Source organism: Psychrobacter glacincola, from assembly GCF_904846075.1.
Classification (GTDB): domain Bacteria; phylum Pseudomonadota; class Gammaproteobacteria; order Pseudomonadales; family Moraxellaceae; genus Psychrobacter; species Psychrobacter glacincola_C.
Genome location: NZ_CAJGZH010000001.1, coordinates 230,687 through 461,372, shown reverse-complemented (window position 1 = coordinate 461,372; position 230,686 = coordinate 230,687). Strand labels below are relative to the sequence as shown.

The 230,686-nt window shown below is 42.5% G+C and carries 200 protein-coding genes, 6 tRNA genes, 2 pseudogenes and 1 riboswitch (2 of these 209 cut by a window edge); of the genes and pseudogenes, 79 read left to right on the top strand and 129 right to left on the bottom strand.

Going from position 1 to position 230,686, the window contains the following annotated elements:
• The 12 genes from JMW85_RS02025 to JMW85_RS01970 form a co-directional block, all read left to right on the top strand.
• Positions 1 to 816: the 3' portion of an acetate/propionate family kinase gene (locus tag JMW85_RS02025; RefSeq protein WP_055123535.1), read on the top strand. The gene continues 417 nt to the left of window position 1, outside the view; 816 of the gene's 1,233 nt are visible here — the last part of the coding sequence; the start codon falls outside the window, past its left edge; its stop codon occupies positions 814 to 816.
• A 217-nt stretch (positions 817 to 1,033) separates the two neighbouring features.
• Positions 1,034 to 3,190, top strand: a complete 2,157-nt coding sequence (pta, locus tag JMW85_RS02020; RefSeq protein ID WP_201580801.1) for a phosphate acetyltransferase — start codon at positions 1,034 to 1,036, stop codon at positions 3,188 to 3,190.
• A gap of 281 nt (positions 3,191 to 3,471) precedes the next feature.
• On the top strand, positions 3,472 to 4,386 hold the full coding sequence (locus JMW85_RS02015) for a nicotinate-nicotinamide nucleotide adenylyltransferase (protein WP_201580800.1): 915 nt from the start codon (positions 3,472 to 3,474) through the stop codon (positions 4,384 to 4,386).
• A gap of 141 nt (positions 4,387 to 4,527) precedes the next feature.
• Positions 4,528 to 4,941 carry a ribosome silencing factor gene (gene rsfS, locus JMW85_RS02010; RefSeq protein WP_045443355.1) on the top strand — a complete coding sequence of 138 codons (414 nt, stop codon included), beginning with the start codon at positions 4,528 to 4,530 and terminating at the stop codon, positions 4,939 to 4,941.
• Between the two features lie 225 nt (positions 4,942 to 5,166).
• Complete coding sequence (locus JMW85_RS02005; protein WP_227681638.1) at positions 5,167 to 5,961, top strand: MOSC domain-containing protein; 795 nt, start codon at positions 5,167 to 5,169, stop codon at positions 5,959 to 5,961.
• Positions 5,962 to 6,163: 202 nt separating this feature from the next.
• Complete coding sequence (locus JMW85_RS02000) at positions 6,164 to 7,039, top strand: N-acetylmuramoyl-L-alanine amidase (RefSeq protein ID WP_201580799.1); 876 nt, start codon at positions 6,164 to 6,166, stop codon at positions 7,037 to 7,039.
• A 44-nt stretch (positions 7,040 to 7,083) separates the two neighbouring features.
• Positions 7,084 to 7,824 carry a pyridoxine 5'-phosphate synthase gene (locus JMW85_RS01995; RefSeq protein ID WP_193009262.1) on the top strand — a complete coding sequence of 247 codons (741 nt, stop codon included), beginning with the start codon at positions 7,084 to 7,086 and terminating at the stop codon, positions 7,822 to 7,824.
• Positions 7,825 to 7,944: 120 nt separating this feature from the next.
• Entirely contained in the window at positions 7,945 to 9,135 is a 1,191-nt protein-coding gene (gene kbl, locus JMW85_RS01990) for a glycine C-acetyltransferase (protein ID WP_193009261.1), read from the top strand.
• A gap of 77 nt (positions 9,136 to 9,212) precedes the next feature.
• The gene (tdh, locus tag JMW85_RS01985) at positions 9,213 to 10,238 is read left to right on the top strand and encodes an L-threonine 3-dehydrogenase (RefSeq protein WP_201580798.1); all 1,026 of its coding nucleotides are present in this window, start codon (positions 9,213 to 9,215) and stop codon (positions 10,236 to 10,238) included.
• Positions 10,239 to 10,597: 359 nt separating this feature from the next.
• Entirely contained in the window at positions 10,598 to 12,013 is a 1,416-nt protein-coding gene (locus JMW85_RS01980) for a hypothetical protein (RefSeq protein ID WP_201580797.1), read from the top strand.
• A 249-nt stretch (positions 12,014 to 12,262) separates the two neighbouring features.
• Positions 12,263 to 12,667 carry a hypothetical protein gene (locus JMW85_RS01975; protein ID WP_201580796.1) on the top strand — a complete coding sequence of 135 codons (405 nt, stop codon included), beginning with the start codon at positions 12,263 to 12,265 and terminating at the stop codon, positions 12,665 to 12,667.
• Between the two features lie 184 nt (positions 12,668 to 12,851).
• The gene (locus tag JMW85_RS01970) at positions 12,852 to 13,253 is read left to right on the top strand and encodes a hypothetical protein (protein WP_201580795.1); all 402 of its coding nucleotides are present in this window, start codon (positions 12,852 to 12,854) and stop codon (positions 13,251 to 13,253) included.
• 134 nt (positions 13,254 to 13,387) lie between these two features.
• On the opposite strand, the gene JMW85_RS01965 is transcribed toward JMW85_RS01970, so the two are convergent.
• Both JMW85_RS01965 and purL read right to left on the bottom strand, forming a co-directional pair.
• Positions 13,388 to 13,537: a hypothetical protein gene (locus JMW85_RS01965; protein WP_201580794.1), complete on the bottom strand. Its 150-nt coding sequence runs from the start codon at positions 13,535 to 13,537 to the stop codon at positions 13,388 to 13,390.
• 146 nt (positions 13,538 to 13,683) lie between these two features.
• Positions 13,684 to 17,682, bottom strand: a complete 3,999-nt coding sequence (purL, locus tag JMW85_RS01960; RefSeq protein ID WP_201580793.1) for a phosphoribosylformylglycinamidine synthase — start codon at positions 17,680 to 17,682, stop codon at positions 13,684 to 13,686.
• A 465-nt stretch (positions 17,683 to 18,147) separates the two neighbouring features.
• On the opposite strand from purL, the gene JMW85_RS01955 reads away from it, so the two are divergent.
• On the top strand, positions 18,148 to 18,642 hold the full coding sequence (locus JMW85_RS01955; RefSeq protein ID WP_193009253.1) for a pyridoxamine 5'-phosphate oxidase family protein: 495 nt from the start codon (positions 18,148 to 18,150) through the stop codon (positions 18,640 to 18,642).
• Positions 18,643 to 18,739: 97 nt separating this feature from the next.
• Here the strand turns inward: JMW85_RS01955 and JMW85_RS01950 are convergent, their stop codons facing one another.
• From JMW85_RS01950 to acs, 7 genes are all read right to left on the bottom strand, one after another.
• Positions 18,740 to 19,513: a hypothetical protein gene (locus JMW85_RS01950; protein ID WP_201580792.1), complete on the bottom strand. Its 774-nt coding sequence runs from the start codon at positions 19,511 to 19,513 to the stop codon at positions 18,740 to 18,742.
• Positions 19,514 to 19,998: 485 nt separating this feature from the next.
• Positions 19,999 to 20,670: a CDP-diacylglycerol--glycerol-3-phosphate 3-phosphatidyltransferase gene (gene pgsA / locus JMW85_RS01945; RefSeq protein ID WP_201580791.1), complete on the bottom strand. Its 672-nt coding sequence runs from the start codon at positions 20,668 to 20,670 to the stop codon at positions 19,999 to 20,001.
• A 788-nt stretch (positions 20,671 to 21,458) separates the two neighbouring features.
• Positions 21,459 to 21,695, bottom strand: coding sequence for a hypothetical protein (locus tag JMW85_RS01940; RefSeq protein WP_227675952.1), 237 nt, complete (start codon positions 21,693 to 21,695; stop codon positions 21,459 to 21,461).
• A gap of 132 nt (positions 21,696 to 21,827) precedes the next feature.
• A complete protein-coding gene (locus JMW85_RS01935) occupies positions 21,828 to 22,079 on the bottom strand; it encodes a hypothetical protein (RefSeq protein ID WP_201580790.1) in 252 nt (83 codons plus the stop codon).
• A 133-nt stretch (positions 22,080 to 22,212) separates the two neighbouring features.
• Positions 22,213 to 22,641 carry an MgtC/SapB family protein gene (locus tag JMW85_RS01930; RefSeq protein WP_055123559.1) on the bottom strand — a complete coding sequence of 143 codons (429 nt, stop codon included), beginning with the start codon at positions 22,639 to 22,641 and terminating at the stop codon, positions 22,213 to 22,215.
• Between the two features lie 79 nt (positions 22,642 to 22,720).
• Positions 22,721 to 23,899, bottom strand: coding sequence for an NAD(P)/FAD-dependent oxidoreductase (locus JMW85_RS01925; RefSeq protein WP_201580789.1), 1,179 nt, complete (start codon positions 23,897 to 23,899; stop codon positions 22,721 to 22,723).
• Between the two features lie 243 nt (positions 23,900 to 24,142).
• Positions 24,143 to 26,104, bottom strand: coding sequence for an acetate--CoA ligase (acs, locus tag JMW85_RS01920; RefSeq protein ID WP_201580788.1), 1,962 nt, complete (start codon positions 26,102 to 26,104; stop codon positions 24,143 to 24,145).
• 511 nt (positions 26,105 to 26,615) lie between these two features.
• On the opposite strand from acs, the gene JMW85_RS01915 reads away from it, so the two are divergent.
• The gene (locus JMW85_RS01915; protein WP_201580787.1) at positions 26,616 to 27,932 is read left to right on the top strand and encodes a BaiN/RdsA family NAD(P)/FAD-dependent oxidoreductase; all 1,317 of its coding nucleotides are present in this window, start codon (positions 26,616 to 26,618) and stop codon (positions 27,930 to 27,932) included.
• A 271-nt stretch (positions 27,933 to 28,203) separates the two neighbouring features.
• A complete protein-coding gene (locus JMW85_RS01910) occupies positions 28,204 to 29,175 on the top strand; it encodes a pirin family protein (RefSeq protein WP_201580786.1) in 972 nt (323 codons plus the stop codon).
• Between the two features lie 138 nt (positions 29,176 to 29,313).
• Here the strand turns inward: JMW85_RS01910 and JMW85_RS01905 are convergent, their stop codons facing one another.
• The 4 genes from JMW85_RS01905 to trpB form a co-directional block, all read right to left on the bottom strand.
• Positions 29,314 to 30,417, bottom strand: coding sequence for an alkene reductase (locus tag JMW85_RS01905; protein ID WP_201580785.1), 1,104 nt, complete (start codon positions 30,415 to 30,417; stop codon positions 29,314 to 29,316).
• Positions 30,418 to 30,758: 341 nt separating this feature from the next.
• On the bottom strand, positions 30,759 to 31,463 hold the full coding sequence (locus JMW85_RS14370; RefSeq protein WP_265090725.1) for a DMT family transporter: 705 nt from the start codon (positions 31,461 to 31,463) through the stop codon (positions 30,759 to 30,761).
• Positions 31,457 to 31,660 carry an EamA family transporter gene (locus JMW85_RS14365; RefSeq protein ID WP_265090724.1) on the bottom strand — a complete coding sequence of 68 codons (204 nt, stop codon included), beginning with the start codon at positions 31,658 to 31,660 and terminating at the stop codon, positions 31,457 to 31,459. Before JMW85_RS14365 ends, JMW85_RS14370 begins: the two co-directional genes overlap by 7 nt.
• A gap of 218 nt (positions 31,661 to 31,878) precedes the next feature.
• The gene (gene trpB, locus JMW85_RS01895; RefSeq protein WP_201580784.1) at positions 31,879 to 33,105 is read right to left on the bottom strand and encodes a tryptophan synthase subunit beta; all 1,227 of its coding nucleotides are present in this window, start codon (positions 33,103 to 33,105) and stop codon (positions 31,879 to 31,881) included.
• A 393-nt stretch (positions 33,106 to 33,498) separates the two neighbouring features.
• Here trpB and JMW85_RS01890 point away from each other — a divergent pair, with 393 nt between their 5' ends.
• The 8 genes from JMW85_RS01890 (at position 33,499) to JMW85_RS01855 (ending at position 41,653) form a co-directional block, all read left to right on the top strand.
• The gene (locus JMW85_RS01890) at positions 33,499 to 35,097 is read left to right on the top strand and encodes a GMC oxidoreductase (protein WP_201580783.1); all 1,599 of its coding nucleotides are present in this window, start codon (positions 33,499 to 33,501) and stop codon (positions 35,095 to 35,097) included.
• A 737-nt stretch (positions 35,098 to 35,834) separates the two neighbouring features.
• Positions 35,835 to 36,152 carry a helix-turn-helix domain-containing protein gene (locus JMW85_RS01885; RefSeq protein WP_201580782.1) on the top strand — a complete coding sequence of 106 codons (318 nt, stop codon included), beginning with the start codon at positions 35,835 to 35,837 and terminating at the stop codon, positions 36,150 to 36,152.
• 81 nt (positions 36,153 to 36,233) lie between these two features.
• On the top strand, positions 36,234 to 37,079 hold the full coding sequence (locus tag JMW85_RS01880) for a reverse transcriptase family protein (RefSeq protein WP_201580781.1): 846 nt from the start codon (positions 36,234 to 36,236) through the stop codon (positions 37,077 to 37,079).
• A 472-nt stretch (positions 37,080 to 37,551) separates the two neighbouring features.
• Positions 37,552 to 38,556, top strand: a complete 1,005-nt coding sequence (locus tag JMW85_RS01875; RefSeq protein WP_201580780.1) for a lipoate--protein ligase — start codon at positions 37,552 to 37,554, stop codon at positions 38,554 to 38,556.
• 230 nt (positions 38,557 to 38,786) lie between these two features.
• On the top strand, positions 38,787 to 39,302 hold the full coding sequence (locus JMW85_RS01870; RefSeq protein WP_201580779.1) for a PAAR domain-containing protein: 516 nt from the start codon (positions 38,787 to 38,789) through the stop codon (positions 39,300 to 39,302).
• 21 nt (positions 39,303 to 39,323) lie between these two features.
• Entirely contained in the window at positions 39,324 to 40,076 is a 753-nt protein-coding gene (locus JMW85_RS01865; RefSeq protein ID WP_060490284.1) for a hypothetical protein, read from the top strand.
• Positions 40,076 to 40,753, top strand: coding sequence for a hypothetical protein (locus JMW85_RS01860; RefSeq protein WP_193009240.1), 678 nt, complete (start codon positions 40,076 to 40,078; stop codon positions 40,751 to 40,753). The genes JMW85_RS01865 and JMW85_RS01860 overlap by 1 nt, the downstream gene beginning before the upstream one ends.
• A 105-nt stretch (positions 40,754 to 40,858) precedes the next feature.
• Positions 40,859 to 41,653: a tetratricopeptide repeat protein gene (locus tag JMW85_RS01855; RefSeq protein ID WP_193009239.1), complete on the top strand. Its 795-nt coding sequence runs from the start codon at positions 40,859 to 40,861 to the stop codon at positions 41,651 to 41,653.
• Positions 41,654 to 41,684: 31 nt separating this feature from the next.
• On the opposite strand, the gene JMW85_RS01850 is transcribed toward JMW85_RS01855, so the two are convergent.
• Both JMW85_RS01850 and JMW85_RS01845 read right to left on the bottom strand, forming a co-directional pair.
• Positions 41,685 to 42,641: a hypothetical protein gene (locus tag JMW85_RS01850; protein ID WP_201580778.1), complete on the bottom strand. Its 957-nt coding sequence runs from the start codon at positions 42,639 to 42,641 to the stop codon at positions 41,685 to 41,687.
• A 144-nt stretch (positions 42,642 to 42,785) separates the two neighbouring features.
• On the bottom strand, positions 42,786 to 44,921 hold the full coding sequence (locus tag JMW85_RS01845; RefSeq protein WP_201580777.1) for an NADPH-dependent 2,4-dienoyl-CoA reductase: 2,136 nt from the start codon (positions 44,919 to 44,921) through the stop codon (positions 42,786 to 42,788).
• Positions 44,922 to 45,353: 432 nt separating this feature from the next.
• On the opposite strand from JMW85_RS01845, the gene JMW85_RS01840 reads away from it, so the two are divergent.
• Entirely contained in the window at positions 45,354 to 47,018 is a 1,665-nt protein-coding gene (locus JMW85_RS01840) for an AMP-binding protein (RefSeq protein WP_201580776.1), read from the top strand.
• Positions 47,019 to 47,147: 129 nt separating this feature from the next.
• On the opposite strand, the gene JMW85_RS01835 is transcribed toward JMW85_RS01840, so the two are convergent.
• From JMW85_RS01835 to hemA, 4 genes are all read right to left on the bottom strand, one after another.
• Entirely contained in the window at positions 47,148 to 47,567 is a 420-nt protein-coding gene (locus JMW85_RS01835; RefSeq protein ID WP_201580775.1) for a DUF6691 family protein, read from the bottom strand.
• A gap of 99 nt (positions 47,568 to 47,666) precedes the next feature.
• Positions 47,667 to 48,104: a YeeE/YedE family protein gene (locus JMW85_RS01830; RefSeq protein ID WP_201580774.1), complete on the bottom strand. Its 438-nt coding sequence runs from the start codon at positions 48,102 to 48,104 to the stop codon at positions 47,667 to 47,669.
• Between the two features lie 161 nt (positions 48,105 to 48,265).
• Positions 48,266 to 49,399: an aminotransferase class V-fold PLP-dependent enzyme gene (locus tag JMW85_RS01825; protein ID WP_060490277.1), complete on the bottom strand. Its 1,134-nt coding sequence runs from the start codon at positions 49,397 to 49,399 to the stop codon at positions 48,266 to 48,268.
• Positions 49,400 to 50,064: 665 nt separating this feature from the next.
• Positions 50,065 to 51,420, bottom strand: coding sequence for a glutamyl-tRNA reductase (gene hemA, locus JMW85_RS01820; protein WP_201580773.1), 1,356 nt, complete (start codon positions 51,418 to 51,420; stop codon positions 50,065 to 50,067).
• A 551-nt stretch (positions 51,421 to 51,971) separates the two neighbouring features.
• On the opposite strand from hemA, the gene JMW85_RS01815 reads away from it, so the two are divergent.
• From JMW85_RS01815 to JMW85_RS01770, 10 genes are all read left to right on the top strand, one after another.
• Entirely contained in the window at positions 51,972 to 53,921 is a 1,950-nt protein-coding gene (locus tag JMW85_RS01815; protein ID WP_201580772.1) for a tetratricopeptide repeat protein, read from the top strand.
• A gap of 156 nt (positions 53,922 to 54,077) precedes the next feature.
• The gene (gene lolB / locus JMW85_RS01810; RefSeq protein WP_087814722.1) at positions 54,078 to 54,710 is read left to right on the top strand and encodes a lipoprotein insertase outer membrane protein LolB; all 633 of its coding nucleotides are present in this window, start codon (positions 54,078 to 54,080) and stop codon (positions 54,708 to 54,710) included.
• A gap of 232 nt (positions 54,711 to 54,942) precedes the next feature.
• On the top strand, positions 54,943 to 55,905 hold the full coding sequence (gene ispE / locus JMW85_RS01805) for a 4-(cytidine 5'-diphospho)-2-C-methyl-D-erythritol kinase (protein WP_201580771.1): 963 nt from the start codon (positions 54,943 to 54,945) through the stop codon (positions 55,903 to 55,905).
• 167 nt (positions 55,906 to 56,072) lie between these two features.
• Positions 56,073 to 56,148 (top strand) — tRNA-Gln (locus tag JMW85_RS01800).
• Between the two features lie 244 nt (positions 56,149 to 56,392).
• Positions 56,393 to 56,468: transfer RNA gene (locus JMW85_RS01795), tRNA-Gln, on the top strand.
• Positions 56,469 to 56,578: 110 nt separating this feature from the next.
• Positions 56,579 to 57,526: a ribose-phosphate pyrophosphokinase gene (locus tag JMW85_RS01790; RefSeq protein WP_045452669.1), complete on the top strand. Its 948-nt coding sequence runs from the start codon at positions 56,579 to 56,581 to the stop codon at positions 57,524 to 57,526.
• 422 nt (positions 57,527 to 57,948) lie between these two features.
• Complete coding sequence (locus JMW85_RS01785) at positions 57,949 to 58,623, top strand: 50S ribosomal protein L25/general stress protein Ctc (protein ID WP_045443278.1); 675 nt, start codon at positions 57,949 to 57,951, stop codon at positions 58,621 to 58,623.
• A 196-nt stretch (positions 58,624 to 58,819) separates the two neighbouring features.
• Entirely contained in the window at positions 58,820 to 59,401 is a 582-nt protein-coding gene (pth, locus tag JMW85_RS01780; RefSeq protein WP_045443276.1) for an aminoacyl-tRNA hydrolase, read from the top strand.
• Between the two features lie 100 nt (positions 59,402 to 59,501).
• A complete protein-coding gene (panD, locus tag JMW85_RS01775; RefSeq protein WP_045443274.1) occupies positions 59,502 to 59,882 on the top strand; it encodes an aspartate 1-decarboxylase in 381 nt (126 codons plus the stop codon).
• Between the two features lie 295 nt (positions 59,883 to 60,177).
• Entirely contained in the window at positions 60,178 to 61,158 is a 981-nt protein-coding gene (locus JMW85_RS01770) for a calcium/sodium antiporter (RefSeq protein ID WP_201580770.1), read from the top strand.
• Between the two features lie 62 nt (positions 61,159 to 61,220).
• On the opposite strand, the gene JMW85_RS14115 is transcribed toward JMW85_RS01770, so the two are convergent.
• The 4 genes from JMW85_RS14115 to JMW85_RS01755 all read right to left on the bottom strand — a co-directional run bounded on the left by JMW85_RS14115 (position 61,221) and on the right by JMW85_RS01755 (position 62,486).
• Positions 61,221 to 61,445, bottom strand: coding sequence for a hypothetical protein (locus JMW85_RS14115; protein WP_227681637.1), 225 nt, complete (start codon positions 61,443 to 61,445; stop codon positions 61,221 to 61,223).
• A gap of 95 nt (positions 61,446 to 61,540) precedes the next feature.
• Positions 61,541 to 61,891, bottom strand: coding sequence for an RDD family protein (locus tag JMW85_RS14110; RefSeq protein ID WP_227681636.1), 351 nt, complete (start codon positions 61,889 to 61,891; stop codon positions 61,541 to 61,543).
• 241 nt (positions 61,892 to 62,132) lie between these two features.
• Positions 62,133 to 62,209 (bottom strand) — tRNA-Arg (locus JMW85_RS01760).
• Positions 62,210 to 62,396: 187 nt separating this feature from the next.
• Positions 62,397 to 62,486 (bottom strand) — tRNA-Ser (locus JMW85_RS01755).
• Positions 62,487 to 62,858: 372 nt separating this feature from the next.
• Here JMW85_RS01755 and JMW85_RS01750 point away from each other — a divergent pair.
• On the top strand, positions 62,859 to 63,665 hold the full coding sequence (locus JMW85_RS01750) for a hydroxymethylpyrimidine/phosphomethylpyrimidine kinase (protein ID WP_201580769.1): 807 nt from the start codon (positions 62,859 to 62,861) through the stop codon (positions 63,663 to 63,665).
• A gap of 106 nt (positions 63,666 to 63,771) precedes the next feature.
• Here JMW85_RS01750 and JMW85_RS01745 read toward each other — a convergent pair whose 3' ends face one another.
• Together JMW85_RS01745 and proC are read right to left on the bottom strand one after the other, a co-directional pair.
• Positions 63,772 to 64,341 (bottom strand): YggT family protein, encoded by a 570-nt coding sequence (locus JMW85_RS01745; protein ID WP_060490268.1) that lies wholly within the window; start codon positions 64,339 to 64,341, stop codon positions 63,772 to 63,774.
• Positions 64,342 to 64,486: 145 nt separating this feature from the next.
• The gene (proC, locus tag JMW85_RS01740; protein WP_201580768.1) at positions 64,487 to 65,320 is read right to left on the bottom strand and encodes a pyrroline-5-carboxylate reductase; all 834 of its coding nucleotides are present in this window, start codon (positions 65,318 to 65,320) and stop codon (positions 64,487 to 64,489) included.
• 218 nt (positions 65,321 to 65,538) lie between these two features.
• Here proC and JMW85_RS01735 point away from each other — a divergent pair, with 218 nt between their 5' ends.
• On the top strand, positions 65,539 to 66,051 hold the full coding sequence (locus JMW85_RS01735; RefSeq protein ID WP_201580767.1) for a GNAT family N-acetyltransferase: 513 nt from the start codon (positions 65,539 to 65,541) through the stop codon (positions 66,049 to 66,051).
• Positions 66,052 to 66,101: 50 nt separating this feature from the next.
• Here the strand turns inward: JMW85_RS01735 and tilS are convergent, their stop codons facing one another.
• From tilS to ppx, 3 genes are all read right to left on the bottom strand, one after another.
• Positions 66,102 to 67,688, bottom strand: coding sequence for a tRNA lysidine(34) synthetase TilS (gene tilS, locus JMW85_RS01730; protein ID WP_201580766.1), 1,587 nt, complete (start codon positions 67,686 to 67,688; stop codon positions 66,102 to 66,104).
• 230 nt (positions 67,689 to 67,918) lie between these two features.
• On the bottom strand, positions 67,919 to 68,722 hold the full coding sequence (locus JMW85_RS01725; protein WP_201539471.1) for an acetyl-CoA carboxylase carboxyltransferase subunit alpha: 804 nt from the start codon (positions 68,720 to 68,722) through the stop codon (positions 67,919 to 67,921).
• A 227-nt stretch (positions 68,723 to 68,949) separates the two neighbouring features.
• Positions 68,950 to 70,476, bottom strand: coding sequence for an exopolyphosphatase (ppx, locus tag JMW85_RS01720; protein ID WP_201580765.1), 1,527 nt, complete (start codon positions 70,474 to 70,476; stop codon positions 68,950 to 68,952).
• Between the two features lie 472 nt (positions 70,477 to 70,948).
• Here ppx and JMW85_RS01715 point away from each other — a divergent pair, with 472 nt between their 5' ends.
• Positions 70,949 to 71,287: a DUF962 domain-containing protein gene (locus tag JMW85_RS01715; RefSeq protein WP_227676045.1), complete on the top strand. Its 339-nt coding sequence runs from the start codon at positions 70,949 to 70,951 to the stop codon at positions 71,285 to 71,287.
• Positions 71,288 to 71,306: 19 nt separating this feature from the next.
• Here JMW85_RS01715 and JMW85_RS01710 read toward each other — a convergent pair whose 3' ends face one another.
• The 3 genes from JMW85_RS01710 to JMW85_RS01700 all read right to left on the bottom strand — a co-directional run bounded on the left by JMW85_RS01710 (position 71,307) and on the right by JMW85_RS01700 (position 75,103).
• Entirely contained in the window at positions 71,307 to 73,055 is a 1,749-nt protein-coding gene (locus tag JMW85_RS01710; RefSeq protein WP_201580763.1) for an AMP-binding protein, read from the bottom strand.
• Between the two features lie 281 nt (positions 73,056 to 73,336).
• Positions 73,337 to 74,638 carry a glutamate-1-semialdehyde 2,1-aminomutase gene (hemL, locus tag JMW85_RS01705; protein WP_201581221.1) on the bottom strand — a complete coding sequence of 434 codons (1,302 nt, stop codon included), beginning with the start codon at positions 74,636 to 74,638 and terminating at the stop codon, positions 73,337 to 73,339.
• A 111-nt stretch (positions 74,639 to 74,749) separates the two neighbouring features.
• Positions 74,750 to 75,103, bottom strand: a complete 354-nt coding sequence (locus JMW85_RS01700) for a zinc ribbon domain-containing protein YjdM (RefSeq protein WP_055123598.1) — start codon at positions 75,101 to 75,103, stop codon at positions 74,750 to 74,752.
• A 325-nt stretch (positions 75,104 to 75,428) separates the two neighbouring features.
• Between JMW85_RS01700 and ygfZ the strand changes: the two genes are divergently transcribed.
• Together ygfZ and JMW85_RS01690 are read left to right on the top strand one after the other, a co-directional pair.
• Positions 75,429 to 76,202 carry a CAF17-like 4Fe-4S cluster assembly/insertion protein YgfZ gene (gene ygfZ, locus JMW85_RS01695; protein ID WP_201580762.1) on the top strand — a complete coding sequence of 258 codons (774 nt, stop codon included), beginning with the start codon at positions 75,429 to 75,431 and terminating at the stop codon, positions 76,200 to 76,202.
• 74 nt (positions 76,203 to 76,276) lie between these two features.
• Positions 76,277 to 77,602: a D-amino acid dehydrogenase gene (locus JMW85_RS01690; protein ID WP_201580761.1), complete on the top strand. Its 1,326-nt coding sequence runs from the start codon at positions 76,277 to 76,279 to the stop codon at positions 77,600 to 77,602.
• A 98-nt stretch (positions 77,603 to 77,700) separates the two neighbouring features.
• Here the strand turns inward: JMW85_RS01690 and JMW85_RS01685 are convergent, their stop codons facing one another.
• Both JMW85_RS01685 and JMW85_RS01680 read right to left on the bottom strand, forming a co-directional pair.
• Positions 77,701 to 79,914 (bottom strand): molybdopterin oxidoreductase family protein, encoded by a 2,214-nt coding sequence (locus JMW85_RS01685; RefSeq protein ID WP_201580760.1) that lies wholly within the window; start codon positions 79,912 to 79,914, stop codon positions 77,701 to 77,703.
• Positions 79,915 to 80,165: 251 nt separating this feature from the next.
• Entirely contained in the window at positions 80,166 to 80,855 is a 690-nt protein-coding gene (locus JMW85_RS01680; RefSeq protein WP_201580759.1) for a TetR/AcrR family transcriptional regulator, read from the bottom strand.
• Between the two features lie 505 nt (positions 80,856 to 81,360).
• Between JMW85_RS01680 and JMW85_RS01675 the strand changes: the two genes are divergently transcribed.
• The 3 genes from JMW85_RS01675 (at position 81,361) to JMW85_RS01665 (ending at position 83,653) form a co-directional block, all read left to right on the top strand.
• Positions 81,361 to 81,564 carry a CsbD family protein gene (locus JMW85_RS01675; protein WP_045443240.1) on the top strand — a complete coding sequence of 68 codons (204 nt, stop codon included), beginning with the start codon at positions 81,361 to 81,363 and terminating at the stop codon, positions 81,562 to 81,564.
• Positions 81,565 to 82,322: 758 nt separating this feature from the next.
• Positions 82,323 to 82,985: a PepSY domain-containing protein gene (locus JMW85_RS01670; RefSeq protein ID WP_201580758.1), complete on the top strand. Its 663-nt coding sequence runs from the start codon at positions 82,323 to 82,325 to the stop codon at positions 82,983 to 82,985.
• Between the two features lie 296 nt (positions 82,986 to 83,281).
• Entirely contained in the window at positions 83,282 to 83,653 is a 372-nt protein-coding gene (locus tag JMW85_RS01665) for a hypothetical protein (RefSeq protein ID WP_201580757.1), read from the top strand.
• Positions 83,654 to 83,662: 9 nt separating this feature from the next.
• Here JMW85_RS01665 and JMW85_RS01660 read toward each other — a convergent pair whose 3' ends face one another.
• Both JMW85_RS01660 and JMW85_RS01655 read right to left on the bottom strand, forming a co-directional pair.
• Positions 83,663 to 83,974, bottom strand: coding sequence for a P-II family nitrogen regulator (locus JMW85_RS01660; protein ID WP_201580756.1), 312 nt, complete (start codon positions 83,972 to 83,974; stop codon positions 83,663 to 83,665).
• 53 nt (positions 83,975 to 84,027) lie between these two features.
• Complete coding sequence (locus tag JMW85_RS01655) at positions 84,028 to 84,675, bottom strand: DNA-3-methyladenine glycosylase (protein WP_201580755.1); 648 nt, start codon at positions 84,673 to 84,675, stop codon at positions 84,028 to 84,030.
• Between the two features lie 229 nt (positions 84,676 to 84,904).
• Between JMW85_RS01655 and JMW85_RS01650 the strand changes: the two genes are divergently transcribed.
• Positions 84,905 to 86,224 carry a short-chain fatty acid transporter gene (locus JMW85_RS01650; protein ID WP_201580754.1) on the top strand — a complete coding sequence of 440 codons (1,320 nt, stop codon included), beginning with the start codon at positions 84,905 to 84,907 and terminating at the stop codon, positions 86,222 to 86,224.
• A gap of 259 nt (positions 86,225 to 86,483) precedes the next feature.
• Here the strand turns inward: JMW85_RS01650 and purC are convergent, their stop codons facing one another.
• The 3 genes from purC to dapA form a co-directional block, all read right to left on the bottom strand.
• Positions 86,484 to 87,197: a phosphoribosylaminoimidazolesuccinocarboxamide synthase gene (purC, locus tag JMW85_RS01645; protein WP_198330896.1), complete on the bottom strand. Its 714-nt coding sequence runs from the start codon at positions 87,195 to 87,197 to the stop codon at positions 86,484 to 86,486.
• Between the two features lie 129 nt (positions 87,198 to 87,326).
• Positions 87,327 to 87,641 carry a hypothetical protein gene (locus tag JMW85_RS01640; RefSeq protein WP_227681635.1) on the bottom strand — a complete coding sequence of 105 codons (315 nt, stop codon included), beginning with the start codon at positions 87,639 to 87,641 and terminating at the stop codon, positions 87,327 to 87,329.
• A 35-nt stretch (positions 87,642 to 87,676) separates the two neighbouring features.
• On the bottom strand, positions 87,677 to 88,582 hold the full coding sequence (gene dapA, locus JMW85_RS01635; RefSeq protein ID WP_201580752.1) for a 4-hydroxy-tetrahydrodipicolinate synthase: 906 nt from the start codon (positions 88,580 to 88,582) through the stop codon (positions 87,677 to 87,679).
• 45 nt (positions 88,583 to 88,627) lie between these two features.
• Here dapA and JMW85_RS01630 point away from each other — a divergent pair, with 45 nt between their 5' ends.
• Positions 88,628 to 88,930 (top strand): hypothetical protein, encoded by a 303-nt coding sequence (locus tag JMW85_RS01630; RefSeq protein WP_201560753.1) that lies wholly within the window; start codon positions 88,628 to 88,630, stop codon positions 88,928 to 88,930.
• A gap of 90 nt (positions 88,931 to 89,020) precedes the next feature.
• Here the strand turns inward: JMW85_RS01630 and JMW85_RS01625 are convergent, their stop codons facing one another.
• Complete coding sequence (locus JMW85_RS01625; RefSeq protein ID WP_201580751.1) at positions 89,021 to 90,229, bottom strand: hypothetical protein; 1,209 nt, start codon at positions 90,227 to 90,229, stop codon at positions 89,021 to 89,023.
• A 252-nt stretch (positions 90,230 to 90,481) separates the two neighbouring features.
• Positions 90,482 to 91,846: a Do family serine endopeptidase gene (locus JMW85_RS01620; protein ID WP_374220445.1), complete on the bottom strand. Its 1,365-nt coding sequence runs from the start codon at positions 91,844 to 91,846 to the stop codon at positions 90,482 to 90,484.
• 972 nt (positions 91,847 to 92,818) lie between these two features.
• On the opposite strand from JMW85_RS01620, the gene JMW85_RS01615 reads away from it, so the two are divergent.
• Positions 92,819 to 95,191, top strand: coding sequence for a cation:proton antiporter domain-containing protein (locus JMW85_RS01615; protein WP_227681634.1), 2,373 nt, complete (start codon positions 92,819 to 92,821; stop codon positions 95,189 to 95,191).
• 150 nt (positions 95,192 to 95,341) lie between these two features.
• On the opposite strand, the gene tmk is transcribed toward JMW85_RS01615, so the two are convergent.
• Positions 95,342 to 96,082, bottom strand: a complete 741-nt coding sequence (gene tmk, locus JMW85_RS01610; protein WP_201580750.1) for a dTMP kinase — start codon at positions 96,080 to 96,082, stop codon at positions 95,342 to 95,344.
• Between the two features lie 98 nt (positions 96,083 to 96,180).
• Positions 96,181 to 97,473: an endolytic transglycosylase MltG gene (mltG, locus tag JMW85_RS01605; protein ID WP_087813848.1), complete on the bottom strand. Its 1,293-nt coding sequence runs from the start codon at positions 97,471 to 97,473 to the stop codon at positions 96,181 to 96,183.
• 152 nt (positions 97,474 to 97,625) lie between these two features.
• Here mltG and JMW85_RS01600 point away from each other — a divergent pair, with 152 nt between their 5' ends.
• Positions 97,626 to 98,525, top strand: coding sequence for a DNA adenine methylase (locus JMW85_RS01600; RefSeq protein WP_201580749.1), 900 nt, complete (start codon positions 97,626 to 97,628; stop codon positions 98,523 to 98,525).
• On the opposite strand, the gene JMW85_RS01595 is transcribed toward JMW85_RS01600, so the two are convergent.
• Positions 98,522 to 99,202: a hypothetical protein gene (locus JMW85_RS01595; RefSeq protein ID WP_201560758.1), complete on the bottom strand. Its 681-nt coding sequence runs from the start codon at positions 99,200 to 99,202 to the stop codon at positions 98,522 to 98,524. The genes JMW85_RS01600 and JMW85_RS01595 overlap by 4 nt on opposite strands.
• Before the next feature lie 11 nt (positions 99,203 to 99,213).
• The gene (locus JMW85_RS01590; protein ID WP_201560759.1) at positions 99,214 to 99,426 is read right to left on the bottom strand and encodes a helix-turn-helix domain-containing protein; all 213 of its coding nucleotides are present in this window, start codon (positions 99,424 to 99,426) and stop codon (positions 99,214 to 99,216) included.
• 92 nt (positions 99,427 to 99,518) lie between these two features.
• Here JMW85_RS01590 and JMW85_RS01585 point away from each other — a divergent pair, with 92 nt between their 5' ends.
• Entirely contained in the window at positions 99,519 to 99,767 is a 249-nt protein-coding gene (locus JMW85_RS01585) for a hypothetical protein (protein ID WP_201580748.1), read from the top strand.
• 2 nt (positions 99,768 to 99,769) lie between these two features.
• A complete protein-coding gene (locus JMW85_RS01580) occupies positions 99,770 to 100,600 on the top strand; it encodes a DNA-methyltransferase (RefSeq protein ID WP_201580747.1) in 831 nt (276 codons plus the stop codon).
• 5 nt (positions 100,601 to 100,605) lie between these two features.
• On the opposite strand, the gene JMW85_RS01575 is transcribed toward JMW85_RS01580, so the two are convergent.
• Together JMW85_RS01575 and JMW85_RS01570 are read right to left on the bottom strand one after the other, a co-directional pair.
• The gene (locus JMW85_RS01575; protein ID WP_201580746.1) at positions 100,606 to 101,553 is read right to left on the bottom strand and encodes an aminotransferase class IV; all 948 of its coding nucleotides are present in this window, start codon (positions 101,551 to 101,553) and stop codon (positions 100,606 to 100,608) included.
• Between the two features lie 15 nt (positions 101,554 to 101,568).
• Entirely contained in the window at positions 101,569 to 102,237 is a 669-nt protein-coding gene (locus tag JMW85_RS01570) for a hypothetical protein (protein WP_193008477.1), read from the bottom strand.
• 444 nt (positions 102,238 to 102,681) lie between these two features.
• On the opposite strand from JMW85_RS01570, the gene aroE reads away from it, so the two are divergent.
• Complete coding sequence (gene aroE / locus JMW85_RS01565; protein ID WP_201580745.1) at positions 102,682 to 103,542, top strand: shikimate dehydrogenase; 861 nt, start codon at positions 102,682 to 102,684, stop codon at positions 103,540 to 103,542.
• 94 nt (positions 103,543 to 103,636) lie between these two features.
• On the opposite strand, the gene JMW85_RS01560 is transcribed toward aroE, so the two are convergent.
• Complete coding sequence (locus tag JMW85_RS01560) at positions 103,637 to 104,764, bottom strand: FUSC family protein (RefSeq protein ID WP_201580744.1); 1,128 nt, start codon at positions 104,762 to 104,764, stop codon at positions 103,637 to 103,639.
• A gap of 398 nt (positions 104,765 to 105,162) precedes the next feature.
• Here JMW85_RS01560 and JMW85_RS01555 point away from each other — a divergent pair, with 398 nt between their 5' ends.
• Both JMW85_RS01555 and JMW85_RS01550 read left to right on the top strand, forming a co-directional pair.
• A complete protein-coding gene (locus tag JMW85_RS01555; RefSeq protein WP_201580743.1) occupies positions 105,163 to 106,983 on the top strand; it encodes an acyl-CoA dehydrogenase C-terminal domain-containing protein in 1,821 nt (606 codons plus the stop codon).
• Positions 106,984 to 107,174: 191 nt separating this feature from the next.
• A complete protein-coding gene (locus JMW85_RS01550) occupies positions 107,175 to 107,657 on the top strand; it encodes a hypothetical protein (RefSeq protein WP_201580742.1) in 483 nt (160 codons plus the stop codon).
• 37 nt (positions 107,658 to 107,694) lie between these two features.
• Here JMW85_RS01550 and JMW85_RS01545 read toward each other — a convergent pair whose 3' ends face one another.
• Together JMW85_RS01545 and ybaK are read right to left on the bottom strand one after the other, a co-directional pair.
• Entirely contained in the window at positions 107,695 to 108,069 is a 375-nt protein-coding gene (locus JMW85_RS01545) for a 5-carboxymethyl-2-hydroxymuconate Delta-isomerase (RefSeq protein ID WP_201580741.1), read from the bottom strand.
• A 107-nt stretch (positions 108,070 to 108,176) separates the two neighbouring features.
• Positions 108,177 to 108,665, bottom strand: coding sequence for a Cys-tRNA(Pro) deacylase (ybaK, locus tag JMW85_RS01540; protein WP_201580740.1), 489 nt, complete (start codon positions 108,663 to 108,665; stop codon positions 108,177 to 108,179).
• Between the two features lie 258 nt (positions 108,666 to 108,923).
• On the opposite strand from ybaK, the gene plsB reads away from it, so the two are divergent.
• Positions 108,924 to 111,722, top strand: coding sequence for a glycerol-3-phosphate 1-O-acyltransferase PlsB (gene plsB / locus JMW85_RS01535; protein WP_201580739.1), 2,799 nt, complete (start codon positions 108,924 to 108,926; stop codon positions 111,720 to 111,722).
• Positions 111,723 to 111,883: 161 nt separating this feature from the next.
• Here the strand turns inward: plsB and ettA are convergent, their stop codons facing one another.
• Positions 111,884 to 113,545 carry an energy-dependent translational throttle protein EttA gene (gene ettA, locus JMW85_RS01530; RefSeq protein WP_045443195.1) on the bottom strand — a complete coding sequence of 554 codons (1,662 nt, stop codon included), beginning with the start codon at positions 113,543 to 113,545 and terminating at the stop codon, positions 111,884 to 111,886.
• A 437-nt stretch (positions 113,546 to 113,982) separates the two neighbouring features.
• Between ettA and JMW85_RS01525 the strand changes: the two genes are divergently transcribed.
• From JMW85_RS01525 to JMW85_RS01510, 4 genes are all read left to right on the top strand, one after another.
• Positions 113,983 to 115,206, top strand: coding sequence for a flavin reductase family protein (locus JMW85_RS01525; protein WP_201580738.1), 1,224 nt, complete (start codon positions 113,983 to 113,985; stop codon positions 115,204 to 115,206).
• A 150-nt stretch (positions 115,207 to 115,356) separates the two neighbouring features.
• Positions 115,357 to 116,706 carry a fatty acid desaturase family protein gene (locus tag JMW85_RS01520; protein WP_201580737.1) on the top strand — a complete coding sequence of 450 codons (1,350 nt, stop codon included), beginning with the start codon at positions 115,357 to 115,359 and terminating at the stop codon, positions 116,704 to 116,706.
• A 261-nt stretch (positions 116,707 to 116,967) separates the two neighbouring features.
• Positions 116,968 to 117,222, top strand: coding sequence for a GNAT family N-acetyltransferase (locus tag JMW85_RS01515; RefSeq protein ID WP_201580736.1), 255 nt, complete (start codon positions 116,968 to 116,970; stop codon positions 117,220 to 117,222).
• A 375-nt stretch (positions 117,223 to 117,597) separates the two neighbouring features.
• Positions 117,598 to 117,891: a 4a-hydroxytetrahydrobiopterin dehydratase gene (locus JMW85_RS01510; RefSeq protein WP_055123632.1), complete on the top strand. Its 294-nt coding sequence runs from the start codon at positions 117,598 to 117,600 to the stop codon at positions 117,889 to 117,891.
• Positions 117,892 to 118,008: 117 nt separating this feature from the next.
• On the opposite strand, the gene JMW85_RS01505 is transcribed toward JMW85_RS01510, so the two are convergent.
• On the bottom strand, positions 118,009 to 118,164 hold the full coding sequence (locus JMW85_RS01505) for a DUF1328 domain-containing protein (RefSeq protein WP_021814049.1): 156 nt from the start codon (positions 118,162 to 118,164) through the stop codon (positions 118,009 to 118,011).
• Between the two features lie 572 nt (positions 118,165 to 118,736).
• Between JMW85_RS01505 and JMW85_RS01500 the strand changes: the two genes are divergently transcribed.
• The 3 genes from JMW85_RS01500 to JMW85_RS01490 all read left to right on the top strand — a co-directional run bounded on the left by JMW85_RS01500 (position 118,737) and on the right by JMW85_RS01490 (position 122,209).
• Positions 118,737 to 120,035, top strand: coding sequence for a saccharopine dehydrogenase family protein (locus JMW85_RS01500; RefSeq protein ID WP_201580735.1), 1,299 nt, complete (start codon positions 118,737 to 118,739; stop codon positions 120,033 to 120,035).
• 474 nt (positions 120,036 to 120,509) lie between these two features.
• On the top strand, positions 120,510 to 121,349 hold the full coding sequence (locus JMW85_RS01495) for a hypothetical protein (protein ID WP_201580734.1): 840 nt from the start codon (positions 120,510 to 120,512) through the stop codon (positions 121,347 to 121,349).
• Between the two features lie 464 nt (positions 121,350 to 121,813).
• A complete protein-coding gene (locus tag JMW85_RS01490) occupies positions 121,814 to 122,209 on the top strand; it encodes a hypothetical protein (RefSeq protein WP_201580733.1) in 396 nt (131 codons plus the stop codon).
• A 175-nt stretch (positions 122,210 to 122,384) separates the two neighbouring features.
• On the opposite strand, the gene JMW85_RS01485 is transcribed toward JMW85_RS01490, so the two are convergent.
• On the bottom strand, positions 122,385 to 124,934 hold the full coding sequence (locus tag JMW85_RS01485) for a Tex family protein (RefSeq protein WP_201580732.1): 2,550 nt from the start codon (positions 124,932 to 124,934) through the stop codon (positions 122,385 to 122,387).
• 510 nt (positions 124,935 to 125,444) lie between these two features.
• Here JMW85_RS01485 and ompR point away from each other — a divergent pair.
• Positions 125,445 to 126,203, top strand: coding sequence for an osmolarity response regulator transcription factor OmpR (gene ompR, locus JMW85_RS01480; protein ID WP_055123637.1), 759 nt, complete (start codon positions 125,445 to 125,447; stop codon positions 126,201 to 126,203).
• Between the two features lie 122 nt (positions 126,204 to 126,325).
• Complete coding sequence (locus JMW85_RS01475; RefSeq protein ID WP_201502071.1) at positions 126,326 to 127,579, top strand: CobW family GTP-binding protein; 1,254 nt, start codon at positions 126,326 to 126,328, stop codon at positions 127,577 to 127,579.
• Between the two features lie 62 nt (positions 127,580 to 127,641).
• On the opposite strand, the gene JMW85_RS01470 is transcribed toward JMW85_RS01475, so the two are convergent.
• From JMW85_RS01470 to ubiG, 4 genes and pseudogenes are all read right to left on the bottom strand, one after another.
• Positions 127,642 to 127,908: a DksA/TraR family C4-type zinc finger protein gene (locus tag JMW85_RS01470; protein WP_045443167.1), complete on the bottom strand. Its 267-nt coding sequence runs from the start codon at positions 127,906 to 127,908 to the stop codon at positions 127,642 to 127,644.
• 161 nt (positions 127,909 to 128,069) lie between these two features.
• Positions 128,070 to 128,906 (bottom strand): YciK family oxidoreductase, encoded by an 837-nt coding sequence (locus JMW85_RS01465; protein WP_201580731.1) that lies wholly within the window; start codon positions 128,904 to 128,906, stop codon positions 128,070 to 128,072.
• Between the two features lie 99 nt (positions 128,907 to 129,005).
• A pseudogene (locus JMW85_RS01460) lies at positions 129,006 to 129,715 on the bottom strand (HAD family hydrolase).
• A gap of 75 nt (positions 129,716 to 129,790) precedes the next feature.
• Complete coding sequence (ubiG, locus tag JMW85_RS01455) at positions 129,791 to 130,630, bottom strand: bifunctional 2-polyprenyl-6-hydroxyphenol methylase/3-demethylubiquinol 3-O-methyltransferase UbiG (RefSeq protein ID WP_201580730.1); 840 nt, start codon at positions 130,628 to 130,630, stop codon at positions 129,791 to 129,793.
• 449 nt (positions 130,631 to 131,079) lie between these two features.
• On the opposite strand from ubiG, the gene JMW85_RS01450 reads away from it, so the two are divergent.
• Entirely contained in the window at positions 131,080 to 131,700 is a 621-nt protein-coding gene (locus JMW85_RS01450; RefSeq protein WP_045443155.1) for a thiol:disulfide interchange protein DsbA/DsbL, read from the top strand.
• A 201-nt stretch (positions 131,701 to 131,901) separates the two neighbouring features.
• Here JMW85_RS01450 and yjgA read toward each other — a convergent pair whose 3' ends face one another.
• The 8 genes from yjgA to mazG form a co-directional block, all read right to left on the bottom strand.
• Positions 131,902 to 132,420 (bottom strand): ribosome biogenesis factor YjgA, encoded by a 519-nt coding sequence (gene yjgA / locus JMW85_RS01445; protein ID WP_045443152.1) that lies wholly within the window; start codon positions 132,418 to 132,420, stop codon positions 131,902 to 131,904.
• 100 nt (positions 132,421 to 132,520) lie between these two features.
• The gene (gene rapZ, locus JMW85_RS01440) at positions 132,521 to 133,486 is read right to left on the bottom strand and encodes an RNase adapter RapZ (RefSeq protein WP_201580729.1); all 966 of its coding nucleotides are present in this window, start codon (positions 133,484 to 133,486) and stop codon (positions 132,521 to 132,523) included.
• Between the two features lie 42 nt (positions 133,487 to 133,528).
• Positions 133,529 to 134,437 carry a pantoate--beta-alanine ligase gene (gene panC / locus JMW85_RS01435; RefSeq protein ID WP_201580728.1) on the bottom strand — a complete coding sequence of 303 codons (909 nt, stop codon included), beginning with the start codon at positions 134,435 to 134,437 and terminating at the stop codon, positions 133,529 to 133,531.
• A 41-nt stretch (positions 134,438 to 134,478) separates the two neighbouring features.
• The gene (gene panB, locus JMW85_RS01430; protein ID WP_201580727.1) at positions 134,479 to 135,279 is read right to left on the bottom strand and encodes a 3-methyl-2-oxobutanoate hydroxymethyltransferase; all 801 of its coding nucleotides are present in this window, start codon (positions 135,277 to 135,279) and stop codon (positions 134,479 to 134,481) included.
• 83 nt (positions 135,280 to 135,362) lie between these two features.
• A complete protein-coding gene (folK, locus tag JMW85_RS01425) occupies positions 135,363 to 135,896 on the bottom strand; it encodes a 2-amino-4-hydroxy-6-hydroxymethyldihydropteridine diphosphokinase (RefSeq protein WP_201580726.1) in 534 nt (177 codons plus the stop codon).
• Complete coding sequence (gene pcnB, locus JMW85_RS01420; RefSeq protein ID WP_201580725.1) at positions 135,889 to 138,165, bottom strand: polynucleotide adenylyltransferase PcnB; 2,277 nt, start codon at positions 138,163 to 138,165, stop codon at positions 135,889 to 135,891. Before pcnB ends, folK begins: the two co-directional genes overlap by 8 nt.
• 166 nt (positions 138,166 to 138,331) lie before the next feature.
• Positions 138,332 to 138,631, bottom strand: a complete 300-nt coding sequence (locus JMW85_RS01415; protein ID WP_227676043.1) for a ComEA family DNA-binding protein — start codon at positions 138,629 to 138,631, stop codon at positions 138,332 to 138,334.
• Between the two features lie 71 nt (positions 138,632 to 138,702).
• Positions 138,703 to 139,584, bottom strand: a complete 882-nt coding sequence (mazG, locus tag JMW85_RS01410; protein WP_201580724.1) for a nucleoside triphosphate pyrophosphohydrolase — start codon at positions 139,582 to 139,584, stop codon at positions 138,703 to 138,705.
• Between the two features lie 131 nt (positions 139,585 to 139,715).
• Between mazG and JMW85_RS01405 the strand changes: the two genes are divergently transcribed.
• The gene (locus JMW85_RS01405) at positions 139,716 to 141,215 is read left to right on the top strand and encodes a phosphomannomutase CpsG (protein ID WP_227681632.1); all 1,500 of its coding nucleotides are present in this window, start codon (positions 139,716 to 139,718) and stop codon (positions 141,213 to 141,215) included.
• A 101-nt stretch (positions 141,216 to 141,316) separates the two neighbouring features.
• Here JMW85_RS01405 and JMW85_RS01400 read toward each other — a convergent pair whose 3' ends face one another.
• From JMW85_RS01400 to galE, 4 genes are read right to left on the bottom strand one after another with little or no spacing between them, the layout of a single operon-like run.
• On the bottom strand, positions 141,317 to 142,738 hold the full coding sequence (locus tag JMW85_RS01400; protein ID WP_201580723.1) for a UDP-glucose/GDP-mannose dehydrogenase family protein: 1,422 nt from the start codon (positions 142,736 to 142,738) through the stop codon (positions 141,317 to 141,319).
• Positions 142,739 to 142,778: 40 nt separating this feature from the next.
• Complete coding sequence (gene pgi, locus JMW85_RS01395) at positions 142,779 to 144,446, bottom strand: glucose-6-phosphate isomerase (RefSeq protein WP_201580722.1); 1,668 nt, start codon at positions 144,444 to 144,446, stop codon at positions 142,779 to 142,781.
• Between the two features lie 3 nt (positions 144,447 to 144,449).
• Positions 144,450 to 145,334: a UTP--glucose-1-phosphate uridylyltransferase gene (locus JMW85_RS01390; protein WP_201580721.1), complete on the bottom strand. Its 885-nt coding sequence runs from the start codon at positions 145,332 to 145,334 to the stop codon at positions 144,450 to 144,452.
• Positions 145,335 to 145,387: 53 nt separating this feature from the next.
• Positions 145,388 to 146,419: a UDP-glucose 4-epimerase GalE gene (gene galE / locus JMW85_RS01385; protein WP_201580720.1), complete on the bottom strand. Its 1,032-nt coding sequence runs from the start codon at positions 146,417 to 146,419 to the stop codon at positions 145,388 to 145,390.
• Positions 146,420 to 146,580: 161 nt separating this feature from the next.
• Between galE and JMW85_RS01380 the strand changes: the two genes are divergently transcribed.
• Together JMW85_RS01380 and JMW85_RS01375 are read left to right on the top strand one after the other, a co-directional pair.
• Positions 146,581 to 147,564, top strand: a complete 984-nt coding sequence (locus JMW85_RS01380) for a capsular polysaccharide export protein, LipB/KpsS family (protein ID WP_201580719.1) — start codon at positions 146,581 to 146,583, stop codon at positions 147,562 to 147,564.
• A 48-nt stretch (positions 147,565 to 147,612) separates the two neighbouring features.
• Positions 147,613 to 148,872: a nucleotide sugar dehydrogenase gene (locus tag JMW85_RS01375; protein WP_201580718.1), complete on the top strand. Its 1,260-nt coding sequence runs from the start codon at positions 147,613 to 147,615 to the stop codon at positions 148,870 to 148,872.
• A 138-nt stretch (positions 148,873 to 149,010) separates the two neighbouring features.
• Here the strand turns inward: JMW85_RS01375 and JMW85_RS01370 are convergent, their stop codons facing one another.
• From JMW85_RS01370 to sdhC, 26 genes and pseudogenes are all read right to left on the bottom strand, one after another.
• Entirely contained in the window at positions 149,011 to 150,237 is a 1,227-nt protein-coding gene (locus tag JMW85_RS01370) for a hypothetical protein (RefSeq protein WP_201580717.1), read from the bottom strand.
• Positions 150,238 to 150,359: 122 nt separating this feature from the next.
• The gene (locus JMW85_RS01365; protein ID WP_201580716.1) at positions 150,360 to 151,151 is read right to left on the bottom strand and encodes a DegT/DnrJ/EryC1/StrS family aminotransferase; all 792 of its coding nucleotides are present in this window, start codon (positions 151,149 to 151,151) and stop codon (positions 150,360 to 150,362) included.
• Positions 151,121 to 151,480 (bottom strand): DegT/DnrJ/EryC1/StrS family aminotransferase, encoded by a 360-nt coding sequence (locus JMW85_RS14360; protein WP_201580715.1) that lies wholly within the window; start codon positions 151,478 to 151,480, stop codon positions 151,121 to 151,123. Before JMW85_RS14360 ends, JMW85_RS01365 begins: the two co-directional genes overlap by 31 nt.
• Entirely contained in the window at positions 151,470 to 151,847 is a 378-nt protein-coding gene (locus tag JMW85_RS01355) for a hypothetical protein (RefSeq protein ID WP_227681631.1), read from the bottom strand. Before JMW85_RS01355 ends, JMW85_RS14360 begins: the two co-directional genes overlap by 11 nt.
• Positions 151,834 to 152,031, bottom strand: coding sequence for a DapH/DapD/GlmU-related protein (locus tag JMW85_RS01350; protein WP_201580714.1), 198 nt, complete (start codon positions 152,029 to 152,031; stop codon positions 151,834 to 151,836). Before JMW85_RS01350 ends, JMW85_RS01355 begins: the two co-directional genes overlap by 14 nt.
• Before the next feature lie 138 nt (positions 152,032 to 152,169).
• Entirely contained in the window at positions 152,170 to 153,051 is an 882-nt protein-coding gene (locus JMW85_RS01345; RefSeq protein ID WP_201580713.1) for an IS982 family transposase, read from the bottom strand.
• A gap of 38 nt (positions 153,052 to 153,089) precedes the next feature.
• A complete protein-coding gene (locus JMW85_RS01340; RefSeq protein ID WP_201580712.1) occupies positions 153,090 to 153,953 on the bottom strand; it encodes a Gfo/Idh/MocA family oxidoreductase in 864 nt (287 codons plus the stop codon).
• Between the two features lie 411 nt (positions 153,954 to 154,364).
• Positions 154,365 to 155,264 carry a glycosyltransferase gene (locus tag JMW85_RS01335; protein WP_201580711.1) on the bottom strand — a complete coding sequence of 300 codons (900 nt, stop codon included), beginning with the start codon at positions 155,262 to 155,264 and terminating at the stop codon, positions 154,365 to 154,367.
• A gap of 14 nt (positions 155,265 to 155,278) precedes the next feature.
• Positions 155,279 to 155,728: a hypothetical protein gene (locus JMW85_RS01330; protein ID WP_201580710.1), complete on the bottom strand. Its 450-nt coding sequence runs from the start codon at positions 155,726 to 155,728 to the stop codon at positions 155,279 to 155,281.
• Positions 155,729 to 156,073: 345 nt separating this feature from the next.
• Positions 156,074 to 156,604 carry a glycosyltransferase gene (locus JMW85_RS01325; RefSeq protein WP_201580709.1) on the bottom strand — a complete coding sequence of 177 codons (531 nt, stop codon included), beginning with the start codon at positions 156,602 to 156,604 and terminating at the stop codon, positions 156,074 to 156,076.
• 124 nt (positions 156,605 to 156,728) lie between these two features.
• On the bottom strand, positions 156,729 to 157,604 hold the full coding sequence (locus JMW85_RS01320; protein WP_201580708.1) for a hypothetical protein: 876 nt from the start codon (positions 157,602 to 157,604) through the stop codon (positions 156,729 to 156,731).
• Positions 157,605 to 157,647: 43 nt separating this feature from the next.
• Positions 157,648 to 158,514, bottom strand: coding sequence for a UDP-N-acetyl glucosamine 2-epimerase (locus JMW85_RS01315; RefSeq protein WP_265090729.1), 867 nt, complete (start codon positions 158,512 to 158,514; stop codon positions 157,648 to 157,650).
• A 2-nt stretch (positions 158,515 to 158,516) separates the two neighbouring features.
• Positions 158,517 to 158,708, bottom strand: a complete 192-nt coding sequence (locus JMW85_RS01310; protein ID WP_201580707.1) for a hypothetical protein — start codon at positions 158,706 to 158,708, stop codon at positions 158,517 to 158,519.
• Between the two features lie 55 nt (positions 158,709 to 158,763).
• A complete protein-coding gene (locus JMW85_RS01305; protein WP_201580706.1) occupies positions 158,764 to 159,459 on the bottom strand; it encodes a hypothetical protein in 696 nt (231 codons plus the stop codon).
• Position 159,460: 1 nt separating this feature from the next.
• The gene (locus JMW85_RS01300) at positions 159,461 to 159,820 is read right to left on the bottom strand and encodes a hypothetical protein (RefSeq protein WP_201580705.1); all 360 of its coding nucleotides are present in this window, start codon (positions 159,818 to 159,820) and stop codon (positions 159,461 to 159,463) included.
• Positions 159,821 to 159,869: 49 nt separating this feature from the next.
• Positions 159,870 to 160,750 (bottom strand): annotated as a pseudogene (locus tag JMW85_RS01295) (IS982 family transposase).
• A 38-nt stretch (positions 160,751 to 160,788) separates the two neighbouring features.
• The gene (locus tag JMW85_RS01290) at positions 160,789 to 161,469 is read right to left on the bottom strand and encodes a glycosyltransferase family A protein (protein ID WP_201580704.1); all 681 of its coding nucleotides are present in this window, start codon (positions 161,467 to 161,469) and stop codon (positions 160,789 to 160,791) included.
• A gap of 779 nt (positions 161,470 to 162,248) precedes the next feature.
• Positions 162,249 to 163,124: a succinate--CoA ligase subunit alpha gene (sucD, locus tag JMW85_RS01285; RefSeq protein WP_045455414.1), complete on the bottom strand. Its 876-nt coding sequence runs from the start codon at positions 163,122 to 163,124 to the stop codon at positions 162,249 to 162,251.
• A 152-nt stretch (positions 163,125 to 163,276) separates the two neighbouring features.
• Entirely contained in the window at positions 163,277 to 164,443 is a 1,167-nt protein-coding gene (gene sucC / locus JMW85_RS01280; RefSeq protein WP_201580703.1) for an ADP-forming succinate--CoA ligase subunit beta, read from the bottom strand.
• Between the two features lie 156 nt (positions 164,444 to 164,599).
• Positions 164,600 to 166,054: a dihydrolipoyl dehydrogenase gene (gene lpdA, locus JMW85_RS01275; protein WP_201580702.1), complete on the bottom strand. Its 1,455-nt coding sequence runs from the start codon at positions 166,052 to 166,054 to the stop codon at positions 164,600 to 164,602.
• 221 nt (positions 166,055 to 166,275) lie between these two features.
• The gene (gene odhB, locus JMW85_RS01270) at positions 166,276 to 167,517 is read right to left on the bottom strand and encodes a 2-oxoglutarate dehydrogenase complex dihydrolipoyllysine-residue succinyltransferase (RefSeq protein ID WP_045443097.1); all 1,242 of its coding nucleotides are present in this window, start codon (positions 167,515 to 167,517) and stop codon (positions 166,276 to 166,278) included.
• Between the two features lie 153 nt (positions 167,518 to 167,670).
• Positions 167,671 to 170,553, bottom strand: a complete 2,883-nt coding sequence (locus tag JMW85_RS01265; RefSeq protein WP_201580701.1) for a 2-oxoglutarate dehydrogenase E1 component — start codon at positions 170,551 to 170,553, stop codon at positions 167,671 to 167,673.
• Positions 170,554 to 171,476: 923 nt separating this feature from the next.
• A complete protein-coding gene (locus JMW85_RS01260) occupies positions 171,477 to 172,187 on the bottom strand; it encodes a succinate dehydrogenase iron-sulfur subunit (RefSeq protein WP_201580700.1) in 711 nt (236 codons plus the stop codon).
• Positions 172,188 to 172,398: 211 nt separating this feature from the next.
• Positions 172,399 to 174,249, bottom strand: coding sequence for a succinate dehydrogenase flavoprotein subunit (sdhA, locus tag JMW85_RS01255; protein WP_055123666.1), 1,851 nt, complete (start codon positions 174,247 to 174,249; stop codon positions 172,399 to 172,401).
• A gap of 341 nt (positions 174,250 to 174,590) precedes the next feature.
• Complete coding sequence (gene sdhD, locus JMW85_RS01250) at positions 174,591 to 174,995, bottom strand: succinate dehydrogenase, hydrophobic membrane anchor protein (RefSeq protein ID WP_227678233.1); 405 nt, start codon at positions 174,993 to 174,995, stop codon at positions 174,591 to 174,593.
• 2 nt (positions 174,996 to 174,997) lie between these two features.
• Complete coding sequence (sdhC, locus tag JMW85_RS01245; protein ID WP_083475612.1) at positions 174,998 to 175,384, bottom strand: succinate dehydrogenase, cytochrome b556 subunit; 387 nt, start codon at positions 175,382 to 175,384, stop codon at positions 174,998 to 175,000.
• Positions 175,385 to 176,413: 1,029 nt separating this feature from the next.
• Between sdhC and gltA the strand changes: the two genes are divergently transcribed.
• Positions 176,414 to 177,694 (top strand): citrate synthase, encoded by a 1,281-nt coding sequence (gltA, locus tag JMW85_RS01240; protein ID WP_055123667.1) that lies wholly within the window; start codon positions 176,414 to 176,416, stop codon positions 177,692 to 177,694.
• Between the two features lie 172 nt (positions 177,695 to 177,866).
• On the opposite strand, the gene JMW85_RS01235 is transcribed toward gltA, so the two are convergent.
• Both JMW85_RS01235 and JMW85_RS01230 read right to left on the bottom strand, forming a co-directional pair.
• The gene (locus tag JMW85_RS01235) at positions 177,867 to 178,817 is read right to left on the bottom strand and encodes a hypothetical protein (RefSeq protein WP_201580698.1); all 951 of its coding nucleotides are present in this window, start codon (positions 178,815 to 178,817) and stop codon (positions 177,867 to 177,869) included.
• Between the two features lie 72 nt (positions 178,818 to 178,889).
• Entirely contained in the window at positions 178,890 to 179,372 is a 483-nt protein-coding gene (locus tag JMW85_RS01230) for a type IV secretion protein Rhs (protein WP_201581217.1), read from the bottom strand.
• 502 nt (positions 179,373 to 179,874) lie between these two features.
• Here JMW85_RS01230 and JMW85_RS01225 point away from each other — a divergent pair.
• Both JMW85_RS01225 and ribBA read left to right on the top strand, forming a co-directional pair.
• Positions 179,875 to 181,164 (top strand): replication-associated recombination protein A, encoded by a 1,290-nt coding sequence (locus JMW85_RS01225; RefSeq protein ID WP_201580697.1) that lies wholly within the window; start codon positions 179,875 to 179,877, stop codon positions 181,162 to 181,164.
• Between the two features lie 325 nt (positions 181,165 to 181,489).
• The gene (ribBA, locus tag JMW85_RS01220) at positions 181,490 to 182,602 is read left to right on the top strand and encodes a bifunctional 3,4-dihydroxy-2-butanone-4-phosphate synthase/GTP cyclohydrolase II (protein WP_055123670.1); all 1,113 of its coding nucleotides are present in this window, start codon (positions 181,490 to 181,492) and stop codon (positions 182,600 to 182,602) included.
• 122 nt (positions 182,603 to 182,724) lie between these two features.
• On the opposite strand, the gene JMW85_RS01215 is transcribed toward ribBA, so the two are convergent.
• The 6 genes from JMW85_RS01215 to JMW85_RS01190 all read right to left on the bottom strand — a co-directional run bounded on the left by JMW85_RS01215 (position 182,725) and on the right by JMW85_RS01190 (position 188,878).
• On the bottom strand, positions 182,725 to 183,213 hold the full coding sequence (locus tag JMW85_RS01215) for an acyl-CoA thioesterase (protein ID WP_201580696.1): 489 nt from the start codon (positions 183,211 to 183,213) through the stop codon (positions 182,725 to 182,727).
• A gap of 52 nt (positions 183,214 to 183,265) precedes the next feature.
• The gene (locus JMW85_RS01210) at positions 183,266 to 184,243 is read right to left on the bottom strand and encodes a hypothetical protein (RefSeq protein WP_201580695.1); all 978 of its coding nucleotides are present in this window, start codon (positions 184,241 to 184,243) and stop codon (positions 183,266 to 183,268) included.
• 93 nt (positions 184,244 to 184,336) lie between these two features.
• Positions 184,337 to 185,335, bottom strand: a complete 999-nt coding sequence (locus JMW85_RS01205; RefSeq protein ID WP_201580694.1) for a uroporphyrinogen-III synthase — start codon at positions 185,333 to 185,335, stop codon at positions 184,337 to 184,339.
• A 98-nt stretch (positions 185,336 to 185,433) separates the two neighbouring features.
• A complete protein-coding gene (gene hemC / locus JMW85_RS01200; RefSeq protein ID WP_055123673.1) occupies positions 185,434 to 186,468 on the bottom strand; it encodes a hydroxymethylbilane synthase in 1,035 nt (344 codons plus the stop codon).
• 217 nt (positions 186,469 to 186,685) lie between these two features.
• The gene (locus JMW85_RS01195; RefSeq protein WP_045443089.1) at positions 186,686 to 187,423 is read right to left on the bottom strand and encodes a LytR/AlgR family response regulator transcription factor; all 738 of its coding nucleotides are present in this window, start codon (positions 187,421 to 187,423) and stop codon (positions 186,686 to 186,688) included.
• Positions 187,424 to 187,726: 303 nt separating this feature from the next.
• On the bottom strand, positions 187,727 to 188,878 hold the full coding sequence (locus JMW85_RS01190) for a sensor histidine kinase (RefSeq protein ID WP_201580693.1): 1,152 nt from the start codon (positions 188,876 to 188,878) through the stop codon (positions 187,727 to 187,729).
• 125 nt (positions 188,879 to 189,003) lie between these two features.
• On the opposite strand from JMW85_RS01190, the gene argH reads away from it, so the two are divergent.
• Positions 189,004 to 190,377 (top strand): argininosuccinate lyase, encoded by a 1,374-nt coding sequence (gene argH / locus JMW85_RS01185; RefSeq protein ID WP_201581216.1) that lies wholly within the window; start codon positions 189,004 to 189,006, stop codon positions 190,375 to 190,377.
• A 304-nt stretch (positions 190,378 to 190,681) separates the two neighbouring features.
• Positions 190,682 to 190,972 (top strand): oxidative damage protection protein, encoded by a 291-nt coding sequence (locus JMW85_RS01180; protein ID WP_045443086.1) that lies wholly within the window; start codon positions 190,682 to 190,684, stop codon positions 190,970 to 190,972.
• Between the two features lie 89 nt (positions 190,973 to 191,061).
• On the opposite strand, the gene phoU is transcribed toward JMW85_RS01180, so the two are convergent.
• From phoU to pstS, 5 genes are all read right to left on the bottom strand, one after another.
• Positions 191,062 to 191,868: a phosphate signaling complex protein PhoU gene (gene phoU / locus JMW85_RS01175; RefSeq protein WP_055123676.1), complete on the bottom strand. Its 807-nt coding sequence runs from the start codon at positions 191,866 to 191,868 to the stop codon at positions 191,062 to 191,064.
• Positions 191,869 to 191,987: 119 nt separating this feature from the next.
• The gene (gene pstB / locus JMW85_RS01170) at positions 191,988 to 192,914 is read right to left on the bottom strand and encodes a phosphate ABC transporter ATP-binding protein PstB (protein ID WP_201502068.1); all 927 of its coding nucleotides are present in this window, start codon (positions 192,912 to 192,914) and stop codon (positions 191,988 to 191,990) included.
• Positions 192,915 to 193,011: 97 nt separating this feature from the next.
• Positions 193,012 to 193,917, bottom strand: a complete 906-nt coding sequence (gene pstA, locus JMW85_RS01165) for a phosphate ABC transporter permease PstA (protein WP_045454893.1) — start codon at positions 193,915 to 193,917, stop codon at positions 193,012 to 193,014.
• Between the two features lie 91 nt (positions 193,918 to 194,008).
• Positions 194,009 to 194,962, bottom strand: coding sequence for a phosphate ABC transporter permease subunit PstC (gene pstC / locus JMW85_RS01160; protein ID WP_087814869.1), 954 nt, complete (start codon positions 194,960 to 194,962; stop codon positions 194,009 to 194,011).
• A gap of 196 nt (positions 194,963 to 195,158) precedes the next feature.
• A complete protein-coding gene (gene pstS / locus JMW85_RS01155; protein WP_201580692.1) occupies positions 195,159 to 196,322 on the bottom strand; it encodes a phosphate ABC transporter substrate-binding protein PstS in 1,164 nt (387 codons plus the stop codon).
• 292 nt (positions 196,323 to 196,614) lie between these two features.
• A riboswitch (TPP riboswitch) is annotated at positions 196,615 to 196,759 on the top strand.
• A gap of 245 nt (positions 196,760 to 197,004) precedes the next feature.
• Here pstS and thiC point away from each other — a divergent pair.
• On the top strand, positions 197,005 to 198,945 hold the full coding sequence (thiC, locus tag JMW85_RS01150; protein ID WP_201580691.1) for a phosphomethylpyrimidine synthase ThiC: 1,941 nt from the start codon (positions 197,005 to 197,007) through the stop codon (positions 198,943 to 198,945).
• A gap of 72 nt (positions 198,946 to 199,017) precedes the next feature.
• Here thiC and JMW85_RS01145 read toward each other — a convergent pair whose 3' ends face one another.
• The 4 genes from JMW85_RS01145 to JMW85_RS01130 all read right to left on the bottom strand — a co-directional run bounded on the left by JMW85_RS01145 (position 199,018) and on the right by JMW85_RS01130 (position 203,289).
• Complete coding sequence (locus JMW85_RS01145; RefSeq protein WP_201580690.1) at positions 199,018 to 200,145, bottom strand: hypothetical protein; 1,128 nt, start codon at positions 200,143 to 200,145, stop codon at positions 199,018 to 199,020.
• Between the two features lie 6 nt (positions 200,146 to 200,151).
• Positions 200,152 to 201,219 (bottom strand): hypothetical protein, encoded by a 1,068-nt coding sequence (locus JMW85_RS01140; protein WP_201580689.1) that lies wholly within the window; start codon positions 201,217 to 201,219, stop codon positions 200,152 to 200,154.
• Between the two features lie 126 nt (positions 201,220 to 201,345).
• Positions 201,346 to 202,248 (bottom strand): fructose bisphosphate aldolase, encoded by a 903-nt coding sequence (locus tag JMW85_RS01135; protein WP_201580688.1) that lies wholly within the window; start codon positions 202,246 to 202,248, stop codon positions 201,346 to 201,348.
• Positions 202,249 to 202,440: 192 nt separating this feature from the next.
• A complete protein-coding gene (locus JMW85_RS01130; protein WP_201580687.1) occupies positions 202,441 to 203,289 on the bottom strand; it encodes an EamA/RhaT family transporter in 849 nt (282 codons plus the stop codon).
• A 318-nt stretch (positions 203,290 to 203,607) separates the two neighbouring features.
• On the opposite strand from JMW85_RS01130, the gene JMW85_RS01125 reads away from it, so the two are divergent.
• The 3 genes from JMW85_RS01125 to JMW85_RS01115 are packed head-to-tail and all read left to right on the top strand — an operon-like array spanning position 203,608 to position 207,107.
• A complete protein-coding gene (locus tag JMW85_RS01125) occupies positions 203,608 to 205,515 on the top strand; it encodes an ABC transporter ATP-binding protein (RefSeq protein WP_201580686.1) in 1,908 nt (635 codons plus the stop codon).
• Between the two features lie 51 nt (positions 205,516 to 205,566).
• On the top strand, positions 205,567 to 206,457 hold the full coding sequence (locus JMW85_RS01120; protein WP_201580685.1) for an alpha/beta fold hydrolase: 891 nt from the start codon (positions 205,567 to 205,569) through the stop codon (positions 206,455 to 206,457).
• A gap of 17 nt (positions 206,458 to 206,474) precedes the next feature.
• Positions 206,475 to 207,107: an alpha-ketoglutarate-dependent dioxygenase AlkB family protein gene (locus JMW85_RS01115; protein WP_201581215.1), complete on the top strand. Its 633-nt coding sequence runs from the start codon at positions 206,475 to 206,477 to the stop codon at positions 207,105 to 207,107.
• Positions 207,108 to 207,299: 192 nt separating this feature from the next.
• On the opposite strand, the gene JMW85_RS01110 is transcribed toward JMW85_RS01115, so the two are convergent.
• From JMW85_RS01110 to JMW85_RS01095, 4 genes are all read right to left on the bottom strand, one after another.
• The gene (locus JMW85_RS01110; protein WP_201580684.1) at positions 207,300 to 208,304 is read right to left on the bottom strand and encodes an NADP-dependent oxidoreductase; all 1,005 of its coding nucleotides are present in this window, start codon (positions 208,302 to 208,304) and stop codon (positions 207,300 to 207,302) included.
• A gap of 87 nt (positions 208,305 to 208,391) precedes the next feature.
• Positions 208,392 to 209,150 carry an endonuclease/exonuclease/phosphatase family protein gene (locus tag JMW85_RS01105; protein ID WP_045443058.1) on the bottom strand — a complete coding sequence of 253 codons (759 nt, stop codon included), beginning with the start codon at positions 209,148 to 209,150 and terminating at the stop codon, positions 208,392 to 208,394.
• Positions 209,151 to 209,154: 4 nt separating this feature from the next.
• Positions 209,155 to 209,829, bottom strand: coding sequence for a M949_RS01915 family surface polysaccharide biosynthesis protein (locus tag JMW85_RS01100; protein ID WP_201580683.1), 675 nt, complete (start codon positions 209,827 to 209,829; stop codon positions 209,155 to 209,157).
• 242 nt (positions 209,830 to 210,071) lie between these two features.
• Positions 210,072 to 211,184: an AOC03_06830 family ribosome hibernation factor gene (locus tag JMW85_RS01095; RefSeq protein ID WP_201580682.1), complete on the bottom strand. Its 1,113-nt coding sequence runs from the start codon at positions 211,182 to 211,184 to the stop codon at positions 210,072 to 210,074.
• Between the two features lie 453 nt (positions 211,185 to 211,637).
• On the opposite strand from JMW85_RS01095, the gene JMW85_RS01090 reads away from it, so the two are divergent.
• From JMW85_RS01090 to JMW85_RS01075, 4 genes are all read left to right on the top strand, one after another.
• Positions 211,638 to 213,821: a M3 family metallopeptidase gene (locus JMW85_RS01090; protein ID WP_201580681.1), complete on the top strand. Its 2,184-nt coding sequence runs from the start codon at positions 211,638 to 211,640 to the stop codon at positions 213,819 to 213,821.
• On the top strand, positions 213,822 to 214,079 hold the full coding sequence (locus tag JMW85_RS01085) for a YheV family putative zinc ribbon protein (protein WP_201580680.1): 258 nt from the start codon (positions 213,822 to 213,824) through the stop codon (positions 214,077 to 214,079).
• Positions 214,080 to 214,192: 113 nt separating this feature from the next.
• Positions 214,193 to 214,717 (top strand): hypothetical protein, encoded by a 525-nt coding sequence (locus JMW85_RS01080; RefSeq protein WP_201580679.1) that lies wholly within the window; start codon positions 214,193 to 214,195, stop codon positions 214,715 to 214,717.
• Between the two features lie 33 nt (positions 214,718 to 214,750).
• Positions 214,751 to 215,341: a hypothetical protein gene (locus tag JMW85_RS01075; protein ID WP_201580678.1), complete on the top strand. Its 591-nt coding sequence runs from the start codon at positions 214,751 to 214,753 to the stop codon at positions 215,339 to 215,341.
• 128 nt (positions 215,342 to 215,469) lie between these two features.
• On the opposite strand, the gene pnp is transcribed toward JMW85_RS01075, so the two are convergent.
• The 14 genes from pnp to tpiA all read right to left on the bottom strand — a co-directional run bounded on the left by pnp (position 215,470) and on the right by tpiA (position 229,391).
• A complete protein-coding gene (pnp, locus tag JMW85_RS01070; RefSeq protein WP_060490177.1) occupies positions 215,470 to 217,572 on the bottom strand; it encodes a polyribonucleotide nucleotidyltransferase in 2,103 nt (700 codons plus the stop codon).
• A 747-nt stretch (positions 217,573 to 218,319) separates the two neighbouring features.
• A complete protein-coding gene (gene rpsO, locus JMW85_RS01065) occupies positions 218,320 to 218,586 on the bottom strand; it encodes a 30S ribosomal protein S15 (RefSeq protein WP_045443035.1) in 267 nt (88 codons plus the stop codon).
• 367 nt (positions 218,587 to 218,953) lie between these two features.
• Complete coding sequence (locus tag JMW85_RS01060) at positions 218,954 to 219,130, bottom strand: hypothetical protein (protein ID WP_201580677.1); 177 nt, start codon at positions 219,128 to 219,130, stop codon at positions 218,954 to 218,956.
• Positions 219,131 to 219,273: 143 nt separating this feature from the next.
• Positions 219,274 to 219,435 (bottom strand): hypothetical protein, encoded by a 162-nt coding sequence (locus JMW85_RS01055; RefSeq protein ID WP_201580676.1) that lies wholly within the window; start codon positions 219,433 to 219,435, stop codon positions 219,274 to 219,276.
• 75 nt (positions 219,436 to 219,510) lie between these two features.
• Entirely contained in the window at positions 219,511 to 220,035 is a 525-nt protein-coding gene (locus tag JMW85_RS01050) for a type 1 glutamine amidotransferase domain-containing protein (RefSeq protein ID WP_201580675.1), read from the bottom strand.
• Positions 220,036 to 220,411: 376 nt separating this feature from the next.
• Positions 220,412 to 221,491 carry a tRNA pseudouridine(55) synthase TruB gene (gene truB / locus JMW85_RS01045; RefSeq protein ID WP_201580674.1) on the bottom strand — a complete coding sequence of 360 codons (1,080 nt, stop codon included), beginning with the start codon at positions 221,489 to 221,491 and terminating at the stop codon, positions 220,412 to 220,414.
• A gap of 16 nt (positions 221,492 to 221,507) precedes the next feature.
• Positions 221,508 to 221,912 carry a ribosome-binding factor A gene (locus JMW85_RS01040; protein ID WP_045443024.1) on the bottom strand — a complete coding sequence of 135 codons (405 nt, stop codon included), beginning with the start codon at positions 221,910 to 221,912 and terminating at the stop codon, positions 221,508 to 221,510.
• Positions 221,913 to 222,115: 203 nt separating this feature from the next.
• Positions 222,116 to 224,842: a translation initiation factor IF-2 gene (infB, locus tag JMW85_RS01035; RefSeq protein WP_198330484.1), complete on the bottom strand. Its 2,727-nt coding sequence runs from the start codon at positions 224,840 to 224,842 to the stop codon at positions 222,116 to 222,118.
• A 151-nt stretch (positions 224,843 to 224,993) separates the two neighbouring features.
• Entirely contained in the window at positions 224,994 to 226,478 is a 1,485-nt protein-coding gene (nusA, locus tag JMW85_RS01030) for a transcription termination factor NusA (protein ID WP_201580673.1), read from the bottom strand.
• Positions 226,479 to 226,636: 158 nt separating this feature from the next.
• Entirely contained in the window at positions 226,637 to 227,137 is a 501-nt protein-coding gene (gene rimP, locus JMW85_RS01025; protein WP_045454872.1) for a ribosome maturation factor RimP, read from the bottom strand.
• A 446-nt stretch (positions 227,138 to 227,583) separates the two neighbouring features.
• A tRNA-Met gene (locus JMW85_RS01020) sits at positions 227,584 to 227,660 on the bottom strand.
• Between the two features lie 125 nt (positions 227,661 to 227,785).
• A tRNA-Leu gene (locus JMW85_RS01015) sits at positions 227,786 to 227,869 on the bottom strand.
• A 186-nt stretch (positions 227,870 to 228,055) separates the two neighbouring features.
• The gene (secG, locus tag JMW85_RS01010) at positions 228,056 to 228,364 is read right to left on the bottom strand and encodes a preprotein translocase subunit SecG (protein WP_025652589.1); all 309 of its coding nucleotides are present in this window, start codon (positions 228,362 to 228,364) and stop codon (positions 228,056 to 228,058) included.
• Between the two features lie 214 nt (positions 228,365 to 228,578).
• Positions 228,579 to 229,391, bottom strand: a complete 813-nt coding sequence (gene tpiA / locus JMW85_RS01005) for a triose-phosphate isomerase (protein WP_087814885.1) — start codon at positions 229,389 to 229,391, stop codon at positions 228,579 to 228,581.
• 638 nt (positions 229,392 to 230,029) lie between these two features.
• Here tpiA and pilB point away from each other — a divergent pair.
• A protein-coding gene (pilB, locus tag JMW85_RS01000; RefSeq protein WP_201580672.1) for a type IV-A pilus assembly ATPase PilB crosses the window boundary here: on the top strand, positions 230,030 to 230,686 show its 5' end (the start). The gene runs 1,053 nt beyond the window's last position; only the first 657 of its 1,710 coding nucleotides appear in the window; it begins with the start codon at positions 230,030 to 230,032; its stop codon lies beyond the right edge, outside the window.

The window sequence follows — 230,686 nt, the reverse complement described above, 5'->3', positions numbered from 1 at the left end:
GGTATCGAAGCGGTACAGGCGATTTATCCTGATATTCCTCAAGTCGTCGTCTTTGATACAGCCTTTCACCAAACCATGCCTCCCGTTGCCTTTCGCTACCCACTACCAAAAGCCCTATACGAAGAACACAAAATCCGCCGTTATGGCTTTCATGGTACCTCTCATGCCTATGTCTCAGAGCGTGCCAGTGAGATTACAGAGTCTAAAGGCCCACATGGCTGGCTTACAGCGCATCTAGGTAATGGCTGCTCGGCAACTGCCGTTTATGACGGAAAAAGTTTCGATACCAGTATGGGTCTGACCCCGCTTGAGGGGCTCATGATGGGTACGCGTAGTGGTGATGTTGACCCAAGTCTACACATACACCTAAAGCGCCAGCTCGGTATGAGCTTGGAAGAGATTGATGCCATGCTCAATAATGAAAGTGGTCTATTGGGTGTCTCAGGATTGTCTAATGATTTACGTACCGTCGAACAAGCGGCGAACGAAGGTCACGCAGATGCTAAGCTCGCTATCGAGATGTTCTGTTACCGCGTCGGTAAATATCTTGCCAGCTTAAGCTGCGCGCTACCAGAATTCACAGGCATTGTCTTTACGGGTGGTATCGGCGAAAACTCAGTCACCACCCGAACCAGTATCCTAGAAGTGATGCGTCATTTCGGCATAAAAGTAGACGCTGACAAAAATGCGAGCTTGTTTGGTGGTAGCGAAGGCAGCTTCCACGCAGACGATAGCAGCATCGAGCTATGGGTTGTGCCAACTGATGAAGAGTGCCGTATTGCTCAAGAAACACGTGAAGCATTGGGCTTACTCTAAGCTCGACACTTTTTATAAGTTGCTTATATTATAAATTGCTTATAATTTTCTCATAATCTTCTAATCGTCTTATAAGCTTTTTTATTCATTAGACGTGTTAAGTTATTTTTTTGCCCAGCGCTTCTTATACATAGCCTATGATGAGAAGCGCGACGTTTTACTCATTCCAGCAAGGATGAAGTGAGCTTTAAAAATATAATAAACCGTAGGATACTTTATGCAAACCATTTTACTAGTTCCCATCAGCCGTGGTATCGGCGTAACGTCAGCAGCGCTTGGATTGATTCGTGCTCTTGATTACAACGGTATCAAAGCGGGCTTTATGAAGCCATTTTTGCAAGATGATACACTTGATAAGCAAAACAGTTTAGACAGCTCAAGCGCGTTAGCAATGCATGCTTTTGGTCTGACGCCACCTAAATCTATCAGTCGGCAGCGTGTTGAGCGTATGATTGGTGATGGTAATCTTGATGACTTGATGGAAGAAGTGGTCGTCAATTATCATACTCTGGGCGATGATTACGATGTGGTGATCTGTGAGGGCTTAGTACCGACCACAGAGACCTCTTATGCCTCACAAATCAACCGTGCGATTGCCCATGCATTAGATGCTAGAATCATCTTTGTTAGCACTGCTGATACCAGTAAACCGGCCTATCTGGCTGATAAGCTTGACGTTCACGCTCGTGAGTTTGGCGGCATCGCCCATGAGCGCACGCTCGGCGCGATTTTGATGCGTGTACATGACTTGCCAAATGCGCAAAGCACCGTAGAAAATCAAATCGTTGCCCCTGGTGAAGCGGTTGTGAGTTTAGATGAAAGCTTTATGCAAGAAGTCCAGCGCCTATCACCGCATTTTAATACTGATGCGTTCCGTTTAATCGGGGTGGTGCCATTCAGTGATTCACTGTCCGTGCCTCGTACGTGGGATATCGCCACTGAGCTTGATGCCAAATGGCTCAATGTCGGTGAAGCTAAGTCACGCCGTATTAACCGCATTAGCCTAACCGCACGCTCGGTCGCACGCGTCGATGAGGTGTTTAAACGTGGCACCCTTATCGTCGTACCGGGCGATCGAGATGATTTACTATTAGCAGCAGGTTTGGCTTGTATCAATGGTATCCCGCTGGCAGGATTGGTATTAACCGGCGGCGTCGAGCCGAGTGCAACCGTCGCTGAGCTATGGCAATCTGCCCTCAAAACAGGCATCCCTGTCATGAGTGTCGAAAGCGACAGCTATGAGACCGTACAAAGCCTCATGCACATGAGCGCAGAGATTCCAAGTGATGATACCGAACGTGCTGAAGAAGTGGCCCGTTATGTCGCCGCCCATTTAGATCTTAGCTGGATTAAAGACTATTTTAGTCAAAATCATGAGCCGCGCCTCTCACCATCTGCATTCCGTCATCAAGTGGTTAAAAAAGCACAAGACGCCAAAAAACGCATCGTGCTACCAGAGGGTTCTGAGCCGCGTACGGTTGAAGCCGCTTGTATCTGTCAAAGCCGCGGCATCGCCAACTGTGTACTACTCGCTAAGCGTAGCGATGTCGAGCAAGTGGCTAAAAATCTCGACTTAGTTTTACCTGAAGGTCTTGAAATAATTGATCCTGACACGCTTGATATGGATAAGTATATCGCTGCAGTGGTCGAGCGGCGTAAAGGTAAAACCAGCGCAGAAGTCGCGGCTGAATACTTAAAAGACACCGTATATCTAGGCACAACCATGCTACAGATGGACGAAGTCGACGGCCTCGTTTCTGGCGCGATTCATACCACCGCCAATACCGTCCGTCCAGCGTTTCAGTTGATTAAGACCGCACCGCAATACTCGCTCGTATCATCAGTATTTTTTATGCTGCTACCTGAGCAAGTGGTTGTATACGGTGACTGTGCCATTAATCCTGATCCAAATGCCGAAGAATTGGCTGAGATTGCCATTCAATCAGCACAGTCTGCTGCCGCCTTCGGTATTGATCCAAAAGTTGCGATGATTAGCTATTCTACAGGCTCATCAGGAACTGGCGCAGATGTCGAAAAAGTCACCCGTGCAACCCAAATCGTCCGCGAGCGTGCGCCACATCTAAAAGTCGATGGACCTCTACAGTATGACGCCGCTTCTGTCATGAGCGTCGGCAAGCAAAAAGCGCCTGATTCACCGGTTGCTGGGCAAGCCAATGTCTTTATTTTCCCAGACCTCAATACGGGCAATACCACTTATAAAGCCGTACAACGTAGCGCCAATGTGGTGAGTGTTGGCCCAATGCTGCAAGGTTTGAATAAGCCAGTAAATGACTTGTCTCGCGGAGCCTTGGTCGATGATATTATCTACACCATTGCCCTTACTGCTATTCAAGCTCATAGCGACGCGATTTAATTGCATTAAAATGTAGGACTAATTGCGCTATAAGTAACCGACTATCAAAATGATGGTCGGTTTTTTATTGGCTATATTCATAACTGACTTTTTTAAAAATTTTCATCACGGATAGCTAAGCGCTCATTTTACCTAGTATTTCAGCGCTTTTAATGACAGATGCCCGCTTGCCCTCTACAATAGCGCTACCATCGAAGCATTTAACCTAAAAAGGTCAGCCGATAAAAGGATAAAATGCATCAACGACAACGTGCCTCTTATCTATTTTTACGCATTTATTTATGCCAAATACCAGCAAAAATCCTCAAAAAAGTACACCTGCGCCAGCCATTCGTGCTTATCTTGGCGGCTCATTTGATCCCGTACATGAGGGTCATCTGCAAATGGCGATGACTGTTTATCAGCGTTTGCTACCGATAGCCAAGCAGCAACAGCGAGCGCTGCACGTGTCACTATTGCCCAATGCGCGCTCTCCCTTTAAAGAAAAAAGTACAGATCCTAAACACCGTCTGGCGATGTTAAAGCTTGCAACACTCAACACACCGCTACAAATTAATGAGCTTGAGCTGTGGCAAACACCGCCTGTCTATACCATCGATAGTGTACGCACGTTGCGCCAGCGTTATCCGCATGACAGTCTAATATTCATCATCGGTATGGATAGTGCGCTGAGTTTGAGCAAATGGAAAAACGGTTTAGAGCTTACGGATTATGTCAATCTTTGGGTGTTTAATCGTGATGACTTGTCTGATATTAATCATAAAAATAATCACCTGTTGGCAACCACGTCTCATTGCGCCAACAAAACGTTAGTCGCGCAGGATGCGATGAACTTGCACACCCAATTACCTGCGCAGCTGCAATCTTTACGCATCGATGCGCCTATTGATTTATTACAGCCCACCTCTCAAGCATCGACCGATAGCCGCCTCTTGAAAAATACCCATCAAGGCCACATTTATATAGACTCGCGTCCTATCGCCACGATATCCAGTACACAGATACGCCAACAGTGGCAGCCGACAGAAAATCGATCGAATATAATATCGGCAGCGGCAAGGCAAATGACATCTATCGCACCAATAAATGATATCATAGACAATACTGCACCCAATCCATTAGCTAAATGGCTAAATCCTGCTGTTTATCAATATATTATCGCCCATCAGCTATATTCTGCTGCTCAATTCCGTTAAAATCGCCTTATCTTTGTCATTTTGCCCATCCAGTCTCTACAGCTGACTGGCGACATCTAGTCCATTCGACAATGCCAACGCATGCAAATTGACGATTTACCTTTTTATTTTTAATATTGACGATTCAAGAGATCAAAATTTATGACCAACACCATGACTGAAGAACGCTTAAAAGAATGCTTAGCCGTTGTTGAGACCGCTCTAGATGATATGAAAGCGAAGAACATCACCGTAATGAATGTAGAAGATTTGACTGACGTAACCGAACGCATCGTTATCGCTGACGGTACTTCTAAGCGCCATGTACGCGCGATGGCTGACAATGTCGGCGCTGAAGCGAAGCAAGCGGGCTTTATGCCACTTGGTCGCGAAGGCGGTATCGACTCTGACTGGACATTGATTGATCTGGGCGCTGTCGTCGTGCATGTAATGACGCCGCAAGCCCGTGAGTTCTATGATTTAGAAGGTCTATGGTCATCACCTGAGCAATTGGCTGAGCTGGTCGCTGTACCGCGTGAAAAGAAAACCGCTGGTCGCCGCAATAAAAATAAATAATTTTATTTATTTTTATAACGCTGTGAAAACCAAAAAGACCAGATATTTATTCTGGTCTTTTTTTGTCTAAAATTTACCGTTCTAATACCCTTTCACCTACTGCTAAATTTTAAGCGGCTGAATGCTTAGCATTAGATGAATGATTAAGCTAAGATAATACGCATTATTAATACCAGTATCAAAGTAGCCTCTCCCCTAATAAATCCCTATAGATTAGGAAAACCTATGAGCTTAGAACCTATAAATATAGCAACGCTAACATCTTCTACCCAAAAAAATGTAGCCGACTTTAATCAAACCCTGCCGTTACATATTGCCAATCTAACCTGCGTCCGCGCTGGCAAAGCCATGCCATTCACCCGTGAAGAAATGAGTGCTATTGATAAAGCACCGATTAACGCACCTGTCGCGGTCAACTTTATGGGATTAACCACTGACGAACAAGCCGATCGCAAGCATCATGGCGGCCCACTCAAAGCAGTACATCAACTGGCACCTGCAACTTATGAGAAACTTAACGCAGAATTTGGTCTAAAAGTCCGCGTCGGTACGTTGGGTGAAAACCTCACGACCGAAGCCGTCAATGGCCTACCTGAAATGACTGAGTCTACGGTTTGCATTGGTGATGTTTATCAGTATGGAGGAGAGTATGGTGATACGGCTACTAGTACGGATGATGTTGATAATTTACAACTGCGTATCGTCCAACCACGACGCCCTTGCTACAAAATCAACGACCAAATCGGACAGTTTACCAAAGTGCCAAATATCGCGGCATGGGTCAGCAAACAAGGTATCGCTGGTTGGTATTTCAAAGTGGTACGTGATGGCATGATTAGCGCTGATTTGCCCGTCTATTTAATCGAACGTCCCTATCCGTTTGCGACGCTTGAAAAACTGTGGCAATTGTCTAATTCAAAAGAGAAATACGATGCCGATGTGATTGAGCCATGGCTCGCGATTGAATGTTTGGAGGAGAGTTGGAAAAAGGTGTTAGCGAAGAAGATTCGCAAGGATTAAAAAAGCTTTCAAAGATATCTCGACCTCATCTACCTACTATCAATAAAAAAATAAAGGCAAGTATAGTCAATCCTATATAAATCAGATACGGTGTCAGGCTCGCTTAGTCTACTATTTGTAGTACTTTCGCTCGCCTTCCTTGTATCCAAATTATATTGAAACGACTATATCAAAGCTTACCTTTATTCACACAGAGCATTTCATGGTAAAAAACATCTTTTTAGCGTTTGGCTTAACACTGCCCCTGATTGGCTGCGTGACCATAACCTCTCCAGTCGCGACCACCGAAAGCTACATCGTGGACAGTAAAACCCACCAAGCCACTGGCAAAAGCGAGCGCATCAAAACCATTGTGCTGCACTATACGGTGTCAGACAATGACCGATCGATAAAAACACTGACCACAGGCAAGGTCAGCGCGCACTATTTAGTGTTAGATAATGACGATGATAAAATTTATAATCTAGTACCAGAAAACGAGCGCGCTTGGCATGCGGGTGATGGCGGCTTTGCAGGTAGAACTATCCTGAACGATACCTCTATCGGCATCGAAATCGTCAATGCAGGGATTGCGCCTGAGTATCAAAGTGCCCTAAAAGACGGCAAGTTGGCGTATCATCCTTATGAGCATTATGTGGCGTTTGATGAATTGCAGATTAAAAAGGTCGCGGAGTTGGTGCAAGATATCACCGCCAGATATGATATCTCACAAAAAAATATCATCGGTCATTCTGATATGGCACCCTCGCGCAAGATTGACCCCGGTGCAAAGTTCCCTTGGGAGCAACTGTATAAGCAATATGGCATCGGCGCTTGGTATGATGACGCTGATAAATTTGCGTTTATGGACATAGACACATTTGCAGCGGCAACGATACCTGAGATGAAGCAGCAGTTTCGTGACTATGGCTATCAGATTAACAGTAGCGACGAGTGGGACAAAGTCAGTCGCGATGTCGTCTATGCGTTTCAGCTGCACTTTCGACCCCGTAACCCAACAGGAACGGTAGACTTAGAGACTTATGCTATTTTAAAGGCATTGAATAAGAAGTATGCTGATACCAACGATTTTTATTAACCCTTTCATATCATCAATAATAAACGAGCTGTACAAGGAATTTTATGAGCACATTGTTTAGCGTAAATTTGAATAAATTGGCTTTAATCCGTAACTCGCGCGGTACTGATTACCCTAACCTGTTGACCTTTGTGAAGAAGCTGATTGATCTAGGGGTTAAAGGCTTTACCGTACATCCACGCCCTGATGAGCGTCATATCAGATACCAAGATGTCTATGATATCAGTGCATTTTTAAAGGACTATCCAGAGATTGAGTTCAATATCGAAGGGAATCCAAACGAGCAGTTCTTGAAGATTATCCGTGAAGTAAAGCCGCATCAATGCACGCTCGTGCCAGACAGTGACGATCAGCTGACCTCGGATCATGGCTTTGATATCATCAAACATCATGAATTCTTATCAACGTTAAGCAAAGAGCTAGAAGCGTTTGGTACGCGCTGTGCGGTGTTCATCGACCCTGATATTGAGCAAGTCAAAGCAGTCATCGAGAGCGATGTACAGACGATCGAGATGTATACCGAAGAATGGGCGCGTGCCTACAGTAATGGTAAGAGCGGCGACCAATTCGATGAGGTCAAGCAACGCTTTAGCGACTGTATTAATCTAGCCAATCAAAACGGTATCCGCGTCAATGCTGGTCATGATTTGAATTTGGATAATTTGGCTGACTTGCTCGCGCTTAGTGATATCGCTGAAGTGTCGATTGGTCATGCATTTACGATTGAATCACTGGAGCAAGGCATGGATAATGTCGTGCGTCAGTATTTAGCAATTTGTGGTTAACCCGTATTAATACGCAAATAGTTTGGTTCTATCAGCAGTCCTAATATCTGCATTGTTAGGGTCTGTTGAACATTCAACAGACCTTCAGAAAATACCAATAATATTAAAAAAGGAATCTTTATGTATCAAGACTTTCAGAAATACCTACAACAAGAAATCAGCGACATACGGGCGGCAGGACTGTATAAAACCGAGCGCGTGATCACCTCTCCACAAGATGCACTCATCAAGATCACTGATGGCCGTGAGGTGCTTAACTTCTGTGCCAATAATTACCTTGGACTGTCTGATCATCCTGAGATTAAAAAGGCGGCTATCGAAGCCATCGAAAACTCAGGTTATGGCATGTCATCGGTGCGTTTTATTTGTGGTACGCAAGATTTGCATAAGCAATTAGAAGCAGCGATTTCTAAGTTTTTTAATACCGAAGATACGATTCTTTATGCGGCCTGTTTCGATGCCAATGGCGGTGCTTTTGAGCCCCTGCTGACCAGCGAAGATGCCATTATTTCTGATTCGTTAAATCATGCCTCGATCATCGATGGTGTGCGCCTATGTAAAGCGGCACGTTATCGCTATGCCAATGCGGATATGCAAGATTTAGAGACGCAATTGCAAGCGGCGCAAGCACAGCGTTTTCGCTTAATTGTCACCGATGGTGTGTTTTCGATGGATGGTAATGTCGCGCCAATGGATGAGATTTATGCGCTGGCACAAAAGTATGATGCCATGGTAATGATTGACGAGTCGCATTCAGCAGGCGTGGTCGGTCACACTGGTGGCGGCGTGACTGAATTGTTCAATCTACGTGGTGATATTGAGCTGATCACTGGTACTTTAGGCAAGGCCTTTGGCGGTGCTATTGGCGGCTTTACCACGGGTAAAAAAGAAATCGTTGAGATGTTGCGTCAACGCTCACGCCCGTATCTGTTTTCAAACTCCATTCCTCCTATGGTGGCAGCGGCTGGGGTAAAAGCGTTTGAGATGCTGTCACAAGACAATACCCTACAAGATAAATTGCATGAAAATACTGCCTATTTTGTGAAGAAAATGCAAGATGCGGGCTTCGATATCAAGCCCACTGCATCGGCAATTTGTGCGGTCATGCTTTATGACGCCAATGTCTCGCAGCAAATGGCAGATGCGCTGCTTGAAGAAGGCATTTACGTGATTGGCTTCTTCTACCCTGTCGTACCCAAAGACGAGGCTCGCATTCGTGTGCAGCTCTCTGCCGCCCATACTCGCGAGCAGCTAGACCAGTGTATCGCCGCCTTTATCAAAGTTGCTAAGCAAATGAAAGTGATTGATTAAGCGTCGTTCGGTATTTGTTCGATATTCACTCGCTAGATTCAACCATTAAGCACAACACCGTTAAATAAGAGAAAAGTATGAAAGCACTGGTTAAAGCCCATGCCAAAAAAGGCATCTGGATGCAAGACATGCCAGAACCTACAGTCGGCATCAATGACGTTAAAATAAAAATTAAAAAGACCGCCATTTGTGGGACAGATTTGCACATTTACAAGTGGGATGAGTGGTCACAAAACACCATCAAGACGCCGATGATTATCGGGCATGAATACGTCGGTATCATTAGTGAAATAGGCGAGGGTGTGAAGCATCTTGAAGTGGGCGACCGAGTCACTGGCGAAGGACATATCGCTTGCGGGCATTGCCGTAACTGCCGTCGTGGCAAGCTGCATGTGTGCGAAAACACCATCGGCGTGGGCGTCGACCGCGATGGCGCGTTTGCCGAATATTTAGTGATACCTGCCGATAATGTCATCAAGCTCGATGAGCGTATCAGCGATGAAATGGCCGCCATTATGGACCCCTTTGGCAATGCCACTCACACCGCTTTATCATTTCCTGTCCTTGGTGAAGATGTACTGGTTACGGGTGCGGGGCTGATTGGTTCAATGGCAACGGCGATTTGCCGCTTCGCAGGGGCGCGTAATATTGTGGTCAGTGATATCAGCGATTATCGCTTAGAACTTGCCAAAAAAATGGGCGCGACGATGACCATCAACCCAGCCAAGGGTGAAACCATCGAAGGTGCTATTGCTGAGTTAAAAATGCACGGCTTTGATATTGGGCTTGAGATGTCAGGCTCGCCTCAGGCCTTTGATTCGATGATTAGCAATATGTATAACGGCTCTAAAATTGCGCTCTTGGGTATTTTGCCTAACACCACCACGGTGGATTGGAGCAAGATTATCTTTAAAGCGTTAACCCTAAAAGGTATTTATGGCCGCGAGATGTGGGAGACGTGGTATCAGATGGAGCAAATGCTGATTAGCGGTATTGATCTGTCGCCCATCGTTACCCATCGCATGCACATTGATGACTTTCAAGAAGGCTTTGATATCATGGAAAGTGGGCAATGCGGTAAAGTGATTTTAAGCTGGGATTAATTTTGGCGATTTAGCATCTGAGAAGTCGTGGTTAGTTTTTATATCATAACGACTTATAAAACGGCACTGATTTCAGTGCCTTTTTTTGTGGACGTTGGAAAGTAATAAGAGAGATAAACGATAAATAATTTTGAGCAAGACGATCTATAGAGGTATCTAGAAAAGAAAGATAAACTACTGCCTGCATTTGATGCTTGTATGCTAAAGTAAAGTGAAAAAGCGTGTGAGTTGATGGCTATGGCTCGGATACAGGCTAACGAATAATTTATCACTTTTATATATTGATAAAGTTACTTTGATTTACTCTCATTTTTTTAAATAACAAAATTCGTTGTACTTAAAATATAGGAGCTTTTTATATGGACGAACTAAATATCAAGAACACCAATACTACTGAAAAAACTGTAGAGGATAAAGAAGTAACATCTAAGGAAGAAATATATGGGATTGGAGAAGTAATTGATATTTTCTTACATAGAATTATGGATATTCAGGAATGTGCATCAGAATATATCCCTGAAGCTGCTCAAAAATATAATGAAAAAGCAGATGAACTACTTCATGAATATGAAAATATAATAAGTACTTTAGAGACAGTAGATAGTAAAGAAAACAAGGTAGTATCTGAGAAAGCTCTAAGAAAAGCTTTTAGAAAAATTAAAAGGCATATGGGATCATCTCCAGTTGAAACGCTAGAAAAAAGCTTGTTTGTTAGCCTTTTTTCATCATTTGATAAATTTATCGGTGATTTAATTGAAGTTTTATTTAATAAACAACCAAATTTATATAAAAAATTAAACAAGGAAACAAAGATAACTGACGCTCTTGAATATGATTCTATTGAAGATCTCCGAAAATCTTTTTTATATAAAGAAATTGAGTCAATAAGAAGAAAGAGTTATCAAGACCAATTCAAAAGTCTTGAAAATCAATTTAAAATTACGCTTACAGAGTTTGAACAGTGGCCTTCTTTTATCGAAAAATCTCAAAGAAGAAACTTATTCACACATTGTGATGGTGTTGTAAGTAAGCAGTATATAGATATATGTAAAGGAGTTGGTTACAAGTTTGAAGTAGAAAGAAATACAGGTGAACAACTTGAGGTAGGCCCTGATTATTTATTTCACTCTTGTATGACTGTTGCTCAAGTAGGCATTATGCTTGGACAGACTCTCTGGCGAAAAGTAGTTAACGAAGAGATAGAGGAAGCAGACAGACATCTTAACGAGAAAATTTTCGATTTTCTACATGAAGAAGAGTGGACGAACGCAATTATAATTGCTACCTTTGCACAGAACCTACGTAATAATTCAACAGAATCAACGGAAAGAATTTTCTTAATTAACCATGCTATTGCTCTCAATGCGATTGATAAGAAAAAAGAGGCTAAAGATCTACTCAATACAAAAGACTGGTCTGCGACACTTCTTGACTTTAAACTTGCTTACGCTGTAATAAATTATGATTATGATGAAGCGCAAAAAATTATGATTAAAATAGGAAAACAAGGAGAATTAGTTAGCGAGCTTCCATATCATGATTGGCCTTTATTTCGTGAGTTTAGAGAAACAGATCAGTTTCTTAGTGGATATGAAGAAGTATATGAATATCCCTATCTATCTAAAGTACAGAAAATAGCAGAGGCAAATAAAAACAAGGTTGAGTTTCTTCATGAAGAAATTTTAATAGAAGATTATATAGTTGAGTCAGACTTTTCTACTATGCAATGGATTCCAAATACTAGCAAAAAATTAACGCCTTCGATTATAATTTAAATTCTTTCATCCTTATATTTCATATTAGCTAAGATCTTCGAAAAGTAGACTGAACTTCACTATTTCAAGACCCCAAAACACAAAAAAGGTGAGTTTTTCGCTCACCTTTTTTATTTGTAGAACACTATTTTAAGCTAACTTAGTTGATCTTAACGAAGCAACTTAAGACGTCAAAAAACTTTATATATCACTCAGCTCATTTTGTCTAAAGTGTATTTTTTAGATATCAAACCAGTACAAGGAAAAAACATGCAGATCGAATGTCCTGCCTGTAAAGAGATTAATCAAATAGAGTATGAAAATAACATAGCATGTGCGAGTTGTAACAAAACACTAGAGGGATATTTTTATAAACATTTTAAAAAGCCAATTATATTAACCTCGTTCGTTATCTCTTTATCTGCATTTGGAGGGTATGAAGTTGGAAAATTTATATCAGATGATCGATACCCAGTGGCAACAGAATATGAGTTAATCAATGCCTGCTCTTCTGGTCGACTCCATGCATTGTCTCGCAATTCTGTTAAAGAAAAGACTGCTCTGTGCATATGTGCATTAGAAAAAACAATGGATGATATCAGTCAAAGTGACATTGGAGGAAACGAGAAACAATTTGTTTCTCGTTTTAGGGAAAATATTGCTGCTTGCTACTAACTATTTGCCACGCGGTGAATTGTTACCACGACCACCACCAGAAGGTTTACCTGTAGTGCTTGGGCCGTTTGGTGGCGTGTTGCTTGCTGCTTGTACATTAGTAAATTTCAACATAATTATTACTCCTTTAAATTAAGTAGATGTCCTTGAGGACAAAACCATATTAACTAATGGAAAAAGACAAATGAGGACAACAAGCGAAAATAGGACAGAAAAAAGGGAAGAGAGCAAGCAATTAATCTCAGAGATTAAGAGAGTTTGCGAACGACTTAGTTGGTCTCAAAAAGAACTTGCTGAAAAAATTTATTTAGAATTAAATGATGATGATAATGAAAAGAATATCGAAGCTTTTTACTTTGCTTTCGTGAAGCAGTTACAACGTGCTACAACACACCCAGAGCGACTCAAAGAATACCTTTCAATCATGTCAAATCTGCCTGAATTTAAAAAAAGCAACTTAGTCCTAAATAAATACACTCCTCTTGATCATTTGAGTGATTTTATCCAATACGAAATGCTCAGAATTTCAAAAGACTTAGATAAAAAATTTCATGCTATAGAAATAGCAAAAGATTCGGAAAAATAACCCGTATTAGTCTGGTGGTAATACAATAAAACCTTCTATAACATTACAGTACGTAAGGTTCGCCTAGCGCACCGATAAGACTAACGTTAAGGTTAAAACTAATTTATCACAAAGCGGTTATTCGGAGGCGCTGTTTAGCCCCGACTGTAGCGGTATCCTGCTGGTTTGGGCGAGTTGCGATGGCTAGGTGTTGGGGTGGCGACGCAAAGCAAGCGACGACCCAAACCGTAGCCAGCGCCGCGCCCAGACTGGCAGATACAAGTGGAAGGCGGGAAATAGCTCACTTAAAAACGTTGGGTGTCGCAAGCTCCACACCAACCTACTCCGCATCACTTGATATCAAAGTTAAGTCAATATTTAAAACACCCAAACACAAAAAAGGTGAGCCTAAGCCCACCTTTTTTATTATCTAAGATTAATTCAAATTTTCCTAGCGCAACCAAGCACGAGCGTTACGGAACATACGCATCCACGCGCCGTCTTCGTCCCACTCTTCTGGTTTCCAGCTGTGGTTATAGGCTTTTAGGTTACGCTCAGGATGCGGCATCATGATAGTGACGCGACCATCAGTGCTACACAGACCCGTGACACCGCCGACAGAACCGTTTGGATTGAGCGGATACGTCTCAGTTGGATGACCTTGGCTATCGACATAACGCATCGCAAGCTGACCGTGTTTTGCCATACCGTCGATTTCGTTGTTGTCTAGCGTGGCATAGCCTTCACCATGCGCCACAGCGATTGGCAAGATACTGTCTTGCATGCCTTTAAACAGGATAGACTTGGTACGCTCGACTTTTACGTTGACCGTACGCGCTTCAAAACGAGCCGATTGGTTGGCGATAAAGCGTGGGAAGTTATCTGCACCTGGGATGAGGTCTTTTAACTGAGCCATCATCTGACAACCGTTACAGACACCTAGTGAGAAGGTATCAGGACGGGCAAAGAAGCGGACAAACTGCATACGTAACTCGTCATGGAACAAGATAGAGTTTGCCCAACCAGAGCCTGCGCCCAGTACATCACCATAACTAAAGCCACCACAAGCGACCAGACCGTCGAAGTCACGTAGATTGATACGACCATTCAGTAGATCGCTCATGTGTACATCGACCGCTTCAAAGCCAGCTTGCGTGAAGCCTGCTGCCATCTCTGTCTGCCCGTTGACGCCTTGCTCGCGCAAGATAGCGACTCTTGGTTTGCTTTCACGACTGGCTAAATATGGTTCTTCAACTTTCTGATTTAGATCAAAATTCGGCGCAGCGATTAGACCTTGATGGCTCGCATCAGCGATTAAGTCATACTCTTGCTGTACGCACGCAGGATTGTCACGGCGACGAGCGATTTGATAGCTAACCTGAGTCCACGCTTGCTGCAATTCAATACGGCTAAAGCGTAGGGTTTCATCACCCATGAGCGTTGGCGTTTGGATAAGCAGGCTGTCTTCTTCTGAGCTTTGACCCACGAGGCTCAGCATATCAGCAACGTTAAACTCTTCTGCCAATTGCATGAGAGCCGCGACGTTTTCTGGCAATACTTGGATGACTGCACCCAGCTCTTCACTGAACAGCTGACCGAGTAAGTTATCATCGGTCAATGACAGCTTGATACCTTGACGGCTGGTGAACTGCATCTCAGCGATGGTCGCTAGTAGACCACCATCACCGATATCGTGATAAGCGCTGATGACGCCTTGAGCATTGCCCGCTTGGACAAAGTTAAAGAAGTCGACCAAATCGCTTGGCTGTGTCAAATCTGGGCAATCGTTACCCAATTGGCTCAGCGTTTGCGCAAGGATTGAACCGCCTAGACGTAGCTTGCCTTTAGACAAATCAATACGGTAGAACGCGCTGTCGCCATTGATTAGCTCAGGCGTTAGCGTCTTTGCCACGTCAACCACAGGAGCAAAGGCAGTAATCACCAAGCTCATTGGTGATACGACTGATTTATCCGTCTCACCTGCTTCACTGCTGTCAGTCCAATTGGCACGCATCGATAGCGAGTCTTTACCAACTGGAATCGCGATACCCAATGCTGGGCATAGCTCTTCGCCGACTGTATATACAGCGTCAAACAATGCTGCATCTTCTGCATCATCACCACAGGCAGCCATCCAGTTCGCTGACATCGTAATATCAGACAAATGAGCAATGCGCGCACCCGCGATGTTAGTAATCGCCTCGCCAATTGCAAGGCGTGCTGACGCTTGTGGGCTGATGAGAGCAACTGGTGTACGCTCACCGATACTCATCGCTTCGCCGCTCATCACCTGACCATCGAGCGCAATTAAGCCTGACGCTGTCACAGCACAATCCGATACTGGCACTTGATAGCGACCCACATACTGATCACGCACGACCATACCGGTGATAGAACGGTCACCAATGCTGATCAAGAATGATTTGCTAGCGACCGTTGGGTGACGCAAGACGTCTTTGATAGACTCGGCTAAATTAACATCGCCAAGCTCTAATGCTGGCAAGCTAGTCTCTTGACGCTCAAAGCTACGCTTCATCTTCGGCGTGCCACCGAGCAATACTTGCATCGGCATATCAACTGGCTGCTCATCCAATAACGTATCGTCAACGACCAGCTGACGGACATCCGTGGCTGTTCCCAAGATAGCATACGGGCAACGCTCACGCGCGCAGATGGCATCGAATTGGGCTTCGCTTTCTGGGTGAATCGCAAGGACATAACGCTCTTGCGCTTCGTTTGACCAAATGGCCATTGGTGACATGCCAGCTTCTAATGATGGAACTTTACGCAGATTTAGTACCGCGCCCATCTCGTGGTCATTGACCAACTCTGGCATCGCATTAGAGATACCACCAGCGCCCACATCATGCAATGACACGATAGGGTTGCCGTCTTTACCATTATTACTCGCATCGACATCATTACCTGCTAGTGCCCAGCAGCGATCCATCACTTCTTGGCAACGACGCTCCATTTCAGCATTGTCACGCTGAACTGAGGCAAAATCCAAGCCTTCATCAAGGTCACCACTATCAACCGAAGAGGCTGCACCGCCACCAAGACCGATTTGCATCGCAGGACCACCAAGGACGATAAGCAGGTCACCTTGTTGAATGGCGTTTTTTTCAATCAAGTTGCGTTTGATATTGCCGTAACCACCTGCCAGCATGATTGGCTTATGATAGCCGCGCATCTCGCTGCCGTCTTTTGCCGCTGACGTATCAAGCTGAAAACTACGGAAATAACCGCATAGATTAGGACGACCAAATTCGTTTGAGAAGTTGGCTGAACCGAGTGGTGCTTCAGTCATAATCTCAAGGCTGGTTGCCATACGATCTGGCGTACCATAATCCTGCGTACTCAACTGACCTGACTGCTCCCACTTCTCAGCAAGCTCTGGAATATGCAAATGTGATACATGAAAACCAGTTAGCCCTGCTTTTGGCTTACCGCCGCGACCAGTTGCGCCTTCATCACGAATCTCACCACCAGCACCAGTCGCTGCACCAGAATAAGGGGCAATCGCTGTTGGATGGTTATGGGTTTCGACTTTCATTAAAATGTCGATTTCTTCTTGATGAAAGCCATAAGGATGAATTGAATTGGCATCCATCGCGTCAGTCGGAATAGGATAAAAACGCATACCCTCAGACCCTGCCATCACTGCGGCATTGTCTTTATACGCTGACAAGATACCTTGTGGATTGGCTTTATAAGTGTTCTTAATCATTTGGAACAATGACTTTGGCTGTACTTCGCCATCAACCGTCCACTCAGCGTTAAAAATCTTATGACGGCAATGCTCTGAGTTTGCTTGGGCAAACATCATTAGCTCAACGTCCGTTGGATTACGCTTTAGCTCATTGACATACGCATTCATCAAATAATCAATATCTTCGACAGATAGCGCAAAGCCGAACTGGGTGTTGGCTAATTCTAGTGCCGTACGACCTTGTCCGATGACATCGATATGATTCAGTGATGCTGGCGCTTGATCGTCGAACAATTTACTGACATCGCTCAAGTCATAGACCAGGCTCTGCGTCATACGGTCAAACAACACCTGCTCAGCGGCAGTAGACAGCTTTTCACTGATCTTGCTATCGATGGTCAGCGTATAGACAACGACACGCTCGACGCGATTGATCGCAATTTCACAGTTATTAAAAATATCAGTCGCTTTACTTGCCCATGGCGAAATCGTGCCAAAACGTGGACCTACGATGACTTGTAATTGATTGCTTTTTGGGGCTTCAAGGACAGTGCTACTATCGACAGCAAGTAAGTCTAGCGCTTTTTTATGCTCATCACCTTCTAGTTCTCGTGATAACACATACACTTGCTGGGTATGGATTTGGCTGACATTTAGCTCGGTTTTTTGCTGGAACTGACTGATGAGTTGCTGCGTCTGAAAATCGGTAAGAAACGGTTGTCCGGCGATGGTCATCATAAAGGCATAATCCGTAAGATCAAGGCATCTCTGCCATGCAAAGTAAATGGTCTGGGTATTATAACAAGAAGCCCTGTAATAAGCAGGTCAAAACCAAGATAAATTGCTGATGCTTGCTATTCAATAATAGTGGAATCTTCGCCATCGTTGAAACCCTTGTTACTTTTAAAACAGGCTACTTTCACAACAGAAACTTAACAGCGATGTCGTCGCAATTTTTACCTAAAGCTTATAGTCCTTACAAACCCTCACATCGCCTTACGGGCAACCTATATAAACACAAGGTCACAACTAGGTATTCTAGTTTCAGTTGTTAAGGCGACGATCGTTTTTCTCAATTCATCTGGTTTTCGATACTTGGAAAACGCTTAATTTGAAAAACGCTTAGCCTGAATAAAAACTACTATAACCAATCAACTATTTAATCACTACGACTTAATCAAAATAAAGAAAGGGAAATTTACTATGAGTAGACAAGACCACATCAATAAAGTGCAAGAATTGGTAAAAGACATTAAGTTTGCCATGATGACAACTCGTACCCACGAAGGCCATCTGCATGCCTGCCCAATGACAACGAGCGAGACGAGCATCGGTGCAAAAGAGATTTGGTTCATCGGTGACAAGAGTACCGAAACCGTGAGTGACATTGAGAAAGACCCGCAAGTAAACTTGGCTTATGTCAGTCAAGATGCCAAAAATTATGTCTCAATCAATGGTAAAGCGGAACTGGTCGAAGACCAAGAGAAATTAGACGAGCTATGGTCGCCGATCTACAATGCTTTTTATGAGCAAGGTAAAGAAGATCCAAATGTACAGCTGATTAAAGTCGTACCACACGGTGCTGAATATTGGCTCAGTGGTAGCTCGGTCGTCAATATGTTTAAGATGACTACTGCTGCTGTGATGGATGGTAAGAAAGCAACTAACCTAGGTGAAAACAACTCAGTGACGTTATAAGTTATCTAAACTAAACCAGAAATAGCAAAATTAAAAACGCCAGTGGCTAATGCGACTGGCGTTTCTTTATGCGTTATCTATTATCTATTGATAGGCATTACTGTGGTGGTTTCGCATAACCATTGTCCGCAGGGTAAGCTTGCGGCTGTTGAGGCTTCGGCTTAGATGGATCATATAGGCCATAAACTGCTGTACCTATTACACCTGTATTATTGATAGAGCCTGAGCTGGTATTAGCGGCATAAGCACTCTCTGGCTTGCTAAATATAAACGAAGCTACTGAGCTTTGGCTCTTACGGAAACCTTCAATCACCAAATTATCATGTGGATTTAGCACATATCCACTGTCATAGCGACTGGCAGCGCTACCATTGAGGACATTGATTCCATCGACACTAGCGACGATTTCATAAGTGTTGTCGCTGTTATTATGATACACCAAACGATAGGCCTGACCCGCTTGACCTTGGACGTAATAATTGCCCGAGTCTCGATAAAGTGATAGCGCGCCCGTATCTGTTTCCATCGAAAAATCAACCTTGCCCGCCAGTAGCGACATGCTATTTACCGCACGTCCATCATAGGCTTTGTCTGCATAACGAACCTGTATCTGCTCGATCGGATCACTACTCGTACGGCGCAGATCAACAGTCGTCACTTCAGAGTTGACATCATCGCCCCACTTTGTGCCCAAACGCTCCGATTCTGCCGCGTCCTGAGTGGAGCGTTCTGCAGTAGCGTCTGTTTGGATAGATTTTTCTCGCTGAATGGTTGAGGTGGACTCTTCTTGCATGTTTGAGCCAGAAGAACACCCCGTTAATAGTGCCAACAATAATACGGCAGCGCCCGACTGTGTCTGATGTAATGTCATGCTTGTTTCCTTATTTAAATGCCGTTTCATGATAGCTGGATCAATTTTCTTGTATTTTGTTCAGGGTCTGTTGAACATTCAAATGTGGTGCTGGCAGTCATTATTTTTTAGACAATATGCAGTGAAATTTTTGATGCCTAGTCATTCTAGGTTAAACAATTTCGCCATATATTGGCAAAAAAGAGTATTGCCCTGAAAGGCTGATGCTAAAATTACCCCAAACGTTGTTGCAAGCCTAGCTAAGGTCTCGACATTATCGTCGGTTTGCGCCTAGTTTGGTGCAATTTTAGCAATCAGCAGCCCTAATATTTGAATGTTCAACAGACCCTAATAATTTCGAGTATATATCAACCATACAAACAATGTCTAAGACAAATAGGCAACATCAGCCGTATTTCAAACAGACCATAAAAAACGCCAGCGGCTAATGCGACTGGCGTTTTTTGTTGTCTATGTTGTTTGTTGATCATATCTGCGTTATATATTTACCCGCTTCGCTTTAGGTAAGGCCAAGCCGCTTTAAGATAAATCATCATCGACCATAGTGTCAAAATAACAGCAGCAACCATCAGCACATAACCGATCGTTTCGAGCGACTCCCAGTTTAATAAAAGTACCGTAATAGCCACCATTTGAAACGTCGTTTTTAGCTTGCCGACATACGACACCGCCACACTGGTACTTTTGCCCAACTCTGCCATCCATTCACGTAGCGCTGACACCGCAATTTCACGCGAGATAATCACAATCGCGGCGATTGCCATAATAATATTGGGATGCCATTGCACCAAGATAATAAGCGCCGCCGCCACCATTAACTTATCAGCGACAGGGTCTAAAAAACGACCGAAGGCTGACATAACATTAAGCTTACGGGCAAAATATCCATCAAGCCAATCAGTAATCGCTGCAATAATAAAAACGCTAGTCAAAAGTAAATGGCGTAACAAGCTATCACTAAATTCGCTCATACCGACCCGCGCAATCACATTGTCTGATATGGCAGGCATGCCAATTCCCATAGCAGGTGGCCAATAAGCAATCGCGACAAATAGCGGAATCATTAAAATCCGCGCGATAGTAAGGTTATTAGGCAAGTTAAAAATACTCTTGGTATTTTGCGGCTCCTGCGTATGCAAATGCGTATTCTCAGTCATGGCAAACCCAGTTTTATATAGACATATTAATGGTAGATAGCTTAGCATTTTTCACGCAAGTCGTCATGCCATCTCTTTAGCTATTCAGTTATCGATATAGTCAGTTGAATTTAAAAATAGTCGGTTGAATTTAAAAGTAGTACAAGGCAATCGAGTGTAGATGTATCTTTAATACTTCAAGCGAGGTTAACGCAGTAATATTTTTATAGTGGAATGACTATTAAAATTAATCAATCTTTCATATATAACTACAAAACTTTGATACGTATTTATCAATATTAGATATGACACGACTAAAAGACTCATCTACTGGAGATGCAATACGACGTTAATTTTCTCTCTCATAAGCTCTAAACGTAATGTCATGTAACCAAAATAGCCAAACCGCTGTCAATTGCGCTATGATAGCGATTCTGATAAAAACACTTGTACACTTAAATATGTAAGTAAATATATGCAGTTATTGAATTAAGCACCACCACCCTAATATTAGTTAATATAGAAAAACTCATAATAACAATAAGTCACAACCACTGCCTCTGTAGTTCCTTTACACGATCAGTTTTCCTCGGCCCACAGTTCCTCCTCTGTGGGCTCTTTTTTGCCTGTAATTCATGCTTAGTTAAAGGTTCTTGTCATATACAAGTATGACTATCTGCAAAATCTGTATTGTTTGAGCAATAATCTAAAAAGCGGCATATTGCTTACAAGGAAAAACCCACCTTATGGTGGGTTTTTATAATACAAATAATGAATCGGCGATGGCTTAATAAGACAAAGAAAGGTATTTAGAGCTTTACATCACTCAGTGTCATCGCCGTTATTTTAATCGGCACAGCGAATAGCCACGCAGTACCAGCAGTACAATAGAATCTGTTGTTATGATAAGACACGATTTGGGCAGTAAAATCGTTCGAATCTTGATCACACATAGCTTCTTCATCACTATTATCATCTACCGCACACCATATCTCATGGCAGCCATGCTCAAGCATTACACGAGTCAGCTCACTTCCTCTAAGCACTATATTCACCTCTAACTTCGTACTATTTTGTATATTATGTTATACGAATATAACTGTTTATTAGCAATTTGGACAGCTTTATTTTCAATTAAAGTATTACAAATTAATATACAAACTTTCAGTTATAAGCGGCTATAGATTTATATCATCATAAAAAAGTTCTACTTTTTTTACTGGTATGGCGCATTGCCATTCAACGCCTTCTTTACAGGAGAATTTATCATTTTCAAAAGAAATAATGTGCCTTAGCGAATCATATTCAGCGCTATCGATACTAGCCATCGCCTGCTCGTCGCTCTCATTACTGACCGCGCATAAAACCTGCTTATCCCCTCGTGCGAGCATGGCACAAGTCAGCACACTACCTCTTAATCTGGTACTCATAAACTATCCTTTATTTTCAACAATTTATAGATTTCTTGCTATATCATATAGATATAGAGATACTATATAGTATTGATTTATAGTCTCTTTAGTATTTAAGTGTATATGCACGTTAACTCATCGCACCCATCGCTTAGTGTTTTTTAACTTTAAAGGGCTCTGAGAATTGCAAAATCAAAAAGCCAACGACCGATAATATAATGGCAATCTCATAACGACCGTAAGCCACCGAAATACCGATGGCGCCCGTATTCCATAAGCTCGCTGCCGTGGCAGTGCCCTTTGAGCCTTTTTCATTTTTAAAAATCGCCCCACCACCGATAAACCCCATACCTGTGATGATGGCATACATGATTCTCGCTTCACCAGTAGCATCATAAATATCCATACCAACCAACATAAACGCGCATGAAGCAATGGTTACCAGTGGAAACGTCCTTAACCCCGCGCCGTTGTCTTTCATCTCACGATTAAGGGCAATCGGTAATGACAATATAAAGGCGATGCCCAACTGGAAAAAATGATAGCCCATCAGCTCTAAATCTATATCGAATCCAAACATCGTTATCACCTTTTCACATTAAGAAAAAACCCTTAAAGTCCAGTTTCGGATAGCGCAGTCGCTAAGTAAACTTTCGCCATCATTTTGCTTTGTTGATTGCCTCAACCGTCTGTTGCGCCATTTGATAGCAACTTTCGATATTGCCTTGTCCGCACCAATCACCACTGACAATCCATTGATGAGACTCGTCTATTAAGATGCCTAATGCTTTTTTATCACTATCAGTGACAGTGGCGGCATAGCGCCAACGATGGCAATCTATTTGGCTAGGAGCATGGTCATCGTTCCAATTCAATGCCTGCTTGGCAGCTGTTAATAACTGCGTTTTGATCGTCTCCATATCGTCATCGACATGCTGCTCTGACCAGTCGTTGCGCGCATGAATAGTGACACTGGGTAGCAGGTCATCGCGAGCAGGTTTTTGATGCTCGATAAATATTTTATCGAGTATAAAGTGATTGAGATAAGCCACATCCCAGCGTGGCGCTGCTTGAGCGCTTAACATTTTTGGTAATGTATCAAAATTATCCCAGCCCAGCATCAGCGTATAACACGCCAGCATTGTTGGCTTAGAAATCTTGGCTTGCTCAGCAAAGCCGCTCTCTGCCATTAACTCTATGGTCTGACCGTTTGGCGCGGTACATATCACCCAGTCAAAGTGCCCTAGACTCACACCAGTCTCGTCAAATAGCTCAGTTTTTTTATCAACCTTTTCCGCTAGAGAATTATCATATTGAGCCAATGGCGCAACGCGGGTTTTAAATTTTATAGTGCTGTACTGCAACTCATCAGCCAGTGTACGCCCCCAACTGGTCATTTTTGGTGTACTGATATAGCGGGCTTGCGTGGTGTTCCATTGCTCTTTGATGTGAATATCAGGCGATTGAGTATCATTATTCGCTGGCGTGAGCTCAACCACGTTGGCGCACCATGGCTGTAGCAATCCCGTCTCTAACCAAGACGTAATAAATTGCTTAAAACTTGCCGTCTTGGCCGTAAAAAACTGCGCCCCAAATGCCCATTGCCAGTTTTTACCAGTGGGGCTATCAGTACGATATCGAGTGGCTAAACGCCCTACGCTACGTGACTTTTCAAAGACAGTAATTTGCGGTAAGGGTGTTTGCGCACTATCTTGTGCTATGTTTTGAGCAAAGGCGCGCTCTAATAATGTAGCGGTAAACAGCCCTGTCAAACCACCACCAATGATAGCGATTTTTGGTGATTGGGTAGCGACAGCTTGCAAAGATTGATTGGTCATAATGACAGCAGGCCTCATATAATGTTGGATAAAAAAGGGAGTGATAATAGTAGGAATGTTTTCGACAGTATGGTTATCGTTAGATAAGATGGTTATAGAAAGTATTGAACCTTTAAAGTTTGTTGATATCAATATCGTCTGCGTAAAAAAGCCATGCTAGTTTTCATAACATGACTTTTCTGAACGCTAATCGTCTATTTACTGAACGTGCTTTTAGCAATATCTAATTATCGATACTTTAGCCTACTCTCCTCGCGCAGCTTTAACTACCTCAACCAGCTGATTAATCACCGAGCTATCCGCAAGAGTAGACAAATCACCCAAACCTACATATTGCCCTGCCGCAAGGTTACGTAAAATACGGCGCATAATTTTGCCCGAGCGGGTTTTGGGTAACGCTTCAACGATATGAATAGCATCCAAATTGGCAATCGGACCAATCTCAGCGCGAACATGTCGATTCAGCTCAGCCTTTAGCGCTTCTGTCTCTTTTTCACCCGATTTCAAAATGATAAAGGCACAAACGCCCATGCCGCGAATCTCGTGCGGCATCCCGACAATGGCGGCCTCCGCTGTCGCAGGATGCGCGACCACGGCGCTCTCAATTTCTGCTGTTCCCAGGCGATGCCCTGCGACGTTAAGCACATCATCGACGCGACCCGTGATCCAGTAATGTCCATCTTCGTCACGCTGCGCCCCATCACCAGTGAAATAATAACCGGGATACTCACTAAAGTACGTCTGTAAAAAACGCTCATGGTCATTATAAATGGTACGCATTTGCCCCGGCCAACTGCTGTTAATTGCTAGGTTTCCTTCAGCAGAGCCTTCTAGCATAGTACCGTCACTATCAACAATCTCTGGTTTGATACCGTACAAAGGATTCATCGCTGCGCCCGGCTTGAGGGCGACCGTGCCTGGTATCGGTGCCATAAGGATGCCGCCTGTCTCAGTTTGCCACCAAGTATCTACAATCGGACACTTGCCACCGCCGACGATATGATAATACCAGTCCCATGCTTCGGGATTGATCGGCTCGCCGACTGTTCCGAGTAATCGCAAACTTGAACGATCAGACTCCCGCACAAAGACATCGCCCTCCTTCATCATCGCTCGAATCGCCGTCGGTGCAGTGTACAGAATGGTCACATCGTGCTTATCGATAATATGACCGATGCGTGCCCATGTGGGGTATTCTGGTACGCCCTCGAACATCACCGTCGTCGTACCATTGGCAAGCGGTGCATAGGTTGCATAGGTATGACCTGTGATCCAGCCTACGTCCGCAGTACACCAGTAGACGTCATCGTCTTTAATATCGAACACATCTCGAAAAGTAGAGAGAGCATAGGTGATATAGCCGCCCGTGGTATGCAGCACACCTTTAGGTTTGCCAGTAGAGCCAGAGGTATACAACAAAAATAGCGGGTCTTCAGCATTCATGACTTCTGGCTCGCAATGTTCTGACTCGCCATCGACCAAGTTATGATACCAAACATCGCGGCGACCACTCATCGGTACAGAATTACCCGTACGATGAACGACAATGACGTTGGTGACGCTGTCAGTGCCATCCATATCTAGTGCCCGATCGACATTGGCTTTAAGCGGCGTATGCTTATTACCACGTAAGCCTTCATCAGCCGTAATGATGATTTTTGAGCGACTGTCTATCAGGCGATTGCCCAAGCTCTCAGCAGAAAAGCCACCAAAGACCACGGAATGCACAGCGCCAATACGGGTACATGCCAGCATCGCTATCATTGCTTCAGGTATCATCGGCATATACAAGGTCACGCGATCGCCTTTTTTGACCCCAAGCTTACGCATGGAATTACCCAAGCGACAGACCGCTTGATGCAGCTCTTTAAAGGAGATGATTTTGTGCAGTGAAGGGTGATCGCCCTCCCAAATAATGGCAGGCTTGTAAGGATTTTTTTTGACATGTCGGTCTAGACAGTTAACAGAGATATTCAACTCGCCGTCCTCAAACCATTTTATGCGAAAATCATCCAAATCATAGTTAACGTCGCTGATTTTGGTCGGTTTTTTTATCCAATCGATCAGCTCGGCACGCTTCGCCCAAAAAGCATCATTAGCCTGAGGTGATTCGATAGATTTTTCGTAGTCTTCGCGGTATTGTTCAGCGGTAGTATTGGCAGCAGCGATAAATTCGGCCGCAATGGGGAATGATTTTTGAGTCATCGTATTTGTCCTTTTTAATTATTATGACCTGCACGCATAACGGTCGAAAACGACTGCCTGTACAGGTGATAAGGGTCATCTTCCATAATGTGTGACACTCACGGTTAGTTTGACAAATAAGCAGAACGGTTGCAAGGTATCAACAGCCATTCATAACAATATGCCTATACAGCGGCGGTATACTTGATCACCCATGATAAAATTTATTGACGAGGTGTGGTTTTGCATCTACTCGCTTTTACTATTGCTATTGATTAATTTAAAACATGTTTTGATTTTGGTATAAATAAAGACATCACCGTCCAGATATCAGATAACGATATGACATTTAATCCTTGTAACCTTGTATGAAATATGGACAATAGCTACACGCGAGATACGACGCCAAAATACACCCTTCACCAAACCCTCTTATTGACCTGCTGCTATGAAAATAAGCAATCGACTCTGTTGTTGATTCGATGACGGATTTGGTGGCTGGTTTTTAAACCTATTATTTTATGAGACGACCATGAGCAATCACCGCAATGCATCACAATACACCCACTATGATGTCATCATCATCGGCGCTGGCGCGTCAGGGCTATACTGTGCGCTCACAGCGGGTCACCGTGGTCGCCGCGTACTGGTATTAGACCATGCCAATAAAGCGGGCAAAAAAATCCTCATGTCAGGTGGCGGACGTTGCAACTTTACCAATTATTATGTGGAGCCTGAGCACTTTATCGGTGCCAATCAGCATTTCTGTAAATCCGCGCTTAGTCGTTACCCCAGCTGGGAGTTTATCGGTATGGTGGCAGCACATAACATCCCTTACCATGAGCGCGAACACGGTCAGCTATTTTGTGATGATTCAGCGCAAGATATTTTGACCATGCTCCTCGCGGAATGTACGGCAGCTGGCGTACAAGTAAAGCTAAATGCGCAGATTGACAGTGTACAAGCTATCGAAAATGACAAGAACGCCAAATTTGAATTACTGTCCAGCAAGCAGCTTAGCAAAAAAGAAAAGCAAGAGAGAAAAGAATCCGCCAATCAAACCAAACTGCCGCAAATAGGCTACCGCTGTGAGTCACTCGTGGTCGCTACTGGCGGACTGTCTATTCCAACGATGGGAGCCAGTGGTTTAGGATATGAATTGGCGCAGCAATTTGGGCACACGCTGATTGCAACCGATGCCAGCTTAGTGCCTTTTACCTTTACGGATAAAACGGGTGAGCTTATTCGATCTTTGGCTGGTATTAGTTTGCCAGTCATCGCTAGCAATGAGCGCATCTCTTTTAAATTGCCTATGTTGTTTACCCATCGCGGGCTCTCAGGCCCTGCTATGCTACAACTATCAAGCTATTGGCACACTGGCGAGACCATTAGTATCAACCTGCTGCCAAATATCGACATGACAGCGCTGCTCCTTGCGCACAAAAAATCGCACCCAAAGCAACTGATTCGGACGGTCGTCGCGGATTATACCGATAGTGGCGATGACAGTAATAAGCTACCAAAAAAGCTGCTTGCCGCGCTACAAACGCACCTTTGGGACGATATCAAAGACACCGAACTTGCCAATATTAAAGATGAGCGGCTGACGGAGCTTGGCGCGACTTTGAATGGCTGGCAGCTCAAACCCTCTGGTACAGAAGGCTATCGTACCGCTGAGGTGACCCGCGGCGGTGTAAAAACTGATGAAGTCTCCTCAAAGACCATGCAAAGTAACATGCAGGAGGGCTTATACTTTATCGGTGAAGTGCTGGATGTTACTGGTTGGCTTGGCGGCTATAACTTCCAATGGGCATGGGCCAGTGGCTTTGTCTGCGGTGAAGTGGTTTAACCTCATTTAATCATAAACAGTGCTTATCGGCAGTGCTTACAGATAGAACTTATAAACAGCACTTATAAACAGCATTTATAAACAGCGCCATGGCTAAATGCCCACCACGCTCTAATGAGATATCCCTATTTTTATTCTACTTAAGTTGCCTTTTATCTACATTAGTCCTTGATAAATTATTAAAATAAACACAATATAGGTGGCTATAAATGTAGCGTAACTTAACAGAACTTTTTTATTAAAAAATACGTTTTGTCTGACGAGGTAATAAATGCGTCCTATTAAAAATATTCATGGTGATAAAGCGCCGCACTGGGTAGGTGACGGCTTTTATGTAAAGACCTTAATCAACCATCTTGACGATAATCCTCATTTTAATTATAGCCATACCGACCCTTTTTTGTTATTTGATTATGGCAAACCAACAACCTTTGATCCGAACCCCAATTATAAAACACAGCCGCATGGAGTCGGACAGCATCCACACAAAGGCTTTGAAACCGTCACTATCGCCTACGAAGGTGAAATCAGTCATGCCGATTCAGTAGGCGGGCAAGGGATTATTCAAAAAGGCGATGTGCAATGGATGACCGCAGGTCGTGGCATCATGCACGAAGAGTTTCATTCGGAGGCTTTCGGTCAACGTGGTGGCGTCTTTAGTATGGTGCAATTGTGGGTTAATTTGCCAAGTGCGCACAAACTGACCGACCCAAACTATCAAAGCATCAAACGGGCAGATCTGCCTATCGTTGAGTTAATCGACAGCAGCAACCCTAACCACCAAACGACGATTATTGGTAAGGCGGCTATCATTGCTGGTGCGTGGCAAGAAATCAGAGGCGCGGCAAATACCTTTACTCCGATTAACTTATGGGATATTGAACTGCATACTGCGGGCGCGACGACGCTAAAAGTGCCCAACACCCACAATACGCTACTGCTGGTACAAGAAGGTGAGCTACTGGTCAATGGTACGTCAGTCAGTGCCGGTAATTTGATTCAATTTGATGCGCCAACTCAGCACCGCACTGATGGGCAAGCTCAGCAAAAACCTTCTACTGATAGCATTGAGCTGCATTATCCTGCTACCGAAAATGGCAAGCAAGCACCAGTCAAGCTTTTACTATTGAGCGGCGAACCTATCGGCGAACCAGTCGCAGGTTATGGACCCTTTGTAATGAACACCCAAGAAGAGCTCCGCCAAACGTTTCGGGATTACCAAACGGGCAACTTTGTTAAATAGTTAAAATACAGGCATCAAAAAGCCACCTGACGGTCTGCGTCAGGTGGCTTTTTATTATGTGCTTATGTATCGGCTAACGGTGAGGGTGTTTTTAACACACCTTAAGGTTAGCTAATCATAAGGGCAGCTGATTATCCATTATGCTTGGTTAAGGAATGGATAATCGGTATAGCCTTCATTACCACCACCATAAAAACTCTCTGGATGCTGCTCATTGAGCGCTGCCCCTTCTCGGATACGCTCAACCAAATCAGGATTGGCGATATAATCACGGCCAAAAGCAACCGCATCGATATAGCCGTCTTTGATGTTTTTCTCCGCTTTTTCAGCCGTATAGCCACCAGCAGCGATGATCATATTATCAAAAGCATCACGGACACGCTGACGGAATGCATCACTATAAGGCGTACCACCTGCCCAATCAGGCTCAGAGATATGCAAATACATCAGACCACGCTTGTTGATCTGTTCAACTAGCCAGATGTTTTCGTCTTCGTTGTAGCCTGCTTCTACATTGTTAAACGTGCCAAGTGGCGAGATACGAATACCCACATGATCAGCATCCCACGCATCAACACAAGCATCAATGACATCAAGAGTCAGACGCGCACGATTCTCACGGCTACCGCCATACTCATCATCACGCTGATTGGTTTGCTCAACCCAAAACTGATGCAATAGATAACCATGCGCACCATGAATCTCTACTCCATCAAAGCCTGCTTCTTTAGCATTTTTGGTCGCTTGGGCAAAATCAGCGATGACTTGCTTAATCTCATCAAGTGTCGCTGGACGTGGCGTGGTCGCTTCAACACGGATGGCGTGATTATTGCTATCACGCAATGACGTACGCACACCGACATGCACATCAGACGCTGAAATCGGCGCTTTGCCATCAGGCTGCACGCTTTCATGCGCGACCAATCCTGTGTGCCATAGCTGTACGACAATTTTGCCACCTTTGGCATGGACATTATCAACGATGGTTTTCCACGCAGTGATTTGATCTTGGGTATGGATACCCGGCGCACCAGCATAGCCTTTTGCCTGAAAAGATACCTGCGTCGCTTCAGTAATAACAAGCCCAGCACTCGCACGCTGTGAATAATACTCTCCAGCAAGTGCCGTCGGTACATCACCAGGTTCGATTGAACGTAGACGTGTCAACGGTGCCATGATGATGCGGTTTTTTAGGGTTTGCGTACCCATTTCTACGGGTTCAAATAAATTATCGTGTGCCATAAAAAGCCTTATTTGTTGTTATAAAACCATAATGATTGGTTTGTTATTAATGAATAAATAGCGCGCTCGTTTTTTAATACGCTATTTATAATCCGTAGTCTTTATAGGGGGCAAACGTGATAATTCCAAGGAAAAATGACCAATAAAAATATCAATATGGCATGATATCGGTATTGATAATACTCATTATTCAACGCCTCTTATTAGCCTATTAAGCGAATGGCTTTAATCATTGAAAAACATAAATAGCAAAATAACATTATTTATCAATAACGTGTACTCACAACCTCTCAGTCAAAAGTCTACTTAGGGCGTGTTGAACGATGACCCAATCGAGATTTTTACAATTTGAGCATCTTTTTAATGGACAACTCTAAAGACAAGTAAGTGCCAAACAATATCACCATCGAGCCGATGATCGCAGGTGTGTCCAATGCTTCACCAAGCAATAAGTAACCCAATATAATCGCAAAAATCGGAATCACCAAGGTAATACTGGTTGCGCGCATAGGACCAATACTTTTTATCAATTGATTCATAAAAATCAAGGCAATGGCGGTTGAAAATACGCCAATACAAATGACAGAAACCCAAGCAGTAAGGCTAATGCTTTTACCATATGGGAATTCGTAGACTGCTATCGGCAACATGATCACACTGGCAATGATGAGCGAACCTGCGGTAATTGCCACTGGCGAGACACTGTATAAGTAGTTTCTGGTAATATTGGCACCGACGGCATAACCGACACAGGCCAATAACGCATAGCCCATTGGTAGCAACCCTGAACTTGACTCAGCGCCCTGCCCGCTACCGCCAAATAAGTTTTCACTCATCAAAATAATCACACCGATAACACCGATGACTAAACCGAGAAGTTGTGTTCTTGACAGTCTGTCTTTAAAAAAGGTACTGGCGATGAAACCGCTCATCATCGGCACAGACGCATTGAGCACCGCCAACACCCCTGCGTTTACCGATCGCGCTGAAAAGGCAAACAGGATAAAGGGAATAGCCGCAGAAAATAATCCAACCAGCGTCAACACTTTCCAGTTATCCCGTATACCCTCTCTGTTTTTGGGCTGATTAAAACAAAAACCAGCATGGTCAGCCCAGCCAAGACCACACGAAGGCTCGCAAAAGCTAACGAGCCAAACTCAGGCACGCCGATACGATAAAAAATAAAAGACAGCGACCACATAAAGGATAAGGTGATAAAAATAATGAGGTCGCGGTTAGACATGTGGTGATCCTATCAAGCGTTAGACGATTGCTCCTTACTTATAAAATGGCTATTTATGAACTTCTCGTTATGAAATGATTGTTATTAATAAATTCATCATAAAAACGCAGTTATAAAAGGCTTAGTCGTAAAAAGTATCGTGTGATAAAAAAACCTCGATGATAACTTTTTAATTGCTCGATTGATGTTGTATTTTCTGTATTTATCACTGATTTCTTCTACAAATTTACTTTATCCAAAATAAAGTCAATATCCTTATCGCCGCGCCCTGACAAATTGACCAAAATTGTCTCATCCGCTGACATATCTTTGGCAATTTTCATCGCATAAGCGATGGCATGTGCCGACTCTAAGGCAGGAATGATACCCTCAAGGCGCGACAATGCCATAAACGCTTCTAGACATTCAGCATCAGTCGCCGACTCATAAGTAGCCAGTTTTAAATCTCGCAGATGCGAGTGCTGTGGTCCAACCCCAGGATAATCAAGACCAGAAGCAATCGAATGTACGGGAGCTGGCTCGCCTTTTTCATCGAGCAGCACGTAACATTTAAAACCATGAATCTCACCTTTCACGCCGAGCGACATTGTCGCCGCATGATTAGGGGTATCCAGACCTTCACCTGCGGGTTCCACGCCTATTTTTTCTACATCTTTATCATCAAAAAAGCCGCTAAACATACCAATTGCATTGGAGCCGCCGCCAATACAGGCCACAACCTTATTAGGTAGCCTACCGGTCGTCGCTAGGAACTGCGCCCGCGCTTCATGTCCGACCACTGACTGAAAATAGCTGACCATTTCAGGATAGGGCGCAGGTCCCAGTGCCGAGCCAATCGCAAACATACTAGTATCGAGCTCATTAAGATAGGTTTCAAAGGCGCTATCGACTGCTTCTTTTAGTGTACCAGCGCCACGCGAGACTGGCACGATATTGGCACCCAAAATCTTCATCCGGCTGACGTTTGGATGCTCCTTTTTAATATCCACCACACCCATGTGAATCTCACACTCCAAACCCATCAATGCTGCTGCCGTCGCTAATGCTACGCCATGTTGCCCCGCACCCGTTTCCGCAATCACCTTTTTTTTGCCTAATTTTTTGGCTAATAACACTTCACCCAAACAGTGATTAATCTTGTGCGCGCCCGTATGATTTAAATCTTCACGCTTAAAATAAATCTGCGCGCCGCCGCAATGCTCCGTCAAACGCTGCGCATGATAAATAGGACTTGGACGACCAACATAGGTCTCACGCAAGCGCTTCATCTCAGCGATAAAATCATCGTCTTTAATGATTTCACGAAAGCCTAATTCGATTTCTGCCATGGCTTTGGCAAGCTCAGGATGACCAATTTTGCCACCGAACTCGCCATATAAACCATCGTTATTCGGTAGTATTGATTGATGTAAACCGTAGCCAGCTTCTGTATTTTGCGTTGTCATAATTAACCCTTATTATTTTAAATGGAGTATTAGTATTGGCATTTTTGCCGAATTATTTAGCTTTTTTAAGGATAAGAATAATTGAATATATTTATGTTCTAGTACATTGAAACAAGATAATAAGCGAAATTCTCTATTCGGTCAAGTTTACACGTCACTCTAAAAATAATTGACTAAGAGACTTGCTAAGGTCATTCAATAAAAACTGGCAAAAATAATTAGTGAATGAAAGCCCTATTTGACTATAAGTATTACAGCAATCGCGTGACTGAAATAATAACGCAACCTATGTTTGCTAATATGATGCTCGCTTGGCTTAGCGCACCTTTGCAGTCTAAAGCTAATATTATTTCATACGGGCTTTTTAGCTTAAATATCAAATTAGGATACACCATGCAACGACGCCAACTGATTAAAGCCATGGGTTTAAGCTTAGGCGCTATCAGCACCTCCACGGCAGTGAGTGGTTGCCAAACGCTTGCCAAGCAGCCAAAGCTACCAAGCAAAATTACTCAAGCTGGGTATTTTCCTAATATCATCGTTGGTAGTGGCTATGGTGGCGCGGTATCGGCACTACGACTCAGCGAAAAAGGTCACAAGGTTTTAATCCTTGAGATGGGGATGCGCTGGGATAGAAGTCCCAAGCATGATACCTTTTGCAAAATGATTAACGCTGATAAACGCTCAAGCTGGTTTAGCAATATGCCAAACGCTCCTATTCCGATTCCAATCCCTATCAGAAAATATCCTGGGGTTTTAGATTTAATCGAATATGAGGATATGAAAGTCTTTGCAGGGCGTGCTTATGGTGGCGGCTCTATCGTCAATGGCGCGATTGCCATTCAGCCCAGACGCTCGCACTTTGAAGAAACGTTCCCTTGGATTGATGCTGATGAGATGTATGACACTTACTTTCCCCGCGCGATGAAAAACCTGAAAGTCAGCCAAATTCCTGAGTCGTTTTTTAATCAATCCGAGCACTACGAATTTACTCGTTCAGCTGAACGCCAAGCTTCAAGGGCGGGACTAAAAACAGAGTTTTTCGGTAATAGCTACGATTTTGACTATATGCAAAAGGAAGCGCGCGGCGAAGTGTATAAATCCGCGCTCGGCGGTGAAGTTATCTATGGCAATAACGCTGGCAAGTTTTCATTGGATTTAACCTACTTAAAAGACGCCGAATCTACTGGCAATGTCACGGTCAAAACCTTGCGCAAAGTTAATACTATTCAAGCGCTCGATAACGACCAACTGCGTTTAGAAGTCCATGTCATCAATACCACAGGCGGCATCGATAAAGTTGAGTATTACACTTGCGATAAGCTCTTCCTTAATGCAGGCAGTACGGGAACCTCAGAGCTGCTACTCAAAAGCCAAGCTGAAGGCAAGCTTAATAACTTAAACGAGCATATTGGTCAACATTGGGGACCCAACGGTAACATCATGACGGGACGCAATTTCGTCCACGCTGCTGGCACCACCCAATCCACCATTCCGGTCAAAGGCATCAATATGTGGGACGGCGATAGAGACGGCTCAAAGTATAAAATCTTTGCTGAACTCGCGCCACTACCGTTAGGACTTGAAACTTGGACGACGCTCTATCTCGCCATCACCGACAACCCAGAACGTGGCAATTATTATTATGATAAAGCCACCAAAACCGTCAAGCTTAACTGGAAACGTAAGCAAAATGAGTATTCGGTAAATGCAGCTAAAGAGCTGTTAGATAAGCTAGCCAAAGCTAATGGCGGCTCTACCTCAAGCTTGCTATTTACCAAAGGCTTCGGTGATAACTTCTGCTATCACCCGCTCGGCGGCTGTGTACTTGGCAAAGCTACCGATGAATTTGGTCGCGTCAAAGGTCATAAAAATATCTATGTGCAAGATGGCGCGTTAATCCCCGGTAGCGCTGGCGTCAATCCGTATGTTTTTATCACCGGTCTTGCTGAGCGTAATATGGCTAGTATTTTGAAAGGAGATTTTGGGTAAGGGGTTAGAAGTTGGTTAGATGGAAACGCTCTTTAGGAGCGTTTTTTTTGGGTTTTGGATTTGTGGAATTTATTTCCTGCCATCTGCTTGTATCTACTCATCTGGGCGAAGCGCTGGCACGGTTTGAGTAGTTGTGGTTGCCTTAACATAACTAGGGTAAATTAATCATATAAGTCACATCTACTCTGACACGAGATAAAATCAAAAACACTTTCAAAAACAATGTCTTGTTAATAAAAAATCAAAATATTTATTGATATTTTGTACGCTGACAGCGAATTAAGTTTGCATTTAACGAATATATGTATTACTATTATTTCGTTAATAGGTTTCAAGACTAGAAATCTCATCATTGTTATTTAGGTATCAATTCGTACCTGTGGAGAATATTTTATTCTCTAATCCTTTCCCGGGTATTGTGAACTCTACGGACACAGAGAGCATAATGACCGAGGGCTCACACTCTTGCGATGAGCGCAAGAGTGTGGCATTGGGACTTGTCGTTGGGACACGTCTTTCCTCTAATTACGATGAGAGGTCAGCATTTCGCTGGCTTTATTAGAGGAGTTATTTATGAAAGAACCTATTAAATCCCAACGAGCACTCAAGAATCGTAAGAAAAAATTCATCTGGAAACTCTTCAAAGGATTGTTAGTATTGTTAAAGTTCTTTGACTTGCTTGACAGCTATTTTGATAAGGATTCTTGAGTGTCATCCTAAACGCATGTGAGGTTCATATGATTAATCAAGCTCTTAAAAAGATTCGTGAATTTCATAACATGAAACAAAACGAATTAGCTAACAATATAGGTATTTCTAACTCATATTTATCTGAGATTGAGAGTGGTAAAAAGTCACCAAGTTTAGATTTGCTTCAAAAGTACTCAGAATTATTTGATATACCAGTATCATCCTTAATATACTTTTCCGAAGAACTAGATAGTGGCTCTGGTTCATCTATTAACAAGCTTAAAGTAAAATCAAGGAAGTTTTTACTAAAATTACTAGAATGGAGTGATTCTGTTGATGAAAAAAAAGAGAAAACTCAAAGTTAGACACTTCAATAAACAGTACCCAATTCATCAGTCTCCTTTATATAGACTATCTAGTTTAAAAAGCTTTCAGTACTACTTGCTATGCCTTTAAAGGATATTAAGAAGCTAAATGGTAACAATGATAGTCGTTACAATGTTTTTACGAACAAAGATGATCGAGAGATTCAAGAGCCTTTCAATGAAATATATGTAATACATAATAAGCTTGCTAGTCTTCTGTCTCGTATAGCTACGCCTACCTATTTACATTCTTTTAAAAAGCAATATTCCCATATCACAAATTCAAAAGCTCATTTAGGCTCAGAACAAGTCATAACTTTTGATATCAAAGCATTTTATCAAAACATTACTCAAGATAAGATTAGGGTGTTTTTTAAAAACGACTTAAAGTGCTCTCCCGATATTGCTTTTTTGCTTTCTAAAATATGTAGTTATGACAATCATCTTCCTACAGGAAGTCAAGTAAGCATCTATTTAAACTTTTTAGTTAATAGAACAATGTTTGATGAAATGCATAGTTTGGCAGAAACACTAAAAATCTGTATTACAGTATATGCTGACGATGTTACTATCTCAGGTGAAAAAGTTGATATGGGTATGCTTAATACTATGTCTAAAATAGTTGAAAGACACGGTCATACCATAAATAAGCAGAAAACTCGTAAATATTCAAACAGTCAAGTTCCTGTCATTACAGGTATTGCCTTATGCAATGGTAAAACACAACCAACTAATGAAAAATTTAAAGAGTTACGTCAAAAAAGTAACTTTCTATTGAGAGTTTCTAATGACTTAGATTTAGAATTTTTGAAAAAAGAAAGTATGTCTTTAGATGGCACATTAAATTATTTTTCACAACTTAGCTCTGGAGTACCTAAAAGTACGTTAGAAGCTAGAGACAGGCTCGCAAAGTTACTTGGTATATAGGCTAGGAATCTTGTCTAGCTTTTACTTTCCGTAATTCTATAGTCTAAAACGTCAATCTATGAATTATTGCGAATGACCATAATTTCAATCACGATAGATGTATAGAAGGTAGCAGATCTCACCGCTAGCCCTGATAGTAGCGGTATCCTAACGCCGACGATGGCGTTGCGGACTATGGCTGGGGGTGGTCGCTCGAATGTTGGAACGCCACCAGACAAACCAGTCCGCACGCCATTGACAAGTTAGATACAAGCGAATAGCAGGATTAGCTCCATAAACTAATCATTCCTCAAAATCTATACATCCTCTTCTCAAACTTCAACTAATACGCCCCGCTCTACCCCAATATTCAAATCCTAAAACCATCCTACCTACCACACAGCCATTGAATTCCAACCTCGCATCGGCAACAATGACAGTATTTATTTATAATATTCACTCTAGAAAAACCATCCGAGAAAAAGGATAAATAATGAAACTGCGTATCTTAAAATCTGCCGTGACCAACCCTTGGTTTAACCTCGCCACAGAGGATTGGATATTTAATACGCTCAACCCAGACTCGCACACGCTCTTCTTATGGCGCAATAGCGAGACCGTGGTCATTGGGCGCTCGCAAAACCCATGGGTAGAATGCAAAATCGATAAGATGGAAGCCGACGATGTGTTTTTGGCGCGCCGACAAAGTGGTGGCGGCGCGGTGTTTCATGATTTGGGCAATACCAACTTTACCTTTTTATCACCCAAAGCCGACTACGACCAAGAGGCAAACTTCACCATCATCATTAATGCGCTAAAGAAGTTAGGCATAGACGCAGATTTATCTGGTCGTAATGATATGCAAGTCGGTGATAAAAAAATATCAGGCAGCGCGTTTAAACATGCCGCCGATCGCAGCTTTCATCATGGTACGTTACTCGTAAATGCCAACATGCAAAAGCTGGGCGATTATCTCAATCCGCATCCGCTTAAACTGAAAGCAAAAGGTATCAAATCCGTGCGCGCTCGCGTGGCAAACTTAGTAGAATTTAACGATGCTATTAATCACGAAACCTTATCTGCTGCGATTATCGAGGCGTTTTGTGAATATTATAGTGACACCGCGCCAGTAGAAGAATTAGATGAAGCCAGCCTCGCCAAACAACCTACATTGAACAAATACTATCAACAGATGGCAGATTGGGATTGGCGCTTTGGTAAGACGCCTGAATTTACCCATCACATTGAAACGCGCTTTGATTGGGGCATTATTGATTGTCACCTTGATGTGAAGCAAGCAGTGATACGCGAAGTAGTCATCTTCTCTGACGCATTAAATGTTGAGTTGATTGAGCTATTAAAAGACACGCTGACTGATATTAAATATGATAAAGAAGCTATTAAAAACAAGCTCGATGACTTAGCTAAAGCGCATCCTGAGTTAGCAGCACACATTGACGATGTTTCTAAGTGGCTGACTAGCGAGATGGAAGGTTAGATTTTTGCTTGTTATTAATACCTTAGATTAATAAATAAAGAGTCTCAATTTCTTACTACCGTCAATTATTCAAATATTTTTATGCTTTGAGCAGGCTAATCTTGCGATACAAACTCCACTTTTAAACAAACTTAAGTTTGATATTTAACGCTGTAGCCCTCTATAATGTCATGCAAATAACAGAATCGCTATAACAATCCAAACTTTAAACGTTTAAGCAAGGTAGCACTATGGCAGCCTATATCACCGTCGGCGCAAAGACCTCTCACGGTGGGACGGTCATCTCCGGCTCACCGCACACCACTCATAACGGCATCCCTGTCGCGCGTAAAGGCGATAAAGTGATCTGTAAAAAATGCAAAAAGGTCACCACTATTGTTAGTGGTGATGCCTCCTTTATTGTCGATGGTGCGCCTATTGCACGTGGCGGTGATGTCACTAGCTGCGGCGCTAAGCTGATTGCTAGTCAGCAGTCGTTTGCGGAGTCTGACTTTGATGTGGGTAGTATTGCGCAGGAAGCGCCTTTGGTGTTTCCGAAGTCGGATATGAGTAATTCCTCCGAAGAACAATATGACGAACAATTTCAAGTTTTAGACGAAAATGATCAACCTATATCTAACGTGGACTATCAAGTTCTTGACACTGAAACGCAAGAAGTTTTGGCTACTGGTACAACCGATTCAGAAGGCTTGACTAAACGCGTAAGTACTGACATCGGAAAAAGTATAAATATTATTTTTATTTAATATTTTAAGTAGGGATTAATTATGGATGGGCTTTTAAAAACTTTAGGTATTAGAGCAAAGACTAATACTAATACTGGTTCTAGACAGCAGGTAAGTCCAGTAAGATTTATTAAATCCACTAAGGAAAGTGACGGGACTGATAGTGGCTGGCTTCGTGTTAGATTGGATAATTCAAAATCTGCATCTCTTTGTGAAAGAACAAAAATTCAGATTACTAACAGTAAAGAAGGAAGAACTTACTTTAGAATAATGGATGGGAGTTTTAAGGGTAAGTTAGCTTCACTTACTGATGGAAATGCGAAGCTATACCTTTCAGGAGAAAAACCTACCATATCCTCTTCTGGTGCTGTGATAGAAGTTATATATTCGGGCAAAGAACGTACCATATATTCTGTAATTCGTAAAGATATCAGGCAAATTCCTGCACGTTTAAGTTTTACGGGAAATACAGCAACCGTTTCGTTGACTACTATAGGAGCTGATTCACTGAATCCTTTGCCCGAGGGAACATACAATATATTAGTCCCTGATGTTCCTCATGATAAAGAGTATACAGAACAATATAAACCTGCGTACCCTGCTTTAAAGTGTCATCAAGTATGGTTCCCTATAGAATATCAGACTAATAACCGTTACGTACATGTAGGTGCTATCTCTGAAGGTTGCGTTACTGTACTAGATCTTAAGTTATGGAATCAAATATACGATTATTTAATAAGTCATCGTCGAACTGATCTAAGATACGTAGGCAAGCTGATAATTAGGAAAATATAATGATAAAAGTCGCCTTCACTTTATGCGTACTAATAACGCTTGCCTCATGTACCTCTAACGATGATATTGATCATGAGCAGACACGTATTGTTTCTCAAGACCATGACAAGTCCATAATAGACAGCGAGCTCTCATCATCAGAAAATTCGACAGTTTACGAATATGAAGATTCTGAAGCCATTTTACGTCATGTCGTTGATGGATGGAAAGCTCCTAAAAGCCTCGCTAAAAAAGAAGAAAGCTATCAATTTTTGCTTAATCTTGAAAAAAAGGGAGACATTGAGTTTGCTCAGCAGAACTATGGTACAGCATGGAATAGATATAGTACGGCTTCTATTTACTATCCTTCGCCTAAAGTACTAGTAAAAGCTGGTGACGCACAGGTACTTCATATTCTAAATAGGTATGAAACTATATGTGATTGTGATAGTAATGATTTACCAGAAGACATAAGAAGAAAAAATTTTCAGTTAGATTACTTGCAGTATATTATTAGAAGAGAATATGGTTTAGCACTTGATTTCAACCGCTACCCTAAGAAAGACTACAACGATGAACAGAGTCTAAGTAAAGAACAAGAACAACAGTTGATTAGCAAAATTGAATGTTTAAATCAGAAACTTGATTTTGAAGGTGACTCAGCTGATGTTTCAATTATAAAGCCATGTCTTGATTGATCAATCGCAAAAAAAGGTCGATTGCATACCCGTACCACAGGGTAAAACTTATGAGCAAGTGAGTCCGAATCAGCCAATTAAATAAAGTTTCCTAATGAGGTTTTGATGTATCAAAGAAAAATCACCCCTTTAATTCAGTCTTTATTACTGGTCACGTTATTCTCTAGTGGCTTGATGGCTGCTGCTTGCTCAGCAGAGTCATCAAATACAGAGATACTGTCAAATCAAAGCACTCCTGCTGAAATATATAAACTCGGACTAGCCTACTATGAAGGTGACTCAGTCCCTGAAGATGATGACAAAGCTTTTGAACTATTTGAAAAAGCTGCCAATCAAGGCTATGCCCCTGCTAAACATTATCTAGGTATTATGTATTATGAAGGTTTAGGCGTAGATCAAAATTATCAAAAAGCATTTGAATGGGTTAAGCAAGCTGCTAACCAAGGAGATTCTGATGCTCAATTCAATCTCGGAATTATGTATCATGAGAGTATTGGTATTGAGCAAGATTATCAAAAAGCAATGCAGTGGTATCTACTAGCAGCTAACAATGGATCTTTTGACGCTCAAAATAATATTGGTAATTTTTACGAATACGGTTATGGTGTGACGCAAGACTATGACAAAGCTTTTGAGTGGTATGCCAAAGCGGCTGACCAAGGGTTAGATGTGGCACAACTTAATATTGGTGGTCTCTACGAGAATGGCTATGGCGTGCCGCAAGACTATGACGAAGCTTTTGAATGGTACAAAAAGGCCGCCGACCAAGGCAATCAAGAAGCCAGCAATCGCATCGGTAGATTGGTCATGAATGGTAAAATTGACGATGAAGGTATCGTTATTTATAGCACCCAAGAAACTGGTCTCACATTAGGTGATATTGAAAACATGAGCCAATGATAATGATGAGCCAGATATTAACTTAGGTAACCTAACAGTTATATGTTTCGTAATACGCTATCTTAGACTTAATTATTTTTTCAATATGCTCAGCAAATACTTTTGTCTCAGGTCTACTATCTTCGTCAATAATTAGCAGACCTCCTATCGAAACATAGCAGACACCAAAAGACTTAGTGGGTAATAGATTAGTCCACTTAGATGAAATATTATTCTCTAGTTTTACAGTTTGCCAATAGTTCGATAAATAATAATCTCCTGTCATAGATTGCCACGTGCAAACTTCAGATTCAGTTATGTTTGAGCTAACAAGTAATGGGGTTTGAAAAAGCATGTCTTTGTGCAGCCCATCGAATGCTCGGATGACGAAAGCAGCAGGATGGTTCGGAAACTCTTCTCTTTCCCTTGACCGTCGCATACTCTGTGCTTGCTGTGTCTGAAAAAGTTGGATAGTGCTGATATCAACCTCGTCAGCCATTTTATACTCTACATCACGTATAGGCTTTGAATACAATGAATCTAAAAGCTCTACATCACTTAATGATATAGATAAACAGCCAATAATTCTTTCGTCGTCTTCCTCTCGTACGCCGCCATACATGCTAACGCCAATGACACAATTATCAAATATCCATTCACAGTGTTCTACTACGTTACCACTACAGTAATGGCTATCGGAGGAGTAGTTTGACTCTGATCCTAAATATGCTATTAGCTTTTTAATCATTGGTTGTCTATTAAATAGTTGTGCTGGGATGTTGATCCATATTGAATCTATCAATCGGTCATCATCTGCTGCACTAAAATGACAGTAAGCAACTTTAAGAGACCACATTTCAGACAGTTTTATAGTGACTGTTTCAGGCATATAGCTTTCTTCATAAGAATGCGTTACCGTATCTTTTTCAGGAAGCTGAGCTTTTATATCAGATAACTTATCACCCCATTTAAAATTTACGTCACCAAATTGAAAGTGTTCCTTTCTCATACCTCTTAGCCTTTATCCAAATAGTAATTTAAAGATACTTATAGCTTTTTACGATCATCTATACACTGAGCAAGTCTATATTATCTAACAAAAAAAGCGGCAAGATAATCTATCTTGCCGCTCTCATTACTTCTGAACTAAACCCTAAATCGCTGCCGCAACCTCAGCACCATCTCTTATAGCACGTTTAGCATCTAGCTCAGCAGCAAGCTTAGCGCCACCGATTAGATGATATTGCGCGTCAGGTGCATCACCGACGTTTGGCATCAGCTCAACCACTGACTCTTGACCAGCACAGACCACGACGCTATCAACACGTAGCAACTGGCTTTGACCTTGGTTATTGGTGATCCAAATGCCTTCATTAGTGATCTTATCGTACTGAGCACCTGATACTTGGATGACACCGTGTGATTTGACATGGGCACGATGTACCCAGCCCGACGTTTTATTCAGCCCACTGCCCAAGCGACCTTTGGTACGCTGCATCAAGTACACTTGGCGGATAGGTTTGATAGCTTCAGGCTTAATCAGTCCACCCTCAGTTTGATAGTTAGTATCATTAGTCACGCCCCACTCTTCACGCCACTCTTCGATAGACTGCGCTTTTGGACGATAGCTTGGGTCTTTTAGCAGCTCAGGGCCCAGCTCATCAAGCGGCTGACCATGTTTGGCGGTCAGATATTCACTGACATCAAAACCGATACCGCCAGCACCGATGACGGCAACCGTATCACCGACGGATTTTTCACCAGAGAGCAGTTCAGCATAGCTCATCACTTGTGGCAAATCCGCGCCTTCCAGTTTGCCAGCAAGGCTTCTAGGAACAACACCAGTTGCAACGATGACATGGTGGAATTTGGCTTTCTCAAGCATGGCTTTATCGACTTTGGTATTAAGTTTAATCTCAACGCCTAAATGCTCAAGCTCGTTGATATAGTAGCGAATGGTTTCAAAGAACTCTTCTTTACCAGGGATAACTTTGGCGTAGTTAAACTGCCCGACCAAGATATCTTTTGCTTCAAACAAGGTTACCTCATGACCACGCAAGGCAGCAACGTGCGCCGCTGACATACCAGCAACACCGCCACCGATGACGGCGACTTTTTTAGGTTTCTTGGTTTTCTTATAAACCAATTCTGTCTCATAACACGCTTGTGGATTGACCAGACAAGTCGAGCGTTTGTTTTCAAAGGTATGGTCGAGGCAGGCTTGGTTACAGGCGATACAGGTATTAATACGATCGGCTTGACCATCTTTGGCTTTATTGACCCAATGGGCATCGGCTAAAAATGGACGCGCCATTTGAATCATATCCGCCTGACCACTAGCCACGATTTCTTCTGCCGTTTCTGGCATATTGATACGGTTGGCCGCCATCATGGGGATGCTGATATGCTTTTTAATCTCAGCGGTGAAATCAACAAACGCGGCACGCGGTACGCTGGTGACAATCGTCGGTACACGCGCTTCATGCCAGCCGATACCAGTATTCATGATGGTCACGCCCGCTTCTTCTAGCGCTTTGGCAACGGTGATAACTTCGTCCATCACGTTGCCGTCTTTGACCAGATCAATCACTGACAAGCGGAATAAGATAATGAAATCTTCACCAGCAGCTTCGCGTACGGCTTTGACGACATCGACCGCCAGCTTCATACGACCTTGAATATCACCGCCGTATTCGTCGGTACGTTGATTCACATGACGCGATAAAAACTGATTGAGCAAATAGCCTTCTGAGCCCATGATTTCCACACCGTCATAACCAGCTTGCTTGGCAAGTTTGGCCGAACGGGCATAATCTTTTACCGTCTGTTCGATGTTTTTAATACTCATCTTACGTGGTTTAAAGGGTGAAATTGGTGATTTTATTGGACTAGAGGAGACGACAAATGGATGATAACCATAGCGACCACTGTGCAAGATTTGCATGATGATTTTGCTGTCATACTTATGCGCAGCACGGGTCACACGCTGATGGTTAATCACGTCCGCTTTGCTATTCATGGTACCGCCAGCAGGCAGTAACCAACCTTCACGATTGGGCGAGATACCGCCAGTAATCATCATCGCCACGCCGCCTTTGGCACGTTCTGCAAAATACGCCGCCAGTTTACCGTAGTTATAAAAACGGTCTTCAAGCCCTGTGTGCATTGAGCCCATGACCATACGGTTTTTAAGCGTGGTAAAGCCTAAATCTAGCGGCTCAAATAAATGTGGGTAGTGTTCATTGGTGCTAGCAGTTTCGATGGTATTGGCAGTGCGGCTGGCGGACATATCATTTTCCTTATGAATGGTTTGTGGAAATGCTTGTTAAAGCTGGCTGGGCTTTTTAAAAGTTAAGATTTTTAAAAATGAGGCTTTTAGAAATAGTTAAGCGATAGGATTTAACATCACTGGTATCGTAACACACCGCTATTATCATCAGCTATGCAGACAAGCGACTGATGAGTGAACACTATGTGAATTAGGCTAACTGATCATGCCATCCAATATAAGCAAGCGCTAAAAACATACTCGCTTTTCACAGAGCATTGTCTATAATGGACGAACAAATATTTACCGTGAGTCACCTATCGGCGAGTTGCTACAAGGAAGGTCAGCAAAATATTAATAGCTTAGCAAGCAGTGATAAATAACGAAGCCAACTTTATAGCAGGTTTGTAGCGTATTCACCGAATTATAACAGCAAGATAAAGGACTATCCCCATGACAGACTTCCACACAGGTCTCGGCAAAAATGCTGCCAACCATCAACCGCTTACCCCTATTGACTTCATTATCCGCAGCGCTCAGGTCTATCCTAACAGAACCGCTATTATCTATGACGATCTTGAACATAATAATCTGACCCAAACATGGCAACAGACTTACGATCGTTGCAGACAACTGGCTGATGGTCTACGTAAATTAGGCATCGATAAAAATGACACGGTGGCGGTCATGATGCCGAACACGCCAGCGATGGTCGAATGCGCTTTTGGGGTGCCCATGTCAGGCGGTGTGCTTTGTACACTGAACACCCGTCTCGATATCAATGCCCTGACCTTCTGTCTGCAACACTCAGAAGCCAAAGTGTTGATTTTAGACAGCGAGTTTGCTGAGCATGCTGAGATTATCGATGAAGCGTTTCCTAATCTTATCGTTATTCATGCGACCGATGCAGCGCTCGATATTGAGCGCTTTGGGCAAATGAGCTACGAAGCATTAATCGCCAGCGCAGACAGTTTGGATAATTGGGAAAAACCATTAGATGAATGGGATGCTATCGCCCTCAACTATACCTCTGGCACCACTGGCAAGCCTAAAGGCGTGGTCTATCATCACCGCGGCGCGACACTCAATGCCGTCTCCAATATTTTAGATTGGGATATGCCCAAGCACCCGATGTATCTATGGACGCTGCCATTATTTCACTGTAATGGTTGGTGCTTTCCGTGGACGATTGCCGAACGTGCGGGCGTCAACGTCTGCTTGCGCAAGATTGATGCTGATTTGATTTTGCAACTGATTGCCAAGCATAAAGTCAGCCATTATTGCTCAGCGCCTGTGGTGCATAATATGATTGCTGGCGGCAAAGCTGAATATAAAGACGCCATCAATCATGAAGTCAAAGGCTGGGTCGCTGGTGCGCCGCCGTCTGAAACCATGCTCGCCGCCATGGAAGCTATGGGCTTTCATATCTCGCACGTTTACGGTCTTACCGAAGTCTATGGTCCAGTCACCGTCTGCGCGGAACAAGCAGAATGGGATGAACTGGATGTCGCTACTCGTGCACAAAAGAAATCACGTCAGGGCGTCACGTCACATTTGATGACTGGCTTTGAGCTATTTAAACAAGGCACCACGGAGCCAGTTGCCGCGGATGGCGAAGAAATGGGCGAGCTAGCATTGCGCGGCAATATGGTTATGAAAGGTTATCTAAAAAGCCGTAAAGCCACCGAAGAAGCCTTTGCTGATGGTTGGTTCCGTACTGGTGATTTGGGCATTAAATATCCTGATGGTTATATAAAAATCATGGACAGGCTCAAAGACATCATCATTTCAGGTGGCGAAAATATCTCTAGTATCGAAGTCGAAAACGTCTTATATAAAATGCCAGAAATCCAAAGCTGTGCGGTCGTCGCCGCGCCGCATGATAAATGGGGCGAAGTACCTGTCGCCTTCATCGAGATTCATGAAGACAGCACCTTGCAGCGCGACCATGTGATGGAACATTGCAAGCAGCATTTGGCGGGTTTTAAAGTGCCCAAATATATTATCTTTGCTGAAATTCCAAAAACCAGCACCGGTAAAGTGCAGAAGTTTGAGCTGCGTCAAGCGGCTAAATCATTGGCACATGAGACGCCAAAAGTAACGGCTAGCGCTAAGTAAGACTTTATCATTAAGCCTTAATAATACGGAAGTATCGTTAATATTAATGAAGCATCATTGATAAAAAAAGGGTCAGCCTAATTGAATTAGACTGACCTTTTTGCTTGGCTATTCTTACGCAAGCCCATACTAATTAAGTTTTGGTTCTAGCCATTGATAGACCAGCATACCGATTATCATCGCAGGAATAAAGACATAGGCCTGCCACTGCCCTGTACCAAGCAGCACAATACCGGGACCTGGGCAAATACCAACCAAACCCCAGCCGATACCGAATAGCATCGCGCCGATTAACAATCTTTTATTAATAGTGGTTTTGGTTGGCATCTCAATTGATGACCCAATCCAGCTGGTCTTTTGACGCTTAGCCAATTGTACACCGACTATCGCTACCATTAGACCGCCGCCCATCACCAGTGCCAGAGAAATATCCCATGCACCAAAGACGTCCAAAAAGCCCTGTACTTTAACAGGATCGGTCATGCCTGATATCAGCAGTCCAAAGCCAAATAATAACCCTGCCAGTAATCCAATTATATTTTTTAGCATGTTTTTTTCTCGCACCTAATGTGTTAATCCAAGCGGTTATAACTATCCGATATAAACAATAGTCATCGCTATCTTCGCAACGTACTGTCTATGTGATTTTTAAATCACACCCAAGACATGACGACCAATATAAACCGTCACAATACCAAACAACATAAAGGTCACCGTCGCCGCCATCGAACGTGGCGACAGTCGCGCATTACCGCAGATACCATGTCCACTGGTACAACCTGAACCCAAACGCGTGCCAAAACCAACCAGTAATCCTGCCCCAATGAGCAGTGGCAAAGAGCTACTAATCTCTATGTCGGGCAACGGTTTTACCAGACCATAAAGTAATGGAGAGATAACAAGACCAAGTATGAATAACACCTGCCACATCTCGACGCGCTTGGGTTTTAAGAGACTTGAGAAAATACCACTAATACCCGCAATACGACCAATGCCCAATAGCAAGATGACCGTTGCAACGCCTAGCATCAGACCGCCTACCAAGGAAATTGGCGTAAAGGCCTGCCAATCTATTTGTATACTCATAATATTTACCTAAGCCAATTTTTATCAAAACAGTTTTGAATTTCGTTTTATATAAATACATTATATTATAAAATATAATAAATAGGTAAAAAAATACTGAACCCTCGTTACGAGGGTTCAGTATTCTTTTTACTTAAAAAACATCTTACGAGATAAAGATATTATTTCGCCAATACTTCATCAAGTGCAGTTTCAAAACGCTGTACCGCTCCGTCTACATCAGTCAATTTATCTAGACCAAATAAACCTAAGCGGAACGTTTTAAAGTTATCCGGCTCACCAACTTTTAGCGGCACACCAGCAGCGATTTGCATGCCTGTTTCGGCAAACGCACTGCCTTTATGCATATCATCGCGATCGGTATAAGCAACCACAACGCCTGGCGCTTCAAAACCTTTTGCCGCAACGCTTTCAATGCCTTTAGCGGCTAATACTTCACGAATACGGTTGCCCAATTGCCACTGCGCATCACGCAATTTATCAAAGCCAATCTCTTTTGACTCTAAAATAGTATCGCGGAATTGACGTAAGCTATCGGTTGGCATGGTGGCATGATAAGCGTGACCGCCATTTTCATAGGCACGCATGACATTTAACCACTGCTTTAAGTCTAAGCTAAAGCTATCTGATTCTGTATTGTCTACTTTTTCGATTGCCGCAGCGCTTAGCATGACTAAGCCTGCACACGGAGTGCTGCTCCACCCTTTTTGCGGGGCGCTGATGAGAACATCAATACCCAAGTCTTTCATGTCCAACCACACACAACCTGAAGCGATACAATCAATGACCAATAAACCGCCAACGCTATGTACAGCCGCGCTTAGCGCTTTGATATAGTCTGATGATAAAATAATACCCGATGAGGTTTCGACGTGCGGCGCAAAGACCACTGCTGGTTTCTCTGCTTTAATTTTAGCAACGGCTTCATCGATATCAACGGGGGCAAATGGTTTTGGTGACTCACCCTCTTCACGATGTGCCGTCAATACCGTAGACGACTTGGCGATTTTGCCTTTTTCTAAAATTTGCGTCCAGCGATAGCTAAACCAACCGTTACGAATAATGAGGCAATCTTCATCATTGGCCAATTGGCGCGCAACGGCTTCCATTCCATAAGTACCAGCACCGGGTACAATGACCACTGCTTCGGCGTTATATACAGATTTTAGGTCGCTAGATAAGTCATTCATCACTTGTTGAAAGACTTTTGACATGTGGTTTAAGGCGCGGTCAGTATAGACCACTGAGTATTCTAATAAGCCGTTTGGATCAATATCTTGACGTAATGCAGTCATAGGAAGCTCCTAGTTTATAGTTAGATAGTTTAATTTTCTCAAGCATTGGCTATAGCAAAATCCAGATACTCTCTTAAACCAACCTGCCTTAATAACGCTAACCAATCTAGACACCTACTGTTCGCCAACTTAGCCAAATAATACTTCTATTAGATAACATTGTTGTCAAATAACGTTTTTGTTAAATAATATGGCTGTCAAATAGCATTGCTGACCAATAGCATAGTCGTTAGATTGCATAGCAGCTAGATACTACTATGGGTAGTATTAACTGAATATTAATGTGGGGTAATAGTCGAGAGCATGACGCAGGGTTGACGATATAGCACTTTATCCTAGCGCTATTGCCGTTGGTGATTGTGTTTTGCACGCCGTGTTTTTATTGATTTTAGACAAAGTCGTACAGAACAGGTGCGCCACTATAGGGGCTACGCGGTGGTAGGCTAATAATGGTCACTAACAACTGATGAGATGAATAGGCATCAAGCGAGAACATATACACTAAGGTTTTTAGAAAATAACCGCTCGCGTATAACAAAAGATTATCATCGCTTAATATACTCATAACAGCTTGATATTAGCACTGATAATGCAGGTTGACAACGATATGTTTGCGCAATAATAAGGTTTGCGCCACTTACGTTTTTTTGATCAGTCAATAATGACTATCGACGTCCGCGATGAGCCTCTTGCAGCCCAGACACCACAAAGTCTAGCAGTTCACTATCCCCTTCACGGGCAGCCTTGCGCATGAGCTTCGATGGTGCGTGGGTTAGCGTCTGTGTCAGGCGGCGTGACAGCTCAATGATAATATCTTCAGGACTGGCATTATCCTGTTGTAGCTTGGCAATGGATTCATGCAGGAGTTTATCTACTTGGTCCTGCGTATGCGTGCGATACTGCTGAATGTCTTTACCAACTTGGCGCACTTGAAAGCTGCGATCCATCTCAACGACTAATTGGCTAACGAGCAGTTCAGCATCGACTGCCGCTTGCCTACGCTGTTCGATATTGCCAGCGATCACGTGTTGTAAATCATCGACAGAGTAGAGATAAACATCATCAATACGACTAATGGTCGAGTCAATATCGCGCGGCACGGCTAAGTCAATCATCAACATGGGCTGATAACGACGATGTTTCAGCGCCCGCAAAGTCATGGTTTTATCAATCAACACGTCCATACTACCGCTACAGCTACTAACGATATCGGCTTCTGCTAAAACTTGTGGTAACTCTTGCAAAGGTCTGACTTCTACCAAGTGACCTGCGCGGCGCAGCTCCACTGCCAGCGCTTCAGCGCGCTCAGGGTTGCGGTTGCAAATAATCACGCGACCTACACCAAGCCCAGCAATGTGGGTGGCAACCAAACGGTTCATCTCACCTGCCGCGACCACCAGCAATGTGCGACTGGGCAAATCATCAAATATTTGCGTCACCAATTTGGCAGCCGCATAGCTAAGCGATACTGCTTGAGCACCTACTTGGGTCTCGTTACGGACGCGTTTGGCAGCAGCAAATACTTGATCGATAATCCAGCCAAGCTGATTACTCAGCGCTTTTTGTTCTTGCGCGAGCTGTACTGAGCGCTTGATTTGACCGAGTATCTGCGGCTCACCCAATATCATAGAGTCAAGCCCTGCGGCAACTCTAAGCCAATGGGTCAGCGCGTGAGTGTCACGGTGCACATAAAGATAAGGATCAATCTCAGACAGTGACAACTGCTTAAAGTCAGCAAGCCACGCTTTAATTTTTAAGATATGAGCACTAATAGCCGCCGAAGATGTCTGAGCACCGACCGCGCCATTAGCAGACATAGAGGGAACATCTTGCGGCTCTGCTAGCTGCGGCACAAGCGCATAGATTTCCGTACGATTGCAAGTAGAAACAATCACACTGCCATCAGTAAAGGCCTCTAATTGTTTGAGAGCGATATTCACATCGTCACCCACAAGCGCCAAGCGCTCTCTCAGAGCGACTGGTGCAGTTTTGTGATTGACCCCAATGACCACTAATCTCATTATTGATAGACCATAAACATGACGCTCACCTGCCAGCCCACGCTATCTCATTATTTTTAAAAGACAGTTGTAGGCGACAGCGCTGAAAGGAAGACTCTAAAAGCCGCCTATTATATCATTATTGCCAGCTTTAATTAACACTCAGCTATCGATGATAGCTATTTGCTTGTATCTGGGCACATGAGTAACAAATCAACTACCGATACGATTGTTAAAACCAATATCTATGTTTTAGCGAGCGCTTATAGAAATGGATAGAAATCATTCGCTTACTTGACGTTAACTTGTTATATTTTCACAATATTTAAGCTAAGATTTACAACCAATGAAAGACCCCGTTGATACAGGTTATCAGCCAATCCTACTTTGTTAGCAAAGATTTGGTAGAGCGGCTGCTATTAATAACGGAGTAACACGGGCACTATTGTTTATCCCATCAGTCTGCTTTTATAATGTCAGGCATGGGTACTCGTTACCAATAGTTAGTTTGAAATGATTAAAATAAAATTGTCTTATCGATATAGATGAACAATGGGCGAATACGGTTATCTATGATTTTTTTTGGGTCATTATTTCGATCACAACTTGCGCATGACGACCAATCTAATCTGCGTGCTCTATTGCATGCGGTTATCGAACGTCTGTGCCAGCGTTATAAGCTAACCTTGTCGTTGGCCTTTTGCCTATGCTTAGGATCATCTTCCGTTCATGCCAGTCATCCTGATATCTCGCTCGAAGCCCATGTACCCAAACTATCCATTGCTGATAAGAACGACAAGGCAGTCAGTAGCGACGGCATTGATAATAGCCGCTCAACGCTACCAGCAACTACTCCTACCAACGCAGAACCAATAGAAAATGTCGCCAATATTAATGGGTTAGCGCCAACTACCTTATGGCAACCTGAGCTCAAAGAGCCTAGCCTGTATGCGCTGCTTGATGCAGAATTCGCAGCAGATCGGGGTGATAGACAACGAGCGATTACTATCTATAAGCAGCAAGCGTTTAAAGAAGATGCAACTGCCGTGTTTGAAAGAGCACTCAGCCTTTCTTTACGCACTGAAAGGGTGGAGAAATCGTTACAATTTGCCAAGTCATGGCAAGACCAAAATCCGGATCACGTGCCTGCTTGGTTTTATGTGGCGCATTTGGCTCTGCGAGCTCACGATTATCTGTTAGCTGGCGAAACCTTAAATCGTATTCTGCTTTATGACCCTCGAGCGGACTTAAGCGAAATCCTTATCGGTATCTATCCAAACAATGATGAAGACAAACGTGAATTACTTGCCGCTTTGCAACCACTAGATAGCGAGCAGAATGCCTCATTGTCGGTATTGAAAGCAGGGTTGCTTTACCAATTTAACGAGCCTGAGATTGCCATTGTCCATATCAATCGGGCGCTAGAACGTCAGCCTGACTATGTACCTTTTATTACACTAAAGGCAGACATACTGCGCAAAATCGTCACGTCTGAAACCGTCGTCAATTATGTGAGCCAAGCACGCCTGCGTAATCCCGATAGTAAAAGTCTCTATCTGTACGAGATTCGCTACTTGCTTGACTTAAAGCAAAGCCAAGAAGCGTGGCAATTATTGCTGGATGCCCATGGTCGCTTTGCTGATGATGCCGAGATTACTTTGTTGGCTGCGTTGGTGAGCTTAGACATCGAAGAATATAACAGTGCCGATGAGCTACTCAATATGCTCGCAAAAAACCCCGCTTACCTTGATCAAGCTTATTATTACCTTGGCATCAGTGCCGAGCGTCAGCAGCACTTTGACCAAGCCAAATACTATCTCAATGGTGTCATGCTAGAAGACTTGGTATTAGAGGCTCGTAGAAAAGTAGTGGCTTTTGAATTGCTTAACGGCGATGTAGATGCGGCGATTGCTACTTTAGAAAAGCTGCGTAAAGACTTTAACGTCTTTGCGCCAGATACCTTTGTGCTACAAGCCGATATTTTATGGCAGCAAAATGAGTCCGAAGAAGCCCTGCGCCTACTAACCAAAGCTGCTCGCAAGTATCCTGATAATGAGATGCTCTTGTTTGCACGCGCCCAGCTCCTTGACGACAAAGACGACTATATCGTTAAGCGCACCTTGCTCAATCATCTGCAAGCACTTGACCCAACCAACCTCTCCTACCAGCTCAGTTATGCGCAGCTATTACTAGCTAATGAACGCAGCTCTGAACAAGGATTGGCATTGGCCACCGCCATCATTCAGATTCGCTATGATGATCCACGTTATGACAATGAGCTGCACCTGCAAGCGCTGAATGTGCTGGCTGGCAATGCATTGGCCAATGAGAACTACCAACAAGTCATCGACTACCTGCAAACCCCTTACGATGTGTTTCCTACCTTGCGCTCTGGCAGCTTACTACTACGCGCTTATCAAGGTTTAGGCAACAATGACAAAGTTGAGGCATTACTCGCAGACTTGCAGCAGCGCTTCTCATTTGGGCAACACAATATCAATGACCGTATACAACTTTACTGACCCGCCGTTTTATAGTGGATAAATCGTTGCGTGCTATGATTACAAGGCACTCATAAGATGCTAACAGCCACGCATAACTGAGTAACATATAACCATTAAGCTAATCTATTTTCGAAACACTGATTTCGTAAATTTGTCTATTTTTGAGGAAACATCATGTCAGTATTGGTCCATGCTAATAAGCCTAATAAATTGGCGCTATTCGCTGCCGTGACAACCGCGCTCGTCATCACGTCTGGTTGTCAATCACTAAAAACAGCCAACGCTACTAACCAACCCAGCACGACTTTACAAGGTCAAAACGCTGAGCCACCGCAAAAGCTTGAGAACTTTAATATCACTGGCAAAATTGGTGTGACGATGCCCGCCAATGACACCACAGGCACTCAAGGTGGTAGTGCGTTCTATGCATGGGGGCAGCAGAATGATCGCTTTGCCATTGAGCTGATCGGCGCGCTCGGCATTGGTAAAACCAACATCGAGTATAATGGTCAAACCGCCACTTTAGTCAGCGAAAAAACAGGTACCTTAACTGCTGATGATCCTGAGACTTTGCTCAAAAAGGCCACAGGGTGGCAAGCGCCTATTTCACAAATGCCCTATTGGATATCTGGTCGCCCAGCGCCTTCCGATAGCGCACCACAGCTCGATGATCAAAATCGTTTAATCAGCTCAGTCAATGGTGAATGGACCGCAAGCTTCACCTATAAAGGGTCCGACAAGTTACCAAATAAAATCAGTGCTGTGCTGCCACAAGGCAATAAGGTAGTAATGACGATCAATCATTAAGACGTCATTGAATGATGAATAAATATAGTTGAATTCAAATGATTCCGATACAAGGAAGCCTAGTGCAAGCTATACATAGGTATGGTTAGCGAAGCTGACGATGTAGCGGATTTGTATGAACTTGACTATAACTATCAGATCGTCAATATTTATTAAAATAGCTGTCTATGGCTGATCATTATGGCGAAAAGTTATAATTAAAAACTATCACTGAGAACAATCATTAAGAACTATGATTAAAAACCTAGCCGCTACGCCTACTTCCACCATCACCCGCTTATCACCGGCAAAGATTAATCTGTTTTTGCATATCACAGGTAAGCGTGCTGATGGTTATCATAATTTGCAAACCGTGTTTCGCCTGCTCGACTGGGGAGATTATTTGCATTTTTCAGTCATAGATGAAGCCGTAATTTTTACAGTAGATAGTGAACTAGATGCTAATGAGCTCTGTCACCAACTTATAATATTGGCTGGTGCAGAGACTATAACTGCCGATATAGAAGACAACTTAATTTTTAAAGCAGCGCGTGTATTGCTAGCGGCTGTCATACAGTCAAATACTCTACCTGAGCAGTTAGCACAGGTGCATATCGCTTTAGATAAGCATTTGCCGATGGGTGCAGGCTTGGGTGGCGGCTCATCCAATGCCGCAACGACATTGATGACACTTAATGAAATTTGGCAGCTTAATTTTGATCAAGATACGCTTATAAAAATTGCTGCCACTATTGGCGCAGATGTGCCGATTTTTATCTTTGGGCAAGATGCGATTGCGATGGGTATTGGAGAGCAATTAACCGCAATCAAGTTGCCCGACCAGCAGTATTTAGTATTGACGCCCAATGCTCACGTTAATACTGCCCAGCTGTTCGCGCATCCTAAATTACAACGTGATATCGCTGTGCTATCGGTTGAGACAATTAAAAATAAACAAGCCGACTATGTACAACATTTAAACACGCCCTATCAAAATGTCTTTACGCCAGTGGTGACCAGTCTTGCTCCTGCCGTCAGCGAAGCATTACGTTACTTACAAGGGTTAGAGGCGCAAGCACTCGGCACAGCACGAATGACAGGCTCTGGTAGCGCAGTGTTTTTACCTTTGGATGCAAGCGTGGCTACTGACAAAGCACTTTTAGCAAAGTGGATTGAAGAGGCGCCTTGTTCTGCCTATTTAGTTCGTCATCTATGAATTAGATTTGAGCTGTAGTGCGAAGATAAAATGATTATAAATACAGCTTGAAGCGTTTTATTGACCCAATATTCGTTTTGTTTTTAACCTATTTTTCAATAAAAGCCATAAAAAGGCGCAAATGACTTGCAAAATCTGAAAATTTAATTATAATAGGTCGCCTCAATAGGGGTATAGCCAAGTTGGTAAGGCATCAGGTTTTGATCCTGACATCCGTTGGTTCGAGTCCAGCTACCCCTGCCATTTTTTAGTACGAAGCGTTTGATATGCAGTGATCATAGGTGGTTTATAAATAGCCGCTTATCTTATTGACATTGACAACGTTATCCCAGTTTCGGTATAGTTCGCAATGGACACCGCTAGGGAACAGTTATGTTTTAAATGGTTTATCCGTTTATAATATAGCGAACAGGTCGTGACGCTATTCTAACAATGACTTTTATTAAAAGTTGCTTTTAGATATCGACGTACACAGCCTAGACATTACAGGGGTATAGCCAAGTTGGTAAGGCATCAGGTTTTGATCCTGACATCCGTTGGTTCGAGTCCAGCTACCCCTGCCATTTTTTACTGTAATAGTAGTCATCAAAACTTTTCACCACTCTTTTCTGAATTTGAGCAGTTTGACACTGCTTAGCGGTCGCTGCTTGAGTCAATCAATAGGACTTCTGTCATGCCTTATTTGGCGATTTTTACGGGTAATGCCCACCCTGAATTAGCAAAAACCGTAGCCGATCATCTCCATATACCTCTTGGTAAAGCTGACATCACGCGTTTTTCTGATGGCGAAATCGCCGTAGAAATCAAAGAACACGTGCGCGGTAAAGACGTGTTTATCATGCAGCCAACTTGTGCACCAACCAATGACAATTTGATGGAAATCATGATGATGGCCGATGCGCTGCGTCGCTCTAGTGCGGGTCGCATTACAGCAGTCATGCCCTACTTCGGTTATGCCCGTCAAGACCGTCGTCCACGTTCTGCTCGTGTGCCTATCTCTGCTAAAGTCGTCGCTGACATGCTAAACATCGTGAGTATCGATCGCGTGATGACGGTTGATTTGCACTCAGATCAGATTCAAGGCTTCTTTGACATTCCTGTAGACAATATCTACGGCACGCCTGTATTGCTTAACGACCTACAAAAACAAGATTACGATAACATCATGGTTGTCTCTCCTGACGTCGGCGGCGTGGTGCGTGCGCGTGCTATGGCTAAACAGTTGGGCGATACTGACATGGCGATTATCGATAAACGCCGTGCCCGTGCCAATGAGTCGCAAGTCATGCACATCATCGGCGATGTTCGTGACCGTGATTGCGTCATCGTTGATGACATGGTTGATACCGCAGGTACGCTATGTAAAGCAGCTGAAGCATTGAAAGCAAACGGTGCACGTCGCGTATTGGCTTATATTACGCACCCTGTCCTATCAGGCAACGCACTACAAAATATCAGTGAATCTGCGCTAGACGAAGTCGTTGTTACCGATACGATTCCATTGTCTGAAGCGGCAAAAGCCTGTAGCAAAATCCGCCAAGTGAGTATCGCACCAATGCTTGCTGAAAGCTTACGCCGTATCAATAACGAAGAATCTATCAGCGCCATGTTTGACGCTTAGATTTTTAATGAGCACTTGCTCTACTTTCTGTTGGCAATGCTCGTTATAAAACACTGCTTAAGTTTAAAAAAAAGCGTCAAGTATCTTTACTTGACGCTTTTTTTGGCTATTGGTGCTGCACAGTCATTTTGCGTAGGTCTTTATTATTACTACAAAATCACGTATAATGCGCGCCTGTGCCAACCATTTGTTCGATTTAATTAGGTTGGCATTCTCAAAAGTGCTGATCATGCCCAAAAGTAACGATTGTCATGATAATGACTATCCAAAAAATCGTTATGATGAGCAAATGGCTACATTTAGCAATTGTGAATTTTATTAGCAATCATAAATGTTAGCTATCATCACGTATTAGTGGATTGGTCGCAAATCCACTTTTTTATGACCAGACACTTCATCATTCTTTTTATAGGATTATATCCATGAGCATTAATCATTTTGAACTAAACGCTGTTGATCGTTCTGCTGAGCAACAAGGTAAAGGTGCGAGCCGCCGCCTACGTAAGCAGAATCTAGTTCCTGCTATCATCTATGGTGGTAACGAAGAGCCAACGTCTATCTCTATCAAGATCAACGAGCTAGTAAAGTCACTTGAATTCGAAGCGTTCTTCTCACACATTTTGACAATCAATGTTGATGGCGTAGAGCATCAAGCGGTTATCAAAGACTTGCAACGCCATCCAGCTAAAGGCTTCCCAATGCATGCTGATTTCCAGCGCGTTGTGAAAGGTCAGAAAATCAACATGAACGTTCCTGTGCATTTTGCTGGTCGTGAAGAAGCACCTGGTACTAAAGCTGGTGGTGTTCTATCAACGCTAGTATCTGATATCGAAATCGTTTGCCTACCATCACAATTACCTGAATACCTAGAAATTGACGTGTCAGGCATGGAAATCGGTGATCTATTCCGTCTATCAGACATCAAACTACCTGAAGGCGTTATCATCTTTGATCTTGACATGGAAGATGCTCACGACCGTACTATCGTTAACATGCAGCCACCAACGGTTGAAGAAGTTGACGCAGACGCTGAAGAAGTTGATGCTGCTGACGTACCTGCTACTGAGCAAGGTACTGAAGACAAAGACGGCGAATAATAAACCACGGTTACATAGAGCACGCAATCTAGCGTCTGCTATGTAATACAAGGTTTGTTTAGTCAAAAAACAGCAGGTGATAAATATCTCCTGCTGTTTTTGTAAGTAAGGTTTGAAAAATAACAGATATGCTATGAATAAATAGCATAATCGCAAACCTTATGCCCCATTTATTCAATTTAAGCAGGGTGTTTTTATGGCCATAAAGCTTATTGTCGGTCTTGGTAATCCTGGTCAGCAGTATATGTTTACACGTCATAATGCAGGGTTTTGGTTTGTCCATCACTTGGCTCAGCAGTTCAACATTACCCTCTCTCATGATAAAAAGTTTCATGGAATCACAGGACGTGGGCAGATTCATGGGCATGACGTACGTCTATTGATGCCGCTCACCTTTATGAATAAGTCTGGTCAGTCAGTGGTGCCGATGGTGAAATTTTATGGCATTGAAAATGATGAGTTACTGATTGCTCATGATGAGCTCGATATTCCAGCTGGCAGTATCAAACTTAAGACGAATGGCGGTCATGGCGGTCATAATGGTCTGCGTGATATCACCCCTCATATCGGCAACGACTTCCATCGTTTGCGTATTGGTATTGGTCATCCTGGTCATAAGTCTAAAGTTAGTGGTCATGTGCTCTCAAAAGCTGCGCCCGATGAACAGATTGCCATTGATAGCGCACTGACAGCAGCATTTGAAGCGCTGCCATTACTACTAAATGGCGATATTGAAAAAGCACGTTCACAAATTAATGGCTTCAAACTGCCAGAATAAAATCATGCTTTAACTATAACAGCCTTTTATTTTAGCAAGTTATCCCCCATTAACCTTTTGATTTTAATCATTAATCTCAGTTACGCTAAGGAAGCAACCTATGCTACTTAATATGCTTAAATGCAAATTACACCGTGCTCGCGTCACCCATGCCGAACTTCATTACGAAGGCTCATGCGGTATCGATGGTGATTTATTGGATCTTGCTGGTCTGCGCGAAAATGAGTCTATCGATATCTACAATGTGACCAATGGCAAGCGCTTTCGCACCTACGCTATCCGCGCTGAAGCGGGTTCTGGTATCATCTCGCTAAATGGTGCGGCGGCTCACATGGCAGATTTAGGCGATATCGTTATCATCTGTGCCTATGCTCATTTTGATGAAGTAGAAGCGGCAACCTACCAGCCAAAACTGGTGTATTGCAACGAAGACAATACCGTAAAAGACACGGCAAACATCATTCCAGTACAAGTGGCTTAAAGCACCAGAACACCGAAGATTTTTGGATAAAGCAAGGATAAACAATCGACTAAGCTGTTGAAGTTATTCTTATTATCCAACCAAAACCGCTATGCTAATATGAGAGCTGAATCTCCATTCTGATTCAGCTTTTTTTTATGCCATTTTTATATGGCAAATTCACATTTTATACCACTCTTAAAAGATGAAGTCGTCAGAAAAATAAATGTAAGCGCTATGTTTTTAGGCTAAATGAGTTTGACACGGCTAAGCGTATTTTTAGGTTTGGTATTAACACTAATAAGGAAACAAACTGATGTGGTTGGCAGTTATTGCAGTATTGATCGGACTAGCTATTCTTGTTTGGAGTGCAGACCTTTTTGTTGATGGCGCCACTGCCTTAGCAAAAAAATTCAACGTCCCCAGTTTCTTAATCGGTGTGTTGATTTTGGGTGTGGGTACATCCGCCCCTGAGATGGTCGTGTCAGTATTGGCGGCACTAGAAGGCAGCCCTGATTTGGCATTAGGCAACGCTTATGGCTCAAACATCATCAATATTGCGCTGGTATTGGGTGCAACCGTATTGATTAGCCCTATTATCATTCGTAAGGGCATCATCAAGCGTGATTTACCTCTATTGGTATTGATTACTATGGTCGCCGCATGGCAGCTGCGTGATGGGCAATTAGACCAAGCAGATGCGATTGTGTTGATAGCACTGCTGGTCGTGACTTTAGGCATTCAGATTGTACTAAGCTTACGTGAAGGCAACCATGAGCATGAAGGAGAACCCATAGCAGAAAGCATTGATGCTGAACACATCGAGCAAACCCTAACACGGGGACTCATCAGCTTAGTTATCGGCATGCTTTTACTGGTCATTAGCTCGCGGGCTATAGTTTGGGGTGCAGTAGAATTGGCAACGCTGTGGGGCGTGAGCGAACTGGTGATTGGATTGACGATTGTTGCTGTGGGGACCTCGTTACCTGAGCTGGTATCGAGCCTATCTGCCGCCCGTAAAGGCGAACACGACATGGCACTGGGTAATATTATTGGCTCTAATATATTTAACACCTTAGGCGTCGTTGGTCTCGCAGCGCTTATAGCGCCAATCACAGTCAGTCCAATTATCTTATCACGCGATATAGTGGCGATGGGATTGGTCACCTTATTACTCTTGGTATTGTGCGGGTTTGCCTTTATGAGTAAGCGTCTATTCGGTCGCACTTCTGGGTCAACCTTGGTCTTATTCTTTGTCGGCTATACTTTATGGTTGATACAAACCGTCAACCTGTAACGCTTAGAGTGTATTAACAGACCTTAAAATCTATTAACAGACTATGGCGAAGATAATGTGGTTTATTTTCCTTGCTTGCGATTTCTAATCACCCGCCATAGTCCTTCATTCTCTGTTTTTGGCATTTTTAAGGTAATGGTATTCGATAGCATATCTTGCACTGCGAGACCACGTGGGTTAAAGAGGCAAAAAGCATAGTTAAAGACAAAGCCCAAAAAGGCACTGGTCAACAGAACAGCACGCGAGCCATCGATGACACTACCAATGATACCAAATATAAGTGGCATGATACTGGCCGCTACAATCCTCTGAAAGTGAAGAGCTAGCGATTGCTAAACCTGGCACCCGTATGGCAGCCATTCTCTATGATGGCATGTTGATTTTAGCGTTGCATACCTAATGTCTGCCCACCGCGACGCCAAAATATCCCATAGAATCCCACTAGCGTTAGTATAAAAGACGGCGTCATAATCACGTTTTGATACCACGTTGGCAGCGACTGCGCTTGAGAAGAGTCTGTACCGGTATTCATGGTCAGCAATGTACCAATCACGGTTAGCAGGGTACCGACCAAAAACAACAACGCTAAAATCAACATGCCATCATAGAGAATGGCTGCCATACGGGTGCCAGGTTTAGCAATCGCTAGCTCTTCACTTTCAGAGGCATGGCGTGCTGATGCTTTAGTTTTAGCAGCAGATTTGGTAGGTCGTTTAGGTAAACTCTTTGACATGGTACAAGCTCATAGCAAGCAGTGAATAGTGGCTCTATTGTACCGTAATTCACTGTCCTATCGTACATTATCCTAAGATGCCGTAAGTCATATAACAATGTGGTATAACCATGTCGTATGACTCATCAGCTCATAAAACTATCACACAGAAATTGCAGACATAAAAAAATCGCCAAATTGTCATAAGACAGGCGATTATTTTAAGGTTTCTTTAACTGGGTTAAAGAAGTGATGATGCAAATGGTGCGCTTGGAGAGATTCGAACTCCCGACCCCTTAGTTCGTAGCCAAGTGCTCTATCCAACTGAGCTACAAGCGCGTACTTTGCACATCATTTACTGCGTTGTTAAGAAACAATTGCAGCAAATTAGGTTGGTTATTATATAGATAATTTCGCTTGTGTCAACATCTTTTTTTATTAAAATCAAATTATTTTTTGCTTTAATAAAACCGAAGATTATTAACGTTTTTATATCGCGTCACTACTCTACTAAAAACCGAATAAATGGAGGTGAAGGAGGGATTCGAACCCTCGATACGCGCAAACGTATGGTTCCTTAGCAGGGAACTGGTTTCAGCCACTCACCCACTTCACCAAACGACGTAAGACTTTTTAAGTTCTAAAAAATAGTATTATTGCTGATAATACGTCTTATCCCGTGGGCGAGTATTATAGCAAAGCCAAAACGAATTGCAAGCACTGTCTACAAATTTAATGCAGTTTTTATCATATTTATTTGTTTGTATGGTTTCATAGCCTCTTGAGCAACCCAAATATCAATAAAAACTAGTAAAAACGATGTTTAAGTTAGTCAGCACGCTCTGGGTTGTTGTTAATTAATTAATTAATTAATTGATTAATTGATGGATGAATTGTCTATATACCATCTCTCACCTACTATGGCTTTTTTAGCAGTGGGTGTCTATAGTATTTGTTACTCATTTTAGATTATGTCAAAGGAATTTTTATGCGACCAGTGGTACTGTGTTTTTCAGGATTAGATCCCTCAGGCGGCGCTGGATTACAAGCGGATATAGAGGCCATCGGTCAAGCAGGTGCGCATGCTGCCATTGCTTGTACAGCTATTACTATACAAAACTCGCAGCAAGTCTTTGGGTTTGAAGCTTGTGCAGCAAATTTGGTAAAGGATCAGGCCACCGCAGTACTCGATGATTTGCCTGTTGCAGCTATTAAGTCAGGTATGTTGGGTACGACTGATAATATCGCTATGCTGACTCAATTGTTTGCCGAGCGCCTTATCACCACTGATACGCCATTTGTATTAGATCCCGTATTGGTTGCCAATAGTGGTGGCAGTTTGGGCGATGAAAAGACGCTCGTTAGCGCATTTAGGGAGCTGTTACCATACGCGACCCTCATCACACCGAATACTCATGAGCTACGCGCATTAAGCGGTGAGCAAGACTTACACATTGGCGCGCAAGAATTATGCGCCCAAGGCACCTATGCTGTATTGGTAAAGACCTCACACGACTTTGATAGCGGCGATATAGAGCAGTATTTGTACATAAAGGGTGAAATGGTACATAAAAGCACCTTGCCGCGCTTAACGGGCGAATTTCATGGCTCTGGCTGTTCACTTGCCAGCTTTATCGCTGGGCGCTTAGCAATGGGTGATGCGCTTATCGATGCAGTAAAGGCAGCAGACAGCTGGATTACCCAGACGCTGCGTGCCGCTGATGTGCCGCACCCTAATAATGAGCAAGCCCAATTAATACCCAATCGTTTTATAGACTTTCAGCATAACCTCTAAATAATCAATAAAAAAAGGGCGCTCTATATCTCGTAGAGCGCCCTTTTTTAGATAGCTATTGATAATTTTAGATAACAGGTTTCAAGTGACTATTAATTAATCCAGCTCAACCCAACATTGGCATAAAGCTCGCGGCAAAGCCACCAATAAACATCTCAAGCAAAATAAAAGCAATGAAGGCGACCATTGGTGATAAATCAATCATACCCAAGTTTGGCGTGATTCGACGAAATGGTGCCAAGATTGGCTCCGCTAAATTAACAATGATACCAATAATCGGATGCTGAGATTGGGTAAATACCACAATCCAGCTGACAATGATGGAACCAATGACGAGATAGCGACACATACGTAAAAAGTCTAATACCAAGCTGATAGTACCAGTGAAAAATAACGGTACAGGAGCGATACCTTTATGTGTCAGTGCTGCTTTTCCAGAGATATCGATCAAACGAATCAAAAACATCAAGACGATAGCCGCAATACTGATACGCCCTTGCCCGACGGTTGGGAAAATACGCCCAAACACATCGACAATGTGCGTTGCTTTATAGGCAGGTGCAATCATGGGGTTGCTGGCATCCATCCCTGCAAATTGCAGCATAAAGCGAATAAACACCAACATCATGGCGAAGGTGGTGACCAAATCAAAGATTTGAAATAACATGTTGTTCATGAAGTGCTACTCAATGTGACATTATTAACAAGTTTTGGGATGACGAATGTCATTGCTTGGTATTGGTGCTTAATATTGCTGCTTAGTATTACATCTCAGGCGCGTCATTCGCTTGTAGCAAATAATGCGCCTGATATAGGGATGATTATTTACTCATCTCTTCACTCAAGGCTTGGCTACGGTCATAGCAGGCCTGCATAGCCTCAACGATTTGACCACCGATATCATTAGCTTGCATTGACTCAACGGCGGCTTGGGTTGTCCCATTTGGCGAGGTGACCTTGCGACGCAATTCAGCAGGTGCGTCTTCACTATTCATCGCCATTTTTGCCGCGCCTAGCATGGTTTGCATAGCGAGCGCTGAAGCCTGCTCTTTATCCAAACCTAAAGCCACTGCCCCATCGACCATCGATTCAATAAAGTAAAACATATATGCTGGTGCTGACCCTGATACGGCGGTTACCGCATGCATGTGTTCTTCATTATCGACCCACATAACCAATCCTGATGCTTCCATCACCGCCGTTGCTAACTGCTTTTGTTCAGCAGAAATATTATCAGTACCGTACAGACCCGTTGCGCCCATTTGAATCATTGCAGGGGTATTTGGCATCGCGCGGACGATATTGTCATAGCCACCCAACATGTCAGATAAAAGCTCAGTCGACAAACCTGCTGCCACTGAAATCACCAGCTGCTTGTCTAAGACATCCGCAAAGCTACTGACCACTGCTTTCATCACTTGCGGTTTGACCGCCAGTACCACAATGTCAGCATCGATAACGGCAGCTTTTGCATCAGCAGTTGGATCAACCGTGTTCAATCCTTTAGCAGCCAATTGCTCACGCGCTTCACTGCTAGGATCAGCAACGGTAATTAAACTCGGTTTGACACCGCAGCTGACAAGCCCGCTAATCAAAGCCTGCGCCATATTACCGCCGCCGATAAAGCTGATTTTCTTATTATCTAATACTGACATACATGTCTCCTATTCAAAAATCCAAAGGTATTCAAACTAACATAATGATAGGTAAAATGACACTCAGTTTACCATACTGCTACTGGCATCGTTTGATAAATTGACGGTATCTAACTCCGTTGTAAGCTCCGTTGAATCACTTAATTGCCATGGACTATTGCACAACCAAACGGTTAACTTAACAAGGGCATTATATAAAATCAGTGACGGAGAGTACTATGTTTTTCATTCGTAAAGCTAACCCAGAGGATTATGCAGACATTGCTAACATTCACTTCAAAAGTTGGCATGTAGCCTATTTAGATTTGCTACCAGTGTCCTATATAAACGATAAAAACAACTTATGTAATAAGACAAAAATGTGGCAAAAGTTAATGGCGCATCCTGATGTTATTGTCTGGATAGCATATGATGTTCATAATAATAATTTGGGGTTTATTGGCTACTTCATTAATAATAAAAATTATGAAATTACCACGTTGTATGTTTTGCCCGACTATCAAGGATTGGGTATAGGCACTCAATTAATGACAGCATCATTACAAGCCCTCTTAGAATCTCATATCCATGCCCATTTTTATTTATGGGTATTAGAAAATAATGTGGCTGCTATTGATTTCTATCAAAAATTTGGCTTTGTAGGTAATGGCGAAAAGAGTGAAGAATGCTACAAAAGCATGCAAATAATAGATATCAAAATGGTTAGAAAACTTGATGCTCTGATGACTTGATGACCTAGCCCTAGATAACCTGACCTCCTAGAAGGTTTAGGTTACAAATATTAAAAAGCGTTATTGATGCTTAGACTGTTTCTAATAGCACTATTTCTCATAACATTGTTTCTAATAACACTATCTAAAACACCAGTATTGTCTATCGTGTCTATTAGCGATCTACTCGTCCCTAGTATCCAGCTCTCAAAAGGTGAAACCAGCAATAATGGCCACTCTTTATCCTGCTGTACGGATACGGCACTGACCACCACCAAACTCTCGCGCAACCATACAGGTACACCAAGCGTTTGATATAGTTTCTTGCCCGCTTGTGGACGTGATGCCAATGCAGTTTGCACACGCTGCTGACGACCTAATGGTGCAAAGGTAATCTCAAACTTCTCATCATCTTGGTCGCTGTCTAATAGCTCTGCCAAGGCATTTGGCATCATTTGCGCTTGCCAAATAAATTTATTATCCCTGCGTAAAGTAACTAATACAGGCTTGGCAGCCGCTGAATCAGTATCAGCCACAACAAAATTAGATAAGGGTTGAATCTGTTTGGTAAGCGGCAATGCTAACCACTTGCTCCACTCACTGCTTAAGCGATAAAGCTGCTGACGGTAGCGGCAAATCGTATAGGACTGCTTGCGAGCTTGCCAAAAAAGCACCGTTTGGTGATCAGGATCTTCACGTTGGCTTAGCATAAATACATCATCGACCAGCTGCTTAGCAGGCGGTAACGGTTCATCTTGACCGAGCCAATGATGCAATAGTTGGCGCTGACGATAAATGGGTAATGCTTGTAGCTTGTCTATATTTAGCACACGCTGGGCAGACGATAGCTGTAATGATGCTACCTCTATCTGCTGTAAATCTTCTGCCGCTTGTGCATTGATTATTAATTGGGCATCACGCAATAGCTGTGCGCTACGGGCGATATTGTCAATGACATTGGAATTATAGGTCGCCAATACTGGCATGATGTCGAGGCGTAGCCCACTACGTACATTATCGCCAGCATCATTGGTTGGATCATCGATATAAGGGAGCTTTAGCCGCTGAGCATAATTGCTGATATTGCCGCGTTTGACCGTCAGCCAAGGTCGCCATAATGCCATACGCTGTGTGCCTTGCGTTTGGATACGCCACGGCTGCATACCCGACAGACCATTCACCCCAGCGCCTTGTATCAGTCGCATCAGCACTGTCTCTGCTTGGTCATCGGCATGATGCGCTAAGAGCAATACATCATCTTGATTGAGTTGCGCTCGCATGACATCATAACGAGCCTGCCTTGCGGCTTGCTCATCATGACCATTCACTTGCGCACGTAAAATCCGACACGGTATCTGCTGCACTGCTGCCCAATGAGCGACATGCATCGCCCAAGTCTCACTATCTGCTTGCAAACCATGATTCACATGCAGCAATTGTGGCAAAAATGGCAACTTACCTTGGCGATAGAGCTGCACACACAGCGCAGCCAATGCTAATGAATCACGACCACCACTACACGCCAGCCAAATCCGTCGACCGTGCAGCTGTTCACCATATTCAGCCATACTACTCAATAATGCTTTTGCCAGATCGGCATCGACAGGCAAGTCTGCGATTGGCTTCATAGGATGCGAGAGGATTGCACTGCTGGTCATAATCAGCCTTATTTATTTAGCATGCATACATGAATTGACATATAAATTAATCTGCTCATACGTCAGCTACGACATCAGTTACAGCGTCAGTTAGCACCTATATTAACAGCCACAAAAAAACGCGCCATAAAATGACACGTTTTTATTTTAGCATTAAGACTCAGTCTCTAATATGAAAAGCTTTGTGTCCATGAATAGAGGCTTTGTAACAGAGGTGTCATAGCGACCAATTAAGCAGGCAACATCACTTCTGAGTTAAAGGTTTTCAGCTTCTCATAACGCAGCTCACAACGCGCGTGTGCGTCTAAATCTTTAATCTCATTTAACTGCTCAGCAATCAGTGCTTTCAAGGCGATCATGACTGGCTGCGGCTTGATATGTGCGCCTTCACCTTCTTCAATGACGGCATCAATCAGCCCCATCTGATATAAATTAATCGCATTTAATTTCAAGGCTTCACTAGCATCTTGTGCTTTTTCAGCTGTTTTCCACAGGATAGAGGCACAGCCTTCCGGAGAGATAACCGAATAAATACTATTTTGTAGCATATTGACTTTGTCACCAACGCCAATAGCCAACGCCCCACCTGAGCCGCCTTCACCGATGATAGTCACGATAATAGGCACTTTTAGGCTAGAAAAAACAGCGATACTTTCGGCAATGGCTTGCGCTTGTCCGCGCTCTTCAGCGCCGATACCCGGATAAGCGCCTTGGGTATCCACAAAGGTCATCACAGGGATATTAAAACGCTCAGCCATTTTGACCAAACGAATCACTTTGCGGTAGCCTTCAGGATTGGCCATGCCAAAGTTATGAGCAATACGCTCACGGGTGCTGCGACCGCGATGTTGACCAATTACCATCACAGGCTGACCATCAAAACGCGCCAGACCACCAAGAATGGCTTTGTCATCAGCAAAAGCACGGTCACCGTGCAGCTCATCGAATTCGGTAAACAGCTGATTAACATAGTCCATAAATAATGGACGCTTGGCGTGCCGTGCAAGCTGCACACTATCCCAGACAGTGCTCATAGACGCTTCCCTTTAATAATTATACTTAATGTATTTATGTTTAAGAATAATATCGTTATCGATTTTTAGATAATGAAAGTACAGTTGTAAACTCAATAGAAGCTATAGTAGCACATCTTAAATGGCATGACATTACTGACAAAGCCGCTTTTGTTACGTTAATCTATAGCATACTCATTACAATAGTAACAGCACCGTGTTGATCGCTCAGTACAAACCAGCGCTATCTAGCCCTCAACCACGCTCAGCGTCACGCCCCATTTAGCAAACTGCTCAATCTCAGTATGCAGATCCGGCAATAAGAAAGCATAGTGCTCGCTGCTATCGGCAACGGTGATTTGCCAGCAATGATCATCCATGGCTTGTAACTGTAATTCTGGTAATTCATGATCGCTGCGGCTGTGATGCGCCAGTACAGCCAAACGTAGCAGCAGACAAAGATAAACAAGCTGATTACCACCGATAGTACAGGTCTGCTCTAACATATCGGCTTTGAGCTTACGACGATGATTGAGCATCAGTTGTGCCATGCGCTTTTGATCGACTTGCGAGAATCCTGGAATATCAGAATACTCAAGCAAATACGCGCTGTGCTTATGATAACTACTATGACTGATGGCCAATCCTATCTCATGCAAGAAAGCCGCCCGTCTGAGTAAATCACAATCATCATTGGTAAGGGCGAGCTTCTCCTTCACTTGCTCAAATAAATGGCGACTGGTTTTTACCACTTGTTTGGCTTGTTTTTTATCCCCTGAATAACGCTTGATCAGCGCCAGCACACTGCGGTCACGAACATCTTCGCTAGCAAAGCGTCCAAGCATGTCGTACATCACACCTTCACGTAGTGCACCATCTGAGTAAGTAATGGTATCTACACCCAGCACTTTCATGACTGCACGCAGTACCGCAACGCCTGCTGGGAAGACGGCTTTGCGATGTTCCTTAACGCCTTCTAAATCGATGTCATCGACGTTGCCAATTTTAAGCAACAGCTTCTCTAACTTTTTGACACCTTTATAAGTGATGCGCTCTTGCTCATCAGCCCAGCCCTTAGAGACCAGCACATTACGTACCGCTTTAATCGTCCCACTCGAGCCAACCACACTACTCCAGCCCAATTTTTGATAACGACCCTGAATCGCTAACACTTCTTTGCGAGCGGCTGATATCGCATTATTAAAGGCTTCTTTCGTGATTTGACCATCGGCAAAGTACTTCTGGGTAAAGGCGACACAGCCCATCTGCAAACTCTCGGTCAATAGCGGATCGAACTCTTGACCAATGATAAACTCTGTCGAACCGCCACCAATATCGATGACCAAACGCTTGTCACTACTGGCATTGGTGTGTGAGACGCCCAAATAAATCAAGCGCGCCTCTTCTCGTCCCGCGATAATCTCAATGGGTTTCGGCAATATTTTATTGGCACGGGCAATAAAGTCATTGGCGTTTTTGGCTTGGCGTAAAGCATTGGTCGCAACCACGCGAATGCGTTCGGGTGGCACCGAATCCAAACGCGCCACAAATCGGCTCAAACAGTCGAGACCTCGCTGTGCAGCTGCCGCACTTAAGATATTATTCTCATCCAAGCCTGCGGCGAGCTGGACTTTTTCAGACATAGAAACGACTTTTCGCACCTCACCATGGTCAAGACGCGCAATGGCCAGATGAAAACTATTGGAACCGATATCAATGGCTGCCATCATTTCATCATCAGCAAGCGGCGGATTTGTAAGGTAGTCAATAGGCATAAGAGGAATCGTTACCGTGTTGGATAAAAGGGAGAGGATATGGGTTAAAAATCAGACGATTAAGTCATATAAACATCGTAGCTGCACCAAATAGTGCCATTTACGCAAAGCGCCTCACGTATTTGACGCAATTTTCGCCATTAAAGCATTTATGCCAAACACTGGCAAGTGACCCAAATGCTAATTAAGCAGCAAGCGCATCATCATCAAAATAACAAATGCGCCATAAACATCCATTGCTTGTGTTAAGGATAGCGTTTTGCTACATTAAAAACGACCAATATTATAATAAATAACAGTTACTTAATGACCGCCTAGCCGTTTCAGTAAAACAGAAGGCCCTCTAATTACTCGCCCTAATATCTATACTCAAGAAACGATTAGCAAGGAAGCTAAACAAATGAATCAAACGACCACACAAAACACTACCAAAAACGCCGATACTCAAGCGGTCAGCAATGCTAAAAAAAACATGATGACAACCGTCAGCCCAACAAAGCAGAAATTTTATGACTTCTATTTAGCTGAACATCAAAACATGGCTTGCCGCCGCTTACATTTCGCCGGTAGTAGCTTTGGCTTATTGGGACTCGCAAAGTCGGTCAAAACCGCTTCACCAAAACCATTACTTAAAGGCATCGCTGCTGGATATGCTTGCGCTTGGGTCGGTCATTTTTTCTTTGAAAAAAACAAACCTGCCTCGTTTAAATTTCCTTTAAAAAGCTTTGCTAGCGACTTTCGTATGTACAGTGATGTCCTACGCGGTAGACTCAGCTTAAAAGACCGTAAATTTGATAAAATCGGACGATGATAACTCGCCCCTAGCCCAACTAACGTAAAGACTTACGTAATATTTTTCCTACCGCCGTTTTGGGCAATTCATCGATAAACTCGTATGACTGCGGGCGTTTATAACCTGTTAAACGCTCGCTTGCGAAGCTTTGTAACTCTTCTACCGTTAGGCTCAACTCCTTTTTAACCACAAACGCTTTGGGTACCTCGCCGCTGTGCTCATCTGCAATACCAACCACCGCGACTTCAAGTACTTTCGGATGCTCTGTCAATGCCGCTTCCACTTCGTTTGGATAGACGTTAAATCCTGAAACCAGTATCATGTCTTTTTTGCGATCCACCAGCGTCAAAAATCCATGTTCATCTAGCACACCAATATCACCTGATTTAAAGTAGCCATCCTTTGTAAAAGTATCTGCATTGTCTCGTTGCCAATAACCACGCATGACCTGCGGGCCTTTAATACAAACCTCGCCCCGTGTACCTATTGCACAAGTTGCACCTTGTTCATCAATGATTTTAATATCCATCATCGCAAGTGGCAGACCAACGCTACCGTTGAAACGATCTATATCAGGTGGATTAAAAGAGATAACTGGTGCAGTTTCAGACATGCCGTAACCTTCATTGATAATCATACCAGTGACTTGTTGCCACTGATCAGATACGGCTTTGATGATTGCGGTGCCGCCACCAATAGACAGTGCCAAGCGACTAAAATCAAGGTTGGTAAACTTTGGACGATGCAGCATACCAATAAATAAGGTATTAACCGAAGGAATGACATGCGGACGATGCTGCTCGATGGTATTGACTAGTCCATCGATATCACGCGGATTGGTGACCAGTATGTCTTCCCAGCCGCCATAAATGCCTAGTAAGCCGCAAACGGTAAATGAGAAGATATGATAAAGCGGCAACGGATTGAGTATTTTGATCTGCTCGCTACGACCCGCTTCAATCGCATGACCAAACATCGCATAACACTGACAGACATTGGCCATGACATTGTAATGCGTGAGCATCGCGCCTTTTGGCTTGCCGGTCGTGCCACCCGTATATTGCAATAAAGCTAAATCTTCACGCTCAATAGTAACAGGCTGATATTGCTCAGCGTGGTATGCACTCATAATATGGGCAAAGCTTATATTCTGCTCTGAGATATAGTTTACAGCATTATCGGCTGTGGTTTGGTTGGTTTGATTGAATTGACGAGTAGTATCGGCTGACGGTTCAAGTTGGGTAAGCAAAGCAATATCGTTATCAGCAGGTGCAGCATTCGGATTGACGGAACAATGTACAACCAATGACAGTTGCGCTTTGACTGCATCATCTAACTGATCGTAAGCAGAGGTCATACCATCGAGGACAATCAGCACACTAGCTTGAGCATCCGTCAGCTGATGCGCCAATTCATAATGGGTATACATCGGATTGACATTCACCAATACCGCGCCTGCTCGCAGACAACCAAGTAACACCACGGCATACTGCAATATATTGGGTAACTGCACAGCGACACGGTCGCCTTTATTGATTCCTTGTGCTTGCAAAAAAGCAGCAAAGCGGCGGCTGGCAATATCCAATTGTGCAAAGGTAAGGGTGGCAGGCCCCATACTAAAAGCTACAGAATCACTATGCTGATCTATCTTAGGTTGCAACAAATCTAGCAGGTTGTGCTTGTTCTCTAATACATCTAAATTATTTCTTATTCCATATTTCTCATATGAGGCTTGCCATAACGGTGGCGTATTACTGCTAGGTATATCATTAGTGCTTGTAGTCATCAGTTGGCGTCCTTGCTCAATTGTCTTGATTCATCTCAGAATAGCATAATTTATTGTTTATTTTGCAATCACCCAAAGAAGGAATTGTCTTCGTCCTAGTTTTTTAATTTATGCAATCATCGTCAGAAAATCTTTATCTTTTATAGTAAAAATCACAAAAGGATAAATATTGGGCACAAAAAAACCAGCATGATCTCTCATACTGGTTCTTGTAAGTACATACATTTTAAACAGGTCTTAAATAAACAAGGTTCTGAATAAATAAGGTTCTGAATAAACAGTTACGCTTTTGCCATTTCTGCAAAAATCTCGTCAGCAGCTTTAATCGACGCATCAATATCTTCATCGCTATGCTTGATAGACATAAAGCCTGCTTCATAAGCAGAGGGTGCCAAATAAATTCCGCGATCTAGCATGCCGTGAAAGAACGTATTAAACACTGTCATATCGCACTCTGTCACGTCATCGAAGTTCTTTGGCGTGTCAGTCTCATTGTCTTTCACAAAGAACATGCCAAACATGCCGCCCAATTTATTGGTACGCATGTTGATGCCGTGTTTGTCAGCCGCCGCTTGAAAACCGTCTACTAGACGATCAACTTTCGCTGCTAACTCAGCATAAAAACCATCTACGGTTAAGTCTTCAAACATCGCGATACCCGCACGCATTGCCAGTGGATTACCTGACAATGTGCCAGCTTGATAGACGCCGCCGAGTGGCGCAATGCAAGACATGACTTCTTTTTTACCGCCGAAAGCACCAACGGGCAGGCCTGCACCGATGATTTTACCAAAGCACGTCAAATCAGGATCAATGCCGAAATGTGCTTGTGCACCACCAAGGCCGACGCGAAAGCCCGTCATGACTTCGTCAAAGATTAATACTGCGCCATTGGCAGTACACTCGGCACGCAACGTATCATGGAATTCTTGGGTCGGAATGACCATATTCATGTTGCCAGCGATCGGCTCTAAGATCACGCAAGCGACTTCTTCGCCCCATTTCTCAAAGCAATCTTTAATCGCTTGTGGGTCATTATAAGGAATGGTAATGGTATGCTTAGCAAAATCCGCTGGCACGCCTTTTGAGGTTGGCTCGCCAATATCAAGCATGCCCGAACCTGCTTTTACTAACAGGCTATCTGAATGCCCATGATAGCAGCCTTCAAACTTAACGATTTTGTCACGTTGGGTATAGCCACGAGCCAAACGAATTGCACTCATGGTCGCTTCTGTACCTGAGCTAGTCATACGAATCATCTCAACGCTTGGGACAATTTCGCAAATTTTATCGGCAACAGTCGTTTCAAACGGCGTTGGTGTACCAAAACTTAAACCATCATCAGCTGCTTTTTTGACCGCATCAATCACTTTAGGGTGTGCGTGTCCCAAAATCATTGGACCCCAAGAGCCGACATAATCGATATAAGCATTGTCTTCGGTATCATAAATTTTGCTACCGTTAGCACGGTGCATAAAAATAGGCGTGCCACCAACACCAGCAAAGGCACGGACGGGCGAGTTTACGCCGCCAGGAATATGTTTGCGGGCTTGCGCAAATAGCTGTTCGTTTTTAGTGCTCATCATTATTCTCTACTTATTATTTCTTTAATATTGATTCTGTCTTATGTTATTAAAAATAACTTTGCTGCTTGTTGTTAATGCTTAGCAGATTTTTAAAGCACATTTAATAATTTATGCTTTTTTGACCACAGAAGATTTAAGCTTCATCGGGCCAAAACCATCAAGTTTACAATCAATATCATGACCGTCAGACGCATCGGGCAGCAGGCGAATACCTTTTGCTTTAGTACCGACTTTAATAACAATCGATGAACCTTTGACTTTTAAGTCTTTAATCACGGTGACGGTATCGCCATCTTGCAGCTCATTTCCGACCGCATCACGAATGACCGCGTCTTGCTCTTCAGCTTGTGCCGCATCGGTTTCAGCCGCAGTCCATTCATGAGCACACATAGGACATACCAGTAACGCACCATCTTCGTACGTATATTCAGCATCGCATTTTGGGCAATTGGGTAAGCTCATAATTTCCTCGTCAGCCGTGATAAATTGGGTGTATTCTAGAGCTAACATTGTACCGTAACTTGCCAGCTTTAACCAATCGCTTCGCTTGTAAATGCGGTGCTGTGACTAATTGATAGATTCGCTCATGTCTTACAGCGGACATTTTTTATCACACAGTGTTTTGTGGTACTCTGCTTTAACTAAATCTGGTTTGATGACCATGTACTTTTAGATGGTAAAACCTCAATATTTACTTTAGCAATGACTTTAACAACTCAGTATTCACCACCATATCTGAGGCTATGGCTACTGATAACGATAGCGACTTATGAATAGGATAATAATAATGACTCAATCAAACGTATCGACCCTCTCATCAACATTGCCACAATTTGTTCAACTAACGATTCAAGGTGAAGATGCAGAAAAATTCTTGCAGGGTCAGCTAACCTCTGATGTCACCAAGCTCGGACTCAGCTATCAAGCAACGGCGCTTAGCAATTTAAAAGGTCGCATTGATTTTGGTCTTTGGATAAAAAAACAAGCCGAAAAGCATTATGATGTGGTTATCAGTGCAGATTGCGCTGAGGCTTTTCAAGCCCATTTAAAAAAGTTCGGTGCCTTTTCAAAGTTTGATACCAGTGCGCCCGCGCCCATTTATCCTTGCGTGCTTGATGAGGTGCCAACTTTTAGTCATCAGGAAGACCACAATACGCCAGCCGATACCCAAGCGTGGATGCAAGCGAGTCTTGCCATTGGCAACTATTGGATAGTTGCTGCAACCCAAGGTCTGTTTCAGCCACAAGAGCTGCGTCTGCATCAGCGCGGCGGTATGGACTATGACAAAGGCTGCTATCTTGGTCAAGAAGTGATTGCCCGTATTTATTTTAAGGCAGCGCCAAAAGCGTTTTTACATTATGTCAGCGGCGCAGGTGACGTGCCAGCAGCCGGTGACAAGCTAGAAAAAATTCAGGTGGTCAATGCGATTGCCGATGACACTATTAATGGTAATGGTTTTAAAGCATTGGTCATTGCCCGTCCAGAGCATTTAGCCGATAGTGAGTTTACGATATTAGACTTACCGCCAGCGCTGCAAGCCGATGTTGCGCGTCAAAAATAGTACGACATGATGAGTGACGCGTAATAAGCAGTACTCTTCAAAACATTTTTACTAAAAAAGCAGCAGAGTAATCTATGACCCATATTGCGGTACTCGGAGCGGGCGTGGTGGGCGTGACCACCGCATGGTATCTTCGCCAAGCAGGCTACGATGTGACCGTCATTGAGCGTGAGCCAGCCGCCGGTATGCAGACCTCATTTGCCAATGGTGGGCAAATATCTGTCTCGCACGCAACCCCTTGGGCCAATCCAGCGGCTCCAATGAAAGCGCTTAAATGGCTGTTTCGCGAGGATGCACCGCTGTTGTATCGCTTGCGTGCTGATAAGGCGCAGCTTAAGTGGGCGATGCAGTTTTTGCAAGAATGCCGTGCAGATAAAGCCGATGCCAATCTGGTACAAATGGTACGTTTAGGCTTGTATTCACGAGATACACTACAACAGCTGCGTGCTGATATTGGTATTGATTACGAGCAGCAAACGCGCGGTATTATGCATTTTTATACCAATCAAGCGGAATTTGATGCCGCCATTGCGCCAACGGAGCGCATGCAAGCGTTAGGCTGTGAGCGTCATGTCATCGATATCAATAATGCCGTAAACCTAGAGCCTGCGCTTTACCCTATTGCTCATAAGCTAAAAGGTGCGACTTATACCAGCCGTGATGAATCGGGTAATGCCCATTTATTTACCCAGCGCTTAGCCGAGCGCTGCATCGAGGCTGGCGTTAAGTTTTTATACGATACCGAGATTCTGGCGTTAAACACTGACGCCCATTCTGCTCGCCCGCATATCCATAGTATTACCATTAAACCCAAGGGCGAAAACGCGCAAACCTTTAGTGCAGACAGCCATGTACTGGCATTGGGCAGCTATAGCGTATCGCTCATGAAACCGCTGCATATTCATCTACCTATTTTCCCTGCTAAAGGCTACTCGGCCACTTATCAAATCAACCCCCGCGCCCCGCATCTAGCACCCTTTATCAGTCTCATTGATGATGAGTTTAAGCTGGTGACATCACGCCTTGGTGACAAGTTACGCGTCGCTGGAACGGCAGAATTTAACGGCTACAATTTGGATTTAAATAGCACGCGCTGTGCAGCCATTACCCGCCGTGTGCAGCAGTTGTTTCCCAAAGGTATCATTGCCAATTCTGTGCAATATTGGACAGGGCTACGTCCGATGACACCTTCTAATGTGCCGTTAATTGGGCGCGCGCACAGGGGTCAAGTCCGTCATGGTAGTCATAATATGAATGCTGGTTTTGATAATTTATGGCTCAATACGGGTCATGGTACGCTTGGTTGGACCCATGCTTGTGGTTCGGCAAAGGCTATCAGCTTATTGATACAAGGTGAGACGCCGCCAGTAGATTTTGATTTTGTTGGCTTAAGATCGTAAAAATAAGAAACGTAAGAATAGGAAATGTAAAAAAGGCGCTACCAATATAAGTCAACGCCCTTTTTCTTTATATGGAAGACTTTTATTCTAGAACTATTTTATGCAGCGCTCCCTGATTCCATATCAAAATTAACATCAGAATCAGCCGTCTCCAAATCAACCACTTCTGGCTCAATCGCTTCCAATTGTACTGGTACACCATTGACTGCCGCATTGCCACTTAGCTGATCGATTAAGGTATCGTCTGTCAAATCATTGACACTGACACCCGCATGCGCTTGAGCGATTTTCTGTTTTACCCCTTTACGGCCATGACCCCACCCATGAGGGATACTCACGACATTTGGCATCAGCTCATCCGTCACTTCTGCTACGATCGTCACACTACCCACACGCGACGTTACTTTTACGTTTTGACCATCCTCAATACCGTACTCTTTCGCCGTTTCAGGATGCAGCATCAAAGTACAGCGCGGCTTACCTTTTACCAAGCGATAGCTGTTGTGCAGCCACGAGTTATTACTGCGTACATGACGACGACCGATTAATAAAATCTGCTTGTTGTCATAGTCCTGCATCATCGCCTGTACGCGCTCTAAATCTGCTCGATAAAAATCAACATTAAGATGAATCTGCTTGTCTTTGTGTTTTAACGCTTGTGGCAGCATGGTTTTGAGCGATCCCAAATCAATACCATGCGAATTTTTCTTCAATTGCTTTAGATTGAGACCCTTATAAGGCCCACGTTTTAGACCTTGATTAAGCACAAACTTCGGACCCAAAACTTTTATTATTAGGCGTTCGACTTTGGTTGCAAGTACGGCTTTTTTATCCAAGCGTTTTGCCAGCTCTAAGTAGATTTGCCAGTCATGTTTGGCGCTTCTTTGCTTAGCAAACAATGCCTTTGAATATTTGGCGACGTTATGGACAGCAAAATTGTTAAAGGTGACGTCATAATGATCGCGCTCTAGTGGCGATACCGGCGGCAAAATAATATGCGCATGACGGCTGGTTTCTGTGACAAAGTAGTCAATAGCGACCATAAAGTCTAAGTTGGCAAAAGCCGTATCTAACTTTTCACCATTGGGCGTGCTGAGTACAGGATTGCCCGCGACAGTCATAAATCCTTTTAACTGTCCTGCCCCTTCTACCAGCATCTCATCCGCCATTGCCACCACTGGATAATCACCGTTAAAATCAGGCAAGTTACTCACGCGGCTATGACGCTTACCTAAATAACCTGGGCCAGAGTTATTGACCACATCAACCGCAGGATTAGGGAACATTAGACCACCCACTTCATCCAAGCGACCTGTGACAATATTAATCAGCATAATTAGATATTGGCTTAATAAGCCAAACTCTTGCACCGATACACCCATGCGACCGTAGCAGACCGAGCTTTCTGCTTCGCAAAACTCTTTGACGAGTCGTTTAATCTCGCTTGCCGCAATGCCAGTAATCTCAGCAACGGACTCGGCGCTATAGTCTTTGGCAAAGTCTGCAATGCGCTCAATCTCTGGCGCGAGCGCTGCCGCTCTATTATTGTTAGCACGTGCCTTGCCTGCATAACCTTGTAAATAGATTTCATTGAGCATGGCAAGCAAGAGTAAGACATCTGTCGCTGGGCGGATAAAATGATGCTCGCTAGCAATATCTGCCGTTTCGGTGCGTCTTGGATCAATGACTACCACTTTACCATCACGCGCTTTGATATCTTTTAGTTTTTGACGCATATTTGGTGCGGTCATAATACTGCCATTAGACGCCAGCGGATTGCCACCAATGATGAGCATATATTGGGTACGATTGACGTCAGGCACAGGGATGCGCAGCATATGCCCGAACAGATGCATGCAGACGATATGGTGCGGCAACTGGTCGATGGAAGTCGCAGAAAAGCGACTGCGCGTCTTAATACTGGTTAATAGATGCTTAATGGTTAACATGCCGCCCAAATTATGGACATTAGGATTGCCTAAATAAATCCCGAAAGCGTTTTGACCATGTTTTTTCTGTACCGACTGAATACCAGCTGCCACCTTATCTAACGCCTCAGCCCAACTAATCTCTTTCCAACCGTTAGCGGTTCTCTCAACGGGATGACGCAGGCGATCACTGTCTTCATGCAAGTCTTGCAAAGCAGTCGCTTTTGGACAAATATACCCTTTAGAAAATGGATCGTCTTTATCGCCTTTAATCGATAATACTTTTTTTCCATCGTGCTTGATGACAATTCCGCACATTGCTTCACACAAATTGCAGGTTCTAAAATGTGTTTGTTCATCCGTGTGACTCTTTTCAATAGCCATGGTCGCGCTCCCTGTTATTTTTTACTATAGTCATTCCACTATAAAAGTATTACTGCGTTACCCTCGTTTGAAGTATTAAATAGACAGCTACACTCGGTTGCCTTGTACTACTCTTAAATTGAATCGACTATATCGCTTTCACTATATAAATTCCGTTTTATAAGTTTAATATGGTTACTAAATTTGCTCATCTTAAAACTATTGAGCATTAGTTAAAGCTAAGCATTACTAAAAATTAATAAGCTAAATAACTAGCCATATACTCTGTGTCTATCTTTGGTGAAAAAATGGCTAAAAACGCCATCAAAGTTTTTGCACAATATCTCAATGGCTTGCTGCCGTGAATAACGCTGTTGATGACAGCCCAATATCAATTCATGTACTTGGGCGGCAGCGATATCGACACAGAGATGAACGTCAGATTCGTCAAAAGAGCACTCGGCTGACTGCAATCCCTCTATAAATATCTTAGTCCACTCGTCTCTTATCTCTATGATTAGACTTCCCAACCCGTTACGTTCTATGTTTGAATCAAAGCGCAGACTGTCTTCGAGCAAACGTTGAAATAAAGTGATGTTTTGAAAGGCGGCATCAAAAATCAATGTTAGGCATTCCTGACAACGCTCATTGAAATCCTCTTTAGACAGCGTTGGATAGTCTTTAAGCATATCTACCCACGCCATGCGCATCGGAGATAAATAATTGCCTTTAAGTTGCTCGCTTAACACCTGCTGCAACGCATCTAAACTATCAAAATGATTATAAAAACTTGGCTGAGCAATACCTGCGCCTTTCGCGATTTTATTCATGCTCATACCAAGAGCGCCCTCTACGCTATACAGCTGCAAGGCACTTTTGAGTAACGTATGACGCGTTTTCGCCTTTGCCAGCTCGCGTTTTGTTTCCGGTTTTTTAGCACTTACGCTGTTAAGTACATTCACTATCAATCTGCCCCAACTTAATCTACAAAACAATTGTTATTTCAACTATAAGGCTATAGTCATTTAAACAAGAAGTCTATCACTAAATGTTTAACCTTACTTATTCTTAATAATTCGTTTTAACCCGTCCTAAAGTAATCATAAAAAAAACAGCCGCCACATTTATGATGACAGCTACTTTTTTTATTCCTATATTTACAGCGTGTTACGACGTCATTTTTTATAAATCATCGCCAGACTTGTTGATTCTCTTTACGTATGTCACTGATAAAACACTTCATTCATTACACAAATGGACGATGCATAACATAGCTGTGCAGATTTCCATAATGGAGCAACACTCTCAACATTGCATATACAGACATGGCGATGGTGAGCACTTATATTAGATATCACCAGTTAGCTGATTAATAAGTACTGATAGCAGCTGAGTAAAATGTCGATTAAAGACAGATGGAATAATTGTCTCAATAACCAATTTTATAATAAAAGAAGGAACATAAAAATGAACGAACATACTCTAAAAGGTGAATGGAACCAAATAAAAGGCTCAGTAAAACAAAAATGGGCTGATCTTACTGATGATGATTTATTACACGTTGAAGGTAGCCGTGATAAATTGGTCGGAAAAGTTCAAGAACGTTATGGTCACAGCAAAGATGATGCTGAACGTGAAGTAGATGCATGGCGTACTGAACATAAATACTAGTAGATAATCATGCTTGTAAGAAGTATTAAGATAGAAATTTTATAAGCAGATTATTTAAACGAAAACCGCATTAGTTTCTAATGCGGTTTTTTTATGCTGGACTTATCACCAACTTGATTTATATCACATAATTTTAAGAGATAAAACTCAAAGTCCAGACACGATAAAACCGCATAGCAATTAACTGTTATGCGGTTTTATTGTTAACCATCCATGTTACCTATCACTACTGTTTCCCATGCATCCTTGCATAATATTCAGTATATTGTGATACTGGGCATCCTGCCCTTTTTACTACAACTACCAGCATTAACTACTGATAGCAGCAAAGGGTATGTGTCCTTACTCCACTTATCATTATCATCCTGATGCTAATAAGTGAATCATTATCCTTAATGCGGTTAACTCAATCCTTGAGTCACATTCCCTAATGCCGTGTGACTATAATGCCTAATTCCTAACCTGATGTTAAGTCGCGTAAGCGTCATTACGTGTAAGCATATGCTTACATGATTTATATTCGTTGCTTTGATTACAACTTATTAACGCAAAAGACACTAATCATCAAGCTTTGTCCATTATGATAGATAATGTAAGAAAATATTTCAAAGCGCATAATGGTAATGACGATGGTAATAATTAATTTGCCAGTAAGTTATGAATACGATTATATGAACAATTTACAGAGTGCGTACGTGCTCGGCTATCACCAGCAATGATGCGACGGGTAATTTAAAAATATTATAGGATATTGGATCATGAAAACTCTAAAGCCTTTCTCAATTAAGACCGTTATATCTACTAGTCTTGCGATTGCATTATTGGGCACTACAGTTGGGTGTACCGTCGTCGGTCCAGGATATGATAATTATCCAGTATATGGTGGTAATGATGATTATGGTAACACTGACTATAACCGTATTAGTCAAAAGCTACGCGCTGATCTGCGCCGTAAAGGCTATCAGGTTATGGATATCAAATCCGATAACTACCGTGGCAATCGCATAATGACCGCTTATGCCAAAAAGAACAACCAAGCATACGAGCTAAAATACACGTATCCTGATCTAAAACTTATTAGCTCGAATAAAAAAGTTTGGTCTAATGTTTGGCAAGACGATAGATATGACAAAGACCATTACAAGAAAGACAAATATAAAAATAATGGCAAGCATAAGAATAATAAGCACTATAAGAATGACGATATCGAAGATAGCATTAAAAGAGACTCGCGTTATCCAGCAATTAAACAACGTGCAATCAATAAAATACAAGGCATGGGCTATCGGGTCAAAGACATTGAGCTGGAAGAAAAGAACGGACGCGGCGTGTTCGAGATTGAAGCCAAGCGCGGCTCGCAAGAGTATGAAATACGACTTGGTTACCCAAATTTAAATGTGATTAAGATTGAAAAAGACTAGGGCATGTCTTCCATTCAATTGATAGTTATAGTCAATCCTATATAAATCAGATACGGTATCAGGCTCGCTTAGTCTACTACTTATAGTACTTTCGCTTGCCTTCTTTGTATCTAAACTAGATTGAACCGACTATATTTAAGTACATTAAAAATGAGATAAGTAAAACAAAGCTATTAAATAAAGTTTTTGGCATCATTGACTACTTGATGCCTTTGGTCAAATAAGCCAGCCCTTGGTTTATTTGACCCTTTTTTATAAGAGACGCAAAAACATCTTTGACATCATAAGAGGATTTGATGAACCACCATACTTTATTAAAAACCACTACTACAGCTAGTATGATTGCAGTGTTGCTGACGATAACGACTGGCTGTGTCACCGCATCTGGTTATAATGCTTACGGCGACCTTTACGAAAATGTTTATAAAGACAGTAAGGTCTACAAAAAGCACAAGAAGACCATCAACTCCATTGATAAAGAGCTTTATCAGCCTGCTATCGAGCAAAGGGCTGCCAATAAAGTCAGCAATATGGATTATCGAGTCAAAGACGTCAAATACAAAAAAGGTGACAGTAAAATAAAAGTAAAAGCCAAACGCGGCAGTGAAGATTACAAAATCGAGCTTGGCTATCCGAGTTATAACGTGATTAAGATCAAAGAGGACTGATAGCTAACCCTAAAAGTCTAATACCTCAATCACATCATAGGCAGGCGTTTCATAAGGATGCGCCTGCTTTAACGCCTCGACGACCTCTTTAATATCAGCATCAGCCACTACCATTTCTACCCGCCACTCCTCAACGGTTTCCAGTCGATCATGTGCTCCAATATTTGGATTACTGCCTGCCAGTGGCATAAATTGACCTGTCCCCTGCACTTGCCAACAGCACTGTTCATAATTGCCAATCATCCCAGCGCCCGCCGAAAACAAAGCGGACTTTACCTGCTCTAATGCTGTATCTGGAATAAAAACCGTTATTTTATACATGTATTACTTCCTTCCAGTCTATTTAGAAAAACAGCCATCAACTATCAATCTTACTATTTTTTGGATAACGAAGGATGGTCCGTCCAAATGTAGCGTAATAACCACTCTTTTGCCTCGCCCGCATAATCAATACCAATCCGTGGACGCAGCGATACTGGCGGCTTGCAACCGTCTTCTTCTACCCAAACAGCTGATGCTGGATGAATGGATTTGCCATACAAGTCACGGTCGATTTGTAAACGCTTGGTCAGCTTACCGGGACCAGCGAACTGCTTGGAATGAATCAGTTGTTGATCTAAGCTCAATAATTGCTCATCTCGCAGGCGATCACTATCTTCTGCTAAAAACCCAGCGCGTATCAGCACTGACTCAGGGGAGTCGATAGCACCACTGATTAAATTGAGCATATGATGGACGCCATAAGTCAAATACACATAAAAAACGCCACCTTGCTCATACATGATTTCAGTGCGCGGCGTTCGGCTGCCTGCATGTGAATGACAAGCGGGATCGCCCGCACCGATGTAAGCTTCGGTTTCTGAGATACGCATACGTAGTATTTTAGGCGTGCCATCCGTATCTAACAGCTTTCTACACAGCACTTTACCTATTAAGTCAGCAGCGACCACACAGGTTGGTCGAGTAAACCATGATGGCTCTAAAATAGTAGGCTGCGCCGTGGAAGTTTGAGGCGTTGACATTAGTAATGACCTTTTATGCTTTTATATCATTGAGTAATTAATAAGTTAGCATAAAAATACAGCAAGGTATGGCACACAGTGTTTAAGGAATGTTTAAACAAACCTTGCAAGGTCGATATAGCATTCAAAAAGATGATTTTTGCTGAATGAATAAGCATAAAAAAGGAAGAATGAGGTAACATTGGAATGAGGAATAAAACGTAAACTTAGACAAAAAGGAAGTCAAAAAATGAAAGGGATTACACGCTTCTCGAATAGCTTGATGGAAAAATATTTACCAGATCCATTTCTGTTCGTCATTATTTTAACCTTGGTTATTTTTGTAATGGGCTTAGGTTTAACCGACTCTTCGCCGGTACAGATGGTGGCGTTTTGGGGTGAAGGCTTCTGGGCTTTGCTGGCATTCTCAATGCAAATGGTGTTGGTGCTAGTAACTGGTTTTGTATTAGCAAGCAGCCCCATATTTAAAAAAGGGCTGGGTAAACTTGCCAGTTTCGCAAGCTCGCCAGGTAGTGCGATTATACTGGTCACCTTAGTATCGCTTGCAGCAAGCTGGATTAATTGGGGATTTGGCTTGGTCATTGGGGCATTATTTGCCAAAGAGCTGGCGAAGCGTGTCGAAAATGTCGATTACCGTTTATTGATTGCCAGCGCCTATTCTGGATTTATCATTTGGCATGCCGGATTCTCTGGGTCGATTCCATTATCCATTGCAACAGCAGGCCATCCCTTCGTTGATAAAATCGGTGTTATTCCAACAAGTGCGACCATCTTTGCTAGCTATAACCTAATTATCGTTGCAGCATTGGTGATTATCATCCCTTTCTTAAACCGTCTGATGATGCCAAAAAAAGAAGATACGATTACGGTAGATCCAAAACTTCTAGTAGATCCTATCCCTGAGGATCTGCCAGCCAAATCGGATATGACACCAGCAGAACGTTTAGAAAACAGCTGGATTTTATCAATGGTCATTGGCGTATTGGGCATCGCCTTTATCGTGTATTATTTCGCACAGAACGGTTTTGCTCTAACGCTCGACTTGGTTAACTTTATGTTCTTGTTCCTTGGTATTATATTTCATGGTACACCTCGCAAGTATTTGATTGCGGTTCAAGAAGCGGTTAAAGGTGCAGGCGCTATCATCGTCCAATTTCCTTTTTATGCAGGCATTATGGGAATGATGACAGCTTCGGGGTTGGCAGGTGTGATGTCAGAAGCATTTGTCAACGTTTCAACAGCGGAGACGCTACCACTTTTTGCTTTCCTCAGTGCAGGACTCGTCAACTTTTTTGTTCCTTCAGGTGGTGGACAATGGGCAGTACAAGCACCAATCATGTTAGAAGCGGCGGAAATGTTGGGTAGTGATCCATCACGAGTTGCTATGGCTGTAGCATGGGGTGATGCTTGGACAAATATGATTCAGCCATTTTGGGCATTACCAGCACTGGCGATCGCAGGTCTAAAAGCCAAAGATATCATGGGCTTTTGTGTCATCGTGCTGATTGTCAGTGGTGTTGTGATTGGTTTAGGATTATTGTTTTTATAATAAATCCTATAACTCCAACCTTAACTATTTTAATAAAGAGGTTGTTCTTATCTTTAGATAATAATGAAGTAAATCAAATAGCAGTGGAGCTATTCAGAATAGCCATATTTGATAATAACGACTACCTTTAGGTCAAAGCCTTTATATTATTAGTCGTAAGATAAACACGAAGATTAATTTAAAAACACAAAAAAACTGAGCACATGGCTCAGTTTTTTTACGCTAGAGATTGACCTGCAATGCAGTGCCAATCAAACATCTAGCTTAATGGCACACCAATACGTCTAGCCACTTCTTCATAAGCTTCAATGACATCGCCTAATGATTGACGAAAGCGGTCTTTGTCCAGCTTCTTCTTAGTCGTCTTGTCCCAAATACGGCAGCCATCTGGTGAGAATTCATCCCCTAAGACGATACGGTCATGGAACACACCAAATTCTAGTTTGAAATCAACTAGTATCAAATCACCTGCTTCGAATAACGCCTTTAACACCTCATTTACTTGATGAGTCAGCTCTTCCATTCTTGCCAGTTGTGCTTCGGTTGCCCAGCCAAGAGACACAGCAAGTGACTCATTGACCATTGGATCACCCAGCGCATCATCTTTATAAAACAATTCATAAGTAGGCGGCGTCAATGCTTGCCCTTCTTCTAAGCCCAAACGACGAACCAAGCTGCCCGCAGCAAAGTTACGAACCACGCACTCAACTGGAATCATCTCTAAACGCTTGACCAATACTTCATCTTCAGACAATTGCTTTTCAAAATGCGTTTCGATACCAGCATCAGCCAGTTTTTGCATGATGAAAGCGTTAAAACGATTATTAACGACACCTTTGCGTGCTAATTGCTCAATACGCTTGCCATCAAGCGCTGAAGTATCATCACGGAAATGTAAAATCAAAAGATCATTATCTTCAGTTTCATAGACAGATTTGGCTTTGCCTTTATACAGCAGTTGTTGCTTTTGCATTATGGGAGTTCCTGTTCGTTCAAGCTTATGTGGTAAAAACGCGCAGCGACCGCTGATTTTTGTATGACAGAATGAATAATATTTACATTAATCACTGTAAAATGTCAGCGGTATAAATAGGGAATAGCTTTAATTCGAAGGACTACTGACAGCGCGCTCAGGCTTCGGTAGCTGGTACTGATTACCTGATTCGTTCTGTAATTTCAGCGTATTTACACCAGCATTAGGAGTTGCATACAAAGGTACAAAAGGCGCTGGTTCTTTGTTAGCAGGCAGCTCTATTGGCACAAGCTTTTTGCTTTGCTGATATTCTAAACTACCATTGTCACGCTTACCAAGTAAGTTTTTAGCACTTTGGCAACCGCTCAATACTAAGGTACTTCCCAATATTAAGGTCAGCAGCGCAGGGAATATTTTTGCAGTCGGTGATGATGTTTTCATCATATTATCTCTCTGAGTTAGCATTTACACGCATCATTTTATAATAAGTTCGCACGCACCAAGGCTTCATCAATAGTGGCATGATGTTGTTCAGCCAACCATACCAAAGGCAGACGAATACCAGTATCTATCATACCCATTTTATGAAGCGCATATTTGGCTGGGATAGGACTTGACTCAATGAACAAGTCACGGTGTAAATGCTTGACCACATCATGTACTTTATGAGCCGCATCAAAATCACCACGAAGCGCCGCTGTAAAAGTCTCGCTCATCGCTTTCGGGGCGACGTTGGCAGTGACTGAGATATTACCTTTACCACCAAATGTCATCAAATCAAGCGCCGTACTGTCATCGCCAGATAGCACGACGATTCTATCGCCAACTGCTTTGATCAATTGCTCACCGCGAGCAATAGAGCCTGTGGCATCTTTAATTGCGACGATATTATCGATATCAGCCAGACGTTCTACGGTCTCTTGTGCAATATCAACGACCGTACGTCCTGGCACATTGTAAAGCATCTGCGGGATATTTACCGCGCGCGCGATAGCCTTATAATGTTGGTATAAGCCTTCTTGTGGCGGCTTGTTATAATAAGGCGCAACCAATAATGCACAATCTGCACCAGCGTCGGCAGCATCTTGGGTCAGCTTAATGGCTTCCATCGTATTATTGGCACCTGTTCCAGCAATCACTGGTACACGACCTTTGACATGCTGAACAAAGTAGCGAATGACATCGCTGTGCTCTTGCATAGATAATGTCGCTGACTCGCCAGTAGTACCAACGGCAACGAGACAATGTGTGCCTTGCTCAATCTGCCAATCTATGAGATCCGCCAGACGTTTATAATCAACCGTGCCGTCAGGATGCATGGGCGTTACCAAGGCTACCATTGAGCCTTGTAGTCGGGTTTTGATCTCGTCGTATGCTGTGCTCATAACCGTGCCTTACTGTATTATCCTAGCTTTTTTCAAAGCTGTCACATGATAGGTCGTTGGCAAGTGTCAATGATTACGTCTACACCTGTACTCATATTGTGTACATTCATAGGCGCCATTGGCAATATCTTGCTTGATATTAATGCTAAGTATTTTTTATTATCAATCTTTTTCTATGATAAAAGCGTTAACAATATAGATGCTAAAAATCGTCTTGGCCTTATTTTTGCCAATGACCGACAACGCTTATTTAATACTAAAAATAGAATAATAAAAACGCCTGCTAGTGTAGCATATTTTGATTTGACCGCTATCAATCAATTAACGTTCAATCAATTGAATTGCTGACATGCCATTACAACCTACAAACCAACAGCCTTATTATTCAACTCTCAGTTTAGCGCAATGAATCAGCGCTGATAAGTCTTTTGAGTCATGTTAACGAATCGTCAACACATCGATAGTGGGGCGATACAAGCGAAAAGGCAGCCCTCGTGTACCGATACCGCTACTGACAAATATCTGCGCACTGCCGTGTTGGTATAAACCTCGCTGCTTGCCCATGCGGCTATTATTTAACAGGGTTGACTGCTCGCTACTACGTGCGATATTTTTTTGTTTTTGTGCCAACCATATATTTTTTTGAATCGCCTTTGCTGCACCAGTAATCAATAGTGGTCGTGGTTGTAAGGATTTTGGCAAATCGCTAATACTATCAAATCGTGAAGCCAAGATGATGACGGGCTTCGTGGTATTAGCAATTTCAGCACCAAGTGCGGCTTTATCAGACGCATTTGCACCTTCAATATCAGCAAACTGTTTAGGAATATCTTGCCAGCCGCAAAGCACGGCGACGGTTGGGCTATTTTCCAAATTTTGCTGTCTAAAACCCTCTTTATTATTTTTAGAATAGCTCGCATCGGGCATTACTGAAAGCGCATTAGTAGCCCCAGTACATTTGAGTGGCAGCGAGGTACACTGCTGACCGATATAGCTGATATCAAGCACATCAAAGGCACTAGACAACGTATCTTCTAATAGCGGCTGTCCTTGTTTAGTTGTATTAATCGATTGATAACGCAAGTCTGAGGTACTCATCACTGTATAAATAGGCTTATTAACCCCTTTAAACAACATGAGCTGACCCACTAAATCAGCACTTGGGTAATACAACCAGTCGCCCGTAATCAGCACCGCATCTGCTGGTAACGCATTGATGGTAGCAACCAATTTACGAATATGACGCGGCTTGCCGCTATACAAGCCTATGCGTAAATCAGCCAATACGGCAACCGTCAGCGGTGTGGATAAATCTAAGTCGATTGCATGATGATCTAAACGTAAACGATTGGGTTGTATCACTACAGTATAAAAATAGAACCCCATTGCAAATACAGCCACTAGCACGAGTGGTAGTGATAGCTGCGCCAGTATCGGCAGCATGTCTTGCGACCAACCTATCACCAACAGCAAAGCCCAAACGGGCATAGTATAGGCAGCATAATAGAGTGCCAACTTCAACCAAATACGCATAAAACGTTTGGTAGGATTGGCATTGAACGTTTGTAATCCTGACCACAGTACAATATACGCAAGCAATACTGCTGTCGTAGAGATACTTAGGATATAAAGAGCATGGTCAGTCATAATTACCTGATGGTTACGGAAGGGTATGAGCCGAGCAACTGGCTTACCCTATATTAGAACGTATAGAGCGATAAATAAATCGCTCAATGAATAAGTTAGTGACAATGTTAGATTATTTTAAGTCATGGGTAAAAAAATCAGCCATTATAGGGGTCGAGCTCTATCATAGACAAGTAGAATTATTGACGCGCCTGTTATGCCATGCTCAATTGCTGCCCCGACTACCCATTACTCCTACTAAGCTATCAAGGCTTACTCAATACGTAAACCAATGATCGCGGGAATACCTTGGCGGATAATTTCAATGGTCACTACGCCTTTTTTGGGCAATGATGAGATCGCGCTTGAAAAATCCGTGACCTTTTTAATTGGCTTTTGGTGAAAATTGGTAATCACATCACCTGCCAACAGACCTGAGCGCGCCGCCAATCCCGTTGGGTCAACCGTGGTAACCAAAATACCTGTCTTATTATCCACTGCTATTTCTGCTTGCTCATCAGCGGTCAAGTTACGTAAACGCAAGCCTAACTGCACCTCATCATTCTGCTGATCGCCGCCTTGTGCTCTCACATCATTGGGCGCATAAGTGAGTTTGCCGCTGATGGTCATTTGCTTACCATTACGCTGAATCTGTGCGCGGAAGCTATCGCTCGGTTTGGCACGATTGAGCAAGTTTAATAAATCTGAGGCGCGCATAATTTGCACTTCATTATATTGCAAAATGATATCGCCAGGTTTTAGACCAGCTTTTTGTGCAGGTGAGTCTGGTGATACTCTTGTCAGTAGTGCACCTTGAGGACGATCTAGATTATAAGCTTCTGCTAAATTGCGATCGATGTCTTGCGGATAAATACCTAAATAAGCACGTACCACTTCGCCATCAGTTTTTAGCTGCTCGTAAATATCCATCGCCGCATCAATCGGAATGGAAAACGACAGACCCATGTAACCACCTGTACCACTAAAGATACGCGAATTAATACCAATCACTTCACCGCGCTGATTAAATAGTGGACCGCCTGAGTTACCAGGGTTCAATGCCACGTCTGTTTGGATAAATGGCACGCTGGTATCGCGTGAAAAACTGCGTGATTTAGCACTGACAATGCCCGCCGATGCTGAGTAATCAAAACCAAATGGAGAACCAATGGCCAGTACTGGCTCCCCTACTTTCAGAGCATTTGAGTCGCCGATAGGCAAAGCAGGAAATTGGTTGCCCGAGACTTTTAGTACAGCCACATCAGAGCGCTCATCACTACCAACCAAGGTTGCATCAAGCTCTGTTCTATCGTTAAGAGTGACAGTGATTTTATCAGCGCCCTCCACCACATGATGGTTGGTCAGCATATAACCATCAGCTGTGACAAAAAAGGCCGTGCCATAAGCATGCTCAATCGCTGGCGTGGCAGCCTGATCAGGAATACGTAAACGATCACCAAAGAACTGCCGTAACAATTCGGCTGTTTGGGCTTTGGCAAGCTCAGCCTCGCTGACGGTCTTGGTGACATTTACGCGGGCAACGGCTGGGGTAACTTGCTGTACTAAGTCAGAAAAATCCGCCGTGGTGACGACAGCTTGAGCGCTCGCCATGGCGGTGGCAGTGACGCCAGTAACCATCGAGGTACTGACAGCAAGCACCAGCGCACTACGTTTTAACCAATGCGGCACATAAAACTTAGATTGCGCTGTAAGCATATTGATAGGCATGTTGTCCTCCATATAAGTAATCGTTGTTATTTTTAATGGTTATGTTTTGGCTACTATCGCTAGTGACGTGTATACGATGTTTTAATTTTAACCAAGTCCGTATATGACAAACGTTGCATCGGCACTGAATGTTATGGCGGCCAACCTTTTTAGTCGCTATCTAGTCGTTTATTAGGTTACTGTTTTTTATACCCTTATGCCAACGACCATTCGCCTTTCCTTATATAAACACCCCAAAACAATGATAATCCTCGCTAGGTGCATGATAAAAACAGCTACTGTATGATAAGTCATCGTGCTATTTTGTCATTATTCCGATCATGTAGGATAACCCAAGGCGCAATTATTTGACCCAGTTATTGTATATTTTTACCGCTGCCTACTGATATCGTGCTAGATACGGCCTTGCTCAGCATGAAATAAAAGCATGTTATGATAGCAAGCCAAATAAATTTTTAAGCAAACTAAAGTCTATAAATAATCGTTATTGACTATTGTTTTATAAAGCTGGCTATTACCACCCTTATTTTTCATCTTTTGCATCACTAGAATAATACGATGGTCGATTCAAGATAAATGGATAAAAAAAGTCGCGTGACAGTACTATCAATAATAGTCTGAGCGAGCTTGATGCCATATGCGATTTATATAAGATTGACGATTTTTTCTAGCAATGCTTTTGTCTTTACTACTCTATAGTAGTTATATCATATCTGGCTCATGTTGTGATTCATGATGGATACCATTGTCGTCGCTTACGTTTCATAGAGATGTGTCTCTATAGCGAGTAGCGTCAACTTATTACTATACTACTGGCAGCCGCTACTCTAAAAAAGCGGTTGATAGCTATAAAATACGACAAGATTATAAAAGGATCAATTTATGGATACCGCCCTATTATTATCTGGCGTGGTTGGGATCGGCATTGCTGCCCAATGGTTGGCTTGGTATTTAAAGCAACCGTCCATTTTATTTTTATTACTGATTGGCATTATCGTGGGCCCAGTGCTGGGAGTCTTCGATCCTGACTTGGTGCTGGGAGAGCTGATGTTCCCCTTCATCTCTTTGGGCGTGGCGATTATCCTATTTGAAGGCTCGCTGACGTTAGAGTTTGACGAGATTAAACAGCATGGCACCGTGGTGCAAATGCTGGTGTCGGTCGGTGTACTTATCACTATTGCTATCGTGGCGTTATCGACTTATCTCTTATTCGATGTCGATCCACTGATTGCTTTGCTGTTCGGTGCGCTCGTGTGCGTCACGGGTCCAACGGTGATTATGCCGCTATTACGTAGTGTGCGTCCCAATAAGACCATCTCTAACATCCTTAAATGGGAAGGTATCATCATTGACCCAATCGGCGCTATTGCCGTGGTTTTGGTCTATGAATACATCATCTCAGGCGGCGAAGCCAGCAGTATCTTATTGTTTGCCAAAATCGTGGTATTAGCGACAGCGATGGGTATGGCAGGCGCTTGGCTGCTTGCCTTCTTGATGCGTCGGCATATGATTCCTGAGTTTTTACGCAATGTCTTTACGCTTGCCTTTGTCTTGGTGTTATTTTCAGTATCGAACCATTTAGAGCATGAGTCTGGGCTATTGACAGTCACTGTATTGGGCGTGGCGTTGGCGAATTGGCCAAAATTCCCACGCGATACGATTTTAGAGTTCAATGAATCTTTAACCATCCTTCTTATCTCTGTGCTGTTTATTATCCTTGCAGCACGTGTAGAGCTGGAAAGCTTACTTAGCGTTGGTTTCGCAGGTCTGGTGTTACTTGCTATCGTCATGTTTGTGGCGCGACCCTTATCCGTTTGGGCATCGTCTATTGGCTCAAACTTAAAGACCAATGAAAAGCTGATGATTAGTTGGATTGGGCCACGTGGTATCGTCGCTGCAGCTATCTCATCACTGTTTGCTATTCGTCTGCAAGAGTACGATATCCAGGGTGTTGAACTGCTCGTACCCTTAGTATTTATGGTCATTATTGGCACGGTTATGATTCAGGGCTTGGGGGCGAAAATAGTCGGCAACTTGCTGGGTGTCCGTGAGCCTGAGACCAATGGCATTCTTATCGTCGGCTCAAATCCCATTGCCCTTTTGGTAGCAACTTCTCTAAAAGATCAGGGCTTTGATGTCATCGTCGCACACAACAACTATACCAATATTGCCCGCGCACGCATGAGTGGTCTACGTACTTATTTTGGCAATCCTATCTCTGATCATGCCGATCATCATCTTGACCTGATCGGTATCGGTCGTCTGTTTGCCATGAGTATGGACAAAGAGATGAATACCTTGTCTGAGATTCATTATCGTCATGAATTTGGTGAGCGCAAATTGTACCGTCTCAAGTTCAGCGACGAAAAGGTCAAAAGCGAGCGCGATGATAAGCAAGGCAACTTCCACTCGCAGTGGCTGTTTGGCAAAGACGTCACCTATACCAAACTTGCCAGCATGCTGTCGAAAAAAGCCCGTATCAAGATTACCAACATCACCGACAGCTACAGCTTTGAGCAATACAAAGCCGACAATAAGCAATTCGTGCCGCTGTATACAATCGACAAAGAAGGCAAGCTACACGTCATTACCGATAAGTTTGATGGCATCGTGCCACGCGATCGCAAACTCATCTCACTGGTAGTGGAAGATGAAGTACAGCCAAAACCTGTCGACGTGACACCTAGACAAGAGCAGGCGCGACTGGCAGCTGATGCTAACTTTGAGTCCAGCTCAAAAGCACCTGAAAAGCGTAAAGAAAAAGAGCTGAGCGATGATAGTGTTGATGCAACAGAACAATCCACTGCCACTGATAGCGACAGCGCTAAAGAAATAATTGCTGAGCAGAAAATCACTGAGCAGAGAGTCGCTGAGCAAAATGCAGATACTGAGGTATCAAACCATTCGAGCAGCAGTGCTAAAATTAAAACCACGCCAGACACCTTGAATGATAAAGTAGTAGCGTCAAAAGATGAGTCTATTGACGTCGTTAATAAAGGCGTCATGTCAGTCAACTCGACAGCGACTTCGAAGGCAATTCCTAAAAATAAGGTGTCTAACAATAGTAGTACGAATGGTAATGGCAACGCACCTAAAACTAAGAAGGGCGCGCTTGATCCAAATCGTCTACCCGACTCTGGTCAAGATAATACAACCAATGCAAGCTCTGATGGCGATATTACTAAAGACAACATTAACAAAGACAATGTTCAAGAAATTTCAGATAATAAAGCTGTGAATAAACAGGATAAATAATCGTTGCCACAGCTTTGTTTTAACACAGTTTTGACAATATCTTGATGACTGTTTTGATACTTTATAGAATATAACAGTTTATAAAACACAAAAGCCCCAACGCAATGTTGGGGCTTTTTATTTGGCTAGGTGATGGCTGTATAAAATCCGTTACGAAACATCAAATCTGCCTTGTACCGCCTGCCATACTCGCGCGCTCACCTCATCGGCTGTGCCTGATGCGTCAATGCGCTGTATCCGTTCGGGATGCTGAGTCGCCAGCGTGTTAAAGCCTTTATGTACCCAAGTAAAAAATTCGGTCGCTTGCTGCTCAAATCTATCAGCGGTGCTACGTTTATTAGCGCGTGCCATGCCTTCTAATACGGGCAAATCCAGCCACAATGTCAGCTCAGGTAGTTGCGGCACAAACTGCTCGATAAGCGATTCAATTTTGGCTCGTACCACCGCATCGCCATGTGCCCGCCCAAAGCCTTGATAAGCAATAGTAGAATCGGTAAAACGATCGCATATTACCCACGTCCCACGTTGTAGCGCTGGCAGAATCACTTGCTGCATATGATCGCAGCGCGCCGCAAATAGTAGCAATAGCTCTGTATCATCATTGATGTCGGTCGCAGGGTCCAATAATATAGCGCGCAAACGTTCTGCAAACGGGCTACCACCCGGCTCACGGGTACGCAGATACGCAATATTGTTATCGTCTAAGCGTGTGCACAGCTGCTCAATGGCAGTCGTTTTGCCTACGCCCTCAGTACCTTCAAAACTGATAAAGCGCCCTTGATTGAGTGCGATATCATTGATGTCATTGCTTGCTTTGGGCTGACTTGTTTTGGGCTGCTTTGCTTGCGACTGGACTGTTTGAGATACATGGTTTTGTATAGATGCTGACATGATATGACCTTATGTCATTGATAAGCGTTATGTCTTTATGTCGACAGTTGCATAACGCTCATTTCACGATAGGTTTGAAGAAAAGATAGAGGATTAAATTACTGCGGCGGGGTTTGTGATTTTTTCTCACGCATGACGCCGAGATATTCTTTTACCGCTTGATTGTGCGCCGCCAAGCTATTAGTAAATTTGTGCCCGCCGTTACCCGTCGCTACAAAGTACAATGCATCACTATCTGCTGGGTGCAGGGTCGCTTCGATAGAGGCGGACGATGGTAGCGCGATAGGTGTTGGCGGTAGGCCATCAATTTGATAGGTGTTATAAGACGTTTTTTCATCAATGTCTTTACGGCGAATGTTGCCTTCATAGCGACTGCCCATACCATAGATGATGGTCGGATCGGTCTGCATTCGCATGCCTTTATCTAAACGATTTCTAAACACCGCAGAGACCAAAGGACGCTCTTCTGCCACACTGGTTTCTTTTTCGATAATAGAGGCCATCACTAACGCCTCATAAGGCGTCTTATAAGGTAAATTGGGCGCACGATTTTCCCACGCTTCAGTCAATACTTGCTGCTGACGCTTATATAAATCGGTCAATACCTGCTTATCAGTGCTGCCTTCACCATAATAATAAGTATCGGGGGCAAACCAACCTTCAAGATTGTGATTGACGATAGGGTCGTTACTATTGATCACTTCATTTGGCAATATACCGACCAAATCCAACGCTTGAGCAATACCAGCATTGTCTCTATCATTGCCACTATCGTCGGTCAGCACCTCTTTTTTGATGCCTTTATTATCCCTTAATGTTTGATACAAGTCTTTAGAGGTTTTGCCTTCGATGATTTGTACCTTTACCATCGATGCTTTTACCCCTTGCCCAAGTATATGTAGCGTTTCAGCAAAGGTAGGGTTTTCTGGTAATTGATAAATACCAGCATGTAAGGGACCATCGACTTGTGTTTTCATATAGAGCTTGGCAATCGTGGCAGAAAACAGCGGGATTTGCTGTTGCCACTGCGGCAGTAAGCCATAATAGCTCTGACCCTGCTCAATGGTGACCATTTGCTTTGGCTGCTCAATCCGCCCAAACAATGTCTGATAGACCATCACTAAGAAAAACGCAGCGATAAGCCCCAGCACTAGCAACACTTGATAACCACGCTGCATAAAGAAAGATTGATTATCCGCTTTATATTCGCGTGGCTTAGCCGCTCCACTGATGAGTGACACATCTGTCGCTGGCGTTTCCTCTACTCCATCAACTGCTGGTTGCGTGTCTGGTAGTGTGGTATCGACACGCTCCTCAACACTGCTATCTGGTTTATTCGATGGCGTTTCATTAGGACGTTCAGGAGGCGTTTCAGATGTAGGCTTGCTCATGGCAACTCGCGAGGCAGAAGTTTGCTAGAATTTAGCACTGAACCGTGCGATTTTCAATGGTATTTGCTTAGCTTATGAATTGATTGGTTAAAAATGCTATAATTTTGCGCTCAAATTCTGCAATACAATCTATGAGAAGAAGGCAGTTAGTAATGGCAAAACCATTCGTAAAATGGGTAGGCGGTAAAAGCCAATTAATATCAGAAATCACTCAACGATTACCTGAATACGTAAAAAATGGTATGCCATATATTTATGTTGAGCCTTTCACTGGAAGCGCAGCATTGGCGTTGCATCTTTTAGATAGTGAGCATCCACCTTCTGCAATTATCTTAAACGATATAAACACTGACTTAGTTAACCTATATAAAGTTGTAAAGTCTTATCCTCATGAATTGTTAGAATATCTAAAAGCACTTCAATCAGAATATGATGAACTTGAAGATAAGGAAGCTAAACAACCTTATTATTATGCTAAACGCGACGAGTTTAACACACGAGAAGCTGACGATATCAAGCACGCTGGTCTATTTATCTTTTTAAATCGTGCAGGGTTCAATGGTTTATATAGAGTAAATAGTAAGAACAAGTTTAACGTCCCTATTGGGAGCTACAAGAAGCCAAACTTTGTTTTTGAAGATACAATCTTACAGGCTTCAAAAGCATTAACGAATGTGGAAATATATAATCAAAGTTACGAAGATACGCTTAGCCATTTAGAGCAATCGAATAAAAATAATTTACCCGTCTTCTTCTATTTTGATCCACCTTATAAACCTTTGAGTGAGTCTTCTAGTTTTACATCTTACTCTAAAGATAGCTTCGACGATCAAGATCAAGAAAAGCTAAAATCTTTCTGTGATTTACTAGACAAAAAAGGTTATCAGTGGCTGCTTAGTAATTCTGATACAACCAATCTCGATGCTGAAAATATGTTCTTTGACACTCTGTACTCAGACTACAAAATAGAGAGAGTCAAAGCTAGTCGAAATATTAACTCAAAAGGTTCAAAACGCGGTCCAATTAATGAGTTACTTATTAGGAACTACTAAATAATTCGTTTGCTCGGTATGACGCCATTTTGTATATCTTTCATAAATGATTTCTGAAAGTAGAAGGCATGGTTTTTATTTGATACGTTGCGACCTAGAACATCTGAATAAATAGGATTGTAAGTCCCATCTTTTCTCTTAGAGTCTTTACTCCTAATTTGAATATACTTGCCGTTTGAAGTATGAATATAACCATCTTTAGAGTTATCTAGATGTTCTAGTATCTGTTGTTTGATGTCAAGGAAATCTAATCGGTAAAGCTCTTTCAGCTCTTGGTTCTGGTTAGAGTCTATGTGGTAAGCGGGTAAAAAATACCAATCTTCTGGTTTTTTATTGTCTGGCTTTACAACTGGTAAGTAAAGAAGGTTACTAATCTTATCCAACAAACGATTCGTTTCTGACTCTTCAAAAAACAAGCTATCAAAATCTTTTGAAATCTGTGTGATAAACATTGTTTGATCAGGCATACCGCTCGGTAGTGATTGATTAGTTTTCAACTCACCATCGGAAAAGTCTGTCAACTTACTATCATTAGGCATATTAAGTAATTCTTGTAAAAACTGCCCAGCATTACCTTTATTTACTGCAAAACCTGAAATATCTTCTTTTAACTTCAATTCGCCGAACCTTTTGTTATAAAGTTCTGGTAATCGAGAAAACACGTCTTCTAACTTCATATCTTATCACCTTAAAATGTAAACAATTCTGACAAGCTCATCTCAAACGTATTAGCAAACACTTCAATATTTTCTAGCGATGGGTTGCGCTCGCCTCTCTCTACCATGCCCACGTAATTCTTATGAAAGCCTGTTAACTCACCTAACTGCTTTTGACTTAAATCACTCCCTTTACGCAACTCACGAATTCTTTTGCCAAATTTGACTAAAATTGTTGTTTCCATTTGCTTTATTCTCAATAATTGGTTAATATTAAAAAACACACAATAAGTGTCTTTTTTAATATTCTTAGATTTTGAAGACAAGGAGGCTTACTATGATAAATATTGAAAACCTCACTATTAATATCGGTACTAAATCATCAATATCTAATGAATATTTAGACTCACAAGACTCTTTAATAGTGAGAGATGAATTAGTAAGTATGCTTCGCACCATCAGCAAAGATGAAAGATTTTCCAAACAAACGGTTGTTATTCCTGATGATTGTGGGCAGTATGGTTTTGCAGAGGGAGAGTTTAATTTACCCGAGCTTCTTTACTTCTTAGCCGACATGCTGGAATAGACATGGAAAGTCATTCATTTTTTCAAAGTAACAATTTGGATTTTAATTTATTCAAAGGTGACTGTTTAAAGGTTATGCCTCTTTTAGATAATAATGTAGACATGGTCTTTGCTGACCCACCTTATTTCTTGTCCAACGATGGATTGACAGTAAAAAATGGTAAAATCCAGTCCGTCAATAAAGGTCAGTGGGACAAATTAATTAGCGACGATGACGCTTATAATTTCACCTATCAATGGTTATCTACTGTCCGTGACAAAATGGCAGATAATGCAACTTTATGGGTCAGTGGCACACACCATAATATTTTCACTTTAGGTCGTATACTACCTGAGTTAGGTTTCAAAATACTCAATGTTATTACATGGGAGAAGACTAATCCACCGCCCAACTTTTCTTGTCGGTTTTTTACTCATTCGACAGAGTTTATCATTTGGGCAAGGAAATACCCTAAAGTACCGCACTATTTCGATTACGATTTGATGAAACGATTAAATAACGACAAGCAAATGAAGGATGTTTGGCGCTTGCCAGCTATTGCCAAGTGGGAGAAATCTTGTGGTAAACACCCAACACAAAAGCCATTGGCGTTATTAGCACAGATTATATTAGCATCTACTAAAAAAGACGCCTTAATTCTTGATCCTTTTGCAGGTTCTTCCACAACAGGTGTTGCAGGCAATGTACTAGGAAGGCGTTTTATAGGTATTGAACAAGAAACTGAATACTTAAAACTTAGCCAAGCTCGCTATGAAGATCTTCAAAGCGACGGCAGGAAAGAGCTTTTTAGACAACATTTTTATCGTTTACTGAATAAAGAAGATAGTAATTAAACCACTCAAAAACACACCACCTCACCCGATAATAACGTCAGGCTACTCATTGGCATGACACCACGCAGCGCATTGCAAAAGAATAGCTGGCTTAACTGTGGCAAATCCTCATCTTTTAATGATCTGATAATGACGGGATGTTTGCTAGTCGATAACGCATCGATAAGCACTTGCCGCATCACGCCAGCGACGCCAGATTTCGCCATGGATGGTGTATACCATTGACCTTGGTCTAAATAATTCGGATCATTTTTATTGATGTCCAAATGGCTTGCGGATTTCGAAGATTGCTGCTCTGATAATTGATAAAAGACATTGCTCATCGTACCTTCAACCCAACGACCACTCATATCTCGTAGCAGCCCCTCACTGATGCTTGGTTTAATATTGTCTTCCGATACTTGGGCTTTGATGCCTTGTAACTCACCACTTGCCAGCACATTGTCGAGGCGATTGAGGCTTTTGAGTCCTGCTAATGGTGGCGGTAAGCAAGCAAGCTGCGAAGATAGGCAAATGGCAGAACTGATAGGCTGCATCGGGATTGAGCACCCATCAGGTAAGCGTAATTGCTCGGTCGTAGTGACGGTCATCGCAGAGGATTTTAGCCAAATCTCACAAGCACTACCAGATATGGTTGGCACATAGCCATAACCACGGACATTTTGCACGGCGCGAGTCACCATCAGTTTCAGCATGCCTTGTTGTAGTTGCTCGGCATGCGTCTGCAATAAAGCCATGACAGAATGACTGTCTAATTCAAGTTGTAAAGCTTCAGCATGGGAAACAAGGCGCTGCTGATGATGAGCCAACCACAGTATTTGCCCATCGATGACCCCCATCGTGGTAAAAAACCCATCGCCATATGCCAACCCACGATTGTCTAGCGATACTGTGTCTGAGATATCCGTCGTAGCACTTGATGGATGTATGCATAGCCAATTATTGAGCGGCATGATAGCGAGCACAGCTTACTTCTTATCTGTTTGGGCAGCAGATTTATTGATGACCAGCATACAACTATAAAACTCACATTTTGCCAATTCTATTTTTTGTCCACCGATGACTTTATTTTTGATAATTTGACCATTAAGCATATCAGAAATCAGTTGTCCGCCCTCATCACCCATCAGTTGGCGGGCAAGCTTATGCGCTTTTTCGGCATGGTTTTGACTTATCTCTTTTTCTTTATCAGAGTCAGTAGGATTGGCAAAGTACCAGCCCAGTTCGAGATACTTTTCAGAATCAATCAGATCCAAATACGGCGCATCGGTATCCATAAAGCGATATTTTGCGGCTGGATTACTGGCATAGTCGAGGCTGTTCTCATCAGTGCTCATGACCTTGCCAAAAGTCGCTTTGATCTCATCTAAATTATCGACATTCAGTGACGCTACATTTTTAGTGCCCCATCCTGCAACGTCATATTTCACTTGTGTACCTTGCTGAGCAGTAGCGCCGTCTAAATCGGCGTTCGGCGTAGCATTGTCCTGTACTAGCGCATCGTCAGCGACGGTTTGCTCGCTCATATCGGCATCTTGGTTTTGGGCGTCGTCTTTACTGCTATCACAACCACTGAGCGACACGCCGACTGCCATTATCGTACCGACCAAGAGGGTCTGTAGGCTATTATTCCACATGGGCAATTTACTCACACTTTTAGATGATTCTCAAAATAGTATTAACGAGCAGGCAGATAGGCCGCTGATAATGGACATTATGTTTTATAAACAAGGGTTCTTATACTTGGTATTTTATGACTCAGTTTGTCATGTCAGTTTCTTATGGCTTGATTTTTGACAGTTCAGTTACTGATAGTTATGCAACTGCCAAAATATCAATATAAAATTTTCATGCTCTCTAGTTTACCCAACTGCTTAACACTTGACCACCCTTTACGTTACGGATAACGCTCCCAGACAGTACAGATTTGTTAAAGACCTACCCTGTCAAAAAACCTACCTATTCAAGTGTTTACTCGTTAGACCACCGATTTGTCAAATATCGCGTTATCCCTTATGATGATTGTATATCAATACCCTTCTACTGATTAATTTTTGCCTCTTATCGCAAGCAGACCTATTATGACCCAGAATTTTATCGTTATCGGCAATCCCATTGCCCACAGCAAATCCCCTGAAATTCATACGTTATTTGCAGCGCAGACGGGTATTGAGATTAGCTATCAACGCCAATATTGCCCCGATGATGCAGCCAGTTTTACCGCGGTGCTTGAGGCGTTTTTTCAGGGCGGCGGCGTTGGAGCCAACGTGACTGTACCTTTTAAACAAATCGCTTATGACTGCTGCGCGGCGCGCGGTGGTTTATCGGAACATGCCAAAGTTGCAGGCGCAGTCAATACAATACTACTAAATAAAGCGCTGGTAAAAAGTGGCGTGCCGATCACCGAGGCATTGTATGGCGATAATACCGATGGACAAGGACTGGTCAATCACATCGTAAGTTTGGGTTGGCCACTAAAAGAGGCTCGCGTGGCACTCATTGGTGCAGGCGGCGCAGCACGTGGGGTGATATTACCATTGATTGAAGCTGGTATCGCACATCTTACGATTGCCAATCGTACGCTGAGCAAGGCAACAGCGTTAGTCACTGAGCTTAGCGCGGCAAGCACGGCTATTCATGAGCAGCAGATTGAAACTTGTCGCACGGCGGATTTAAATGGACAGTTTGATATTATCATCAATGCGACTTCTATTGGTTTATCAGCAGATACGCTACCACTAAGCGACACGCTAAACGGTGACTATGCTTATGACATGATGTACGGACGCACGCTGCCGTTTTTGCAGCATTTTTCTGCGCGTGGCGCACAGATTTCTGATGGTTATGGCATGCTCATCGGACAAGCAGCGCTAAGCTTTGAGCGTTGGACAGGTCATACGATCGATGTTGCGCAAGCGACCGAAACGCTACACAGTCGTTAATCGAAAATTGACATAAAAAAAGTCGCATGAACTCAGCTCATGCGACTTTTTTAATACTTTATTTCAAACGTACTGGTGGTTTGACACTCATCAATTAGCCAAAGCGCGCCAGTAGCCAGTTTTCGATACGCCGTAGCGGTATGCGTAAGTTGGTCGAATGCATTACTACTCCGCCGCTCAGACCCACCAAGCAGCCAATCACAGTATCAAAAAGGCGCGTGCGAATCACTTCTTGATAGGCGGACTCAGAAAGCGGTAGACCACTGCCGTATTCTGCAATAAATATCGTCAGCGGCGTGATAAATATGACTGCCAAGCCATAATGTCGATCCACTAACGTCTCGATACAAAGCATCATCGTCAGTATCGCCAGTGCGACACCCCATATTGATAATCCCCAAGACAACATCCAACTCGCCAAAACCACACCCAATACTGTACCGAGTAAACGATGTATTTGCTTAATCCACATGGTACGCAAATGAATACCTTGGATAATTAAAAAGCAGCTAACTGCTGCCCAATAGGGATTAGACAGCTGTAAAGTGACGGCGATGAGCAAGGCTAAACTGACAAAACTGGCGACAATCACACTTTCAGTAATGGTATCTGGCTCGTAGCTATAAATAGGCGTCGGCGTCGCTGGGCGCGTCGCCAGTAAAAATAACGAATACAGCAATGCCATCACTAAAGCAAAGCTACTGCCAAGCATCACCAGTCCAGTTGCACGTAAGATGTCTTCCAAAGGCAGCGGTATAAATAGCGCAATAGCGCCTGCCATCATCACAAACAGTCCCGCTGGCGGTGGCTGACGATAATAACGTCCAAAAATCACAATACCAAACGCCATGAGCGTAAATATCGGCAGTTTTAATAGCGGGATTTGCTGAGCAATTAGACCGAGCGCAAAGCACAGCGACATGGCAAAACCCCAAGCCATCACCGTCACCAATCGATACGGCAGCTTGCCCACTAACGGTATATTCAAAATAACCATCGCCCCCAAAGACGCTTTGATACCTGACGATAAAGCATCAAAATAAGCGCCCACAAACACAGGGAAACTGATCGCAATCGCCGCGATAATCGGCATATGCCACGGTCTCTTACTACGGTTCACTGTCAGCAAATGCGCCAGCTCCCCATCAATTAAAGCCTTTATGCGAGCAAATAACGCTGTCAGCCAAGATGCTCGCGTTGCCTCACGCTTGGATGCGCTCATAATTGGCTTTCCTTATATCGTAAATGCAGTTAAAAAATGTTTTTCTGATACGGTTACATCTATCATAAATAGGTACTTAACCACAGACACTAATAAAAACCGAACCCATCAACCCATAAATTAATGTTTTGATTTAAAATATTAATTATGAATATTAGTTATTAGTTATATATTTGTCGCTATAGAAGATTTATACTGACAGTAACGCCGCGACAGCTGTTTTTTATCAAGGATGCCTTAACGGCAATCAAAATGGATGAGCTGTTTTTGATAAATCTGAATGACGAGCCGTGATATCGTCTATTCTTACCCCAAATAATTAAACACCCTTTTACATGAAACGTGGCTCAAATACCGAGCTAGCCATTTATGATAGCGAATAACTAAAGAGAGCGACTATGTTAACTTACAAAGCACCTTTACGTGATATCAAGTTTTTAATAAATGATGTTTTCGACTTTCAAACTCATTATAAAGATTTGGACAATGGCGAAAATGCCGATCCTGAAACCGTTGATATGATTCTTCAAGGGATGGCAGATTTTGCTGAAAATGTCTTAGCTCCTTTATACCAGCCAGCAGATGCTGAAGGTTGTCATTTTGAGAATGGGGTTGTCACAACCCCTAAAGGCTTTAAAGAAGCTTATGATCAATTTGTAGAAGGCGGCTGGCAAGGTATTTCTTACCCTGAAGAGTACGGCGGTATGAACTTACCGACCTCATTGAACTTAATTAAAGCTGAAATGATCGGTACGGCGAACTGGCCATGGGCAATGTATCCTGGTCTATCAACCGGCTGTATCAATACAATTATGCAATATGGTACCGATAAGCAAAAAGAAACCTACTTGCATAAATTGGTCGAAGGCTCTTGGGCTGGTACCATGTGCTTGACTGAGCCACAATGTGGTACGGATTTGGGTCAAGTTAAGTCTAAAGCCATTCCACAAGATGACGGCTCTTATAAGCTTAGCGGTACTAAGATTTTCATCTCAAGTGGTGAGCATGATTTAACGGAAAACATCGTTCATATTGTTTTAGCACGTTTGCCAAATGCACCAGAAGGCACACGCGGTATCTCATTATTTATCGTACCGAAATTCTTGCCAACTACTGAAGGTGAAATTGGCGAGCGTAATGGCGTGACTTGTGGATCGATCGAACACAAAATGGGCATTAGCTCATCGGCTACTTGTGTCCTAAACTTTGATGATGCCGTTGGTTACTTAATTGGTGAGCCGAACAAAGGTCTAAAAGCTATGTTCACCTTTATGAATACTGCCCGTATTGGTACTGGTATCCAAGGTTTGGCGCATACTGAATTGTCATTCCAAAACGCGCTGCCGTATGCAAAAGATCGCCGTTCTATGCGCACCTTATCAGGCACGAAAGAGCCTGAAAAAGTTGCTGATGCCATCATCAACCATGCTGACGTACGTCGTATGCTATTGACCCAAAAAGCCTTTGCCGAAGGCGGTCGTTCGATGATTTATCATTCTGCGCGCTATGCCGATAAAATGGCACAGGGTATCATCAATGGCGATGATGAAGAGTTTGAAAAATGGGATGACAAATTGGGTTTCTACACACCAATCCTAAAAGGCTTCTTAACTGAGCTAGGCATTGAAGCGGCCAAACACGGTCAGCAAGTCTATGGCGGTCATGGCTATATCAAAGAATGGGGCATGGAGCTAATCGCTCGTGATGCTCGTATCGCCACCATGTACGAAGGTACAACTGGTATTCAAGCATTGGATTTACTCGGTCGTAAAGTGATCTTGCAGTCTAAAGGCAAAATCATCCGCGATTACACCTCAAGCATCATGAAATGGTGTGGCGAGTATGCGCTTGATAAAGACATGCGTAAATTTGTTTGGGCGCTCACCAAGCTATGTGCTGAGTGGAATACATTGACTGTCCGCTTGATGCTAATGGCACGTAAAGATCGTGAAATCATCTCAGCTGCATCAGATGACTTCTTGATGTACTCAGGTTATGTCATGATGGGTTATCATTGGGCGCGTATGGCAGCAGTCGCTTATGACAAGCTAGAAAACGGCGGCACTGAATCCCCAGAATTCTACAAAGCTAAGATCCAAACGGCTGAATTCTACTTTGATAAGCTGCTGCCACGTACCTCGGGGCATGCCGAAGCCATGGTTGCACCAAGTGACAGCATGACAGCAATGAAGATTGAGAACTTTGCTTTTCTAGACTAAGTTTTTTAGACTAAGATAGCATCACAATTAAGCAGTAATTAATAAGAAAAGCGCCTAGCATGTAGGCGCTTTTTTATGCTTAACTAAAAGTACAGACGTTCTCATTAAAGCCTATCGATAATAAATATAAATCATAGATGAGAGACAACGAGTAACTCATTATAGATAAATGGCCATTTTAGGAGCCAATCATGTTATCCACTGATCATCAAAAAACTTCCTTAGCTTCATCATTTATACGAGTGCTACTGCTCAGTACGGCACTGATCAGTTTTAGCGCAACTAGTGCTACGGAGCTGGCTAAAAATCCTGACATTCCTATTAAATTTGCCAAAGGCGCGATCAGTAGTACGGTCACTGGCAAATTAAGCCCCAATGAAGATGAGCGCTGGTATCGCTTTGATGCCACCAGCTGGCAATATGCCATTATTAATATTTCGCCACTTACTGGTACGCCTGAGACAGCCAATGTCGGCGTATTACATATGCCAAACGGTACGCAAGATGGCAGCAAAGGCGGTATCGTGTATCAAGGCTGCCTACCTGCAACCGGAGAATATCGCTTACGTATTGCCCGCAATTTGATGGCGACTGAAGGCAAAACGGCTGGTTATAAGGTTGAGGTAATGATATTACCCACGTATGCCAGTAAATCGCTATGTGAGTACTTATAACCATTGATGAATCGTCGTTTCGGACGATATCAGCATTTTAGCTACCCAGCATTTTTTTATGATACACCGCGCTAATTTCTTCAACTTCCACACATATCTGTAAGGCTGCTCGCCCTGATTGCTCTGCGACTATCTCCTGCTCTATCGCCGTCACCAGCAGCCCTGCTAGCTGATTACGAATAACCATGTCACGACCAGTCATTAGTTTTAGATGCGCATAAATAAAGCCATACGCCTGCTCATCATCTTCAACGCCTACCAAAAATGTCTCAATAGGTACGATCCGTGCTTTAATATCAGTCGGCGTGCCAAAGTGCCCACTGTCCCATAATGCTTTATTTAACGCTTTAAGCAATGATTCTTCATGAGCAATACTGACATTGGGCGTCATTTGAATGGTTAGATGTGGCATGAATATGTCCTTATAAAATATGAGTGAGGGAGTAAAATATTAGCCATCGTTTCAGGCTTGATTGAACAGCCCATCAGCGGCAACGATTTTTAGTCATCAGTAACTTTTTAGTCATCAATAATAGTACTAAAGCAAGCAGCAAGGGTCTCAGCTAATTGTGCTGGTGGCAGCTCAATTTCTAAACCACGGCGACCACCGCTGACATACATCGTTGTCTGCTCTGCAGCCGAGCTGTCTATGATAGTCGGCAAGCGCTTTTTTTGTCCCAATGGGCTGACACCGCCTAGCACATAGCCCGTACTACGCTCTACCTGCTTAGGATCCGCCATTTGCACTTTTTTGCAGGTCAGCAATTTATTCGAAGATAGCGCCTTAGCCATTTTTTTAAAGTTTAACGTTTTATCCACGGGTAAGATAGCAACGGCAAGCGTACCAGTCTCTGTCGATACCACCAAGGTTTTAAACACTTGTGACACATCCACGCCTAGCTTTTCTGCCGCCTCTAAGCCAAAAGAGGCGGCATTACTGTCATGGACATAGTCGTGTAATTGATAGTTCAGAGCGCGTTGTTTGGCAAGATTAATCGCTGGTGTCATAATATTTCAGCTTATATCAATGATATTAATGGGTAGATTTAAACATAATTACTCTATAGTGACTCTTGGTTGTCGCCGAACTATTATTGCGCTAAATACATTAACTTTCAATTATTTGAGCTTATTAAGAGCGGCTTAACTCACTATATAGTAACCAGACCGTATTAATATTAGCAGTATATACAGACACTATATATCGCTTTGATGGCTTTTATGGCATCATAAGCGCAACATATTTGACTATTTTTGATACTGATTATGATACCGAAGTTCTTAAAAAAACGGATTTTTAAAGCGCCAGTCACAACCGACAGCGCCTCTAATACTGACGTCAATCCAATCGCCCCCAAGCCTTATTCCAATGCGCCGATTAATCAAATTTATCGCAAGCTATCGGGGCAGCTACTCGATGTCGCTGTTAAACCTAAGCTATTGGGTGAATTACCTGAGTTCGATACAGACGATCAAACGCTAAGATTTTATGTGTTGCAAGATTATTCGCGCTCCAACAGTATTTTGATTGACCTGCAGACGCAAGAGCACAATTTACCACCAGCATTGGTTGGGGTACATGATGCCGCCCATAATACCAAAGAAAACGCAGCCATCATATTTTTGAACCATCCAAGCGCCAAAGACAGTCAGCTATCGCCGCGCCTGTCACGTTTGGTGTCTGCTGTTTTGCAACATCCAGAGCTAAAAGTACGTTTGGTGCCCGTCTCTATTTTATGGGGACGCGCTCCAGAAAAAGAGGATTCACTGTTTAAGCTGCTGACCGCTGACAACTGGCAAGACCCTAGCATCACCAAGCAGCTCTTTAATATCGGAGTAATGGGACGTGACACCTTTGTACAGTTCCATCCACCTCAAGATCTACGTACCCTTATCAATGATAGCCTTAAAGGTGATGAAGAAGGGTTTTCTATTTTTGATTCGCTAGCTACTGATTCAAAAGAGAACTTTATAAAAGAAGGCAATGTAAAAGAAAGCTCTGCAAAAGACAGCCATTTAGACATCACCAGTAGCGTGGGCGATGCCGACGAAGCACCAAATTATGCTTTGGTAGCGACCGCTGACAGCAATCGTGAACTGGTCCGTATGCTACAGCAGCGGCTTACGGTTTATTTAGACAAGCAGCGTGCCAGTATGCTCGGTCCTGATTTATCAGACAGGCGTAATTTGGTAGATAAGCTAGTGTATTCACCAGCTATCAAACATGCGATAGAGGCAGAAGCAGTAGAATCTGGTATCAGTGTACGTGAAGCCCGTGTCTTGGCTAAAGGTTACGCCAATGAGATGGTCAATGACTATTCACATTCCATCGTGCGCGGTTTTTATAAGTTTTTAACGTGGTTATGGACGCAACTCTATGATGGCGTAGAAGTCCATCATTTCGAGCGCGTACGTGAGCTTGCAACTGACTATGAGCTGGTTTATGTGCCTTGTCATCGTAGCCATGTCGATTATCTATTGCTATCTTATGTCATCTACAAGCGTGGTCTAAGCATTCCTTATGTCGCTGCTGGTGACAACCTAGATGTACCCGTATTAGGGCCGTTATTACGCGGCGCGGTTGCCTTTTATATACGTCGTAGCTTTCGTGGCAATGCACTTTATACTGCCGTCCTCCGCGAATATATGCACACCCTTATTACGCGTAACACACCGATTGAATACTTTATCGAGGGTGGTCGCTCGCGTTCAGGACGTTTATTACCACCGAAGATGGGCATGCTAGCAATGACAGTGCACAGTCAATTACGTCATTCTGAGAAGCCAGTGGTTTTCATTCCGACTTATATCGGTTATGAGCGTATTATGGAAGGTGGCACCTATGTTGGTGAGCTAAAAGGCAAGCCAAAAGAATCTGAATCTTTACTAGGCTTACTCAAAGTTGGTCGTAAAATTGAGCGTATCTTTGGTAATGTACATCTAAGCTTTGGCACACCACTGCATCTTAGCGACTTTATGACAAAATTCGATGTGCCAGCCAATAGCTTGCCGACGGATCGCACCGATACCCCGCTCGATGATAAAGCCAGCGCGATGGTCGATAACATCGGCGTCAAAATCATGCAGCACATCAATAAGGCGGCGGTTGTGACGCCCGTTTCGTTATTATCATTGGTATTATTATCAGCGCCTAAAGCGGCTTTAGATGAAGAAATCTGTCGTGAGCAAATTGCCCTTTATCAAGGTCTTGCTCAGCAGTTGTCCTACTCAGATGATACCGTCATTACAGATATGAGTCCGCAGCAAATCATTGATTATGGTATCAAACTAAAGCTCATTGAACGTACGCCGCATATCTTAGGCGACATCATTCAAATTGCCGGCAAGCAAGCGGCATTACTCAGTTATTTCCGTAATAATATCCTTCATGTCTTTATTCTACTGTCTTTTTTAGCCGCCTTAGTGGCGCGTAACGGCCGTATCGAACGCAGTCGTTTGGACAATATTGCTAAGCAACTCTATCCATTTTTACAAAGCGAGCTGTTCTTATATTACCCAGCACATGGCTTGGCTGATACCTTGAACAAAAAAATCGACAGCCTACTCTCGCATGGTCTAATTGTCGAATTGAGCGATGGCGTACTCAGCGTCCCTGAGTCAAACAGCAAATGCTATCAGCAGCTGCAAGTGCTAGCGACGCCTGTCGGACAGAGCCTTGAGCGTTACTTTATGACGCTTGCCCTACTCGCCCAGCAAGGCTCAGGTAATCTGACCGAAAGCGAAGTCGTTGATCTGTGTCATCTGCTGGGTCAGCGCTTATCTGTACTATATGCAGATGATATTCCTGATTTCTTTGACCGCGCCTTATTCACCAGCTTCATCAGTGCCTTGACTCGTCTTGATTACTTGCAAAAAGATGATGAAACTGGCGTATTGACCTTTGATCATCGTATCAATGATATTGCTAGTCATGCTAAGTACGTGCTAACGCCTGACATGATGCAGATTTTGCAGCAAGTCGCCAGCTTAGATGAAGAAGAAATTACCCATGCGATTACTGAGATTAGTAATAAAAAGCAGCGTAAATTTGGGCGTAAGCGTTAATCTGCAACCAGCTATAATATTTAATGAGCTAAACTGAATATATCGAGCAAAAAAAGACCTCTAATTGATTAGAGGTCTTTTTTTATCTTCAAATTTGAAATTTCTAAGTAGCTGTTTTTTTAACAACTATCTTTTAAGTAACTACCTTTTAAACAACAGTCCTAAGTCGAAATCTTTTTATATTTCATACGCTTAGGAGTGGCAGCATCACCCATCGTCTTTTTGCGATACGTTTCAAACTCAGAATAGTTACCATCGAACCAAACTGGGCCTTCATCTTCGAACGCTAAGATATGAGTCGCGATACGGTCAAGGAACCAGCGATCATGCGAGACGACCATGACCGTACCTGGGAAGACCTGAATCGCATCTTCTAGCGCACGTAAGGTTTCAATGTCCAAATCGTTTGAAGGTTCATCGAGTAGCAGTACGTTTGCGCCCTGCTTCAATGTCTTCGCTAGCTGTAAGCGGTTACGCTCACCGCCAGACAATTGACCGACGTGCTTTTGCTGATCTGAGCCTTTAAAGTTAAAGCGACCGATATAAGCACGACTTGGCGTGGTGTAATCGCCAACCGTAATAATATCAAGACCGTCAGACACTTCTTCCCAAACGGTTTTGCTGTCATCTAAGTTGTCACGTACCTGACCAACATAAGCGACTTTGACACTTTCTCCCAAATCGACTGAACCCGTATCTGGCGTATCACGTTCGGTAATCATATTAAATAGCGTGGTTTTACCCGCACCGTTTGGTCCGATGATACCAACGATCGCACCAGCTGGCACGTTAAAGCTTAGGTTTTCATAAAGCAGACGATCACCAAATGATTTGGAGATGTTATTCACTTCAATGACTTTATTACCTAGACGTGGACCGGGCGGAATATAAATTTCAGCTGTCTCATTGCGCTGCTGGAACTCTGTTGAGTTCAACTCTTCAAAGCGCTGTACACGAGATTTAGACTTGGCTTGTTGGCCTTTCTGGTTTTTACGAATCCAATCCAGCTCTTTTTTCAATGCTTTAGCAAATGACTCTTCTTGCTTGTTCTGCTGCTCTAAACGCGTGTTCTTTTGCTCGAGCCACTCAGTATAGTTGCCTTCATACGGATAACCATGGCCACGATCTAGCTCCAAAATCCACTGAGCGACGTTGTCTAGGAAATATCTATCATGGGTAATGGCAACGATTGTACCGCTGTAGTTCTGCAAGAACTGCTCTAACCATGCTACGGACTCAGCGTCCAAATGGTTGGTTGGTTCGTCAAGTAACAGCATGTCAGGGCGTGACAATAGCAAACGACATAGTGCCACACGGCGTTTTTCACCACCAGACAGCTTACTAACATCCGCATCCCAAGGTGGCAGACGTAGGGCATCAGCCGCTTTTTCGAGCTGGGTATTTAAGTTATGGGCATCCCACGCTTGAATGATGTCTTCCATCTTGCCTTGTTCTTCAGCAAGCTTATCAAAGTCAGCATCAGGCTCTGCATATTCTGCGTAAATGGCATCTAAACGTGCGAGCGCATCTAAGGCTTCACGCATACCGTCTTCGACGTTACCACGCACGTCTTTGCTGTCATCAAGCTGTGGTTCCTGCGGCAGATAACCGATCTTGGTACCTGTCTGCGCGCGCGCTTCACCACTAAATTCAGTATCCACGCCCGCCATAATGCGTAGCAAGGTTGATTTACCTGAACCGTTAATACCTAGGACACCGATTTTGGCACCTGGGAAGAACGATAGGTTTATGTTCTTTAAGATTTCACGCTTAGGCGGAACAAGTTTTGACACGTTGTTCATCGTGTAAATATATTGAGCCATTAACACTCCGATAGACTGCATAAAAGAGGCGAGCAAATCATACTTAGCAATGATGCCAAGCGTGCTGCACCTCAAAATCAGGGTTACAAATTATAAGCCATTATCGCATTGTGGCGCATACCCTGCAAGCCAACAGATTGTTTTAACGATTGTTTTACGGCTTTTGTCACAGAGTGCTCAGCTTTCTAGCTAAAAGCGGTAACGAAACCTACTATCTAACCGTTTCGCTTAACATTCTGACTTATAACTGTTTTATAAAGACCACAAAAAATAGCATCAAAACTTTCGCAAATTTAATCAATAGCCGTTAGCATGTTAGGATATCTTAACAAATTCAATCAACCTGACCTAAGTGATATCCGCTAAATTGGCGCACAGGTGAACACACTATTTATGCTGTCAATCATTTTAATAGTATTAATAAAGGTACTGACAATATGACCAACGGCTATCGCCCTGAAATGATTCAACATGCATTTATCGATTTTATTGGATCACACTTACAGCCGTTTTGGTCTTTCACTGTCCCAAAGCTGCGCCTTGTTGCGCGGTATACCCTTAGCGATGACTTAATAGCGCTCAGATTTGAGATCAATCATGCTTTTCGACGGCAATTAGTGGGTTCGCAACGTGGTTGGCAGGGTGGGCAACACCTTAACTTAAGCGTTCTTATTGAAGGTGTGTATCATCAGCGCAGCTATTCATTATTAGGTTTGGCGCATCAACCGCTCTGGTGGCACGACGTTACTACTGGCAACAGTATTAATAGTGGCGATAGCAAAAAGCAACCACCTTATCTTGCGATTACCATTGCTATTAAGCCACAAGGCTTAGTTTCGAATTATTTAACCAAACATATGGCACTTGGTAGTGTCATCAACAGTAGTGTCCCCAGTGGCTCTTTCACTTTGGCACAATCATCTATAAAGGTACAGACAACATCAGCTGCCGAAAAACCTGATTCTTTACTATTTATCGCGGGTGGCAGCGGTATTACGCCCATGTTAGGACTCATCACGCAAGCACTGGACAACGGACATCAGGTGACGTTGCTATATTACAGTCGCACTGAAATGCTCGCGTTCAAAAACCAATGGCAACAACTGAGCACAGCGTATCTAGCTTTCGCCTATCATCTGGTCAATACCGAGAAATCTGATACTTATTTGGCTGGCAAGCGACACTTGAGCGTAGACAGTTTGTTGGTATTAAACCTACCGCTGGCAGATACGCAAATATTTGCATGCGGGTCACAGGCTCTGTTGACTGGCTTATATAAAGCAGCGGCGAAGGTAACCTTACCGCACAATAAAAACCTGCGCGATAATATCATTGTAGAAAACTTTGGTCATGCGTTGCCTGATTTCGATTTTGATAACAAACAAGCGCTCGATAGAAAAAAACACGCGGTACAACACACTGTTTATTTACGGGCGAGGCAACGGCAGTTTGACAGTAGCACGACATTATTGAATGCCGCAGAGGACGCAGGAATTCGCTTAGCACATGGTTGTAGACAAGGTATCTGCCAGTTGTGTCGCTGCAATAAAGTCAGCGGTATGGTCAAAAATATTCACACAGGAAAAATGAGCAGTGATGGTTATGAATCTATTCAAACTTGCATCAACATTGCCATGACTGATGTGGTGCTGGATATTTAGCAACACGGTGATAAAAATAAATGCTCATAACGGCTTATAAGATAGAAACACAGCCTGCTGTTACCTTATAGCCTACGGTAAAAAACTTAAACAACTTATTGAACCGAACCCAGTACCGACTCTCCGTACCATTTCGGTTAAGGATTATCTATGCGCTTGCTACCACCCGTCACTACGGCACAATCTGCTGTACCAGTTTTGACCACACTAACTGATGCAAAACAGCAGAAAGCAAAGCAGTTGACTCGCTACCCAACGTTGACAGGAGCGCCCTTACCGAAGGCGCAATCTGATGCCCTCGCTCATGAATTAAATGTGCTTTACCGAAGCGTGATGGATTCGTTAGGTAATGATGACGCACGATACATTAAACGAGTGTATGCCGCAGTAGTCTATAGTGAAATGACAGCGCGTGGCTTACTAGCAGCGGCTGGATGCATGCAGTCAAAACGTAAAATAGTCGCGACTTGGTTATTGGGCACCTCACTACTGAGTCTCAGCAAAATTCTAAATAATATGGAGCTTGGGCACAATGTTATGCATGGTCAGTATGACTGGATGCAGCACCCGTATCTCAATAGCCAAAAGTTTGATTGGGACATTGTCTGTCCTGCCCCATTGTGGCAACACTCTCATAATTACTTGCATCATACTTTTACCAATATCGTTGGTCGTGACCATGATGTTGGCTATCACTTAATTCGCGTGACTGATGAGCAACCTTGGACGCCAAGCGATCGCCATAATATGTCTAAAACAGCGATATTGGCTTTAGGTTTTGAGTGGGCGGTCGCCTTTCATGATATTCAAATCAGTGTCGACGAATACGCGGACTCCCCTGATCGACACCAAACCATGCAACAGAAATCTCGCGCATTATTTGCCAAAATCGCCCGGCAAGTGGGCAAAGATCATATTGTACTACCCACGTTAGCAGGGCTGACATTAGGTCGAAGTAGTGCTATGACCACACTGAGCGGTAATGTTACTGCCAATATCACTCGTAATCTATGGACATGGGCGGTGATATTCTGTGGACACTTTACCGAACAAGCCCATATCTATACCCATCTCGATGCCGATGAGACTAAAGGCGACTGGTATGTGCGTCAAATTCTTGGCTCCAGCAACATTCAAGGAAATAAGCTGTTTCATATTTTGACGGGTAATTTATCGCATCAAATCGAGCACCATATTTTCCCTGATATGCCAGCCTGTCACTATGCTCGTATCGCACCACAATTACAGGTGATATGTCGCAAGTACAATCTACCCTATAATACTGGGCGCTTTGGTACACAATTCCGGCAAATGCTGGGACGTATCCGCCACTTTAGCAAGCCAAGTGCTGAAGAATGGCAGTCTTATTTACACTCACAAACTACGTCAATCCTTGAAACAAATCATGCCGTAGCAGAAAGACAAAAAGAGCTGCCCGCTATACGTGGATTGGGTAAATATCTTCCCCCTGTCATGCGCCAAGCCTTATTTTATGCTTAATATGCAGCTCATATGGAGATCACTGGTAGACCCCTTTAGTCTTAACATTTACTCTATCGACTCTTACGCTAAAGAACTATAAATGTGAATCGAAAGGACTCATACTTTAGTGAATAATCTATTTGGTCATTCAAACTCTCTCAATTTAAAAATACGCTTGATCCATACTAAAAAAAACCATAATATTTAATGATAATAATCAATAATAACGGAGAATATCCATGAAAAATCAAAACCCTGAACGAAACCTAACCATCACCCATGATGAACAGGGTAAAAAGCTTTGAGACCTCTATTGATGGTCATACTGGCTATATTAGCTATCAAGAGCGTGACGATAAATTAGTTTATGATCACACTATCGTACCTCAGGAGTTAGGCGGGCGCGGCATTGGCTCAGCATTGGTTAAGCATGCCCTCAACTATGCTCGTGAACAAAATAAAAAAGTGGTACCACAGTGCTCATTTGTCTCGTCATATATCAGCAAACATCCTGATTACCAAGACTTGCTATAGTCCACTCTTCAGCGATGAGCCATAGAAAATGTAGTATGCTAATAAGCGTCATAATTTTTTTAGAAATGTTTTAAGCATTTACTATGGTTCAGCTTGGCCAATAAAAATGGAACGTTAATACGCTACTACCCTCCTATTTATTTGCTATCTGCCCTCGTATGTTTATCTTCGAATATATGGCAAGATAGCAAATATAGGCGGGTTTTCTGACCTATAGTGCCGATAGAACAAAAGGTCTTTACAGTGATGTAATAGCCTCAATGATACAACTGAAAAAGAGGATTGATATTTCATAAAATAGCTTTGACAGATACAATGTAGTGCCTGATATAGTTTTTAATAAACCAAACCAACATAATAATAAAGGTGATTAATATGAGTAGTTTATCTGATAAGCAAGTAAATTTGCAGCTGGAAGAATTGCCCGGTTGGCAGCGCGAGGGCAATGCTATCGTAAAAACATATCACTTTAGCGATTTCATCGAAGCCATAAGCTTTATGAATCAAGCAGCGTTCCATGCCGAAGCGCTCGAGCATCATCCCGAATGGCGCAACACGTATAACGTGGTAGAGGTGCGCTTGACTACTGGCGATACCGGCGGTATTACCAGCCATGATATTCGTCTGGCGAAACGGATGGAACACATAGTCCAGCCGAAACGTTTATAGTGCTGTGTTTGTTTTTATAATGTTTATAAAAATCCTTTATTAGTAAATACATTCTTAAATACCAAAAAAAAGTCCTCAATTGAGGACTTTTTTTATTTAACAATCTACAGTTATTAATTACATCTTGCGGCTTACAAATGCCACAATAAATAAAATGACAGCGACTGCTAAGAAAATATATGCCAAATTAGCAGACAATCCTGCAACACCGCCAAAACCCAATAAACTTGCTAACAATGCGATCACGGCAAAAATAATAGCCCAGCGAAACATAACCTTCTCCTTAAAAATTATTATTAGAAAACCAGATATTTAGATTGATGCAATGGACAATTATTAATAAGAAATAATTACTATTATTAATGACTGCCTTGCTCTCTCTAAAACTCCTTTTTCTTTACTTTTTGTTTTTTTGATATTTATTAATTTTTTAACCATTAATACTGCTTACGACCATAGATTAGCAATATTTATCTTTAGAAAACGTTCATTTTGGTAATGATATCGGTAGGTTATGTAACCTTTGTAAAAATCTTAACATCGAACCTTTTTTTTTTATCCCTTTATGGGAGTTATGTGTACAGATGGTTAGTTATCACTTAGCCATCAACATTTTCATCATATAATCTGCTATAAACAGTAACTTACAAGTCATTTTTACTGGTCAAAAATACTTTAATATATCTTTTTCAGGCAGATATAAGTCTGACCCATGACTCATGACTTTTATATATATAGTTAACCTGATTGCTATCAAAAAATCAGACCTCAAACTCTGACTGTTAAATGGCAACAAATTTTAAACGTCACACGACTCATCAAAATAGCTATTAAGGATAATAAATATGGATACCAATACCAATACCAATACGGATACCTCAAACAATACACAACAGCGCAGCGATGGAAAGCGTCCTTACGCGGTCATCTTATATGGTGCGACTAGCTTTGTTGGTCAAATTACAGCACACTATTTAACAGAGTTTTTATCTAATACTAAAGACAAAGATGGCGCCGATGTCACGTGGGCGATTGCTGGGCGTGATGAAGCAAAACTGAACGAATTGCAATCTAAACTTGGCAGCACTGTCGATATTATTCTTGCTAATAGTGACGATGCGGACAGCCTTGATGAGATGACCAAACAAACCCAAGTCATCATTTCAACCGTCGGTCCTTATCTCAAATACGGTGAGCCGCTGATCAAATCTTGTACCACTCATGGGACAGATTATGTCGACCTCACTGGTGAAGCTATCTTTATCAAAGATATGATGGACAAGTATCAGGACGCGGCAAAGCAAAGCGGCGCTCGTATTGTCAACTCGTGTGGCTTTGATTCGATTCCATCGGATTTGGGCGTCTACTTTACTCAAACCCAAGCAGAAGAGAAATTTGGTCGCGCTTGTGATGTGATTCATATGCGTGTCAAAGCGGCGAAAGGCGGTCTATCAGGTGGCACCATTGCCTCGATGGCGACTATTTTTGAAGAAGTTGGAAAGGACAAGTCACGTCGTAAGCAGGTAGCAAATCCTTATCTGCTCAATGATGACAAAGATGCGCCAAACGTGCGCCAAGCTAATGTCAGTAAGCCAGAATACGATAGTGAGCACAAACGCTGGCTTGCGCCTTTTGTCATGGCTAGCATCAATACCCGTATAGTTCATCGCACCAATCAATTGCTTAACTATGAATATGGTCGTGACTTTAAATATGACGAAGCAATGTGGATGCAAGATGGTGTAAAAGGTCAATTATCAAGCTATGCAATGAGCGCCGGCTTGTTTGGATTTGCCACTGCTATGATGGTCAAACCGAGCCGTGAATTATTAGCTAAACACGTGCTACCCAAGTCAGGTTCTGGTCCGTCTGCAGAAGAGCAAGCAAACGGCTACTTTGACATTCGCCTCTTTGGAGAAACGGCTAATAAAGACACCATCAATACGAAAGTAACGGGTGACAAAGATCCAGGTTACGGCAGTACCTCGCGTATGCTAGCGCAAGCAGCGTTATGCTTAGCACAAGATATCAGCAAAGAAGAAATTGGTGGTGGTTTTTGGACGTCAGCCTCTGCCATGGGTAATCATCTACTAGCGCGCTTAGAAGAGCATGCAGGTCTTAGTTTTGAAGTTGTCGATTCGTAAGATTACCCATTTATAAATCGAAGCAATCTACTTCTTAATATCTAATTAATGACCGTATCTTAGCAACGAGATACGGTTTTTTATTGCCTATTTTTTCTCATTATTCAGATTTAAATATTTTGAGCGATTGTTAATAAATAATAATAACGTGATTCTTTGGTAAACGATATTGGAATTTCTTGCCTTTTTAATACATTAAGCTACACATTTCTAGAGTAATGTCACAGCCATATTGCAGTGAATGACGTAGGATAAAAGAAGTTAGGCAATTTTTTATCTCATATTTTTTTATCCAATATTGCATAGCAGCTTCAAAACGAATAATTGGCTCATTAACATTTCATTTAGGCTTTAAACGCGTCAGAGTAATTTTCTAGTGCAATAAAAATCATATTAATAAAAATTAAGTTTTACTTATTTATCATAAATTTGGAATAAATCAATAAACCTCAATCTAATTAAAGGGACATAACAATGAAAATGAATATATTAACCGCTGCTGTGATGACATCCAGTCTTGCTATGTTTGCAAGCTCTGCTAACGCCACTATGACTACCGATAGCCACGGCAATGTTGGCTATGACAGTTATGATGAATGTGTCACCGCTGTCAAAGACGGTTCGGCCAAATTTTATACCCCTTATACTTATCAAAACCCAAAGCGCCAAGCAGGTGAAGCGACTGTCAAAAAAATGCGCTTGTCTGAAGTAATGATTCCTCAAACAGTGGTCAATGCAAACAACTTAACAGCCAGTGATTACTCAGCAGGTGCTTGTGATTTAGGAGTTGGGCAGTCAAATGGTCGCTATGGTGTTTCGGGTGCATTGGTTGGGAAATACGTCCCTATCGCCGCTGATATGCCTGTCAACGTCTATATGGACAAGGCTGGCAATCCAGTACGTTTAAGCATGCAGCAGTGCGATAACCACTTCGGTGCCAAGTTTCCAACGCCTATTACGAGCGAAACAAAAGAAGCTACAGCACCAGAAGCACAACTCGCGATTATCGAAGATCGCCGTGTAGAGCCTGTCATCGTTGAAACCACACGTGTTATCCGCCCTACTAAATATAGTGTCAAAGAAGTCATCATCGTACCGAAAGATCAAATCAAGCGAGTAAACACAGCGTCAGGTACAGCCATTGCTATCGAAGACGAGGCTAACCGTACTGTAATCGTTGGTGAAGAAGCAGATGCGGATGTCATCGACAATACTGAAATCAATCAAACCTTCCCAGTCATTCGTGTTCCTAGTAGCAGCACTCAACAACGCGTCGTTGATTCAAACACTGGCAAGTATATTGTTATTGAATAAGACTCTAATGAAATATAAACGAACAAGATTCGTTGAGACATCATTGTTATAAGAATTAGAGATAGGAAAATTAGAGATGGGAAAGTAGAAAATAATGCTACTTTCCTATCTGACAATAACCATACAATAGTTGCACAAAGTCACCTGCTAACATCCGTCTGTTAGAATTTTAATCTATGGACTACTGAACTAACGCTTGTTTAATTGGTATTCTCCCCTTTAGATTTTTATCACTGATTTAGGTCAGCTTATAAAGCTCTTTAATCCATCATGATAGTCTCTTAATGGTTATCATGATTTTATTTTGTCTACCAATTAAATGTTAGATATATTAAATATATAGATTTGAATTACTAAATGAATGTGTGATATGCAACTGCTGTATACAGCAATTAGCAACATAAGCGTCAAGTTTGAAATTTTTTAAACTGACATTATAAGATTGTAAATTAAGGAATTGATTAATGAAAAAAAATACTCTATCTTTATCGCTACTGATCGGCGCTGCGCTCACTATCCCAAGTTTGGCTATGGCAGCACCTGCTGATACTGCGGCAGTAGATGTGCAAGCAGCGGCTACCGCCACCACACTTGAGATGGAAGGTGACAATACAAATAATGCTTCAACAGACAATCAGTCTAGCCCATTTCAGATTAGTGAGACACAGATTATCTCAAGAGCAAGCGTTAACAACAGTGCTAATCAACAGCCGATGACTACTGAGCTTCAAGCTGAGCAAGAAGCAATGGATGCCGAGCAAGAGTTGATTCAAGATTCTGAAGAAGCGCTGCAAGAAGAAGACTCGTTAGACACACAAGAAGAATTACAAGAAGCTGAAGAAGCCACAGAAGAATTATAAAATACGAAATAAAGTACGATATAAACCCCGCTGTTAACTGAAATCACGCAGAAGAGGTTATTCAGCGAGTTAAGTTTTGAGTAGTTATCAGTGTTCATTAACAATTTCTATTTTTAAATAAATTCCATAAAAAAGGCAGCCTAATGGCTGCCTTTTTTATCACTATTAATATTAACTATTTTTTGGTTTTAGTCACGCCAGCTTCCTGTAACAGCGCCCCAAGCGTACCCATTTTTCTAGGCGCTTCTGCTTTATCAGCCCTTGGCGCTTTGCTACGATCATTATTAGCATGGTCTTTATCCTGACGATTACCGCGAGATTTCGACGGGCGCTTATCAGGCGCTGGACGGCTACTGTTTGGGCGTTTACTATTTGCATGATCGCTACGTGGACGACTGACCTTCTCATCATTACCAGCACTTTCAGCCGCTTTCGCTGCTGGGCGCGCAGGCTTTTCAGATTCAGGCTTCATACTAAAGCCAATACGACCACGTTTTTCATCGATAGAAATGACACGTACCGAGACGATATCACCTGGTTTGACACGGTTCATCGGGTCTGCGACAAAGTCATTGGCCATCTGTGAGATATGTACCAAACCATCCTGATGAACGCCAACATCAACGAAGCAACCGAAGGCTGTCACATTGGTCACCACGCCTTCAAGCTGCATACCCTCGCTCAAGTCTTTAATACTGTTAACGTCTTCACGGAAGTTAGCAGTCTTAAATTCAGGACGTGGGTCGCGTGCTGGTTTGGCTAGCTCATCGATGATAGCAGTTACACTAATATTGTCATCATTAGCAGCCAGTGCAGTGCTATCTATCGTATTTAGTACGCCGTCATTACCGATGACTTCTGGCAATGCCTTACCAGTTTGTGCCAATAAGCTATCGACCAGCGCATAGCTTTCTGGATGCACACCAGTGGCATCAAGGGGATTACTACCACCATGGATACGCAAGAAGCCTGCTGCTTGTTCAAAGGTCTTAGCGCCTAAGCGTGGAACGTTTTTTAATGATTCACGACTTTCAAAAGCACCATGCTCTTTACGATAGGTCACGATTTGCTGCGCGACGTTTTTATTCAAACCAGCGATATGTGCCAAGATAGCAGGGCTTGCGGTATTTACATCAACGCCAACCGCATTTACGCTATCTTGCGTAACTTTATCAAGACTATCTGCCAATTGTGTTTGGTTAACATCATGCTGATATTGACCAACGCCAATCGCTTTTGGATCAACCTTGACCAATTCTGATAAAGGGTCTTGCAAGCGACGGGCGATAGAAACCGCACCGCGTACAGAAACGTCTAAATTACCAAGCTCATCAGTGGCAAGCTCACTGGCTGAATAAACAGACGCACCTGACTCATTGACGATAACTGATTTGGCTTGTAATTCAGAGTTGGCAGCCAAAATTTCTTTAATCATCGCATCTGTTTCGCGGCTCGCTGTACCATTACCGATAGCCACCAAATCAACGTTATAAGTACTTAATAATTCATCGATGACTTTTTTGGCTTCATCCATTTTATTATCAGGGGCAAATGGATAAACGGTTGCGACGACAGGCTTGTCTTCACTGTCTAACATGACGTGACCTTGAGCATCGACGATGGCCATTTTTACGCCATGACGGATACCAGGGTCGACCCCTAAGATAACTTTACGGCCAGCAGGTGCTGACATGAGTAAATGCTGTAAGTTATTAGCAAAGACGTCAATCGCATCTGCTTCAGCAGTCAGACGTTTTTCTGTCAATAAACGGTGTTCAATATGCGGACGCCATTTGTCTTTCCACAAACTCGTCGCCGCTTCTGTCAAAAACTCTTGACGGGCATCAGGTGCTTTAGAATCAAGCTCAAAGTGCTTAATGATTTTTTCGATAAAGGGTGCGTCTTCGCCTTCTATTTTGAGGCCTAAGACGTTTTCTTGACGACCACGTAGCATCGCTAATAAACGATGATTCGGCAGACGCGCAAGGCTTTCACTATGCTCGAAGTAATCTTTGAATTTCTCGCCGACTTCACGTTTTTCTTCACTGGCAACGGCAGATACGATACTGGCCGTCTTGGCAAAGCCACTGCGCAAGTTGTCTAGCAAAGCCAAAGCCTGCGTCCATTCATCAACGATGATGGCTTGTACGCCAGCCAATTGCTTGGTGATATCGCTAAAATCAACTTCGATCTCATTACCACTATCATCGGTAATGCTCGATTGAACTTGATAGTCTGCTAATGCGTCAGTTGGCGTGACTTCTTGCGTCAAGACGGCTTGCGCTGCCACATCAAGACCAGCAGCACGTGCTTTAGCAGCTGGTGAACGGCGACGCGGGCGGTATGGCAAGTAAATATCTTCAAGCTCAAGTTTCGACGTCGCATTATCGATACGCGTCTGCAGCTCGTCGGTCAAATTGCCCTGCGTTCTGAGCAGCTCGGTAATTTTGAGGCGACGGGTTGCCATATCGCGCTCATAATTGAGTGACTTCTCTAGAGCTCGCAATTGCGCATCGTCAAGATTCTGCGTCTTTTCTTTACGGTAACGGGCAATAAATGGAACGGTCGCGCCTTCATCGTAAAGTTTGACAAACGCATTGACTTGAGCAGTCTTAATGCCAAGCGCGCGAGCAAGCTTGTCGTGAATATTCGCGTGTGTGGTTGCATCCAAAACCTGTGCATTTGTCGAGGTTTGAGATGGCGTTAAGGTATCAGTGCTACTCATAGACGTATCAATCGTTGATAAATGTAGTTTTGCATTATAGCAAAAGCTGCATGAATAAAAATCCTTTTTATCTTTTCGTTATTTATCGCTGGTTTTACGGCGAAAATCGTCTCATATCATAGGTTCTGTCGCTTTGTTAAACAAACGCATACAGCATTTATCCTGATGGGTGATGCAATTAGTGGTGCAATCTTATACACTAAAGTATCGAAGGCGCAAATATTGGTATGCGCTGACGCATTGAACAATAGTATTCAAATTTATGATGGATTGAGACGGACCTTTACTTTTGACCACTCATTGAATAAAGACAGTTTTTTTGCTCAGGTTTTTTGTATAGTCGATTCAAGATAATTTAGCGATGAGGACAGCACGTTGAGTCTACTATAAATAGTAGACTCAACGAGCCTGACACCGTATTTTCTTTATATCATTTTAACTATATAACCTTTAGCCTTGACTGTTAACGATAATTTCTACTAATAATAATTTTTATAAGAGGATGCCTGTATGTCTGAAAATAACAGCCCTGATACCTTAACTCAGCGAATTTTAGTCGTTGATGACGATGCACGCTTGCGCTCTTTATTACAGCGCTTTCTAGAAGACGACGGTTTTGTCGTCCGTACCGCTCATGATGGTAGTCAAATGGACAAACTGTTGCAGCGTGAGCTTTTCTCGTTGGTGGTACTCGATTTGATGCTGCCAGGCGAAGACGGCATCAGTATTTGTAAGCGTCTACGCGAAGACAATGGCGACATTCCTATCATTATGCTGACAGCCAAAGGTGGTGATGCCGATCGTATCGCTGGTCTAGAAGCGGGTGCAGATGATTATCTGCCAAAACCATTTAACCCAAAAGAGCTGTTGGCTCGTATCAAAGCGGTATTACGTCGTCAAAATCGCGAGCTGCCTGGCGCACCAAGCCATCAGCTTGAAGTGGTTGAGTTTGGACCGTGGACGCTTGATTTATCGACACGTACGCTTAAACGCGATGGCAATGTGGTCACTTTGACGACTGGTGAGTTTTCGGTGCTAAAAGCACTGGTGCAGCACCCACGTGAGCCATTAACCCGTGACAAACTGATGAACCTTGCGCGTGGTCGTGAATGGGGTGCGATGGAGCGTTCTATCGACGTACAGGTATCACGTTTGCGTCGTTTGATTGAAGACAACCCTTCACAAGCGCGTTACATCCAAACCGTTTGGGGTGTAGGCTATGTATTCGTTCCTGACGAAGCTGAAGTAGAAACCGTTAAAAGTGAGTAACTTTTGACTATGTGTGTCCTCATTTCGAAAATTCCGATTATCGATTGAATTGAGAACACACGCTAACATCATTTCCTTTTAATATAGGCCGTGTTTGATTACTCACAAATACGGCCTATATGATGAGTGTCTCTGTGAAAAAACCTATTATTTTTCAAAACATACCCTGCACCTTGGTGACAGGGTTTTTGGGTGCTGGCAAGACCACAGTGATTAATCAGCTGCTTGCTATCAAACCTGCCGATGAGCGCTGGGCATTACTAATCAATGAGTTTGGTCGTATCGGTATTGATGGTGCGCTGCTGGCAAGCGCGCAAGATAGTAAGCCTGAGCAAGATAATATTGCTATACGCGAAGTCAGTGGTGGCTGTATTTGTTGTACCAGTCAGCTGCCATTACAAATTGCTATCAGTCGGCTACTTAGTGAGCATCATCCACAGCGGTTGCTCATCGAACCCACAGGGCTTGCTCATCCACGTGAGCTTATCATGCAGCTCAGTGCACCGCATTGGCAAACAGCGCTCAATATGCAGGCAGTAATAACGGTACTGAGTGGCGTGCAATGGCAACAAGATAAATATCGTCATCACGACGGTTTTCAAGCGCATGTCCGTGATGCCGATGTGTTAGTCATTAATCGTTATGCTCGATTGAGCGATAGCGAAAAGCAAGCACTGCAACAATGGATAGCCAAGCTCAATGCACAGGTAAAAATTATTTGGGCAGCATCTGAGCAGATCTCTCATGATACAAACGACTCATCCAATATTCTTTTATCAGAATCAAGCGTGTCAGAGTTGAAAACTCAGCTAACCAAGCCCAGTCAGGTTATCTCGAAACAACGTACAGTCAATATTGTTCACCCTCAAAAATCGACTACTAGCTTGCAACCGCAGAGTAATGCCCTATCGATATCGACCACCTTGTCATCCGACGCTTTTACAAACAAAGATGATTCGCAGACCGACACAGATATTGAGCTACCTTATCGTTATCATGAAAAACAGCAAGAGTTACAGTTGGCGGGTTGGCGACTGCCAGCGCACTACATATTAAAAGCGGATGAGTTACAGAGTTGGTTATTAACGCTACCGAACTGGCAACGTATCAAAGGTGTGGTGCATACGTCTGATGGCTGGCTACAAATCAATTTTACCCCTGACAGCTTAACCACCAGTACGGTCAGCGCACAAGTTGATAGTCGGCTAGAGATTATATTACAGTTGGAGGCAAATGCTAATAACGACAACGATACAGCGGTAGAAAGCGACCGCTCAGAAGAACAAGATAGGACAGCATTTTTATCTTCTATAGAGACGCTACCTTCTATCGATTGGGATACCTGCGACCGTAAACTAATGGCACTGGTTATATAGTAATAGACAAAAAAAGGGCAGACATTGCTGTTCGATATAGCCATGTCTGCCCTTTTTCTTTTTTAACGTAATTGACTGTCTTTACTACCTCGCCGGTTGAACAACTCAGCGGCTCTCGCCTCTTGTTCAAGTTCTGTCTGACAGCTGACGCAATGCTGAATACCAGGCACTGCTAACCGCCGTGCTTCTGGAATAGGCTTGCCGCATTCATCACACATCTCGGCACTGATGCCAGTTGGCAACGCACGTCTTGCCCGCTCTAATGCATCATTTACCGTTGCATCCATTTGCTCATGCTCAGCACCATCTCTTGACCAACCACCTGCCATAACTTCATCCTATTTACGATAATCAGATATTACAAATCGCTTTAATAACAAATAGATGGGGTTGTTTATAATTAATTGCAACCTACTAGAGCATGCCTCAATCTGAAAGTATGCGAATAAATGCGCTAAGTAATGACATTTCCTAGCAAAAAATCACATGACTAATCTTTTGGCTGTAGCTCGACCACTTGCCCGCGTACCCCGATACTGGCATCACTCATCAGACAAACATAGCCTGCCATGATATCTTCAGGCGTTTTTAAGCTCATAGGACTCTCTCCTGGATAAGCATGGGCGCGCATATTGGTACGAGTGCCACCAGGATTGACACAGTTAAAACGTAAATTAGTCGTATTCTGCGTCTCTTGGGTAAAGATATCACTCATGCCTTCTACGGCTTGCTTGGACAGCGCATAAGCACCCCAGAACGCGCGAGGATGTGTACCGACCGTGCTAGAGGTGAAAACAATAGAACCATTCTCAGCATCTTTAAGTAGTGGTAGCAGTGCTTGGGTGAGCATAAACGTCGAGGTAAAGTTCACCTTCATAACTTGTGCAAAAGTATCGACGTCATACATCTCAAGTGGGGTTAGCTGCCCAAGCATGCCCGCATTGTGCAAGATACCATCGAGCTGACCGACTTCTTTATTAATCAACCCCTCTAACTGCTGCATCTCAGCATAGGTTGCCCCTTCTAGATTCATCGGTAGCATGGCAGGCTGTTTGCCGCCAAGACTTTCAATCTCATCATAAACATATTCAAGCTTGCTGCTGGTACGTCCCAATAACAGGACTGTCGCTCCATAGCGAGCATAAGTCAGCGCGGCAACGCGGCCGATACCGTCACCTGCCCCCGTGACCAGAATAGTCTTACCATCTAAACAATTATCAGATGGCACAAAGTTGCGAATATCGTTATGAGTTAACGGTTGAGGTAGACTTTGAACAGTTTTTTGGTTGTCTTGCTGATTAGCCAGCTGATTAATATTGTCACTCATGGCATTACTCACTGCTTATCGTTTAATAGTTGGGATGCTAAGTATTTATCGTGTTTCTTTAAAAACATAGAGTGTGGCGGACTCGATTTATAATTTTATTTATAAATAGTCAAATTTACCAGAAGAGAGCAACAGTTTATTTAATTGCTCAGGCGTATCAGTAATATAATCTGCACCCCATTTCTTTAGGTTTTTTTGATCTTCAGGCGGAATATAACCATAAGCAGCTAGAATCGTCGGCATGCCAGCGGCATTACCAGCTTGATATCACGGATATGATCGCCAACATAAATCACGCTTTCAGCGGCGCCGCGAGGGATACCAAGCTTCTCTAACGCCGCATACATAGGCTCTGGGTCAGGCTTTGAGCGAGACACATCATCAGGACAAACCAAAGCAGAACAGCGCCCGTCTAACTGCATCTTTTCTAGTAACTTCTCTGCCAGATAACGCGGCTTGTTGGTCACAATACCCCATGGCACCCCTTTTTCTTCAAGAGCAGTCAACACGTCTTCTAATTCAGCGAACACACAACTATCGACGCATATCTCAGCTTCATAATCATCTAAAAACTGTTGGCGAAACTCCTGCAAAGCTTCTTCGCTAACCTCAATTTGATCGTTATGACGTAGCATCAACTGTACCATCGCTGAGGCACCAGCAGAAACTTGCTCGCGAATTCCTGTTTCAGGCGGTGCTTGCCAATCATTTTCGCGGCTCATTTTACCGATAATACGGACAAAATCAGCAGCCGTATCGATTAATGTCCCATCGAGATCAAATAAAACCGCTTTTACAAATTGGCTCATAGTGAATGCTCTTAATATAAATAAGGTGTTGAGTGAAATAGTATGGCATGAAAACAACCAAATACGGCATTCTGCTTAAGCCAGTGGCTTGTGTACTGCCATCATGTAATTGACATCGACATTTTGAGCCAGCCAATAACGCTTGGTCAGCGGATTATAATGCAAGCCAATGATATTTTGACGTGTGAATCCAGCGTCAATTGCCATTTTGTCTAATTCGGCTGGCGTAATAAATTTGGCATAATCATGAGTGCCGCGGTCGAGCAAGCGCAATACATACTCTGCCCCAACGATGGCAAATAGGTATGATTTAGGGTTTCGATTGATCGTCGATAGCACGCAAACACCGCCTGGTGCCAATAACTCAAAACAAGCCTGCACAATCGAGCTGGGATCAGGCACATGCTCGAGCATCTCCATGCAAGTCACCACATCGAACTGGCCTGCATGAGTTTTGGCCAATTCTTCTACTGGGATATGCTGATAGCGCAGCGTCTCATGTAAAGCGCTTTGCTCTGCATGCAGCGCTGCCGCTTTTAGATTTTCGGTACCCAAATCAATCCCTGTCACATCCGCACCGCGACGTGCCATAGACTCTGACAATATACCGCCGCCACAGCCGACATCGAGCACTTTTTTTCCAGCCAAGCCAGTTTCAGCCGTTTTATGAATATCTGTATCAGCACTGTCATTTTGATAACTGCGCTTGACGTTTTCTTCTATCCAATTTAGACGCAGTGGATTTATTTCATGCAAAGTCGCAAATGCACCCGTCTTACTCCACCATTCGCTTGCCAACTTATTAAACTTGTCGACTTCGCTAGGATCTACATTAATGGCGGTAGCCGTTGTATCATCAAGACCGCTGTTTGCTTGCTCATTCAAAGAAGGCGAGGAAGATAGAGCTGAGCTCATTGCATTTTTCCTTTATTGTCATTATCGTTATAATCATATACAGTGCACAATTATGTACCTAATATTAGCATGAGAGCGGCAGCTTTGTCGTGAGTACATCGTCACCGATTGTGAATACTCTTAGCAAACGTTCATACTTTCTGTACCGTTTTTTTAGATGATAGATGCTTCAAACAGCTTAAAACCTAAATAATAAAACGCTAAAAAAATTCCAAAAAACACGGTGAAATAAGCCTTAAATAATGGCTCACAGCTTTACAACCATTAGTTAAGAATCGGATTCACAAGCGACCATGTTTTACGTTATTATAGTCGATACGTCACTATAGTTCGATTATACTCGACGCTGTCTCGTTTGGGCACTTTAAAAACCTGTGCGCTATACCCAAAACCATACGATACTAAAACATCTCAACAAACCCTAAGTTTTCACACCTCAAGGATAAAGTATGAAACGTGTCATCACACTGACTGGTCTGGCCATGGCCATTGGACTTGCCACTATGGGCGCACAAGCTGCCGACTATGTCGCCGGAAAAGACTACCGCGTGCTAGACAATCCAGAAAAAATCAGCGGTGATGCTATCATTGTTCGTGAGTTTTTTTGGTATGGTTGCCCACATTGTAACGTTCTTAACCCGCATATGGAAAAATGGGCTAAAAACAAAGACAAAGACGTTGCCTTTTTCAAAACGCCAGCAGCGCTTAACCCTGTCTGGGAAGCCAACGCTCGTGGTTTCTATGCCGCTCAGCTGCTAGGGTTTGAAGACAAGACTCATGACGCGCTATTTGATGCCATTCATAAAGATGGTAAGAAAATCTTTGACCAATCATCATTAAGCAAATGGTATGCATCTAAAGGCGTTAATGAGAAGAAATTCAATAGCCTTTATAATTCATTCGCCGTTGGTACGAAAATTGGTCGTTCACAAGCAGGCGCTAAGCGTTATCAGCTCTCTGGTGTGCCAGCAGTCGTCGTGCAAGGCAAATACGTTGTCACTGGTGAAAGCGCCACTGTACCTAAGGTCGTTGACTATTTGGTTGACAAAGTGCGTGCTGAAAAGAAATAAGTTAAGTACTAATATAAATTAGGTACCGTTATAAATTAGGGACTAGCATTTATCTATAAGTGTCATTTGGACATAAATGCTCTTACCCATAAAAAAGCCAATCACTTGATGATTGGCTTTTTTTATTTGCAGACTACTTTAGTTTATAATTGGAGATATTGTATAAACAGTGGTCAAAGTTATTTAGCCGCTATCACCTTATTATTTTTCTTTTTTCAATTGCGACAAAATAGTGACTTCACGAATATAACTGGCTAAGTCTGCTTTAGACTCTGCCATCAGCTCATCATCTTGGGTATGTTTGGCGTACTCAATCCATAACAGTAATTGATACATACTATTTTGTTCAGATGCTTGGTATTGTTTAACGAACTGCTTAAGCGTCCCTTCATCATTAATATTTAAACGCTCAAACCAACTTTCTATTTTTGAGACTTGTTCTTTAGGGAAAAACGCATCAAATAATGCTTTTACCAATTCGTGGCGGTTTTCTTCACTAATCAGCTTACCAACGCGCTTGGTTTGGCGAATACGAGCATTAGCGCTGGTGATATCGGCCAATGCCATGAGTTCTGCCATAAAATAGTCACTGGCTGGCAGATTTTTGAGTTGCTTTTTCGATAAGCTGGCAAGTGGTATCGACAACTTCTGCAAGCGCTCATGGGCCTTTTTGAGTTCAGTGCGCGAGACGCGCATATCCTGTTCTTTCCAGTCAATCATAAAAGCTTTCCAAAATAATAAATAATAAAATTAACAGGGGCATGTCCTCATTTTAGGAATAGTCATAAAAATGAAGATATGCCCCAGTGTTTACCAATAACTACCAACGATTTTTTTCACGATGTTTCGCCAGCACTTTTATACTTTGCGGCATAACATCGGCAAGACGACGTTGTAAATTATCGGTGATGAATACTGAACGATGCTTACCACCAGTACAGCCAATAGCCACTGTCACTGTATGGCGGTTATTGTGTAAAAATTCGGGTAACCAACGGGTTAAAAACTTATCTATATCATCAGTCATCTCAGCCACTTCTGGATAGTCGGCAAAAAATGCGGCAACTTCCGTGTCTAGACCTGTCGAAGTACGCAATTCAGGATTCCAATGCGGATTCGGCAAAATTCTCACATCAAAGACAAAATCTGCATCAATAGGACTGCCATATTTAAAGCCAAAAGACAGCAGATTAATCACAATCTGATTGTCCACGCCGACATGTTCACGCAAGCTGTCTTTCAATTGATGAATATTCAAATTGCTGGTATCAATTCTGATATCGGCATGACCTGCGATAGGCTCTAACAGCTCCACTTCTTTTTTAATCGCGGCAGGTAGATTAAAAGCAATATGCTTGGCATTATCACTATCGATATCCTGTGACATCAGCGGATGTACGCGGCGTGTCGCATTAAAACGTGCTATCAAAGTACTTTCTTGCGCGGTCACATACACCACTTTGACCGCATGCGCCCCGTATGTTTTTTTTAGGGATGCATGCATCTCTGCAAACTTGGATAGATCCGCTCGCGGTGTTCGAATATCAACACCAAGCGCAATACGACGAATCCCACTTTCATTGACCAGTTTATGCGCAGCATCCGGCAATAAGGATAACGGTAAGTTATCAATAGAATAATATCCTAAATCTTCTAAGAGATTTAATACTGAGGTTTTACCTGAGCCTGAACGCCCTGATACCACTAGGATACTGAGCTTATCGGTTCCTATTTTACACGCTGCCTGCTCAGATTGACTGTTATTTTCACCCTGACTCACATCCATGATTCACCCATTCTAGTCCATTGCATCCTGCAAATTACTATGTCACAACGATTGATCCACCGTCACCAATTGATTGTCTAACAAACGTGCACGTCCTAGCCAAGCAGCGACTAGAATCATCAAATTCTTGTTTTCTGCATTAAAAGTTACAGTATCATTAGTGAGTGACTCTAGCGTATCAGTTTTAATGTCTAAATAATCAATAATGAAGCCAGCATCCGTAATACGCTGATGCGTTTCTGCTAACAACGACTGAACAGCTTGTTGGCTCTGTTCGCCTCTCTCTAACTGCTTTGCTAAATATTGTAGCGCTTGACGAATAACAGGTGCTACCTCACGTTCAGTAGCACTTAAATATTCGTTACGCGATGAGAGTGCCAAACCATCTACAGCGCGGACAATAGGTGCCCCTATAATTTCAATGGGATAACTTAAATCACGTACCAATTGCTTAATAATCGCTAATTGTTGATAATCTTTTTGTCCAAAAACAGCCATATCCGGTTGTACGATATTGAACAGTTTAGAGACGACAATACCAACACCGTCAAAATGCCCAGGGCGTGATTGACCACATAATTGAGTGGTAATAGCACCTGCAAGAACGAAAGTCGGCGGCGGTAAGACAGGGTACATCTCTTCAATACTGGGCGCAAACACATAATCAGTATCGACCGTTGCTAACTTAGCGACATCCTCATCAAGCGTGCGAGGATAACTATCAAAATCCTCTCCCGCGCCAAATTGAGTAGGGTTAACAAAAATACTAACCACCACGATATCAGCATGTTGCTTGGCTATTTTTACTAATTCAAGATGACCGGCATGCAGATTGCCCATCGTTGGCACTAAAGCGATGCGCTGTGGGCCATCTTGATTGTCAGTTTTTTGTCCACGATAAGACTGTAAAGCCGTACGCAATGCGGAGATATGATGATGAATGATTGGCATGGTTAACTATTCTTCTACTGATAATCGTAAAAACTAAAATGTTAGCTAAACTGGTGCTGCTCGGTTGGGAAGCTGCCTTCACGTACTGACTGTTGGTAAAGGGCAAATGCGCCTTCGATACTGCGCGCGCTATTACGTTCATCGGTCAAAAAGTCATGAATAAAGCGCGGGACACGGCCGTGCGTCATACCTAGCATGTCATGCATGACCAACACTTGACCATCCGTATCTGCACCAGCACCAATCCCAATAACTGGCACTGCAACGGCTTCCGTCACTGCTTTTGCAAGCTCAGCAGGTACGCACTCTAACACTAGCAGCGCAGCACCTGCCGCAACGACTGCTTTCGCATCAGTAAGCAATTTATCAGCCGCTTCGTCACCACGACCTTGGATTTTATAACCACCAAACACATTGACTGATTGCGGTGTTAATCCTAAATGCACACAAGTAGGCGTCCCTGCTTGCGCCAAAGTCGTGATTAAATCGCAAAGCTCACTACCACCTTCAATCTTAATCACATGCGCACCCGCCTGCATCAGCTGGCGACTATTGGCAACTGCTTCTGGTAGGGTGACATAACTCATAAATGGTAGGTCAGCCAAAATCAGCGCGTGTCTATTGCTACGGGCAATATTGGCTGTATGATAAGCCATATCATTGACAGTCACAGGTAACGTTGAATCATGACCCTGCACCACCATGCCCAAACTGTCACCGATCAAAATAGTATCAATCTCTGCTTTTTCCATCATGCGTGCAAACATCGAGTCATAGCACGTCAAACAAGTAAATTTGGTGCCGTCTTTTTTAAATTTATTTAGCGTAGATAACGTCGTCATATGACCCTCGATTAATCTGAAAATACTCTTGTCTGCAATACTTTTAATTGTCTCGAATTACTGTTCTGCTGGTGATTAAAAATTTAGCAGTGACTTAATAATAATTTTAAATCTTTCCAATCCGTACTTTGTGGATAATCATCTATTGGCTTATCAGCAATCGTTACTTCTGGTGCTAACTCTCGTAGCGGTATCAAAACAAAATTACGCTCAGTTAATCCAGCGTGCGGTACGGTTAATTGTGGCTCAGTGATTTGCGCCTCACCGTATAACAAAATATCGACATCCAAACTACGCTCACCCCAACGCCGTATTCGTGCACGCTTAGCCTCTTTTTCTAACTGTTGACAGTAAGCAAGCAACTCAAAAGGCAGCAATATCGTCTCAAACCCAGCGACGGCATTAACAAAATCAGGCTGATCTTGCGGCCCCATAGGCGCTGAAGCGTAAAACGAAGAAACTCGAACCGCACGTATTTGCTTATGCTCTTGCATCGCTGCGATTGCCTGCTGCAAATGTTCTACCGGTGCACCCAAGTCGTTAGACAAATTGCTACCCAAACCTACGTAGCAGGTTACCCAATTCGCGTTGCCCGCATCATTAGTAATATTAGACATTGTCAGTACTAGGCTGGCGACGGCGACGTTTCGATGGGATAGGGCCTTTATTGTCATTCACACTACTCATACCAACATTGCCGTTAACAGCTTGGCTGGTTTTAGCAGACTTTGCTTCTGTCGTTTTGGCTGGTTTTTTAGCACTTGCAGGTGTCGTAACCTTCGCTACTTTTTTGCGCTCAACCGTTTTTTTAGTCGGAACATCTGTTTTATCAGTAGGCTGGGCTGCTGGCTTAGGTGCTTTTTTTGCATACTTTGCTGCAGCTTTAACATCGTTGTTAGTCGTTACTTGCATCTCTGTGTTACTAGCAAGATTTATACTCTCTACACTCGGCTGACGACGGCGACGCTTATGCGGTATCGGCTCGTTATTCATACTGACGAGCGCAGGCGATCTTGCTACCGAACGAACCACAGATGAAGGCATAACCTCTGACTGTGTTGCTTTTGGCTGCTGAGCTTGATTTGAGCGATCAGGCTTACTGTCAGCCTTACTATAAGAGTTAGCATCAGAACTGGCATCCTGATTTTTTAGTGCCTTCTCAGCCGATACATTCTTATGGGCAGCTTTTTTCTGCGCTGTCCCTTGACGACTATCAGGCTTATCGCCATTTGATAGCTGCTTCTGTAATGGCGGCACGACTTTTTCATGCTCGATGACAAAGAGTGGTGCAGGCTTGGAATGATGGCGTTTATTTGCCGCTTGGTTGCTGCTATTGGCAAGGGATAGCTGTCGTAACTGAGCAAGCTCATGGCTGTCTTGATTTGCTTGCTGTGATTTCTGACCTTTATTTGTATTGCCACCAGATTGTTTAACAGAGGCTGATTGACTGACAGCGCGGCGACGGCGTGCTGGAATATTTGACGGGTCATTTACCATATTCTGATCATTCCTACCCTGCTCAGCAGTATCATTGGCTTTGCTGTGCTTGATATTTTTTTGATGAAATATTGAGTGATCGATGCTATTTGACTCTGAATTTTGATGATTACGCCCACGACCACGCTGCGCTTGTTGCCCTTTTTTATAGGCACCGCGACGAATATTTTCATCAAAATCATCAATGGCTTGCTGCTGCTCTCGTTCAGACAATGTCTGATAGGTCTGCCACCAATCGCCCATACCATTGGTCGACTCTGATAACGGATGCTCAGCATCACCGCATTGCTCACGCAATAACAAAAAGTCAAAACCTGCGCGAAAGCGTGGATGCTCAGAGAGTTGAACGATTTGTTTGCTACGCGGGGCTGCAAGTCTTGGCTGCAATATCCAGATATCACGGATAAACTGCTCTGCAAATTTAGGAATCGCGGTCTTGATACGTTGACGATCAATCACTTTACCAGCGGCGTGCATTTGCGCTTCAGCAAATGGCATATTGCGCTTCTTGGCTTTTGCCAACTGATGCAGATAGTTTTCCCATAATAGCGCAGCATAAAAGAACGCCGGATTGATACTTTTGCCCGCAGCAATACGTTTGTCGGTATTAATAGCGACTTGATTGACCAGTGCACTTGGCTCAGATGGTGGGTAGATGATTAAGCTATCAATCGCCCCCGACTCAAACAATAGCGGCAATAATGGCACCAGATAACCACCGGTAAACATCTTTTGCGTCTCATCATAGAGACGATGCGGGGATATTTGCTCAAGCAATGCCCAGTTGCCATCATGAAACTGATCGGCTAACTCGTCATCAAATTCAAAACCGAGTTTGGCTTTGAAACGTAAAGCACGCAACAAACGTACTGGATCTTCTTCGATACGCACTGGCGCATGGCCGAGCAGACGAATGATCTTATTATCAATATCGTCAAGCGCACCGCAAAAATCATGAACCACACCTTTAAGCGGTTGATAATAAAGCGCATTAATAGAAAAATCGCGACGAGAGAAGTCTTGTTTGATATCACCCCAAACATTATCACGCAGGATCATACCGTCTTGATTGGTATTAGCATCATTGATTGGTGGACCACGGAAGGTAGCAACCTCAATCAACTCACGGCCTGAATACACGTGCGCCAACTGAAAGCGACGACCGATAATGCGGCAGCGCTTGCCAAAGACGTCTTTGATCTCATGCGGCTTGGCATCAGTGACAGCGTCAAAGTCTTTTGGACGTAAACCCAATAAGGTATCACGCACGCCGCCACCGACGATATAGGCATCAAACCCAGCTCGGTTTAAGGTGGCAATCACTTCAGTAATGGAATTGGGTAATTCAGATTTATTCAGTTCTAACTGCTTGGCGGCACGCTCGGCCATGCATCTACTCCTCGCCGGTATTCTTTAACCACCCCTGATGAACACAGCGTTTATCAGGCGGATGTACCTGCTAGTTTAACAAATTTTGCGCCTAGTAGGTGTGTTATGACTGATACTTACGTGCTATTTTGTCAATATTGGGGTTAATTAAAGCAAAATACTGCCCTTAATCTTGTACGCGTAAACGTCCTCGATTTTTCTCAACCGTTTTTGCACCAATACCTTTGACCTTTGCTAACTCATCCACTGTCTTAAAATCACCAAACATCTCACGATATAAAATAATCGCTTGGGCTTTGCTGCTGCCGATACCATCTAGCGAAACTAGCTCGCCTTCACTAGCACGATTGATATTTACAGTGGCTTGGTCACGTACTTGTATTTTGGCACTTTCTTGCGCCAATAGATATTCATAAGCCCTTTGAGGATTATCAAAACAAGGCGCAGCTTGAACACTGTTCAACATAAAAACCGCCAATATTAGACTGAAAACAGCCATATTGACCAAGCTAACAAACGAGGCCGTATGATAAGCGTTCATGACGATCGTTCATGTTGTTTCGCCGCTTCCCATAACGCATCCATCTCGTTAATATCACTATCCTCTAAACGCTTGCCAGCCGCAGCTAACTGTTCTTCAATATAACCAAAACGTGATTTGAATTTATGCACACACGTTAAAGTGGCTGCTTCTGCATCAAGATTGAGTTTACGCGCCACATTCACCAGCGCAAACATACAATCACCCAGCTCTTTTTCAATATCGCTAATATTGGCTTTGCTTATGTCATATTCAGCAGCATCTTTTGATTTATCTATCAATTCAGCCTTTAACTCGGCAATCTCTTCATCTAGCTTATCAAAAGCACCGCCAACGCCTTCCCAGTCAAACCCTAACTTTGACGCCTGTTTTTGTACATCTTGCGCTTGCATAAGCGCACTGCCCACTTTGGTATTGTCTAAACGACGTTTTGGTTTGCCTCGTGCCTCGCGCGCTTGCTGCTCTTCCGTTTTAATCTCATCCCAACGAGCTTTTACCGCCGTGTCATCTTCAAGGGTTTCAGCCTCAAATACATGCGGGTGACGACGAATGAGCTTTTCTTGTAAAGTAGCTATAACATCGCTCATATTAAAGCGACCTTGCTCCGCATACATCTGACAATGAAACACCACTTGCAGCAGTACATCGCCTAGCTCGCCTTTGATATCCTCATCGTCATTACTTTGTACCGCTTCGCCTAGCTCATAAGCTTCTTCGATGGCATAAGGAATAAGGCTGTGATTGGTTTGCTTTTTATCCCACGGACAGTCAACACGTAGCCGTGCCATCAAAGCCAATAAATCGTCTAATTCACCACTAGCAGTTGGCGTTCCTTGTGCTGGCGTAGGCGCTACTATTTTATTGTCGAGAGTATTCATAAGGGAGGCTCTTATATTTTTGCTTATCGTTCAATTTAGCAGTTAGTGTATCATTGAACCTTGATTGGCTTATAATTGTGCTATCTATTTTATTATTTTACCACTGCACACGCGCAAGGAATTTTATCATTATGTCTACGTCTGCGACCATTCGTTATCAGCCAGAAACTGCATTTAATCCCATTCTTATTGATTCATTTAAAGCTTATGATATTCGCGGCGAGCTTGGGGTAAATCTAAACGAAGCCATTGCTTACCGTATTGGTCGTGCTTTTGCACAGATTTTATTTCAGCGTTATGGTACGGCGGTTGAGGTTCATGACAATGATATGGTAAATCTAAAACCTGCCATCGTTATTGGTAGTGACATTCGCCATTCAAGCGAGCAATTAAAACAAGCGACCATCGCTGGTATTGTAGATGCTGGTGTCAATGTGATTGACTTGGGCATGAGCGGTACAGAAGAGGTCTATTTTGCCACCAGTTATTATCAGGCATTGGGTGGTATTGAGGTCACAGCCAGCCATAATCCTATTAACTATAATGGCTTAAAATTGGTTAAGGAACATTCAAAGCCGATCAGTGGCGATGATGGTTTGGCAGAGATTCAAGCATTGGCAGAGTCTGGGCAATTCATCACTAAAAACCGATCAGGAACGTTGCAATTATTAAGTGATAAAAGCGCTTATATCAATCATGTCATGACTTTTATTGATACCGATAAGCTCAAATCGCTTAAATTAGTGATTAACTCAGGCAATGGCAGTGCGGGACCCGTAGTTGACTTATTGATTGAAAAGCTTGCACAAGCTGGTTCGCCAATTGAAGTGATTAAACTGCATCATACACCAGATGGTAGCTTCCCCAATGGCATCCCCAACCCTATGATTGAAGCCAATCGAGTGGCGACTCAGCAAGCTGTTTTGGAAAACAAAGCAGACCTTGGTATTGCCTTTGATGGTGATTTTGACCGCTGCTTTTTATTCGATGAACATGGTGAATTTATTGATGGCAGTTACATCGTTGGCATGCTCGCCCAAGCATTTTTGAATAAGCATCAACACCAAGGGCAGAATGAGTCAATCGTCTACGATCCACGTGTCATTTACAATACTGAAGCCGTGATTAAAGAACATAACGGTAAGGCTGTCATCAGTAAATCTGGACATTCATTTATTAAGCAAGTCATGCGTGACTCTGGCGCTGTTTATGGCGGCGAGATGTCTGCCCACCACTATTTCCGTGACTTCTTCTATTGCGATAGCGGCATGATCCCTTGGTTATTAACCATTGAGCTGTTGTCTGTCACTGGTAAGACTTTATCAGAATTGGTCAGCGGTTATATTGCAGCCTATCCAAGTTCAGGCGAGCTTAATTTTCGTCTCACCACTCATGATGCGCCGACGATTATTAGCGCTATTGAGGAAAAATTTAGCAGCGAAAATCCGACCAAATCAACTCTTGATGGCTTAAGTCTTAACTTTGGCGAATGGCGCTTTAATCTGCGAGCCTCCAATACCGAACCACTTATCAGATTAAACATTGAAAGTCGTGGCAATGAAGAATTATTAGCTATTAAAATTCGAGAGATTCAACAGTGGCTAGCAGCGCAAGGTGCTATACCAGCGTAAACGAATACGATTTAATATGGGTGATTTCGATTAAAAATCAAAAAAAAGCTCGCTGATAATTATCAACGAGCTTTTTTAGCAACAGAAAAACTTGAATAACGCTATTTAGACCGACCAATGCCCATATAGTCACCTACCAGACTATCGATCTGCAATCGTGTCAGTGCATTTTGCGCATCAAATACTGGCATCGCGTGTTGATTAAGCTTGGCAATATCTAGTTGATCTTGTGGCAACCAACTAATGATAAAAATCGCCTGTGCGGCACTTAGCTGCTGATAAGGATTATTAATCAATTGCAGTAATGATTGCTGCTGATAAAGCATGGCAATCTCATCTTGTGCTTTGTCGCTATACACCAAAGTACGAATATTATAAGACCATAATAACGCTAGTAATGGATGTATGGCTGAGCCTGCGGTACGTCCTGAGCCTGATTTATAACTACCGCCCCAAATCATCACCGTTTTATTGTCAATAAAGCCATCAAAATATTGCCAAAATTTGCGGAATATCAGCTCTTTTTGATCTTCGTTAATGTGCATGACTGACTGCAACAGCGGCATATTTAAACTGTGCGTTTGGCTGGACTGCTGTAATTTCGCCAATTCAGTGGGTAGTGTGTTACCACCAAAGCCCCAGCCTGCTTGCAGATAACTGCTGCCGACACGCGCATCTAGCCCCATGATACGACTGACTTGCTTGATATCTACCTGTTGACTGTCCGCCAAGCGTGACATCTCATTCATAAAACTCACTCGCGTCGCCAGCATCGCCATGATACTGCTACGGGCAAACTCTATCGTTGCGATATCAGCGTGATGAGCGGCACGCGCATGCTGCATTAACGGCTTCAATACTACTAGATGCTGGCTACTGTTGGCTGTTTTTTCACCAAGCAACCACAGTGAGGGATTTAACATTGAGCTATAAGCATCACCATCTTGCAAGAATACAAACGGCACATAGTAGACCCACGCGCGCTGCAAATTTTGCGCCAGTGCTGAGACAACCCCTAGTTTCTCAATGCCACTTATAATCACGGGTAGCGAGTGCTGATGGCTATGGTTGAAAGCGGTAATCCAGCTGGCTTCTGCCCATACTGGCTTGATACTGTCTAAAAATAACCAATAAAGCGCAACGGTGCTTTGGTCGTCAATTTTACTAATCTTATTGCTCTCATTGGTGTGACGACTGTCACTAAAATTTGTCGTTTCATAATATTGTATTAACGTGTCAGCGCTAGCCGGTAATGCTGTACTAATTATAACCTGCTGCTGCTCATACATCTGCCACAGTGCTTGCAAATGATGCTCAAAGCCATATTGTTGTATTTGCTGCGTCAATAGCTCAATATCTGCATAAAGATGCACGCGCTGACCTAGACTTGCCAGCACCACGGCGCTAGTAATGGCCTCAATGCTATGACCAATAAGCACACAAACTTGCTTGCTTGCAGTGCTTTGTGATTTAGATTCATGCGTATATTTAGGTGTATTGTCATTTATAGAAACAGCGCTCATGCGTTCACCTTTAATGATTATCGACTTAGTAGCAAAGCAATCAAGATAGCTGCTGAATATGTTTTAACAGCTGGTTAGTGGAGCTGTCAAACTGACTCTCACCTGCTTGCTGCATGGCTTGATGTACGGACTCCGCCATTTGCTTGCCCATCTCGACGCCCCATTGATCAAACGGATTAATATCCCAAATGCTGGCCATGACATAGACTTTATGCTCATAAAGCGCAATCAGTGCTCCCAAACTGTGCGGCGTTAGCTCGTCGATAAGTAGCGTGGTTGACGGCTGATTGCCACGGTAATATTTATACTTATCCGCAGCAGAAGCCACTTGAACCTCAGACTCTTGAAGCGCGGCATTACCAAAAGCCAGCACTCGGCTCTGTGCTAGACAATTGGCTAAAGACAGCTCATGCTGCTGCTGTAGTGGCGCGTTTTGCGATTGACCACTATAGCGACGCACACAAGCGATAAAGTCACAAGACACCTGCTGTGTGCCTTGATGTAGCAACTGATAAAAGGCATGCTGCGCATTGGAGCCAATCTCGCCCCATAAAATTGGGCAAGTATCATAATCAATATGATCACCGTGTTGGGTGACCGACTTACCATTACTCTCCATCTCAAGCTGGGTTAAATAGCTTGGTAAATAGCTAAGACGACCATCATAGGGCAATACGGTATGAGCATTTACCTGTAAAAAGGTACTGTTCCAAACAGCAAGCAAACCCAACAATACTGGTAAATTTTCTGCAAAATCAGCCTGAGCAAAATGCTCATCCATACTATGGGCACCGCTTAACAATTCTTTAAACCCAACCATGCCAATACGAATGGCAATCGCCAATCCTATCGCTGACCATAAAGAAAAACGCCCACCAACCCATTCCCAAAGCTGTAGCTGATGCTCAGGATGAATACCCCACGCACTCATTTTTTCACTGTTAGCGGAGATACCAATAAAGTGGCGGCGTAGCACACTATCTTCCGTACCAGCGCGCAGCTTGGCGGTGGCAAGCAACCATGACAATGCCGTTTTAGCATTAGATAACGTGTCAACCGTGCCAAATGACTTGGACGAGATGATAAACAAGGTCGTTTCAGGATTTAGGTGCTTGAGCAAGTTATCAAGCTGAGTGCCGTCCATATTAGAGACGAAATGTACTTCAATGTCGGTATCTGCCCACTCATCTAGCGCGGTCGTCGCCATAAGCGGCCCAAGGTCAGAGCCACCAACGCCAATATTGACCACATCCGTGATGGCTTTACCAGAAAATCCGCGCCATGTACCACTACGGACACGTTCAGATAAACGTGCTACTTGCGACAGACTATCATGCACATCAGCGACGACGTTTTGCCCATCAACGTCTAGTTTGGCAGACTCTGGCAATCGTAGTGCTGTATGCAAGGCAGCACGCTCCTCGCTGGTATTGACCATCGCACCTTGCAGAAGTGCATCAATCCTTGTGGACAATTCACAGCTTTCTGCTAGCTGCAACAGATTTGCCAGCACCTGCTCATCGATACATTGCTTGCTATAGTCCATATATAGCGCGCCAGCTTGCATGCTAAAGCGCGTTGCACGACTGTCATCTTGCGCAAACAAGGCTGCCAATGACCATGGCTGCTTTGCTAGCGTTTGTAGCTGCTGCCAGTATGTAGAGTTACGAGCACTGTTATAAGCGCTATTGCCTTTTATCTCAGCCATCAGCTATTCATCTTCTGCTAATTGCTGCTCGGCAAAATAGATAAATGCTTGCATATATGAGCGCATATCGCCTGCATCATAGCTGTCGCCGCGCATGGTCGTGACATTCACACCGTATTCACTAATCAAGGCATCAATGGCATCGGTCAGCTGAATTTCACCACCGACCGAGGCTTTGGTATTGGCCAGATAGTCAAAAATGTGATTGCTAAAGACATAACGACCAACGACTGCTAACTTAGAAGGAGCATCGGCTAAGTTGGGCTTTTCTACAAATCCTGCCACTTTAAAGCTGGCATTTATATTTGCTTTATCATCTTCCCTATTCACTTCACTAAACGCTTCATTCAATTTGGCAATACCATACTTATGCACATCTTCATCAGCGACTTTATTAACCAATATCTGTGAATGGTTATCTTCAGCAAAAGCATCAATCATAAAGGCTAAGTTATCAGCAGCCATATCGCCCGTAAAAGGATCAAGCACAACATCGGGCAATAATACGGCAAAATCATGCTCACCAATAATGGGGCGAGCCGCGAGTACCGCATGACCTAAACCTAACGCCTTGCCTTGACGTATCATCGAAACCGTCACATCGTCTGGCAGCCAGTTTAAGCTATCGGCTAGCTCATCTTTACCTTTATGACGCAGCTGGTTGTCCAGCTCAGCATTGATATCGAAGTAGTTTTCAATCGCGCTCTTTTGTACATGACCAACCAAGACAATATGCTTAATACCAGCAGCAATTGCCTCTTCAACCACATAGTGAATAGCGGGACGATTACCAAGTGGCAATAGCTCTTTTGGCACAGATTTAGACAATGGCAACATACGGGTACCAAAGCCTGCAACAGGGATAACGGCGTGGGTGATTTTTTTCATAATTTTTAAACTGTATTAAAAGAGAATAAGATAAAGGTTATATTTTATAAAAACTAAGCTAGATTATAGCCATTCGGATTCATGCTTTGCCAGCGCCAGCTATCTTGGCACATCTCAGTAATTGATAATTTTGCTTGCCACTCTAACAGGTTTTTCGCTTTATCAGCACTCGCGTAGCAGCTGGCTATGTCACCTGCGCGGCGGTCTGCAAATTGATAAGGAATTGGTTGTCCAGAAACGTTAGAAAATGCCGTTACTAGCTCTAAGACAGAAGTACCTTTACCAGTGCCTAAGTTAATGGGTAAAAATCCTACTGGTGCCACTTGTCGCTCTAAATAATTTAACGCAGCAACGTGACCTTGCGCCAGATCTGTGACATGGATAAAATCACGCACGCCAGTACCATCAATAGTTGGATAGTCATTACCAAAAATATTAAGTTTGGCAAGCTTACCAACAGCGACTTGCGAGATATAAGGCATCAAATTATTTGGAATATCATTAGGGTCTTCGCCAATCTGCCCTGATGGATGCGCCCCTACTGGATTAAAGTATCTCAAAGGGATGAGATTCCAACTGTCATCGGATACGGCAAGGTCTTCTAATATGTGCTCGACCGTCAGTTTACTTTGTCCATAAGGATTGGTACAAGAACGCAGTGAATTCTCGTCAATAGGTAGCGTTTCGGGATCACCATAAACAGTCGCAGAGGAAGAAAAAACGAGGTTTTTGACATCATACTCAGCCATCACTTGTAGTAAGGTAATGGTGCCGCTGACGTTGTTATTGTAGTATAGCAATGGCTTGGCAACAGATTCACCAACTGCTTTTAGTCCAGCGAAGTGAATCACGCCGAAGAAATGATGAGATGAAAATACTTGTCTCAACATTTCAGCATCGCGAATATCGCCTTTGATAAACTCAATAGGCTGACCAATGAGAGCCGAGACACGATTGATGGCTTCACGACTACTATTAGATAAGTTGTCGTAAACTACAATCTCATAGCCAGCTTCATGCAAGGCGATACAGGTATGTGTGCCAATATAGCCCGCACCGCCCGTGACTAGTATCTTGTTTTTCATAATATCGACCTATTATTTTTTAAAGCTATTATTTTTCGAAGTAGATATTCGTTTTTACTCGTAAATGCAACTATACTGGGAACGATAAAACATTGCCAACGTAAATGCCCAAATCATGCCTATCTGCTCTTCCGCTATCAATCTAAGCCAGCCAACATATTATGAAATTTAACGCTTACATCCAACCGCTACTATTCGGTTATTATAAACATAATCGTCAGCCAAAACAGCGTTTGGCGTTAGTCGTTGGTATGCTGCCATGGCAAGACTTGGTTGGTGACTGGGTATTGGAGTCATCACATGTTCAAATACAACGACATTTTGATAAGCGTTACTTTGCTACGTGGTTAAAGCCATTTATTAAGCGTGTAAACCCTGTTATCTATATTTGGGGTTATAAAGCGCCTGAGTATTTTATTGATTATATCCGCAAGCAAGGTCTAGATATTTTCTTTTTAGAAGACGGATTCATTCGTTCTGGCTCTGATGATGAATCAGGCGCTCCACCATTGTCTATTGTAATGGATAGCCAAGCGCCCTACTTCGATACCACTCGCCCAAATGACTTAACTGACCTCATAGCAAACTTTGATTTTGAACAGGATGGCTATGATAAGACATTGGCTCAAGAGATACTTGATTATTATGTGTCACATCGCGTGAGCAAATACAATCATCAGCCTTATGTCGATATAGCACCAATATATGGCGTTAAAGATAAAAAGCGTATTTTGGTATTAGGTCAAGTGCCGCATGATGATTCATTAAAGTACGGCGGCGGCATTGGTATTACATTGCTTGATGTGGTCAATCAGGCAATTGCAGAAAATCCTGATGCACAAATTATAGTCAAACCACATCCAATGACGCTTGATGATCACTCTATCGTTGATGAACTCACTGAGCTAGATTGCCTAATCCTTAACCAGTCTATTCATTTGGTCGACGCGTTAGAGACAGTCGATCACGTATATACGATTACGTCTTTGGGTGGATTTGAGGCGTTGTTAAGAGGCAAAAAGGTCACCGTATTAGGGCGACCTTTTTATTACGGCTTATGCTCTGATGATATAAAATCAAACACACCGTTACTTTCTCAGCTATTTTATATCTGCTATTATGCCTACAATCTTAATTATCACTAAAGTAGCCAAACACTCTTATCTAATTAATTCATACAAAAAGGTCATTCGATGAATTCCAAAAAAATCGCCATTATAGGGTTAGGTTACGTAGGTCTACCACTAGCTTGTGCGTTTGCAAAAAAATATGACGTTATAGGCTTTGATATAAATGAAACACGTATTAACGAGTTATCTAATAATATTGATAAAACTAGAGAAGTGACTAGCGAATATCTCAAAAACACTTCTCGTCTTACTTTTACTTCTGACACTAATGACCTAACCGCAGCAAACGTATTTATCATTACCGTACCAACACCAATTGATGATAATAACTTACCAGATTTGTCCCCATTGGTTAAAGCTTCTCAGATGTTAAGTAAAATTATTAAGCGAGATGATATCGTTATCTATGAATCAACAGTATATCCAGGTGCTACAGAAGAAGTTTGTATTCCTGAACTAGAGAAATCTGGTTTGATATTGAATGACGATTTCGGCGTAGGCTATTCTCCAGAACGTATTAATCCAGGCGATAAACTGCGCACAGTAGAGAACATCTTAAAAGTCACTTCAGGTTCAAACCCTTACTACACAGACATAGTGGATGAATTATATAGCTCAGTGATTACTGCTGGCACATTCAAGGCTTCCTCTATAAAAGTCGCAGAAGCATCTAAAGTTATTGAAAACACTCAGCGTGATGTCAATATTGCTTTGATAAACGAATTGGCCCTTATTTTCAACGAAGTTGGTATCGACACTCATGAAGTCATAGAAGCTGCTGCTACTAAATGGAACTTTATCAAGCTTATGCCTGGTTTAGTAGGTGGGCATTGTATTGGCGTAGATCCTTATTACTTGGCACACAAAGCATCATCTTTAGGATTAAATCCCAATTTAATTTTGACTTCTCGCGCAATCAACAACTCTATGAGTAAATTCGTTGCCGAACAAACCATCAAAAAGCTTATCTCATATGGGAAAAATATCAAAGATGCCCGTATTTTACTTTTAGGTGTTACCTTTAAAGAAAACTGTCCAGATGTCAGAAATACCAAAGTAACAGATATTGGTATTGAACTTGAGAAATATGGGGTAAGAATGACTTATTCCGATCCTTGGGTTACTGAAGAAGACTGGAATAGCCTAGATGTTGATTATATCGACTATGAAGATATTCAAGAGAATAGTTTTGACGCTGTTATTGTAGCTGTTAACCATTCAGATTTTGTTGGTGAAGATGACAGAATAGATGGATTTTGCACTAAGCCTAAAGTAGTTATCGATGTTAAAGGTGCATTAGTAAATCCAGACTGGCGTTTATAAGTACGTTATATCTCTGTAGGAAAGTAAGATAGTTAAAACTATCCTTACTTTCTTATTAATGTTATGGTTTTTAAAGTTCAGTATCTTTCTCGTTTCTCACAAAATGCAAACTTACTATAGTAAAAGGTCAAATCTAGACTATAGATTCTTATCTTCTATAGCTTCAGCTATTTTCACTTTCATAGCTTGTTGCATAGCCACATATTCTATATTACTTATACTATTTAAAAAATCTATGTGAGTTATATCAGAAAAAATTAAACCACATCCATATTTTTTTACAATGCTCCCTAAATAAGTTTTATCATATACTATAATAGGGCATTCGACAGCTTGAGCTTGGAAAAATTTATTAGGTAATGCATATCTATAGCTAGGATGGTTGGGATTTATCAAAATTAAAAAGAAGGGATATTGATATTTCCTAATTTTTTTTAGCAATATAGATTGATAATCCATCCCTTTAAAAATCGTAAGACGGTAGAGATTACTATTGTTCTCTAAATATGATATGGCTTCTTCATTGTAATTACATGCAATTATTAATATGTCGTATTTATAAGACAGTCTGGCAATATCGTCTAATCCACGGTCTATTGATACATTACCTATGTATATCAATAAATATTTATCTTTCTTACTTTCGGAATCAAAGGAAATATTTGTATTAAAAAAATTCTTATTATAAATAACTTTTATTTTTGATCTTCTTAAATTATACATAGTAGAAAGAGTGTCAGCAATATACTTACTTATCGTAATGATATTTTCCCGCTTACGCAGCTCTTCCATCTCTTTAAGATAGATATAGAAAGACCTCTGAATCGAAGCTTTGTTTCGATTTCTAAAGACCTCAAGTTCATGGATATCGTATATATAATCAACTTCACTATGGGAGTCAACACTACTTGTCGATATTAAATTATTGCAAATCACACAAGTATAACTAGTATCAATTTTCTGCGTTAGAGAATAACTATGATCGTTATATATTCCCTGCTTTGCTTTATTTCTAAACGCTAAGAATGGATGATGTATAACAACTAATATAAAAAACCATGGTAAATATATAATATTTTTCAAGGTTTTCAAATGTAACGCTTTCAACATATCCTTTTTTTGACTATCTGTATAATTATTATCTGGCTTTACTTTTAAAATAGTTATGTTTTTAGTTGTTCGTTGTAGGGCTGTTAGTTGATTCAAAACCCGTATATCAGTTCTTACATCTTCATCTGTGACAATTAATACACGCTCTAAATTAAAATTGGAAAAATAGTTAAAAAAATCTTCAACTATAGGAGCTTCAGGCCTTTCTGTAGTGAGATGAGCAATCTCATGAAGATTTATTTTTTCAATCAGCATTAATATACAACCTACAGCACTTCTAGAAATCTATGGAATAGTAAAAATTAGCACAGAAAGCTCGAGAAAAAATATCCATTACGAATTTCTTTTCAGGGAAACTGTCTACCGTTTGGTCATTATCAATTATAAAAATTTGATATCTTACTATAGATATAGCCAACTTCTTCGTCTGTTAAATAAGCGTGCATCGGAAGACTGAGTACTGAACTAGCAAAATTTGTAGAATTTTTCAATTCACCAATTTGATACTTCAAGAATGAGGCGAGAGCTTTAGTCTGACTCATTGTTTTAGGATAATATACTGTAGTTGGAATACCCTGACTCTTAAGGTAAGTCATTAATTCTTCTCTTTTATCTACTCTCAAAGTGTATTGCGCCCAACTACTAGTATAGCCTGGTGGAATCTTGGGCACTATAACTCCTTTAACATCTTCTAAAGCAGAAGTATACATGGCTGCTATTTCATTCTTCTTAACTACTTCTTTATCAAATATCTTGAGCTTTTCGAGCAAAATGGCAGCTTGGATAGTATCAAGTCTACTATTATACCCAATATTAACATTTTCGTATTTGTGTGATCCTTTGCCATGTACTCGCAATGACTTGATATGCTCTGCCACATCTATATTATCGGTAAATATAGCGCCTCCATCACCGTAACAACCTAAAGGTTTCGCCGGGAAGAAGCTAGTAGTACTTATGTCTCCAAAACTGCACGCCCTATTATTATCTATCTTACCTCCGAAACCTTGAGCGGCATCTTCAACATGCCATAATCCATGCTCTTTCGCCAAACGATCAATTTCATTATGATTGGCAGGAAGTCCAAAAAGATCAACACTCAGAATACCAGCTAAATTTTTATTACTATTCTTTAATGTTAATATTTTTTCTCTAAATCTAGAGGGCAAATATTGTATGTATCATCAATATCTACAAATATAGGAATAGCACCCAATTCTGCAATAACCTCAGAAGTTGCAAAAAATGTGAAGTCCGTGGTAAGTACTAAATCACCTTTCTTAATTTTAAGCGCTATCAAAGCTAAACGAATAGCATCCGTGCCATTGGCACATAAGAGACAGTATTTCCCTGTATATTCAGATAATTGCTGCTCTAAATCCAAGCATTCTTGACCCATAATATATTGACCAGCTCTCAATACCCGAGATATAGCTTCATTGACCCCTTTTTCAATTTTTTGCTGTTGGCGCTCTAAATCTATAAAGTTAATTTCCATTATTACTCTCGAAGTCATCAATTAGCTGTCTAAGCTTTAAATCATTAATTTCATTTCGCTCTAAACCTATCTTATTTATACCTATTTCTTTAGATGGGTTCCCTGCATAAATACGGCCTGGTAAGATTCTGGCCTTCTTCGTTACTACCGTTCCCATACCAATCATGGCATGAGAACCAATCCGCTGCCGAGGGTGTACAATGGCACCCATCCCTATATTAACGAAGTCTCCGACTTCTACGTGCCCACCTAAGCAAGTATGCGCAGAGATTATAGACCGTTTGCCAATTACTACGTCATGAGCTATATAAGCAGCTTTCATTAAAAAGCTGCCCTCCCCAATTACAGTATCTCTACGAGCCTGCATCTATAGTAACATTACCAGTAAGAACAACATTATCTTCAACCTTAACAGTATAACCTACACTTTTACCGAACCCTTCTTTGTACTCAGCGGGGAAACCGATAGTACAGTTTGGGCCTATATATACATTATCACCTAAGATAACGTTTTCATTAATAACAGCAGAGGGATGAATTGTATTGCTCATAAGTATGCCTATAGCTTATTTAAGAAACCATTGACTGATTTCTAATTGATTCTGTCATTTCAATACAACAAACGGCTTCTTGTGCACCAAAACCTCTTCCTTCAAGTATTTCTTTATAACTTATTGTATACCCCACTCTCAACTTGAAATAAGCAAATCAAACTGAAGAGGCGGATTACCAAGTTTTTTGTTGAGTACAAAGCACAGATTGTGTGAAAGAATCTTACGAATCAATCGATGAGACAAATGCCATAAATCTCTTGCTCGTACCCTTTGTATATTAAATCGTTCTGATAGCTGACCAATGACTGTTTCAACGATACGGCGGGCTTTCATCAGCCGTCTTACCACAGGTTTGGGCCTATCCTCTTTCATGTTAGCTCTGAGTGGCGTTTGTAAATCCACGCCTTGAGCGTCGTAGTACGATGTCAGACTAGGGCTGATATACCCTTTATCAGCGCCAAGTAGCCCATGAATATGAGTGGTGATTTCTGGGGCAACGGCTCTTTCATCAACATTGGCAGGAGCAAAGGTAAAGCCTTTAATCATGCCCGATAAGTTAACAAGCAAATGTCCTTCAAAGCCATAGTACCTCTCTTGCTTAGCCGCACAGTAGCTAAAAGCCGCTAAGTCTTGATAGTTTTTATGCCGATAAGCGCGTCCATAATGACAGACGGGTATCGGAAAACCATCCATAAAATGGATGTTGTCACGGCCCTCGAGTTCACTGACTTTATCTTGTATCTGCTGTTTGACTTGCCACAGATTGGCGCAGTGCTTTGCGAAGTTAGGGTATGAGCCGATGGCTGGAAACCAGTCTTGCCAATGCTGGGTAAAGTATTGCCAAATTTGTTTGTCTTGATCTAGGTGTAAAAATTCACCGACCATCTCCATGCAAATGATCTCAGGATCACTCAACTTTGGTGCGTAACCTGCACTTCGCAAGGGTTTGGTGACGACTATTTTGTAATATTGCTCTACCATTAAATAGATATTGATGATAAATTCGTCTATGGGCATCTCATGACTCCATTGTATTCTTGGTCGAAAACAATAGATTAGTGAGGTGCTCTTCTTTTTTCAATCACTTTCGAAGTTGAGAGTGGGGTTATTGTATGTAAATCAGTGAAACCTTTGGAGAACTCTACTAACTCATCACCAATTTTTATTGCACGGAAAGTTGGCTGCTTACCTTTAACTTCTTCAGGCAAATCATCTGAATTGACCGATAGAAACCAGTTTACATTCGCATTTTTAAATTTCAACATACCTTTTGAAGAGTGCGAACCTTGAAAATCATTCTCATTAATAATTGGCTCACCAAATAGGTGATGTAGAAGATCAAAGAAATGCACACCTATATTTGTCGCTATACCGCCCGATTTATTTATGTCACCTTTCCAGCTCTCTTGGTACCATTTACCACGAGACGTAATGTACTGTATCTCGCAATCATACTGCTTATCAGGATTTTCCAGCAACTCTTGATCAATTTGAGACTTCAAAGAAATAACAGCATCGTGTAAACGTAACTGAAGAATGTTATAAAGACGTTTTCCTGTTTCTTGCTCTACCAACTGTATTTCTTCAAGATCTGCTTTACTTAAAACTAAGGGCTTCTCACATATGACGTCACATCCCATTCTTAATGCAAGAGTTATATGCGATAAGTGTAGATAATTGGGAGAGCATATAGATATATAGTCAACTTTTGTAGCCCCATTTCTTTGCAACTGATATATATAATGAGAAAAACGTTCAAACTCAGTAAAAAATTCCGAATCAGGTGAAATGCTATCAATAACGCCTACAGAATCGGATTTATCATAAGCCGCAACTAAAGTGCCGCCTAATTCTTTAATAGCCTTCATGTGACGTGGTGCTATATAACCTGCTGCTCCAATTAAAGCAAATCTTTTCATTAAATTTCTCATTTTAGTCATTGAAGTATTTTATATTAAACATACAGATAAAAAATTATTATAGCAGTACTTTATGTTAAGTAATTCAGATAATATCACTATCAGATAAACCATCTATATAGCTGAGTTGATCTGGTTTATTCACCATACCTTCGAGACCTAGATACGAAATTTCTTCATTTTCAGCATTCAATACATCTAAATATCCCCAGTTGAAGAATTCTGTGTAAAATATAACTTTATAATCTTCTTGGATATTTAAATTTTGTTTAGTAGTAGGTTCTAAGAAATGAGACAAGACAACAGAAACCGGATTAATAGAGTCAAACGTTACTTCCCCTACTCCGTCTATAATATTTAAGACTTTTTATATTCAACATTTATCATTTTTTAAATAATCTTTTTTAAACTCTAAATTCCTAGCTTTATGTAAGAACGGTAGTAATTTTTCAAATTCATTATGTGGCAAATAATATGTATTACCTGCAACTTCAACCCTATTTTCAGTTTGAATTGCCGGATTAATAGAAGATTTGATTTTTTCAACCTTTTAATAGCAGAACTTATAACAAAAATTATTCTAGTTGACTTATCATATTTATAGTAGCCACTCTCATACTCTTTAGGCCTAAGCTGCCTAGGCATAACTGTCTTTTTTCTAGTAGAGTCTGAATGATCTCTATAATCGACGACTATATTACTAATGTACCCTATTTTACCCAAGTGGGCTAGACGAATCCATAAATCAAAATCGGCGGCTGAAGAAGCAAAATGAGGTGGCATACCAATTTCTTTGAAAATAGATTTTCTGAACATTACTGCGCAACCATTTATAAAACAACCGTATTGTGCAAAGTTTTCAACAGTTGCTTCATAACTAGGAACAAATATAATTTGTCTTTCATTATTGACTGAATAAATTGCAGCGCCGCAAACTCCTACCCAGTTTGGATTTTCATCTAAAGCTTTTGCCATCACTTCAATAGAATTATCTAAATGCAAATCATCAGAAGATAAGATTGCAATATAACTACCTTGTGTATTTTTAATAGCAGTATTAAAAGTGTGTGATGATGCTGTTATGCCCGATTGATTTTTTCTAACGTACACTGTATTTGGATAAAGATCTATTAAAGACTTAATATCAATTTTTGAACCATCGTCAACGATTACGTGCTCATAGGAGCTATACTTTTGCCTACTTACAGAATCAAGATTTTCTCTAAATAATTGTAATCGGCTATTATTACCATCTACATAAACATAGGTAATTATACTAACTTTGATATCTTTATTTTTTACTACTGACATAGTTTTTACTCTAATTAGCTAAGTAATTCAATCAAACTGCTTTGCAATAAGCCTCTATCAACTAAATTTTCATTTAAAATTCGATTGATATGTTCATCGCGCATTTTTAATTTCCCAGATACAAAATCGGAAAAATTGAAATCCAAGTTATTAATATTAGAATCTTTGAAATCAGTTGTTAGTATAGGTTTGTTTAGATAATTACTTATTTGATATATTATAGAATCTGGACTTATATTATAATTTGCTAAACAAAAGTCTGATTTTTCTAAAGCAAAAATGTAGTCGTAAAAGCTAAATTCAGAATCTAAAAAGAAACTTTGTATAGGTTTATGTGACTCTAAGTTAAAGTTAAAATTCTTCAAACTATTTCGACTATTTATTGCAATATATTTAAATTCAGAAGTATTCAACACCCCAATCTTTTTATGAAAGTACTGATCTAAACATATATTTTTTTTCATAGCTTCTATTTTTTAAATTTAGTCGCTAAGAAACTTAAAGCTTCTTTACATAAATTTTTGTCTACTATATCATTAACATCTGAGTAGTCAAAACATATAGTTTTTCTAAACAGCCTAACCTGATAATATGTTCAAGAAAGCTTATAAGGCCCTGTGTATGGTAGACTAGAAATATACTAGGGAAAATCAAGACTTTCTGATAACCATTATTATGATTTACTAAATAGTTTTCATTTGTAATCACTTCTACTAAGTTAGCAGAACCCCCATTATTTATAATAATAGCAGCTAAGTTCTCTGCAAAATATTTTTCATACTTCGTATATAAAATTTCAATTTTCATAATTATCTATTCATAGTTTCAAGGATTAGATTTAATGTCTGTTTAGCTGTTTTCTCAAGACCGAAATCTTCTCTAAATTTATGTATTATATTTGAACGAACTCTATCAAAATTTTCATTATCTCTAAGTATACTTTGAACCATACTATCAACATCACTATAAACATAGCCAGGGTATATTTTACTAGCTGCTTCGAATTTATCCAACATAGACCATTCTTTGATTACAGGAATAGCGCCAGTAGCCGCTCCTTCACATACAGAGACAGATTGACTTTCTCTATTTGAACAGTTGATTACAAATCCAACGTCCTTGTACCAAACATTCATATCATCAACAAAACCTGAAAACTCAATATTGCTTGAAAGTTGAGCAGCTTTTCCTTCAAAGAGCTTTTGATAGGCTTCTTCGATTTCATTAGTAGGTTTATTAAAAGGTAATCCTGCAAATTTCATTTTGAAACGAGAATCTATACTAACTAATTTCTCAAGGACTTGTAGAGCCAATAGCGGATTCTTATTAGAATCCCCCACTGGACCATACCTATATGAAATCTAGCATTAAATGTTTTTGATGTTTCAAAATTTGAGAAATCAATATAATTTCTAATTAAGTGATTATTGGTATCGTCAAAATCTCTAAAATTTTCAAAACTTTCTAATGCAATTTCCTTAATATGTTCACCAACAAATATATTTTTGTCAATTCTTTCAAAATCAATAAAATGTGGCCAGTACGTAAATGCTTCATATGCATGACATCGTGTAATGAGCTTAGTATTATCGGGAAGAAATCTAGATGCCCAGACCGTGGGTGAACCCACCACTCTGCCCAAACGATATCTGCCCACTGTATAGTTTCGTAATTTTCTGGAAAAAAACGTGCAAAAGAAGAAAACACTTTATCAATATCAGAGGCTGACTCGCCTCTCCCTACTAATTGGCCGTGCGTATGCAAGTGGTCCAAAGATGGAAATTTTCGATGCTGTGCAGAAAAACCTCTACTAATCTCTGTAAAGCTTACTTCTCTAAACTCAATATATTGTTTTACTATTTCGGATTGATAGAGGGGCTTCATAAAATGAAAGTTCTCAGATAGCACTGCAACTTTAATCTTACCTGTCTTACAGCTGTTCACCTTACTAAAATGGCGCACTATAGTATTGTTCTTTTCAATCTTTAACCCCTTTCCTAAATCAGAATCCAATAAAGGATTCCAAAACCCTTGTAAACTTTCTTCATTAGCTTTAAAGACTCTTTCATTGAGCAGTGGATATATATCACCATCATATTTCAGTTGGTACATCTGTTTCGTATCATTGATAAATTTATTAGCAAAAGATACAGGGCTGGAAATATCTTCTTTAGAATACCTATTAGAAGTAATATTAGAATTTTTAGTACTAACATTTAATACAGGAAGCATTTTATGCGTTTTCGAGAATCTTTTGTTATAAGAGTCAATAAAAAATAACTTTGGATTTCTTAGTAATTTTTTCATTTTTCTAACGGTAAAAAATTTATTATCTTTCACTTGTAGTCCCATGATTCTTATATAGTGAGTGGCTTAAAAAAATCTATATATTATTTCGGATTATATCAATAGTATGTTTAGCCGTATATCCATCGCCATAGGGGTTTGAATCTAATAGCATAGGCTCGTTCAACCAGCTCTCATAAGGTAAAAAACTATTCATAGGATCCAAAGTTTTTAACGCATCTAAACTAACAAGGTCATCCCAAAATGTATCAAAATGACAAACGAAAGCTGCTTTTTTTCCAAAATAGAAAGCCTCTTTTTGTAATCCGCCTGAGTCTGTCAATACATACTTACACTGTTTTAAAACCTTTAGCATTTCAACATAAGTCAAAGGCTTACAAATTTCAATATTTTTCGGAATTTTTAAATTTAAACTATTTATAGCATTCATAGTTCTAGGATGTATTGGGAAAATAATTTTAGTATTAAGCTCTCCAATATTTTTAAGAATATTACCTAATACGATGGGATTATCAGTATTAAAATTACGATGTATAGTTAATAATGCATGATTAGTATAATCTACCTCATTTTCTGTAGGAATAGAACTTTCTCTGAAGATACGTACTGTATCGAGCATTATATCTCCAGTTTTGAAAGATTTTGAACCCAAACCTTCGTTTTTAAGATTTTTTAAATCCTGATTAGATACGCAAAATATAAGTTCTGAAGCATGATCAGTTAAGACTCTATTGAAATGTTCAGGTACTTTTGTGTCAGCGTTTCTAACTCCCCCTTCAATATGTACTACTGGGATATACAACTTACCTGCAGCTATAGCCGCGGCTAATGTAGAGTTAGTATCACCGTATACTAAAACAAAATCTGGCTGCTCATTTTGAAATTCATGATATAACTCGTTCACCATTATTCCAGTTGGCTCAGGATATTTTTCTGAATTTATATTTAAGTTTTTATATGGTGCGGGTATATTAAGTTCATTGAAAAAGATTGGCTCATACTAAAATCATAATGCTGACCTGTATGTAATATTTTTTCATCGAATTCGTTACTATACTCTTCTTTAATTGTCTTACTAAAAGCAGCTGCTTTTACAAACTGAGGACGAGCACCAACTACTGTAATAAACTTCTTCATGTTATTCCTTAGTATGTCTTTAAGGCATCATGCCCTATATAATTAGCAAAAATACTTATTTGTATTCAATTATAATATTAGTCTCAAAGCCAACTAAAAGTTTATTCTGAAAACTATGGCTATGTTCATATTTTTTATATATAGTTTCATTTAGATTGACCTTATCATTATACTTAATCCATCCACTAGCATGCTTTCGAACTACGATAGGTAGAAGCTGTTTCCTAGCTAATAATCCGATCCATATGTCTGCCATATTAGCTTTTTTGAGCATTTCATATTTCACATTGAAAGCACTTGTATGAAAACCCATAACTCCAGTTCCTCCAAAATGTACAAACCTATCTTCGTTTAAAGCACCTAAGCACCTGAAATATTCTTGATAATCTTTATAATAGCAGTGAGCATCTGGTTTCAATGTTCTACCATGATAGGATAAAATGACTTCATTATTATAATAGTTAAGACCTTGAATCAAATTCTCTACATAATCTGGAGGGTATATGAGATCATCATCTAAAGAAAGATAATAACAATTATCATAATTATCAACACAGTAATATTTACCTGCATCACCCATGTCGCTTCCAGTATCAATAGAGCTTATCACTTCTATTTTCTCATGATTAAGAAAGTCATTAATTTTTTTATAACCATTTTGATATATTATTAGTTTATCGACTTGATTCAATATAGAGCTTACCATATCAAACAAAGCAGATGATCGAGATTCTATAGTAGCACTCCACATATTATTCTACTACCATAATATTTTTTCTTACTATACTCAACGAAATTATTACTAAACTGATAAGACATATACCAATTATCAGATTTTTCATTAACTTATGTTTAATTTTAAAACCATCAGCATATGCTTTTCGGATCTCGGATTTATCTGCTATAGCGTGACTAATATTATTGACACCATAATAAGCTTCAGTTAATGGCTTTTTAATCAAATGAAGTTTCTGAGTTCCAAATTTCGACTTAAATCTTGATATATATTCACTGTCCCCACCAAATCTCGTATCATCATAATATCCTATTTTTTCGAAAACCGCTTTTTGTAAACAACCATTGAATGACCAATTTCTTGGTATCCTAGACATTTCCCATCTATAGATATTCTTTTATATCCAGCTATACTACACCCCACTCTCAACTTGAAATAAGCAAATCAAACTGAAGAGGCGGATTACCAAGTTTTTTGTTGAGTACAAAGCACAGATTGTGTGAAAGAATCTTACAATCAATCGATGAGACAAATGCCATAAATCTCTTGCTCGTACCCTTTGTATATTAAATCGTTCTGATAGCTGACCAATGACTGTTTCAACGATACGGCGGGCTTTCATCAGCCGTCTTACCACAGGTTTGGGCCTATCCTCTTTCATGTTAGCTCTGAGTGGCGTTTGTAAATCCACGCCTTGAGCGTCGTAGTACGATGTCAGACTAGGGCTGATATACCCTTTATCAGCGCCAAGTAGCCCATGAATATGAGTGGTGATTTCTGGGGCAACGGCTCTTTCATCAACATTGGCAGGAGCAAAGGTAAAGCCTTTAATCATGCCCGATAAGTTAACAAGCAAATGTCCTTCAAAGCCATAGTACCTCTCTTGCTTAGCCGCACAGTAGCTAAAAGCCGCTAAGTCTTGATAGTTTTTATGCCGATAAGCGCGTCCATAATGACAGACGGGTATCGGAAAACCATCCATAAAATGGATGTTGTCACGGCCCTCGAGTTCACTGACTTTATCTTGTATCTGCTGTTTGACTTGCCACAGATTGGCGCAGTGCTTTGCGAAGTTAGGGTATGAGCCGATGGCTGGAAACCAGTCTTGCCAATGCTGGGTAAAGTATTGCCAAATTTGTTTGTCTTGATCTAGGTGTAAAAATTCACCGACCATCTCCATGCAAATGATCTCAGGATCACTCAACCTTGGTGCGCAACCTGCACTTCGCAAGGGTTTGGTGACGACTATTTTGTAATATTGCTCTACCATTAAATAGATATTGATGATAAATTCGTCTATGGGCATCTCATGACTCCATTGTATTCTTGGTCGAAAACAATAGATTAGTGAGGTGCTCTTCTTTTTTCAATCACTTTCGAAGTTGAGAGTGGGGTACTACCTAAATAATTATTATTATAAATTGACCTTATTTGGAGTTCTATCTTACTCTTATGCATAAGATCATCAGCACCATGAATACAAAAATAACTAAAATCAAGTCTGGAAAATATACGTAGTACAAGATTTATAGAGCTATAGGTACCTTGATTAACTGGCGATATAAGAACAATTAAATTACTGTGTTTTTTTTGTAAATTCTTGAGTAAACTTACACTTTCATCACTACTTCCATCATCAATTGCTACTACTAATATGCTTTTATGAGTTTGATTAAATACTGATGATAATGATTTTTCGATAGTAGAAGACGAGTTATAAACTGGAACTATAACTAAAGCCTTATCGGAATTTAAATCCTTAGTACTAGCTATCTTTCTACTCCATAATTTATGTATATTAGCTTCTTCAAGAGATTCCTTATCTCCTAGTAGGATTGATGCTTGTACTAAATTAATATATGATTTTAAACCTTTGTTAATACTTTCATATGCATCTGCAAGATTTTTATAGTAGAAAGGATAAAAGGGACAGGAATTAATTAGTTCTTCATACAACTTAATAGATTGAGTAAAATTATTATTTCTCAATTTTTTATTTGCAATTTCAAATTTTCTAAAAGTCATATCCTTATATCAACCTCTCAACAGATTAAAAATCAAAATATCATTTATGTTTAAATTTATATATTTCAGAAAATATCCTAAAAAGCAGTAAAGGTGCTTGAAGTGGATTCTCAATACTATTAACTATACATGAACCTACTTTATATGATAAGTGATCTTGTAACTCCACTGCTTTTGGATAATCATAATAATCATGCAAATCATGTTTTTCTTTAGTAATTGCATTACTTTTTTGAAATCTATATAATTTTTCAACAAATTAAAAGGGACTTTTGGTATACTATTAATAGACTTTGTATCGTTTATAATAGTGGCACCTAGCCTATATTGTAATGATTTTCTAATTATCTCAGCAGCTCCATAGCGCTGATCAATCTGTGTTACTTTAAAATTATTTTTAATTTTATTAGGATTGTTGTTTATAAATATTTTTTCCATCTCTTCATAGGCTTCATGTAAGTTTTTTTAATTTCTAAGTTTTCTTTTTCTAAAATTAGTAATTTTAACTCTAGCGCTTCTACACTTTTCATGTTGATCTCTCTCATTCTATTTTGAACATTCAATAACTATAATATCTGACTTCCTTACTAGAATAAAAAATTTATTTTTTTCATGGAGAAAAACAGCTTAAACTTCAATTTTGATATGTTTGATTATTAGCAACTATTATCCAAAATACATCCTACTTGTCTTCCATACAAAGAGACACCCCATTGTAGGGGTGTCTCTTTGTTTTTTCAAGATAGTTTTGGTAGCTATACAATAGACTTATGTCTATATTACCAACCTGTCACTTCTTTTAGCTTTTCGCCAAGTTTAGATGGGTCACGTGTATACGCGATACCAGCATCTTCAAACGCTTTGAATTTCTCTTCAGCAGTACCTTGACCACCAGAGATGATTGCGCCAGCATGACCCATACGCTTGCCTTCTGGAGCGGTAACACCAGCGATATAACCAACAACTGGCTTAGTTACATGGTCTTTGATATAAGCGGCTGCTTCTTCTTCAGCAGTACCACCGATCTCACCGATTAGAATGATCGCTTCAGTTTGTGGATCTTCTTGGAACAGTTTCAACGCATCAATTTGGTTCATACCAGGGATAGGATCACCACCGATACCGATACAAGTTGACTGACCAAAACCAAGCTTAGTGGTCTGAGCAACGGCTTCATAAGTCAATGTACCAGAGCGTGAGATGATACCCACTTTACCTGGCAAATGGATATGACCTGGCATGATGCCGATTTTGCACTGACCTGGCGTGATAACACCTGGGCAGTTAGGACCAACCATGCGTACGCCTTCAGCTTCTTCGATATAACGTTTTGCTTTTAGCATGTCTAAAGTAGGCACGCCTTCAGTAATAACGATAATCAATTTAACACCAGCATCTACCGCTTCAACGATAGAATCTAGTACAAATGGTGCTGGCACATAGATAACAGAAGCGTCAGCTTGGGTCGCTTCCATAGCTTCTGCCATCGTGTTGAATACTGGTAGGCCTAAATGCGTTTGACCGCCTTTACCTGGGGTTACGCCGCCGACGACTTTAGTACCGTATTCGATCGCTTGTTCAGAGTGAAACGTACCATTCTTACCAGTAAAACCTTGTACCAATACTTTAGTATCTTTATCGATTAATACACTCATTATTTATTCCTTGTATTCGGTGGTCTTGCAATAGCCACTTGATGATGTGTTATCCATTAAATGTTAATGATAAATTTATACCAACAAGCTGCTATTACGCGTTGACTACTATGCTTAAGCACATATATTTAGAGGACTATGCCTCAAATATATTAAGCTTTAACAGCATCGACAATTTTTTGAGCCGCATCTGATAGACCTTGGGCAGAAATCAATTTCAGACCAGACTCTTCTAGGATTTGTGCACCTTTTTCAGCGTTGTTACCCTCTAGACGGACAACAACAGGTACTTTTACGTCAACTTCTTTGATAGCAGCGATAATCGCTTCTGCAATCATGTCACAACGTACGATACCACCGAAGATGTTGATTAGAACACCTTCAACGCTGCTGTCTTCAAGAATAATCTTGAATGCTTCAACAACGCGATCTTTAGTTGCGCCGCCGCCAACGTCCAAGAAGTTAGCAGGCTTGCCGCCGTACAATTTGATGATATCCATCGTTGCCATAGCAAGACCAGCACCGTTAACCATACAACCGATATTGCCTTCTAGCGCAACATAGTTTAGGTCAAACTCGGCCGCTTTAAGCTCACGCTCATTTTCTTGTGACTTGTCTTGTAGTGCTGCGATTTTAGGCAGACGATACAGTGCGTTTGAATCGATACCAATTTTGCCATCAACACAAACGATTTCGCCATTTTCACGAATGGCTAATGGGTTGATTTCTAACAAGGCAAAATCGTTATCGATGAATGCTTGATAAGCGCCCGTCATCAATTTAACGAATTGATTGATTTGCTTGCCTTCTAAACCTAGTTTGAATGCCACATCACGTGCTTGGAAGGGCATCAAACCAACTAAAGGATCAACGTTTACTTTAAAGATTTTTTCTGGTGTCTCATTTGCGACTTCTTCGATATCAACGCCGCCTTCGGTTGATGCCATGAACGTTACGCGACGCGTAGAACGATCAACGACTGCACCAAGATATAGCTCAGTTTGTACTGGATACATATCTTCTGCAACCAATACGAAGTTAACTGGTTGGCCATCAGCGTCAGTTTGGAAAGTAACCAAATTGGTACCGATTAGCTCTTCAGCAACTTGCTTGGCTTCTTCACGAGTTTTAACCAGCTTTACGCCACCCGCTTTACCGCGACCACCAGCATGTACTTGCGCTTTGATAACCGCAATGTCTGTTGGCGTTTTATCAAAAGCAGCAGCAGCTTCGTCGCCGTTATAGGCAATAATGCCTTCTTGAATCGGCAAACCATAGCTTTTTAATAGCTCTTTTGCTTGATACTCATGTAAATTCATTGATTGTATCCTTTATTTTTTACAATTAATAAAAAGTGAAAACAAGTGCGCGTATATACATATTAGACAAGCATATGGCGCACTCATGACCGTGGTGGAAGCCATAACAACCCCACCGCGATCAGGTTATAAGTTGGTACTGATCAAAATAACGACTTATTTCTTACGCTTTTTACGCTGAATGGCGTGAATAGCACGGCCATCAGCAGACAGAGCAGCTTCATGCACGGCTTCTGAAATGGTTGGATGAGCAAAGGTCATCAATTGCAAATCTTCGATACTAGAGACAAATTCCATCGCGATCATACCCTGATGGACGATATCACCAGCACCAGCAGAGATAGCATGCATACCTAATAGACGATCTGTTTTAGCATCAGCCACGACTTTGATAGAGCCTTCTGCTTCGCTTTGAGCCAATGCACGACCGTTCGCTGCTAGGTTGAATGAACCTGTTTTGACCTCAAAACCAGCGGCTTCAGCTTCTTGCTCAGTCAAACCAACCCATGCGATTTCTGGATGGGTATAGATGACGTTAATGATCGTGTCATAATTAACTTGGGCTTTTTCGCCATGAATGCGCTCAACGGCCATCATGCCTTCTTCCATCGCTTTATGCGCAAGCATTGGACCACGAACCAAATCACCGATGGCATAAACACCATCAAGATTGGTTTTACATTGATCATTCACGTCGATAAGACCACGTTCAGTCAATTGAATGCCACTGTCATCACCAAGCAGTTTCTCAGAGTATGCACGGCGACCAACACAAACGATCAGTTTGTCGAAGCTTTCTTCAGATGACTCGCCTTTGGTTTCGCTGGTGACGACAACTTGATCGCCTTTGACTTCAGCATTGGTTACTTTGGTGTCAACACGGATATCAAGACCTTGCTTCTTTAGCATTTTGCCCGCTTCTTTAGCAATGTCTTTATCAGCGGCTGCTAAGAAACTTGGAAGCGCTTCATAAACAACAACTTCAGCGCCTAGACGACGCCATACTGAACCAAGCTCAAGACCGATGACACCAGCACCAATCACGCCCAAGCGTTTAGGTACAGCAGTGAAGTCGAGCGCGCCAGTAGAGTCAACGATACGATCGCCATCAGTTTTAGCAACTGGGATATCGATCGGCACAGAACCTGCCGCAAGAATCACGTTTTTAGCAGTGATAGTCGTTTCTACTTCATCTGCAAGCGCGGTAAATTTAACTTTTTTATCAGCGCCCTTGCCGTCTTCTAACGTGCCCCAGCCTTGTAGCCAGTCAACGCCATTGCCTTTCAATAGTGCAGCAACGCCGCCCGTCAATTGCTTAACGATACCTTCTTTACGTGCAATCATTTGCTCAATATCAATAGCAACGTCACCAGTGCTGATACCATGTTCAGCAAGGTCATGCTTCGTCGCTTCGTAACGATGCGAGCTATCAAGTAGTGCTTTTGATGGAATGCAACCGACGTTCAAGCAAGTACCGCCAAGTGCTGGCTCACCTTTATAAACACGCTTTTCGATACAAGCAACACTCATACCTAACTGACCTGCACGGATAGCGGCTTCATAACCACCAGGACCGCCGCCGATGACGACTAAATCATAATTGTCTTTCATAGTACGTTCCTATTTCTAATTATCGTTCTAATTGTAAATATCGTTTAAACTGAGGATTGTCTCGTTAATAAATAAGCCATGTTTTGGTTCAAATTTTTTCACTTTACGGTAAATACACCACATCAGTTAAACATTCTTATTTATTAGTAAACAACGAGCACCACTGTTTAGACTAAAGTTAAAAAGCTTGTATCGGCGGTTGCCAATACAAGCTTAAAAGCTTACAGGTCTAGGAGCAACATGGCTGGATCTTCAACCAATTCTTTGATGGTTACTAAGAACTGTACCGCTTCTTTACCATCAATCATACGATGGTCATAAGACAATGCAAGATACATCATCGGCAGAATTTCAACTTTACCATCAACAGCCATTGGGCGGTCGTTGATCGCATGCATACCTAGGATGGCTGTTTGTGGTGGGTTCAAAATAGGTGTAGACATCAATGAGCCAAATACACCGCCATTTGAGATAGTGAACGTACCACCAGTCATGTCATCTAGACCAAGCTTACCTTTTTGAGCCAAGCCACCAAGCTCACGGATACGGCTCTCGACGTCCGCCATGCTCATGCGATCGGTATCACGTAGTACTGGAACAACCAAACCACGGTCAGATGATACAGCAACACCGATATCGTAGAAACCATGATAAACAATGTCATCACCGTCTAGTGAAGCGTTTACTGCTGGGAAGCGTTTAAGTGCTTCGGTTGCCGCTTTCACGAACAATGACATAAAGCCTAAACGTACGCCATGACGTTTTTCGAACTGGTCTTTATATTTAGCGCGCATGTCCATTAATGGCTTCATGTTAACTTCGTTGAACGTCGTTAGCATCGCCGTTTCTTGTGAGGCTGCTAGCAGACGATTGGCGACTGTCTTACGAAGACGCGTCATTGGAACACGTTTCTCAGTACGCTCACCCATTGATTCAGCTACTGGACGGCCGCTATCAGATTTGATGCTGCTGTCTGCTTTCAATGTTGGGTTAGCCATATCGGTTTTGGTCACACGACCGCCGCGACCACTGCCTTCCACTTCTTTAGGATCTACGCCAGACTCTTTCGCTGCTTTACGTACCGCTGGGCTTTGATCTTTATGATCCGCTTCGTCTTTTTTATCTGTTGCTTGGACAGGCTCGCCACCATCTGCTGCTTGCTTGGCTTGTACTGGCGCTGCTGGTTGATCTGGATCTACCGCAGGAGCATTATCTGCACTGGCGCTTGCACCAGCTTCGAATTGACCAATGATCTCGTCAGACAACACGGTATCATCAACCTGCTTAACGATTTTGGTCACAACGCCGTTATCAGGCGCCACAACTTCTAATACGACTTTATCAGTTTCGATTTCAGCCAATAGGTCATCACGATTGACTTGCTGACCTTCAGTGACATGCCACTCAACGATAGTACCGTCGGCAACTGATTCTGGAAAAACGGGGGCTTTGATATCAGCCATCGATATACTCCTTAGATTGGGATATTCATATTTGTTATTAAGTCGTGATAGGCAGTCAGTGCCATCTTGCATAGCGATCTTAGATAATACTATCTAGATTTTATTACAACATACTGACTGTTATCGCCTGATTCATTTATCTTCAATAATCTGTTACTTAGCCAACTCATCGACACTGATACCAAGACCACCAGCGATCAACGCTTGCTGCTGCTGAGCATGCAGTTTTGGTGACCCTGTTGCAGGTGCTGCACTCGCAGGACGCGCCACTGGCTCCATGACTTTCGCCTTGGTTGGGTGTGGTACGACGATACGGAACATATGCGGTGCTAAATAATACCAAGCGCCTTGGTTCAGCGGCTCTTCTTGTGTCCAAACGATCTCAGCCAAGTTACTGTATTTTTCAATCTCAGCCATCAAACGCTGCTCTGGTAATGGGTAGAGCTGCTCAATACGAACAATAGCGACATGATCTAGACCTAAGGCGCGGCGCTGCTCAAGCAAATCGTAATAAACTTTACCACCACAAAGCACCATACGAGTGACTTTGTCTGCATTTTGGTTGTCCATCTCTGACAGTACCGTTTCAAACTTACCATTCGCCAGCTCTTCAAGATTTGAAGTGGCTAGCTTATGACGTAGTAAACTCTTCGGCGACATGACAATCAATGGCTTACGAATTGGGCGAACCGCTTGACGACGTAGCGCATGATAGATCTGCGCAGGTGTCGTTGGCGTTATTACTTGCATATTGTCTTCAGCACATAGCTGTAAGAAACGCTCAAGACGAGCAGATGAATGCTCAGGACCTTGACCTTCAAAACCGTGTGGTAATAACATAGTCAGACCACAAACGCGCTGCCATTTCGTCTCACCACTTGAGATAAACTGGTCAATCACTACCTGCGCGCCGTTGACGAAGTCACCAAACTGCGCTTCCCAAACGATCAAGGCATTTGGTACTGTCGTTGCATAACCATATTCAAAGGCTAATACCGCTTCTTCTGATAACAATGAGTTATAAGTGGCAAAGCGGGCTTGAGTGTCACTCATATGAGCGAGTGGCACATACATACTGCCATCATTGATATTATAGATTTCGCTATGACGATGTGAGAAAGTACCGCGACCCACATCTTCACCAGTAATGCGTACCAATACTTTATCGTTATCGACTAGTGATGCGTATGCCAACGTTTCAGCTGCACCCCAGTTTAATGGCTCTTCGCCTGTCTGCATGGCTAAGCGCTGCTCAACCACTTTTTGGACTTGGCGTTGTAACTTATAGCCTTCTGGCATTTCCGCCATACGACGTCCATACCCTTTTAAAATCTCGATGTCAACACTGGTATCCCAATCATCCACCAAATCGTGACCTAAATAAGGTTTCCAATCGACGAACAACTCTTCGTTAGGCTCATTAACCAATGAGTTTGCAACATAGTCACCACGGTCTAAAGACTCACGATAGTCATCTTCATACTGCTTTTCTTCTTCAGCATTCAAAATACCGTCTTCGATGAGTTTTTGTGCATAAATCGTACGAGTCGTTGGTAGCTTCTTGATAACTGCATACATAAGTGGCTGAGTCGCTGACGGCTCATCCGCTTCATTATGACCATTACGGCGATAGCAGAACAGATCGATAATGATGTCTTTATCAAACTCATGACGGTAATCTAATGCTAACTGCGCGGCAAATACGACCGACTCAGGATCATCACCGTTCACATGTAGGATAGGTGCATGTACCATTTTTGCAACATCAGTACAGTACTCAGTCGAACGCACGTCTTCTTGACGGCTGGTCGTGAAACCGACTTGGTTATTGATCACAATATGTACAGTACCACCAGTGGTATAAGCACGGGTTTGTGACATTTGGAACGTTTCTTGAACCACGCCTTGACCAGCAAACGCAGCATCACCATGAATAACGATTGGCAATACTGAATTACCACCTTTATTATCCAATAGCGGCTGATCGTTGCGGCGCACCTGACGAGCACGTACGGAGCCTTGCAATACCGGTGCAACAATCTCAAGATGTGATGGGTTAAATGCTAAAGCCAAATGCGCTTCACCGCCTGGCGTCATCACGTTTGATGAAAAACCATTATGGTATTTAACGTCACCTGAGCCTTTTTCTGGCTGTACTTTACCATCAAACTCGTCAAACAGGTCCGCAGGGTTTTTACCTAAGATATTGACCAGTAGGTTTAGGCGTCCACGGTGAGCCATACCAATGACCATCTCTTTAGTGCCGTAACCGCCTGCACGTTGAATGATTTCATTGATAGCAGGGATAAAGCTTTCGCCGCCCTCTAGCCCGAAACGCTTAACGCCCGTATATTTACGTGCTAAGTATTTTTCTAGACCTTCAGCTGCTGTGAGCCGCTCAAGAATAGATAAGCGCTTTTCTTTATCAAACTTGATGTAACCTAAGTTGGTTTCTAGATACTTTTCCATCCAGCGTTTTTCAGTACTGGTGGTAACGTGCATGTATTCAGTACCAATGTAACGGCAGTAAACACGTTCCATAATTTCGATGATTTCACGTAAAGGCGCTTCGTCTTTACCGATATTTAAATCATTGGTAGGAAATACGGTATCCAGATCTGCTTCTGAAAGATTATGATAAGCAAGGGTTAAATCCTCCACTTCTGCACGTGGATGTAGATTTAACGGATCAAGCTTCGCGCGGCGATGACCACGGCGACGGTAAGCTGAAATTAGCTGTTGTACACCCATTTGTTTAGGGTTAGCACAGTCGGCTAAGCCTGCATTTGCAGCAGGCTCTTGAGTGCTGGCTTTATTAGCAGTTTGGTTGCGAGCAAGCAACAAAAACTGTTCCTTAATAGCGTTATGCTGTGCATCGTTTGGCGATTTGTATTGTTCAAAATACGTTTGCCAATCGGTATCAACGCTATCAGGGTCGTTTAGGTACTGCTCATAAAGAGCTTCTATATAGCTGGCGTTGTCAGCAGCCAGTTCTGTATGTCCTAGGCTTGCGGCTTCTTTAGTTATACTATTCATAATAATCGTCTATTTGATAGATAAATGAATGGAATCGTGCTTATTATTGTGTAATCTGTTGTATGTGAGACATCTAAATACTTAATGCTATAAAAAATCAATCGTATTCTGTTCAGTACTGATTTATGAACCACACTTATTACTATAAAAGAAAAGTACGCTTGTCTGTGCTTTTGCTTATGACAGACAGTTATGCTAAATAGTGATAATAAGTGCCATTACAATACCTATATTAAAAATATAATTATTTGTGAACGTCCAGTTTTGTTATCTGACTCGTCTCACAACATTAATTTATATATACTGAAGTTAGTCATAACCAATTCATCAAAGATAAATGATCGATGAATTATTGACGCCTTCAGCTGGCCTATCATTTGGCTATCATCGCTGGAACGTCTGGTTATTCCCAAGCTATCATCACATTTATGGCAAACATACGTTGCTGTATAGAGTAGCATGACAGCGTTTCGCGCCATAGTTTGTTTGTTCAATACTAACTATTTAGGTAATGAATATCTACTATCATTTTGGATGTATTATTCCAGTCTATTATTTGTTTTGAATACTTATTTATCAGTAAGTTAAACATTAACGACTGATAGTGGTTCGTCAAAACCACTAATTATTAAAATAATGCGCTATTCTAACATTTAACGTGGTGAATATCTCTGGCTGAATACTTTTTCTAACACCAATTATATAGATTGCTGACGTATATATCATGCCTTCTTACATACAACCAACGTATTGATAGCCCAGTCTTACCTTTAACCATGTCGAATAATCGTCTCGATAAGTTCTATCTGACACTGAAAGACAATTAAATAATCTCAGATATATTGCTCATAAAAAACACCACCTAATGATTAGGTGGTGTTTTTCGTACGCTATCTGCAAAAAAACCTGACAATTATAAACGATTAACCTGCTTGGTCAATGAGCATATTACGTAAATGACCAATTGCTTTGGTTGGGTTCAAGCCTTTTGGACATACTGATACACAGTTCATGATACCGCGGCAACGGAATAGGCTAAATGGATCATCTAAGCGCGCCAAACGTGCTTGCGTATCACCATCACGGCTATCAGCCACGAAGCGATAAGCATGCAGTAGTGCTGATGGACCTAAGAATTTATCAGGGTTCCACCAGAACGATGGGCAGCTGGTTGAACAGCATGCACATAGAATACATTCGTACAAACCGTTTAGCTTTTCCCGTTGTTCAGGTGACTGCAAACGCTCTGTCGGCGGTGCTGGCTGGTCATTGATCAAGTACGGATGTACTTTCTCATATTGCTCATAGAATTGGTTCATATCAACAACCAAATCGCGAACAACAGGTAGACCTGGTAATGGACGAACCGTGACTTTTTCTGGCAGAGTGTTCATGTTAATGAGACACGCTAGACCATTTTTGCCATTGATGTTCATGCCATCAGAGCCACAAATACCTTCACGGCAAGAGCGACGGAAGGTCAGTGTTTCGTCTTCCTTTTTCAGGCGTAATAACACGTCAAGCAACATACGATCTGAGTCTAACAACTCAATTATATACGTTTGCATGCGCGGCGCTGCGTCCAGATCAGGATCGTAGCGATAGATTTCGATGGTGCGAGTACCTCGGCTCATAATGCTAAACTCCACACGTAGGTGATGGCGGGCATACAAAGGTTGCAGCATATCAGCGCTATTGATTAGCCCATATTGACAGTAATTATCAAATATCAACTAATCATATTGTCACGCTGGCATGAGCATGTAGCTGGCGGTCACCTTTTAATAAATGAATAAAAAATAAAACGTTTACGCTGTTCGTATCGCTAAATTGCGCAGTCTAAAATTAGTAGACGCGAACTTTCGGTTCGATATAATCAACCGTTAGTGGTACTTTACGGACTGGCTTATAAATGATGCGATTGCCTTCAGAATACCATAAGGTATGCTTCATCCACTCGTGGTCATTACGGCCATTTGGTGCGTAATCATCATCTTCTGGACGGTCATAGTCAGACACACTATGAGCACCACGGCTTTCGTGACGCATTGCCGCTGATACCATCGTCGCTTTGGCCACTTCATACAAGTTAGCCACTTCGAATGCTTCAATGCGCGCTGTGTTAAATACTTGTGATTTATCGGCCAAATGGATTTTCTCAATCTTGTCACCAAGCGCTAAAATCTTCTCAACGCCTTCGTCCATCATCGCTTGCGTACGGAACACACTCGCATGCGCTTGCATGGTTGCACGAATCTCGTCAGCCACGTCTTGGGCATTGTAGCCTTCAGTCGACTGTTGTAGCTTGTCTAAACGACCCACCGTATAATCTAGCACGCGTGGATCTAGAGGCTTATAGTTATGATCGGCATGATGGAATTCATCAACGATATGCTTACCAGCAGCACGACCAAATACCAATAGATCAAGCAGTGAATTCGTACCTAAACGGTTGGCACCGTGAACACTGACACAAGCACATTCACCGATAGCATAAAGACCCTTGACCACGTTGCCTTTTGCATATAGACCGTCTTCATCCGTACCTGCTTCTAGATCAGGCTTAATGACTTGACCATGAATAGTGGTTGGAATACCGCCCATCATATAGTGAATAGTTGGAATAACGGGAATTGGCTCTTTGGTGATATCGACGTTAGCGAAGTTTTTACCAATCTCAAATACCGATGGCAAACGCTTCATGATGGTTTCTACACCCAAATGGGTCATATCCATTACGATATGGTCAGCGTTTGGACCACAGCCGCGACCTTCTTTGATCTCTTGATCCATAGAACGAGAAACCAAATCACGTGGTGCCAAGTCTTTCACGGTTGGCGCATAGCGCTCCATAAAGGCTTCGCCATCTTTATTACGTAAGATAGCGCCTTCACCGCGGCAACCTTCAGTTAACAGTACGCCTGCACCGTGGACACCTGTTGGGTGGAACTGCCAAAACTCCATGTCTTGTAATGGAATACCAGCACGAACGGCCATGCCAATACCGTCACCAGTATTGATATAAGCGTTAGTAGAAGCAGCAAAGATACGACCTGCACCACCTGTCGCTAAGACAGTAATTGGTGATTGGAATACGGCAACCGTACCTGTTTCTTGCTCAAGCGCGATAACACCGTTGATATTACCCGCTTCGTCTTTAATCAAATCAAGCGCAATCCACTCGATAAAGAACTCAGTGCCTTGCTGCAAATTCTTCTGATACAACGTATGTAATAGCGCGTGACCCGTACGGTCAGCTGCAGCACACGCACGTTGTACGGCTTTTTCGCCATAGTTCGACGTATGACCACCGAATGGGCGCTGATAAATCGTGCCGTCTTCGTTACGGTCAAACGGCATGCCCATGTGCTCAAGCTCATAGACTACTTTAGGCGCTTCACGGCACATGTATTCAATCGCGTCTTGGTCACCTAACCAATCTGACCCTTTAACAGTGTCATAAAAGTGGAAATGCCAGTTATCGTTGCTCATGTTGCCTAAACTTGCGCCGATACCGCCCTGAGCCGCAACCGTGTGCGAACGGGTTGGGAATACTTTGGTCAAAACGGCAACTTTCATGCCTGCTTCTGCCAAATGTAGTGAAGCACGCATACCTGAGCCGCCGCCACCAACGATGACTGCATCATAGTTTAGCGTCTTAATATTACTAATGGTATTATCTTGTCTAGTTGCCATTACGGTTTTCCTAATGCCTATTAATGCTTAGAAGTAAATAAAAAGGCTGTCTCAAAATCATCCTATTGCTGGACAAAACACTTTATTGTCTTGACATTATTTGCAATTATCAAAGTGGATGACGCTCACAACCTTTAACCACCTAATTTGCATATCTATCGTTATATTGGGTTCGCTCACTGACTAAACCATAGCGCACCTATTATATAAGTGACTGACTAAGTCAATGATGTCCAACGCTATGATTGGCTATGACTATTTTTGGCTACTAACGGATGACTTTGACATTTGCTAGTCGCGTCCGTTATTGTTTATAGATAGTAGAGGTGATAACTCATTGGTTAAACAGCAACCACACCAAAACCAGTACCCCAAAAAATCATGATGCCCCAAAATAGAAACACTAAAATAGCGATAATCATCAATGACTGTAGCACTAAGCGTAGACCTGCTGCGCTTGAGCCCAATTTTCCAGTAGTGATATAGTCTGTAAACACGGTCCACATACCAACCCAAGCATGCCCAGCTAGGGCAAGTACCGCCACCAAGCTAAATAGGCGCATAGGCAAACTGGTCATGAATGATGACCATTCAAGATAAGTAACCTCGCCGTGCGTCAAAAAGAAGCCCAGCAATACCACACTATAAACGGCTAAAACGACAGCGCTAATACGCTGGATAATCCAATCGCGTGAGCCTGAACCTGTCAGACCAGTCGCACTTTTGATTCCTGAATCATTTTTTATCATTAGAACATCACCCATACAAATGACGCGACAATTAGAATTGCTGCAATCACAAAACTAACCATAGACGCAGTGCGGCCAGATTTTAGCTCTTCGTTCATGCCCATATCAGCGAATAAGTGCTTAATACCCATCACAAAGTGATAAGCAATCGCGGCAACAAATATCCATGCTAAGAAGCGCACAAGTACGTTGTCAAATACGGTCTCAAAGCTCTCAGCCGAAGCCAATGAGTTCTGTAGTAACCACAGCATGACAGGAATCAATAAAAATAAAATAATGCCAGAGATACGATGCAAGATAGAGGCGATCGCAATCGGTGAGCGATTAACGCTAATCACTTGGCTTAAAGGCAGATCAATAGGTCGGTTGCTTTTCACAGCGGGCATCCTTTTTGCGGTTATACTCCTGTATCTGCTATCAACGCTTGATATCACTGATGTCGATTAAGCATTGAGCAACACACGAGACGAATAAAGTAAGGAAGAGCTAGCTGACTTCGTTTAGTTTGCGCTAAATATGAAGAAAGGATCGTGGGGTACAAGGTATTGATAAACTGTTTAATATCGCTCGTCAAATCGACAGGTCTATAAAACAACCCGTCTATTATACAACAAAGAAAATAAACATGAGTAAGATCGATTAACTAGTCTATTTTTACTGGTCATATCAATAGAAACAACGCTACTCCGTCATCGATATCAATACAGCCCTTTTACTAATGACTTAAAAATAGAACAGTTAACAAAAGCATTCAAACCCTGGATTACAGATATTGTCTATCAAAACGCTAGTGCGTCGTTGCTCTTGTGCTACTCAGCCATAACCGAGTATGAATAGAAAAACGACACTACATCATGACCACTTATCAATTCGCACAAAGCGAGTGCCAGTTAAGTTCCTACAATTATAAAATGACTGGGCGATAATTACAAATTTATCCCCTAAGTAGTAAAAGGCAAACGCTGGGTTAACAAATAAATAGACAGCGGTCATACGTATTTGCCAACATTGCTCAATTTTGAGGGAATTTACGCCAAACTCAATTCGTCTACTACGCATACTCTGTCTGTTTTTAACCCGAATATTAATCAAACCTGCTACATTATTATCGTAAAATTCTTTAAAAATTATGCGGATAATGTAGCTGTACTTACTGTCATAAAAACAAGCTTTCTAAGCAAAATAACCAATCAGACATATTTTGATACAAAAATTACAGTGAATAAACACGACTAAACCGTACCAATTGGTGCTATTGATGGTAAAAGTCTTTTCAAATCATAAGTAATTACTGCTAATATACCCTGCGTATTAAATGAGTTAAATGCATTTTTATGATTTGACTAACGATAGACCGAGGGTGTGTGTCTGTCGTAATTTTATTCTAACAAGCTAAAACCAATGGAGAGCAATTTATGGCTGACACTAATGCCAAACTAACCGTCAATGGTAAAGAATACGAGTTTCCTATTATCGAAGGTACTTTAGGGCGTCCAGTTCTAGATATTGCTGCTCTACAAGAATCAGGATTTTGGTCTTATGACCCTGGTTTTAAAGTAACCGCTCCTGTTGAATCAAAGATTACTTATATTGATGGCGGTAAAGGTGAGCTACTACACCGCGGCTACCCTATCGATCAATTGGCAAACAATGCTGAATATCTAGAAGTGGCTTATGCCTTGATTCATGGCGACTTGCCGAACGCTGAGCAAAAAGCAGATTTCTTTGAAAAAATCCGTAAGCATACGGGTGTTCATGATCAGTTGCGCAAGTTCTTTGAAGGCTTCCGCCGTGACGCACATCCAATGGCCATTATGGTTGGTGTCGTTGGTGCTTTATCCGCGTTTTATCATGAAGCATTAGACGTCAGTAACGAAGAGCATCGTGAAATCACGGCTATCCGTCTAATCGCTAAAATGCCAACGCTTGCTGCGATGAGTTATAAATACTCGCAAGGCGAACCGTTCATGTACCCACGCAATGACTTTAGCTATGCTGAAAACTTCTTATACATGATGTTTGCCACGCCTGCTGATGTTGATTACCAAACCAATGACGTCATCACTCGCGCCATGGACAAAATCTTTACTTTGCATGCTGACCACGAGCAAAACGCGTCAACGTCTACGGTACGTCTAGCTGGTTCTACTGGCGCAAACCCTTATGCGTGTATCGCTGCTGGTATCGCCGCCCTTTGGGGACCATCACATGGCGGCGCGAACGAAGCTGTGCTTGAGATGTTAGATGAGATCGGTTCAGTTGAAAATGTGCCTGAATTCATGGAAAAAGTGAAGAGCCGTGAAGTGAAACTGATGGGCTTTGGTCATCGCGTTTATAAAAACTTTGATCCACGCGCACAAGTAATGAAAGAAACTTGTGACGAAGTATTAGGCGCATTGGGCATCAATGATCCTAAGCTTGAGCTTGCCATGGCACTTGAGAAAATCGCTTTAGAAGACCCGTTCTTCGTTGAGCGTAACTTGTATCCAAACGTTGATTTTTACTCGGGCATTATCCTTAAAGCCATCGGTATCCCAACGTCAATGTTTACCGTTATCTTCTCATTGGCTCGTACTTCTGGTTGGATCAGCCATTGGTTAGAGATGCACAGCACACCGTTCAAAATCGGTCGTCCACGTCAGTTATACACGGGTGAAACGCATCGCGACTTCGTTAAAGTTGAAGACCGTAAATAGTCACTTATATTTTAGTTTTTAGAACCATAAAAAATCCCGCCATCGTGCGGGATTTTTTATGGTTCTTGTTTTATAGTTCTTACTGTCTCATTTGATACGGTTAGCCACATTACATTTTATAGAAACCCTATCCGTTACTGAATGAATAACTGGTTGAGTGACAGAATTACGGCTACTGGAATTCTTTTAGTGTCTGCTCATACTTGGCAATTTGCTCATCATAACCTTTAATGGTGTCATTAAACTTAGTCATAAGCGTCTCAAATTCTTTTTGTTGATTCAGTTTCATCTGCTGCATATCAATCACTTGCTGAGCTTCTATCTGCTCCCAAACCTGATGCTGAATAATTAAACGCGCTAATGCTGGGCTCTTGGCACTGAGCCTACCGGCAATTTCTGCATGCTCAAATAACTGCGGAGCCAATGTCGCGATATTGATTAACGTATCAACATCTTCTGCGCTAAGAGGTGTCGTCACAGGCTGATAAAGCGCTTCCATCGCTTGCTGGTAGCTTTCGATGATTTGATCTTCTGTTAGCATGACAGGCTTACGCGGCTCAAGGCTAATGCGCTTTAACACCGTTAAATCACGCTCGCCAACTTCCGTACTGGTATTGATATCAGCCTCAGCGGGGATATCCACTTCATCATCTGTGGTGTCAGCAGATGGTGTGTTGCTATCAGCTGAATCGCTGTTATTCTTCATCACGTTATTAGTATTAGTATCGCTAGCAGCAGTATCATCATTCAGCAGCAATGAATCCTCACTATCTGAGCTATCAGCGGCTTGTAAGGATTCATACTCTGCTTGTAAACGACGCTGTAGCCTTTGTGCTTGCGCGACATATATGGGCTGAAACTGCTTTATACGGGCAGCAGCAGAATCACTTGGGCGCATAGGTTGACTGTCTTCAGTGCTCGTTTTTTCAACGCTCTGACTGTCTTTTGGCGCAGGTTGAGTCTCTGCTTGCTGCTGACAACCACTTAACAGCAATACGCCGCTGAGTGTTGCCGCAAGCAAGGTTGACGAGTGCTGTAAAAGGGTGTTGTTTTGATTGATAGAATTATCAACCACACCTTTACTCATTTTATAATTGGGCTTTTTTGGCAAAAATTTAAACATAAGGGTACGTGTCCTTGTTAAGGCAAAATAATAAAAACCAAAGTCGTCATGGCAATCCATTGCCAATGGATATCACTTCATATTGTCGTCAGACTTCACGATTAAAAATGGAATACAAGTTTCTAATGCTTGACAGTCTTGTCCACGCTGACGACGAATAAAATAATCCTGAACCATACGCGCCTGCTGTTCGATACCGTAGTTAAAGAAGGATTTGCCTGTCTTGAGCACATAATCATAACGGCGATCAATAAGTGCACCGCGCACCACTTTTAAGCCTTGCTGTAATTGCCATACATGGGTCAATTCATGTATCAACCAACTTTTTTTACTCAATGAAGCATCGCTAAAATCTATTATCCAATCTGCTCGGTTAAAATAAATATTGCCATTAGGACTAACGGCATAATGTTTCAACACCCACCAAGCAGTCTTGAGCTGAACCTCATCGAGATTGATACTGTCGCCAAATACTGACCGCGCCAGCGCTATCTCACCTGTAGTAAGCAAACGTGATTGCTGCTTGGCACTGCGATATAAATACCGAGCAAACATACGCTGCAATATCGGCGGAGACATCATGACGGTAATACCTTATGCCTAATGAATGGATGATCACAAATGATAGGTCGTAAATCGGGCGTGATATCTGCGATCTATCAATGCTGTTGAACCGTTAATAGGGATAAAAGCATAAAAATCAAAGTATTTGGGACATAAGCTGTACACTTGATTGACTTTTATTAACGTAAATCTGCGTTAGCCTATCTTGTATGACACATACCAAGACACATACCAAGACACATACCAAGACACATACCAAGACACATACCAAGACACATACCAAATAGCATCTTTATAAATTAGCCTACTTTTACTACTCATGTCTAATATTCATTAGTGCGAAAATCATGCCAAACAGACAGATATGGTCTTTTTCCATAGCAATGATGAATGTAATCTAGGATGTAGTCATTTAGATGCAACAATAAAAACCCATTAATCACTGTCGTTATGAACTAATTGATAGCTGTTTAAATTGATAATAGAGATTTCTATGCCGCCTAATTTTCATGCCGATACACCCCTTGCTCAGCGTATGCGCCCAACGACACTTGATGCAATCATTGGTCAGGAACATCTACTAGCGGCAGGTGCGCCCTTGCGGCGTTTGGTCGAACAAGGGCATCTGCCATCGATTATTTTGCATGGTGAAGCTGGCATCGGCAAAACGACTATTGCCATGCTGCTGGCTGATGCTGTTGGCAGACCTTTTCATGCCTTGTCTGCCTTGAATACTGGGGTCAAACAGCTGCGAGAAGTGTTAGACAATAAGAACTCATTGGCATTTGAATCGCCAGTGGTGTTTATCGATGAGATACACCGCTTTAACAAGGCTCAGCAGGATGCCTTACTGGGCGCGGTCGAATCTGGTGATATTACCTTGATTGGTGCGACAACTGAAAACCCGTCCTTTAGCATCAATAATGCGCTGCTATCACGTTGCCAAGTGTATCGTTTAGAGCCACTGACGCCTGAACAAATCAGTGCGGTATTGCAAAGGGCAATTTCAGAAGATTCAGTGCTGAAAAATTTGACGGTTGATTTACAAGCACAGGACACTATCAGCCAACTGGCGCATGGCGATGCTAGAAAGGCGCTGAATTTATTAGAGCTGGCTATTCAAACGGCGGACACTAAGCAATCACCCCTCGTCATTAACGATGAATTGGTCGCTCGTGTCGCCCAAACAGCTCTAGTTCGCTATGACAAAGATGGCGAGCAGCATTACGATATTATCTCGGCGATGATAAAGTCCGTACGTGGCTCAGACCCTGATGCTGCGCTTTATTGGATGGCGCGGATGTTAGTTGGCGGTGAGCCTGCTGATTTTATCGCGCGGCGTTTGGTCATCTTGGCCAGTGAAGATATTGGTAATGCCAACCCTAATGCTTTACTGCTTGCCGATGCAGCATTACGTAGTGTGCAATCAATTGGTATGCCAGAAGCGCGTATTATCTTGGGACAAGTAGTGGTTTATCTGGCGACCAGTGCCAAAAGTAACAGCACTTATAAAGCCATCAATGCTGCCATGACGTTGGCAGAAAAAGATGCCTCTCCTGTGCCGCTACACCTACGTAATGGCGTAACCAAACTGATGCGCAATCAAGGCTATGGTCAAGGTTACGCCTATCCACACGATTATCCCAATCACTATTATCCGCAAAGCTATTTGCCAGACAATTTAGTTGGTAGCAGCTTTTATGAATTTGCCGACAACCAACGCGAGCAACATAGCAAACAGTTTATGGATTGGCTAAAAAGCCAAGCAGCCAGTAATGACTGATGGCTCACATGGTCAATTAGCCCTTTGCTTAATACACCATTGAATACGTGAATCGGCTTTACCATTAATAATACTTATCACTATATTTGACAGACTGGTCCATATAGTTTCGAGATGAAGCAGCACAGTGGGCTGAAAAGCGTTAAAATGTCCTCATATTGATATATAAGCAATGATTAGATAATGTCTACGGTGGATCAATTTGATCCAATGCACTTTGCCTAACCGCAACAGCGCTCTGTAGCATCTACTGCTACAATAGACAGACAATGCTTTATATTCCACATCACACCTATCTATAAATAATAAAATATTGAGACTTACTATGAGTTTAAATACGATTCCTGAGATTATCGAAGACATTCGTGCTGGCAAGATGGTCATCTTAATGGATGATGAAGACCGTGAAAATGAAGGTGATATCATTATGGCAGCGACCCATGTGCGCCCTGAAGATATTAACTTTATGATTACTCATGCACGTGGTTTGGTCTGCTTGACCTTGTCACAAGCACGCTGCCAACAGTTGGCGTTGCCGCTGATGTCTGATCGTAACGAAGCAAAATTTAGCACCAACTTTACGGTTTCTATCGAAGCCGCTGAAGGCGTTACAACGGGTATCTCTGCTGCTGATCGCGCTCGTACAATTCAAGCAGCGGTTTCTTCTTCGGCAAAACCTGAAGACATCGTCCAGCCTGGACATATCTTCCCAATCATGGCTCAAAATGGTGGCGTCTTGCACCGCGCTGGGCATACCGAAGCTGGTTGTGATTTAGCACGCCTAGCAGGGCTTGAGCCCGCAGCAGTGATTGTCGAAATCATCAATGCCGATGGTACGATGGCTCGCCGTGATGATCTAGAGATATTTGCCGAAGAGCATGGCATCAAAATGGGTACAATTGCTGACCTCATCAACTACCGCATCGCGAACGAGCAAACGGTAGAAGAAATTGAGTCGCGTCCTTTTGAAACGGAATACGGCACCTTTACGCTACATCGCTTCCGCGAATTTGGCGCTGATGAAACGCATTTGGCTTTGGTAAAAGGCGATGTGAGCGAAGGCGTCAGCACTGTCCGTGTCCATGGCTTTCATCCACTACGCGACTTGTTTGCTGCCAAAAATGATATGACGGGTCGTAGCGGCTGGAGCGTACGCTCAGCGCTGGAGGAAATAAGCAACTCAGATCGCGGCGTATTAGTTTGGATTGGTAGCAACCAGCCAATAGATTTAGGAGAGGCGTTAGACAAAGCGGCAGACAATGAATCGCAATCGACCATTACTCAGCAGCCGTATCGCAGCATTGGTGTTGGTGCACAGATTTTGCGTCATTTAGGCGTTCGTGATATGCGTTTATTATCATCACCCATGAAGTTTTACGCATTATCAGGCTTTGACTTGAACGTCATCGATTTCGTACATGCGCCAAAGCAAGATTAATGTTTGATTGACTGATTGACTGATTGACTGATTGACTGGCTGATTAGATAGCAGTCAAATAGCAAAAGGGCACGCTAACGTTACGTTAGCGTGCCCTTTTGCTATTTATTTAATATTCAGTGCTAAAGCTTCGGTATATGACCAACTTTTGCTTCTAATGCCAATAGCCGAGCGCGCTCTTCCTCTGTCCAAGCTAACTTACGCTTTCCATCACTATCGAGCCGTACCACGACTGCCTCAGCTGTCGCGACGATGGCCGCTTGCGCGGTGCTATAGTAGCTATATTCCATCACGATACTTGTATTGCCCAAGCGCTGACAGCGCACTCCTAATAGCAAAGTATCAGGATAAGTCACAGGGCGTAAATACTGGCAGCTAGATTGTGCCAATACCGTCACCATATTACCATCAAACATACCTAGCGCCTGCAAATAGCCAATTCGTGCTGATTCAGCATAACGGTAATAAATCACATTATTTAAATGGTTAAACGCATCCATCTCGCCCCAGTGAATGGGCTGGTGATGAATAATGGGATAATGTGACAATTCGTCAGGATGATTATCTGCGATATTAGAGGCTACATGTGCTGCTTGATTCAAACTGTCCATAACGTCACTTCTCTTATTTTTATAAATCTATCAATCAACATCCACTGAACCACTAACGCTGAGATTTATCCAAAATCTGAGTGGTCAACAATGGCGTTGGTTTCGGTGCATTGGCAATCAATTTATCTAACCAATCTATAACTTCTGCGATATTTGTCGGAGAGGATCTGGTTGGTAGATTCTTGTCGGTAGAGGTTTGTTTTTTGCCTACGGACGCATCATTAGAGGTACTTTCAGTATTAGTCATGGCTGCCTTTGGTGCTGACTCTTGAGGAATAGCAGACTTCGGCACCAAGGTTTGTAGTTGATTTCGTGCTTGACGCAGATAACCAACCAGCTGCTCTTGTTCGCGCATATTACTGGCTTGACTGGCCAGATTCAAGGTCATAATCACTTCGTGAATGGTCAGTTGTTTGCGCGAGAGGCTCATATTACTATCGATGCTATTGTGCGGTGTCGCCTCGCTACTCACACGCTCATAGCTGTGCAAAAACTCTTGAATATTTTGGATGGCGAGGTTTTGTAGCTGCCAAGGACTGGGCTGAGTGCTGCTTGCCTGCAAACGTTCGATGTCTTTCATCAAGCTTTGTTTGATCACAACCGTTAGCGCTGGAGCAATCTCATTGCTACTTTGCGAAAGCTGCCAGTGTAGACCACGCAACAAATCAATCGCTGCACTGTCGTTATTGTCTGCCAATAATCTATCAGCGGCTTGTATCTGAATACGCAATAAATCTAACTGGTTTTGCGCTTGGCTACTGGCGGCAGATCGAGGCTCTGGCAGCGTCTGCTGACTCATGGCAAAGATGCGATCGTCCATCTCATTGAGACGGCTGACGACTTGCTCGTTGCTTTGCAAACGCTCATTAACACTATGCTGGAAACGCTGCTGGCTGATGTAGAGCCACAATAGGGCGGCGATAAGCAACAAGATAACCAGCCACTGCAGGCGCAACAAAAACACATTTGCTTGTCGGCGCTGCTGAGTAGCAGAAGGTTCCTGAGATAACGATTCAGAATTGATTGACATAAGGCAGCACCGTTATTTTGGCCAAAACAGGTTTAAAGCGAATAAATAAAAAGTGAAACATAATAGATAAGGACAGATCATCGGTTGGTACATTTAACAGGCTTTAGCATGGATAGCAGCAAGAATGGTTTCTGGCGCCAAATCTTCCACACGCCAATAACTTAACTGCTGCTCAGCGACCATATTGGCTAAACGCTCACCCAACACCACATAAGAAAAGTCTGACAATTTATAAGGCAAAATAGCGGGAGTTTCTCTGGCTGTTTCTTGCTCTAATACCTTTTCTGCTACAGCCCGAACGATGCTTTCCCAATGCTCAAAGGCTGTACCGCTACTGACCACAACGATTGGCTTTGGTTGCTGCACTGCCGACGCATCTTGCATCATATTATGCGTTAAATTATCGGTTAAAAACTCTTTTAGCCACTGCTCATATTGAGCCATCGCATCGACTGGCATTATGCGCTCATACCAAGCAATGCTATCGATATGCACACCGCGTGCCAGCAACGTATCGACCAATAATCGCCTACCACCCAATCCGCGCCACACGAGCAACTTGTCACCTGCTTGCAAACGTTCAATTTCAGGCATCGCTAGCATACCTTCGTTATTGGCAATGTGAGGCTGAAGCACTTGATAATTCGATGCCTCTATTTTGGCATTATTTAATACCGACGCGGTCGCTTCACCCACGGCAATCAAGTAGCTCGGGGCTTGCAGAGCATTAATTGCTATATCTTTTCGCTCATTATTATTATCATCGTCATGGTTTTGAGCTTGACGCTCATCTTCAAGCGCTTGCCAAACAGCCAGTCCTGAAGCAGCCGCCGTTGGGCTAACAATCACAAGCGCCTTATAATCGCCTGCTAGCCACTGGCGCATTAGTGTCATGTCTTGCTCAATTGTTGGGCGCGGTTGTAACGTCAACATCGGTATCTCTACCACCGTCAGCCCTGCTGCTTGTAGATGATCCGTCAATGCAGCGGCACGCTCTACTGGGCGAGTATTGATGACTACTTGCTTGCGTGATGACTCATTATTTGATTGACTGTTAGCAATAAGCTGGGCGTGATTTAATGTTGATGACATAGACGTACCATGACAAAAGACTGATAGAATTGGCTTAACGATAGCCCTAGCATCAATAATACTGGGGCTATGACTAAGATAATCAAAATACTGGCCTGTTATTCAGGATGATAAATCGCGGATAAGATATCACCCGCACCATCGGCAAGCAGTATATTGGCAACATCAATACCAAGCTGATTAGCCTGTACTTCTTGCTCGGCTTGTGTGCCAATCAACGTGACGCGCTTCTCTGCTTTTAGCAGCTCGCTGCCATCCGCTTGACCGACGCGGCCACGTAGCCATAACACATTGCCGTTGTCGTTATTGCCATTGTCACCGTTATCATCATTGTTGCTGCTCGTTTCATCCGCCATTTGTAACACAGCATAAGCAGCAATGGGCACTTGGCAGCCACCCTCTAAGTGACGGTTTAGCGCGCGCTCAGCAATGAGACGGATACGAGCTTTATCATCATTCAGTGGTGCCAGTAATTTTAACACCTCATCATCACCTTCGCGGCATTCGATCGCTAAGGCGCCTTGACCAACCGCAGGCAGGCAGGCATTGATATCAAGCTCGCCGCGTATGCGCTCATCCAGCTCGATACGCTGCAAACCACTGGTCGCTAAAATAATCGCATCATACTCGCCAGCATCTAGCTTGCCCAAACGTGTACCGACGTTACCGCGTAAGGTTTTGATTTGTAGGTCTGGGCGATAGGCTTTAAGCTGACACTGACGACGCAAACTTGACGTGCCAACGACTGCACCTTGCGGCAACTCATCAATACTATTATAGGTGTTAGACACAAAAGCATCAGTCGGTGAGGCGCGTTTGCAATAGACGCCCAGCATCAAACCTTCAGGAAGCTGCATCGGTACGTCCTTTAATGAATGTACCGCGATGTCCGCTTGTTTATCATATAGTGCTTGCTCAAGCTCTTTGACAAACAAACCTTTACCACCAATTTTAGCCAAAGGTGTGTCCAAAATCTTGTCACCCTTAGTGACAATTTTTAGCAAGTTAATCGTTAATTCAGGATACAAATCTAGTAGACGAGCACGGATATGCTCAGCTTGCCATAATGCTAAAGGGCTCTGACGCGTGGCAATATTCAAGGTAGTCAAAGCAGTTTGCTGCGGATTGCTCATAAAGGGCCTCAATAAATTCGATACTGTTCACATCAGTACTATGCATGTCAGTATTAAGCAATACTGCAAATTTTCCACAAAAAATGGGCGATATAAACCATATATAGTCAATGCTGACGCAAAAAAATACCCCTATTTAAGCATAAATAAGGGTTTGATGATATGGGATGATTATTTCACGGTTATTTTGCTGTTATTTCACAATGCAAACCGCAGTTTACATGCTTTGAATCTTGTCACGTAATGCAGGTAAGTGACGACGGCTAACCGCAAGTGTCTCATCAATGCCTTTAAAGCGTATTTGATATTGTCCTGCATCCAACGTTTCTAAAAAGTCCAAAAAACTAAGGTTGATGATGGCATTACGGTGCACCCGAAACAGCCGATCCTCAAATTCTTGTTCAAGCTCTTTTAGCGTCTCATCAATCAGGACAATGCCATCTTTGTGACGGACTTTGACGTACTTTTGATCGGCGGTAAAATAATAGATATCTTTGAGTTTAATGAGCTCAACGCCTCGGTGGGTACGAGCAGCGATATGCTCACGTACTGGACGCGCTGTTGGGTCTTCGAGTTTACGAATCTCATTTAACTGCGCCGCGTTCAAATTTTTCGCTTTATCTAGTGCTTCTAGTAACTCATCTTTATTGGCAGGCTTTAATAAATAACCAATCGCATTGGCTTTTAGCGCGGCAATGGCATAATGATCATAAGCGGTGACAAATATAATAGCTGGCGGATGCTCAAGCTTGGCAAGCTCTTGCGCACAGCGCACCCCATCCATCTCAGGCATACGAATATCTAATAATATGATGTCTGGCTGCTGAGTTTTGACAGCGATAATGGCTTCTGCACCCGTGGTTGCTTGAGCAACGACTTGATGACCTGACTCCTGTACAATTCTAACCAAACGCTCACGTGCTAGTGGCTCATCATCACAAACTACGATACGCATGCAAACTCCAATCCCAGGATAAACTTAGTATTTTTTTCAATGGCCTTACCAACATATTAGCACTCATTACCAATCACTTAGCATAAAAACCTTTAATTATTTCATAAAACAATAACTGGCTATATTGACGTTGATAGCCTTGTGCATTGAGTTTTATTTCAATGCATTTATCGATAATAATTTTTATGGGGAATCATGGCTAAATACAAAGTAAAACAACCCATTAGCTATAAACATGGTGCAATAAGTATGCCATACCTATTTCTTGAGAAATAAAATACAAAATTAAGCCCAAAAAAACGGTCATAAACTAACATCTTGCAGCGGATAGTCGATGACGGTAATAATTCGACTACTGGTAACGCTACTTTTAATATCCGCACTTTGACCGAAATAAGCCCGTAAACGTTCCGCTTGAATATAAAAGTTCATGTGCTGACGTAAATCATGGTTAATAATCATGGTTTTTTTCGGCAGCGCGACACCAATCGTAATCACAACCCGATGCTGCTGCCAAGTGACTCTAATATTGATATAAATGGTTTCAGTGGTCATCTCCACCACATTCAGCAGCATTTTTTCTAGCACGCTCTGTAAGGTCAAGGCAGTAATCACCATGTCATACATGACATCTTCGTCAGGCAATTGCCAACTCACTTCAAGCTTATCCGCTAAGCGGCTAGACTCAATCGCTAGATAGTGCTCACAAAGAGCAATTTCTTCTTCAAAACTAATCTCTCGTGCCCCATTGAAACTGGCACGGAATAAGGCAGAAACGTGCTGTAATAAAGCAGAAGCTCTTGCTGGATTGGACTCTATCAGTGACACAAGGGTATTAATGGTATTAAAGAAAAAATGCGGAGCGATTCGTGCTTTGATCACATCATTTTGTGCACTCAATTTCTGCTCAAACGATTGTTTGAGCGCATTCGTCTCGCGATAACGGCGTAAAAAATACAGTAAGAACACTAAGGTAAAGCCACCACTAATCACCGCATCAAATAATATATTTAGAATAAAAGTTTGACGATCATATTCAAACCAACCAATGTTAATCATCACCAGCATGACTAAAATCATGGATATGGTAGATGCCACCATGAGTAAGGCAAGCACATACATGCTGGCTTTAGGTATGCTCATGCCCTTAAAAATGGGGCGCAAATAATCAATGATGTATAAGGAAGGAATAATACTCAAGGTGTTTTGCAGGACTCTGCTAAACAGCTGAATCAAAAAATCTGACCACGTGGCAATATCATAGCGATTTATTACCGTGACGAATAGTGACCAAAAAAAGATATAAATGAACCACTGCCAAGGCTTCATGACTTCCATGAGCTTGGGAATAAAAAACTCTAAGCGCTCCGCTAGTAAGGCAACCTCATCCTTTGCTATACTTGAGCTCTTATTCTGCTGACTTGTCTTGTACCGATATGAACGCCAATTCTTCAAAACCTAGTAGTCCCGAATCAAATGTAAACCCATCTGTCTCTGATTCTAGCACAGATGCTCCGATAACAAATAACGCTGCACAAAACAACCCTGTAAGCAGTCCTTCAAACAGCCAAGGCCAGCAGATGTGGGGCGGACGCTTCAGTGAAGCGACGGACAGCTTTGTCGCTGCCTTCACCGCCTCTGTTGGCTTTGACCAACGCTTTGCTCGTCACGATATTCAAGGCTCAATCGCCCACGCGACCATGCTTAAAGAATGTGACATTTTGACCGCTGACGAAGTAGCCACCATTATTGATGGTCTGCATCAGGTACTGCGCGAGATTGAGGCTGGCGAGTTTAACTGGTCAATCGCGCTAGAAGACGTGCACATGAATGTTGAGTCGCGCTTGACTGACATCATCGGCGCTGTTGGTAAAAAGCTGCATACGGGTCGTAGCCGTAACGATCAGGTTGCCACCGATATTCGTCTTTGGCTACGCGAAGAGACTGATAATATCATTGCCTTATTAGTACGCTTGCAAAGTGGTTTGCTTGATTTGGCTGAGCAGCATACTGACACTATTATGCCCGGCTTTACGCATTTACAAACGGCGCAGCCAGTGAGCTTTGGTCATCACGTCATGGCGTGGTTTGAGATGTTATATCGCGATACCGAACGTCTGGTCGATGCGCGCCGCCGTATCAATCAGATGCCACTTGGTAGTGCTGCCCTTGCTGGCACGACATTCCCCATTGATCGTACCATTACTGCTGAGCTGTTAGGTTTCGAAGGTATTTGCCAAAACTCGCTAGATGCGGTTTCTGACCGTGATTTTGCTATTGAGTTTACCTCTGCCGCGTCTATCCTTATGATGCATATGTCACGGATGAGCGAAGAGATTATCCTATGGATGTCAGCGCAGTTTAACTTTGTGCAAATCCCTGATCGCTTTTGTACTGGCTCCTCTATCATGCCGCAAAAGAAAAATCCTGATGTGCCAGAGTTGGTCCGCGGTAAAGCAGCACGTGTCTTTGGGCAGTTAATGACACTTTTAAGTCTAATGAAGAGTCAGCCACTGGCTTATAACAAAGACAACCAAGAAGACAAAGAGCCGTTGTTTGATTGCGTCGACACCCTTACCGGCTGTTTATTGGCTTTTGCTGATATGCTACCGAATATCAACCCAAATAAAGAAAACATGCGCGCTGCCACAATGAAAGGCTATGCAACAGCGACGGATTTGGCCGATTATTTGGTACGTCGTGGTGTGGCTTTCCGTGATGCTCATGAAGTGGTCGGTAACGCTGTCGCCTTAGGTATCAAAGAAGGTGTTGATTTGAGTGACTTATCACTGGCGCAGCTACAGCAATTTAGCGATGCTATCGGTGATGATGTATTTGACTATCTAACGTTAGAAGGCTCACTAGCAGCCCGTGACCACTTAGGTGGTACAGCGCCAAATCAAGTTAAGCAAGCCGTTGCTCGCGGTCGCAGTCGTTTAGAAGTGTTTGCGTAAAAACGCATTGTTGACCTGACAGCTTCTACTATCAAAAACACCCGCCCCTGCTGCGGGTGTTTTTGATACCATGATGAGGTAAAGTAAATTCAGCTAATAATATTTAAGTCACTTATGCTGAATAGGTGCTAACTAATACCATTCACAGAAATTAGAGTAGCAAGGAAAACGAATGAAAGTACTACGCCTTGTAGACTAAGCGAGTTTGACACAGCTAATCTTACTTTTTGGGTTTGGTATAACTATTCTCATGAGTGATTCAATAACATATTTATAAAGATCCATACATAATAAGGAACGCCTTATGACTGAGACTTTTAATCCCCAAGCCAATACGGTATTTTGCCGTAAATATCAGCAAGAATTGCCAAAAATGCCGCACCCGCCTTTTCCTAATAAAAAAGGTCAGGAGCTACAGGAAACGGTATCTGACAAAGCGTGGAAAGAATGGCTTGAACAGCAAACGATGCTGATTAATGAAAACCATCTAAGCATGTTAGATCCTGCTGCCAAAAAATTCCTCACCGAACAACGGGATAAATTTTTAGATAATGAAGATTATGAGCGTGCACAAGGTTGGACGCCAGAGAGCTAATTGTTTTTTATTATTGCCACAATATAAAAAACGCGCTATTTAATATAGCGCGTTTTTTTGGATGTAAAATTAACGATGAACTGTTTTTTTCAGCCCTCATCACCGTTTGAGTCTACAAAATCCGTGGCTGACTTGACGGCAGGTTTAGTGGCAGACAGGGTGCTGACTTGGCGCGCCGCCATACGGTCATTGGCTTCTTGCACCGCTTTTTCGACCAGCGCATAGTCGGAATGACGCACATCTTGCCCACTAATATAGTTAATCACCAGTTCTGCAATATTTTGTGCATGATCGCCTACCCGCTCAAGCGCGCGCAATACCCACATAATATTGATGACTTTTGAAACGTGCCGTGAATCTTCCATAATATAGGTCATCAAAGCACGGATGGCTGACTGATACTCATCATTGACCATGCTATCGTTACGCATGACCTCAAACGCTTGCTCAGCATTCGATTGGCTAAATGCCTCTAGCGCATTGTGCAGCATCAAACGAACCTGATTGCTGAGGTGTTGCACCTCCGCATAACCGTATGACAGTTTACCTTGTGCCGCAATTTTTTTGGCCATCTGAGCGATTTTCACGGCTTCATCACCGATGCGTTCTAAATCAACCACGCCTTTACTGATGGACATGACCAAGCGTAAATCACTGGCGGCGGGCTGGCGTTTGGCGACCAATAGCAAGATATGCTCATCCAACTCGACTTCCATTCGATTGATATCAAAGTCCATATCAATCACCTCTTGCGCCAGTGTCTCATTTTTATCGATAAGCGCATGGATCGCTTTCGCCACTTGGTTGGCCGCGCTATCACCCATGTATAAAAATAAACGGATAGCTTCATCAAGATCTTGGTCAAAACTTTTGGAGATATGCTTATCGCTTTGCATAAGAGGTATTCCCTAAAATCCATATTTTGGTAGCGCGGTGTGGCTGTTGAGTCGAACAGATTGGCTCACGATATCTTATTGAACATATCGAGCACGTCGTCCTTGCTCAGACCGCGATGTTAGCCATAACGACCCGTAATATAATCTTCTGTGGCGGTTTGGGCAGGCTTGGTAAATATCTGGTCGGTCTCGCCCATCTCAATCATATCGCCTAAGTACATATAGACGGTGTAATCTGACACGCGCGCGGCCTGTTGCATGTTATGCGTGACAATGGCAATGGTGTAATCCTGTTTTAAGTCTTCAATCAAATCTTCGATCGCACCTGTCGAGATAGGGTCAAGCGCTGATGTCGGCTCATCAAGCAGCAATACTTCAGGCTTGGTCGCGACGCTACGCGCAATACACAAGCGTTGCTGCTGACCGCCTGATAACGAAAGCCCTGATGCTTTGAGCTTGTCTTTTACTTCTGGCCATAATGCAGATTTTTTGAGTGCCCACTCTACCCGATTGTCTAGCTCAGCCTTGCTCAACTTTTCATAAAGGCGTACTCCAAAGGCGACATTGTCATAGATTGACATCGGGAACGGGGTTGGTTTCTGAAAGACCATACCGACTTGGGCGCGTAGCAAATTGACATCGACGTCTTTACCCAAGATATTGTTGCCATCAAGATTAATATTGCCTTCTGCCCGCATACCTGGATATAAATCATACATACGGTTGAAGGTACGCAACAGCGTCGACTTGCCGCAACCTGAAGGACCAATGAAAGCAGTGACTTTTTTATCAGGAATATCGATATTGATATTTTTTAGCGCTTGAAAGTCACCATAATAAAAATTCAGATCTCGAATTTGCATTTTTGCTGCAGGCATGTTTTTGGGAATATCATGAAGCGTCTGTTTGGTTAGGCTGGCAATATCTGGCTGCTCTATTTGTGCTGCCGTCGACATCGGTCTGTTTAATAAACTGTCTGTTGTTGGATTAAATTTATCTGCCGCATTGAATTTATCGACAGGCTTTTTTGTACGGATTTTACTCATGACGTCATTCATAATATGTTCCAACCCAGCTCAATGAATATAAATGGAAGTAAATGCTCGAGGTAATCTAGGACAAGCCTTAATTTACCATCAGTCTTTATTTAGCCTGACCTCTACTACCGATGAACCTTGCCAAAATGTTTAATACCAAGACAGAGGTCGTGATCAGCAACGCTGCCGCCCACGCTAAGGTATGCCAGTTATCATAAGGACTCATCGCAAACTGGTAGATGGTATTGGGCAAGTTGGCAATAGGCTGACCCATATCTGTACTGAAATATTGGTTGTTAAGCGCCGTAAATAGCAACGGTGCTGTCTCACCGGTGATTCGAGCAAATGCCAGTAACACCCCAGTGGTCAGTCCTGCTCTAGCCGCCTTAATCGTTACTTGAGTCACCATTTTCCACTTGGGTGTGCCAAGTGCGTAAGCCGCTTCACGAATGCTATTAGGAACCAGATTGAGCATATTCTCAGTGGTACGCACGACCACAGGAATAACGATTAATGCCAAGGCCAACGCGCCTGCCCAACCAGAGAAACTTTGACCTTTTACCATTAATGCATAAATAAAGAGACCAATCACAATCGAGGGTGCGGATAACAAAATATCATTTAAGAAACGCGTTACCTTGCCAAGCATACTGCCTTGAGCGAACTCGGATAAATAAATACCCGTCATGAGGCCAATAGGTGCACCGATAAACAATCCTGAAAACGCGAGCATTACTGAACCGACAATGGCGTTACGCAGCCCGCCCGCACTCATCGGTGGCGGTGTATCAGCAGTAAAAATAGGCAGCTGCACAATACCTTGAAAGCCTTCAACAAAGAGCGTCAACAATATCCAAAACAACCAAAATAGTCCAAAAACCATCGCCGACATGGCAAAGCCTAGACCTAACTTGTTGGTCAAACGGCGCTTGTTATAAAGGTTTTGATTGTAGCGGCTAGCGCTGTTTGGCTGAGTCGGTAGTGGTGCATTGATCGCATTGTTAGCAGCCATACTATTTATTTCCCATATCTTTTATCAATATCTATCAATGTTTATTGATGTCCAATAAATCCGTAAAAGACCTATCGAGATTGTCAAACGACTACCGATTGCCTGCCTTGTGATCCATGCGCATGAGCATTAATTTGGCTAAAGACAGCACGATGAAGGTGATGACAAATAAGATTAAGCCTAAATGTAATAAAGAAGCCAGATGTAGCTCGCTGGACGCTTCGGCAAACTCGTTAGCTAAAGCTGAGGTAATGGTGACACCAGAGGTAAATAGACTCGGACTGATGTTAAAGGCATTACCAATCAAGAAAGTCACTGCCATCGTCTCACCCAATGCCCGACCCAGTCCTAAGATCACGCCACCAACCACGCCAGCTTTGGTATATGGCAAAATGATCTTGAACATAACTTCCCACGTCGTCGCGCCCATACCATATGCCGACTCTTTAAGCAGGTCTGGCACGACCGAAAAAACATCTCGCATGGTGGCGGCGATAAATGGAATAATCATGATGGCAAGTACTAGCGAGGCGGTAAACATACCCAATCCCATTGGCGCGCCCGTAAATAGCTTACCGATGATAGGTAGTGGGCCAATGTGCTCAATGAACCATGGCTGAATGTGATCACCGAAGAAAGGCGCAAAGACAAACAAACCCCACATACCGTAAATGATAGAAGGGATACCCGCTAATAACTCAATGGCAATACCAAGTGGTTTTTTGAGGAATGTTGGGCACATCTCGGTCAAAAATATGGCAATACCAAAACTGATTGGTACTGCAATGAGAATAGCTATAAATGACGTTACTAGCGTGCCATAAATAGGGGCAAGAGCACCGTATTCATTGGCGACCGTATCCCAATTATTACTGGTATAAAATCCAAGACCAAATGCCTGAATGCTCGGCCACGCTCCGATGATCAAGGAGACTAAAATGCCGCCCAACGATAAGAGTACTAATATGGCAAAAGCCTTGGTGGCATTCACAAACAATAAGTCATAGCGCTTTTGTTTAGCCAGTTGGGACCTTAAATCATTCATAAGTGTCTCAGCATTAAATAGAATCAAGTCAAAATAGTAGAAGCATTCATTCGGTTTTATCACAACAAACTTGTCATCAAATTTGCTGTGATAAAACCTCTCAAATAACTACCGGAGAATAGTTATTCGAGAGGATAACTCGAAAGGGACTAGTAAGGCACTGACAAGGTATTAAAGAATATTTAGCAGAAATAGGTTACTGAGCAGGCTTATAAACAGGCTGTCCATCACTGCCTTTTACCTCATTCCATTTTTCCTTGAATAAGGCAACTGCCGTATCAGAAAATGGAACATAGTCTAGTGCCATGGCATCGTCATCACCTTGGCTATAAGCCCAATCAAAGAAGTTCAACACGCCAGCCACTTGCTGAGGATTCTCTGGCTGCTTATGTACTAGGATAAAGGTCGCAGCAGCGATCGGCCATGCTTGCTCAGTCTCAGAGTTGGTGATGACTTTATAAAAGCCTGCTTGCTGTGACCAGTCGATATCACCTGCCGCAGCAAATGTCTCAGCAGATGGCTGAACGACGTTGCCAGCAGCGTTTTTCAATGCAGTATGTGACATGTTGTTTTGCTTAGCATAAGCATACTCAACGTAGCCGATAGAGTTTTTCATACGGTTTACGTAGCTTGAAACCCCTTCGTTACCTTTACCGCCAGCACCAGTCGCTGACGTTGGCCATTTCACGGTCTTATCAACACCAACTGTGTCTTTCCAGTCTGGCGAGACTTTGGCTAGATAATCCGTAAAGTTAAACGTTGTGCCAGAACCATCTGAGCGGAATACCGTGGTGATTGCTGCATCTGGCAAGGTCAAATCTGGGTTCATGGCTTTGATAGCAGGGTCATTCCAGTTGCTAATCTTACCCAAATAGATGTCTGCCAACATTGCACCGTCTAATTTCAACGCGCCCGGCTCAACACCATCGATGTTGACGATAGGTACAACACCGCCGATAACCGTCGGAAATTGAATCAAGCCTGCTGCGTCTAGCTCTTCAGGCGTCATCGGCGCGTCAGACGCCCCAAAATCGACTGTCTTTGATTCGATTTGTTTGATACCACCAGAAGAGCCAATCGACTGATAGTTGACTTGACCACCGGTAGCAGCGTTGTAGTCGTAAGACCATTTAGCATAAATAGGCTGCGGGAACGATGCCCCTGCACCCGTGATATTCATAGCGATATTCTCAGCAGATTTAAAACCTGCTGCAGAAGCAGATGTTGTCTGAGTAGTTGCTTCAGTGGTGGTAACAGCGCTACTGCTATCCGCAGCTGGCTCTGTCGTTTCAGTCGATTTATTACATGCCGTAAGCACTAATGTACAACTAACGGCCACTGCTAATAACGAATAACGCATGTAGGACTCCTAAAGTTTAACAACGATACAAAAAAGCATTGTTTGTGACATGCGTGCTATCTTGCCAAATCTTTATGACAGTTTAATGACAACCTCTGCAATCTTTCATTCGCTTTACATAATATTTAGATAAGTTATCTACAGCTCAGTAATATCAAGTGATTTCAATCACTGGTACTCTAGAGTCGTTCTCATAAAAACATCGAACCTCAAACTCAAAGCCTGATATTTTCATCTAAATATCATTAGCCCTCATTGCAGAACTTTGTTAGTATTGAGTTGATTTACAACACTGACAGACTCGGGGTGCGGTGTATTATTGGCTCGCTTTACTAAACTTGCTTTATTAAAGTGGTCGCCTTTATACATTCGCTGAGAGATCACCCGCCGAACCTGATGCGGTTAGTACCGACGCAGGGAAGTCTTAAGCACTTTGTTATTTATGGCAAAGGACGTGCAGAAATGCCTTTTTATCCTCATTACTATTTTAATGTGCGTGATGTACTATTAAGTGGTGAAGACTGATATAAAGCTGCGTCCAACGTTTGATAAGCATCATCCGTGACGATATTGTTTGGTCGTAGGCTGATGCTCATAAACTGAATTTGTCTGGATTACAGATGCTACCCCCGCAGCTACTGGCGGTGTTGCTTTTATTCAAAACAACACGCTAGGACAGCATATGACAACTTTATTAGCCACTTCCCCTGCTCAAAAAACTTCTAAGACAGATGCGCTAAAAACCCCTGCTCACCGCAGTGCCAGTGATGCTCGTTTCGAAGAAGACGCTCGCGATTTACACCGCATACTCCCCGCCTCCCGTAAAGTTTATATCGAAGGCTCTAGATCCGATATTCAAGTACCCATGCGTGAAATCACGCTTGATCCTACCCCTGTGCAAGGCGTTTCTGAGAACGAATGGGAACAGAACCCACCATTTTATGTTTATGACACCTCTGGCGTTTATACCGATCCCAACGTCGAGATTGATTTGACCAAAGGCTTACCAAAGCTGCGTGAAGGCTGGATAAATGAGCGCGGCGATACCGAGCAATTAAGCGGATTATCGAGCGCTTACGGAATGGCACGCGCCCGCGATATCAGCACTGCCAATCTACGATTTGCTCATATCGACAAACCACGCCGCGCCAAAACTGTCGATGGCAAAGCTGGCAACGTCACGCAGATGTACTATGCACGCCGCGGCATCATCACCCCAGAAATGGAATATATCGCCATTCGCGAAACGCAAAAGCAGCATGAGCTGACCGATATGCGTCAGCACGATGGTGAGAACTTTGGCGCCAATACGCCCACTGTTATTACCCCTGAATTTGTGCGTAGCGAAGTAGCGGCAGGTCGCGCCATTATTCCAAATAACATTAACCATCCAGAATCTGAACCGATGATTATCGGACGCAACTTTTTGGTTAAAATTAACGCCAATATCGGTAATTCAGCGCTCGGTTCTTCTATTGATGAAGAAGTGTCTAAAATGACATGGGCCACACGTTGGGGTGCGGATAACATCATGGATTTGTCGACTGGCAATCATATTCACGAAACGCGCGAATGGCTGATTCGTAACTCGCCAGTGCCGATTGGTACCGTCCCTATTTATCAAGCACTCGAAAAAGTCGATGGCGTGGCAGAAGATTTAACGTGGGAAATCTTTCGTGATACCTTGATTGAGCAAGCCGAACAAGGTGTCGATTACTTTACGATTCACGCCGGTGTACTGTTGCGGTATGTGCCGCTAACTGCTAGACGCTTGACGGGCATCGTCTCGCGTGGCGGATCTATCATGGCGCAGTGGTGCATGTTTCATAATAAAGAGAGCTTTTTATATACTCATTTTGAAGATATATGTGAAATCATGAAGCAGTACGATGTGGCGTTTAGTCTAGGCGATGGCTTACGTCCAGGCTGCTTGCAAGATGCCAATGATGAGGCGCAATTTGGTGAGCTGCGTACCCTTGGCGAGTTGACTCAAATCGCTTGGAAGCATGACGTGCAGGTCATGATTGAAGGTCCAGGACACGTGGCGATGAACCGTATTAAAGAAAATATGGATTTGCAGTTAGAAGTTTGTGCCGACGCACCTTTTTATACCTTAGGACCCTTAACCACCGATATCGCACCCGGTTACGACCATATTACTAGCGCCATTGGTGCGGCAATGATCGGCTGGTTTGGTACCGCGATGCTGTGCTATGTGACGCCAAAAGAGCATTTAGGTCTGCCTAATAAAAAAGATGTTAAAGACGGTATCATCACTTATAAAATCGCTGCTCATGCCGCCGACCTTGCCAAAGGACATCCGGGCGCACAAGCTCGTGATAATGCGTTATCTAAAGCCCGATTTGAATTCCGCTGGGACGACCAGTTCAATCTGGCGCTCGACCCTGATACAGCTCGTGAGTTCCATGATGAAACCTTACCCAAAGACGCGCATAAGACGGCGCACTTTTGCTCGATGTGTGGACCTAAGTTTTGCTCAATGAAGATCACTCAGAACGTGCGGGATTATGCGGCAGGGCTAGATAAAGATGCCGCTAATAAAAAATCAACTCCGAAATCGGATGATTCAACCAATGTAGGTCATGTTATTAAAGAGGTGTAGTGCTTTACTTACTGAAAACTGGCTAACTTAAAAAGCTTGAATCCATCCACTGAGTTCAAGCTTTTTTTGTACCTACTTGTGAGGGTTGTAAAAAACCCGTTTCAAATAAGAATCGCATAACTTCATAATGATTAAATAAACAAGCAAAGTCAGTGGATAGCCAAAGATAATAATAAAAATAGTATAACCATGATACCTGCTGGCATGCTCGCCCAGTAACCAATCTATAAGACAAATCTTATAGAAAACTATCATCAATACGATAAATGGAACTATCAGAATCCCTAACCATGTGACCATCCATGCTCTTTTAAGGCTTTTCTTCCGGCTCCAATACATAAGTCCATAGTGAGCACCCCCTAACAAACATATTAAAAACAACAGAAGTATTAATGAGTCTAAGTTAATTAACCACTTTGCTAGAGGCATTGGTTGTGGTTGATAAGATATCTCAAGAACATTTTGAGGCAGATGATCAAAAAACCACTTAGAATCTGCTTTTATCATCCCACTTAAAGGTTCGCCAAGATTAGTCTTCAAATATTTCGACTCATCAGCAATCTTTAGAGTAACGGTCAAGTCACCAAAGCTTTTCCAAGTTTTGGCAGGTTTTAATGAATAGCTATAGATATATTGATTGGTCCAATCACTACGGTTTATTGTAGGATAGGCAGAATATTTAACATTAATGACATGATTGCCTTCGCTTAAGTGTATCTCAAAGTATTTAGCATCATTATTGAACGGCACAGCCGTATCCGTTTCCGGATCATAATAAGCAGGCAATGATTTTGAATGACTTTCATAATCATAATTGATAAGTACTGGTACCGCTTGCCCATCGACTTCGACTATAAAGCTTTTGTCTGCATCATTATCTATGTTATCGAACACCTCAAAAACAAAAGGTATTCGATCGCCTTCTTTAGCGCTATAAATTTCATAAGTGACATCATAGTCAGCTTGATTAAAACCTTCAGCAATATTGATATCTATGTTTTCAGACAATATATCGATATCTTTGCTTGAATATGCCGTACTGGCATTAGTACCGTCGATAATTGGAGACGCCATATTGGCATAGCTAAACATACTGTGGCTTAATAAAAGCAATCCTAAAATGATCCTACGCATTAATATTCTCTCAAATGGCTCGTCAGCTAGCTGTTCGCGAATCACAAAGCTATTTACAGCCTTCAACTATAATTACTTTACTGTTTTAGTAACCGTCTGTTTAACCATCATAAAAACCACAAAACTAATTATCAAATAAATAGGTGTTATTACTATATAGCCTAACGGCAAAACCCATATAAAGAACAAATCACGACTGTCTCCCGTCGCACCTTTACCAATAACTATATCCGTTACTAGTAGATATATATAGTAGATTATCAAGCTAAGCAGAGGCACTAGAAAACCACCCACGAGCATGACTGTCCAAAGGGTTTCGGGCTGGGCTTGCTGTCTACGTTTCATCATACGTAAATGCAGTCCACCCAATACAAATAGCGCGAAACTTATAGTTATGAATGGCGAAACAGCCGTCAAAACTTTTGCCACAGGCTTCAGAGGTGCTTGAATAATAAAATCAATCTCTTTCGCAAGATTATCGTTGAAATATAATGGTTGATTCGCGGGTAAAGCCGTTTTCTCATTATCAATATTGACAGTCACATGGTCAGCATCACCATAAAAATTTAGAGTGACAGTTGAACCTTGAAATTGCTGGCTCTGTGTATCACTCTGTTGCCTAGGCTTTAAGCTATACGAATAAGTATGTCTTGCCGTCCAATCACTGCCATAGTAATGCGGCTGGACGTCATAAGTAGCTGTAATAGTATGCAACCCTGACGACAAATCCAGGTTGATATACTTTGAATCTGCTCTGAATTGCTCTAAACCAGTATTGGCTGGCATATAGAAGTCAGATGTCTCAAGCCCGTTATTATCTTCAGTAACCGTTACAACAGGCACCGATTGACCATCAACAGTAATTTCGAACTCATTACTTTGTCCAAATTCATCGAATACTTCAAAAACCAATGGGAATTGAAGCCCTTCACGATTGTTATACAGCTTATAGCTCACTGTATAACCAGCATTATTAGCATCATCTGTAATATCGATATTAACTGTCTCTGATATAACATCGATGGCATTATTAAAATAAGCAGCACTTGCCCAAGTACCTGAATAGCCTACAGGCTCCATAGATTGACTAGAAACACTCCAACTTAATAAAAACAACCCTGAAGTAATAAAGCGAAACACAACCTCTCCAGAAACCATGAAAACAAACACAAGTTTAATAAATATCTACTGTGAATGCCATTAAAAAAAATCCCAGCAAACCTAAAGTCAGCTGGGATTCAAAATCAATTATAAAAGTATAAGGCTTTAAACTTTCGACGCCTCATAAATCTCTTCGATAGATGTGTTGATAGTATTAGCAAACTCATCATCACTTTGCTGCTTACTCAACCCTTCAGTAAAGGCCCGTGAAAAGCTAGCAATCATACCTGGGTTTTGCTTGAGCTTAGCACAAGCATCGCCACGGCTGTAGCCGCCCGATAACGCCACAACTTTTAGCACTTTTGGATGATCAATCAGCTCTTGGTAAAAACCCGCTTCTTCTGGCAAAGTCAGTTTTAGCATGACTTGCTGGTCGTCAGTCAAACGATCCAGATTGTGCAAAATGCTGGTCTTTAGTATGACTTCACATTCATGCTTTTTGCTACTGTTGATATCGACTTCAGGCTCTACGATTGGCATCAGACCTTTTGAGAGTATCTGTTTTGCCACATCGAATTGCTGTTGCACGACCAGCTCAATGCCATCGACATTCGGCTCATAAATTACTGAGCGCATTTTGGTACCAAATACTGGATAGTTTTTGGCTTTATCGAGTAGCAAATCTAAATTTGGCATTGGACGCATCACTTGGACGCCATTCATTTGCTCAGCCAAACCCTTATCCACTTTTAAAAATGGCACAATATTTTTCTCTTCCCATAGATAATTGGCCGTCGGTTTGCCATTGACCTCACGTTCCATAGTATCTTCGAACAAAATCGCCCCAAGCACACGCTCATTATCAAAAGCCTCACAAGTCATGATACGCGCGCGCATCTCATGCACTTGGTCGAACATGGCTTCATCGTTGTCATAATCATCGCCTGTGACACCATAATTCTCTAACGCTTTTGGCGTGCTGCCGCCACTCTGGTCGAGGGCAGCGATAAATCCCGAACCATTTTTGATACGTTGTAGCTGTTTGTTATATTGGTTTTGATATTCCATTGAGAGTGCGTCCTATTATTATTGGTTGAGGTCAAGTGTCACAAAGTAAATCGCTTTTTATTGGCTTATATCAGCCTTACTGTTTGTAGACAACCTTATCATAGGACGCTCTTTGTGCCTATATCTGATAAGTTAACGCGTTGATAAAATAATTATCACCTATCCTATGAGAGAACTCACTAGGCTGAACGTTTATGCTAAAAACAGCACTGCCACACAGCAAATGGCTAATAATAAACCCAAGACATTAATACGGTTAAGCGACTCTTTAAACACACCGACCCCTATCAAGGTTGCCACTGCAATGACACCGACATTCATACCGGTAAAGACGATGCTAGGCGACTCGGACAATAATTGATGCGCACGTACATAAGCATAAATATTGCCCATATTGAGCGCACCTAATAACAATCCTGCTGCGAGCGCATTCCCCTGCCAGCGCACCCGCGTAATCAGCAAATACATAAACAGCAATAATCCTGCTAAACCAAAACTGACAAATAATGTAAGAGGAAAAGCAGTGCCCTGCTTGGCAACTTGCTTGAACAAGATATCAATGATGCCATAGCCTGCCCAGACGCCAAACAGCCATAGCGGTGTATGCTTCGCTTGTCTGCTAATCTGACCTTGCTGTGGACGATAAATCAACGCTCCGAGTGCTAGAAAGCCTAATAACAGTCCAAATATTCGCGTGCTGGTCAGTACTTCACCAAACAATAAAAAAGCCGCGACGATAGGAATAATCAACGATAGCCGCTGAGCCGCATCGGTTGCTACCATTCCCACAGATTCAATCGCCCTTCCAAGGATAATAAATACCGCAGGTAGCAATATGCCAAGCGCAATAATAATCGCCCAAGCACCGCCAAGCGCATTCATGCCACTGACGTCTGGCTTCAACAAAAACCACGTCAGCAGAAAAGCCACCGGATAGCCTGCGACGATGGTCTGGCGTATGTCTATATTCTTCTGTCGTAACACTTTTAGCAATACTGAAACGGCGACACTACAAAGCACCGCTATCGTCAAATATATCATGAGCTATTACCTTATTAAACTGCCGCTTTATGGGGACATTATTCGCTCATCATTCATATACTGAAGATAAAGCGCGAACCGCCAATTAGGATAAAGCCATAGAATGTAACAAAGTATTTCTTACACAGCAATCTATTTATTGGCTTTTATTCGACTGCTGACAAGTAGCTCTTTAGCCTTCAATTTACAATTAGCATGCAGGTCTGATTGGGAAGTTTGCTAAAATAGTACTCAATCCTAATAACAAAAGTAAAGATTCAAAATAACGAGTAATGTCGTTGATTTTGGCGTACTGCTATTGATGTTTTATGACTGCCTATGAATGCTCTATTTCGATTTTTTGAAACTCGCCTCCCTGCCTTTCCTGAAACTCCTATGCCGCTACCTTCACCCCGTGATGGCATGCTAAAGTTCTTGTGGGCGTGTACCAACGGTTTACGTGGCTGGCTATTGATATTTATGATTTTGTCTGCGGGCATTGGCATCTATGAAGCGATGCTATTTGCTTGGATTGGGAATATCGTTGACTGGCTAGGCGTCTATACACCGCAGAATCTGTGGTTAGAAAAAGGCGATATGCTACTGCTCATGCTAGCTGTCATGATCGTGAGTCCGCTATGGATTGCATTGTCATCATTCATCCATTTTCAGACCTTACAAGGCGTCTTTCCCATGCAAATGCGCTGGCGCTTTCACCAGCGGATGCTTGGGCAATCGATGCAGTTTTATCAAGATGAATTTTCTGGACGTGTCTCAGCCAAAGTAATGCAAACCGCACTGGCCGTACGCGATACAGTCATGACCGTCACCGATATGTTTATGTATGTCACCGTTTATTTTATTACGTCAGGTGTCATTTTATTTAATCTGGACAGCCTATTATTAATCCCGTTTATCGTTTGGCTAGTCTTGGTTGCGCTGACCATTTGGTACTTTATCCCTAAGCTCAAACAAACTGCCATTGTGCAAGCCGATGCCCGTGCCTTGATGACCGGCCGCATTACCGATGCTTACGCCAATATCATGACCGTCAAGCTATTTAGCCATTCACGCCGTGAGCTGAGTTATGCCAAAAACGCCATGGGGCAATTTTTAGGTACCGTCCATGCACAGATGCGCTGGGTCAGTTATTTAGAAGTATCAACCCATCTAATCAGTGTGATTTTGGTTAGTAGCACTGCGGCTATCGGCTTATATTTATGGCAACAAGGCGCGGTCGGTGTCGGTGCGATTGCTGCCGCGACAGCCATGGCACTGCGTTTGAACGGTTTGACTCGTTGGATCATGTGGCAAACTGCCAGTCTATTTGAAAGTATCGGAACCGTACAAGATGGCATGCGTACCTTATCAGCGCCGCAAAAAATCATTGATAAGCCCAATGCACCCGCTTTGAAAGTCACCGAAGGTCGTATCGTTTTCGATCATGTTGATTTCAGTTATGAGAATGATAGCGACGCTGTTGAAGGCGATAGCTTAGATACAGTGAAAACCTCAGCAACGCCTACTACGAAGACTAAACTGCTCGATAACTTTTATTTAGACATTAAACCCGGCGAAAAGATAGGCTTGGTTGGGCGCTCAGGTGCCGGCAAATCTACCTTGGTTAATTTATTGTTACGCTTCTTTGATGTTGATAGCGGTAAAATCCTTATCGATGGACAAGCAATTGATGAAGTCACCCAAGAGTCTTTGCGCCAGCAGATAGGTATGGTGACGCAAGATACGTCTTTGCTACATCGGACAGTACGTGAAAATATCGCTTACGGTCGTCCTGACGCAACCGATGAAGAAATTATTACGGCTGCCAAACAAGCGCAAGCATGGGACTTTATCAAAGACTTATATGATGATAAAGGCAATACAGGACTTGATACCCAAGTCGGTGAGCGCGGCGTCAAGCTCTCTGGCGGTCAACGTCAGCGTATCGCCATCTCACGTGTTATGCTAAAAAATGCGCCCATCTTACTATTGGACGAAGCGACCAGCGCCCTTGACTCTGAGATTGAATTTGCCATTACCGAAAGCCTGAATGACATCATGACAGGTAAAACGGTCATTGCGATTGCCCATCGTCTCTCCACCATTGCCGCACTTGATCGATTGGTGGTCATGGATAAAGGTCAAATTATCGAACAAGGCAGCCATGATGAATTATTAAATCTACACGGTGTTTATGCTCGCTTGTGGCACCGTCAAAGTGGTGGTTTTTTAGGTGAAGACAGCTAAGTACAACCATTAATTTTCATTGAAAATCAGACACAAGGAGGTGTGTACATTATGAAAGCATTTGCAAAAAATATTAATATTAGTGGAAAACAAGCGCGCTACTATAACCTTAGCCAGCTTACGCCATCGATACAGTCAAGTACTGCCTCTCGCGTACCAGCACACTTTTATGGTGGCAATAGTTTTACCGTTGGTACTTATAGTCCCTTATTAAGTGCGCTGGCAACTGACTTCAAAATCAGCTCGCTTGCGCTTCGTGGCTATTGGTATGACAAGCCACAGCGCCGTCGTCTTACGCGCGAGCAGGATGCTGAGATACTTATTGAATTTTTAGAAAAAACGCAAGACAAACCCATCGTTGGTATTGGTCATTCGCAAGGAGCCACTGCCACTGCCATCGCTGCAGCCCAGCGCCCAGATCTGTTTTCACAACTATATTTAATAGAGCCTGTGACGTTTACCAAACCACAAGCCAGACTTTATAATCTATTGCCGCGTAAGCTTCTGCTCAGTCGCGAACCGTTTAAAAGCACCCTCACCAAACAATCTACTTGGGCAAGCATCGATGCTTATTATGAGAACTTACGCGCTCAACGTGCTTATAGGCGCATGAGTGATGCGCATTTGCGGGTATTTGCAGAGCAAAGTTTATCCAAAGATACCAGTGGCAGTTACACGCTGATATTTGCGCCTGAGCAAGAGCTCGCCAACTATTTCGGCGCGCCGCATATCGATACCGCCCTCAAGCAATTAAGCTGTCCTTATACGCTTATCACTGGCAAGCCGACGTTGTTTATCAACCATAAAGTGCGACAACAATGGCAAAAATTCGTCCCTGATGACAGCATCATATCTTTGTTAGATTACGGTCATCTACTGCCGATGGAAGCACCTGAATTATGTGCTCAAGTTATCAATGAGCATTATCATAGTCATAAATAAGCTGAGCCGTCTAAGTGATGACTGACCTTTTTGCGCCTACACCGACTGACAATCTGTTGCCTTACGATGGTCAGGTCAATGACTTAGGGGTAGTTATCAATAATGCTAACGCCCTGTATAATAATTTACTAACCGAGCTACCTTGGCAGTCTGACATCGTGACGTTGTTTGGTAAAACGCATGTTACCACTCGCCAAATCGTCTGGATGGGTGACCACGATGTCAGTTATTATTACTCTGGACAGACGCGTCGAGCCATTCCATGGACAAAGCAGATGTTGCACGTAAAACGACATATTGAGCAGCAGTTATCAAGCAGTGGCATCAACGTTGATTTTAATTCTTGCTTGCTTAATTACTATCCCTCTGGTGAGGATGGTATGGGCTATCATGCCGACGATGAAAAAGAGCTGGGCGCGCAGCCGATTATTGCTTCTTTATCGCTCGGTGCTAGGCGAAAATTTGTTTTTAAGCATAAAACTATTAGACAAAAGAACAAGCCCGTCAAAGTTGAGCTATATCTTGAGTCCGGTCAGCTTATCGTTATGCATGGCGATACGCAGGATTTTTGGATGCATACCATTACAAAAACTAAAACTGTCACATCAGGGCGCATCAGCCTCACGTTTCGAAAAGTGCTACCGCATTAAATTAATGTAACTTAATATAAGCTAGAGCGCGTCCTCGTTTTGAAAATGGTGATAAAAATGAGCTAAACGGTAGCCAAACAAGGAAAATAGCACCGTTAATATCGGAATATTAACCAGCTATTTGATGCAGTCTAGAAAGATTTAACCACTTTTAGCCCATTTAGTCGCAGGCCTTCAGATTGAAGACATGTCCTAGCTCACTTCCAAAACGATCTTGCCAAAAGCAGCACCTTTTTGCAGCTCATGATGAGCCGCGACCACTTCAGACAATGGATAGGTTTGCTGAATACGTAGCGTTAGCTTGCCATCAGCAACGAGCTGTAAAACTCGGGCCATATCTTCACCACTACGCTGCGCCTTATAACCTGCTACCTTTAACTGTTTCTGGCTACCCGCTTCTTTGAGTTTATCCACCCAAATGGTTGGTAATACATTCACGCGTCCGCCTGATTTGAGCACGCTAAGCGCTCGCACGCCTGCCTCATTACCGACCAAATCCAGTAGCACATCTGCCTTTAATTCAGGGAATTCACCATCTTTGGTATAATCAATCCAACCTGTAAGCTGATTGGTATCTATTATTTCATCAAGCTTGGCATATTTCTCTGGTGAGCAAATGACGGTCACCTTGATATTGTTTTTAGCCACTTTATCCATGAGCAGCTGAATTAACAAGTGACCCACGCCGCCTGCTGGCGCGTTTATCACCACATGCTCACCATCTTGAATATCTGCAAACTCTACAAACTGTATCGCCGTCTGTCCAATACAAGGCAGCGCACCTGCTTGCTCTAATGTGACAGAATCCGGTACTTTTGCCAGCATGTCAGCATCGACTGCTACATACTCTGCATAACAGCCACCATGAAAAGTCAGGGCAGCGACCTGTGTACCGATAGTAAATTGCTCACTACGACTATCGACCACAGTGCCTGACATATCAAACCCCAAAATTGCAGGCTCATTTTTATCAAACTTGTCTTTTTGAATGGCATCAGCGCCCCAGCCTTTGCCTTGACGCGTTTTGTAATCGACAGGATTGATACCCGCGTAAGCAACTTTGACCAACACCTGATTGTCTGTTAACACAGGAATGGCCACATCCTCTTGATAGCTCATCACTTCAGGTTCGCCAAACTCACGTATGAGTACAGCATGTTGGGTCGTTGGTAGCACATTATGAGAAAGAGTAGACATCGTTATATATCCTTATAGGTATCTATTACTTTATATTTGCATTCAATTTTATTTTTAGTGAATAACTTAAGCTTATTTAATAATCATTTATAAATGTGCCAATTCCGCACTGAGCGGCAGATGATCAGACAGTGTCGACCATGGTTTGCCCGTATGCACCCAGGCATTTTTCACTCTTAGATTACGCACATAAATACGATCTAAGCTCAGCACAGGAAGCTTGGCTGGGAAAGTTGGCAGCAGTTTGCCATGACAGTGCTTGAAAGCTTCGGTCATACCCAAGCTAGTAGCCAGCTTATCACAAGACATTTTTTTCCAATCATTAAAATCTCCTGCCAAAATCAGTGGTTGATCAGGTGCAATCTCATTACGAACATAGTTGGCAATGGCTTCATATTGCTTGATGCGATCACGCTCAAACAAATTTAGATGTGCACACAGTACAACCACTGGTACATCCCATCCAACTGGTTGTACTTCACAGTGCAAGACGCCGCGCTGCTCAAGCTTATTAACGGTGATATTGACGTTATGTTTAGGATCCAATGGAAAACGGCTCAATACCGCATTGCCATGATGACCGTTTTCATACTCTGAGTTTTTACCATAGCTATTTTGCAGCTGTAAATACTCCCCAAACCATTCATGTTGCGATTGGTCAGGATATTCGTTGTACTGCATATTGCGCTTAAGATTCTGACCTTGCACTTCTTGGAGACATAGTACATCAGAGCCAATGATATCAAGGGCTTGGGCGATACCTTGTATTTTAACTTGGCGATTCATCGGCGACATGCCTTTATGAATGTTATAGCTGGTTAGCACAAAAGAGGTTGTGGTAGTCATAGAATTAGTCATCATACTTAAAATAAATGGAACATTGGTTATCTCGCCACACTGATTGCAAGTGACGCCTAAATACTGATTTTTGAGAAGCTGATAGCGCTGATTGCTGTAGTAATTTTTCATCAATCTTGTAGTCACCACCGTAATAACCAGTAGCATCAACTGGCTGGTCTGTCTTGGCGTTACAAATTGCAGAGTTACCACGTACAGCAAATTTTTGCTGCCCTTCGTACATGACTACTTTCATCTCATCATAACTTACGTCACCACGACAACCGAGATAATAAGGCACACTCACTTCGACAATACCGTTATTATTAATATCAGTCACTACGGCGGTGTTTTTAGCGAATTCTGCGATTACATCTAACCCATCGCAGGGTACATAATCATATATTTGCCATACTCGTAAAGCCTCTTGTTCATCTATAACATATAAATGCGTGAAGACCTCTCCTGCTGGCTCGTCAGGGCTATTGGTTGAATTGAAACGCTGTAATTGAACCAAATACTGTTCTCCTACTGTGCCAATCCAAGAACGAATAGCAACAATATCTTTGGTCTTTAGCCTCATTTTATTTTTTTTAGAGTCTATTTGATAATAGTTTTGAATAGAAGGCGGCAATTGACCCCATGATAGATGGCTCACAGATATATTATTCACATCTGTCTCTGCCATACTGAGACTGGAGCTAAAGGCTATCATTGCTGTGACGCTAAATAGCATGAGAGTATTTGGTATGTTATTTCGCATCATTTAACAATCTACGGCAATCAAGCATATGTTTTAGGTAAAGGCTTAATATATCATCAATGTAAAAAGAGCATTGATTCTTATCGAACCAATGCTCCCATATTATACCTATCTTCTATCAATGGCGAATTCGCAAAGGATTGTCATCAATAAGCACTATCTAGCAATTAATAGCGTGTCACCAAAGCAATTGGTTGATCTTCACCCATAATATCTTGTGGCATAAATACTGCTTCGCCACCATTATGAATGACATGCTCAATGATTTCGCCAATGGCATCATCAGTAACGCCTTCTGAAGCCGCATCATCTGCAAGACTCAAAGTCTGCGCCTTTTCATCAATTTTGGCTGATTGTATATAACCACGACGGACATAAAGCGTCCCGCCTGCACCTTGGAAGGCACTGCGGTAGACTTCTTGTAGATCTGTTTGTAACATATTGGCACCGCGTGCTTTATCAATCTCACCCATGGCAGCTTGATGCAGTGATGTACGATAGCCTTCCACCGCCTCTTGCACACTATTGATAATATGCTGAGCACTACCATCCTCTAGATTGGTCGCATTTGACACTGTGGCAATGATGTTGTCTGGACGATCACAAACTTCTTTATAGTAGCCGATATTTTTAGCATCGCCAACGACGACCAAAGGCATTTTATGCTCACCCCACAGCTCTTGGACACTTTTATCGACCTGATTAAAAAACTCTTTTAGATAGCTACTTTCATTATTAGACGAGCGATCCGATCCACCGTCGCCTGTCGTATATAGACCATTGTTTTCAATAGGGAATGGAATATTATCCATGTTTTTTTGCAGGTCATCGTCCTTATCAAACTCTCTCACCACGCGATCATTAGACGCTTCAATCAAGCGGGCATTATCACGAGTAAGCACCAAGGTGTAATAATGGACCGCGCTTGCCATATCACGCACCAAATCTCGAGTCGCAAAACGATGTGAAATCACCACACGCTCCGTGGTGTCAATCGGCATACGGATAACTTGCACATCGTCGGTACTGGCAAAAATAGCTAAGGTATCAAGATTTAAGTTGTGATTGAGCTCTTTGGTTTTATCATGAATCTTATCAAGTATGGTAGTCGCTGTGCGCTTATCGTATTCGTTGGTTAAGCGTTCTTCAGCCACTTTTAATTGGTTCTTCAGGGCAATGGGATCTTGATCATTAGCAGGATGCTCGCGATGAGTCTTAACAAAGATACTAACCGCAGGGTTGGCTTTGGTTTCACGTAAACTTTTGAGAGTCGCTTTCATTTATTGCTCCTTGTTTTATTATCATTTACTTTTAAAATTGTAATTTTTAATATGAGTCAACTGATTAATAGTTTTTGCTATCAGTAGTGATTAATCTTTTTATTCCATTGCCTTGATGCTAGCAGTCAAACCTCACTCGCTGTAGGGTTAATTTGCAAGCAAATGATAGCACTTTGTAAGTAAAACACTCTGTATTGTTCTAAAAGTCTGCCGGATCGACTATAAACCCGTTTAGTATTAATTATCTTGCTTCACTTTTTATATAGTCAGTAATTAGGTTGCATTTTCGTCAAACGAACCCATCTTTTATATAGCTTATCGATAAGACAGCAAGAAAAGAAAAATAACACAAAGCTAATAACGTTCTAGATGTCACGGCAAGCCAATCTCTTATATAAAACGACGTTTACTCAATAATAATTCATTCACTACGATCAGATATCGGATACTTTTATGAAAACCCTTCCTGCAGATTTACGCCTTGTCGATTTTGACAACGTTTCGCCAAGTACATTACAAAGCCATGTCATCAGTGCCATCGATGCAGCCAATACATTTTTAGATGAGATGAGTGCAGATACTGACAACCATGATAGCGCTGCTAATATCAGTGCTGAGCAAGCGCTGGCCGATGTGATGACTTTTGATCATATTAATCTGGCATTGGATCGCAGTTGGGGCATTTTATCGCACCTGAATAGCGTCATGAGCAATGACGACATTCGTCATGTCCATCATGAACTGCTACCTAAATTATCTGCTTATAGCACACGAGTGGGACAGCATCAGCCGCTATTTAATCGTTATCAAACTATCGTCAATGACACAGCATTTTTTGCGGCGCTTGAGCCTGCACGAGCGCGGGCTATTGAGCTTGCGCTACGCAGTTTTGAGCTGTCAGGTGTCGCATTACCAAAAGATAAACAGGAAAAGTTTGCAGCTATTCAAAGTCAGCTTTCTACCTTATCAGCGACCTTTTCAGATAACGTATTGGATGCCACCCAAGCTTATGCCTTACCGCTGCAGCAAGAGCAATTAGCAGGTCTAACCGAAAGTGGACTGGCGCTACTCGCAGATGCTGGCGAACAGTATAAAGCGCGCGCGCTTGCCAACGGTACGCTTACGCAAGTAGAATTCGATGCGTTGCCAAGTCCTTATTACGTGGCAAGCTTAAACATCCCTGTTTATCTTGCCATCATGACCCATGCGGATGACCGCGAGCTGCGTGAGACCCTATACCGCGCTTATGTCACGCGTGCTTCTGAGTTTGATGCGCATACCAATGCCAAAGGTGAGTCGCTAAATAACGCCGATATCATGAGTCAAATCCTGCAACTACGTGAGCAAAAAGCCAAGCTATTGGGTTTTGACAATTATGCAGAAGTCTCACTATCGACTAAAATGGCAGATAACGTGGCAGAAGTAGAAACCTTTTTACGGAGTTTGGCCACGCAAGCAACTCCAGCGGCTAAGCAAGACTTAGCTCAGTTGCAAAAGTATGCGCAAGATTATGGTATAGATGAGTTACAGGCATGGGACAGTGCGTATATCGCTGAAAAAGTCAAACAAAGCGAGTTCAGCTTATCGCAAGAAGAAATCCGCCCGTACTTTCCCTTACCAAAAGTGATTAGCGGATTATTTGCCATCGTCGAGCGTTTGTACGGTATCAAAGTCCAAGAGCAAAGTGAATCCGTATCACGCTGGCACGACGATGTCAGCTTTTATCAGTTGTTTGATGCTGATGATAACTTGCTTGGTGGCTTTTACTTTGACTTATTTGCTCGTAGTGGTAAACGCGGCGGCGCTTGGATGAGTGGTTTTCAGTCGCGTTATACGTATGACGAGCAAGACCATCAGCAGCTACCCGTTTGCTTTATGGTGGGTAACTTCACCCCTGCCCTCGATGGCAAACCAAGCTTATTGACGCATGATGAAGTATTGACTTTATTCCATGAGTTTGGTCACGGCCTACATCACCTGTTGACCCAAGTGACGGTCGGTGATGTCGCTGGTGTCAATGGCGTTGAGTGGGACGCGGTCGAGCTGCCCAGTCAATTTATGGAAAACTGGGCGTGGGATGCCGAAGGTATTGCGCTGATTAGTAGCCACGTCGAAACCGGCGCGCCATTACCAAAAGACAAACTTGCAGCGTTATTGGCGGTGAAGAATTTCCAAAGCGGCATGCAAACCCTACGTCAAATCGAATTCGCACTGTTTGACTTATTGATTCATGCGCATACGCCAGCACTTGATTATGACGGTATATTAGCCACGCTAAATACCGTTCGAGACGACATTGCTATCATGCAGACACCTGACTACAACCGTTTTGCCAATGGATTTAGTCATATTTTTGCCGGTGGTTATGCGGCAGGTTATTACTCGTATAAATGGGCAGAGTTGCTATCGGCAGATGCCTTTAGCAAGTTTGAAGAAGAAGGTATTTTTAACCCTGTCACTGGTAAAGCCTTCCGTGAAACCATCTTATCAGTCGGTGGTAGTTTCCCTGCCAAGACCAACTTTGAAAACTTCCGTGGTCGTAGCGCCAGCATTGATGCTTTATTACGTCATAGTGGTTTTGATGACTCTAAAAACATCGATGCCGCCAATGCTCAAACGACTCACGAGGCGATTTAAATGCGCTACCAATCATCAAGCCCTAAACGCCGGTTTTTAGCAGGCGTTCGCTGCCCAAAATGCCAAGCGATAGACGCGGTAGTACAGGTGAATATTGTGACTCCTGCACCTGATGAATATATCGAGTGTACTTTGTGTGGGCACGCAGAGCATCGCCCCGACCCTGATGCCATCAGTGCTAAAAACCATGCTGAAGATCAGCTTATACGTGATGCTATGGCTACTGGTACCAGCGGCACAGTAAAATTCAAGCCTTAAATATTAAGCGTCAAGTCTTAATAGCTACTAGCCTATCTAGCAATAGATAGGCTTTTTATTTTGAGTTTGCTATAGTATGGCTACTTATATTTCTAACATAAATCGACTATAGTATGAAAAGCCAAAAAATGCGTCCTCTGTCAACCAAATCACTGAAAAAAGAGCCCACTAAGTCACGCCAGAAATGGTGGTCAATTATTATATTAGCGGCATTACTGATTGGCTACTTGGTCTGGAAAAACAATTCAATAGACACTAATACTGCGCCTATCGAAAGTACACCGTCGACTACCGAACCAGATAGCGCTACTCAATTAGATGCTACGCCCTTAGGTAATAATGACAATAGTTCAAACAATAGTGACTTAACGTCAAATACTAATGAGACAACCACAGTTAATCAAATACCTAATGCTGATGCGATCTTAAATGCGGCTTTGCCAGAAACAGATAGTCTTGCCAAAGAAGAAATAGATCGCTTAGAAGACGAGCGTAAGCGCTTAGCCGAACAAGAAAAATTGGCGGCTGAACAACTGACGATGAACAAGCAATTAACTGATATGAAAGCAGAGCAAATCACCCTACTTGAACAACAAATAGCGCAATTAGAAGCCGAGACAAACGGCGACAAACAGTAGCTCATTATTTAGACTTTTATCAAGGGGCTGACAATGGCGACTTTGCAACTTACCCACGCCCCTATCTTAAATAGTAGCGCGCAGCTGCTTATTCTACCAGTCAATACTGCAGGGATTCTTTTAGACCCTGTTCTCACAAAAGCTAAGACTTTATTTGCTGATAATTATCAACGTTACTATCGCGCATGCCGTGATGGCAGTTTACGTGTAGGTAGTTGCTTACTGCATAAACGTGCGCTTGAGCAAGCTGGTTTAAGCATCAGCAGTAATGGCAATCAGCCCAGTTATATCGCTAATCTTGTGGTATCAAATCATCCTTACCACCCCACACGGTCACAATGGTTGATTGCCGCATTGAAAGATTTATCTGAGCAGCTTATCCCGCTCATCCGTTATCAAGGTATTCGTAGAATTGCCCTCCTCGCACGCCCACTTATTCATAACCACTCACGAAATGAGACAGCTAACGTTTCCAACGCAGCCAATTTAGCAAACGCAGGCTCACTTGCGTTAGACTGGCACGCTGATATCTTACCGTTACTCTTACAGCACCTACAAGATTTGCCTAAAGTTCGAATCGATATTCATCTTCCTAAAGACTTTAATATAGACCAATCACTTTGATATAGGCCATTTACTTTAATAAGATATTCTACTGAAAACAAGATTTTACACCCATAAAAAAACCGCCTTAAGCACTCATGACGAGAGACTTAAAGCGGTTTTTAGATGTTGACTACATTAGATATCGATTAGCTTTGTTCGATACCTTTCATAGTCAATTTAATACGACCACGGTTATCGACGTCTTGGACGAAGACTTTAACGATCTGACCTTCTTTTAGGTAGTCAGAAACATTCTCAACGCGCTCTTCAGCGATTTGTGAGATATGTACCAAGCCATCAGTGTTTGGCAAGACGTTAATAAACGCGCCAAAATCAACGATACGAGCAACCGTACCTTCATAAGTTTTGCCCACTTCGACTTCTGCCGTCAACGCTTCGATTCTACCGATAGCTGCTTTAGTTGCCGCTTTGTTTTCACCAAATATACGAATCGTGCCGCCATCATCGATATCGATAACTGCGCCAGTCTCTTCGGTTAGTTGACGAATCATCGCGCCGCCTTTACCGATTACGTCACGGATTTTGTCCGGATTGATTTCGATAACCGCATAGTTTGGTGCATGAGCGTTGATTTCAGTACGGCTCTCAGGCAATACTTTATTCATCGCGTCCAAAATATGGATACGACCGGCATGGGCTTGCTTAAGCGCTTGCTCCATGATGTCAGGCGTAATACCTTCGATTTTGATGTCCATCTGCAGCGCAGTGATACCATCTTTAGAACCAGCAACTTTAAAATCCATATCGCCAAGATGATCTTCATCACCTAAGATGTCTGATAGTACAGCGAAACGCTCACCTTCTTTAACCAGACCCATAGCGATACCAGCAACTGGTGCTTTTAGTGGAACACCAGCATCCATCAATGCCAAGCTTGCGCCGCAAACAGACGCCATAGAAGATGAACCATTTGACTCAGTAATCTCTGATACCACACGGATGACATACGGGAAGCGTTCGCTATCCGGTAGCATCGCTTGTACACCGCGACGTGCCAAACGACCATGACCGATTTCACGACGTTTTGGAATACCTTCACGACCCGTTTCACCTACTGAGAAATGTGGGAAGTTGTAATGCAGCATGAAATGGTCACGGATAGTGCCACCTAGCGAGTCAATCATGTTAACGTCGCGACTGTTACCCAATGTAGTCGTAACCAATGCTTGCGTTTCACCGCGTGTGAACAATGCTGAACCATGCGTGTATGGCAATACACCAACTTGTACGTCAAGGGCACGAACAGTCTCAAGATCACGACCATCAATACGCGGCTTACCTGACAAGATATTGTCACGAACCGTACGATATTTAAGATCGTTATAAATTTCTTTAAGCTCAGATACTGTATCAGCGTAAGTTTCTGACTCAGCATCACCAGCGAGCGCATCGATAATTGATTGCTTGATTTCATCAAGCTTAGTGTAGCGCGCTTGCTTATCAGTAATCGTATAAGCGTCAGCAACTTGCTCGCCAAACTGCTCTTTCATGCTGCTGGTAAGCGCTTGATCACGCTCAGGGGCAGTATACTGCTGCTTAGCAGTACCGATTTCTTCTGCCATTGAAGCAATGTTATCAATAACGATTTGCTGTTGTTGATGACCATATAATACCGCGCCTAGCATTTGATCTTCTGACAGCTCTGCGGCTTCAGATTCAACCATTAGTACCGCAGACTTCGTACCAGCCACAACCAAATCAAGATCACTCTCTTTAAGCTGCTCAATGGTTGGGTTCAGGATGTACTCGCCGTTGATAAAGCCAACACGGGCAGCTGCGACTGGACCATTGAATGGTGCATCAGAGATAGCCAGTGCCGCTGATGCGCCGATTAAGGCTGCGATATCTGCAGACTGAGTCTTATCTGATGAAACAACCGTTGCCGTAATTTGGATTTCGTTAACGTAACCTTCAGGGAATAGCGGACGAATCGGACGGTCAATCAAGCGTGAGGTTAGGGTTTCGAACTCGCTTGCACGACCTTCACGTTTGCCATAGGCACCTGGGATTTTGCCCGCTGCATACATTTTTTCTTGATAATTAACCGTTAGCGGAAAGAAGTTTTGACCTTCTTTAGCCTCTGACTTTACCACTGCTGCGACAAGTACCGTAACGCCGCCCATATGTACTAAGATAGAGTTTGCTTGACGAGCAATACGACCTGTCTCAATCACAACCTGTTGGTTGCCATACTGAAATTCACGCTTAATGGTGTTAAACATTGTCATATAATCTTCCTAATGTTGACTGACGAAAGTAATATCAGCATTATAAAAAGCTGATATTTTTCATTAAAATTCTGTGTATGTGACTACTAGTGTATATGACTACTAATTGACAGTCTTTCTCTCAGAAATCATCTCAACCAGTGCCAATAACATTACCTAGTTATTCCATATGCCTATCGGTGCTAGACATCGTACTATTGTGTATATTTGGTCATTCAATTTTGGCTTTACTATAAATACTATCAAAAAGACCTTAAGTCAAAAGACTTCGGTGCTAAAAACCCTACAGGCTATTTTTCTGCGCTTTTGAGAGTTGGATATTAGCGCAGCTAGCTATTCTATAAGCTAAGAAACGGGTATTTTATAAATAGTCACCATATATGTAGTAGATATACTATCAAACTCACAAGGCATTATTTTACAGTGATTTATAGCCATTGACCAATGAATTGCGGAACACAGCAATTATCGATAGAAAACACTTAGCTCTAGGCTCTAGTGTTACTGTTTTTACGAAAACTTCTATTACCTACTTTGAATTGGTCTTTATAACCAATGCTATCCAAAATCAATCTTGAAAATGAATAAGCATAAAAAAACGGCGTGAAACTATTCCACACCGTTTTTAGAAAAATCTATTTTATCGATAGCAACAAGCAAGTTCCAAGCGAATCAGCAAAAATTCTAAAATAGCACCATATGATGGCTTCTTTTATTTTAGCATCCACTCGTACTATTGTCGTTAGATTAACGACGTAGACCTAACTGGCTGATAAGCGTGGTGTAACGACCAAGATCTTTACCTTTTAGGTAATCAAGCAATTTACGACGCGTGTTAACCATACGGATAAGACCGCGACGGCTATGATGGTCAGCTTTATGTGCTTTAAAATGGTTCTGCAAATCGTTGATACGAGCACTCAATAGAGCTACTTGAACTTCTGGAGAACCAGTGTCATTTTCGCCACGTTGGTATTGAGCAATGATTTGTTCGCGATCGGTATTAGTTAGCATAAATATCTCCGGCAATGCTAAAAACTTTAAGACATTCTCGAATTTGAGTAAGATCTAAAGCAGTAGAATAGTAAATAAAATAGCCTGCACGTCATTCAGGACAACCCTGCATTACTAGAGTTGACCTAGTGTACGACAAGCTAATGAGTCATAACGACCATTTAGGATAAGTTGCGATGAGAGAGCACTTAATATAACTATCCGTTTTGGACAGTCTATGAAGCACGATATCTGATCTCAACCTAATGTAAATGTGACGGTGATTATAACAAAAAACTGCTGAACTAGCAGCAGTTTTTCATAATACTTGTAAAGTCAGATTTATTTTTTATAGTTAAATCATCCGTCAATAGGCAATAGAATTTGCTTATTTCTTGACGTCATCTTCCGTCGCGTTACCGCCTAGTTCATCATCTTCAAGCGGTGCAGCTGTGGTAACTTCTGCTAAACTATCAGGAGTAGCATGCTCGCTAGGATTCATGTCTTCTGCAAGCCTTTCAATCTCTTTTTCTTGCTCATCCATGTTATTCAATGAATTACTCATATTAGCTCCTGAATTATTATTTTTTGAAGTAGCTGTTTTATACTTTTTACATTGAGATGCAAATGTCATCAGTGATATTGAGATGTAGAGATAATCAGCAAATATATCAGTGTCACCTTGTTATGGATGACACGTCACATACTCTACTTGTCTTCTTTAGCGTTTTTTACATTGTCTGCAATACGATCTGCTGCGGCTTCACTATCTTCAGTATGATTGTTCTCAGTTTGGCTTTTAAGCGCTGCAGTTGCTGACTCAGAACGTTGTTGCTCAAGCTTGGTATCGCTTGGGTTAGAGTTTGACATAATATTTTCCTCAGTTACAGTTGTGAATGTTTAAGAAATATAAGTAATTAATTACTCAGTAAGTGGGTAGAAAAATTAAGATAATGCCTTATCAATAGCATCAACGAAATTGCTGATATCATCTGGATTACGTGAGGTAATCAAATTACCGTCTACCTGTACTGTTTGATCTACAAATTTTGCACCAGCGTTTTCTAAATCTATCTGTAGCGTATGATAAGCAGTGAGCGTTTTACCTTTGGCAATGCCTGTATTGATAAGTGCCCAAGGAGCATGGCAAATGACAGCTAATGGCTTGCCTGCATCATTGATAGCGTTGATAATACTATGAGCCTCTTCATTGCCACGAATCGTATCCGCATTGACAGTACCACCTGGTAGTACCAACGCATCATAATCAGAAACGCTTGCGTCTTTTGCATAGATATCAGCAGTAAATGTATCGCCTTTGTCTACATCTTGCTGCATGGCTTGCACTTCTTTTTCTTTATTTGTGGTTATAAGAAGTGTCTTGTAACCTTTATCTTTGAGTTGATTATTAACCTTTTCGTATTCTGCTTGCTCGAAGTTATTATGTAGTAAAAAAGCGATGGTTTTCATGATATTCCTTTTTTCGTTATGAGTGATTTTCTTTTAGTTGTTTTATTATTCATACTTTATTTTTATGAGTCGTTGTTATTATTGGCTGTATAGTCTTCCTCTGACCCATCTTGTTCCTATTAAATATTCTCTTTCGAACCTAGTTTCTATTTTTGATATATGACTTTTTATCTTATTATTTTTTTATGTTCTTATTCTTAGAGTCTTAGTTCGATTTATTCTTCTACCCAGACTTCCTATCTGGTAGATCTAAAGTACAAAAAAAACAGGTTCCACCATAGGTGAAACCTGCAATAAAATGTGAGGATATGTGATTAGTGTAAACTATTAGTAAGCTAAAACGTGTTTAAACGAGGGTTATATAAGAACCGTAACATTAACGCTGGATTAATTTTTTAGGCTGCAATCTACCGTTGAGACTTACGGCACCCAGTCCAAGAAACTGACCTTGATGATTTATCAAACGAATATCAACTGGAATCTCATGGATCAAGGGTTGTTGGTCATCGTTACTACTCACAATATCACTATCTAGTTGGATATCGTCGTTTTCTGACACAGACGACTGATGACTGATACTAGTTGAAATATAGTCGCGCAGACTGTCTGTCAGTTGCTCAAACACATTCAAGCGTTGACCCATCTGTATACGCTCACACTGCTCAAACGTCAACACCATCTCAGCTTCAATATTAATGCAAGCATCTACCGGCATCAATTGCTCTTGCCTGTTATCGAACACTAATGCTTCTAAGTCTGGCAAAGTAATCGCATCATTGATTTTAAAATCACCAACCTGCGTACGGCGTAATGCAGTCAAATGCCCTAATGTACCCATCGCTTTAGCGATGTCTTCACCGAGTACACGCACATAAGTCCCTTTAGTACAGGTCACTGTCAATTGAATTTTCTCATGATCAAGCGCTTTTAAATCAATGGCCTTGATTACAATACCTCTAGGCGCTCGTTCTACCTCAATTCCCGCACGAGCATACTCATAGAGTTTTTTGCCATCTTTTTTTAGTGCAGAATACATCGGTGGTATCTGCTGCTGAGCACCTAAAAACTGCTGAGCGACTTTGTCTAACAGTACATCATCAAATTTTGGAATGGGTGCCTTAGCAGTGATTTGACCATCGGCATCACCAGTATCAGTTTGACCGCCAAGTAGAATAGTTGCTTGATAAGATTTATCTGCATCTAGCTGATAATGACTAAATTTTGTCGCTTCACCCATACAAATCGGCAATAGACCAGTTGCCATTGGATCAAGTGTCCCTGTGTGCCCCGCTTTTTTACTGTCATGATTTGGCGACTTAAAAAGATACTTCACCTTTGACACCACTTGCTGTGAAGTCATGCCTTTGGGTTTATCAACTAAAATAACACCCGAGACTTTAATCTTGTTAGGGTGATTACTAGACTTTTTATCCGCTTGCGTAGATGCGATAGACATAACGACTTTTACCCTTCTACTCTTCGTTTTCTTGCTCGTCAGACTCATTTTCTTCAGTCTTAATAACTGCTTTACTGATTAAATCCATCATGTAATTACCACGAGCAGTCACTTCGTCATAATGAAAACGCAAGCGTGGTGTGGTACGTGTTTTTAGGCTGTGGCTTAATTCGGTGCGCAAAAAGCCCGCCGCTTTATTAAGTACTTTGATGCTTTCTTCATGATTGGTCTTATTCATGGAATCATTAAGCTCAGGCTCCATGATGGTGACATAGACATCAGCATACCCTAGGTCAGGACTAACTTTGACACTAGAAATAGTGACAAAACCAGTTAAACGAGGGTCATTGACTGCATCACGGATGAGAACAGCAAGCTCACGTTGAATTTGGTCGGCTAAGCGTTGTAGACGTTGGTTCATATTGTTACCTTACTTTAATATGGCTTATTTTCACTGATTGATATATTGGCTTATTAACAAATTTTAGGACTAATAGTTGGTAAAAAAGGCCTAGCAGGATGTACCTGTTAGGCCTAAGTACAGCTAGATATTAAGAAGATACTAATCTGCTCAGCTGATTAAGCATATTGCATGATTAGATATCCTGCTATCGAACTGTAACGTTAGATAGTACGTGCAAACTCTTGGATTTCAAAGACTTCGATCTTATCGCCAGCTTCGACATCATAGCCACGAACAGCCATACCACATTCCATACCAGTACGTACTTCATTAACGTCTTCTTTATAGCGACGCAATGATTGCAATTGACCGGTAAAGATAACTTGGTCATCACGCAATACGCGGATAGGTTTGTTGCGATAAATTGTACCTTCAACCACCATACAGCCAGCAGCAGCACCGAACTTACTAGAACGGAATACTTCACGAACGTCTGCAACACCAAGGATTTTCTCACGATGTTCTGGCGCAAGCATACCACTCATAGCTGCTTTGACATCATCAATCAAACCATAGATAACGCTGTAATAACGGATATCCATGTTGGCGGCATCTGCTTTGCGACGTGCGGTCGCATCAGCACGAACGTTGAAACCTAACAATACCGCTTCGCTAGATTCTGCAAGTGTCACATCAGATTCAGAGATAGGACCGACGCCTGAGCTGATTACTCTGACTTTAACTTCATCAGTTGATAGCTCATTCAATGCTGAAAGCAGTGCTTCAAGCGAACCACGAACATCGGTTTTCAATACGATATTCAAGAATGACACATCACCTTGTTCCATCTGATCAAACATGCTTTCTAAACGCATGGCATTCTGACGTTCAAGTTGACGCTCACGCTCACGGTTGCTTCTAAACTCTGCCACTTCACGAGCTTTTTTCTCGTCGGTTAAGACTAAGAACTCGCTGCCAGCTGCTGGCGTTTCAGGTAGGCCTAAAATTTCTACAGGGATAGAAGGACCCGCTGATTGAATACGCTTACCATGTTCATCAGTCATCGCACGAACTTTACCGTAATGCTCGCCTGCCAAGACCAAGTCGCCTTGCTTTAATGTGCCTTTTTTAACTAAGACACTAACAACCGGACCGCGCCCTTTTTCAAGTCTTGATTCAATGACCACACCTTGAGCAGCGCCATCTAACGGTGCTTCTAGCTCCATTAGTTCAGCTTGTAGGCTAATAAGTTCTAACAGCTCATCAATACCATCACCGGTTTTGGCTGAGATGCGAGCCATTGGCGTATCGCCGCCCCACTCTTCTGAAACAACTTCTTTAGCAGTCAATTCATTAAGAACGCGATCTGGATCAGCGCTTGGCTTATCCATTTTATTAATTGCAACGATAATTGGCGTACCAGCAGCACGAGCATGATCAATAGCTTCTGCTGTTTGCGGCATCATACCATCATCAGCGGCAACAACTAACACAACAATGTCAGTCGCCTGTGCACCGCGTGAACGCATAGCACTAAAGGCCGCGTGACCTGGAGTATCAAGGAAGGTAATCACACCACGATCGGTTTTAACGTGATAAGCACCGATATGCTGAGTAATACCACCTGCTTCACCAGTTGCCACTTTTGTTTCACGAATTTTATCAAGTAATGATGTCTTACCGTGATCGACGTGACCCATGATCGTGACTACTGGCGGACGAGTTTGAACGTTACTGCTACGCTCATCAACGGCGTCTTGTAGATCGTCTTCAACCTTAGTATCACTAACCAGTACTGGATTGTGACCCATCTCTTCAACGAGCAAACTTGCTGTCGCTTGATCAATCGTATCTGACTCACGAGCCATCTCACCCATTTTCATAAGCAATTTGGTGACTTCGCGCGCTTTAACTGCCATACGTTGAGCAAGATCTGCGACTGTAATTTGTTCACTAATCTCAACATCGTAAACAATTTTTTCAACAGGTTTTTCGAACTTATGCTGTGATGCTTGCGTTGAACGCAAACCGTTTTTACGGTTTTTGATTTCACGCTCATCTTGATTCTTACGACGACCACGGCCACGAGCACTAGTACTACTGGTGCCACGCTTGATTTCACGACGTTCTTTTTCAAATGATTCTTCTAAGGCATCACCAACTAAACCTTCAGCGAGTGGCTCATCTTTACGAACTTCAGAAGCAGGCTGATCTGTATATTTTCCAGCCATTTTACGCATTTGTTCAAGCGTACGTTTCTGTGCTTCTTCAGCTTGAGCGCGGCGTGTTTCTGTTTCGATTTCACGTAAACGAGCTTCTTCTTTCTCACGCATTTCGCGCGCTTTACGCTCAACCGCCGTTTCAACTTTCGGTTTCGTCGCTGCAATTTTTTTCTTCGGTTGGTCTTTAGGTTTTACTTCGACAGTGGTTTTGCCACCTTTTTTCACAACCACTGAGGTTGAGATATCGTCGTTTTTATCATCTGACTTTTTGCTAGAGCCTAAGCTTGCACGCATTGCCGCCAAGGTTGCAGCTTGACGTTCTTCAGATTTCTTCTTGGTAGCAGCACGCTCTTCAGCATCTTTAGCAGCACGTTCTTGCGACTCAATCATCGCTTGCTCACGCGCAGCCAACTCTTCAGCCATTTTTTCTGGATCAGGCTTTTCAAATACTTTCTTTTTACGCACTTCCACATTGACGCTCTTAGATTTACCTGAAGAGCCGGTCACGCGCGCAGTGCTAGTTGTCTTAGATTTAAGACTAATACGACGCTTTTCTTGCTGACCATGACTTTGCTTTAAATACGTCACCAACTTCTCTTGCTCAAGCTCAGTGACTAGGTCACCCTCTGCACGAGCAGGCAGTCCAGCATCTACCAATTGCTGTTGTACAGCACTTGCGGTTTTGCCTACCATATCTGCCAGTTCTTTGACGGTCTTATCTGCCATTTATTATCACCTACTGTCTATTATTTGCTATATGTTCAATTCAGTTGTTGGCTACAAATGATTGGGGTAAGGCTGGTATTGGTACTGCTTTGACACCAGCACTTTATTATCGATAGCATATCACTAAAAGACAGCGATATGCAGTTACCGCTTATTCATTGAACCAAGATTCCCGAGCTTTCATGATGAGTTTTCCTGCGGTTTCAGAGTCTAAACCTTCGATATCTTCGAGATCGAAGACTGCTTGTTCTGCCAAATCATCAACGGTAATAATGTCTTTTTGTGCCATTTTATAGGCCCAATTGACTGTCATACCTTCAAGCTCTTGTAGCTCTTGACTTGGCTCTTTCATGTTCTGTTGTTTGACCAGCTCATCAGCGATGACCACTTCTTTTGCACGCTCTTGAATCATCTCAATTGCTTCATCGTCTAGACCTTCAATATCATAAAAGGTTTCAACTGGTACGTAAGCCACTTCTTCAATACTGGTAAAACCAATATCGACAAGTGCTTGTGCTAAGTCTTTATCCACTTCTAAACGTTCATAGAATAATTCGATAAAGGCTTTCGATTCGTTTTGTTGACGCTGCTGATATTCTTCTTCTAGCATCATATTAAGCTTATAACCAGTTAGCTCAGACGCCAAACGTACGTTTTGACCTTGTGAACCGATCGCACGCGCCAACTGATCGTTGGTGCTAAAGATAATATCAGCTGTCTGCGTATCTTCATCCAAGATGATGCTACTGACGTCAGCTGGCTCTAAAGCACTGATAATGAACTGTGCTGGATCATCTGACCACACCACAACATCAATGCGTTCGCCATCAAGCTCCTGCTGGACGGCTTGGATACGTGTACCACGCATACCAATACAAGCGCCAACTGGATCGATACGATGATCGTTGGTTTTCACAGCTATTTTAGCACGAGTACCCGGCAAGCGCGCGACGTTGCGGATTTCAATAATTTGTTCGGCAATTTCAGGCACTTCTTTTTGCATCAATGCTGAAAGCATTTCAGGATGAGTACGAGACAGTAGCAACTGAGCGCCGCGGTTTTCACGGTTTACATGATACAAAATGGCATTGATACGTGATTTTGCACGTAATTGCTCACGCGGCAGCATCTGATCACGTGACAAATAGCCTTCGGCATTGTCACCTGAATCAATGATATAGCCATCACGAGTCTGCTTTTTGACTTCGCCATACATCATCTCGCCAACACGTGGCTCAAAAGCATCTGCTACTAAATTACGCTCAGCTTCACGAATCTTTTGGATGATGACTTGTTTGGCTTGAGTCGCAGCAATACGACCAAACTCAATCGATTCAATCTGTTCTTCTTTGACATCGCCGATTGACCATTCTTCTGGATCAAGATCGCTGATGGCTAGCTGACAAGCAGGCATTTCATGGTCTTCATCTGCAACCACTGTCCAGTAACGATAAGTATCGTAATCGCCCGTTGTACGGTCGATAGCAACCCGTACTGCCACTTCTGGCTGTTCGGTGTATACTTTTTTCTTAGTCGATACCACCAAAGCATCTTCTATCGCTTCAAAGATATCTTCAGGATTTAAGCCCTTTTCATTACTGACAGTTTCTACTACCGTTAAGATTTCACGACTCATGCTATACCTGTCCTATCATTTTTAATTGACTTAAATTTTATAATTTGTGTATTACTATTATATTTTCACCGTAAGCTATATAAGCTGTTTGGATATTAAAATACTGATGAATGATTTGTTACTTCAAGTTGTCAAATCAAACCAAGCTGTACAAAAGCTTAGGCATCTTCATAAATCAAATTGGCTTTATCAATATTACTCAGTGCAATCTCAAACTGCTGACCATCGCTTGATGTCAGATTTAAGACATTTGCATCGATACTATCTAAAGTACCTGTCGCTTTGCGACGTTTTTGATCACCTTCACCAATCGCTTGTATTAAACGCAAGCTGACGGTTTGACCAACATAGGCATGCATCTGCTCATCGGAAAAGAATGCACGGTCGAAACCTGGTGAAGAAACTTCTAAGATAAACTCACCAGCAATCGGATCATGAACCTCAAGAATACCGCTCACTTGATGGTTCACTGCTGCACAGTTTTCAATGGTTACTTGTTTATTTTGGGCCTGCTCTTCTGGCAATGCTTCAATATAAATGCGTAATAAAGAGCGATTGCCTTGCGGTGCAAACTCGATACCCCATAATGCCACATCGCAAGCCGCGACGGCAGGAGCAATAATATTGGTCAGTTCTGTAACTTTGGTTGAAAGCTTCATAATCTATTTATCTTTTCCTATTCACGTATCTATCGTACTTAGTAAACCGCGTAATTGTCGCTCACTCATGAAATTTATTTATTAGTAAGAGACACAGTCATTATATTATCTTAAATCACAAACATATTATTTTATATGATATGCGCTTATATAGGGATGAGCACAAAAAACATCAAGCTCAGCCAGACAATGCTTTTATTATTCACAAAGCAGTACTATCGATAAAGGAGTGAGGAATAAAGGATAGTGTGCTTAAGAAGCAGCGCGCCGATAGCGGCAGGTGACAACCAATAACGAATAATATCGCACTCTATAGAACTAGAGCTTAGCATAAGTAGGATAGATACCGCGATACCACTGACCGTCAGATACAAAAAAACCCACAAACATAATGGTGGGCTAATCGTTACTGACAAATTTAGTGTACAAAACATCAGTATAAAAAGTGGTAGCGGGGGCTGGATTTGAACCAACGACCTTCGGGTTATGAGCCCGACGAGCTACCAGACTGCTCCACCCCGCATCAATCTATGGTGCGTATTATAGGGGGGTTTTATATAAGTGTCAATCTTTATTTTAAATAAATTAAACTAAATTTCTTACCTATATTACTAACGCCGCACTTAATACGTTACAACTTTAAAAACTTGGTGCGATTGGGGGGACTTGAACCCCCACAGCTTGCGCCACCACCCCCTCAAGATGGCGTGTCTACCATTCCACCACAATCGCATTTTTCACTGCTCTACTATTACTATCTAATCTATCATAATAGATGCTTAAGGTAGGCATTGATAGAATCAGACTGCTAAAACAGAAAAGCATTGTAAATCTAACGCCTCAAAATAGCAAGAGCTGCCTCAATTAAAAGGCAATGACTAAAGACAGCTAGTAAAGGCAAGTTTCTTTAAAGTACAGTTATTGAGGATTCTGTGTCAATGGACGCGGCGTTTGTGGTGCTGACACAGGTGCATCTAAACGGAACTGATCTTCAGCCTGTTTGCGCGCATGAACGGCTAGCGTCATACTGGTGATAAAAAATATCACTGTTAATACTGCTGTCGCACGCGTTAAAAAGTTCGCTGTTCCTGCCGCACCAAAGACCGTACCTGACGAGCCAGCGCCAAAAGAAGCTCCAGCGTCTGCCCCTTTACCATGCTGTATCAAAATCAAGCCGATCATGGCAATCGCCACGATAATATGCAGGGCTAATATAAACGTAAACATGGTGGCCTCTTTTGCCGCGTAATGACGACTGATAACGGAAAATAAATCTTACGGTTAATAGGAATAGCAATTGACGGGTAATGCTGCCAAATCGATTATATAAATAAGGCGCATTGTACACGATTGCAAGGGCACTGTTAAACCTACTTTTGCCAACTGATAAAGACATTTTATAATCGAGACCGCCATGAAATGCACGTTTCATCTCTATTAACTAGTCTTTAGCTCGACTAAAGGCATTAGCAATTGCCAAAAAACTCTCTACCTTTAATGATGCGCCGCCAACCAATGCCCCATCAATCATAGGATCTGCAGCGAAGCTATCGGCATTGTCCGCATTGACACTACCACCATATAGCACACTCATTATCTTTAGTGATTCTGCAAAGCCTGTGATGGTTTGCTTAATATGCTGATGCGTTTGACTGACTTCGCTCACGGTTGGGACTTTGCCAGTACCAATCGCCCACACTGGCTCATAAGCAATGATCAGTCGATTAGATAGTGATGACATGAGATCTGGTTGGATAGTAATCACTTCTTTTATTACTGATAACTGAGTGTCAATTACGTCAAGGGTTTGCTTATCATCATATTGAGCCTGAGTTTCGCCAATACAAAATACCACGCCCAAACCTTGGGTGAGTGCGTGAGTCACTTTCTGCAATAACGTATCGTGAGACTCGCTATGATACTGGCGACGCTCAGAATGACCCAGTATCGTCCAAGTTGCCCCAGCGTCTGCTATTTGCTGTGCTGAGCAATCACCCGTATAAGCGCCAACACTGGCACTATGCGCACTGACGTCTTGCGCTGCACTCAATATCGAACTACCAGCTAAACGCGCACTGACAGCTGCCAGATGAATACAGCTTGGTGCCACCATCAACTGACAGCGACTACTTGACCGTTCTGTGTCGGCTTGCTCTTTAGCATCAATCGTAGTCAACAAATTATTCAACAATAAATCGACGTCGTGACTCGTTGCTGGATTTTGTTTCCAATTACCAATTACCCAAGCTTGCATACTCATCTACCTTGTTTCATCTATTCTTGCCAATTTGGCTAATATGCGCGCCAGTATAACAAATAATTCTCAAGTGCTATAGTATGCTGCCACCAGCAGAAAAACAGACAGTCAGTGCGAATATTTACTAAGGCGTGTCCTCACTCTAAAAAATTATGATAAAAATGAGATAAATTACTGTTAAACAAGGAAAGTAGCGCAAATATTATCGAGATATTGATAAGCTATTTGACGATGTTTGGCAAAATTCAACCATTTTCAACTTATTTAGAGGATAGTCTATTAAATTGAGGATACGCTCTAGACATTGTCTCAAGCTATGATTTTTTGGGTCAAGCACTCAATCGTCCATATAAAATCTTTAAACTAAAGTAATGTTTTATAGTATTGTGTCTATATATAACAGAACATTATCACCAATCTAACGACCAAGCTACTGATGACCTACACTATTAAAACGCTTTCTCTGCTAGATCTCTTGTAAGAGCATCTCTGCATTGACTGTTATTAATGATAGCCTAAAGGCTAACAATGACTTATAGCAGGTCTCTGTTAAAAATTATAATAGTAAGTGGCTCTCAGAAGTATATGGATTTCAGACAAATATATAGCATATTGGGTATTAAGGAGAAGTCGTAATGTCTATCACCACGAGCAAGTATGGTGGTTTAGCGCACCAGCTAATCAGCGAAGGTATCGTCAGCGAAGCGAATATGAAAATCGCGCAGACCGAATCGCAACAGCAACAAGTAGGACTAGTGCCCTACCTAGTCGATAATAAATTGGCAGATGCTTATCATCTTGCACAGATGTTGTCACAAGCTTTTGGTGATCCTCTTTTCGATCTTGATTCTTTACATGTTGATGTCATTCCAAAAGACTTAGTAGATGAAAAAATCATTCGTAAATTTAATGCGTTGCCATTATTCAAACGAGGACAGCGTTTATTCGTCGCATTAAGTGATCCAACTCGTGTGGATGCAATTGACGCTATTGCTTTTAATTCACGGCTGTCTATTGAAACTATTGTCGTCGAAGAAGACAAGTTAAAAAAGCGTATTGAGAGTCTTTACGCTGATGCCATGCAAAATTTTGATAGCTTCTCTGATAGCGATTTAAATGTTGGCTTTGATGAAGGTGAAGAAGAGGAAGGCGAGACCAAGCTTAGTGATGGTGTCGAGGAAGCACCCGTTGTAAAATTTGTTAATAAAATGCTGGTTGATGCCATTCGTATGGGTGCCTCTGACTTGCACTTTGAGCCCTATGAAAAAACCTATCGCGTTCGCTTTCGTGTC

Excerpts from the sequence above, each read along its gene's own strand:
- pta (WP_201580801.1), top strand. The coding sequence starts at position 1,034 with ATGCAAACCATTTTACTAGTTCCCATCAGCCGTGGTATCGGCGTAACG.
- JMW85_RS02015 (WP_201580800.1), top strand. The coding sequence starts at position 3,472 with ATGCCAAATACCAGCAAAAATCCTCAAAAAAGTACACCTGCGCCAGCC.
- rsfS (WP_045443355.1), top strand. The coding sequence starts at position 4,528 with ATGACCAACACCATGACTGAAGAACGCTTAAAAGAATGCTTAGCCGTT.
- JMW85_RS02005 (WP_227681638.1), top strand. The coding sequence starts at position 5,167 with ATGAGCTTAGAACCTATAAATATAGCAACGCTAACATCTTCTACCCAA.
- JMW85_RS02000 (WP_201580799.1), top strand. The coding sequence starts at position 6,164 with ATGGTAAAAAACATCTTTTTAGCGTTTGGCTTAACACTGCCCCTGATT.
- JMW85_RS01995 (WP_193009262.1), top strand. The coding sequence starts at position 7,084 with ATGAGCACATTGTTTAGCGTAAATTTGAATAAATTGGCTTTAATCCGT.
- kbl (WP_193009261.1), top strand. The coding sequence starts at position 7,945 with ATGTATCAAGACTTTCAGAAATACCTACAACAAGAAATCAGCGACATA.
- tdh (WP_201580798.1), top strand. The coding sequence starts at position 9,213 with ATGAAAGCACTGGTTAAAGCCCATGCCAAAAAAGGCATCTGGATGCAA.
- JMW85_RS01980 (WP_201580797.1), top strand. The coding sequence starts at position 10,598 with ATGGACGAACTAAATATCAAGAACACCAATACTACTGAAAAAACTGTA.
- JMW85_RS01975 (WP_201580796.1), top strand. The coding sequence starts at position 12,263 with ATGCAGATCGAATGTCCTGCCTGTAAAGAGATTAATCAAATAGAGTAT.
- JMW85_RS01970 (WP_201580795.1), top strand. The coding sequence starts at position 12,852 with ATGAGGACAACAAGCGAAAATAGGACAGAAAAAAGGGAAGAGAGCAAG.
- purL (WP_201580793.1), bottom strand. The coding sequence starts at position 17,682 with ATGATGACCATCGCCGGACAACCGTTTCTTACCGATTTTCAGACGCAG.
- JMW85_RS01955 (WP_193009253.1), top strand. The coding sequence starts at position 18,148 with ATGAGTAGACAAGACCACATCAATAAAGTGCAAGAATTGGTAAAAGAC.
- JMW85_RS01950 (WP_201580792.1), bottom strand. The coding sequence starts at position 19,513 with ATGACATTACATCAGACACAGTCGGGCGCTGCCGTATTATTGTTGGCA.
- pgsA (WP_201580791.1), bottom strand. The coding sequence starts at position 20,670 with ATGACTGAGAATACGCATTTGCATACGCAGGAGCCGCAAAATACCAAG.
- JMW85_RS01935 (WP_201580790.1), bottom strand. The coding sequence starts at position 22,079 with ATGAGTACCAGATTAAGAGGTAGTGTGCTGACTTGTGCCATGCTCGCA.
- JMW85_RS01930 (WP_055123559.1), bottom strand. The coding sequence starts at position 22,641 with ATGTTTGGATTCGATATAGATTTAGAGCTGATGGGCTATCATTTTTTC.
- JMW85_RS01925 (WP_201580789.1), bottom strand. The coding sequence starts at position 23,899 with ATGACCAATCAATCTTTGCAAGCTGTCGCTACCCAATCACCAAAAATC.
- acs (WP_201580788.1), bottom strand. The coding sequence starts at position 26,104 with ATGACTCAAAAATCATTCCCCATTGCGGCCGAATTTATCGCTGCTGCC.
- JMW85_RS01915 (WP_201580787.1), top strand. The coding sequence starts at position 26,616 with ATGAGCAATCACCGCAATGCATCACAATACACCCACTATGATGTCATC.
- JMW85_RS01910 (WP_201580786.1), top strand. The coding sequence starts at position 28,204 with ATGCGTCCTATTAAAAATATTCATGGTGATAAAGCGCCGCACTGGGTA.
- JMW85_RS01905 (WP_201580785.1), bottom strand. The coding sequence starts at position 30,417 with ATGGCACACGATAATTTATTTGAACCCGTAGAAATGGGTACGCAAACC.
- JMW85_RS14365 (WP_265090724.1), bottom strand. The coding sequence starts at position 31,660 with ATGTCTAACCGCGACCTCATTATTTTTATCACCTTATCCTTTATGTGG.
- trpB (WP_201580784.1), bottom strand. The coding sequence starts at position 33,105 with ATGACAACGCAAAATACAGAAGCTGGCTACGGTTTACATCAATCAATA.
- JMW85_RS01890 (WP_201580783.1), top strand. The coding sequence starts at position 33,499 with ATGCAACGACGCCAACTGATTAAAGCCATGGGTTTAAGCTTAGGCGCT.
- JMW85_RS01885 (WP_201580782.1), top strand. The coding sequence starts at position 35,835 with ATGATTAATCAAGCTCTTAAAAAGATTCGTGAATTTCATAACATGAAA.
- JMW85_RS01880 (WP_201580781.1), top strand. The coding sequence starts at position 36,234 with ATGCCTTTAAAGGATATTAAGAAGCTAAATGGTAACAATGATAGTCGT.
- JMW85_RS01875 (WP_201580780.1), top strand. The coding sequence starts at position 37,552 with ATGAAACTGCGTATCTTAAAATCTGCCGTGACCAACCCTTGGTTTAAC.
- JMW85_RS01870 (WP_201580779.1), top strand. The coding sequence starts at position 38,787 with ATGGCAGCCTATATCACCGTCGGCGCAAAGACCTCTCACGGTGGGACG.
- JMW85_RS01865 (WP_060490284.1), top strand. The coding sequence starts at position 39,324 with ATGGATGGGCTTTTAAAAACTTTAGGTATTAGAGCAAAGACTAATACT.
- JMW85_RS01860 (WP_193009240.1), top strand. The coding sequence starts at position 40,076 with ATGATAAAAGTCGCCTTCACTTTATGCGTACTAATAACGCTTGCCTCA.
- JMW85_RS01855 (WP_193009239.1), top strand. The coding sequence starts at position 40,859 with ATGTATCAAAGAAAAATCACCCCTTTAATTCAGTCTTTATTACTGGTC.
- JMW85_RS01850 (WP_201580778.1), bottom strand. The coding sequence starts at position 42,641 with ATGAGAAAGGAACACTTTCAATTTGGTGACGTAAATTTTAAATGGGGT.
- JMW85_RS01845 (WP_201580777.1), bottom strand. The coding sequence starts at position 44,921 with ATGTCCGCCAGCCGCACTGCCAATACCATCGAAACTGCTAGCACCAAT.
- JMW85_RS01840 (WP_201580776.1), top strand. The coding sequence starts at position 45,354 with ATGACAGACTTCCACACAGGTCTCGGCAAAAATGCTGCCAACCATCAA.
- JMW85_RS01835 (WP_201580775.1), bottom strand. The coding sequence starts at position 47,567 with ATGCTAAAAAATATAATTGGATTACTGGCAGGGTTATTATTTGGCTTT.
- JMW85_RS01830 (WP_201580774.1), bottom strand. The coding sequence starts at position 48,104 with ATGAGTATACAAATAGATTGGCAGGCCTTTACGCCAATTTCCTTGGTA.
- JMW85_RS01825 (WP_060490277.1), bottom strand. The coding sequence starts at position 49,399 with ATGACTGCATTACGTCAAGATATTGATCCAAACGGCTTATTAGAATAC.
- hemA (WP_201580773.1), bottom strand. The coding sequence starts at position 51,420 with ATGAGATTAGTGGTCATTGGGGTCAATCACAAAACTGCACCAGTCGCT.
- JMW85_RS01815 (WP_201580772.1), top strand. The coding sequence starts at position 51,972 with ATGATTTTTTTTGGGTCATTATTTCGATCACAACTTGCGCATGACGAC.
- lolB (WP_087814722.1), top strand. The coding sequence starts at position 54,078 with ATGTCAGTATTGGTCCATGCTAATAAGCCTAATAAATTGGCGCTATTC.
- ispE (WP_201580771.1), top strand. The coding sequence starts at position 54,943 with ATGATTAAAAACCTAGCCGCTACGCCTACTTCCACCATCACCCGCTTA.
- JMW85_RS01790 (WP_045452669.1), top strand. The coding sequence starts at position 56,579 with ATGCCTTATTTGGCGATTTTTACGGGTAATGCCCACCCTGAATTAGCA.
- JMW85_RS01785 (WP_045443278.1), top strand. The coding sequence starts at position 57,949 with ATGAGCATTAATCATTTTGAACTAAACGCTGTTGATCGTTCTGCTGAG.
- pth (WP_045443276.1), top strand. The coding sequence starts at position 58,820 with ATGGCCATAAAGCTTATTGTCGGTCTTGGTAATCCTGGTCAGCAGTAT.
- panD (WP_045443274.1), top strand. The coding sequence starts at position 59,502 with ATGCTACTTAATATGCTTAAATGCAAATTACACCGTGCTCGCGTCACC.
- JMW85_RS01770 (WP_201580770.1), top strand. The coding sequence starts at position 60,178 with ATGTGGTTGGCAGTTATTGCAGTATTGATCGGACTAGCTATTCTTGTT.
- JMW85_RS14115 (WP_227681637.1), bottom strand. The coding sequence starts at position 61,445 with ATGCCACTTATATTTGGTATCATTGGTAGTGTCATCGATGGCTCGCGT.
- JMW85_RS14110 (WP_227681636.1), bottom strand. The coding sequence starts at position 61,891 with ATGTCAAAGAGTTTACCTAAACGACCTACCAAATCTGCTGCTAAAACT.
- JMW85_RS01750 (WP_201580769.1), top strand. The coding sequence starts at position 62,859 with ATGCGACCAGTGGTACTGTGTTTTTCAGGATTAGATCCCTCAGGCGGC.
- JMW85_RS01745 (WP_060490268.1), bottom strand. The coding sequence starts at position 64,341 with ATGAACAACATGTTATTTCAAATCTTTGATTTGGTCACCACCTTCGCC.
- proC (WP_201580768.1), bottom strand. The coding sequence starts at position 65,320 with ATGTCAGTATTAGATAATAAGAAAATCAGCTTTATCGGCGGCGGTAAT.
- JMW85_RS01735 (WP_201580767.1), top strand. The coding sequence starts at position 65,539 with ATGTTTTTCATTCGTAAAGCTAACCCAGAGGATTATGCAGACATTGCT.
- tilS (WP_201580766.1), bottom strand. The coding sequence starts at position 67,688 with ATGACCAGCAGTGCAATCCTCTCGCATCCTATGAAGCCAATCGCAGAC.
- JMW85_RS01725 (WP_201539471.1), bottom strand. The coding sequence starts at position 68,722 with ATGAGCACTGTCTGGGATAGTGTGCAGCTTGCACGGCACGCCAAGCGT.
- ppx (WP_201580765.1), bottom strand. The coding sequence starts at position 70,476 with ATGCCTATTGACTACCTTACAAATCCGCCGCTTGCTGATGATGAAATG.
- JMW85_RS01715 (WP_227676045.1), top strand. The coding sequence starts at position 70,949 with ATGATGACAACCGTCAGCCCAACAAAGCAGAAATTTTATGACTTCTAT.
- JMW85_RS01710 (WP_201580763.1), bottom strand. The coding sequence starts at position 73,055 with ATGACTACAAGCACTAATGATATACCTAGCAGTAATACGCCACCGTTA.
- hemL (WP_201581221.1), bottom strand. The coding sequence starts at position 74,638 with ATGAGCACTAAAAACGAACAGCTATTTGCGCAAGCCCGCAAACATATT.
- JMW85_RS01700 (WP_055123598.1), bottom strand. The coding sequence starts at position 75,103 with ATGAGCTTACCCAATTGCCCAAAATGCGATGCTGAATATACGTACGAA.
- ygfZ (WP_201580762.1), top strand. The coding sequence starts at position 75,429 with ATGACTCAATCAAACGTATCGACCCTCTCATCAACATTGCCACAATTT.
- JMW85_RS01690 (WP_201580761.1), top strand. The coding sequence starts at position 76,277 with ATGACCCATATTGCGGTACTCGGAGCGGGCGTGGTGGGCGTGACCACC.
- JMW85_RS01685 (WP_201580760.1), bottom strand. The coding sequence starts at position 79,914 with ATGGCTATTGAAAAGAGTCACACGGATGAACAAACACATTTTAGAACC.
- JMW85_RS01675 (WP_045443240.1), top strand. The coding sequence starts at position 81,361 with ATGAACGAACATACTCTAAAAGGTGAATGGAACCAAATAAAAGGCTCA.
- JMW85_RS01670 (WP_201580758.1), top strand. The coding sequence starts at position 82,323 with ATGAAAACTCTAAAGCCTTTCTCAATTAAGACCGTTATATCTACTAGT.
- JMW85_RS01665 (WP_201580757.1), top strand. The coding sequence starts at position 83,282 with ATGAACCACCATACTTTATTAAAAACCACTACTACAGCTAGTATGATT.
- JMW85_RS01660 (WP_201580756.1), bottom strand. The coding sequence starts at position 83,974 with ATGTATAAAATAACGGTTTTTATTCCAGATACAGCATTAGAGCAGGTA.
- JMW85_RS01655 (WP_201580755.1), bottom strand. The coding sequence starts at position 84,675 with ATGTCAACGCCTCAAACTTCCACGGCGCAGCCTACTATTTTAGAGCCA.
- JMW85_RS01650 (WP_201580754.1), top strand. The coding sequence starts at position 84,905 with ATGAAAGGGATTACACGCTTCTCGAATAGCTTGATGGAAAAATATTTA.
- purC (WP_198330896.1), bottom strand. The coding sequence starts at position 87,197 with ATGCAAAAGCAACAACTGCTGTATAAAGGCAAAGCCAAATCTGTCTAT.
- JMW85_RS01640 (WP_227681635.1), bottom strand. The coding sequence starts at position 87,641 with ATGATGAAAACATCATCACCGACTGCAAAAATATTCCCTGCGCTGCTG.
- dapA (WP_201580752.1), bottom strand. The coding sequence starts at position 88,582 with ATGAGCACAGCATACGACGAGATCAAAACCCGACTACAAGGCTCAATG.
- JMW85_RS01630 (WP_201560753.1), top strand. The coding sequence starts at position 88,628 with ATGATAGGTCGTTGGCAAGTGTCAATGATTACGTCTACACCTGTACTC.
- JMW85_RS01625 (WP_201580751.1), bottom strand. The coding sequence starts at position 90,229 with ATGACTGACCATGCTCTTTATATCCTAAGTATCTCTACGACAGCAGTA.
- JMW85_RS01620 (WP_374220445.1), bottom strand. The coding sequence starts at position 91,846 with ATGGTTACTGGCGTCACTGCCACCGCCATGGCGAGCGCTCAAGCTGTC.
- JMW85_RS01615 (WP_227681634.1), top strand. The coding sequence starts at position 92,819 with ATGGATACCGCCCTATTATTATCTGGCGTGGTTGGGATCGGCATTGCT.
- tmk (WP_201580750.1), bottom strand. The coding sequence starts at position 96,082 with ATGTCAGCATCTATACAAAACCATGTATCTCAAACAGTCCAGTCGCAA.
- mltG (WP_087813848.1), bottom strand. The coding sequence starts at position 97,473 with ATGAGCAAGCCTACATCTGAAACGCCTCCTGAACGTCCTAATGAAACG.
- JMW85_RS01600 (WP_201580749.1), top strand. The coding sequence starts at position 97,626 with ATGGCAAAACCATTCGTAAAATGGGTAGGCGGTAAAAGCCAATTAATA.
- JMW85_RS01595 (WP_201560758.1), bottom strand. The coding sequence starts at position 99,202 with ATGAAGTTAGAAGACGTGTTTTCTCGATTACCAGAACTTTATAACAAA.
- JMW85_RS01590 (WP_201560759.1), bottom strand. The coding sequence starts at position 99,426 with ATGGAAACAACAATTTTAGTCAAATTTGGCAAAAGAATTCGTGAGTTG.
- JMW85_RS01585 (WP_201580748.1), top strand. The coding sequence starts at position 99,519 with ATGATAAATATTGAAAACCTCACTATTAATATCGGTACTAAATCATCA.
- JMW85_RS01580 (WP_201580747.1), top strand. The coding sequence starts at position 99,770 with ATGGAAAGTCATTCATTTTTTCAAAGTAACAATTTGGATTTTAATTTA.
- JMW85_RS01575 (WP_201580746.1), bottom strand. The coding sequence starts at position 101,553 with ATGCCGCTCAATAATTGGCTATGCATACATCCATCAAGTGCTACGACG.
- JMW85_RS01570 (WP_193008477.1), bottom strand. The coding sequence starts at position 102,237 with ATGTGGAATAATAGCCTACAGACCCTCTTGGTCGGTACGATAATGGCA.
- aroE (WP_201580745.1), top strand. The coding sequence starts at position 102,682 with ATGACCCAGAATTTTATCGTTATCGGCAATCCCATTGCCCACAGCAAA.
- JMW85_RS01560 (WP_201580744.1), bottom strand. The coding sequence starts at position 104,764 with ATGAGCGCATCCAAGCGTGAGGCAACGCGAGCATCTTGGCTGACAGCG.
- JMW85_RS01555 (WP_201580743.1), top strand. The coding sequence starts at position 105,163 with ATGTTAACTTACAAAGCACCTTTACGTGATATCAAGTTTTTAATAAAT.
- JMW85_RS01550 (WP_201580742.1), top strand. The coding sequence starts at position 107,175 with ATGTTATCCACTGATCATCAAAAAACTTCCTTAGCTTCATCATTTATA.
- JMW85_RS01545 (WP_201580741.1), bottom strand. The coding sequence starts at position 108,069 with ATGCCACATCTAACCATTCAAATGACGCCCAATGTCAGTATTGCTCAT.
- ybaK (WP_201580740.1), bottom strand. The coding sequence starts at position 108,665 with ATGACACCAGCGATTAATCTTGCCAAACAACGCGCTCTGAACTATCAA.
- plsB (WP_201580739.1), top strand. The coding sequence starts at position 108,924 with ATGATACCGAAGTTCTTAAAAAAACGGATTTTTAAAGCGCCAGTCACA.
- ettA (WP_045443195.1), bottom strand. The coding sequence starts at position 113,545 with ATGGCTCAATATATTTACACGATGAACAACGTGTCAAAACTTGTTCCG.
- JMW85_RS01525 (WP_201580738.1), top strand. The coding sequence starts at position 113,983 with ATGACCAACGGCTATCGCCCTGAAATGATTCAACATGCATTTATCGAT.
- JMW85_RS01520 (WP_201580737.1), top strand. The coding sequence starts at position 115,357 with ATGCGCTTGCTACCACCCGTCACTACGGCACAATCTGCTGTACCAGTT.
- JMW85_RS01515 (WP_201580736.1), top strand. The coding sequence starts at position 116,968 with ATGATGAACAGGGTAAAAAGCTTTGAGACCTCTATTGATGGTCATACT.
- JMW85_RS01510 (WP_055123632.1), top strand. The coding sequence starts at position 117,598 with ATGAGTAGTTTATCTGATAAGCAAGTAAATTTGCAGCTGGAAGAATTG.
- JMW85_RS01505 (WP_021814049.1), bottom strand. The coding sequence starts at position 118,164 with ATGTTTCGCTGGGCTATTATTTTTGCCGTGATCGCATTGTTAGCAAGT.
- JMW85_RS01500 (WP_201580735.1), top strand. The coding sequence starts at position 118,737 with ATGGATACCAATACCAATACCAATACGGATACCTCAAACAATACACAA.
- JMW85_RS01495 (WP_201580734.1), top strand. The coding sequence starts at position 120,510 with ATGAAAATGAATATATTAACCGCTGCTGTGATGACATCCAGTCTTGCT.
- JMW85_RS01490 (WP_201580733.1), top strand. The coding sequence starts at position 121,814 with ATGAAAAAAAATACTCTATCTTTATCGCTACTGATCGGCGCTGCGCTC.
- JMW85_RS01485 (WP_201580732.1), bottom strand. The coding sequence starts at position 124,934 with ATGAGTAGCACTGATACCTTAACGCCATCTCAAACCTCGACAAATGCA.
- ompR (WP_055123637.1), top strand. The coding sequence starts at position 125,445 with ATGTCTGAAAATAACAGCCCTGATACCTTAACTCAGCGAATTTTAGTC.
- JMW85_RS01475 (WP_201502071.1), top strand. The coding sequence starts at position 126,326 with ATGAGTGTCTCTGTGAAAAAACCTATTATTTTTCAAAACATACCCTGC.
- JMW85_RS01470 (WP_045443167.1), bottom strand. The coding sequence starts at position 127,908 with ATGGCAGGTGGTTGGTCAAGAGATGGTGCTGAGCATGAGCAAATGGAT.
- JMW85_RS01465 (WP_201580731.1), bottom strand. The coding sequence starts at position 128,906 with ATGAGTGACAATATTAATCAGCTGGCTAATCAGCAAGACAACCAAAAA.
- ubiG (WP_201580730.1), bottom strand. The coding sequence starts at position 130,630 with ATGAGCTCAGCTCTATCTTCCTCGCCTTCTTTGAATGAGCAAGCAAAC.
- JMW85_RS01450 (WP_045443155.1), top strand. The coding sequence starts at position 131,080 with ATGAAACGTGTCATCACACTGACTGGTCTGGCCATGGCCATTGGACTT.
- yjgA (WP_045443152.1), bottom strand. The coding sequence starts at position 132,420 with ATGATTGACTGGAAAGAACAGGATATGCGCGTCTCGCGCACTGAACTC.
- rapZ (WP_201580729.1), bottom strand. The coding sequence starts at position 133,486 with ATGGATGTGAGTCAGGGTGAAAATAACAGTCAATCTGAGCAGGCAGCG.
- panC (WP_201580728.1), bottom strand. The coding sequence starts at position 134,437 with ATGCCAATCATTCATCATCATATCTCCGCATTGCGTACGGCTTTACAG.
- panB (WP_201580727.1), bottom strand. The coding sequence starts at position 135,279 with ATGACGACGTTATCTACGCTAAATAAATTTAAAAAAGACGGCACCAAA.
- folK (WP_201580726.1), bottom strand. The coding sequence starts at position 135,896 with ATGTCTAATATTACTAATGATGCGGGCAACGCGAATTGGGTAACCTGC.
- pcnB (WP_201580725.1), bottom strand. The coding sequence starts at position 138,165 with ATGGCCGAGCGTGCCGCCAAGCAGTTAGAACTGAATAAATCTGAATTA.
- JMW85_RS01415 (WP_227676043.1), bottom strand. The coding sequence starts at position 138,631 with ATGTTGAACAGTGTTCAAGCTGCGCCTTGTTTTGATAATCCTCAAAGG.
- mazG (WP_201580724.1), bottom strand. The coding sequence starts at position 139,584 with ATGAATACTCTCGACAATAAAATAGTAGCGCCTACGCCAGCACAAGGA.
- JMW85_RS01405 (WP_227681632.1), top strand. The coding sequence starts at position 139,716 with ATGTCTACGTCTGCGACCATTCGTTATCAGCCAGAAACTGCATTTAAT.
- JMW85_RS01400 (WP_201580723.1), bottom strand. The coding sequence starts at position 142,738 with ATGAGCGCTGTTTCTATAAATGACAATACACCTAAATATACGCATGAA.
- pgi (WP_201580722.1), bottom strand. The coding sequence starts at position 144,446 with ATGGCTGAGATAAAAGGCAATAGCGCTTATAACAGTGCTCGTAACTCT.
- JMW85_RS01390 (WP_201580721.1), bottom strand. The coding sequence starts at position 145,334 with ATGAAAAAAATCACCCACGCCGTTATCCCTGTTGCAGGCTTTGGTACC.
- galE (WP_201580720.1), bottom strand. The coding sequence starts at position 146,419 with ATGAAAAACAAGATACTAGTCACGGGCGGTGCGGGCTATATTGGCACA.
- JMW85_RS01380 (WP_201580719.1), top strand. The coding sequence starts at position 146,581 with ATGAAATTTAACGCTTACATCCAACCGCTACTATTCGGTTATTATAAA.
- JMW85_RS01375 (WP_201580718.1), top strand. The coding sequence starts at position 147,613 with ATGAATTCCAAAAAAATCGCCATTATAGGGTTAGGTTACGTAGGTCTA.
- JMW85_RS01370 (WP_201580717.1), bottom strand. The coding sequence starts at position 150,237 with ATGCTGATTGAAAAAATAAATCTTCATGAGATTGCTCATCTCACTACA.
- JMW85_RS14360 (WP_201580715.1), bottom strand. The coding sequence starts at position 151,480 with ATGGAAATTAACTTTATAGATTTAGAGCGCCAACAGCAAAAAATTGAA.
- JMW85_RS01355 (WP_227681631.1), bottom strand. The coding sequence starts at position 151,847 with ATGCAGGCTCGTAGAGATACTGTAATTGGGGAGGGCAGCTTTTTAATG.
- JMW85_RS01350 (WP_201580714.1), bottom strand. The coding sequence starts at position 152,031 with ATGAGCAATACAATTCATCCCTCTGCTGTTATTAATGAAAACGTTATC.
- JMW85_RS01345 (WP_201580713.1), bottom strand. The coding sequence starts at position 153,051 with ATGCCCATAGACGAATTTATCATCAATATCTATTTAATGGTAGAGCAA.
- JMW85_RS01340 (WP_201580712.1), bottom strand. The coding sequence starts at position 153,953 with ATGAAAAGATTTGCTTTAATTGGAGCAGCAGGTTATATAGCACCACGT.
- JMW85_RS01335 (WP_201580711.1), bottom strand. The coding sequence starts at position 155,264 with ATGTCAGTAGTAAAAAATAAAGATATCAAAGTTAGTATAATTACCTAT.
- JMW85_RS01330 (WP_201580710.1), bottom strand. The coding sequence starts at position 155,728 with ATGAAAAAAAATATATGTTTAGATCAGTACTTTCATAAAAAGATTGGG.
- JMW85_RS01310 (WP_201580707.1), bottom strand. The coding sequence starts at position 158,708 with ATGAAGAAGTTTATTACAGTAGTTGGTGCTCGTCCTCAGTTTGTAAAA.
- JMW85_RS01305 (WP_201580706.1), bottom strand. The coding sequence starts at position 159,459 with ATGTGGAGTGCTACTATAGAATCTCGATCATCTGCTTTGTTTGATATG.
- JMW85_RS01300 (WP_201580705.1), bottom strand. The coding sequence starts at position 159,820 with ATGTCTAGGATACCAAGAAATTGGTCATTCAATGGTTGTTTACAAAAA.
- JMW85_RS01290 (WP_201580704.1), bottom strand. The coding sequence starts at position 161,469 with ATGACTTTTAGAAAATTTGAAATTGCAAATAAAAAATTGAGAAATAAT.
- sucD (WP_045455414.1), bottom strand. The coding sequence starts at position 163,124 with ATGAGTGTATTAATCGATAAAGATACTAAAGTATTGGTACAAGGTTTT.
- sucC (WP_201580703.1), bottom strand. The coding sequence starts at position 164,443 with ATGAATTTACATGAGTATCAAGCAAAAGAGCTATTAAAAAGCTATGGT.
- lpdA (WP_201580702.1), bottom strand. The coding sequence starts at position 166,054 with ATGAAAGACAATTATGATTTAGTCGTCATCGGCGGCGGTCCTGGTGGT.
- odhB (WP_045443097.1), bottom strand. The coding sequence starts at position 167,517 with ATGGCTGATATCAAAGCCCCCGTTTTTCCAGAATCAGTTGCCGACGGT.
- JMW85_RS01265 (WP_201580701.1), bottom strand. The coding sequence starts at position 170,553 with ATGAATAGTATAACTAAAGAAGCCGCAAGCCTAGGACATACAGAACTG.
- JMW85_RS01260 (WP_201580700.1), bottom strand. The coding sequence starts at position 172,187 with ATGAGCCGAGGTACTCGCACCATCGAAATCTATCGCTACGATCCTGAT.
- sdhA (WP_055123666.1), bottom strand. The coding sequence starts at position 174,249 with ATGGCAACTAGACAAGATAATACCATTAGTAATATTAAGACGCTAAAC.
- sdhC (WP_083475612.1), bottom strand. The coding sequence starts at position 175,384 with ATGCCCGCTGTGAAAAGCAACCGACCTATTGATCTGCCTTTAAGCCAA.
- gltA (WP_055123667.1), top strand. The coding sequence starts at position 176,414 with ATGGCTGACACTAATGCCAAACTAACCGTCAATGGTAAAGAATACGAG.
- JMW85_RS01235 (WP_201580698.1), bottom strand. The coding sequence starts at position 178,817 with ATGTTTAAATTTTTGCCAAAAAAGCCCAATTATAAAATGAGTAAAGGT.
- JMW85_RS01230 (WP_201581217.1), bottom strand. The coding sequence starts at position 179,372 with ATGTTTGCTCGGTATTTATATCGCAGTGCCAAGCAGCAATCACGTTTG.
- JMW85_RS01225 (WP_201580697.1), top strand. The coding sequence starts at position 179,875 with ATGCCGCCTAATTTTCATGCCGATACACCCCTTGCTCAGCGTATGCGC.
- ribBA (WP_055123670.1), top strand. The coding sequence starts at position 181,490 with ATGAGTTTAAATACGATTCCTGAGATTATCGAAGACATTCGTGCTGGC.
- JMW85_RS01215 (WP_201580696.1), bottom strand. The coding sequence starts at position 183,213 with ATGGACAGTTTGAATCAAGCAGCACATGTAGCCTCTAATATCGCAGAT.
- JMW85_RS01210 (WP_201580695.1), bottom strand. The coding sequence starts at position 184,243 with ATGTCAATCAATTCTGAATCGTTATCTCAGGAACCTTCTGCTACTCAG.
- JMW85_RS01205 (WP_201580694.1), bottom strand. The coding sequence starts at position 185,335 with ATGTCATCAACATTAAATCACGCCCAGCTTATTGCTAACAGTCAATCA.
- hemC (WP_055123673.1), bottom strand. The coding sequence starts at position 186,468 with ATGAGCAATCCGCAGCAAACTGCTTTGACTACCTTGAATATTGCCACG.
- JMW85_RS01195 (WP_045443089.1), bottom strand. The coding sequence starts at position 187,423 with ATGCGTATCGTAGTTTGTGATGATGAGCCACTAGCACGTGAGCGTTTG.
- argH (WP_201581216.1), top strand. The coding sequence starts at position 189,004 with ATGTGGGGCGGACGCTTCAGTGAAGCGACGGACAGCTTTGTCGCTGCC.
- JMW85_RS01180 (WP_045443086.1), top strand. The coding sequence starts at position 190,682 with ATGACTGAGACTTTTAATCCCCAAGCCAATACGGTATTTTGCCGTAAA.
- phoU (WP_055123676.1), bottom strand. The coding sequence starts at position 191,868 with ATGCAAAGCGATAAGCATATCTCCAAAAGTTTTGACCAAGATCTTGAT.
- pstB (WP_201502068.1), bottom strand. The coding sequence starts at position 192,914 with ATGAGTAAAATCCGTACAAAAAAGCCTGTCGATAAATTCAATGCGGCA.
- pstA (WP_045454893.1), bottom strand. The coding sequence starts at position 193,917 with ATGGCTGCTAACAATGCGATCAATGCACCACTACCGACTCAGCCAAAC.
- pstC (WP_087814869.1), bottom strand. The coding sequence starts at position 194,962 with ATGAATGATTTAAGGTCCCAACTGGCTAAACAAAAGCGCTATGACTTA.
- pstS (WP_201580692.1), bottom strand. The coding sequence starts at position 196,322 with ATGCGTTATTCGTTATTAGCAGTGGCCGTTAGTTGTACATTAGTGCTT.
- thiC (WP_201580691.1), top strand. The coding sequence starts at position 197,005 with ATGACAACTTTATTAGCCACTTCCCCTGCTCAAAAAACTTCTAAGACA.
- JMW85_RS01135 (WP_201580688.1), bottom strand. The coding sequence starts at position 202,248 with ATGGAATATCAAAACCAATATAACAAACAGCTACAACGTATCAAAAAT.
- JMW85_RS01130 (WP_201580687.1), bottom strand. The coding sequence starts at position 203,289 with ATGATATATTTGACGATAGCGGTGCTTTGTAGTGTCGCCGTTTCAGTA.
- JMW85_RS01125 (WP_201580686.1), top strand. The coding sequence starts at position 203,608 with ATGAATGCTCTATTTCGATTTTTTGAAACTCGCCTCCCTGCCTTTCCT.
- JMW85_RS01120 (WP_201580685.1), top strand. The coding sequence starts at position 205,567 with ATGAAAGCATTTGCAAAAAATATTAATATTAGTGGAAAACAAGCGCGC.
- JMW85_RS01115 (WP_201581215.1), top strand. The coding sequence starts at position 206,475 with ATGACTGACCTTTTTGCGCCTACACCGACTGACAATCTGTTGCCTTAC.
- JMW85_RS01110 (WP_201580684.1), bottom strand. The coding sequence starts at position 208,304 with ATGTCTACTCTTTCTCATAATGTGCTACCAACGACCCAACATGCTGTA.
- JMW85_RS01105 (WP_045443058.1), bottom strand. The coding sequence starts at position 209,150 with ATGACTACCACAACCTCTTTTGTGCTAACCAGCTATAACATTCATAAA.
- JMW85_RS01100 (WP_201580683.1), bottom strand. The coding sequence starts at position 209,829 with ATGGCAGAGACAGATGTGAATAATATATCTGTGAGCCATCTATCATGG.
- JMW85_RS01095 (WP_201580682.1), bottom strand. The coding sequence starts at position 211,184 with ATGAAAGCGACTCTCAAAAGTTTACGTGAAACCAAAGCCAACCCTGCG.
- JMW85_RS01090 (WP_201580681.1), top strand. The coding sequence starts at position 211,638 with ATGAAAACCCTTCCTGCAGATTTACGCCTTGTCGATTTTGACAACGTT.
- JMW85_RS01085 (WP_201580680.1), top strand. The coding sequence starts at position 213,822 with ATGCGCTACCAATCATCAAGCCCTAAACGCCGGTTTTTAGCAGGCGTT.
- JMW85_RS01080 (WP_201580679.1), top strand. The coding sequence starts at position 214,193 with ATGAAAAGCCAAAAAATGCGTCCTCTGTCAACCAAATCACTGAAAAAA.
- JMW85_RS01075 (WP_201580678.1), top strand. The coding sequence starts at position 214,751 with ATGGCGACTTTGCAACTTACCCACGCCCCTATCTTAAATAGTAGCGCG.
- pnp (WP_060490177.1), bottom strand. The coding sequence starts at position 217,572 with ATGACAATGTTTAACACCATTAAGCGTGAATTTCAGTATGGCAACCAA.
- rpsO (WP_045443035.1), bottom strand. The coding sequence starts at position 218,586 with ATGCTAACTAATACCGATCGCGAACAAATCATTGCTCAATACCAACGT.
- JMW85_RS01060 (WP_201580677.1), bottom strand. The coding sequence starts at position 219,130 with ATGAGTAATTCATTGAATAACATGGATGAGCAAGAAAAAGAGATTGAA.
- JMW85_RS01055 (WP_201580676.1), bottom strand. The coding sequence starts at position 219,435 with ATGTCAAACTCTAACCCAAGCGATACCAAGCTTGAGCAACAACGTTCT.
- JMW85_RS01050 (WP_201580675.1), bottom strand. The coding sequence starts at position 220,035 with ATGAAAACCATCGCTTTTTTACTACATAATAACTTCGAGCAAGCAGAA.
- truB (WP_201580674.1), bottom strand. The coding sequence starts at position 221,491 with ATGTCTATCGCATCTACGCAAGCGGATAAAAAGTCTAGTAATCACCCT.
- JMW85_RS01040 (WP_045443024.1), bottom strand. The coding sequence starts at position 221,912 with ATGAACCAACGTCTACAACGCTTAGCCGACCAAATTCAACGTGAGCTT.
- infB (WP_198330484.1), bottom strand. The coding sequence starts at position 224,842 with ATGGCAGATAAGACCGTCAAAGAACTGGCAGATATGGTAGGCAAAACC.
- nusA (WP_201580673.1), bottom strand. The coding sequence starts at position 226,478 with ATGAGTCGTGAAATCTTAACGGTAGTAGAAACTGTCAGTAATGAAAAG.
- rimP (WP_045454872.1), bottom strand. The coding sequence starts at position 227,137 with ATGAAGCTTTCAACCAAAGTTACAGAACTGACCAATATTATTGCTCCT.
- secG (WP_025652589.1), bottom strand. The coding sequence starts at position 228,364 with ATGTTTACGTTTATATTAGCCCTGCATATTATCGTGGCGATTGCCATG.
- tpiA (WP_087814885.1), bottom strand. The coding sequence starts at position 229,391 with ATGCAAGCTTGGGTAATTGGTAATTGGAAACAAAATCCAGCAACGAGT.